The 223,460-nt window shown below is 67.8% G+C and carries 223 protein-coding genes, 3 tRNA genes and 2 pseudogenes (2 of these 228 only partly in view); 120 read left to right on the plus strand and 108 right to left on the minus strand.

Going from position 1 to position 223,460, the window contains the following annotated elements:
• Positions 1–640, minus strand: partial view of an exodeoxyribonuclease VII large subunit gene (xseA, locus tag ACKTTN_RS06020; protein ID WP_407908973.1) — the 5' portion only. The gene continues 710 nt to the left of window position 1, outside the view; only the first 640 of its 1,350 coding nucleotides appear in the window; the start codon lies at positions 638–640; the stop codon falls past the left edge of the window.
• A gap of 137 nt (positions 641–777) precedes the next feature.
• Here xseA and ispG point away from each other — a divergent pair, with 137 nt between their 5' ends.
• The 4 genes from ispG (at position 778) to ACKTTN_RS06040 (ending at position 8,192) form a co-directional block, all read left to right on the plus strand.
• Entirely contained in the window at positions 778–2,052 is a 1,275-nt protein-coding gene (ispG, locus tag ACKTTN_RS06025; protein ID WP_407908974.1) for a flavodoxin-dependent (E)-4-hydroxy-3-methylbut-2-enyl-diphosphate synthase, read from the plus strand.
• Positions 2,030–2,749 (plus strand): phosphatase PAP2 family protein, encoded by a 720-nt coding sequence (locus ACKTTN_RS06030; RefSeq protein WP_407908975.1) that lies wholly within the window; start codon positions 2,030–2,032, stop codon positions 2,747–2,749. The genes ispG and ACKTTN_RS06030 overlap by 23 nt, the downstream gene beginning before the upstream one ends.
• Before the next feature lie 186 nt (positions 2,750–2,935).
• Positions 2,936–6,298 (plus strand): S8 family serine peptidase, encoded by a 3,363-nt coding sequence (locus tag ACKTTN_RS06035; protein ID WP_407908976.1) that lies wholly within the window; start codon positions 2,936–2,938, stop codon positions 6,296–6,298.
• 100 nt (positions 6,299–6,398) lie between these two features.
• On the plus strand, positions 6,399–8,192 hold the full coding sequence (locus ACKTTN_RS06040) for a YadA-like family protein (protein WP_407908977.1): 1,794 nt from the start codon (positions 6,399–6,401) through the stop codon (positions 8,190–8,192).
• A 53-nt stretch (positions 8,193–8,245) separates the two neighbouring features.
• Here ACKTTN_RS06040 and ACKTTN_RS06045 read toward each other — a convergent pair whose 3' ends face one another.
• The 6 genes from ACKTTN_RS06045 to ACKTTN_RS06070 all read right to left on the minus strand — a co-directional run bounded on the left by ACKTTN_RS06045 (position 8,246) and on the right by ACKTTN_RS06070 (position 13,402).
• Positions 8,246–9,160: a DMT family transporter gene (locus ACKTTN_RS06045; RefSeq protein WP_407908978.1), complete on the minus strand. Its 915-nt coding sequence runs from the start codon at positions 9,158–9,160 to the stop codon at positions 8,246–8,248.
• A 129-nt stretch (positions 9,161–9,289) separates the two neighbouring features.
• Entirely contained in the window at positions 9,290–10,342 is a 1,053-nt protein-coding gene (gene murB / locus ACKTTN_RS06050; protein WP_407908979.1) for a UDP-N-acetylmuramate dehydrogenase, read from the minus strand.
• Positions 10,339–11,400: a quinone-dependent dihydroorotate dehydrogenase gene (locus tag ACKTTN_RS06055; protein ID WP_407908980.1), complete on the minus strand. Its 1,062-nt coding sequence runs from the start codon at positions 11,398–11,400 to the stop codon at positions 10,339–10,341. Before ACKTTN_RS06055 ends, murB begins: the two co-directional genes overlap by 4 nt.
• A complete protein-coding gene (locus ACKTTN_RS06060) occupies positions 11,400–11,693 on the minus strand; it encodes a DUF4190 domain-containing protein (protein WP_407908981.1) in 294 nt (97 codons plus the stop codon). Before ACKTTN_RS06060 ends, ACKTTN_RS06055 begins: the two co-directional genes overlap by 1 nt.
• 9 nt (positions 11,694–11,702) lie before the next feature.
• Complete coding sequence (gene amaB / locus ACKTTN_RS06065; RefSeq protein WP_407908982.1) at positions 11,703–13,235, minus strand: L-piperidine-6-carboxylate dehydrogenase; 1,533 nt, start codon at positions 13,233–13,235, stop codon at positions 11,703–11,705.
• 90 nt (positions 13,236–13,325) lie between these two features.
• A tRNA-Arg gene (locus ACKTTN_RS06070) sits at positions 13,326–13,402 on the minus strand.
• A gap of 122 nt (positions 13,403–13,524) precedes the next feature.
• On the opposite strand from ACKTTN_RS06070, the gene ACKTTN_RS06075 reads away from it, so the two are divergent.
• A tRNA-Ala gene (locus ACKTTN_RS06075) sits at positions 13,525–13,600 on the plus strand.
• 55 nt (positions 13,601–13,655) lie between these two features.
• Here the strand turns inward: ACKTTN_RS06075 and rnd are convergent.
• Positions 13,656–14,753, minus strand: a complete 1,098-nt coding sequence (rnd, locus tag ACKTTN_RS06080) for a ribonuclease D (protein ID WP_407908983.1) — start codon at positions 14,751–14,753, stop codon at positions 13,656–13,658.
• 83 nt (positions 14,754–14,836) lie between these two features.
• On the opposite strand from rnd, the gene ACKTTN_RS06085 reads away from it, so the two are divergent.
• Both ACKTTN_RS06085 and ACKTTN_RS06090 read left to right on the plus strand, forming a co-directional pair.
• A complete protein-coding gene (locus ACKTTN_RS06085; RefSeq protein WP_407908984.1) occupies positions 14,837–16,690 on the plus strand; it encodes an SUMF1/EgtB/PvdO family nonheme iron enzyme in 1,854 nt (617 codons plus the stop codon).
• Positions 16,691–16,712: 22 nt separating this feature from the next.
• Positions 16,713–17,642, plus strand: coding sequence for a M48 family metallopeptidase (locus tag ACKTTN_RS06090; RefSeq protein ID WP_407908985.1), 930 nt, complete (start codon positions 16,713–16,715; stop codon positions 17,640–17,642).
• 70 nt (positions 17,643–17,712) lie between these two features.
• On the opposite strand, the gene phaR is transcribed toward ACKTTN_RS06090, so the two are convergent.
• The 3 genes from phaR to gluQRS form a co-directional block, all read right to left on the minus strand.
• Complete coding sequence (gene phaR, locus ACKTTN_RS06095; protein WP_407908986.1) at positions 17,713–18,189, minus strand: polyhydroxyalkanoate synthesis repressor PhaR; 477 nt, start codon at positions 18,187–18,189, stop codon at positions 17,713–17,715.
• Between the two features lie 112 nt (positions 18,190–18,301).
• On the minus strand, positions 18,302–19,042 hold the full coding sequence (phbB, locus tag ACKTTN_RS06100) for an acetoacetyl-CoA reductase (RefSeq protein WP_407908987.1): 741 nt from the start codon (positions 19,040–19,042) through the stop codon (positions 18,302–18,304).
• 56 nt (positions 19,043–19,098) lie between these two features.
• Positions 19,099–19,971 (minus strand): tRNA glutamyl-Q(34) synthetase GluQRS, encoded by an 873-nt coding sequence (gene gluQRS / locus ACKTTN_RS06105; RefSeq protein ID WP_407908988.1) that lies wholly within the window; start codon positions 19,969–19,971, stop codon positions 19,099–19,101.
• Positions 19,972–20,076: 105 nt separating this feature from the next.
• Here gluQRS and htpX point away from each other — a divergent pair, with 105 nt between their 5' ends.
• Positions 20,077–20,970: a protease HtpX gene (htpX, locus tag ACKTTN_RS06110; RefSeq protein ID WP_407908989.1), complete on the plus strand. Its 894-nt coding sequence runs from the start codon at positions 20,077–20,079 to the stop codon at positions 20,968–20,970.
• Between the two features lie 65 nt (positions 20,971–21,035).
• Here the strand turns inward: htpX and ACKTTN_RS06115 are convergent, their stop codons facing one another.
• Together ACKTTN_RS06115 and epmB are read right to left on the minus strand one after the other, a co-directional pair.
• The gene (locus ACKTTN_RS06115) at positions 21,036–23,114 is read right to left on the minus strand and encodes an EAL domain-containing response regulator (RefSeq protein ID WP_407908990.1); all 2,079 of its coding nucleotides are present in this window, start codon (positions 23,112–23,114) and stop codon (positions 21,036–21,038) included.
• 166 nt (positions 23,115–23,280) lie between these two features.
• Entirely contained in the window at positions 23,281–24,294 is a 1,014-nt protein-coding gene (gene epmB, locus ACKTTN_RS06120; protein WP_407910022.1) for an EF-P beta-lysylation protein EpmB, read from the minus strand.
• Positions 24,295–24,395: 101 nt separating this feature from the next.
• Here epmB and efp point away from each other — a divergent pair, with 101 nt between their 5' ends.
• The 6 genes from efp to folE2 all read left to right on the plus strand — a co-directional run bounded on the left by efp (position 24,396) and on the right by folE2 (position 29,529).
• Entirely contained in the window at positions 24,396–24,962 is a 567-nt protein-coding gene (efp, locus tag ACKTTN_RS06125; RefSeq protein WP_407908991.1) for an elongation factor P, read from the plus strand.
• 138 nt (positions 24,963–25,100) lie between these two features.
• Positions 25,101–26,441, plus strand: coding sequence for a TRZ/ATZ family hydrolase (locus ACKTTN_RS06130; RefSeq protein ID WP_407908992.1), 1,341 nt, complete (start codon positions 25,101–25,103; stop codon positions 26,439–26,441).
• On the plus strand, positions 26,441–27,154 hold the full coding sequence (gene ubiG / locus ACKTTN_RS06135; protein WP_407908993.1) for a bifunctional 2-polyprenyl-6-hydroxyphenol methylase/3-demethylubiquinol 3-O-methyltransferase UbiG: 714 nt from the start codon (positions 26,441–26,443) through the stop codon (positions 27,152–27,154). The genes ACKTTN_RS06130 and ubiG overlap by 1 nt, the downstream gene beginning before the upstream one ends.
• Positions 27,151–27,825: a phosphoglycolate phosphatase gene (gph, locus tag ACKTTN_RS06140; RefSeq protein WP_407908994.1), complete on the plus strand. Its 675-nt coding sequence runs from the start codon at positions 27,151–27,153 to the stop codon at positions 27,823–27,825. Before ubiG ends, gph begins: the two co-directional genes overlap by 4 nt.
• Positions 27,822–28,520: a phytoene/squalene synthase family protein gene (locus ACKTTN_RS06145; RefSeq protein ID WP_407908995.1), complete on the plus strand. Its 699-nt coding sequence runs from the start codon at positions 27,822–27,824 to the stop codon at positions 28,518–28,520. The genes gph and ACKTTN_RS06145 overlap by 4 nt, the downstream gene beginning before the upstream one ends.
• An 88-nt stretch (positions 28,521–28,608) precedes the next feature.
• Positions 28,609–29,529 carry a GTP cyclohydrolase FolE2 gene (gene folE2 / locus ACKTTN_RS06150; RefSeq protein ID WP_407908996.1) on the plus strand — a complete coding sequence of 307 codons (921 nt, stop codon included), beginning with the start codon at positions 28,609–28,611 and terminating at the stop codon, positions 29,527–29,529.
• A 266-nt stretch (positions 29,530–29,795) separates the two neighbouring features.
• Here the strand turns inward: folE2 and ACKTTN_RS06155 are convergent, their stop codons facing one another.
• Both ACKTTN_RS06155 and yidD read right to left on the minus strand, forming a co-directional pair.
• Positions 29,796–30,650, minus strand: coding sequence for a M23 family metallopeptidase (locus ACKTTN_RS06155; RefSeq protein WP_407908997.1), 855 nt, complete (start codon positions 30,648–30,650; stop codon positions 29,796–29,798).
• A gap of 61 nt (positions 30,651–30,711) precedes the next feature.
• Positions 30,712–30,930 (minus strand): membrane protein insertion efficiency factor YidD, encoded by a 219-nt coding sequence (gene yidD / locus ACKTTN_RS06160; RefSeq protein WP_407908998.1) that lies wholly within the window; start codon positions 30,928–30,930, stop codon positions 30,712–30,714.
• A gap of 207 nt (positions 30,931–31,137) precedes the next feature.
• On the opposite strand from yidD, the gene dksA reads away from it, so the two are divergent.
• Positions 31,138–32,256 (plus strand): RNA polymerase-binding protein DksA, encoded by a 1,119-nt coding sequence (gene dksA, locus ACKTTN_RS06165; RefSeq protein WP_407908999.1) that lies wholly within the window; start codon positions 31,138–31,140, stop codon positions 32,254–32,256.
• Between the two features lie 65 nt (positions 32,257–32,321).
• Here the strand turns inward: dksA and ACKTTN_RS06170 are convergent, their stop codons facing one another.
• From ACKTTN_RS06170 to cysS, 4 genes are read right to left on the minus strand one after another with little or no spacing between them, the layout of a single operon-like run.
• Positions 32,322–32,738 (minus strand): hypothetical protein, encoded by a 417-nt coding sequence (locus ACKTTN_RS06170; RefSeq protein WP_407909000.1) that lies wholly within the window; start codon positions 32,736–32,738, stop codon positions 32,322–32,324.
• A 40-nt stretch (positions 32,739–32,778) separates the two neighbouring features.
• Positions 32,779–33,984 (minus strand): MFS transporter, encoded by a 1,206-nt coding sequence (locus ACKTTN_RS06175; RefSeq protein ID WP_407910023.1) that lies wholly within the window; start codon positions 33,982–33,984, stop codon positions 32,779–32,781.
• Between the two features lie 26 nt (positions 33,985–34,010).
• Complete coding sequence (locus tag ACKTTN_RS06180) at positions 34,011–34,457, minus strand: SufE family protein (protein WP_407909001.1); 447 nt, start codon at positions 34,455–34,457, stop codon at positions 34,011–34,013.
• Between the two features lie 10 nt (positions 34,458–34,467).
• Positions 34,468–35,850: a cysteine--tRNA ligase gene (gene cysS / locus ACKTTN_RS06185; protein WP_407909002.1), complete on the minus strand. Its 1,383-nt coding sequence runs from the start codon at positions 35,848–35,850 to the stop codon at positions 34,468–34,470.
• A gap of 154 nt (positions 35,851–36,004) precedes the next feature.
• Between cysS and ACKTTN_RS06190 the strand changes: the two genes are divergently transcribed.
• The 8 genes from ACKTTN_RS06190 to argH all read left to right on the plus strand — a co-directional run bounded on the left by ACKTTN_RS06190 (position 36,005) and on the right by argH (position 44,188).
• Entirely contained in the window at positions 36,005–36,406 is a 402-nt protein-coding gene (locus ACKTTN_RS06190; protein WP_407909003.1) for a hypothetical protein, read from the plus strand.
• A 237-nt stretch (positions 36,407–36,643) separates the two neighbouring features.
• Positions 36,644–37,654: an N-acetylornithine carbamoyltransferase gene (locus tag ACKTTN_RS06195; RefSeq protein WP_407909004.1), complete on the plus strand. Its 1,011-nt coding sequence runs from the start codon at positions 36,644–36,646 to the stop codon at positions 37,652–37,654.
• A gap of 27 nt (positions 37,655–37,681) precedes the next feature.
• Positions 37,682–38,911, plus strand: a complete 1,230-nt coding sequence (locus ACKTTN_RS06200) for an argininosuccinate synthase (protein ID WP_407909005.1) — start codon at positions 37,682–37,684, stop codon at positions 38,909–38,911.
• Complete coding sequence (locus ACKTTN_RS06205) at positions 38,904–39,998, plus strand: acetylornithine deacetylase (protein WP_407909006.1); 1,095 nt, start codon at positions 38,904–38,906, stop codon at positions 39,996–39,998. The genes ACKTTN_RS06200 and ACKTTN_RS06205 overlap by 8 nt, the downstream gene beginning before the upstream one ends.
• Positions 39,995–41,323, plus strand: a complete 1,329-nt coding sequence (locus tag ACKTTN_RS06210; protein WP_407909007.1) for an acetylglutamate kinase — start codon at positions 39,995–39,997, stop codon at positions 41,321–41,323. The genes ACKTTN_RS06205 and ACKTTN_RS06210 overlap by 4 nt, the downstream gene beginning before the upstream one ends.
• Positions 41,320–41,919: a GNAT family N-acetyltransferase gene (locus ACKTTN_RS06215; protein WP_407909008.1), complete on the plus strand. Its 600-nt coding sequence runs from the start codon at positions 41,320–41,322 to the stop codon at positions 41,917–41,919. The genes ACKTTN_RS06210 and ACKTTN_RS06215 overlap by 4 nt, the downstream gene beginning before the upstream one ends.
• Positions 41,916–42,881 carry an N-acetyl-gamma-glutamyl-phosphate reductase gene (argC, locus tag ACKTTN_RS06220; RefSeq protein WP_407909009.1) on the plus strand — a complete coding sequence of 322 codons (966 nt, stop codon included), beginning with the start codon at positions 41,916–41,918 and terminating at the stop codon, positions 42,879–42,881. Before ACKTTN_RS06215 ends, argC begins: the two co-directional genes overlap by 4 nt.
• Positions 42,878–44,188, plus strand: a complete 1,311-nt coding sequence (argH, locus tag ACKTTN_RS06225) for an argininosuccinate lyase (protein WP_407909010.1) — start codon at positions 42,878–42,880, stop codon at positions 44,186–44,188. The genes argC and argH overlap by 4 nt, the downstream gene beginning before the upstream one ends.
• Before the next feature lie 82 nt (positions 44,189–44,270).
• Here argH and pgaD read toward each other — a convergent pair whose 3' ends face one another.
• The 5 genes from pgaD to ACKTTN_RS06250 form a co-directional block, all read right to left on the minus strand.
• Positions 44,271–44,741 (minus strand): poly-beta-1,6-N-acetyl-D-glucosamine biosynthesis protein PgaD, encoded by a 471-nt coding sequence (gene pgaD, locus ACKTTN_RS06230; RefSeq protein ID WP_407909011.1) that lies wholly within the window; start codon positions 44,739–44,741, stop codon positions 44,271–44,273.
• Positions 44,738–45,988: a poly-beta-1,6-N-acetyl-D-glucosamine synthase gene (gene pgaC, locus ACKTTN_RS06235; protein ID WP_407909012.1), complete on the minus strand. Its 1,251-nt coding sequence runs from the start codon at positions 45,986–45,988 to the stop codon at positions 44,738–44,740. Before pgaC ends, pgaD begins: the two co-directional genes overlap by 4 nt.
• Before the next feature lies 1 nt (position 45,989).
• Positions 45,990–47,630 (minus strand): poly-beta-1,6-N-acetyl-D-glucosamine N-deacetylase PgaB, encoded by a 1,641-nt coding sequence (locus tag ACKTTN_RS06240; RefSeq protein WP_407909013.1) that lies wholly within the window; start codon positions 47,628–47,630, stop codon positions 45,990–45,992.
• Complete coding sequence (locus tag ACKTTN_RS06245; RefSeq protein ID WP_407909014.1) at positions 47,630–49,726, minus strand: tetratricopeptide repeat protein; 2,097 nt, start codon at positions 49,724–49,726, stop codon at positions 47,630–47,632. The genes ACKTTN_RS06240 and ACKTTN_RS06245 overlap by 1 nt, the downstream gene beginning before the upstream one ends.
• Before the next feature lie 205 nt (positions 49,727–49,931).
• Positions 49,932–50,249 (minus strand): hypothetical protein, encoded by a 318-nt coding sequence (locus tag ACKTTN_RS06250; protein ID WP_407909015.1) that lies wholly within the window; start codon positions 50,247–50,249, stop codon positions 49,932–49,934.
• Positions 50,250–50,478: 229 nt separating this feature from the next.
• On the opposite strand from ACKTTN_RS06250, the gene ACKTTN_RS06255 reads away from it, so the two are divergent.
• The 3 genes from ACKTTN_RS06255 (at position 50,479) to ACKTTN_RS06265 (ending at position 52,404) form a co-directional block, all read left to right on the plus strand.
• Positions 50,479–50,739: a DUF6868 family protein gene (locus ACKTTN_RS06255; RefSeq protein WP_407909016.1), complete on the plus strand. Its 261-nt coding sequence runs from the start codon at positions 50,479–50,481 to the stop codon at positions 50,737–50,739.
• Positions 50,736–51,506, plus strand: a complete 771-nt coding sequence (locus tag ACKTTN_RS06260; protein ID WP_407909017.1) for an SDR family NAD(P)-dependent oxidoreductase — start codon at positions 50,736–50,738, stop codon at positions 51,504–51,506. The genes ACKTTN_RS06255 and ACKTTN_RS06260 overlap by 4 nt, the downstream gene beginning before the upstream one ends.
• Before the next feature lie 214 nt (positions 51,507–51,720).
• Positions 51,721–52,404 carry a universal stress protein gene (locus tag ACKTTN_RS06265; RefSeq protein WP_407909018.1) on the plus strand — a complete coding sequence of 228 codons (684 nt, stop codon included), beginning with the start codon at positions 51,721–51,723 and terminating at the stop codon, positions 52,402–52,404.
• A 64-nt stretch (positions 52,405–52,468) separates the two neighbouring features.
• Here the strand turns inward: ACKTTN_RS06265 and ACKTTN_RS06270 are convergent.
• Positions 52,469–52,545: transfer RNA gene (locus ACKTTN_RS06270), tRNA-Pro, on the minus strand.
• Positions 52,546–52,669: 124 nt separating this feature from the next.
• Between ACKTTN_RS06270 and hisS the strand changes: the two genes are divergently transcribed.
• The 12 genes from hisS to ACKTTN_RS06330 all read left to right on the plus strand — a co-directional run bounded on the left by hisS (position 52,670) and on the right by ACKTTN_RS06330 (position 65,175).
• Positions 52,670–54,052, plus strand: coding sequence for a histidine--tRNA ligase (gene hisS, locus ACKTTN_RS06275; RefSeq protein WP_407909019.1), 1,383 nt, complete (start codon positions 52,670–52,672; stop codon positions 54,050–54,052).
• On the plus strand, positions 54,049–55,962 hold the full coding sequence (locus tag ACKTTN_RS06280) for an HAL/PAL/TAL family ammonia-lyase (protein ID WP_407909020.1): 1,914 nt from the start codon (positions 54,049–54,051) through the stop codon (positions 55,960–55,962). The genes hisS and ACKTTN_RS06280 overlap by 4 nt, the downstream gene beginning before the upstream one ends.
• A gap of 125 nt (positions 55,963–56,087) precedes the next feature.
• A complete protein-coding gene (locus ACKTTN_RS06285; RefSeq protein ID WP_407909021.1) occupies positions 56,088–56,414 on the plus strand; it encodes a YerC/YecD family TrpR-related protein in 327 nt (108 codons plus the stop codon).
• Complete coding sequence (gene hisG / locus ACKTTN_RS06290; RefSeq protein WP_407909022.1) at positions 56,411–57,319, plus strand: ATP phosphoribosyltransferase; 909 nt, start codon at positions 56,411–56,413, stop codon at positions 57,317–57,319. The genes ACKTTN_RS06285 and hisG overlap by 4 nt, the downstream gene beginning before the upstream one ends.
• Complete coding sequence (gene hisD, locus ACKTTN_RS06295; RefSeq protein WP_407909023.1) at positions 57,316–58,614, plus strand: histidinol dehydrogenase; 1,299 nt, start codon at positions 57,316–57,318, stop codon at positions 58,612–58,614. The genes hisG and hisD overlap by 4 nt, the downstream gene beginning before the upstream one ends.
• A complete protein-coding gene (hisC, locus tag ACKTTN_RS06300; protein WP_407909024.1) occupies positions 58,611–59,684 on the plus strand; it encodes a histidinol-phosphate transaminase in 1,074 nt (357 codons plus the stop codon). The genes hisD and hisC overlap by 4 nt, the downstream gene beginning before the upstream one ends.
• The gene (hisB, locus tag ACKTTN_RS06305) at positions 59,681–60,805 is read left to right on the plus strand and encodes a bifunctional histidinol-phosphatase/imidazoleglycerol-phosphate dehydratase HisB (protein ID WP_407909025.1); all 1,125 of its coding nucleotides are present in this window, start codon (positions 59,681–59,683) and stop codon (positions 60,803–60,805) included. The genes hisC and hisB overlap by 4 nt, the downstream gene beginning before the upstream one ends.
• Positions 60,802–61,401, plus strand: a complete 600-nt coding sequence (hisH, locus tag ACKTTN_RS06310; protein ID WP_407910024.1) for an imidazole glycerol phosphate synthase subunit HisH — start codon at positions 60,802–60,804, stop codon at positions 61,399–61,401. The genes hisB and hisH overlap by 4 nt, the downstream gene beginning before the upstream one ends.
• A complete protein-coding gene (gene hisA / locus ACKTTN_RS06315; protein ID WP_407909026.1) occupies positions 61,398–62,153 on the plus strand; it encodes a 1-(5-phosphoribosyl)-5-[(5-phosphoribosylamino)methylideneamino]imidazole-4-carboxamide isomerase in 756 nt (251 codons plus the stop codon). The genes hisH and hisA overlap by 4 nt, the downstream gene beginning before the upstream one ends.
• On the plus strand, positions 62,147–62,917 hold the full coding sequence (hisF, locus tag ACKTTN_RS06320; RefSeq protein WP_407909027.1) for an imidazole glycerol phosphate synthase subunit HisF: 771 nt from the start codon (positions 62,147–62,149) through the stop codon (positions 62,915–62,917). The genes hisA and hisF overlap by 7 nt, the downstream gene beginning before the upstream one ends.
• On the plus strand, positions 62,910–63,530 hold the full coding sequence (gene hisIE / locus ACKTTN_RS06325) for a bifunctional phosphoribosyl-AMP cyclohydrolase/phosphoribosyl-ATP diphosphatase HisIE (RefSeq protein WP_407909028.1): 621 nt from the start codon (positions 62,910–62,912) through the stop codon (positions 63,528–63,530). The genes hisF and hisIE overlap by 8 nt, the downstream gene beginning before the upstream one ends.
• A gap of 43 nt (positions 63,531–63,573) precedes the next feature.
• Positions 63,574–65,175 carry a calcineurin-like phosphoesterase C-terminal domain-containing protein gene (locus tag ACKTTN_RS06330; RefSeq protein WP_407909029.1) on the plus strand — a complete coding sequence of 534 codons (1,602 nt, stop codon included), beginning with the start codon at positions 63,574–63,576 and terminating at the stop codon, positions 65,173–65,175.
• A 56-nt stretch (positions 65,176–65,231) separates the two neighbouring features.
• Here ACKTTN_RS06330 and mtnC read toward each other — a convergent pair whose 3' ends face one another.
• The 4 genes from mtnC to ACKTTN_RS06350 form a co-directional block, all read right to left on the minus strand.
• Positions 65,232–65,927, minus strand: coding sequence for an acireductone synthase (gene mtnC, locus ACKTTN_RS06335; RefSeq protein WP_407909030.1), 696 nt, complete (start codon positions 65,925–65,927; stop codon positions 65,232–65,234).
• A gap of 60 nt (positions 65,928–65,987) precedes the next feature.
• Complete coding sequence (locus ACKTTN_RS06340; RefSeq protein ID WP_407909031.1) at positions 65,988–66,545, minus strand: 1,2-dihydroxy-3-keto-5-methylthiopentene dioxygenase; 558 nt, start codon at positions 66,543–66,545, stop codon at positions 65,988–65,990.
• Positions 66,542–67,210 (minus strand): methylthioribulose 1-phosphate dehydratase, encoded by a 669-nt coding sequence (locus ACKTTN_RS06345; RefSeq protein WP_407909032.1) that lies wholly within the window; start codon positions 67,208–67,210, stop codon positions 66,542–66,544. Before ACKTTN_RS06345 ends, ACKTTN_RS06340 begins: the two co-directional genes overlap by 4 nt.
• 135 nt (positions 67,211–67,345) lie before the next feature.
• The gene (locus ACKTTN_RS06350) at positions 67,346–68,827 is read right to left on the minus strand and encodes an amino acid permease (RefSeq protein WP_407909033.1); all 1,482 of its coding nucleotides are present in this window, start codon (positions 68,825–68,827) and stop codon (positions 67,346–67,348) included.
• Between the two features lie 151 nt (positions 68,828–68,978).
• On the opposite strand from ACKTTN_RS06350, the gene ACKTTN_RS06355 reads away from it, so the two are divergent.
• Positions 68,979–69,560, plus strand: a complete 582-nt coding sequence (locus ACKTTN_RS06355) for an NUDIX hydrolase (protein ID WP_407909034.1) — start codon at positions 68,979–68,981, stop codon at positions 69,558–69,560.
• 80 nt (positions 69,561–69,640) lie between these two features.
• Here ACKTTN_RS06355 and yeiP read toward each other — a convergent pair whose 3' ends face one another.
• Genes yeiP through ACKTTN_RS06400 form a run of 9 tightly spaced genes read right to left on the minus strand, consistent with a single transcriptional unit; the run spans position 69,641 to position 77,197 of the window.
• Positions 69,641–70,207 (minus strand): elongation factor P-like protein YeiP, encoded by a 567-nt coding sequence (gene yeiP / locus ACKTTN_RS06360; protein WP_407909035.1) that lies wholly within the window; start codon positions 70,205–70,207, stop codon positions 69,641–69,643.
• Entirely contained in the window at positions 70,204–70,488 is a 285-nt protein-coding gene (locus tag ACKTTN_RS06365) for a hypothetical protein (RefSeq protein WP_407909036.1), read from the minus strand. The genes yeiP and ACKTTN_RS06365 overlap by 4 nt, the downstream gene beginning before the upstream one ends.
• A gap of 4 nt (positions 70,489–70,492) precedes the next feature.
• Positions 70,493–71,263 (minus strand): SDR family NAD(P)-dependent oxidoreductase, encoded by a 771-nt coding sequence (locus tag ACKTTN_RS06370; RefSeq protein ID WP_407909037.1) that lies wholly within the window; start codon positions 71,261–71,263, stop codon positions 70,493–70,495.
• A 58-nt stretch (positions 71,264–71,321) separates the two neighbouring features.
• Positions 71,322–72,608 carry a metal-dependent hydrolase family protein gene (locus ACKTTN_RS06375; RefSeq protein ID WP_407909038.1) on the minus strand — a complete coding sequence of 429 codons (1,287 nt, stop codon included), beginning with the start codon at positions 72,606–72,608 and terminating at the stop codon, positions 71,322–71,324.
• A 1-nt stretch (position 72,609) separates the two neighbouring features.
• The gene (locus ACKTTN_RS06380) at positions 72,610–73,101 is read right to left on the minus strand and encodes a GNAT family N-acetyltransferase (RefSeq protein WP_407909039.1); all 492 of its coding nucleotides are present in this window, start codon (positions 73,099–73,101) and stop codon (positions 72,610–72,612) included.
• Complete coding sequence (locus ACKTTN_RS06385) at positions 73,098–73,994, minus strand: hydroxymethylglutaryl-CoA lyase (RefSeq protein ID WP_407909040.1); 897 nt, start codon at positions 73,992–73,994, stop codon at positions 73,098–73,100. The genes ACKTTN_RS06380 and ACKTTN_RS06385 overlap by 4 nt, the downstream gene beginning before the upstream one ends.
• Entirely contained in the window at positions 73,991–75,994 is a 2,004-nt protein-coding gene (locus ACKTTN_RS06390; protein ID WP_407909041.1) for an acetyl/propionyl/methylcrotonyl-CoA carboxylase subunit alpha, read from the minus strand. The genes ACKTTN_RS06385 and ACKTTN_RS06390 overlap by 4 nt, the downstream gene beginning before the upstream one ends.
• Complete coding sequence (locus ACKTTN_RS06395; protein WP_407909042.1) at positions 75,994–76,401, minus strand: VOC family protein; 408 nt, start codon at positions 76,399–76,401, stop codon at positions 75,994–75,996. Before ACKTTN_RS06395 ends, ACKTTN_RS06390 begins: the two co-directional genes overlap by 1 nt.
• Before the next feature lie 10 nt (positions 76,402–76,411).
• A complete protein-coding gene (locus tag ACKTTN_RS06400; protein ID WP_407909043.1) occupies positions 76,412–77,197 on the minus strand; it encodes an enoyl-CoA hydratase-related protein in 786 nt (261 codons plus the stop codon).
• Positions 77,198–77,316: 119 nt separating this feature from the next.
• Between ACKTTN_RS06400 and ACKTTN_RS06405 the strand changes: the two genes are divergently transcribed.
• The 3 genes from ACKTTN_RS06405 to ACKTTN_RS06415 are packed head-to-tail and all read left to right on the plus strand — an operon-like array spanning position 77,317 to position 79,720.
• Positions 77,317–77,613 (plus strand): FeoA family protein, encoded by a 297-nt coding sequence (locus ACKTTN_RS06405; RefSeq protein WP_407909044.1) that lies wholly within the window; start codon positions 77,317–77,319, stop codon positions 77,611–77,613.
• Positions 77,610–79,481 (plus strand): ferrous iron transport protein B, encoded by a 1,872-nt coding sequence (gene feoB, locus ACKTTN_RS06410; protein ID WP_407909045.1) that lies wholly within the window; start codon positions 77,610–77,612, stop codon positions 79,479–79,481. The genes ACKTTN_RS06405 and feoB overlap by 4 nt, the downstream gene beginning before the upstream one ends.
• Positions 79,482–79,483: 2 nt before the next feature.
• A complete protein-coding gene (locus tag ACKTTN_RS06415; protein ID WP_407909046.1) occupies positions 79,484–79,720 on the plus strand; it encodes a DUF6587 family protein in 237 nt (78 codons plus the stop codon).
• 1 nt (position 79,721) lies between these two features.
• Here the strand turns inward: ACKTTN_RS06415 and ACKTTN_RS06420 are convergent, their stop codons facing one another.
• The 9 genes from ACKTTN_RS06420 to ACKTTN_RS06460 form a co-directional block, all read right to left on the minus strand.
• Positions 79,722–80,072 carry a hypothetical protein gene (locus ACKTTN_RS06420; protein WP_407909047.1) on the minus strand — a complete coding sequence of 117 codons (351 nt, stop codon included), beginning with the start codon at positions 80,070–80,072 and terminating at the stop codon, positions 79,722–79,724.
• On the minus strand, positions 80,069–80,623 hold the full coding sequence (locus ACKTTN_RS06425) for a bactofilin family protein (RefSeq protein WP_407909048.1): 555 nt from the start codon (positions 80,621–80,623) through the stop codon (positions 80,069–80,071). The genes ACKTTN_RS06420 and ACKTTN_RS06425 overlap by 4 nt, the downstream gene beginning before the upstream one ends.
• 183 nt (positions 80,624–80,806) lie before the next feature.
• The gene (locus ACKTTN_RS06430) at positions 80,807–82,417 is read right to left on the minus strand and encodes a carboxyl transferase domain-containing protein (protein WP_407909049.1); all 1,611 of its coding nucleotides are present in this window, start codon (positions 82,415–82,417) and stop codon (positions 80,807–80,809) included.
• 152 nt (positions 82,418–82,569) lie between these two features.
• Positions 82,570–82,968: a hypothetical protein gene (locus tag ACKTTN_RS06435; RefSeq protein ID WP_407909050.1), complete on the minus strand. Its 399-nt coding sequence runs from the start codon at positions 82,966–82,968 to the stop codon at positions 82,570–82,572.
• A gap of 163 nt (positions 82,969–83,131) precedes the next feature.
• Complete coding sequence (locus ACKTTN_RS06440; RefSeq protein ID WP_407909051.1) at positions 83,132–83,518, minus strand: hypothetical protein; 387 nt, start codon at positions 83,516–83,518, stop codon at positions 83,132–83,134.
• A 120-nt stretch (positions 83,519–83,638) separates the two neighbouring features.
• Positions 83,639–84,814 carry a thiolase family protein gene (locus ACKTTN_RS06445; RefSeq protein ID WP_407909052.1) on the minus strand — a complete coding sequence of 392 codons (1,176 nt, stop codon included), beginning with the start codon at positions 84,812–84,814 and terminating at the stop codon, positions 83,639–83,641.
• 244 nt (positions 84,815–85,058) lie between these two features.
• Positions 85,059–86,216 carry an isovaleryl-CoA dehydrogenase gene (locus ACKTTN_RS06450; protein ID WP_407909053.1) on the minus strand — a complete coding sequence of 386 codons (1,158 nt, stop codon included), beginning with the start codon at positions 86,214–86,216 and terminating at the stop codon, positions 85,059–85,061.
• Between the two features lie 207 nt (positions 86,217–86,423).
• A complete protein-coding gene (locus ACKTTN_RS06455) occupies positions 86,424–87,527 on the minus strand; it encodes a Glu/Leu/Phe/Val dehydrogenase dimerization domain-containing protein (protein WP_407909054.1) in 1,104 nt (367 codons plus the stop codon).
• 348 nt (positions 87,528–87,875) lie between these two features.
• Positions 87,876–89,144 carry a 2OG-Fe(II) oxygenase gene (locus tag ACKTTN_RS06460; RefSeq protein ID WP_407909055.1) on the minus strand — a complete coding sequence of 423 codons (1,269 nt, stop codon included), beginning with the start codon at positions 89,142–89,144 and terminating at the stop codon, positions 87,876–87,878.
• A gap of 94 nt (positions 89,145–89,238) precedes the next feature.
• Here ACKTTN_RS06460 and ACKTTN_RS06465 point away from each other — a divergent pair, with 94 nt between their 5' ends.
• The 14 genes from ACKTTN_RS06465 to ACKTTN_RS06530 all read left to right on the plus strand — a co-directional run bounded on the left by ACKTTN_RS06465 (position 89,239) and on the right by ACKTTN_RS06530 (position 105,936).
• The gene (locus ACKTTN_RS06465; RefSeq protein WP_407909056.1) at positions 89,239–92,772 is read left to right on the plus strand and encodes a methylmalonyl-CoA mutase family protein; all 3,534 of its coding nucleotides are present in this window, start codon (positions 89,239–89,241) and stop codon (positions 92,770–92,772) included.
• A gap of 88 nt (positions 92,773–92,860) precedes the next feature.
• Positions 92,861–95,146: a GGDEF domain-containing protein gene (locus ACKTTN_RS06470; RefSeq protein WP_407909057.1), complete on the plus strand. Its 2,286-nt coding sequence runs from the start codon at positions 92,861–92,863 to the stop codon at positions 95,144–95,146.
• A gap of 179 nt (positions 95,147–95,325) precedes the next feature.
• Positions 95,326–95,895 (plus strand): hypothetical protein, encoded by a 570-nt coding sequence (locus tag ACKTTN_RS06475; protein WP_407909058.1) that lies wholly within the window; start codon positions 95,326–95,328, stop codon positions 95,893–95,895.
• 40 nt (positions 95,896–95,935) lie between these two features.
• Positions 95,936–96,700, plus strand: a complete 765-nt coding sequence (locus ACKTTN_RS06480; protein ID WP_407909059.1) for a restriction endonuclease — start codon at positions 95,936–95,938, stop codon at positions 96,698–96,700.
• A complete protein-coding gene (locus tag ACKTTN_RS06485) occupies positions 96,630–97,307 on the plus strand; it encodes a hypothetical protein (RefSeq protein ID WP_407909060.1) in 678 nt (225 codons plus the stop codon). Before ACKTTN_RS06480 ends, ACKTTN_RS06485 begins: the two co-directional genes overlap by 71 nt.
• 228 nt (positions 97,308–97,535) lie before the next feature.
• The gene (locus tag ACKTTN_RS06490; protein WP_407909061.1) at positions 97,536–98,828 is read left to right on the plus strand and encodes an ankyrin repeat domain-containing protein; all 1,293 of its coding nucleotides are present in this window, start codon (positions 97,536–97,538) and stop codon (positions 98,826–98,828) included.
• Positions 98,829–98,995: 167 nt separating this feature from the next.
• The gene (locus ACKTTN_RS06495) at positions 98,996–99,703 is read left to right on the plus strand and encodes a hypothetical protein (protein ID WP_407909062.1); all 708 of its coding nucleotides are present in this window, start codon (positions 98,996–98,998) and stop codon (positions 99,701–99,703) included.
• 170 nt (positions 99,704–99,873) lie between these two features.
• Complete coding sequence (locus ACKTTN_RS06500; protein ID WP_407909063.1) at positions 99,874–100,092, plus strand: DUF1059 domain-containing protein; 219 nt, start codon at positions 99,874–99,876, stop codon at positions 100,090–100,092.
• 284 nt (positions 100,093–100,376) lie between these two features.
• The gene (locus ACKTTN_RS06505) at positions 100,377–101,060 is read left to right on the plus strand and encodes a type 1 glutamine amidotransferase domain-containing protein (protein WP_407909064.1); all 684 of its coding nucleotides are present in this window, start codon (positions 100,377–100,379) and stop codon (positions 101,058–101,060) included.
• Positions 101,061–101,289: 229 nt separating this feature from the next.
• Positions 101,290–102,174, plus strand: a complete 885-nt coding sequence (locus tag ACKTTN_RS06510) for an ABC transporter ATP-binding protein (RefSeq protein WP_407909065.1) — start codon at positions 101,290–101,292, stop codon at positions 102,172–102,174.
• Positions 102,171–103,703: an ABC transporter permease gene (locus ACKTTN_RS06515; RefSeq protein WP_407909066.1), complete on the plus strand. Its 1,533-nt coding sequence runs from the start codon at positions 102,171–102,173 to the stop codon at positions 103,701–103,703. Before ACKTTN_RS06510 ends, ACKTTN_RS06515 begins: the two co-directional genes overlap by 4 nt.
• 266 nt (positions 103,704–103,969) lie before the next feature.
• Positions 103,970–104,455, plus strand: coding sequence for a hypothetical protein (locus ACKTTN_RS06520; protein WP_407909067.1), 486 nt, complete (start codon positions 103,970–103,972; stop codon positions 104,453–104,455).
• 380 nt (positions 104,456–104,835) lie between these two features.
• The gene (locus ACKTTN_RS06525; RefSeq protein WP_407909068.1) at positions 104,836–105,105 is read left to right on the plus strand and encodes a hypothetical protein; all 270 of its coding nucleotides are present in this window, start codon (positions 104,836–104,838) and stop codon (positions 105,103–105,105) included.
• Between the two features lie 144 nt (positions 105,106–105,249).
• Positions 105,250–105,936: a hypothetical protein gene (locus tag ACKTTN_RS06530; RefSeq protein WP_407910025.1), complete on the plus strand. Its 687-nt coding sequence runs from the start codon at positions 105,250–105,252 to the stop codon at positions 105,934–105,936.
• A 306-nt stretch (positions 105,937–106,242) separates the two neighbouring features.
• Here the strand turns inward: ACKTTN_RS06530 and ACKTTN_RS06535 are convergent, their stop codons facing one another.
• A complete protein-coding gene (locus ACKTTN_RS06535; RefSeq protein ID WP_407909069.1) occupies positions 106,243–106,875 on the minus strand; it encodes a hypothetical protein in 633 nt (210 codons plus the stop codon).
• A gap of 170 nt (positions 106,876–107,045) precedes the next feature.
• Between ACKTTN_RS06535 and ACKTTN_RS06540 the strand changes: the two genes are divergently transcribed.
• Together ACKTTN_RS06540 and ACKTTN_RS06545 are read left to right on the plus strand one after the other, a co-directional pair.
• On the plus strand, positions 107,046–107,378 hold the full coding sequence (locus tag ACKTTN_RS06540; protein WP_407909070.1) for a hypothetical protein: 333 nt from the start codon (positions 107,046–107,048) through the stop codon (positions 107,376–107,378).
• 199 nt (positions 107,379–107,577) lie between these two features.
• Positions 107,578–108,231, plus strand: a complete 654-nt coding sequence (locus tag ACKTTN_RS06545; RefSeq protein WP_407909071.1) for a Rossmann-fold NAD(P)-binding domain-containing protein — start codon at positions 107,578–107,580, stop codon at positions 108,229–108,231.
• An 83-nt stretch (positions 108,232–108,314) separates the two neighbouring features.
• On the opposite strand, the gene ACKTTN_RS06550 is transcribed toward ACKTTN_RS06545, so the two are convergent.
• Positions 108,315–109,469, minus strand: coding sequence for an LGFP repeat-containing protein (locus tag ACKTTN_RS06550; protein ID WP_407909072.1), 1,155 nt, complete (start codon positions 109,467–109,469; stop codon positions 108,315–108,317).
• 304 nt (positions 109,470–109,773) lie between these two features.
• Between ACKTTN_RS06550 and ACKTTN_RS06555 the strand changes: the two genes are divergently transcribed.
• Positions 109,774–110,277, plus strand: a complete 504-nt coding sequence (locus ACKTTN_RS06555) for a Rap1a/Tai family immunity protein (protein WP_407909073.1) — start codon at positions 109,774–109,776, stop codon at positions 110,275–110,277.
• Positions 110,278–110,356: 79 nt separating this feature from the next.
• On the opposite strand, the gene ACKTTN_RS06560 is transcribed toward ACKTTN_RS06555, so the two are convergent.
• The 3 genes from ACKTTN_RS06560 to ACKTTN_RS06570 form a co-directional block, all read right to left on the minus strand.
• A complete protein-coding gene (locus ACKTTN_RS06560) occupies positions 110,357–110,965 on the minus strand; it encodes a TMEM175 family protein (protein WP_407909074.1) in 609 nt (202 codons plus the stop codon).
• 75 nt (positions 110,966–111,040) lie between these two features.
• Positions 111,041–111,574: a hypothetical protein gene (locus ACKTTN_RS06565; RefSeq protein WP_407909075.1), complete on the minus strand. Its 534-nt coding sequence runs from the start codon at positions 111,572–111,574 to the stop codon at positions 111,041–111,043.
• Positions 111,575–111,657: 83 nt separating this feature from the next.
• Positions 111,658–112,677 carry a hypothetical protein gene (locus ACKTTN_RS06570; RefSeq protein WP_407909076.1) on the minus strand — a complete coding sequence of 340 codons (1,020 nt, stop codon included), beginning with the start codon at positions 112,675–112,677 and terminating at the stop codon, positions 111,658–111,660.
• Positions 112,678–112,841: 164 nt separating this feature from the next.
• Here ACKTTN_RS06570 and ACKTTN_RS06575 point away from each other — a divergent pair, with 164 nt between their 5' ends.
• Positions 112,842–115,568 carry a PAS domain-containing protein gene (locus ACKTTN_RS06575; protein ID WP_407909077.1) on the plus strand — a complete coding sequence of 909 codons (2,727 nt, stop codon included), beginning with the start codon at positions 112,842–112,844 and terminating at the stop codon, positions 115,566–115,568.
• Positions 115,569–115,712: 144 nt separating this feature from the next.
• Here ACKTTN_RS06575 and ACKTTN_RS06580 read toward each other — a convergent pair whose 3' ends face one another.
• Both ACKTTN_RS06580 and ACKTTN_RS06585 read right to left on the minus strand, forming a co-directional pair.
• A complete protein-coding gene (locus tag ACKTTN_RS06580) occupies positions 115,713–116,990 on the minus strand; it encodes an amino acid permease (protein ID WP_407909078.1) in 1,278 nt (425 codons plus the stop codon).
• Entirely contained in the window at positions 116,983–118,062 is a 1,080-nt protein-coding gene (locus ACKTTN_RS06585) for an aromatic ring-hydroxylating oxygenase subunit alpha (protein ID WP_407909079.1), read from the minus strand. Before ACKTTN_RS06585 ends, ACKTTN_RS06580 begins: the two co-directional genes overlap by 8 nt.
• Positions 118,063–118,343: 281 nt before the next feature.
• Between ACKTTN_RS06585 and ACKTTN_RS06590 the strand changes: the two genes are divergently transcribed.
• The 4 genes from ACKTTN_RS06590 to ACKTTN_RS06605 are packed head-to-tail and all read left to right on the plus strand — an operon-like array spanning position 118,344 to position 123,412.
• Positions 118,344–119,729 carry an AI-2E family transporter gene (locus ACKTTN_RS06590; RefSeq protein WP_407909080.1) on the plus strand — a complete coding sequence of 462 codons (1,386 nt, stop codon included), beginning with the start codon at positions 118,344–118,346 and terminating at the stop codon, positions 119,727–119,729.
• 7 nt (positions 119,730–119,736) lie between these two features.
• Positions 119,737–121,275: an efflux transporter outer membrane subunit gene (locus tag ACKTTN_RS06595; RefSeq protein WP_407909081.1), complete on the plus strand. Its 1,539-nt coding sequence runs from the start codon at positions 119,737–119,739 to the stop codon at positions 121,273–121,275.
• Entirely contained in the window at positions 121,272–122,381 is a 1,110-nt protein-coding gene (locus ACKTTN_RS06600) for an HlyD family secretion protein (protein ID WP_407909082.1), read from the plus strand. The genes ACKTTN_RS06595 and ACKTTN_RS06600 overlap by 4 nt, the downstream gene beginning before the upstream one ends.
• A gap of 8 nt (positions 122,382–122,389) precedes the next feature.
• The gene (locus ACKTTN_RS06605; protein WP_407909083.1) at positions 122,390–123,412 is read left to right on the plus strand and encodes a DUF2955 domain-containing protein; all 1,023 of its coding nucleotides are present in this window, start codon (positions 122,390–122,392) and stop codon (positions 123,410–123,412) included.
• 6 nt (positions 123,413–123,418) lie between these two features.
• Here the strand turns inward: ACKTTN_RS06605 and ACKTTN_RS06610 are convergent, their stop codons facing one another.
• Positions 123,419–123,760, minus strand: coding sequence for a YciI family protein (locus ACKTTN_RS06610; protein ID WP_407909084.1), 342 nt, complete (start codon positions 123,758–123,760; stop codon positions 123,419–123,421).
• Positions 123,761–124,687: 927 nt separating this feature from the next.
• On the opposite strand from ACKTTN_RS06610, the gene ACKTTN_RS06615 reads away from it, so the two are divergent.
• The 4 genes from ACKTTN_RS06615 to ACKTTN_RS06630 all read left to right on the plus strand — a co-directional run bounded on the left by ACKTTN_RS06615 (position 124,688) and on the right by ACKTTN_RS06630 (position 129,148).
• Positions 124,688–126,322 (plus strand): DUF3300 domain-containing protein, encoded by a 1,635-nt coding sequence (locus tag ACKTTN_RS06615; protein ID WP_407909085.1) that lies wholly within the window; start codon positions 124,688–124,690, stop codon positions 126,320–126,322.
• 14 nt (positions 126,323–126,336) lie between these two features.
• Complete coding sequence (locus ACKTTN_RS06620; protein WP_407909086.1) at positions 126,337–127,236, plus strand: DUF2950 domain-containing protein; 900 nt, start codon at positions 126,337–126,339, stop codon at positions 127,234–127,236.
• Between the two features lie 122 nt (positions 127,237–127,358).
• On the plus strand, positions 127,359–128,120 hold the full coding sequence (locus ACKTTN_RS06625) for a hypothetical protein (protein ID WP_407909087.1): 762 nt from the start codon (positions 127,359–127,361) through the stop codon (positions 128,118–128,120).
• A gap of 149 nt (positions 128,121–128,269) precedes the next feature.
• Entirely contained in the window at positions 128,270–129,148 is an 879-nt protein-coding gene (locus ACKTTN_RS06630; protein ID WP_407909088.1) for an acyltransferase, read from the plus strand.
• 128 nt (positions 129,149–129,276) lie between these two features.
• Here ACKTTN_RS06630 and ygiD read toward each other — a convergent pair whose 3' ends face one another.
• Positions 129,277–130,134 (minus strand): 4,5-DOPA-extradiol-dioxygenase, encoded by an 858-nt coding sequence (ygiD, locus tag ACKTTN_RS06635; RefSeq protein ID WP_407909089.1) that lies wholly within the window; start codon positions 130,132–130,134, stop codon positions 129,277–129,279.
• A 204-nt stretch (positions 130,135–130,338) separates the two neighbouring features.
• Here ygiD and ACKTTN_RS06640 point away from each other — a divergent pair, with 204 nt between their 5' ends.
• From ACKTTN_RS06640 to ACKTTN_RS06665, 6 genes are all read left to right on the plus strand, one after another.
• A complete protein-coding gene (locus ACKTTN_RS06640; protein ID WP_407909090.1) occupies positions 130,339–130,821 on the plus strand; it encodes a hypothetical protein in 483 nt (160 codons plus the stop codon).
• A gap of 441 nt (positions 130,822–131,262) precedes the next feature.
• Positions 131,263–131,763, plus strand: a complete 501-nt coding sequence (locus ACKTTN_RS06645) for a Spy/CpxP family protein refolding chaperone (RefSeq protein ID WP_407909091.1) — start codon at positions 131,263–131,265, stop codon at positions 131,761–131,763.
• Between the two features lie 62 nt (positions 131,764–131,825).
• Complete coding sequence (locus ACKTTN_RS06650) at positions 131,826–132,524, plus strand: response regulator (protein WP_407909092.1); 699 nt, start codon at positions 131,826–131,828, stop codon at positions 132,522–132,524.
• Entirely contained in the window at positions 132,521–133,561 is a 1,041-nt protein-coding gene (locus ACKTTN_RS06655) for a sensor histidine kinase (RefSeq protein WP_407909093.1), read from the plus strand. Before ACKTTN_RS06650 ends, ACKTTN_RS06655 begins: the two co-directional genes overlap by 4 nt.
• 271 nt (positions 133,562–133,832) lie before the next feature.
• Positions 133,833–134,303 (plus strand): SRPBCC family protein, encoded by a 471-nt coding sequence (locus ACKTTN_RS06660; RefSeq protein WP_407909094.1) that lies wholly within the window; start codon positions 133,833–133,835, stop codon positions 134,301–134,303.
• Positions 134,287–134,664 (plus strand): ArsR/SmtB family transcription factor, encoded by a 378-nt coding sequence (locus ACKTTN_RS06665; RefSeq protein ID WP_407909095.1) that lies wholly within the window; start codon positions 134,287–134,289, stop codon positions 134,662–134,664. Before ACKTTN_RS06660 ends, ACKTTN_RS06665 begins: the two co-directional genes overlap by 17 nt.
• Positions 134,665–135,049: 385 nt before the next feature.
• Here ACKTTN_RS06665 and ACKTTN_RS06670 read toward each other — a convergent pair whose 3' ends face one another.
• The 4 genes from ACKTTN_RS06670 to ACKTTN_RS06685 all read right to left on the minus strand — a co-directional run bounded on the left by ACKTTN_RS06670 (position 135,050) and on the right by ACKTTN_RS06685 (position 137,529).
• Positions 135,050–135,325, minus strand: a complete 276-nt coding sequence (locus ACKTTN_RS06670; RefSeq protein ID WP_407909096.1) for a DUF4242 domain-containing protein — start codon at positions 135,323–135,325, stop codon at positions 135,050–135,052.
• Between the two features lie 54 nt (positions 135,326–135,379).
• The gene (locus ACKTTN_RS06675; RefSeq protein WP_407909097.1) at positions 135,380–135,955 is read right to left on the minus strand and encodes a hypothetical protein; all 576 of its coding nucleotides are present in this window, start codon (positions 135,953–135,955) and stop codon (positions 135,380–135,382) included.
• A gap of 399 nt (positions 135,956–136,354) precedes the next feature.
• On the minus strand, positions 136,355–136,933 hold the full coding sequence (locus ACKTTN_RS06680; RefSeq protein ID WP_407909098.1) for a methyltransferase family protein: 579 nt from the start codon (positions 136,931–136,933) through the stop codon (positions 136,355–136,357).
• Between the two features lie 68 nt (positions 136,934–137,001).
• Positions 137,002–137,529, minus strand: coding sequence for a hypothetical protein (locus tag ACKTTN_RS06685; protein WP_407909099.1), 528 nt, complete (start codon positions 137,527–137,529; stop codon positions 137,002–137,004).
• 299 nt (positions 137,530–137,828) lie between these two features.
• Here ACKTTN_RS06685 and ACKTTN_RS06690 point away from each other — a divergent pair, with 299 nt between their 5' ends.
• Both ACKTTN_RS06690 and ACKTTN_RS06695 read left to right on the plus strand, forming a co-directional pair.
• Positions 137,829–139,871: a M13 family metallopeptidase gene (locus tag ACKTTN_RS06690; RefSeq protein ID WP_407909100.1), complete on the plus strand. Its 2,043-nt coding sequence runs from the start codon at positions 137,829–137,831 to the stop codon at positions 139,869–139,871.
• A 210-nt stretch (positions 139,872–140,081) separates the two neighbouring features.
• On the plus strand, positions 140,082–141,494 hold the full coding sequence (locus tag ACKTTN_RS06695; protein ID WP_407909101.1) for a pyridoxal phosphate-dependent decarboxylase family protein: 1,413 nt from the start codon (positions 140,082–140,084) through the stop codon (positions 141,492–141,494).
• A gap of 31 nt (positions 141,495–141,525) precedes the next feature.
• Here ACKTTN_RS06695 and ACKTTN_RS06700 read toward each other — a convergent pair whose 3' ends face one another.
• The 3 genes from ACKTTN_RS06700 to ACKTTN_RS06710 all read right to left on the minus strand — a co-directional run bounded on the left by ACKTTN_RS06700 (position 141,526) and on the right by ACKTTN_RS06710 (position 143,855).
• Positions 141,526–142,263, minus strand: coding sequence for an rRNA pseudouridine synthase (locus tag ACKTTN_RS06700; RefSeq protein WP_407909102.1), 738 nt, complete (start codon positions 142,261–142,263; stop codon positions 141,526–141,528).
• A 56-nt stretch (positions 142,264–142,319) separates the two neighbouring features.
• Positions 142,320–143,066, minus strand: a complete 747-nt coding sequence (locus tag ACKTTN_RS06705) for a carbonic anhydrase (protein WP_407909103.1) — start codon at positions 143,064–143,066, stop codon at positions 142,320–142,322.
• Positions 143,067–143,210: 144 nt separating this feature from the next.
• Positions 143,211–143,855: a tetratricopeptide repeat protein gene (locus tag ACKTTN_RS06710; protein WP_407909104.1), complete on the minus strand. Its 645-nt coding sequence runs from the start codon at positions 143,853–143,855 to the stop codon at positions 143,211–143,213.
• Positions 143,856–143,998: 143 nt separating this feature from the next.
• Here ACKTTN_RS06710 and ACKTTN_RS06715 point away from each other — a divergent pair, with 143 nt between their 5' ends.
• Positions 143,999–144,484 (plus strand): VOC family protein, encoded by a 486-nt coding sequence (locus ACKTTN_RS06715; RefSeq protein WP_407909105.1) that lies wholly within the window; start codon positions 143,999–144,001, stop codon positions 144,482–144,484.
• 41 nt (positions 144,485–144,525) lie between these two features.
• Here the strand turns inward: ACKTTN_RS06715 and ACKTTN_RS06720 are convergent, their stop codons facing one another.
• A complete protein-coding gene (locus ACKTTN_RS06720; protein ID WP_407909106.1) occupies positions 144,526–145,188 on the minus strand; it encodes a GNAT family N-acetyltransferase in 663 nt (220 codons plus the stop codon).
• Positions 145,189–145,380: 192 nt separating this feature from the next.
• Here ACKTTN_RS06720 and ACKTTN_RS06725 point away from each other — a divergent pair, with 192 nt between their 5' ends.
• Together ACKTTN_RS06725 and ACKTTN_RS06730 are read left to right on the plus strand one after the other, a co-directional pair.
• A complete protein-coding gene (locus ACKTTN_RS06725; RefSeq protein ID WP_407909107.1) occupies positions 145,381–146,097 on the plus strand; it encodes a DUF4386 domain-containing protein in 717 nt (238 codons plus the stop codon).
• Between the two features lie 229 nt (positions 146,098–146,326).
• Positions 146,327–147,181 (plus strand): PA4780 family RIO1-like protein kinase, encoded by an 855-nt coding sequence (locus ACKTTN_RS06730; RefSeq protein ID WP_407909108.1) that lies wholly within the window; start codon positions 146,327–146,329, stop codon positions 147,179–147,181.
• Positions 147,182–147,205: 24 nt separating this feature from the next.
• Here ACKTTN_RS06730 and ACKTTN_RS06735 read toward each other — a convergent pair whose 3' ends face one another.
• The gene (locus tag ACKTTN_RS06735; RefSeq protein WP_407909109.1) at positions 147,206–148,570 is read right to left on the minus strand and encodes a hypothetical protein; all 1,365 of its coding nucleotides are present in this window, start codon (positions 148,568–148,570) and stop codon (positions 147,206–147,208) included.
• On the opposite strand from ACKTTN_RS06735, the gene ACKTTN_RS06740 reads away from it, so the two are divergent.
• From ACKTTN_RS06740 to ACKTTN_RS06770, 7 genes are all read left to right on the plus strand, one after another.
• Positions 148,551–150,569 carry a M13 family metallopeptidase gene (locus ACKTTN_RS06740; RefSeq protein WP_407909110.1) on the plus strand — a complete coding sequence of 673 codons (2,019 nt, stop codon included), beginning with the start codon at positions 148,551–148,553 and terminating at the stop codon, positions 150,567–150,569. The genes ACKTTN_RS06735 and ACKTTN_RS06740 overlap by 20 nt on opposite strands.
• A 210-nt stretch (positions 150,570–150,779) precedes the next feature.
• Positions 150,780–151,121, plus strand: coding sequence for an ArsR/SmtB family transcription factor (locus tag ACKTTN_RS06745; RefSeq protein WP_407909111.1), 342 nt, complete (start codon positions 150,780–150,782; stop codon positions 151,119–151,121).
• The gene (locus tag ACKTTN_RS06750) at positions 151,118–151,285 is read left to right on the plus strand and encodes a hypothetical protein (RefSeq protein ID WP_407909112.1); all 168 of its coding nucleotides are present in this window, start codon (positions 151,118–151,120) and stop codon (positions 151,283–151,285) included. The genes ACKTTN_RS06745 and ACKTTN_RS06750 overlap by 4 nt, the downstream gene beginning before the upstream one ends.
• A complete protein-coding gene (locus ACKTTN_RS06755; RefSeq protein WP_407909113.1) occupies positions 151,282–151,668 on the plus strand; it encodes an arsenate reductase ArsC in 387 nt (128 codons plus the stop codon). Before ACKTTN_RS06750 ends, ACKTTN_RS06755 begins: the two co-directional genes overlap by 4 nt.
• Positions 151,668–152,345 (plus strand): aquaporin, encoded by a 678-nt coding sequence (locus ACKTTN_RS06760; RefSeq protein ID WP_407909114.1) that lies wholly within the window; start codon positions 151,668–151,670, stop codon positions 152,343–152,345. The genes ACKTTN_RS06755 and ACKTTN_RS06760 overlap by 1 nt, the downstream gene beginning before the upstream one ends.
• Before the next feature lie 52 nt (positions 152,346–152,397).
• The gene (locus tag ACKTTN_RS06765; RefSeq protein WP_407909115.1) at positions 152,398–152,955 is read left to right on the plus strand and encodes a DUF3228 family protein; all 558 of its coding nucleotides are present in this window, start codon (positions 152,398–152,400) and stop codon (positions 152,953–152,955) included.
• Between the two features lie 81 nt (positions 152,956–153,036).
• A complete protein-coding gene (locus tag ACKTTN_RS06770) occupies positions 153,037–153,693 on the plus strand; it encodes a glutathione S-transferase family protein (RefSeq protein WP_407909116.1) in 657 nt (218 codons plus the stop codon).
• Between the two features lie 66 nt (positions 153,694–153,759).
• Here the strand turns inward: ACKTTN_RS06770 and ACKTTN_RS06775 are convergent, their stop codons facing one another.
• Positions 153,760–155,160, minus strand: coding sequence for an esterase-like activity of phytase family protein (locus ACKTTN_RS06775; RefSeq protein ID WP_407909117.1), 1,401 nt, complete (start codon positions 155,158–155,160; stop codon positions 153,760–153,762).
• A 159-nt stretch (positions 155,161–155,319) separates the two neighbouring features.
• Here ACKTTN_RS06775 and ACKTTN_RS06780 point away from each other — a divergent pair, with 159 nt between their 5' ends.
• The 4 genes from ACKTTN_RS06780 to ACKTTN_RS06795 all read left to right on the plus strand — a co-directional run bounded on the left by ACKTTN_RS06780 (position 155,320) and on the right by ACKTTN_RS06795 (position 157,982).
• Positions 155,320–156,501, plus strand: coding sequence for a serine hydrolase domain-containing protein (locus ACKTTN_RS06780; RefSeq protein WP_407909118.1), 1,182 nt, complete (start codon positions 155,320–155,322; stop codon positions 156,499–156,501).
• A gap of 107 nt (positions 156,502–156,608) precedes the next feature.
• Positions 156,609–157,037: a helix-turn-helix transcriptional regulator gene (locus ACKTTN_RS06785; protein WP_407910026.1), complete on the plus strand. Its 429-nt coding sequence runs from the start codon at positions 156,609–156,611 to the stop codon at positions 157,035–157,037.
• On the plus strand, positions 157,034–157,450 hold the full coding sequence (locus ACKTTN_RS06790) for a VOC family protein (protein WP_407909119.1): 417 nt from the start codon (positions 157,034–157,036) through the stop codon (positions 157,448–157,450). The genes ACKTTN_RS06785 and ACKTTN_RS06790 overlap by 4 nt, the downstream gene beginning before the upstream one ends.
• A 76-nt stretch (positions 157,451–157,526) precedes the next feature.
• Positions 157,527–157,982, plus strand: a complete 456-nt coding sequence (locus ACKTTN_RS06795; protein ID WP_407909120.1) for a DUF1801 domain-containing protein — start codon at positions 157,527–157,529, stop codon at positions 157,980–157,982.
• 27 nt (positions 157,983–158,009) lie between these two features.
• Here ACKTTN_RS06795 and ACKTTN_RS06800 read toward each other — a convergent pair whose 3' ends face one another.
• The 5 genes from ACKTTN_RS06800 to ACKTTN_RS06820 all read right to left on the minus strand — a co-directional run bounded on the left by ACKTTN_RS06800 (position 158,010) and on the right by ACKTTN_RS06820 (position 162,424).
• Positions 158,010–158,357, minus strand: a complete 348-nt coding sequence (locus ACKTTN_RS06800; RefSeq protein WP_407909121.1) for a hypothetical protein — start codon at positions 158,355–158,357, stop codon at positions 158,010–158,012.
• A gap of 70 nt (positions 158,358–158,427) precedes the next feature.
• Positions 158,428–159,738 (minus strand): PQQ-dependent sugar dehydrogenase, encoded by a 1,311-nt coding sequence (locus tag ACKTTN_RS06805; RefSeq protein ID WP_407909122.1) that lies wholly within the window; start codon positions 159,736–159,738, stop codon positions 158,428–158,430.
• Complete coding sequence (locus ACKTTN_RS06810) at positions 159,731–160,171, minus strand: DUF2231 domain-containing protein (protein WP_407909123.1); 441 nt, start codon at positions 160,169–160,171, stop codon at positions 159,731–159,733. Before ACKTTN_RS06810 ends, ACKTTN_RS06805 begins: the two co-directional genes overlap by 8 nt.
• A 139-nt stretch (positions 160,172–160,310) precedes the next feature.
• Positions 160,311–161,201 carry a diguanylate cyclase domain-containing protein gene (locus ACKTTN_RS06815; RefSeq protein ID WP_407909124.1) on the minus strand — a complete coding sequence of 297 codons (891 nt, stop codon included), beginning with the start codon at positions 161,199–161,201 and terminating at the stop codon, positions 160,311–160,313.
• 125 nt (positions 161,202–161,326) lie between these two features.
• Positions 161,327–162,424: an NAD(P)/FAD-dependent oxidoreductase gene (locus ACKTTN_RS06820; protein ID WP_407909125.1), complete on the minus strand. Its 1,098-nt coding sequence runs from the start codon at positions 162,422–162,424 to the stop codon at positions 161,327–161,329.
• A gap of 212 nt (positions 162,425–162,636) precedes the next feature.
• Here ACKTTN_RS06820 and ACKTTN_RS06825 point away from each other — a divergent pair, with 212 nt between their 5' ends.
• The gene (locus ACKTTN_RS06825; RefSeq protein ID WP_407909126.1) at positions 162,637–164,958 is read left to right on the plus strand and encodes an alpha-amylase family glycosyl hydrolase; all 2,322 of its coding nucleotides are present in this window, start codon (positions 162,637–162,639) and stop codon (positions 164,956–164,958) included.
• Between the two features lie 88 nt (positions 164,959–165,046).
• Here the strand turns inward: ACKTTN_RS06825 and ACKTTN_RS06830 are convergent, their stop codons facing one another.
• The 4 genes from ACKTTN_RS06830 to ACKTTN_RS06845 form a co-directional block, all read right to left on the minus strand.
• Positions 165,047–165,889 carry a class I SAM-dependent methyltransferase gene (locus ACKTTN_RS06830; RefSeq protein WP_407909127.1) on the minus strand — a complete coding sequence of 281 codons (843 nt, stop codon included), beginning with the start codon at positions 165,887–165,889 and terminating at the stop codon, positions 165,047–165,049.
• A 109-nt stretch (positions 165,890–165,998) separates the two neighbouring features.
• Positions 165,999–166,346, minus strand: a complete 348-nt coding sequence (locus tag ACKTTN_RS06835) for a DUF2185 domain-containing protein (RefSeq protein ID WP_407909128.1) — start codon at positions 166,344–166,346, stop codon at positions 165,999–166,001.
• 236 nt (positions 166,347–166,582) lie between these two features.
• Entirely contained in the window at positions 166,583–167,383 is an 801-nt protein-coding gene (locus tag ACKTTN_RS06840) for a hypothetical protein (protein WP_407909129.1), read from the minus strand.
• An 89-nt stretch (positions 167,384–167,472) separates the two neighbouring features.
• Positions 167,473–168,372, minus strand: coding sequence for a transporter (locus ACKTTN_RS06845; protein WP_407909130.1), 900 nt, complete (start codon positions 168,370–168,372; stop codon positions 167,473–167,475).
• 96 nt (positions 168,373–168,468) lie between these two features.
• Here ACKTTN_RS06845 and ACKTTN_RS06850 point away from each other — a divergent pair, with 96 nt between their 5' ends.
• On the plus strand, positions 168,469–169,386 hold the full coding sequence (locus ACKTTN_RS06850; protein ID WP_407909131.1) for a M14 family metallopeptidase: 918 nt from the start codon (positions 168,469–168,471) through the stop codon (positions 169,384–169,386).
• Between the two features lie 69 nt (positions 169,387–169,455).
• Here ACKTTN_RS06850 and ACKTTN_RS06855 read toward each other — a convergent pair whose 3' ends face one another.
• Together ACKTTN_RS06855 and ACKTTN_RS06860 are read right to left on the minus strand one after the other, a co-directional pair.
• Complete coding sequence (locus ACKTTN_RS06855) at positions 169,456–170,241, minus strand: OmpA family protein (protein ID WP_407909132.1); 786 nt, start codon at positions 170,239–170,241, stop codon at positions 169,456–169,458.
• Between the two features lie 272 nt (positions 170,242–170,513).
• Positions 170,514–172,835 (minus strand): PAS domain-containing protein, encoded by a 2,322-nt coding sequence (locus tag ACKTTN_RS06860; RefSeq protein WP_407909133.1) that lies wholly within the window; start codon positions 172,833–172,835, stop codon positions 170,514–170,516.
• A 285-nt stretch (positions 172,836–173,120) separates the two neighbouring features.
• Between ACKTTN_RS06860 and ACKTTN_RS06865 the strand changes: the two genes are divergently transcribed.
• Positions 173,121–173,585: a hypothetical protein gene (locus tag ACKTTN_RS06865; protein WP_407909134.1), complete on the plus strand. Its 465-nt coding sequence runs from the start codon at positions 173,121–173,123 to the stop codon at positions 173,583–173,585.
• A 50-nt stretch (positions 173,586–173,635) separates the two neighbouring features.
• Here the strand turns inward: ACKTTN_RS06865 and ACKTTN_RS06870 are convergent, their stop codons facing one another.
• The 3 genes from ACKTTN_RS06870 to ACKTTN_RS06880 form a co-directional block, all read right to left on the minus strand.
• Complete coding sequence (locus tag ACKTTN_RS06870; protein ID WP_407909135.1) at positions 173,636–174,688, minus strand: NAD(P)-dependent alcohol dehydrogenase; 1,053 nt, start codon at positions 174,686–174,688, stop codon at positions 173,636–173,638.
• A 148-nt stretch (positions 174,689–174,836) separates the two neighbouring features.
• A complete protein-coding gene (locus ACKTTN_RS06875) occupies positions 174,837–175,388 on the minus strand; it encodes an RcnB family protein (protein WP_407909136.1) in 552 nt (183 codons plus the stop codon).
• Positions 175,389–175,652: 264 nt separating this feature from the next.
• Entirely contained in the window at positions 175,653–176,006 is a 354-nt protein-coding gene (locus ACKTTN_RS06880) for a hypothetical protein (RefSeq protein WP_407909137.1), read from the minus strand.
• A gap of 209 nt (positions 176,007–176,215) precedes the next feature.
• On the opposite strand from ACKTTN_RS06880, the gene ACKTTN_RS06885 reads away from it, so the two are divergent.
• The gene (locus ACKTTN_RS06885; protein WP_407909138.1) at positions 176,216–176,725 is read left to right on the plus strand and encodes a GFA family protein; all 510 of its coding nucleotides are present in this window, start codon (positions 176,216–176,218) and stop codon (positions 176,723–176,725) included.
• Positions 176,726–176,736: 11 nt separating this feature from the next.
• On the opposite strand, the gene ACKTTN_RS06890 is transcribed toward ACKTTN_RS06885, so the two are convergent.
• Positions 176,737–177,849, minus strand: a complete 1,113-nt coding sequence (locus ACKTTN_RS06890; RefSeq protein ID WP_407909139.1) for an alkene reductase — start codon at positions 177,847–177,849, stop codon at positions 176,737–176,739.
• Between the two features lie 260 nt (positions 177,850–178,109).
• Between ACKTTN_RS06890 and ACKTTN_RS06895 the strand changes: the two genes are divergently transcribed.
• The 3 genes from ACKTTN_RS06895 to ACKTTN_RS06905 all read left to right on the plus strand — a co-directional run bounded on the left by ACKTTN_RS06895 (position 178,110) and on the right by ACKTTN_RS06905 (position 180,230).
• On the plus strand, positions 178,110–178,535 hold the full coding sequence (locus ACKTTN_RS06895; RefSeq protein WP_407909140.1) for an organic hydroperoxide resistance protein: 426 nt from the start codon (positions 178,110–178,112) through the stop codon (positions 178,533–178,535).
• Between the two features lie 449 nt (positions 178,536–178,984).
• Positions 178,985–179,611 (plus strand): response regulator, encoded by a 627-nt coding sequence (locus tag ACKTTN_RS06900; protein ID WP_407909141.1) that lies wholly within the window; start codon positions 178,985–178,987, stop codon positions 179,609–179,611.
• Between the two features lie 34 nt (positions 179,612–179,645).
• A complete protein-coding gene (locus ACKTTN_RS06905; RefSeq protein ID WP_407909142.1) occupies positions 179,646–180,230 on the plus strand; it encodes a glutathione S-transferase family protein in 585 nt (194 codons plus the stop codon).
• Between the two features lie 3 nt (positions 180,231–180,233).
• On the opposite strand, the gene ACKTTN_RS06910 is transcribed toward ACKTTN_RS06905, so the two are convergent.
• Both ACKTTN_RS06910 and ACKTTN_RS06915 read right to left on the minus strand, forming a co-directional pair.
• Complete coding sequence (locus tag ACKTTN_RS06910; protein WP_407909143.1) at positions 180,234–180,800, minus strand: peroxiredoxin; 567 nt, start codon at positions 180,798–180,800, stop codon at positions 180,234–180,236.
• A 276-nt stretch (positions 180,801–181,076) separates the two neighbouring features.
• On the minus strand, positions 181,077–181,829 hold the full coding sequence (locus ACKTTN_RS06915) for an alpha/beta hydrolase (RefSeq protein ID WP_407909144.1): 753 nt from the start codon (positions 181,827–181,829) through the stop codon (positions 181,077–181,079).
• A gap of 38 nt (positions 181,830–181,867) precedes the next feature.
• On the opposite strand from ACKTTN_RS06915, the gene upp reads away from it, so the two are divergent.
• The 7 genes and pseudogenes from upp to ACKTTN_RS06950 all read left to right on the plus strand — a co-directional run bounded on the left by upp (position 181,868) and on the right by ACKTTN_RS06950 (position 189,047).
• Entirely contained in the window at positions 181,868–182,500 is a 633-nt protein-coding gene (gene upp / locus ACKTTN_RS06920) for a uracil phosphoribosyltransferase (RefSeq protein ID WP_407909145.1), read from the plus strand.
• 133 nt (positions 182,501–182,633) lie between these two features.
• Positions 182,634–184,757 carry a M13 family metallopeptidase gene (locus ACKTTN_RS06925; protein ID WP_407909146.1) on the plus strand — a complete coding sequence of 708 codons (2,124 nt, stop codon included), beginning with the start codon at positions 182,634–182,636 and terminating at the stop codon, positions 184,755–184,757.
• 168 nt (positions 184,758–184,925) lie between these two features.
• Entirely contained in the window at positions 184,926–185,297 is a 372-nt protein-coding gene (locus tag ACKTTN_RS06930) for a response regulator (RefSeq protein WP_407909147.1), read from the plus strand.
• A 132-nt stretch (positions 185,298–185,429) separates the two neighbouring features.
• Positions 185,430–186,587, plus strand: a pseudogene (locus ACKTTN_RS06935) (PAS domain S-box protein); the annotation flags it as partial.
• Positions 186,588–186,653: 66 nt separating this feature from the next.
• A pseudogene (locus ACKTTN_RS06940) lies at positions 186,654–187,010 on the plus strand (response regulator); the annotation flags it as partial.
• Positions 187,011–187,018: 8 nt separating this feature from the next.
• Positions 187,019–187,330, plus strand: a complete 312-nt coding sequence (locus tag ACKTTN_RS06945) for a hypothetical protein (protein WP_407909148.1) — start codon at positions 187,019–187,021, stop codon at positions 187,328–187,330.
• A 214-nt stretch (positions 187,331–187,544) separates the two neighbouring features.
• A complete protein-coding gene (locus tag ACKTTN_RS06950; RefSeq protein ID WP_407909149.1) occupies positions 187,545–189,047 on the plus strand; it encodes a M20/M25/M40 family metallo-hydrolase in 1,503 nt (500 codons plus the stop codon).
• 3 nt (positions 189,048–189,050) lie between these two features.
• On the opposite strand, the gene ACKTTN_RS06955 is transcribed toward ACKTTN_RS06950, so the two are convergent.
• Positions 189,051–190,880, minus strand: coding sequence for a diguanylate cyclase (locus ACKTTN_RS06955; RefSeq protein ID WP_407909150.1), 1,830 nt, complete (start codon positions 190,878–190,880; stop codon positions 189,051–189,053).
• Between the two features lie 135 nt (positions 190,881–191,015).
• Between ACKTTN_RS06955 and ACKTTN_RS06960 the strand changes: the two genes are divergently transcribed.
• Both ACKTTN_RS06960 and ACKTTN_RS06965 read left to right on the plus strand, forming a co-directional pair.
• On the plus strand, positions 191,016–191,732 hold the full coding sequence (locus ACKTTN_RS06960) for an SOS response-associated peptidase (RefSeq protein ID WP_407909151.1): 717 nt from the start codon (positions 191,016–191,018) through the stop codon (positions 191,730–191,732).
• 81 nt (positions 191,733–191,813) lie between these two features.
• Positions 191,814–192,257 carry a cupin domain-containing protein gene (locus tag ACKTTN_RS06965; RefSeq protein WP_407909152.1) on the plus strand — a complete coding sequence of 148 codons (444 nt, stop codon included), beginning with the start codon at positions 191,814–191,816 and terminating at the stop codon, positions 192,255–192,257.
• A 16-nt stretch (positions 192,258–192,273) separates the two neighbouring features.
• Here ACKTTN_RS06965 and ACKTTN_RS06970 read toward each other — a convergent pair whose 3' ends face one another.
• The 5 genes from ACKTTN_RS06970 to ACKTTN_RS06990 form a co-directional block, all read right to left on the minus strand.
• Complete coding sequence (locus tag ACKTTN_RS06970) at positions 192,274–193,020, minus strand: transporter (RefSeq protein WP_407909153.1); 747 nt, start codon at positions 193,018–193,020, stop codon at positions 192,274–192,276.
• A 112-nt stretch (positions 193,021–193,132) separates the two neighbouring features.
• Positions 193,133–194,929 (minus strand): DUF7844 domain-containing protein, encoded by a 1,797-nt coding sequence (locus ACKTTN_RS06975; protein ID WP_407909154.1) that lies wholly within the window; start codon positions 194,927–194,929, stop codon positions 193,133–193,135.
• Positions 194,930–194,948: 19 nt separating this feature from the next.
• Positions 194,949–195,251: a DUF2388 domain-containing protein gene (locus ACKTTN_RS06980; protein WP_407910027.1), complete on the minus strand. Its 303-nt coding sequence runs from the start codon at positions 195,249–195,251 to the stop codon at positions 194,949–194,951.
• A 73-nt stretch (positions 195,252–195,324) separates the two neighbouring features.
• The gene (locus ACKTTN_RS06985) at positions 195,325–195,621 is read right to left on the minus strand and encodes a hypothetical protein (protein WP_407909155.1); all 297 of its coding nucleotides are present in this window, start codon (positions 195,619–195,621) and stop codon (positions 195,325–195,327) included.
• Positions 195,622–195,665: 44 nt separating this feature from the next.
• The gene (locus tag ACKTTN_RS06990) at positions 195,666–195,809 is read right to left on the minus strand and encodes a hypothetical protein (RefSeq protein ID WP_407909156.1); all 144 of its coding nucleotides are present in this window, start codon (positions 195,807–195,809) and stop codon (positions 195,666–195,668) included.
• Between ACKTTN_RS06990 and ACKTTN_RS06995 the strand changes: the two genes are divergently transcribed.
• Positions 195,808–196,326, plus strand: a complete 519-nt coding sequence (locus tag ACKTTN_RS06995) for a DUF1993 domain-containing protein (RefSeq protein ID WP_407909157.1) — start codon at positions 195,808–195,810, stop codon at positions 196,324–196,326. The genes ACKTTN_RS06990 and ACKTTN_RS06995 overlap by 2 nt on opposite strands.
• Before the next feature lie 97 nt (positions 196,327–196,423).
• Positions 196,424–197,425 (plus strand): SDR family oxidoreductase, encoded by a 1,002-nt coding sequence (locus ACKTTN_RS07000; RefSeq protein ID WP_407909158.1) that lies wholly within the window; start codon positions 196,424–196,426, stop codon positions 197,423–197,425.
• Between the two features lie 18 nt (positions 197,426–197,443).
• Here ACKTTN_RS07000 and ACKTTN_RS07005 read toward each other — a convergent pair whose 3' ends face one another.
• Positions 197,444–198,511, minus strand: a complete 1,068-nt coding sequence (locus tag ACKTTN_RS07005; RefSeq protein WP_407910028.1) for a DUF1615 domain-containing protein — start codon at positions 198,509–198,511, stop codon at positions 197,444–197,446.
• Between the two features lie 187 nt (positions 198,512–198,698).
• On the opposite strand from ACKTTN_RS07005, the gene ACKTTN_RS07010 reads away from it, so the two are divergent.
• On the plus strand, positions 198,699–199,172 hold the full coding sequence (locus ACKTTN_RS07010) for a DUF1203 domain-containing protein (protein WP_407909159.1): 474 nt from the start codon (positions 198,699–198,701) through the stop codon (positions 199,170–199,172).
• Here the strand turns inward: ACKTTN_RS07010 and ACKTTN_RS07015 are convergent.
• The gene (locus tag ACKTTN_RS07015) at positions 199,169–200,176 is read right to left on the minus strand and encodes a GGDEF domain-containing protein (protein WP_407909160.1); all 1,008 of its coding nucleotides are present in this window, start codon (positions 200,174–200,176) and stop codon (positions 199,169–199,171) included. The genes ACKTTN_RS07010 and ACKTTN_RS07015 overlap by 4 nt on opposite strands.
• A 134-nt stretch (positions 200,177–200,310) precedes the next feature.
• On the opposite strand from ACKTTN_RS07015, the gene ACKTTN_RS07020 reads away from it, so the two are divergent.
• Positions 200,311–200,577, plus strand: a complete 267-nt coding sequence (locus tag ACKTTN_RS07020; RefSeq protein WP_407909161.1) for a DksA/TraR family C4-type zinc finger protein — start codon at positions 200,311–200,313, stop codon at positions 200,575–200,577.
• Here ACKTTN_RS07020 and ACKTTN_RS07025 read toward each other — a convergent pair whose 3' ends face one another.
• The 9 genes from ACKTTN_RS07025 to ACKTTN_RS07065 all read right to left on the minus strand — a co-directional run bounded on the left by ACKTTN_RS07025 (position 200,578) and on the right by ACKTTN_RS07065 (position 206,971).
• On the minus strand, positions 200,578–201,048 hold the full coding sequence (locus tag ACKTTN_RS07025) for an NUDIX domain-containing protein (protein WP_407909162.1): 471 nt from the start codon (positions 201,046–201,048) through the stop codon (positions 200,578–200,580). It lies immediately after the preceding gene.
• Positions 201,049–201,108: 60 nt separating this feature from the next.
• On the minus strand, positions 201,109–201,504 hold the full coding sequence (locus ACKTTN_RS07030; RefSeq protein WP_407909163.1) for a hypothetical protein: 396 nt from the start codon (positions 201,502–201,504) through the stop codon (positions 201,109–201,111).
• Between the two features lie 75 nt (positions 201,505–201,579).
• Positions 201,580–201,897, minus strand: coding sequence for a hypothetical protein (locus ACKTTN_RS07035; protein ID WP_407909164.1), 318 nt, complete (start codon positions 201,895–201,897; stop codon positions 201,580–201,582).
• Between the two features lie 63 nt (positions 201,898–201,960).
• Complete coding sequence (locus ACKTTN_RS07040) at positions 201,961–202,857, minus strand: SDR family NAD(P)-dependent oxidoreductase (RefSeq protein ID WP_407909165.1); 897 nt, start codon at positions 202,855–202,857, stop codon at positions 201,961–201,963.
• Between the two features lie 66 nt (positions 202,858–202,923).
• Positions 202,924–203,892, minus strand: a complete 969-nt coding sequence (locus ACKTTN_RS07045) for an MBL fold metallo-hydrolase (protein WP_407909166.1) — start codon at positions 203,890–203,892, stop codon at positions 202,924–202,926.
• Positions 203,893–203,962: 70 nt separating this feature from the next.
• The gene (locus tag ACKTTN_RS07050) at positions 203,963–204,802 is read right to left on the minus strand and encodes an NAD-dependent protein deacetylase (RefSeq protein ID WP_407909167.1); all 840 of its coding nucleotides are present in this window, start codon (positions 204,800–204,802) and stop codon (positions 203,963–203,965) included.
• Between the two features lie 210 nt (positions 204,803–205,012).
• A complete protein-coding gene (locus ACKTTN_RS07055) occupies positions 205,013–205,813 on the minus strand; it encodes a glucose 1-dehydrogenase (RefSeq protein ID WP_407909168.1) in 801 nt (266 codons plus the stop codon).
• Between the two features lie 18 nt (positions 205,814–205,831).
• The gene (locus ACKTTN_RS07060; protein ID WP_407909169.1) at positions 205,832–206,140 is read right to left on the minus strand and encodes an HPF/RaiA family ribosome-associated protein; all 309 of its coding nucleotides are present in this window, start codon (positions 206,138–206,140) and stop codon (positions 205,832–205,834) included.
• A gap of 60 nt (positions 206,141–206,200) precedes the next feature.
• Complete coding sequence (locus ACKTTN_RS07065; RefSeq protein WP_407909170.1) at positions 206,201–206,971, minus strand: alpha/beta hydrolase; 771 nt, start codon at positions 206,969–206,971, stop codon at positions 206,201–206,203.
• Positions 206,972–207,157: 186 nt separating this feature from the next.
• Here ACKTTN_RS07065 and ACKTTN_RS07070 point away from each other — a divergent pair, with 186 nt between their 5' ends.
• Positions 207,158–208,267 (plus strand): diguanylate cyclase domain-containing protein, encoded by a 1,110-nt coding sequence (locus tag ACKTTN_RS07070; protein WP_407909171.1) that lies wholly within the window; start codon positions 207,158–207,160, stop codon positions 208,265–208,267.
• An 81-nt stretch (positions 208,268–208,348) separates the two neighbouring features.
• On the plus strand, positions 208,349–208,987 hold the full coding sequence (locus ACKTTN_RS07075) for a COG4315 family predicted lipoprotein (RefSeq protein ID WP_407909172.1): 639 nt from the start codon (positions 208,349–208,351) through the stop codon (positions 208,985–208,987).
• A gap of 39 nt (positions 208,988–209,026) precedes the next feature.
• On the opposite strand, the gene ACKTTN_RS07080 is transcribed toward ACKTTN_RS07075, so the two are convergent.
• From ACKTTN_RS07080 to ACKTTN_RS07095, 4 genes are all read right to left on the minus strand, one after another.
• Positions 209,027–209,245 (minus strand): hypothetical protein, encoded by a 219-nt coding sequence (locus ACKTTN_RS07080; RefSeq protein ID WP_407909173.1) that lies wholly within the window; start codon positions 209,243–209,245, stop codon positions 209,027–209,029.
• A 146-nt stretch (positions 209,246–209,391) separates the two neighbouring features.
• Positions 209,392–210,234: a chemotaxis protein CheX gene (locus ACKTTN_RS07085; RefSeq protein ID WP_407909174.1), complete on the minus strand. Its 843-nt coding sequence runs from the start codon at positions 210,232–210,234 to the stop codon at positions 209,392–209,394.
• Between the two features lie 10 nt (positions 210,235–210,244).
• Positions 210,245–210,625, minus strand: coding sequence for a response regulator (locus ACKTTN_RS07090; protein WP_407909175.1), 381 nt, complete (start codon positions 210,623–210,625; stop codon positions 210,245–210,247).
• Positions 210,626–210,722: 97 nt separating this feature from the next.
• On the minus strand, positions 210,723–211,964 hold the full coding sequence (locus tag ACKTTN_RS07095; protein ID WP_407909176.1) for a TIGR03862 family flavoprotein: 1,242 nt from the start codon (positions 211,962–211,964) through the stop codon (positions 210,723–210,725).
• 90 nt (positions 211,965–212,054) lie between these two features.
• On the opposite strand from ACKTTN_RS07095, the gene ACKTTN_RS07100 reads away from it, so the two are divergent.
• From ACKTTN_RS07100 to ACKTTN_RS07120, 5 genes are all read left to right on the plus strand, one after another.
• Entirely contained in the window at positions 212,055–213,689 is a 1,635-nt protein-coding gene (locus ACKTTN_RS07100) for a serine hydrolase (RefSeq protein ID WP_407909177.1), read from the plus strand.
• Positions 213,690–213,737: 48 nt separating this feature from the next.
• Complete coding sequence (locus ACKTTN_RS07105; protein WP_407909178.1) at positions 213,738–213,890, plus strand: hypothetical protein; 153 nt, start codon at positions 213,738–213,740, stop codon at positions 213,888–213,890.
• A 28-nt stretch (positions 213,891–213,918) separates the two neighbouring features.
• A complete protein-coding gene (locus tag ACKTTN_RS07110; protein ID WP_407909179.1) occupies positions 213,919–214,266 on the plus strand; it encodes a hypothetical protein in 348 nt (115 codons plus the stop codon).
• A 54-nt stretch (positions 214,267–214,320) separates the two neighbouring features.
• The gene (locus ACKTTN_RS07115; RefSeq protein WP_407910029.1) at positions 214,321–215,061 is read left to right on the plus strand and encodes a sulfurtransferase; all 741 of its coding nucleotides are present in this window, start codon (positions 214,321–214,323) and stop codon (positions 215,059–215,061) included.
• Positions 215,062–215,148: 87 nt separating this feature from the next.
• Positions 215,149–215,673 (plus strand): pyridoxamine 5'-phosphate oxidase family protein, encoded by a 525-nt coding sequence (locus ACKTTN_RS07120; protein ID WP_407909180.1) that lies wholly within the window; start codon positions 215,149–215,151, stop codon positions 215,671–215,673.
• 146 nt (positions 215,674–215,819) lie between these two features.
• Here ACKTTN_RS07120 and ACKTTN_RS07125 read toward each other — a convergent pair whose 3' ends face one another.
• Positions 215,820–217,898, minus strand: a complete 2,079-nt coding sequence (locus tag ACKTTN_RS07125) for a DEAD/DEAH box helicase (RefSeq protein ID WP_407909181.1) — start codon at positions 217,896–217,898, stop codon at positions 215,820–215,822.
• 194 nt (positions 217,899–218,092) lie between these two features.
• Here ACKTTN_RS07125 and ACKTTN_RS07130 point away from each other — a divergent pair, with 194 nt between their 5' ends.
• Genes ACKTTN_RS07130 through ACKTTN_RS07140 form a run of 3 tightly spaced genes read left to right on the plus strand, consistent with a single transcriptional unit; the run spans position 218,093 to position 222,098 of the window.
• The gene (locus tag ACKTTN_RS07130) at positions 218,093–219,646 is read left to right on the plus strand and encodes a protein adenylyltransferase SelO (protein WP_456237284.1); all 1,554 of its coding nucleotides are present in this window, start codon (positions 218,093–218,095) and stop codon (positions 219,644–219,646) included.
• 37 nt (positions 219,647–219,683) lie between these two features.
• The gene (locus tag ACKTTN_RS07135; RefSeq protein ID WP_407909183.1) at positions 219,684–221,564 is read left to right on the plus strand and encodes an ATP-binding cassette domain-containing protein; all 1,881 of its coding nucleotides are present in this window, start codon (positions 219,684–219,686) and stop codon (positions 221,562–221,564) included.
• Positions 221,565–221,573: 9 nt separating this feature from the next.
• Complete coding sequence (locus ACKTTN_RS07140) at positions 221,574–222,098, plus strand: hypothetical protein (RefSeq protein ID WP_407909184.1); 525 nt, start codon at positions 221,574–221,576, stop codon at positions 222,096–222,098.
• 6 nt (positions 222,099–222,104) lie between these two features.
• Here ACKTTN_RS07140 and ACKTTN_RS07145 read toward each other — a convergent pair whose 3' ends face one another.
• The 3 genes in view from ACKTTN_RS07145 to ACKTTN_RS07155 are tightly spaced (at most 1 nt apart) and all read right to left on the minus strand, a layout consistent with a single transcriptional unit that may run on beyond the window.
• Positions 222,105–222,374, minus strand: a complete 270-nt coding sequence (locus ACKTTN_RS07145; protein ID WP_407909185.1) for an oxidative damage protection protein — start codon at positions 222,372–222,374, stop codon at positions 222,105–222,107.
• Between the two features lies 1 nt (position 222,375).
• On the minus strand, positions 222,376–223,440 hold the full coding sequence (mutY, locus tag ACKTTN_RS07150; RefSeq protein WP_407909186.1) for an A/G-specific adenine glycosylase: 1,065 nt from the start codon (positions 223,438–223,440) through the stop codon (positions 222,376–222,378).
• A protein-coding gene (locus ACKTTN_RS07155; RefSeq protein ID WP_407909187.1) for an AsmA family protein crosses the window boundary here: on the minus strand, positions 223,430–223,460 show its final stretch. It continues 1,241 nt past the right edge of the window; 31 of the gene's 1,272 nt are visible here — the last part of the coding sequence; the start codon falls outside the window, past its right edge; the stop codon is at positions 223,430–223,432. Before ACKTTN_RS07155 ends, mutY begins: the two co-directional genes overlap by 11 nt.

Here is a 223,460-nt window from a genome sequence, read left to right on the forward strand (position 1 = left end):
ACAGGTCTTCGAGCGAGCCGCCGCCACGGGTGAGCATCAGCACGTCGTAGCGACCGCTCGCGCCAGCGCGCTGCAGCATGTCGACGATCTGCGCCGCCGCGCCCGCGCCCTGCACCTGCACGGGCAGCACGTCGACCTCGACCAGCGGAAAGCGCCGCGCGAGCACGCTCAGCACGTCGCGGATGGCGGCGCCGCTCGGCGAGGTCACCACGCCGATCCGGGCCGGGAACGCGGGCAGCGGGCGTTTGCGCTCGGCGTCGAACAGGCCTTCGGCAGCGAGACGTACCTTCAGCTCGTCGAACGCGCGACGCAGCGCGCCTTCGCCGGCTTCCTCCATGTGGTCGAGCACCAGCTGGTACTCGCCGCGCGCTTCGTACAGCGTCAGCCGGCCGCGACCGAGCACGTGCAGGCCTTCGCGCGGCTGGAAGCGCAGCCACGAACTCTTGGGCTTGAACATCGCGCAGCGGATCTGGGCGCGCGCGTCCTTGATCGTGAAATACAGGTGCCCGGACGACGGCCGGGACACGTTGCCGAGCTCGCCCTCGATCCACACCGAGCCGAACGTCGTCTCCAGCATGTCGCGCGCCAGCGCGTTGAGCTGGCTGGGCGTGAAGACGTCGCGGGCGGGTTCGTCGGACATGGGCGGCGGGGCGGGGCGGCCGCGTACGGTAGCGCAGTCGCTGCGAGGGCGGCGATTGCGGCCGGATGCCGACGCAACGGCGGGTCGAGGCCACGCGATTCAGGGCCGCGCGGGACCGCTGGCCCTACAATTCCCGCATGAATGCCGCTCTCCAGCCGCCGTCGCCCGCCGACCAGGACCATTTCGGCCCGCTCACCCGTCGCGTGACCCGCGGGGTCGTGATCGGGGGCGTACATGTCGGCGGCGGCGCGCCAGTCGTCGTGCAGTCGATGACCAATACCGACACCGCGGACGTCGCGTCGACGACCAGGCAGGTCGCCGAGTTGTGGCGCGCGGGCTCGGAGCTGGTGCGCATCACCGTCAACACCGCGGAAGCGGCGGCGGCGGTCCCGCGCATCCGCGAACGGCTGGACATGATGGGCGTCGGCGTGCCGCTGATCGGCGACTTCCACTACAACGGCCACCAACTGCTCGCGGGCGAGCCGGCCTGCGCCGAAGCGCTGGCGAAGTACCGCATCAACCCGGGCAATGTCGGGTTCGGCAAGAAGCGCGACACGCAGTTCGCGCAGCTGATCGAGTTCGCGATCCGTTACGGCAAGCCGGTGCGCATCGGCGCGAACTGGGGATCGCTCGACCAGTCGCTCGCCGCCACGCTGATGGACGAGAACGCGCAGCGTGCGAGTCCATGGGACGCCGGCCGCGTGCTGCGCGAGGCGCTGATCCGGAGCGCGCTGGATTCCGCAGCGCGCGCGGAAGAACTCGGCCTGGCGCGCGAACGCATCGTGCTGAGCGCGAAGGTCAGCGGCGTGCAGGAGCTCATCGCCGTGTATCGCGAACTGGCGACGCGCGGCGATTACGCGCTGCATCTCGGCCTGACCGAGGCCGGCATCGGCAGCAAGGGCATCGTCGCGTCGAGTGCGGCGCTCGCCGTGCTGCTGCAGGAAGGCATCGGCGACACCATCCGCATTTCGCTGACGCCGGAGCCCGGGCAGTCGCGCACCAACGAAGTCGTCGTCGCGCAGGAGCTTCTGCAGACGATGGGGCTGCGTGCGTTCACGCCGATGGTCACCGCGTGCCCCGGCTGCGGGCGCACCACCAGCACGTTCTTCCAGGAACTCGCGCAGAAGGTGCAGGCTCACGTGCGCGACAAGATGCCGGAGTGGAAGATCAGCCACCCGGGCGCGGAGAACCTGACGCTCGCGGTGATGGGCTGCATCGTCAACGGGCCGGGCGAGTCGCGCCACGCCAACATCGGTATTTCCCTGCCCGGCACGGGCGAGGCGCCGGCCGCGCCCGTTTTCGAGGACGGCGAAAAGACCGTCACGCTCCGCGGTGATCGCATCGCCGACGATTTCGTCGAGTTGATCGATCGCTACGTGGAGCGTCGCTATGGAGCCAATACCGCGGGCTGACGCGGGCAAGCCGGCCGACGTCGCCGTCGAACAGGCGAAGGTCGGAAAGAGTGTGTTCCGCCGCTACGGGCTCGGCCTGGCGATCGTGTTCGTCTGCGTCGCGCTGCCGTTGTGGGGCTTCGGCGAGCTGGCCGAGGACGTTGCGGCCGGCCAGCCGTTCTTCTTCGACGCGCCGATTCTCGAAGGCCTGCACGCGATGTCGAGCCGCGCGGCGGATTCGGTTTTCCTCGCGCTGTCGGCGGTCGGCTTCTCGGGCGGCGTCGTGCCCTGCGACATCGCGCTCGTGCTGTTCCTCGCCTGGCGCCGGCACTCGCGCAGCGCCACCTTCGCCGCGATCGCACTGGGCGGGTCGGCACTGCTGAACCTCGCCGCGAAACACGTCTTCGCCCGCGCACGCCCGGCGCTGTGGATCTCGATCGCGCCCGAGGCGACGTACAGCTTCCCCAGCGGACACGCGATGGGCTCGGCGACGCTCGCCTGCGTGCTGTCGTGCCTCGCTTGGAACACGCGCTGGCGCTGGCCCGTGTTGATCGTCTCAACCCTGTTCGCACTCGGCGTCGGGGTGTCGCGCGTCTACCTCGGCGTGCATTACCCCTCCGACGTCCTTGCCGGATGGTCGGCGGCGATCGCCTGGACGCTGGGCGTTCGGTTCATCGCGTTCCGGAGCGGGTTGATGACGGGGTCCGCGCAGGTCTGAGCATCTCCGCGCCGCCCCGGCGGTCGAAAACCCCGCTCCAGAGCGAAATGGTGCGCTGCGGCAAGCAATTGCCGGGCACCCGTCATACTTTCGGCGTCCGGATCGTGCGGCGGACTGCGTTATCGCGCCGCACACCGGACGGGGACGGGCGCTTTCGGGCGCGATCATCATTTCAGGGGAAAACGAATGTCTTTCAAGCAAAGGCGCATTGCCGTCTGGGTGGCGGCTGCGCTCGGCACTGCCGCAGCCGGTGCAACCGCACTGCACATGGCCGGCATCCAGCCGTCGCAGATCGTCACTGGCGCACGGCAAATGGTCGCGGCGTCGCAGCCCGCCACGCCGGCGGCGACGCTGTCCGATGAGGGGTTGACCCGACGCGACCAGTACATCGTCGTGTTCGGCGAATCGCCGCTCGCGACGTATCGCGGGCAGATGCAGGGCTTCGCGGCCCCGACGACGCTGGCAACTGGTCCGGCCCGTGGTCGCATCGACGTTCACAGCGCTGCCGCGGTCAGCTACGTGCGCCACCTCGAGCAGGTGCAGATCGGCCACGAGTCCGACATCGCACGTGCGATCGGCCGCCCGCTTCGCGTTCGTGGCCGCATGCAGCACGCGCTCAACGCGATCATCGTCGAGCTCACGCCGGACGAGGCCGAGAAGGTCAAGGCCCAGCGCGTCGCGCAGATCGTCGAGAAATATCACGAGATGCAGACCGACACCGATGTCGGTCCACGCCTGATCGGCGCCGAAACCCTGTGGCTCGGCCAGGCGCCGGGCTATCCGTCGAAGTATCAGGGCGAAGGCACCGTCATCGCCGACATCGACACCGGCATCAACTTCGGCAGCCCCTCGTTCGCGGCCGTGGGCCCGGTGGATGGCTACCAACACATCAACCCGCTCGGCGCGGGGCACTACCTGGGCACGTGCGCCCCGGGTCAGGTCGACGAAGGTCGTTGCAACGACAAACTCATCGGCGGCTACGACTTCGTCTGCGACCAGCTCGCGGATCCGACGCACACCTATTGCCAGTTGAACGGCGCGGGTACGTATCGCGAAGAGCCGGGTTTCGGCGACACCAACAGTCACGGTAGCCACACCGCATCGACCGCCGTCGGCAACCGTCGCGATGTCAGCTACAAGGGCGCCACGTTGCGCATTTCGGGCGTTGCGCCGCACGCCAACATCATCGCGTACGACGTCTGCTACACGAACGTGAGCACCGGTGGCGGTTCGTGCCCGAACACGTCGTCGGTGCTGGCCGTCAATCAGGCGGTCGCCGACGGCGTCGTCAACGTCATCAACTTCTCGATCGGCGGCGGTGTCGACCCGTGGACGGACGCCGTTTCGCAGGCGTTCCTCAACGCGAGCGACGCGGGCATCTACGTTGCGACCTCCGCCGGTAACAGCGGCCCGGGTCCGAACACCATGGGCCACCACGAGCCGTGGACGTCCTCGACCGCGGCCGCGCAACACGGTCGTGGTGATTTCGCCTACCAGCTCTCGGCCACCGGCCCGACGCCGGTGCCTGCGGCAATGCAGGGCATCAACCTGACGGAAGGCTCCGGTGGCGTCTCGATGACGCAGACGTTCCCGGGCACGACGCCGCTGGTGATCAGTTCCGGCATCAACGCTCCAGACGACGCGTGCAACACGCTTCCGGCGGGTTCGTTCAACGGTGCCATCGCCGTCGTCCGTCGCGGTACGTGCAGCTTCGCCATCAAGGTGAACAACGCGAGCGCCGCGGGCGCCGTCGCCGTGGTGATCGCCAACAACCAGGCCGGCTCGCTCGCGCCGTCGGTGCCGGGCACGACGATCCCCGCGTTCTCGGTAACGCAGGCAGTGGGCGACGCGATCCGCAACTTCGGCATCGCCAACCCGACTGCCACGGCGACGATTCCGTTGTCGCCGGTGGCGCTGTCGAACACACCCGACCAGCTGGCGGACTTCAGCTCGCGTGGGCCGGCCGGCAGCTACAACCTGCTGAAGCCGGACATCACCGCGCCAGGCGTCAACATCCTCGCCACGATCGCCGGCACCGCGATCAGCGGTTCGGAAAATGCGGTCGGTCTGCTGAGCGGAACGTCGATGGCGTCGCCGCACAACGCGGGCTCGGCGTTGCTGATCCACCAGGCGCAGCCGACGTGGAAGCCGGCCGAGATCAAGTCGGCGCTGGCGATGACGGCCAAGCAGACGGTGCTGATGGAAGACGGCGTGACGCAGGCGAATGCATTCGCTCGCGGCGCAGGCCGCATCCAGGTGGACCAGGCGATTCGCGCCGGCCTCGTGCTCAACGAGATCAGAGGGAATTACCTCGCCGCCAATCCGGCCGCCAACGGCGATCCGATGACGCTCAACCAGCCGAGCCTGATCAATGGTTCGTGTTTCGAGCGTTGCGTGTTCACGCGTACGTTCCGCAACACGCTGACGTTCCGTCAGGCGTGGTCGGTGAAGGTGGACGGCCTCAGCGCCACCGTGTCGCCGGCGCTGTTCACCGTGAACCCGGGCGAGAGCAAGGCGGTCACGTTCACCATCAACGCGTACCAGCTTCCGGCGAATTCGCAGTTCAACTTCGGCACCGTGGTACTGACGCCGCAGTCGGTCGGCAACCCGAATCAGCCGGTGCTGCGCATGCCGGTGGCGATCGCGGTCAAGCCGGCCATCGCGTCGGCGCCGATGACGGTGAGTGCGACCATTCCCACCGGAGCGACCGGCACCGCGACGTTCTCGCTGGGTAACGCGGGTGGCTCGCCGCTGAGCTTCAGCGTCGACAACACGGGTACGGGCGTGGCCAACATCGTCAAGGCGTTGTCCACAGGCGTGACCTCCGGCTACCGCAGCACGCTGTTCTCCGACGCCGCGTCGGTCGGCGCCGGCGGCCAGTACTCGGCAGATGACTTCACGCTGGATACGGCAACGACGATCAAGTCGCTGTCGGCCGAGGGCTGGGTGGTCAGCGGGCAGACTCTGGCGAGCACCGCATCGCAGCTGACGTGGACGATCTACTCGAACTCGGCGGGCAACCTGCCGGCGGGTAATCCGAACACGAACCCGACCGGAGCCGTCTGGACGTACACGTCCACGCCGACCGGCGCGGGCGTGACGGCCGATGCCAACGGGATCTCGCTCAACCTGGCCGCGGCCGGGCAGGCGCCGAACCTGCCGCCGGGCAAGTACTGGTTCGTGGTGAACGTGCGCGCGACCCTCGCCAACAGCTGGGCGTGGCTGCGCTCGCTCACCGGCAACGGATCGCACGCGACGATCACGCCTGCAACGAACGGCGCAGGCAGCTGGGCGCTGGCCTCGGGCGGCGCGTCGTGGGCCGGCCTCGCATGGCAGGCGGACGGCGCCGTCGCCTGCGGTGCACCGTGGATCGGTGCGGGCACGCCGACGGTGGGCAAGGTGTCGCAGGGCATGTCGACCAACGTGCAGATGCAGCTGAGCGCCGCAGGGCTCGCGGCTGGCAACTACGTCGGCTACACCTGTGTGAGCACGAGCGATCCCGCGCGACCGAAGGTCGCGGTGCGGGTTGCGCTGACGGTCACGCCGTAAGCGACGAGCGGGGCGGCGACAAATGTCGTCGCCTCGCCGTCCATCCATATGCATCGACGGGCGGGCTGCGGCCCGCCCCGCATCAATTCGGGGAATTTTCGTGAAGACCTTCCATCGCAATACCCTCAGCGCCGCACTTCTGTTCTCCATCGCGGCGTTCTCGCCGGCCTATGCCGGTGACACGTGCCTGTTCGACAACGGTGCCGGCGGTACCACGACCGACGGCGGCACCGCGGCCGGCGGCGGCGCAACTGCATGCGGTCGCAACGCCACGGCCTCAGGCAATTCGAGTACCGCCATTGGCGACAGCGCGGTTGCCAACAACACGGGCAGCACCGCGATCGGTGAAAGCTCGTCAGCGACCGGAGCGCAGAGCACCGCCATGGGCCAGGGCGCGAGCGCGGGCGGTGATGACGCGTCCGCATTCGGCAGCTCGGCATTTGCGGGCGGCACGTTCGCCAGCGCATTCGGCACCGCGTCGCTTGCGAGCGGCGACTTTTCCGTCGCGTTTGGCGCCGCGGCGTCGGCTGGCGGCATCTCCAGCAGTGCCTTCGGTACGTTCAGCCAAGCGGGTGCGAACTTCTCGACCGCGCTGGGCAACAACAGCGTGGCGATGGGCGTGGGTTCGTTCGCCGCCGGCGCCGATAGCTTCGCCAGCGCGAACTCGAGCACGGCCGTCGGCGGCTGGACCGATCTCAACGGCAACGGCATCGCCGACGCGAATGAATTCGCGACCGCATCGGCGGCAGGTGCTTCGGCGTTCGGCAACGCAGCGATCGCGGGTGGCCTGAACAGCGTTGCGCTGGGCTTCCAGAGCAACGTTGCCGCGGACAATGCCATGGCACTCGGCTATCGCAGCAGCGCAACCGCTGTAGGCAGCGTCGCGCTTGGTGGCAATTCGGTTGCGGATCGCGCCAACACGGTGTCGATCGGCTCGTCGGGCAATGAGCGCCAGCTGGTCAACGTCGCCAACGGCACCCAGGCAACGGACGCGGTGAACCTGCAGCAGTTGCAGGTCGTCGACACGAAGGCCGACACGGCACTGACGAACGCGGCGACGGCGCAGGCGACCGCAGACACTGCACTGACGAATGCCGCCACGGCACAGACGACGGCCAATAGCGCGCTGACGAACGCGGCGACGGCCCAGTCCACCGCCAACACGGCGCTGGCGAATGCGGCCAATGCCCAGTCGACGGCCGACACCGCGCTCAGCGCCGCCACCACGGCACAGGCGACGGCCGACAACGCGGTGACGCTCGCGACCAATGCGCAGTCGACGGCTGATACCGCGCTCACCACAGCGAATACGGCGCAGACGTCGGCAGACAATGCTCAGTCGACGGCCAACACGGCGCTCAGCGCAGCCAACACCGCGCAGACCACGGCCAATACGGCGTTGTCGACCGCAAGCAACGCAGTGACCGCCGCGAATACGCACGCGGATGCGGGTGACGCGACGACGCTGCAGTCGGCCAAAACGTACGTCGACACCAAGGCCACGACGACGCTCGGCTCAGCCAATACGTACACGGACCAGAAGAGCACGCAGACGCTCGCATCTGCGAACGCCTACACGGATGCCAAAGTCAACGGCCTCGTACTCGATTTCGGCGGGCTGCGCACCGAGATGAATGATCGCTTCGAGCAACAGGACCGTCGCATCGACCGCAACGGTGCGATGTCGGCGGCGATGATGCAGATGGCAGCCAACGCCGCGTATGCCAAGCCAGATCGCGGCCGCCTGTCGATGGGCGTCGGCACGCAGCATGGCGAAAGCGCGGTGTCTGTCGGCTACGGCCATCGCTTCGGCGAGAACATCTCGATGAGCATCGGCGCCGCATTCTCGAGCGATGACAGCTCGGCCGGCGTGGGCTTCGGCGTCGACCTGTAATCGCAAGAGCTACGTGTGGCACGAAAACGGTCCGGGCAACCGGACCGTTTTTTTTACTCCGCCGGCTGCGCAGCCTCGACCGGCGCCGTCGTCGCTGCGCGCTTGGCGAGCTGCGCTTCGCGATGCGCGATGTAGGCGTTCGCCGCGAAGATGATGAGTGCGCCTGCGATGGTGTAGGCGTCGATCTTCTCGTCGAACAGGAAGTAGGCGCCGATGCTTACGACCGGCAACTGCATGAAGCTGATCGGGGTGAGCGCGGACACGTCGCCGATGCGCAGTGCGCGCGCCCAGAGCAGTTGGCCTCCCGTGCCGAACAGGCCCGTCAGCACAAGCCACAGCCAGGCGTCGTTCGCGGGCCAGACCCAGACGAACAGTGCGGGCAGCAGCGATAGCGGCACCCAGAACACATATGTGTAGAACACGATGGTGTCGGGCGAATCGACACGCGAGAGTTGCTTGATCTGGATCGCGACGATCGCACTCAGAACCGCGGCCGACAGCGCGATGAGCGAGCCGTAGGTGAAGTCACTCGTGCCGGGGTGCACGATGACAAGCACGCCGATGAAGCCGAGCACGACGGCGGTCCATCGGCGTCGGCGCACGACTTCGCCGAGCCAGATCACCGCCGCGATCGTCACGAACAGCGGCGTGGAGTAGGACAGCGAGATCGCCTGCGACAGGGGCAGGTGGCCGATCGCCCAGAACGAGCAGAGCATCGACCCGATGCCGATCGCGCTGCGCACCAGGTATTTCGGCAGCTGTCGCGTTCGCAGGGGCGCGCCGCTGTGGAGCAGCAGGGGCAGTAGCGCCAGCAGGCCGAACGAATTGCGCCAGAACGCGATCTCGAACGCGGGCAACGTGCGCGATGCGTAGCGGATCGTGATCGCCATCAGGCCGAAGAACAGCGTGCTCGCCAGCATGAGCAGCGCGGCGCGCATGACGGTCGCGTGGCCGGGGGGAGAGGTCATGGGCGGCAAGGATCGCCGATCGGCAGTGCTCGATCGTGACGATCCATCACGTTGCGATACATGCGGGCGCGCGACCTGGCGACCGTGGCCGATTGCATGTCCGGTCGCCGACGGCCGAACGAGGCGGCGTCATTGCGCCCAGGTCGCGCCGATCAATCGCGGCTCGGGCTCGAGCGACACGCCGAAGCGCTCTTGAACGGTCGATGCGACATGCTGCGCCACGCGCAGCAGGTCGGCGCCGTTCGCGCCGCCAAGGTTGACCAGCACCAGCGCGTGTCCCGGCGAGACGCCCGCCTCGCCGTCGCGGTAGCCGCGTAGTCCGGCGCTGTCGATCAGCCACGCCGCCGAAAGCTTGCGCAGCCCGTCGCCGGCGGCGAATACCGGCAGGCGCGGGTGCTCGGCAAGCAGTGCATCGGCGACACCGGTCGGCACGATCGGATTCTTGAAGAAGCTGCCCGCATTGCCGATCGATGCCGGGTCCGGCAGCTTGCGGCGGCGGATCGCGATCACCGCATCCGCCACGTCGCGCGCCGTCGGCGACGTGACGCCGCGTTCGGCCAGCTCGTCGGCGATGCCCGCGTAACTCACGTTGGGCGCGCCGCCGCTGCGCAGCCGGAACTCCACCGCAGTCACGATGTAGCGCGACGGCTCGTGCTTGAACAGGCTGTCGCGATACGCGAACGCGCAGTCGTCGTTCGACAGGCGCACATGACGGCCCGTCGCCGGTTCGAACGCATGCACCGCGTCGATCAGTTCGCGAACCTCGACGCCATACGCGCCGATGTTCTGGATGGGCGCGGCGCCGACGGTACCCGGGATCAGGGCGAGATTCTCGAAGCCGCCGAGGCCATCGCCGAGCGTGCGCATGACGAGTTCGTGCCAGCCGAAGCCGGCATCGACCTTGATGCGTACCGTGGCGCCGTCGTCATCGAGAAGGCGCAAACGCCGGCCGGTGAGACGCAACACGGGTTCGCGCGGTGCGCCGACGAACAGCACGTTGCTGCCACCGCCGAGCACCAGCGGCGTGGTGCCGGCGAGTGGCTCGGACGCGAAGGCGTCGGCGAGGCGCGACGCGTCGTCGATCTCGACCAGCCAAGGCGCGCGCGCTTCGACGCCGAAGGTGTTGAGGCTACGCAGATCGGCGTCGCGGCTGACGCGTACGCCGGGGATCGGATCGGTCATGTCGGTGGCATGTGCCCACGGCTCGGCGCTTCCTTGCGACGGCGGATCGCGGCGACGCATTCGCGCACGAGGATCGGCCCGCGGTAGATGAAGCCCGTGTAGCACTGCACCAGGCTGGCACCCGCGGCCATCTTCGCCACCGCATCGGCGCCCGAAAGAATGCCGCCCACGCCGACCAGCGGAATCGATTCCGGCAGGCGAGTGCGCAGCCGGCGCAGCACGTAGGTCGACTGCGGCATCAACGGCGCGCCGGACAGACCGCCCTGCTCATCGGCATATGGCGAATCCTCGACGCTTTCGCGCGAGATCGTGGTGTTCGTGGCGATGACGCCATCGACCTGCAGGTCGGCGAGCACGCGTGCTGCCGCTTCGATGTCGTCGTCCGACAGGTCGGGCGCGACCTTCACCAGCATCGGTACGCGCTTGCCGTGCTTCGCGCCGAGGCGCTCCTGCTCGTCACGCAACGTGCCGATCAGGCGTCGCAGCGCCTGCTCTTCCTGCAGCTCGCGAAGGCCGGCCGTGTTCGGCGACGAGATGTTGATGGTGATGTAGTCGGCCAGCGGATAGACGCGTTCGAGGCAGTGCAGGTAGTCGTCCTGCGCCGACTCGTTGGGTGTGTCCTTGTTCTTGCCGATGTTGATGCCGAGGATGCCGCGACGATGGCGCACCGCCTCGACATTGCGGACGAGCTGGTCGACGCCGAGATTGTTGAACCCCAGGCGATTGACGATGCCGCGATGCTTCGGCAAGCGGAACATGCGCGGCTTCGGATTGCCGACCTGCGGACGCGGCGTCACCGTACCGACTTCGACGAAGCCGAACCCCAGCCCGAACAATGCGTCGATGTGCTCGCCGTTCTTGTCGAGCCCGGCGGCGAGGCCGACCGGATTCGGAAAGTCGAGCCCGAAGACGTTGACCGGATATGGCGATTGCGCAGGGCGTCGCGCAACGAGCCCGAGCAGGCCCGCCTGCTCCAACGTGTCGAGCCCGCGCAGGCCGATGCCATGCGCGGTTTCGGCGTCGAGCTGGAACAGCAGCGGGCGCAGCAGGCCGTACATCAGTGCGCGAAAGCCGCCAGCAGGGCGAAGACGCTGCCGAACAACAGGATCGCGACGATCACACCGACGATCAGCAGCACGAGGTGCAGGTAGCCGAGCACCAGCCCGGCCACCGCCATCCCGTCACCACCCAGCGCCCCGCGCGCGGCGCGGATGTCGCGCCGCGCGAGATGCCCGCAGACCACCGCGCCGATGCCGCCCAGCACCGGCAACATCACCCATGACAGCAGCCCCAGCACCAGGCTCGCGATCGCGAGCTGGCTCGACGGCTGATTCATCGTCTGCGCGTTCATGCGATCACCTCAGAGATCGAACTTGATGCCCTGCGCCAGCGGCATCGAATCGGAGTAGTTGATCGTGTTGGTCTGGCGGCGCATGTAGGCCTTCCACGCGTCCGAACCCGACTCACGCCCACCGCCCGTTTCCTTCTCGCCACCGAACGCGCCGCCGATCTCCGCACCGGACGTGCCGATGTTGACGTTGGCGATGCCGCAGTCCGATCCCCATGCCGACAGGAACTGCTCGGCGGCCTTGAGGTTGGTGGTGAAGATGGACGACGACAGACCCTGCGGCACGGCGTTCTGCAGTTCGATAGCTTCGTCGAGCGTCGAATACTTCATGACGTAGAGGATCGGCGCGAACGTCTCGTGCTGGACGATGGCCGCATCGTTGGTCAGGCCAGTGACGATCGCGGGCAGCACGAAGTTGCCCGGGCGATCGAGCGCGGTGCCGCCCGTGGCGATGGTGCCGCCGGCGGCCTTTGCCGCGGCGATCGCGTCGAGATAGGCCTGCACGCCATCGCGCGAATTCAGCGGACCCATCAGGTTGGACGGATCGGTCGGGTCGCCAATCTTGGTCTCGACCTGCCTGTACGCGGTGACGAGCTTGGCCAGCACGTCGTCATAGATCGACTCGTGCACGAACAGGCGGCGCGTGGTGGTGCAGCGCTGGCCGGCGGTGCCGACGGCGCCGAAGACAATGGCGGGAATCGCGAGCTTCAGGTCAGCCGTCGGGTCGACGATGATCGCGTTGTTGCCGCCGAGTTCCAGCAGCGAACGACCCATGCGGCGCGCGACGCGCTCACCGACCATGCGGCCGACCTTGGTCGAACCGGTGAAGCTGATCAGCGCGACGCGGTTGTCGTCGACGAACTGCTGCGCGAGGTCGGAGCCGGCGTCGTTGAACAGGAAGAAGATGTCCGGGAAACCGCCGGCCTTCAGCGCGTCGTTGCAGATCTTCATCGACGCGATCGCCGAAAGCGGAGTCTTCGGCGACGGCTTCCAGATCGAGATGTCGCCGCACACGGCCGCGACGAACGAGTTCCACGCCCACACCGCGACCGGGAAATTGAACGCCGAGATGATTCCGACCAGGCCGATCGGGTGCCACTGCTCGTACATGCGGTGGCCGGGGCGCTCGGAATGCATGGTGAGGCCGTAGAGCTGGCGCGACAGGCCGACGGAGAAGTCGCCGATGTCGATCATCTCCTGCACTTCGCCGTCGCCCTCGGCCTTCGACTTGCCCATCTCCAGCGCGACCAGCGTGCCGAGCGCGTCCTTGTTCGCGCGCAGCGCATCCGCGCAGAGGCGGATCGCTTCGCCGCGACGCGGCGCCGGCACCGTGCGCCACACCTTGAACGCCGCCTGTGCGCGTTCCACGATCGTGTCGTAGTCGTCCTGCGACGACGCGTGCACGCGCGCGAGCACATTGCCGTCGGTGGGGCTGACGGACTCGAGCACGCCGGCGTCGCGCGTGGTCGACCACTCGCCGCTGCCGATGTACGTGCCGGATTCCAGCTCGGTGAGGCCGAGGGCGGTGAGGACGGGGTGGGTCATCGTGCTACTCCATGATCAGCCATCGCATGCGGCCCGGGCGACGTGATGTCGGCATAGGCTGCAGGCGCGGCAAGGCGGCGAGGGTTCCTGTGGCGGCCCCGACACGATTCGAACGTGCGACCTTCCCCTTAGGAGGGGGACGCTCTATCCAGCTGAGCTACGGGGCCCCAAGCGGCGGATTTTCGCACGGACGCGGACTGTGCCGGTAATCACACCACGTGCCGGCCGCGTGGACGATGGCCCGCTTGGCAGGACCGCCGCCGTGCCGCTACACTGCGCGTCCTTTCGTGGGGCGGTAGCTCAGCTGGGAGAGCGTCGCGTTCGCATCGCGAAGGTCAGGGGTTCGATCCCCCTCCGCTCCACCACGAAAACTGAAAACGGCGCCCTCGGGCGCCGTTTTTTTTTGCGCGAAGCGGCGGCTCAGCGCGGGCCGAGCAGCGGTGCAAGCGTCGCTTCCAGCTGCTCGCGACGCCAGCCGTCGAGCGACTCCGGCCATTCACCCGTGTCGAGCAGCGGTTCCAGCATGCGGCGCGAGGCCAGCACCGCATCGGCGACCCCGAGCTCGGCCGCGCGCTTCGACACCGCGTCCTGCAGCGCCTTGATGCGACTTTTGTCGCGACGCTCGGCCTGCGTCGCATCCGGCGCGTCGGCTTCGTCAGGGAGTGGCGTCACCAGCGCGGTCCAGATTGCGTCCACGAGCTTGCGCGGTCCCTTGGGATGCGCGCGGATGGCTTCCGCGACAGCCTCGCGATCGGTGGGTTCGGGGCGGGCGAGGGCGGCGGCGAGTTCGTTGTCGAGCACCCAGCTGCGCGGCAGGTCGGCGACGCGTGCATGCGCGTCGCGCCAGCGCAGCAGGCGGAGCAGTCGCGCCTGGCCGTCGCGGTCGAGGAACTGCGCGCTGCGCATGGAGACGTGCGGCCAGCGATCGACCGGATCTTCGATTGCCAGCGCGACGGTGCGCGCCATGTCGGCATCCAGCCAATCACGGCGACCCAGCGCCTCGAGTTTCGCGACCAGCGTGTCGTACAACTCGAACAGATGCGCGACGTCCTCCGCGGCGTACTGCAGCTGCGACGCCGACAGCGGGCGACGCATCCAGTCCGAGCGCGTCTCGCCTTTTTCCAACGCGACGCCGGTGATTTCGGCGACCAGCTTCTGATAACCCAATCCCGATCCGACGCCCGCGAGCGCCGCGGCGGCCTGCGTGTCGAACAGCGGTCGCGGCACTTCGCCGCAGGTTTCGCGCAGCGCGATCAGGTCCTCGCTCGGGCTGTGCATGATCTTCAGCACCGACTCGTTAGCGAGCAGCGGCGCGAGCGCTTCGTTCATGCCCGGCACCAACGGGTCGACGAGCAGGATCTCGATGTTGCCGTCGTCCCGCGGCAGCGCGATCTGCACCAGCGCGAGCTTCGGCCAGTAGGTGCGTTCGCGGACGAATTCGGTGTCCAGGCCCACGCGCGAGGGCGGCGAAGCGAGGCGCGCGCGGAGTGCGTCGGGCGTATCGATCCAGTGGGCCAAGACGGGTGCCGGGTTTGCGGGAGCGGGCGACAATAGCCTACTTTCCGTGGACCCGGCGGCAGCGGCCGCAGGCAGGAGGCGTCTTGCGCACGAAGGCCCGGACGAGGCTCGCGAAGGCCGTCGCGATGTATGCCGCGATGGGCGTCGTGGTGCTCGTCGGCGGGTGTCGTGACGACCGCGATTCGGCGCACGCGAAACCGCGCACCGCGCCGACCGTGACCGTCGGCGACGCCGATGCGCGCCTGCCGGCGTGGAAGGCGCCGCACATGGACGTCGACCGCCGCAATGCGCAGGCGCTCGCGAAGCAGGCCGACGACGCGCTCGCCGCGGGTCGATTCGCCGACGACGACGCCTCGTCGCTGCCGATCTTCATGGCGCTGCGCGACTACGAGCCCATGCGCGCGCGCGCCGAAGCGGGCGTCGACCACTCGATCGCCGGACTGGTGCTGCAGGCGCGCGAAACGCTGGCGGCGATCGACGACGATCCCGACGCGCTCCAGCGCGTGCGTCATGCGGCGTCGGTGCTGCGCGTGGTGGCGCTGGATCGCCCGGACGTCGAGCGTTTCCTGCAGCAGGTCGATCGCGTCGAGGATGGGCAGCGCTACAGCGAGCGCGGCGAAGCCGAGCTCGCGCAGGGTCGCATCGGCGAGAACGGTGGCGACGGGGCGATCGCATGGTTCCGCCGCGCGCTTGCGCTGCGCGCGACCGACGCGCGCGCGCGCCAGGGCCTCGCCGCCGCGGAAAGCGCGTTGATCCGGAGGGCCGAGGACGCGTCGGCGCGCGAGGACTACGCGGGCGCCGAGCACTGGCTGGTGCTCGCTGGTCGCGTGCGGCCGCAGGCCGACGTCGTCGCCGAGGCGCGCGCACGCATCGCGTTCGAACGCGCGGCGCGCATCGGCGAGTTGCGGGATGCCGGCATCACCGCGCTCGCCGAGCCGCGCCGCGGCATTGAAACCGCGCGTGGCTATCTCGCGCACATCCTGCGCATCGCGCCGGCCGCGGACCCCACCGCGGCGGAGCTGCGCCGGCGCATCGACTTCGCCGTCCACTACGGGCTGTTCCAACCCGGCCAGCGGTTCACCGATGGCCTGCAGGGCGGTGGACGGTCGCCGACGATGGTCGTCATTCCGTATGGCGATTTCACGATGGGTGCGGCGCCCGGCGAACAAGGCGCGACGGACGCCGAACGCCCGACGCGCGCGATCCATTTCGAACGCGGCCTCGCTGTGTCGATGACCGAAGTGACGGTCGGCCAGTTCCGGCGTTTCGTCGAGGCGACGCGCTATCGGTCGCGTTCCGTGCGCCGTGGCTATTCGATCGCCTACGACCTGCGCAGCGGCAACTTCGTGCGACGCGGCAACGTCGACTGGCAGCACGACTATCTCGGTCGCCTGGCCGCGGACGATCTGCCGGTCGTGCACGTCAGCGCGAAGGATGCGAGCGCGTACGCCGAGTGGCTCGCGCAGGAAACCGGGCATCGCTATCGCCTGCCGAGCGAGGCCGAGTTCGAATACGCCGCGCGCGCGGGATCGAAGGCGGCGTATCCCTGGGGTGCGGGCACGCCGCCCGCCGGCGCGGGGAACTTCACCGGGCAGGGCGACCGCTCTCCGACCGGACGCGCATGGCAGAACGCGTTCACCGGTTATGCGGACGGCTCGTGGGGGCCGACGCCGGTCGCGCACTACGCCGCTGATCGATTCGGTCTTCACGACGTCACCGGCAATGTCAGCGAGTGGGTGGCGGACTGCTGGCATTCCAGCTACCGGCGCGCGCCACGCGACCAGCGGGCCTGGTTCAACCCGGGCTGCAGGCAACGCGTGTTGCGTGGCGGTTCCTGGGCGAGCGCGCCGGCGCAGGCGCGGTCGGCCTGGCGCAGTGGGCTGGACGCCGACACCACGAACGCGCGCATCGGCTTCCGGGTGGTGCGCGACCTCTGACGTCGCAATCGGGAGTTCATTGATGCGCATCGATCCGTTGGGACAGGGCGCCGGCATGCAGCGTCGCGGCTTCGGCTTCGGCGCGATCCGCTGGGTGATCCTGCTCGGCTTCGCGATCTACGCGGTCGTGTCGTGGATGGGCAGCGCGCAGAAGGATCCGTACACGGGCGAAACCGCGCACTACGGCGCGTCGACCGACGAGGAGGTCGACCTCGGCACGCAGGCCTTCCAGCAGGTCGTCGGCGATGCGCAGTCGCAGAACGCGCTGATGCCGGCCGACGCGCAGGTGAGCCAGCAGGTGCGTGGCATCGCCGAGCGCCTGATCAAGCGCGTGCCGGACGTGACGCAGGACCTCGCCGCGGCGAACGGCACGCCGGCGCCCGAGAACTACAAGAACTTCCAGTGGGATGTCGCGGTCATCCAGTCCGACGAGGCCAATGCGTTCTGCCTGCCCGGCGGCAAGATGGCGGTCTACACCGGACTGATTCCCATCGCGCAGAACCAGGATGCGATGGCGGTTGTGATGGGCCACGAAATCGCGCATGCGCTGCTGCGCCACGGCTCGCAGCGCATGGCGCAGCAGAAGCTCGTCGAAATGGGGCAGATGGCGGCGGGCGTGGCGCTCGGCGGCATGGATCCGAACCAGCAACGCGCGGTGATGGGCGCGCTCGGCGCCGGCGCGCAGTACGGCTTCATCCTGCCGTACAGCCGAAACCACGAGGCGCAGGCCGACCAGGTCGGATTGATGCTTGCCGCGGCCGCGTGCTTCAACCCGCACGAGGCGATTCCGCTGTGGCAGCGCATGGAGCAGCTCGACGGCGGTGGGCGTCCACCGGAGTTCGCGTCGACGCACCCGGACCCGGAAAACCGCATCGCCCACCTGCAGCAGCTGATGCCGCAGGCGGAGGCGTTCTACCAGAAGTTCTGCGGCACGGCGGCGCCCGCGAAATAAGCGAAAGGCCGCTCGCGCGGCCCCGGGGAATCGCCAGTCAGCGAAGGCCGCTTTCGCGGCCTCGTCGGGATTACTTCTGCGTCTCGCTCTTGCGCGCGGTGGGCGCGCCCATGCTGCCTGCGAGGTTGTGCTGGAAGTCCTTCCACATCTGCAGGTTGCGCTCGGTGAGCTGGTTCATCAGCGTCCACGGCGTCTGGCCCAGCAGGCCGCCCATCTGCGTGCGGAACTGCTGCTGCTGGTCGAGGAAGACCTGCATCGACTTCTCGAGGTAAGTGGCCATGAAGCCCTGCATCGAGTCGCCGTAGAAACGGATGATCTGGCTCAAGAGCTGCGTGGACAGCAGCGGTTCGCCGTCCTGCTCGTGCTCGGAAATGATCTGCAGGAGCACCTGGCGGGTGAGGTCGTCGCCCGAGCGCGCGTCCCGCACTTCGAACTCCTCGCCATCGATGATGAGCTGGCGAACGTCCTCAATCGTGATGTAGCTCGAGATTTCCGTGTCGTAGAGCCGTCGATTGGGATACTTCTTGATGACACGCGGAGAAGCCATCTGCAGAACACCGGAAAGCAGGATGTCCCGAGAATGACGCAGTGCGGCAGGCCACGCAACTACGCGCCCCGGAGCGGCCAGCCCGGCCGGCTGACCGCTTCAGTGGCCGGCGTCACCAGCCCATGTACTGGCCGCCATTCACCGAGAGATTGGCGCCAGTGATCCAGCCCGCCTCGTCCGGAATGAAGAACGACACCGCGTACGCGATCTCTTCGGGCGAGCCCAGGCGGCCCGTCGGGATCTGCTGGATGATCTTGTTGCGCACCTCTTCCGGAACGGCCATCACCATGTCGGTGCCGATATAGCCGGGCGAGACGGTGTTGACGGTGATGCCGAAGCGCGCGTTCTCCTGCGCGAGCGAAATCGTGAAGCCGTGCATGCCGGCCTTCGACGCCGCGTAGTTCGCCTGGCCGTACTGGCCCTTCTGGCCGTTGATCGAGCTGATCTGGATGATGCGGCCCCACTTGCGTTCGCGCATGCCGTCGATCACCGGGCGCGTCACGTTGAACACCGAGCCCAGGTTCGTCGCGATGACTTCGTTCCACTGCGCGGGCGTCATCTTGTGAAACGTCGTGTCGCGGGTGATGCCGGCATTGTTGACGACGATTTCGACCGGACCGAGCGCGCCTTCGATTTCGCGCACCATCGCCTCGCACTGCGCCGGGTCGGAGACGTCGGCCTTCGAAAGGTGCACCTCGATGCCCTTGTCGCGCAGCTTCTGCTGCCAGGCGCGAGCCTTGGCCTCGTCGCGGTAGTTCGTTGCGACCCGATGGCCCTTGTTGGCGAGGCTTTCGATGATCGACGTTCCGATGCCACCGGTGCCACCGGTGACCAGTGCTACGCGACTTTGCATGAGTTGCTCCGTGCCGGCGCGACGTGCGCCCTCTGTCCGATTCTAGGCACGAAGCTTCAAGCGCGTGTTGCGATGCGCGGGATTTTCGCGGGATCGAACGCGGCGACTGCGCGGTCCAGCCAATCGCGCGGCGTCTCGTCGCTTGAATGTTGCAGTGCAACCTGACCCAGCGCCTGCCATGCGCGCTGCAGCGCGGCCATCGGATCACGTGGGTCGACGGGATTCGACGCCAGTGATTTCGAGAGCTTGCGGCCTTCATCGTCGATCACTACGGGCAGGTGCGCATAACCGGGCGTCGACAGGCCCAGCGCGCGCTGCAGCAGGATCTGGCGCGGCGTTGAATCGAGAAGGTCGGCGCCGCGCACGACGTGCGTGATGTTCTGCGCCGCATCATCGACGACCACGGCGAGCTGGTACGCCCACAGCCCGTCCGCGCGACAGAGCACGAAGTCGCCGACCTCGACATCGACATCCTGCACCTGCGGGCCGAGCAGGTCGTCGTCGAAGCGCACGCGCGTGCCGTCGGCGACGCGCAGGCGGACCGCCGGGCTGCGATGCGCGTCGGGCGCGCGAACGCAGGCGCGATGCACGCCGTCCGTCCCGGCGAGATCGCTGCGACTGCACCAGCACGGGAACGCGAGGCCGCGGTCGGCCAGGTCTTCGAGCGCCGTCCGGTAGAACGCGTCGCGATCGCTCTGGAATTGGATGGCTTGGTCGGCGTGCAGCCCGAATGCCTTGAGCGCATCCAGCTGGCGCTGCGCGGCGCCCGGCACTTCGCGCGGCGTATCGACGTCTTCCACGCGCACGAGCCACCGCCCGCCAGCGCGTCTCGCGAACAGCCAGCTGCCGAGCGCAGCGAGCAGCGAACCCGCGTGCAGGTCGCCGGTGGGCGAGGGCGCGAACCGGCCGCGATATCCGCTGCCCGTCATGCGTGTGAAGCGCTGCTGGCCGCCGCGAAGCCGGGGGATTGAAAAGCGGCCGTGAACGCGCCACGTTGAAGGCGACGTAACACCCTTCCGCGGATTCTCGACGCCATGTTCAAGCGACTTACCCTGTTCCTCGCGACCAACCTCGCCGTCCTGTTGCTGCTCAGCGTCGTCATGCGCGTGCTGGGCGTTAACCCGCAGACCAGTGGCGGCCTGCTCGTCATGGCGACGCTGTTCGGCTTCGGCGGCTCGTTCATCTCGCTCATGATGTCCAAATGGATGGCCAAGCGCACCACCGGTGCGCAGGTCATCGAGCAGCCGCGCAACGAGTCCGAGCGCTGGCTCGTGGACACCGTGCGGCGGCAGGCCGAATCCGTCGGCATCGCGATGCCGGAAGTCGCGATCTACGACGGCCCGGAAATCAACGCGTTCGCGACCGGGCCGAGCCGCAACCATTCGCTGGTCGCGGTGTCGACCGGGCTTCTGCGCAACCTCGATCGTGACGAAGCCGAAGCGGTGCTGGGCCACGAGATCAGCCACGTCGCGAACGGCGACATGGTCACCATGATGCTGGTGCAGGGCGTGCTCAACACGTTCGTGATCGTGCTGGCGCGCGTGGTCGGACGCATCGTCGACGGCTACCTCGGCGGCAACAATCGCAACGGCGGATTCGGTTATTTCATTACCGTGATGGTGCTCGACATGGTGTTCGGCCTGCTCGCCAGCGTGATCGCGATGTGGTTCTCGCGGCATCGCGAGTTCCGCGCCGATGCGGGCGGCGCGCGCCTGGCCGGGCGCGAGAAGATGATCGCCGCGCTCGAGAAGCTGGCGCGCAACCATGGCGAGACCACGCTGCCCAAGCAGGTGCAGGCGTTCGGCATCAGCGGCGGCGTCGCACACGGTCTGCGCAGCCTGTTCATGACGCATCCGCCACTGACCGAGCGCATCGAGGCGCTGCGTCGCATGCCATCGGAAACGCCATCCGTGCGCGTCGTGCACTGATCGGCTGCCGGAACGAAAAAGCCCGCCATCCGGCGGGCTTTTTTTTGTTCGAGCGCTGCCGTGGATCAACCGAACTCGTAATCCATCGTGGTGCTGACGCCCGCGAGGAAGAAGCCCTGCGCGTAGTCGACGCCGGCGCCGAACAGCACGCTCATGCTCTGTGCGTCGCGCACGTGCTCGGCGATGGTGTGCTTGCCGAGCGCGCGCGCCTTGTCGGTGATCTCGCGCAGCCGCTTCTGGTGCTCGGCGCTGGTGCCGAGGTTTTCCATGAAGGTACGGTCGATCTTCAGGAAGTCGGCATTGAAGTGCGCGAGCAGCTGGAACGAATTGAGGCCGGCGCCAAAGTGCTCGAGCCCGACGCGCACGCCCGAGCGCGCGGCGCGCGCCTGGAACTCCTGCGCCGCACGCAGATTGGTGAACACCTTCGATTCCGGCAACTGCACCACCAGCAGGCTACCGTCGGCGCCGTGCTTGGTGATCTGCTCCTCGATGTGCTTGAGCAGGCTGTCGTCCTGCAGCGAACTTTCGGTGATCTTGACCAGCAGCGTGGTGCGCTTGCCGGCGCGGATGCGCTCGCCGATGACTTCGAGCGCACGGCCGACGACCCAGCGGTCGATCTCCCACAGCAGGCCGTTCTCTTCCGCGATCTGCAGGAAGGCGAGCGGCGCGACGAGCTCGCCCTGGTCGCCCTTCATGCGCAGGTAGGCCTCGTAGATCTCGCCGGGCTCGCCGTGCAGGCTGACGAGCGGCTGGTAGGCCATCGCGAAGCGGTCGGAATCGAGTGCGTCGCGGATGCGGTCCACCCACGCCTGCACGCGTTCTTCCTCGGCACGGTCGGCGGCGCCAGGGTCGAAGATCTCGGCGCGGTTCCCACCCATGCCAACGGACGACTGGATGCCCTGAGTCGCCCGTGCGAGCACCGCGGTGACGCTCGCGATCTTCTCGCCGATCTGCACGCCGCCGATGCTGATGGTGGCGTTGAGCGATCGGCTGCCCGCTTCGACCACGTGCTCGGCGAACGCATTGCGCACCTGCTCCGCGAGCATCTGCGTCACTTCGTGGTTCGCGCCGCGCGACAGCGCCGCGAACTGGTGTTCGCCGAAGCGGGCCAGCACGACGTCCTCGGGCACGCTGTCGCGCAGGCGGCGCGCGCACGCGGCGACGAGGTCGTCCGCGGCGTCGAGGCCGATGTCCTGCAACAGCTTCGCGTAGTAGTCGGGCTCGATCAGCAGGAAGCCGTGGTGCGTCGAGTTCTGCGCCGCATCGGCGACGGCATTCTCGAGCGCGCGCAGGAACGTCGCGCGATTGAGCAGGCCGGTGACCTGGTCGCGCTGCCGCAGCTCTTCGACTTCTCGCTGCAGGTCCGGATCGATCTCCTGCCGGCGCAGCACCAGCTGCAGGCAGTGCTCGCCCTCGTACATCGCGGGCGTGAATTCCATGACGGCGGGAAACTGGTTGCCATCGAGCGTGCGCGCTTCGACTTCGACGCGCGGCGGCGGCGCTTCGCCCTTGGACAGCTTCTTCAGGAGCGCCTTGAACGCCTCGACGTGCGACGGCGCGATCATGTCCAGCAGCGACATGCCCTCGACCTCGTCGAACGACTCGTAGCCGAACATCTCGAGGTAGGCCGAATTGGCCCGGATGTGCATTCCCTCGTGGATGTAGGCGATGGGGTCGCGCGAGGACTCGATCAGCGAGTCGCAGCGGCGCTCGGTCTCGCGGACCTGGAACTCGAGCTTGCGCAGCGCGCGGCGCGCTTCGAGGTCGGCCCACTCGGTGCGGACCACGCTGACGATGTGGTCATTGCGATGACGGAGCAGCACGCCGCGTGCGCCGAGCGACATCGCCTCGAGCACGACGGCTTCGTCGATCTGGTCGACGAGCATGAGTACGGGGAGATCCTTGCCGCTGGTCGCGACCTGCTGCAGCACCGCCTCGGCCGAGACGATCCTGGCCTTGCGGTCGAGAAGAACGACGTCGGGCGACTGCTGGACGACCTGGTGGACCAGCTCGTCCGCGTTCTCCGGCCGCGACGGGCGCACCGCGATGCCGGCATTGCGCAGCGTGCTGACGACGGCCTCGGCCGCCTCAACGCTGTCGTCGACAATCAGAAGTCGCAGGGCCGCGTCTTTCCCGAACTGCATTCCCATCTCCTGGCGGTCGGGCTCTTTTATGACATGCCGGCCGTGGTGCCGTCATCCCCGAGCGGTCGATCCGGGGCGACGAATGGCGCCCTGGCCGCAAGACTGTGACGGAGAGGCGTACTTCGGCGTACGGATATCTCCCCATCGGCCGCCCGCGCCAAAACTTTCAGAGTGGGCGCTTGCCGGGGTCTCCGGCCACTTCGCGGACCAGCCGCGGGACGAGGTAGCCGGACAGCCGGGCGGCCAACGCGCGATGCAGCTCGCGGGCGCGGTCGTCGTCGACCTCGAAGTGCGCGGCACCCTGCACGCGGTCGAGCTGGTGCAGGTAATAGGGCAGCACGCCGGCGCGGAAACCGCGCTCGGAGAGGTCGGCGAGCGCATCGACCGAGTCGTTGACGCCGCGCAGCAGCACGGCCTGGTTGAGCAGCGTGACCCCGGCCGCGCTCAGGCGGGCCAAGGCGCCGCCGACCGAGGCATCGAACTCGTTGGCATGGTTGGCGTGCAGCACCACCGTCACCGGCCAGGGCAGGGCGCCGAGCCAGGCCAGCAACTCGTCGTCGACGCGCTCCGGCAGCACCACCGGCAGGCGGGTGTGCACGCGCAGCCGGCGCAGGTGCGGGACCGCGGCTAGCGCGTGGGTGAGTTCGGCCAGCTTCGGCGTCGACAGCGACCATGGATCGCCGCCCGAGAGGATGACCTCGTCGATGGACGTATCCGCCGCGATCAGCGCGACTGCCTCGCGCCAGTTCGCCGCCGCCGCGGTCTCGTCGCCGTACGGGAAATGCCGGCGGAAGCAGTAGCGGCAATTGATCGCGCAGCTGCCCGTAGCGACCAGCAGGGCGCGGCCACGGTACTTGCGGATGACGCCCTGGCCGGCGCGGGCCAGCGAATCGCCGACCGCGTCCAGCGCGAAACCGGGTGATGGCCGCATCTCCGCGTCGAGCGGGAGCACCTGGCGGAGCAGGGGGTCGTTGGCGTCGCCGGGGCGCATCCGCGCCACGAAGCCGCGCGGCACGCGCAGGGCGAACTGCGAGGCCGCGTCCTCCGACATGCCGGTCCCCGCCTCTTCCAGCCCCACCATCGCGAGCAGCTCGCGCGGGTCCCGCACGGCGTCGCGCCAGAGCTGTTGCCAGCGCACGGCCGGGGGCGCGTGCGACGTGGAGAGGGCAGCGGGTATCATTGCGGGCTGATCTGCTCGATTCGCCGGTCGCATCCGCGTCCCGGCACCGCCCCATTCTAGCTGGCGCCCACAGGCCCGGCCCGCATTCGCAGGAGTTTTGCATGGCCACCCTCGGCATGAACGACGTCAAGACCGGACAGAAGATCCTGGTCAACAACGACCCGGCCGTCATCACGGAGACCGAGTACGTCAAGCCGGGCAAGGGCCAGGCGTTCACGCGCATCAAGTACCGCAGCATCAAGTCCGGCCGCGTCGTCGAAATGACGATGAAGGCGACCGACAACGTCGAGCACGCGGACGTCGTCGATACCGACATGCAGTACCTCTACTCGGACGGCGAGTACTGGCACTTCATGAACCCGGAGTCCTTCGAGCAGGTCCAGTCCGACAAGAACGGCATGGGCGGCGCCGAGAAGTGGCTGAAGGGCGAGGAAGAGTGTGTGGTCACGCTGTGGAACGGCACGCCGATCATGGTGCAGCCGCCGAACTTCGTTGAGCTGAAGATCGTCGAGACCGACCCCGGCGTGCGCGGCGACACCTCGGGCGGCGGCGGCAAGCCGGCGACGCTGGAAACGGGCGCGGTCGTGCGCGTTCCGCTGTTCGTCAACCAGGACGAGATGATCAAGGTCGACACGCGTTCGGGCGAGTACGTCAGCCGCGTGAAGTGAGTCATCGCGCGGCCGGGCCACCGGTCGCCGCAATGCCGAAGCCCGCGGCCCGCCGCGGGCTTTGCTGTATCGGGCCAGCGCTTTCGCCGTGGTAACGCGAACGCGGCTAGCCTCCGGCAACCGACACGAGGTGATGGGATGGGCGAGGGTGCCAAGCAACACTGCGATGTCCTGATCGAAGCCGGCTGGGTCGTCCCGGTCGAGCCGCACGCGGAAGTCTGGGACGACCACGCGGTCGTCATCGATGGCGGCGTCATCGTCGCGATCGGCCCGCGCGCCGACATGCGCGAACGCTTCCAGCCTTCGGAAACGGTGTCGCGCCCGAATTCGGTGCTCATCCCCGGCTTCGTCAATTCGCACACGCACAACCCGATGACGCTGTTGCGCGGCATCGCCGACGACCTGCCGCTGATGGAATGGTTGCAGGGCCACATCTGGCCGGTCGAAGGCGCGGTGATCGGGCCCGACTTCGTGCGCGATGGGGTGTCGCTGGCGATCGCCGAGATGCTGCGCGGCGGAACCACCTGCGCCAACGAGAACTACTTCTTCCCCGACGTGCAGGCCGAAACGTACAAGCGTTACGGCTTCCGCGCGCTGGTCGGCCTGCCGGTCATCGACTTCCCGACCGCGTGGGCGAAGACGTCGGACGAATACTTCGGCAAGGCCGCCGACGTGCATGCGGCATGGCGTGGCGACGCGCTGGTCGGCACCGCGATCGCGCCGCATGCGCCGTATACCGTGAACGACGCGAACTTCGAGCGCGTCCGCGACTTCTCGCACGAGCGCGACGTTCGCGTGCATCTGCATACGCACGAGACCGCGCAGGAGATCCGTGATTCGATCGCGCAGTTCGGCATGCGCCCGCTCGCGCGCCTCGATCGCCTCGGGCTGGTGAACGATCGCCTGATCGCCGTGCACATGACGCAGCTCACCGACGACGAAATCGCGCTGTGCGCCGCGCGCGGCGTCTGCGTGGCGCACTGTCCCGAGTCGAACCTCAAGCTGGCCTCGGGCTTCTGTCCGGTGTGCAAATTGCAGCGCGCTGGCGTGACATTCGGGCTCGGCACCGATGGCTGCGCCAGCAATAACGATCTCGACATGGTGGGCGAGACTCGCACCGCCGCGCTGTTGGCGAAAGCGGTTGCGGACGATGCCTCCGCACTCGACGCCGCCAGCGCGTTGCGCGCAGCGACGCTCGGCGGCGCGATCACGCTCGGCCTGGGCGCGACGATCGGCTCGATCCGCGAGGGCAAGCAGGCGGACCTCGTCTGCGTCGACCTCGACGACATCGAAAGCCAGCCGCTGTTCCACGTCATCTCGCAGCTCGTCTACGCGACCGGTCGCCATCAGGTCACCGATGTGTGGATTGCCGGCCGCCGCAAGCTGCGCGATCGCGAACTCGTCGACATGGACCGCGATGCCCTGCGCGCGAACGCGCGACAGTGGCGCGATCGCATTCGCCAGATCCGGACCGCCTGATGACCACTTCGACCGCCGGCAATTTCCGCCAATCCGAACTCGACCGCTTCGGTGCGCTCGCCGCCCGCTGGTGGGATCCGCATGGCCCGCAGAAGCCGCTGCACGCGCTGAATCCGGTGCGGCTGCGGTACGTGGCCGATCGCGTGCCGCTTGCGGGCGCGAACGTACTCGACGTCGGCTGTGGCGCCGGCCTGCTCAGCGAGGCGATGGCGCTCGCCGGTGCGAACGTGACGGCGATCGACCTCGCGCCGGAACTGGTCAAGGTCGCGCGACTGCATGCGCTGGAAAGCGGGGCGACGCTCGACTATCGCGTGCAACCGGTGGAGGACGTCGCGGCGGCATCACCGGCGTCGTTCGATGCGGTGACGTGCATGGAAATGATCGAGCACGTGCCGGACCCGTCGGCCGTGATCCGTGCATGCGCCGATGCGCTGAAGCCGGGCGGCCGACTGTTCGTTTCGACCATCAACCGCACGCCCGCCGCGTTCGCCTTCGCGATCGTCGGCGCGGAATACGTCGCGCGATTGCTGCCGAAGGGCACGCACCAGTACCGCGACTTCGTGCGTCCATCGGAACTCGGCGCGTGGCTGCGCGCCGCCGGCCTAGAGCTCGAGGACGTCAGCGGCCTGATGTACCTGCCGATGCTGCATTCCGCGCGGCTCACGCGTCGCACCGACATCAACTACATTGTCAGCGCCCGCAAGCCCGAATGAGCGACGCAGGCTTCCCAAAGGCGGTGCTGTTCGATCTCGACGGCACGCTGCTCGACAGCGCGCCGGACATGGTCGCGGCGGTGAATGCCATGCGCGTGGCGCGCGGCGAGCCGCCGATGGCGCTGGATGCGCTGCGCCCGCACGTGTCGAAGGGCGCGCGCGCGATGGTCGGCGCGGCATTCCCGCGGGTCGACGCCGCGACCCGCGACGCCTGGATCCCCGAGTTCCTCGATCACTATCGACGCGAGCTCGGCCTACACGGCCGTCCGTTCGACGGGATCGAAGAGCTGCTGGCTGCGATCGAAGCCGCCGGCTCGCGTTGGGGCATCGTCACCAACAAGCCGGAATCGCTCGCGGTTGCGTTGATGCCGATCCTGCGCTGGGACACGCGCTGTGCCGTACTGATCGGCGGCGATTCGTTGCCCGCGCGCAAGCCTGACCCGTTGCCGCTGCTCGTTGCCGCGGAACGCATGGGAGTGGACGTCGCGGATTGCGTCTACGTCGGCGACGACGAGCGCGACATCGTGGCCGCGCGCGCCGCCGGCATGCGATCGGTGGTCGCGCTCTGGGGTTATCGACTGGATGACGACGATCCGGTGTCGTGGCAGGGCGATGTGATGCTCGACACCCCGCGCGACATGCTCGATGTATCGAAATGGATGTCGCCGTGAACGAAGCGGACGCGCATCCGGCTGGCGACGCGACCGCGTTCGTCGCGAAGTGGCGCGGCGCGTGGCCGGAATGGTCGCTGGTGGAGCGGTTCGTGCCGGCGTCGCAGCGCGAACTCGTCGACGCTTGGCATGCGCTGCAGTTCGAATGGCAGGAAGCGACGTGGCGCGGCGACGACGCACGCCCTGGCGAAGCCAAGCTGCGCTGGTGGATGGACGAACTCGTCGGTTGGGAAAAGGGCATCCGCCGCCATCCGCTCGGGGCCGTGTTGCAGAAGCAGCCGGTCGCGTGGGCCAAGCTCGCACAGGCGTTGTCGGGCCTGCTCGCCGCGCGCCACCGCCCGCGTGACGCGGACGAAGCGCGAGAGCAGCTGCAGGCCACCTCAAGCGCCATCGCGTCGAGCGAGCGGGTGCTGTTCGGGCGCTCCGATGCCGACGCGGTCGTCGCGAGCTGGCTGCATGCACGCCTCGCGCGACATCCCGATAGCGCGGTGCCAACGGCGCATGCGTCGCACGACGACGCGGTCGCGCGTTGGAGCCGTGCCCTGCTCGCGGACTGGCCGCCCACGCGGTTGCTGACCCCGTCGCGCGGCATCGCGCTGTCGCTTGCACGTGCGCGGCTCGCGAGCGGCCGGCCCGACGCACCGCTGTCGCCGTGGTCGGCCCTGTGGGCGGGTTGGCGCGGCGCACGCGGCTGACGCGCCACGGACCGTTCCGCCCGTATTCCCGGGCGTGAAACAGCGCGCCGGTAGAATGTGCAACTTCACCGGATTGCACGACCCGTCGATGACCCAGCCCCGCGTCATGCCCGATGTTGCGCTCGACCGCGCCACCACTGCGCGTGCGCTCGATCGCGTCGGCATGGCCGGCATCGCGCTGCCGGTGCGCACGCGTTCAGCGACCGGCGAATCGATGCAGGTTCCCGCGAAGGTCGATGTATTCGTCGACCTGCGCGATCCCGACGCGCGCGGCATCCATATGTCGCGTCTCTACCTGCGCCTGCAGCACGCATTCGCCGCCGAAGAGATGACGCCCGATGGCCTGGCGCGCGTGCTCGAGGCGCTGGTCGAAACGCAGGGCGAGCTGTCGCGTTCGGCGCACCTCGCGATCCGCTTCGACCACCTTCTGCTGCGTGCCGCACTCGCCAGCGCGAACGCAGGCTGGAAGGCGTATCCGGTCGAGGTGGTTGCCGCACTCGTCGATGGCCGCGTGTCCATCGAGCTCGCCGTCGCCATCGACTATTCGTCGACGTGCCCCGCCTCCGCGGCGTTGTCGCGGCAGATGACGGCCGAAGCTTTCGCACGCACGTTTGGTGCGGATGGCACGGTCGATGCGGCGTCGGTGCATGACTGGTTGCGTTCGGAGCAGGGCCTGGTCGCGACGCCGCATGCGCAGCGAAGCCGTGCGGAAGTGCGCGTGCGTCTAGCGGCGAGATTGCCGTCGCTGCCCATCGTCGATCTGATCGACCGCGTGGAAGCCGCATTGGGCACGCCCGTGCAGACAGCCGTGAAGCGCGAGGACGAACAGGCCTTCGCCGCGCTCAATGCGCGCAACCTGATGTTCTGCGAGGACGCCGCCCGTCGCGTCGCGCATGCGCTTGCGCACGATCCGCACGTCCTGCGATTCGACGCGCGTGTCTCGCACCTCGAAAGCCTGCACGCGCACGACGCCGTGGCGTCGGTGAGTGGCGAGGGCGCCGGCGGGTAGATTGGCGCCCTGTGGTGACGCCGCTCGGGCGTGCGTCGATGGAACGGACGCGCACTGCCCCTACGGTTGCGGTGGCTCGCCCATAAGCAGCGGATCAATCTGCGCTTCGAACCACGCTGTTTCAGCATGTACTCGCGACGCGCCGCGCGCGCGGGCTCGGCGAGTCGCAGGCTCCAGCACGAGTAATGGCTCCATCCGTACGTCGAACCGCGCCGCCTCGGTATGCACTCGCGATGCGGCGACAACGCGCCGCCGCGCGCCCCGGCTCAGCGAGTCGCGGACTCCAGCACGAGCAATGGGTCGATCCGTACGTCGAACCAGTTCATGCCCCAGTGCAGATGCGGGCCGGTCGCACGACCGGTCGCGCCAACCGCGCCGATGACCTGTCCCTGCTCGATGTGGTCGCCGACGCGCACGTCGATGCGCGAAAGATGCAGGAAGTTCGAACTCACGCCGTGGCCGTGGTCGAGCACGACGGTGCCGCCGGTGAGGTAGAGATCGGGATCCGCGAACGTGATCGTGCCTGCCGCGGGCGCGTGCACCGGTGTTCCCTGGGCGGCGGCGATGTCCATGCCGGAGTGCGGCGCGCCGGCGCTGCCGTTGTACACGCGCTGGTTTCCGAAGCGACCGCTGATCCGGCCCGGTACGGGCCATTCGAAGTGCTGCAGGAAGTCACTGCGCTCGTCATCGCGCGTGCGAACGGCGGCAACGCGCGCCTGCTCGGCCTGGATGCGCGCGGCGATCTCGGGCGGCGGATTGACCGTCGCGGGCGGTACGCCGTCGACATGCTCGATCGGCCAGTCGCGCGGAAGGATCTGGATTTCGATCGTCGTGGGCGATGTGCCCGGCGTGTCGATCGACACCGGCATGCGCCCGGCTGCGTCGCGCGCGATGCCGAGCGCGAAATGGCCGTCGGGTGCGACGCGCACATCGCGTCCGGCGAACCGCACATGCGCATCCGCAGACGTGCGGCCGATCACGAGGGCGCCTTGCGACGCCGTCGGCGGCAGGTAGGTAGCGATACGCGCGGGCGCACTCGCAGGCGCCGACGCGCTGCGCGGCGATACCGCACAGGCAGCTAACAGCACCAGCATCGGAGCGATGAGGACGCGTCGCGCCATCGATGATCTCCGCAAGCCGTGGAGACCGATCATCCGCGCGCGTTCCGGAATCGCCGCTGAGTCATCGCGGCGGCACCGGGTCATGCCCACCTGGATGGAAGGGATGGCAACGCAGCACGCGCCGCGCGGCGAGCCAGGAGCCACGAACCGCGCCGAAGCGCGCGATCGCGTCCATGGCGTACACCGAACAGGTCGGGTGGAAACGGCAGCGCGGACCGAGAAGCGGGCTGATCCATCGCTTGTAACCGCGGAGAAGTGCGATAAGAGCGCGGTCGATCACGGAATCTTGATGCTCCGGCTCACCATGATGGCGGCCTCATCGCCGCGGTTGTGCGCTGTACGGCGTAATCGCGGACCTCATGCAATCAGCGTCGAAGCACGCTAGAAGTCCCTGTCGGAACACACATTGCGTGTGTGTTGCCGCAGCTGTCACGGGCAGGGTATAACAGCGCGCTTTCCCGCCTCAAGGGAAGAAGGACAGGCGCTCGTGGCGACAAAGAAAACCGCGAAGAAGGCCGCCTCGCCGGCCAAGAAGTCCGCAGCGAAGCCGGCGGTGAAGAAAGCCGCCAAACCCGTTGCGAAGCCGGCTGCGAAAAAAGCCGTAGCGAAGAAGGTCGTCGCGAAAAAGGCGCCGCCGAAGCCCGCTCCGAAGGCGAAGCCCGCGCCTGCGAAGAAGGCGATGCCTGCAGCCGCGAAAAAGGCGGTGCCGGCAAAGAAGGCGGCTCAGGTCGCTAAGGCGCCGGTGAAAAAGGCGGTGGCGAAGGCGCCGGCACCGTCACGCGCGGTTGAAACGCCGGCGCGCAAGCCCGCAGTTGCGAAGAAGGCGCCCGTCGCTGCCAAGCAGCCCGTGCCGGCGGCGAAGCCCGTCGCGCAGGCCGCGGTGGCGCGGGAAAACACGAATGAACGTCCGACGCGGTCCGGTTCCTCCGGTCCCGCGGCGGGCGCGTTGAAGAACGGGACACCGTCGACCGCGAACAGCGCGGCGCGTCCGTCCCCGCAGGTGGAGTCGATGAGCAGGAACGCAAACAAAAAGAGCGCAGCGGCTCCAGCCGCAGCCACGGGCGGCCCCGCCGTCGTGGTCCAGCGCCCGTCCAGTGGCAAGGTCGCCGTCGCCGTGACGGCCAGCCGTGGCAGCGCCGCGGCGAAAACGGGCGCGCGCCGCATTCCCGAGTACAAGACCGACGACGCCTCGGGCCGGCCGATCGTGCCGGATGGCTACAAGCCGAAGGCGGACGAGGAGTACATGAATCCGTTGCAGCTCGAGTATTTCCGTCAGCGCCTGCTGTCGTGGCGCGGAGATCTCGTCGAGGAGTCGAAGCAGACGATCGAGAACCTCCGTGAGGAAGTGCGCGACGTCGGCGACGAGGCGGAGCGTGCGACACGCGAAACCGAGAACTCGCTCGAACTGCGTACGCGCGATCGCTACCGCAAGCTGATCAGCAAGATCGACAGCACGCTCAAGCGCATCGACTCGGGCGATTACGGTTACTGCGCCGATACGGGCGAGGAAATCGGCCTGGATCGCCTCGAAGCGCGACTCACCGCCGAGCGCACGATCGACGCGCAGGAGCGCTGGGAGCACCTGCAGAAGCAGATGGGCGACTGACCCGTCCGTCTAAGCGTCGAATCGAAGCCCCGCCTCGCGCGGGGCTTCGTGTTTCCGGCGCCGCGTCAGGCCTTCGGGAGACCTCTGGCGTACCGGTGCGCGAGCAGGGCGAGCACGATCGCGATGACGAGCACCAGTCCCTGCATCGCGAGTGCGGGCGTCGCAGGCATCCCGCCCGAGGCAATGACGAGCCCGGCGTCCTGCACCAGGACGCCGATCAGCGATGCGAGCAGCAGCGGCCAGGCGATGCGGTGCGGTTGAGTGAGCGCCACCGAACCGAGCACGCCGGCGATCACCGCCACCGCGGTACCGACGACCGACCACCCGGGCCGCGCGGCGTACAGGTGCTGTTGTTCGATCGGCATGCGCGCGATGTCGCTCGCGCTGATCCGGGCGTCCGCCGCGAACGCGAGGCAGCCCAGCACGTTCCACAGCACGGCGACGATCGCCACCGGTCGGAGCCACTTCGGTCGAGCGTTCATTGCGCGTCTCCCGGATTGCGCCGCGTGGAGCGGCGTCGGGCTAGCGTAGCTCGCGCAGGTCCAGCCGGCGCAACCTGGGGGCGCGCCAAGCGGTCGAGGCGACCACCGCGATCGTCATGCAGCCGCCGAACACCACCGATGGCACCAGTCCCATGATCCGGGCCATCGCGCCGGACCAGAACGCGCCCAGTTCGTTCGACGACCCGATGAAGATGCCGTTGATCGACGACACGCGGCCGCGCATCTCGTCCGGTGTCGCCAACTGCAGGATGGTGGAGCGCAGCACCACCGACACGCCGTCGCACATACCCGACAGCAGCAGGATGGCGGCCGACAGCCAGAACGACGTCGACAGGCCGAAACCGATCATGCACAGGCCGAAACCGGCGACCGCGCCGAGGAGGATTCGGCCCGAATGCTTCTCGAGCGGCCGACGCGCGAGATAGAGGCCGACGAGCACTGCGCCCAGCGCCGGCGCGCCGCGCAGGATGCCCAGCGCTTCCGGGCCACGATGCAGGACGTCGCGAATGAACGCCGGCGCGAGCGAAATCGCACCGCCCAGCAGCACCGCGAACATGTCGAGCGCGAGCGCGCCGAGCAGCACTTGGTGGCTGAAGACGAAGCGGATGCCTTCCCCGATGCTGCGGAAGATCGGACCGCGTTGCAGCTGTTGGGCCGGTTCGGTGACGCGCAACGACACCACCGACAACGCCGCGGCGATCGCCAGCGCCATCGCGACCGCGTAGGCGACCACCACGCTGCCCGCGCCGACCAGGGCGCCGCCGATCGCGGGGCCAATCACCAGGCCGGACTGGAACACAATGCTGCCGATGCTCGCGCCGCGCGTGTACTGCTCACGCACCAGCACGCGGCCGAACAGCGCGTTGTAGACCGGACCAAGGAACGAGCGCACGGTGCCGGTCAGCCCGACGGCGCAGTACATCAGCAGCAGGCGCGACGTCGGCACCGCCTGCGTCGTCACCAGCATCAGCACCAGCGGCGTTGCTGCCAGGCCAAAACACGCCGCCATGCCGAGCTTGCGACGCGGCAGGTGGTCGACGAGGTAACCGGCGAACGGCGCAACGCAGAAATACGGGATCACTTCCGCCAGGCCGATCAGGCCGAGCTTCAGCGGATCGTGGGTGAGCTGGTAGATCTGCCAGCCGACTGCAACCGAGACGATCTGGTACGAAAGGATCGTCAGGATGCGATAGCCCATCAGCGCGACGAACGCCGGCACGCGCATCGGGGCCGGCGCGGGGACGGCCTCGCTCACGCGGCGTCCCGCGCCGCCTGCGCGGTCTCGCGGATGCGGGCGAGCAGCGCGCTGAGGCCGTTGCTGCGCGTCGGCGAGAGATGCTTCGACAGGCCGATGTCGGCGACGAACGTCGGCTCCGTCGCGAGGATCTCGTCGGCGCTGCGGCCCGCATAGACGCGCAGCGCGAGGAAGACGAGGCCCGAGACGATCGCGGAGTCGCTGGTCGCCACGAAGTCCAGCCGCGATGCATCGCCCGAGCCCACGATCCACACCTTCGACTGGCAACCGAGCAGGCGGTTGTCCTCGACCTGCAACGCCGGGTCCATCGGCGGCAACTTGCGGCCGAGGTCGATCAGGTACTGGTAGCGCTCGGACCAGTCGCCGAAGAACGCGAACTCGTCGCGGATCGCCTCCTGGGCCTCTGCGGCGGTGGGTTCGAGCGGGAACCGCGTTTCACTCACGATGCAGGCCTCAGGCGCGACGCCAGCGGACGCCGGCCGCGGTGTCCTCGAGCAGCACGCCTTCGGCGGCGAGCTGGTCGCGGATCGCGTCGGCGCGGGCGAAGTCGCGCGATTTCTTGGCGGTGGTGCGTTCTTCGACGAGCGCCGTGATGCGTGCGTCGTCGCTGTCGTCGGCGCCGCGCGCGAACCACTTCGCGGGCGACTGCTGCAGCAGGCCGAGCGCAAGGCCTGCACCGAGCAGGTCGCCCTTGAGTTGCGACAGGCGCGCGCGATCGGCATCACCTACGGCGAGCAGGCCACGCGCGTCGCGTGCGAACTCGTTGAGCAGCGCGAGCACCTGCGGCGTGTTGAGGTCGTCGTCCAGCGCGGTCTCGACCGAATCCGGGATCGTCGCGTTGGCGTCGACATCGCCGAGGTCCCGCAACGTGCCGTACAGCCGATCCAGCGTGCGGATGCATTGGTCGATCACCGTGTCCGACCACTCCAGCGGCTGCCGGTAATGCGCGGACAGCAGCGCGTAACGCAGCGCCTCGGGCGGGTGCTTGGCGACGAGGTCGTGGATCTTCTCGATGTTGCCGATCGATTTGCTCATCTTCGCGCCGCCGAAGTTGAGCATGCCGTTGTGCAGCCAGTAGCGCGCGAATACGCGGCCGCCGTGCGCGCATTCGCTCTGCGCGATTTCGTTCTCGTGGTGCGGGAACTGCAGGTCGACGCCGCCGGCGTGGATGTCGATGGTCTCGCCGAGGTGCGCTTCGGCCATCGCCGAGCATTCGATGTGCCAGCCAGGGCGGCCGCGGCCCCACGGCGATTCCCAGCCGGGCAGGTCGTCGGTCGACGGCTTCCACAGCACGAAGTCGCCAGGGTCGCGCTTGTACGGGGCGACGTCGATTCGCGCGCCGGCGATCATCTCGTCGACATCGCGACGCGACAGCTTGCCGTAGTCGGCGAACGAGCCGACCGAAAAGAGCACGTGGTTCTCCGCGACGTAGGCATGGCCGGATTCGATCAACCGCTCGATCATCGCGATGATCTGCGGCATGTGCGCGACCACGGACGGCTCGACGTCCGGCGTCACCGCGCCGAGCGCGGCCATGTCGTCGCGGAACGCGGCGGCGAAGCGGTCGGTGATGGTGGAAATCGGCACGCCGAGTTCGCGCGCGGCGTTGTTGATCTTGTCGTCGACGTCGGTGATGTTGCGCACGTAGCGCACCGCGCCATGGCGACGCCGCAGCAGGTCCGCAAGCACGCCGAACACCACGTACGGCCTGGCGTTGCCGATGTGCACGTAGTTGTAGACCGTCGGGCCGCAGACATACATCGTCGGGCAGGCGGGATCGAGCGGCTCGAAGGCTTGCAGCCGGCGGGGCAGGCTGTTGTAGAGATGCAGGCTCATGGGCGCTCGTTCGGGCCGCGTACGGTCGAGCCAGCCATTGTAGCGGCGCGTGTGCGTCCAGCCGCCGCGCGGGGCAGAGGACAGGGGGCATTCATCGCCACGGCCGCTGCGCCGCATACACTTCCCGGTCCGGTCCCCCGCCAAGAGCCCGCCCTTGCGACGTCGAACGCTGCTGCTGGTCGCGCTGCTGCTGTGCTCCGTCGCCGGCGGCGTCGTGGCCGAGACCGTCGTCCAGCGCGAGAACGTCAGCTACGAATACGCGCGGGTGCTGCGGGTGACGCCGGTCTACCAGAACCTGACCGCGACCAGCATGGAAACGCGCTGCGACGACGGCTCGCGGCTGCAGCGGATCGTCGGCAGCGTCCGCAACGTGCTCAAACACGACTCCGCGACGGGCGGCACCAACTGCCGCAGCGTGCCGGTGCAGCGCGAGTTCAAGCGCCCCTTCGCCTACGACGTCGACTACACCTATCGCGGCGCGAAATACCGCTCCCGGCTGTCCGACGATCCCGGCCATCTGCTGCGCATTCGCATTTCCGTGACGCCGGCCCCGTAGCGCCCTTGCATCGCCCATCGCGAGACCGCAGAATCGCCGCCCTCATGCGTACCAACTACACCGACGCCGACATCCTGACCTCTGCCTACATGGCGGCGGGCATGACCTCGCGCGCCCGCCGACGCACCCGCCACACGGCTGGGTAACGCGGCACTACGCCATTTCGGCGCAGACTCGGACCCAGCCCCGCGCTGGGTCTTTTCGTTTCTGGACCCGGCGATTCATCCCGGAGACTCCATGAAGCACTTCCTCAACACCCAGGACTGGTCCCGCGCCGAGCTCGACGCGGTGCTCGCCGACGCCGCGCGCTTCAAGCGGTCGAAGATCGGCGACCAGCTCAAGGGTCGTTCCATCGCACTCGTGTTCTTCAACCCGTCGATGCGCACCCGGACCAGCTTCGAACTGGGTGCGTTCCAGCTGGGCGGCCATGCGGTGGTGCTGCAACCGGGCAAGGATGCGTGGCCGATCGAGTTCGACCTCGGCACCGTGATGGACGGCGACACCGAGGAGCACATCGCGGAAGTCGCGCGTGTGCTGGCGCGGTACGTCGACCTGATCGGCGTGCGTGCGTTCCCGAAGTTCGTCGACTGGTCGGTCGACCGCGAGGATCGCGTGCTGAAGGCGTTCGCGCAGTACTCGACCGTGCCCGTCATCAACATGGAGACGATCACCCACCCGTGCCAGGAGCTCGCGCACGCACTCGCGCTGCAGGAGCACTTCGGCACGACCGACCTGCGCGGGAAGAAGTACGTGCTGACGTGGACGTACCACCCGAAGCCGCTCAACACGGCGGTTGCCAATTCGGCGCTGACCATCGCGACGCGCATGGGAATGGACGTGACGCTGCTGTGCCCGACGCCGGATTACGTGCTCGACGAGCGCTACATGGGCTGGGCCGCGCAGAACGTCGCCGAGAGTGGCGGCTCGCTGCATGTCAGCCACGACATCGACAGCGCGTATGCCGGCGCGGACGTCGTCTACGCGAAGAGCTGGGGCGCGATCCCGTTCTTCGGCCATTGGCAGGACGAGAAGCCGATCCGTGACCAGTACAAGCACTTCATCGTCGACGAACGAAAGATGGCGCTCACCAACAACGGCGTCTTCAGCCACTGCCTGCCGCTGCGCCGCAACGTCAAGGCCACCGACGCGGTGATGGATTCGCCCGCCTGCATCGCCATCGACGAAGCCGAGAACCGCCTGCACGTGCAGAAGGCCGTGATGGCCACGCTCATCGGCCAGCGCGGCTGACCCCCGAATTTCCTTCCGAGTACATCCATGACCACCGAAAACGCCGCGTCGGCCTCCCGCGACATCGTCCTCGCCTTCTCCGGCGGCCTCGACACCAGCTTCTGCGTGCCGTACCTGAAAGAACGCGGCTGGAACGTGCACACCGTGTTCGCCGACACCGGCGGCGTCGACGCGGAAGAACGTGCTTTCATCGAAGCGCGTGCGGCGGAGCTCGGCGTCGCCAGCCACGTCACCGTCGACGGTGGCCCGGCGATCTGGAATGGCTTCGTGAAGCCATTCGTGCAGGCAGGTGAGGGCTATCAGGGTCAGTATCCGCTGCTGGTCTCCGATCGTTACTTGATCGTCGACGCCGCATTGCGGCGTTGCAAGGAGCTCGGCACCGATGCGATCGCGCACGGCTGCACCGGCATGGGCAACGACCAGGTGCGTTTCGACCTCGCGGTGAAGTCGCAGGGCTCGTATCGCATCGTGGCGCCGATCCGCGAGATCCAGAAGGAACACACGCAGACGCGCGCCTACGAACAGAAATATCTCGAAGAGCGCGGCTTCGGCGTGCGCGCGAAGCAGCAGAGCTACACGATCAACGAGAACCTGCTGGGCGTCACGCTGTCGGGCGGCGAGATCGATCGTTGGGATGCGCCGGGTGAGGGTTCGCGCGGCTGGTGCGCGCCGCGCGAGGAATGGCCGACTGCGCCGCTGCGCGCGACGATCGCGTTCAAGCACGGCGAAGCGGTGTCGCTCGACGGCGTCGCGATGCCCGGCCACAAGCTGCTCGCCAAGCTCAACGCGATCTTCGCGCCCTACGGCGTCGGCCGCGGCATGTATACCGGTGACACCACGATCGGCCTCAAGGGCCGCATCGTGTACGAAGCGCCGGGCCTGATCGCGCTGCTCGCCGCGCATCGTGCACTCGAAGAAGCCGTGCTGACCAAGCAGCAGAACCGTTTCAAGCCCGACGTCGCGCGCAAGTGGGTCGAGATCGTCTACGAAGGCTTTTTCCACGATCCGCTGAAGACCGACCTCGAGGCCTTCCTCGCCAGCTCGCAGCGCATGGTGAGTGGCGAGGTGGTGCTGGAGACGCGCGGTGGCCGCGTCGATGCCGTCGCGGTGAAGTCGCCGCACGTACTCAACGCGAAGGGCGCGACGTACGCGCAGTCGGCCGACTGGGGCGTCGAGGAGGCCGAGGGGTTCATCAAGCTGTTCGGCATGAGCAGCACGCTCTGGGCCGAAGTGAACGGAGCCGCGAACGATGCGTGATGCGGTGCTCCGCCATCTCGAAGCGCTGGTCGCGTTCGACACGCGCAACCCGCCGCGTGCGATCGGCACGGGCGGGATCTTCGACTACCTGCGCGCGCAGCTTCCGGGTTTCGACGTTCAGGTGATCGACCACGGCGCGGGGGCAGTGTCGATGCTCGCCGTGCGCGGTCGGCCGACACGGCTGTTCAACGTGCATCTGGACACCGTTCCGTCGTCGGCGGGCTGGACGCACGACCCGCACGTATTGCGCATCGCTGGCGACCGCGCGATCGGTCTCGGTGCGTGCGACATCAAGGGTGCGGCCGCGGGTCTTCTCGCTGCCGCGGCGCAGACGACCGGTGACGCCGCGTTCCTGTTCTCGACCGACGAGGAAGCGAACGATCCCCGGTGCATTGCGGCGTTCCTGGCGAGCGACCACGGGTTCACCGAAGCTTTGATCGCCGAACCGACCAACTGCGAGGCGGTGCTCGCGCATCGTGGCCTCAGCTCCGCGCGTGTCGCCTTCCGTGGCGAGGCGGGGCATGCATCGTCACCGAACGCCATGCAGCTGAGCGCGGTGCATCGCGCGATGCGCTGGGGCGTGCGTGCGCTCGACCATGCGCAATCGCTCGCGCACGAACGCTTCGGCGGCCTGACCGGCCTGCGCTTCAACATCGGCACGATGGCGGGCGGCATCAAGGGCAATGTCATCGCGCCGAGCGGCGAGTTGCGCTTCAACTTCCGCCCGCTGCCATCGATGGACATCGACGCGATGCACGCGACGTTGCGCGGCTTCGCGGGCGAGGGCGAACTCGACGCCTACGAGGAAACTTTCCGCGGCCCGCCGCTTCCCGCGGGCGTGCTGCACGAAGCGGAGAAGCAGCGTCTCGCCGCCCGTGACCTCGCCGATTCGCTCGACATCCCGATCGGCAACGCCGTCGACTTCTGGACCGAAGCCTCGTTGTTCTCGCAGGCTGGCCTCACCGCACTCGTGTTCGGTCCCGGCGACATCGCGCAGGCGCACACCGCCGACGAATGGGTCGCCATCGACCAGCTCGAAACCTACGCCGCGCACGCGGCCCGCATCATCGGAAACACGCCGGCATGACGCCGATCGAAGACATCCAGACCCGCCAGACCATCGTGCGCCTGCTTTCGAGCATGGGCAGCGCGAAGGAGATCGACCAGTACCTGCGCCGTTTCGCGCAGCTCGATGCCGAGCGATTCGCCGTCGTCAAGGTTGGCGGCGCGGTGCTGCGCGACGATCTCGACGCGCTGGCGTCGTCGCTCGCGTTCCTGCAGGACGTCGGCCTCACGCCCATCGTCGTGCATGGCGCAGGCCCGCAGCTCGACGAGGAAATGGCCGCTGCGGGTATCGCGAAGCAGACGGTCGACGGTCTGCGCGTGACGCCGCCGGACGTGCTCGCGATCGTGCGCCGCGTGATGCAGGCGCAGAACCTGGCGCTTGCGGAGGCGCTGCAGGAAGCAGGCGCGCGTTCGACGTCGATCGTGTCCGGTGTCTTCGAGTCCGAATACATCGATCGCGACAGGCTCGGCCTGGTGGGTCGCGTGAAGCGTGTCGAGCTGGCATCGATCCATGCCGCCCTGCGCGTCGGCTCGATTCCGGTGATCGCCAGCTTGGGCGAAACCGTCGACGGGCAGATCGTCAACGTCAACGCCGACTACGCTGCGAACGAGCTCGTTCGCGAATTGCAGCCGTACAAGATCGTCTTCCTGACCGGCACCGGTGGCCTGCTCGACGGCGACGGCAACGTCATCGACTCGATCAACCTGTCGACCGAATACGACCACCTGGTCGCGCAGCCCTGGCTCACTGGTGGCATGCGGCTGAAGATCGAGCAGATCCGCGAGTTGCTCGACGCGCTGCCGCTGGCCTCGTCGGTGTCGATCACGCGTCCTGCGGAACTGGCGAAGGAGCTGTTCACCCATCGCGGTTCCGGCACGCTGGTGCGGCGCGGCGAGCGCGTGCTGCGCGCGGAATCGTGGGACGACCTTGATCTGGAACGCCTGCGCGACTTGATCGAATCGGCGTTCGGCCGTCGACTGATGCCGGACTACTTCGCGCACAAGACCCTGCACCGCGCCTACGTCAGCGAGAACTATCGCGCCGCGGTGATCCTGACGTTCGAGAACGGCATGCCCTACCTCGACAAGTTCGCCGTGCTCGACGACGCGCAGGGCGAGGGCCTTGGGCGCGCCGTATGGCAGGTGATGCGCGAGGAAACCTCGACGCTGTTCTGGCGGTCGCGTCGCGGGAATCCGGTCAATGCGTTCTACATGGCCGAATCCGACGGCAGCGTGCGTCGCGGCCCGTGGCAGGTGTTCTGGTACGGCATCGAGGACTTCGGGACGATCGCGCACTGCATCGAATACTGCGGCTCGCACCCGCCGTCGCTGGAGGATCCGCGATGACCGATGTCGATCTCTGGCGCATTCCGATGCTGCAGGGCAGGCATGTGACGCTGGCGCCGCTGCAGCAACACCATGCCGCCGCGCTCGCGACGGCGGCCGCCGACGGCGCGCTGTGGACGCTGGAATTCACGAGCGTGCCCGCACCGGGCGAGGAGGCCGACTACGTTCGCTCCGCGCTCGCGTCGCGCGACCGCGGGGACTCGATGCCGTTCGTGGTGCTGGACGCTGCGGGCGAGGTGGTCGGCACCACGCGCTACTACGACATCGATCGCACGGTACCGAACCTGCACATCGGCTATACGTGGTACGCGAAGCGGGTGCAACGTACCGCGTTGAACACCGAGGCGAAGCGCCTCCTGCTCGCGCACGCGTTCGACACATTGGGCTGCGAGTCGGTGTCGCTCGAGACCAGTCATCTCAATGCGCGTTCGCAGGCTGCGATCGAGCGCCTCGGTGCGAAGCGCGACGGCGTCCTGCGCGCGCACATGCGCCACCGCGACGGCTCTTTGCGCGACACCTTCCGCTATTCCATCGTTCGCAGTGAATGGCCGTCGGTACGCGATCGCCTCGACGAGCGACTCGAGGTGTCTGCATGACCACGATTCCTGTAAGCCTCATCGGCGCACGCGGCCATGTCGGTGCGGAGCTGATGCGTCTGCTCGTCACGCATCCACGTTTCGAACTGGTGCACGCCGCTTCGCGCGAGCGCGCCGGGCAAGCGGTGGCCGAACAGGTACGCGGTGCCGCGCCCGGTCTGCGCTACAGCCTGCCGTCGCCAGACCAGCTGCCTGCGCTCAGCGATGGCGCCTACGTCCTCGCGCTTCCGAACGGCATGGCGAAGCCTTACGTGGAAACCATCGATCGCATCGCGCCGGACGCGGTCGTGATCGACCTGTCCGCCGACTATCGCTTCGACGCGGGTTGGCACTACGGCCTTCCGGAGCTCACCGACGCCGCGCCCCATCGCCGCCTTTCGAATCCCGGCTGCTACGCGACGGCGATGCAGCTGGCGATCGCGCCGATGAAAGCGATGCTCGAAGGACCCGTGCAGTGTTTCGGCGTGTCGGGTTATTCCGGCGCCGGTACCACGCCGTCGCCACGCAACGATCCCGATGCGCTTCGCGACAACCTGATGCCGTACACATTGACCGGCCACGTGCACGAGCGCGAGGTCACGCGTCATCTGGGTCATCCGGTCGAATTCATGCCGCACGTCGCGCCGCATTTCCGGGGCCTCACTGTGACCTGCAACCTGCATCTCGCGTCGGCGGTTTCGCTGGACGACGTGCGCGCGCGTTATCGCGCGTTCTACGCAGCGGCGCCGCTGGTCGAGGTGACAGACGAGCCGCCGCACGTGCGTGACATCGCAGGCAGCGCTGGCGCGACGGTGGGCGGGTTCGCACTGTCGGAAGATGGTCGCCGCCTAGTCGTGGTCGCGGTCCTCGACAACCTGCTGAAGGGCGCCGCCACGCAGGCGCTGCAGAACCTCAACCTGGCGTTCGGTCTGGACGCGCTGAGCGGCCTCGAGGGCGGCGCACGAACGGAGATCACCGCATGAGCCTGCTGTGGCAGAAGGGCGGCGTCGAAGTCGACGAGCGCATCCAGGCGTTCCTGGCCGGCGACGACGTGCTGCTCGATCGCCAATTCTTCCTGCACGACATCGATGCGTCGCGTGCGCACGCGCGTGGGTTGGTCGATATCGGAATCCTGTCGCAGGGCGAGTTCGATTCGATCGGTCGCGAACTCGGCGTGCTGGCGGATGCCTATCGCGACGGCTCGTTCGTACTCGACGCACGCTATGAGGACGGTCATTCGGCGATCGAGGACGTGCTGACCGAGAAACTCGGCGACGCCGGCCGCCGCATCCATACCGGCCGCAGCCGCAACGACCAGGTGCTGGTCGCCACGCGCCTGTGGTTGCGCGCGCAGATGGACGAGCTTGGGTCGCGCTGCCTCGAGACTGCCGGCATCGCGCTCAAGCGCGCGGATGCCGAGCGCGATGTCGCCATGCCCGGCTACACGCACCTGCAACGCGCGGTGGTGTCATCCGCGGCGCACTGGTGGGCTGGGTGGGCCGAAGCCTTCATCGACAACGCGATCCGCGCCGTGCAGACGCGCGCCTGGCTCGATGCCAACCCGCTCGGGACCGCAGCTGGTTATGGCGTCAACCTGCAGCTCGCGCGTGAGGCGACGACGCGGGAACTGGGTTTCGCGCGCATGCAGGTCAATCCCGGCTATGCGCAACTCTCGCGCGGCAAGTTCGAGATGGCGGCGCTGGAGGCGTTGGCGTCCGCGACGATGGACCTGCGCCGTTTCGCGTGGGATGTGAGCCTGTTCACGACGGCCGAGTTCGGCTTCGTCGCGCTGCCCGCGCGCTACACCACGGGCAGTTCGATCATGCCCAACAAGCGCAATCCGGACGTCGTGGAACTGCTGCGCGCGAGCCATGCGGTCGTCAGCGCGGCGCGTGCGGAGATCGAGCAGGTCGTCGCACTGCCGTCGGGCTATCACCGCGACCTCCAGTTCACGAAGGCGCCGCTGGTGCGCGGAGTGGGTCACGGCCTGCGTGCACTGGCGTTGCTGCCTGACCTGATGTCGAGCATCGGCTGGAAGCGCGAAGCGCTCGACGCCGCGCTCGATGCGTCGATGTATGCGACCGATCTGGCGATCGAACTGGCGCGCGATGGCGTGCCTTTCCGGCAGGCGTATCGCGATGCCGCGGACCCGGCGCGTTGGGCGTCGCGGGATCCGTCGACGAGCCTCGCGGCGCGTGTTTCGCCGGGCGGGGCGGGGGACCTGCGTCTGGATGTCCTGCAGTCGCGTCTCGACGCGCTACGCGGCGAAGCCGGGTCGAAGACCGGATAGTCCGGCGCGCACTAGATGCGATGCGACGTGCTCGCGAAAAAGCCTCCGGCCGAAAGGTCGGAGGCTTTTTTCCTTGCGTCACCTACATCGCGAACGGCGTTTCGCGATGGATGCCGGAGAGCCGCGCGTCCTCGCCCATCGCGAGGGTCATCGATTTCGCATGCGATACGCGGGTCGACAGGTCCATGGGCGCGCCCAGCGACTCGGCGACCGCCGGGAGCTCGACGTTGCCGGGGTTGGAACGGCGGTCAGGCCCGCTGAAGCGGCGGCGGTTGTACTCGGCCCAGCCCACCAGCAATGCCGTGGCGATGACGGCCAGCACCAGGATGACGAGGAAGATCGTCTCGTCGACCTGGTTGTTGCGCAGGTAGATTTCGACGTAGCTGGTTCGCACGCCAAGCACCCATGCGACCACCGTGATGAGCGGTAGCCAGAGATAGGCGTAAAGCACCCATGCGGCGAGGGTCAGCACGCTGTGCACGCCTCGCATCGCCTGCGGGGCGGGCTCCTTCGGCGTGTAGATGAAAGGATCGTTCGGTTGCACGGTGTTCATCGATAACCTCGGTCTGGACTGGTCCAGGTAGCAACGCCGCGTGGTTTGGCGAAGAGAATCTTTGGCACCGCGACGATGGTGGTGAGCATGCTCAGCAACCAGTACGCGATCGGGTACCAGATAATCCAGAAATAGCTGCGGCCGATGCCCTTCTCGTAGCGGCGGTCGATGAACAGGCTGATCGCGAACTGCAGCAGGCAGGTCAGGCCGAGGACGACGCCGTGCCAGTGCGGAATCAGGCCGCCGGTCTGCAGGCGCGGCGGGATGTCGAAGAAGTAGCTCATCACCCACAGCACGATCGACAGCAGCATCGCGAACGACCAGATCACGCTCAGCATGTACTCGAGCACCACGCCCCACATGCGCCGCCTGCGCCAGGCATTGAGCGACCGGGCATGGCGCGCGATGACCTCGACGCCACCGCATGCCCAGCGCAGGCGCTGGCGCCACAGGCCGCGGAACGTCTCGGGCATGAGGATGTACGCCAGTGCGTTTGGCTCGTAGCGGATGTCCCAATGGTCGATCTGCAGGCGCCAGCTGACGTCGATGTCTTCGGTGACCATGTCGTCGGCCCAGTAACCGATGCGATGCAGCGCGGTCTTGCGGAACGCCGACACCACGCCCGACACAGTGAAGATGCGGCCGTAGGCGCGCTGCGCGCGCTTGATCATGCCGATGATCGAACTGAACTCGCCCACCTGCATCTTGCCGAGCAGGGTCGAACGGTTGCGGATGCGCGGATTGCCGGTGACGGCGCCGACGCGCGGGCCGCTGGTGAGATGGAACACCATCCACTGCGTGGCATTCGGGTGCAGCAGCGCGTCGCCGTCGATGCAGACCAGGTATTCGCTGCGCGACGCGAGCGTGCCCATGCGCAACGCGTTGGCCTTGCCGAGGTTACGGTCGAGATGGATCACGCGCATGTTGGCGTGCTGCTCGGCCAGCGCGTCCAGGCGTGCACCCGTATCGTCGGTGCTGCCGTCGTTGATCGCGATGATTTCGTACTCGGGATAGTTCTGCCGCGACAGCCACGCGATCGTGTCTTCGACCAGCGCGCCTTCGTTGTGGCAGGGCACGAGGATCGACGTCATCGGATGCGCTTTCAGCGGCGGCAGGTCGTCCGGGCCGAGCTGCTTTCGTTCGCGACGGATGTAGTAGTACGCGCCGCCCGCCATCCAGAACAGAGACATCACGATCGGGTAGAAGAACGCGAATCCGAACAGTACGCCGAGCAGGTCGATGGACATCTCAGCGCTCCTGGTAGGGGAACGCGCGGGCGCTGATCGCCGCGCGCGCCGGTTCGAGGGGCGGCAGGTCCTTCAGGGCGATGTCGCGGCTGTAGCCGACGTGCCGACCACCGCTGGCGACGACGCGGCGCGCCTGCGCTTCGAGTTCGTCGGCGGGAATCGGATGGGCGGTGTCTCCCGTATCGATCACGAACACCGTGCGATCGAGCGCCGCGGGTGACGCGGCGACGGTCGCGACCGCGCGGTCTACCTCGCGGCGCGAACCGCGTTGGTCGTGCGGCAGCATTGCGACGATGAAGTCGTAGCTCGACGCCAGCGACGGCATCTGCGCGGCGATCGGTGCCGCATCGCCCGCGGGGACGGTGATGGCGCGGACGCGCACGAGGTCGGGACGCACGGCTTTTGCGCGCGCCAGCGCGGCGGTCGGATCCGCACCGTCGCCGACCACGATGCCGTCGACAGGTTCGTTTGCGAGATCGGCGTAGGCATCGGGCGACGCAGCGGCCGGCATCCACGCGAGCACTTTCGCGCCGGAGCGCGCGCGGATGCGTGCGGCGACGTGCGCGAGCAGGTCCGAGCGCACCGACATCGCGCCGGTCGGGAACCACGCGGCGTCGGCGCTCGTGGCGTCGAGGATGACGTGGCTGGGATGGATGCTGCGGATGCGCTCGGCGAGCGCGTCGACGTTGCTGCTGGTGGTGGTCGCGTCGGCAGCGGCGATGTCATCGAGCGACACGCGCACGACACGGATGCCGTCCAGGCGAGGATCGCGGCGCAGTTCGTACGCGAGGTCGCTGGCGCCCGCGTTCTCGACCATCACCAGCCGCGCGCCGGGGAACGCATCGTCGCCCGGGCGGGCGACGCCCGCGTAATGCAGTTCGCTGGTGCCGCTGCGGCCGTCGGGGCCGATGATCGTCGCGAGGCCGACCGAATCGGCCGCCGCGCGTGCGGCGCCGGACACGCCGCCCACCGGCCAGACCACGATCTGCGGGCGCCGGCCGGTTGCACGCTCGAGGCGATCCGCACTGGTCGCCAGGTCGGCGCGGATCCGCTCGCGTTGCGCGGCTTCGGTTTCGTAGCCGCTGCCGGTCCAGCGACGCGTGATCGCGGCCGGGAGCAGGTCGCCCTGCGGATCACCCGCGACGGGCATGGCGAGGTCATGGCCCTGCGACGCGACTTCGACGAGCCCGCTGGCCTGCAACGCCTTGACGTCGCTCCAGCCGAGGAACGCACTGCGCGGCACATCGCGCATGCCGACGCGAACGGTCGCGCCCGATGCGTCGACGCGCGACGTAGGCACCGCAACAAGCGCCGGGTAGTCGAACGCGCGCAGCAGCGGAAGCGCCTGCGTGTAAGCGGACCGGTAGCCGCCGTCGAGCGTCAGCAACACGGCTTTGGGCGGCAGCGTGCCGCGGCCGGCGCGCGCGTCGCGGACGGCCTGCGCGCTGACCGGCACGTAGCCGTGTGCGCGCAACCAGTCGAGCTGCATGGCGAAGTTGCGCGTGGTGACGGCGTCGGCATCGGGATCGCCGTCGGCAATGCGGTCGCGGATGTCATGCCAGCCGAGCACGACGAGCGCTTCCGCCGGGCGTGGAATCGCCGCGGTCAGGAGGAGTGCGAGGAATAGCGCGACCGATCGCATCAGAACCCCCAGCGGTAGGCCGCTTCGAAACCGACACGGCGTTCGCGGCCGCCGTCGTACACCGGGCGTGCCCAGAACACGCCGTATTCGAACGTATGCCCCATCGCCGGGCGCCATTCCTGGCGGTAGGAAATCGCCGGCACCCAGTACGTGCCGAAGCCTTCCTGCCAGTACGGCCCGGCTTCAAGCGTGAGCCGCTGGCGCAGGTAGGCGTCGTAGTGCCGCCAGATCAGGTGGTTGAAACGGATCCCGACCGTCGTCGACGCATCCTGCGATGGATTGAAGTAGGGCGAGTCGTCGCGCGTGCCGCGGCTGGTCCATAGCGAGCCCAGGCCTTCGATCATCAGGCGCGGATTGGTGTAGAGCCGCATGCGGCCATACGCCCACAGCTGGTCTCGGTTGTTGCCGTCGCTGTAGTCGAGGTGCTTGTAGCCCATGTCGATGGCGCCGTAATCATTCGGGCGCCAGCTGGCGGCGATGCGCCACGAGTCGGCGTCGAAGCCCGCACGGCGCGCCTGCAATGACGTGTCGACGTCGTTGGTGGCGACCTGCGCGCGCAGCGTCCATTCGTCGTTGACGTACCACGCGCCATCGACCGTCCATGCGTCGTCGTGCTTGGGTTCTTCCGCGGTGTAACCGGACACGCGGAAACCGAAATCGCGATAGCGGTAGTCGATCGCGCCACCGATGCGGCGATAGGTCACGGTGTCGGGGTCGAAGTGCGCATCCATCGTGTCGCCGACGATGCCGAAGCGCCAGCGATAGCCCAGCAGCGGCGACCACGTTTCGTAGTTGAGGCGATGATCGCGTACGCCGAACACCGGCCCGTTGGGCGACTCGGAACTGTTGCGCCCGTTGACGAACCCGATGCGCCCCATGGGTCCGTTGCGCCACCAGATTTCGTCCTGCAGGCGCTCGGCGTGCAGGTTCTTCGGGTAGCGCTTCTGCACCTGGTCGTTCGCGGCCATGGCCTCGTCGACGCGGCCGAGTTCGTAAAGCGCCGACACGCGCGCGATCTCCGCGTCGCGGTTGTGCGGATCCATCGTCAGCGCCATGTCGTAGTGCTCGAGCGCGGCGGTGGGATGGCCGCGTCGATACATCAGCGCACCGTAGGCGGCCTGCGTGTTGGAGCGATTCGGCCCCATGCGCACGAGCGGCTCCATGATCTCCTGTGCGCGCGCGTTGTCGTCGCCGAACGAGATCATCTGCGCGTACGCCATCTCGGCGCGGTATCGCTTCCAGTTGGCCTGGTCGGACTCCGCGCCCGGACGTTCGATCCACGCCGGTTGCGACGCGACGAGCTTCTCCATCATCGGCAGCGCAAGATCGAAGCGTTCCTGCTCGAGGTATGCGTAGCCGAGCAGGATCTGCGTATCGACGTCGTTCGGGCTTTCGGCCAGCGCCTTCTCCAAGGCAGCCTGCGCCTCCTTCGGACGATGCAGCGCGAGGTAGGAATCGGCAGCCGGTCCGTGTGCGTAGGCCGGCAGGTCGACGCCCTCGCGTTGCAACGCTTCGTACTCGTCGATGGTCTTCTGGTACATGCCGAGCGCGTTGGTCGCGGTCAGCGAATCCATGCGCAGGCGGGTCTGCTCCCAGCGCGTGCGATCCGGATGCGACTGCAACTCGAGCAGCGCGTCGTAGGCGCGGCGCAGCTCGGCGTTTGGATCATCGAGATTCTCGGGATAGGCAACACCCCAGCCGATCTCATGGGCGACGCGGTCGCCCTGGATCCTGTCGCGCTCGTAGTCGGGGAAGTCGCTCGCCCAGCGGGCGCGGAGCTCGTCGGCCCTGAATGGCGCACCGACGTCGGCCAGCGTGAGCGCCTGCATCCGATACGCGACGTCGTCGCGCGGGTTGGCGGCGAGCAGGTGCTCGTAGATCGCCAGCGCGTCGGTCCACCGTTCGTCCTTGCGGGCGGCCTCGGCCTGCGCGAGCAGGTCGTCGCGCACCGCCCGGCTGGTCACGGCCGGAAGCGTGCTGACCGCACCGGATGCTGCCAGTGGGGTGCTGCCGGGCATCGGGCGGACCTGCGCCACGCCGGTCGTCCAGACGAGGGGCAGCAGGAGCGCCAGTGCATGTTTACGGAGTGGGCGCACGGGTCGATCCGAGGGGTGGAGTCGAAATCGGGGCTGAACGGCAACGAGTCTTCCGCCGGAGACGTGAAGGCAACGTAGGCTAAATCGAGAAACCGATCACAATTTAAGCGGACTGGGCCGACTCGCAACGCCATTGGGCGGCCGGACGGGGCACGGCCGACGAGCGGTGCGCAGGAAAAGCGGCCAAGCGGCCCGGACCGGCCGATCAGGACCCTTCGGGGTCGGCGAGTTCGTTGAGGTGGTCGACCCGCTGCTTGGCGGTGTCGGCGATCTCCGAGTCCCACGGAGACGGGCCGCGAACGACCACGTTCGGGATCACCGCGGCGGACGACTGTCGCCAGACCGAGTTGAGCGACTCGCGGTCCGGGTGCGACAGGATCAGCGCCGAGAGCATGCAGTCGTTGACCTGCGCGCGGCCGATCATGATCGCCAGGTACTGCGCCAGCAGGGACATCTGTTCCTTGAGGAACGCGACGTCCGCCTCGAGTGCTTCGATGCGGTCCTGATCGGGCTGGTCGTCCATGTCAGGAGACTGACAGCCCGCGATTCTCCGCGCAGTGAAGTCGCGCCTTGGCTCGCCCTCGTTGCGTCCCGTGGCGATCGGCCGCGTCCGCTGCCGCGAGTCGTGCAGACGGGCGCGCGGTCGACGGTGACAAGCGGCACCGACGAACGGTGCCGCATTTTGATCCGGCGCAAGCCTCGTGCGCGCGACCGGTCCATCGTCGATGCATCGACCCGGTGTGGGAATGACGATGACGCCGCACCAACTCGCAGACGTGCTCGCATGGTGTGCCGGCATGGGCTACGCGATCCTGCTGGTCTGGGCGTTCGCGTGGTTGGCGATCCCCGGTGCGATCTATCGCCTGCACAGCCACTGGTTCCGACTGGAACGCTCGACGTACGACGCCCTGATGTTCGTGATGATCGGCCTGTTCAAGCTCGCGTTGCTGGTCCTGTTCGTTTTCCCGCTGATCGCGTTGTACGCGACCGGCCTGGCCGGCGGTGGCGCATGAACCGCGTTCGTGGTCGCGTGTGCATCGTCACCGGCGGCGCCGTCGGCATCGGCCGCGCGTGCGTGCAACGGCTGACCGAGCAGGGCGCCGCGGTCGCCATCTTCGATATGGATGAAGCAGCGGGGCACGCGTTGGCGACGGCGCTGGAACCGCGCGGCGAAGTCGCATTCTGGCGCGTCGACATCAGCCGCGAGACCGAGGTCGCAGCCGCGATCGACGCGGTGGTCGAACGCTTCGGCGCGTTGCACGTGCTGGTCAACAATGCGGGAATCGCTGGGCCCAACAAGCCGACGCACGAACTGACGGAAGACGAGTGGGACCGCGTGCAGGCGGTCAACGTAAAGGGTGTATTTCTCTGCACCAAGCACGCGATCCCGCACATGAAGCGTGCCGGCATCGGCAGCATCGTGAATCTGTCCTCGATCTATGGCCTGGTCGGTGCGCCGGACGTGCCGCCGTATCACGCGTCGAAAGGAGCCGTCCGCTTGATGTCCAAGACGGATGCGTTGCTCTACGCAGCCGACGGCATCCGCGTGAATTCGGTGCATCCGGGTTTCATCTGGACGTCGATGGTCGAACAGCATCTGCGCGACACCGGCGCGACCGATCTCGACGCCGCGCGTCGCGACGTCGGCGCACTGCATCCACTGGGTCACATGGGCGAGCCCGACGACGTCGCATGGGCGGTGGTCTACCTCGCGTCGGACGAATCGAAATTCGTGACCGGCAGTGAGTTGGTGGTCGATGGCGGTTACACCGCGCGCTGACCCGCGCGCATCTGCATCGGCGCGGACCCGGCAGGCGAGGGCCGCGACCAAGGAGGCTGGAATGCACGACGTACTGGTTCGCTCGCGTCGGATCGATGACTGGGACGACGGCGTCCGCGCGGCAACGCGCATCGCCGGGATGCTGCACGGCTCGGTGACCGCAGTGCATGTCGTACCGATCGGCGTGCCGCCGCTGTCGCCCTACGACCTCGGCATGCTCGCGGCGACGGCGGCAATGGAAATCGCCCGGCAGCGGCGCGATTGCGACGGGCGCGCCGCCGAATTCGACGCATGGGCAGCGTCGCTCGGGGTTCGCGGCACCGCATGGCTGTCGGCCGCAGGCGACGCGGCACGCGCGCTGCGGTACCTCGCCGGTTCGCACGATCTTCTGGTGGCAGGCCTCGACCGCAAATCCGATGATCCGTGGGACAGCCCGTCCGGCGTCGGGCGGCTCGCGTCGGCGACGGGCCTGCCGACGTTCGCGCTGCCGGCCGGGCATTCGGGCGAAACCGCGTTCGGCACGGTGGTGGTCGCGTGGAACGGATCGCCCTGCGCCGCCGCGGCGCTGCATTCGGCGCGACCCTTGCTGGAGCGCGCGTCGCGGGTCGTGGTCCTCGACGGCGCGGGCAGGGCGAGCGAGCCGACAATGCCCATGCTCGATCTGCACCACGTACTCGCGCGGCACAGGCCGGACGCCGAGATCCAGGCGATCGAAGCCGGGGACGGCGGCGAAGGAACCGGTGCGATGCTGCTCCGAGCGGCACGTGCGCTTGCCGCGGACATGCTCGTCATGGGCGCCTATGGCCACGCGCGGCTTACGGAATGGGCGCTGGGTGGCGTGACCCGCCACGTGCTGTGCCATGCGGACATGCCGCTTCTGTTGCGGCACGAGCGCTGATACGGCGCAGGCGCTACCGGAAAACGAAAAAGCCGGCGCAAGGCCGGCTTTTCGATGAATTTTTTGGTCGGGGAGACAGGATTCGAACCTGCGACCTCTACGTCCCGAACGTAGCGCTCTACCAGACTGAGCTACACCCCGACAGCTGAGCCGCAAAGTCTATCGGGCGGTGAGGTTCACGACAAGGGGCGGTGAAGCTTTCCGTGGGGCCGCCGCCGCTCGCCGTTAAACTGTGACGTCCGATCCGCCCGTTCCGGGGAACCCCTTGATCAAGCCACGCACGCCGGCCGGAGTCCTCGAGCTCCTGCCGCCCGACCAGATCGCCTTCCAGCGGATGCTCGACGTCATCCGCCGCAATTTCGAGCGCTTCGGCTTCCTGCCGGTCGAGACGCCGGTGATGGAACTGTCGGAGGTGCTGCTGACCAAGTCCGGCGGCGAAACCGAGCGCCAGGTGTATTTCGTGCAGTCGACCGGCGCGCTCGAGAAGGCGGCCGAAGGTCTGCCCGAAATGGCGCTGCGCTTCGACCTCACCGTGCCGCTCGCGCGCTACGTCGCCGAGCACGAGCACGAGCTGGCATTTCCGTTCCGTCGCTACCAGATGCAGCGCGTCTATCGCGGCGAGCGCCAGCAGCGCGGCCGGTTTCGCGAGTTCTACCAGTGCGACATCGACGTCATCGGCAAGGACGCGCTGAGCGTCCGCTTCGACGCCGAGCTGCCCGCCACGATCCATGCGGTGTTCTCCGAACTCGACATCGGTGCATTCACCATCCATCTCAACAACCGCAAGCTGATGCGCGGCTTCTTCGAGCAGCAGGGCGTGACCGATGCGGACCAGCAGGCCCTGGTGCTGCGTGAAGTCGACAAGCTCGACAAACGCGGCGCCGACTACGTGCGCGACACGTTGACGGGCGACGGTTTCGGCCTCGCTGCCGACGCGGTCGACCGCATCCTGCGGTTTGTCGAGATCCGCTCGACGTCGCATGCGGACGCGATCGCGACGCTCGATCGCCTCGCGACGGAAGGTGACGTCAATGAATCGCTGGCCGCCGGCGTCGCCGAGCTGCGCGAAGTATTCGAGCTGGTGCGCGCGATGGGCGTGCCGGAAGCGGCGTACGCACTGAACCTCTCCATCGCCCGCGGCCTCGACTACTACACGGGCACCGTCTACGAGACGACGTTGAACGACTTCCCGCAGATCGGCTCGATCTGTTCGGGCGGCCGCTACGAAAACCTCGCGAGCCATTACACCAAGTCGAAGCTTCCGGGCGTCGGCATCTCGATCGGCCTGACGCGCCTGTTCTGGCAACTGCGCGAAGCCGGTCTGCTCGCCTCGGCCGAAAGCACGGTGCAGGTGCTGGTGACGCAGATGGACGCTGCGCACCTGCCACATTGCCTCGCAGTCGCCAATGATCTGCGCCAGGCCGGGTTCAACACGGAAGTGGTGATGGAAGCTTCGAAGATCGCCAAGCAATTCCGCTACGCCGATCGCGCCGGCATCCGTTTCGTCGTCGTGCTGGGGGATGACGAAATCGCGACGAACAAGGTGACCGTCAAGGACCTTCGTCGGGAGGACCAGTTCCAGGTGGGCCGCGGGGAACTCGCATCGACCTTGCGCGTGGAACTCGCGCAGCCGGTGGTGCGCGCATGAAGCCGGTGCATCTCGATGGTCGTTCGCTGACCCGCGCACAGGTGCTGGCCGTTGCGTACGGCGCGGCCGTGGAGCTTGATGAGGGCCAGCTGCCGGCCGTGGCGCGAGCCGCCGATTTCCTCGCCGAACAAGTCAGTCGCGAAGAGCCGATCTACGGCGTATCGACGGGCTTCGGCAGCAATGCCGATCGCCTGCTCGGTTCGTATCGACTGCGCAGCGGCGCGGGCAGCGATGCGAGCAACGCGCACGAGTCACTGCACGCCGAACTGCAGCGCAACCTGATCGTCACCCATGCGGTGTGCGTCGGCGAGCCGTTCGCGCCGGAAGTCGTGCGCGCGATGCTGTGCATCCGCATCAACACGTTGATGCGCGGGCATTCGGGTATCCGCGTCGAGACGTTGCGCGCGCTCGCCGCGATGCTCAACGCCGGCATCGTGCCGGTGGTGCCGCAGCTGGGTTCGGTCGGCGCAAGCGGCGACCTCGCACCGTTGTCGCATCTCGCCATCGTCCTGCTGGGCGGGGGCGAAGCCTTCCTCGGTGGCGAGCGTCTCGCGGGCCGCGAAGCGTTGCGACGCGCGGGGCTGCAGCCGGTCACGCTGTCGTACAAGGAAGGCCTGGCGCTCAACAACGGCACGGCGCAGATGCTGGCGACCGGCGTGCTCGCGCTCGCGAAGCTCGAGGAACTCGTCGACACCGCCGACCTCGCGGCCGCGATGACGATCGACGCCTTCGCCGGTCGGCTCGGCGCGTTCAAGCCCGAGGTGCACGCATTGCGTCCGCACCCCGGGCAGGTGGCTGTCGCCGCGCACCTGCGCCAGCTGCTCGAGGGCTCGACCCTCGCCGACATCCCGTACCACCTCGTGCCGCGCTTCCGACCGTGGCTGCCCGAAAGCTGGGCGACGGATGAAGCGCGCGAACTGCGTTTCGACATCGGCTGGGACTGGGTGCCGCTGTCGCAGCGACACGGGCGAGAGAAGTTCTACGACCGTTTCCGGCCGTTCCGCGGCGGCAAGAAGCACCAGCCGCAGGACAGCTACTCGCTGCGGTGCGTTCCGCAGGTGCACGGGGCGGTTCGCGACGCGCTCGCGCAGGCCGCGCGCGTGCTCGACATCGAACTCAACTCGCTCACCGACAACCCGATCGTGTTCCCGGACGCCGACGCCGCGCACGTCGAGGATCAGGTGGTGTCGGCGGGCCATTTCCACGGCATGCCGCTCGCGCTCGCGATGAGCTACGTGAAGGCGGCGATCCCGGTGCTCGCGAGCATCTCCGAGCGCCGGCTCAACAAGCTCGTCGACCCGGCGACCAACGACGGGCTGCCGGGTTTCCTGATCGGCAACGAGGACGCGACCGAATCGGGCTTCATGATCGTGCAGTACACCGCGGCGGCGATCGTCAACGACCTCGCCAGCCGTGCGATGCCGGCCTCCGTGTACTCCATCCCGACCAGCGCGAACGCCGAAGACCATGTGTCGATGGGCGCGAACGAAGCGCGCCACGTCCTCGCGATGGCCGATGATCTCGGCAAGGTGCTCGGCTTGGAGCTGTACACCGCCGCGCAGGCGCTGGACCTCCGTCGCGACATGATCAACGCCGCGCGCGCACTGGCCCGCGCCGGTTCGCTCGATGACCTGGCATCGAAGGTGGCGTGCTCGCCGATCGCGACGTCGACTGATCGCGACGCGTTCCTCGCGGAGGTCGACGGCCTGCGCAGTGAGCTCGCGGGCGCCGGCGAATTCGGGCCTGGCACCGCAGTGCAGGCCGCCCACGCGTTGATCCGCGAATCGATCCCCTTCATGGGCTTCGACCGCGCGATGGATGGTGACGTGCAGGCCGCGGTGCGCCTGGTCAGGGACGGTCGCGTGCTGGCCGCGGCGCGGCAGGCGGTGTTGGGCGACACCGTCGTCTGACGCTGTTCGCAACGCGGTAGTCCCTGAACGGGCCGGATGAACTCCGGCCCGTTCGCGTTTGCGGCCGTTGACTCGCGGCCACGGCCGCATTAACGTACTAACGCGCTAATACATTGGAACGAACGATGAAGCGACGTCCACCGCTCGAAGACGCCGAAAAGCAGCTCTCCCTCGAGGTCCTCGCCGAGGCCTTCGCCGCCCTGCGCTCGGGCGACGAGGTGCTCGCGTTCCTCGAAGACCTCTGCACGCCGGCGGAACTCGAAGCGATGAGCGATCGCTGGCGCGTCGTCCCGTACCTGCGCGATCGCGTGCCGTACCGCGAGATCCACGACGAGACGAAGGTCAGCGTCACCACCATCGGCCGTGTCGCCCGAACGCTCGAACACGGCGCGGGCGGCTACGGCATCGCCACCAGACGCCTCGCCCGCAAGCCACGCAAAGAGACCGTATGAGTGCCGTCATCGAACCCCGCGATCGCCTGCGCATCGCCATCCAGAAGTCCGGCCGCCTCGCCGATCCCGCACGCGCATTGCTCGGCTCCTGCGGTCTCAGTTGGCGCGAAAGTCGCGATCGCCTGTTCTGCTACGGCGAAGCGCTGCCGATCGACCTGCTGCTCGTGCGCGATGACGACATCCCCGGCCTCATCGCCGATGGCGTGTGCGATCTCGGCATCGTCGGCCGCAACGTGCTTGGCGAGCAGGATCTCGATCGCCAGCGCGGCGGCGCGCCGTCGGCGTTTCGCGAACTCGTACCGCTGGGTTTCGGCGGTTGCCGTCTGGCGCTGGCGGTGCCGGACGAATGGGAATGGCGCGGCGCGGCGCAACTCGCCGGTACCCGCATCGCCACGAGTTATCCGTCGCTGCTGCGTGCGTGGCTGGACGGGCAGGGCATCGACGCCGACATCGTCACGCTCTCCGGCTCGGTCGAGATCGCGCCGCGGCTCGGTCAGGCCGACCTGATCTGCGACCTCGTATCCAGCGGCGCGACGCTCGCTGCGAACCAGCTCAAGCCCGTTGCGACGCTGCTCGAAAGCGAAGCAGTTCTGGCGGGCCCGGCCGCCGAATTCGAAGGCGAGCGCGCATTGCTCGCCGAACTATTGCTGCGACGTCTGGAAGGTGCGTTGCGCACGCGCCACAGTCGCCTGTTGATGTTCCAGGCCGACCGTGCCGCGATCGCACAGTTGCTGCCGTTGTTGCCCGACGCCGATTCGCCCACGGTGCTGCAGGTCGACGGCGCCGACCGGCTCGCGCTGCAGGCGCTCTGCCACGGCCGACTGACATGGCAACGCCTCGAAGACCTCAAGCGCGCAGGCGCGCACGGCCTGATGGTGCTGCCCGTCGAGAGCATGCTGGCATGAAGCGCGTTCGCTGGTCCGACCTCGACGCCGTGGCGCGCGAGGCGTTTCTCCGTCGCCCGTCGCAACGCGTCGCGGAAGACGTCACGTCGTCCGTCGCTGCGTTGATCGCGCAGGTCCGTCGCGATGGCGATCTGGCGCTGCGCGCGCTCACCGCACGGTTCGACGGTGTCGAGATCGATCGATTCGAAGTCGACGCACAAGCATTTTCCGACGCCGCCGCAGCGCTTCCGGAAGCGCTGAAACGTGCCATCGACGACGCGGCTGATCGCATCCGCACCTTCCACGCCGCGTGCACGACCCAGCCTGTCGCGATCGATACCGCGCCGGGCGTGCGTTGCGAGCGCGTGCTGCGACCGATCCGTCGCGTCGGCCTGTACGTGCCGGCGGGCTCCGCACCGTTGCCATCGACGGCGTTGATGCTCGGTGTTCCGGCGCAGCTCGCCGGATGCGTGGATATCGTGCTGTGCTCGCCACCGCGACCTGATGGCACCGTCGATCCCGCGGTGCTGTACGCGGCACAGCGCTGCGGAATCCGTCGCGTGTTCGCCGTCGGCGGCGTGCAGGCGATCGCTGCGATGGCGTTCGGCACCGCGTCGGTTCCAAAATGCGACAAGTTGTTCGGCCCGGGCAATGGGTTCGTCACCGAGGCCAAGCGCCAGGTGTCGATGGCCGAAGGTGGCGCGGCGATCGACATGCCGGCCGGCCCGTCGGAAGTGCTGGTCATCGCGGACCGCGGTTGCACGCCCGCATTCGTTGCCGCCGACCTGCTGTCGCAGGCCGAGCACGGCCGCGACTCGCAGGTCATCCTCGTCAGCGACGACGCGACCGTGATCGACGAGGTTGCGGTTGCGATCGACCAGCAACTCGACAGCCTGTCGCGCGCTGACATCGCTCGTGCTGCGCTCGCGGCATCACTCGCCATCCGGGTCGAAACGCTCGACGCCGCGTTCGACGTCAGCAATGCGTACGCGCCGGAGCACCTGATCCTCGCCGTTCGCGAGCCACGACGTTGGCTCAATCGCGTCGAGGCGGCTGGTTCGATCTTCCTCGGCGACTGGGCCCCGGAAGCGCTCGGCGATTACTGCAGCGGCACGAACCACGTGCTGCCCACCGGCGGTGCGGCACGAAGCACCGGCGGGTTGAGCGTCGCGAGCTTCCAGGTGGCGATCACCGTGCAGGAGGTCGCGCGCGCAGGCCTCGCCGCGATCGGGCCGTGCGCGGTCGAACTCGCGATGGCGGAAGGCCTCGACGCGCACCGCCGTGCGGTATCCGTGCGGCTCGAGGCATTGGCATGAACACGCCGCTCGACCTCGTTCGCGCCGACCTGCGCGACTTCGCGGGCTACCGCTCCGCACGCAGCGATCGGCTGGCCGGCGACGTCTGGCTCAATGCGAATGAATCCGCATGGCCCAACGCCGCCGACGACGGCGCCGCGCGTCGCTATCCGGAGCCGCAGCCGCAACCCTTGCGCGATCGGCTCGCCGCGCTCTACGGCTGTCGTCCCGACCAGTTGCTCGCGGGGCGCGGCAGCGACGAAGCCATCGATCTGCTGGTGCGCGCCCTGTGTGCCCCGGGCAGCGGCGCGATCGCGACGACGCCGCCGACGTTCGGAATGTATGCGGTGAGTGCGCGCCTGCACGGCGCGCGCGTCGTCGAAGTGCCGCTCGTCGACGATGGCGTCGCCTTCCACTGCGATGTCGACGCGGTGGCGGACGCCGCGATCGCTTCCACGGCGAGCCTGGTATTTCTTTGCTCGCCCGGCAATCCAACGGGCGACGTCGTGGCGTTGGCCGACGTGCGACGACTCGCCGCGCGCGTGGACGGTCGCGCGATCGTGGTCGTGGACGAGGCGTACCAGGAATTCGCATCGAGTCCGTCGGCGATTTCGCTGCTCGCCGAATGCCGCAACGTCGTCGTACTGCGCACGCTGTCGAAAGCACATGCGCTTGCCGGCGCGCGCCTCGGCGTCGCCGTCGGCGATGCCGACCTGATCGCGCTATTGCGTCGCTGCCAGGCGCCGTACCCGCTGCCGTCGCCGTGCGTCGCATTGGTGGTCGATGCGCTGGATGCCGGGGTGCTCTCGTCCACGCGCGAACACACGGCCGCGACGATCAACGAGCGCGAACGTCTGGCCCGTGCGTTGAACGACGCGCCGGGCGTCACCCGCGTGTATCCATCGTCGTCGAATTTCCTGCTGGTGCGCTTCGAGGACGCACAGACTGCGTTCGACGCACTGCTCGCCGCCGGCATCGTGGTGCGCGACGTCCGCGCGCAGCCGGGTCTTGCGGACGCACTGCGCATCACGGTGGGTCGCCCCGAAGAGAATGATCGCGTGCTGGCCGTGCTCGCAGGTGTCGTCGCATGACGACACCCATCCTGTTCGTCGACCGTGACGGCACGCTGATCGAGGAGCCGTCCGACTTCCAGATCGACCGCTTCGACAAGCTGCGCTTCATCGCGGACGTGATTCCGGCGATGCTGAAGCTGCGCGATGCCGGGTACGAGTTCGTCATCGTTTCGAACCAGGATGGCCTCGGAACCCCGGCCTATCCGCGCGAGTCGTTCCAGGCGCCGCACGACCTGATGATGCAGGTGTTCGAAAGCCAGGGCATCCGCTTCCGCGACGTCCTCATCGATACAAGTTTCCCGACCGACAACGCGCCCACGCGCAAGCCGCAGATCGGCCTGGTGACGTCGTACCTGAAGGACCGCTCGATCGACTGGTCGCGTTCGGCGATGGTGGGTGATCGCCCGACCGACGTGCAGTTCGCCGACAACCTCGGCATACGCGGCTTCCAGCTGCGCACGCCGCAGTTCGGTGGCGAGTGGGATTGGGCCGGAATCGCGCACGCACTCGTCGATGCGCCGCGCACGGCGCGTATCGACCGCTCGACCAGGGAGACGCGGATCGTCGTCGATGTCGACCTCGACCGGGCGGCGGAACCGAACGTCCGCACCGGCCTCGGCTTCTACGACCACATGCTGGAACAGATCGGCAAGCACGGCGGTTTCGCGCTGTCGCTTCAATGCGAAGGCGACCTGCGCATCGACGAGCACCACACGGTCGAGGACTGCGCGCTCGCGCTTGGCCAGGCGCTTCGCGATGCGCTTGGCGACAAGCGCGGCATCGGGCGCTACGGGTCGGCCGATGTGGCCGCGGCCGACGGCAACACGACGGCGTCGCACGGGTTCACCCTGCCGATGGACGAGGCGCTGGCGAGCGCCGCGCTCGATTTCTCGGGCCGTCCTTACTTCGTTTTCGAAGGCGCGTTCACGCGCGAGCGCGTCGGCGACCTGCCGACCGAACTCGTCCCGCATTTCTTCCGCTCGCTGTGCGAAACCGCGGGGTTGAATCTGCACCTGCGCGTCCATGGTGACAACGATCACCACAAGGTCGAGGCGTGCTTCAAGGTCGTCGCACGTGCACTGCGTCAGGCGATCGCGCGAGACGGTCGCGAGCTTCCATCGACGAAGGGTGCACTCTGATGGACGTCGTGCTCATCGACGCAGGCGGCGCGAATATCGGCTCGGTGCGTTACGCGTTCGAGCGGCTCGGGGTGACGGTTCGTTTCAGCGCCGACCCAGTCGAAATCGCGAGTGCGGAGCGCGTGGTGCTGCCGGGTGTTGGCGCTGCCGCTGCCGGCATGGCGCGACTGCGCGAGCTCGGCCTCGTCGAGTGCGTGCGCTCGCTCAGGCAGCCGCTTCTCGGCGTGTGCCTGGGCATGCAGCTGCTGTTCGAAGCCTCGGACGAAGGCGACGTCGACTGTCTTGGGCTGCTGCCGGGCCGTGTGCGCAAGATCGCCCAGGCAGCCGGCGTTCGCGTGCCGCACATGGGCTGGAACACGCTCCACCGCGTGCGTGGCGACGCGCTCGTCGACGGTATCGAGGACGAGGACAGTGCGTATTTCGTGCATAGCTACGCTGCGCCCGTAAGCGCGGACACGGTCGCAACGTGCACGCATGGCGAGCGCTTCGCGGCGGTCGTTCGTCGTGGCAATCGCATGGGGGCGCAGTTCCACCCCGAGCGTTCCGCTGCCGTCGGCGCGCGGATACTCGAAAACTTCCTGAAGGTGGCAGCGTGAGCGGATTCACCGTCTATCCGGCGATCGACGTGCGCGACGGCCGCGTGGTTCGACTGAAGCAGGGCGACTATGCGCAGGAGACACGCTACGCGGACGATCCACTCGCGATCGCCGAGCGCTACGCGAGCGCCGGCGCGACGTGGCTGCACCTTGTCGATCTGGACGCCGCGCGCGACGGCGGCTATTCGATCGGCACGCTGCTGACCCGCATCGGAATGTCGACGAACCTCCGCGTTCAAACCGGTGGCGGCGTGCGATCCGCGGACGACGTCCAGCGCCTGCTGGATGCCGGTGCGGACCGCGTGGTCGTGGGATCGCTCGCGGTGCGGCAGCCGCAGGTTGTCGCCCCTTGGCTGGCGCGGTTCGGCCATGAACGCATCACGGTTGCGCTCGACAGTCGCGAGGTCGACGGGCGCTGGACGCTTCCGACCGAAGGCTGGACGCGCGAAGGCGCCGCCGACCTGTTCGATCTCGTCGACCTGTATGCGACGGCGGGCCTGCGGCATCTGCTGTGCACCGACATCGGCCGTGACGGCATGCTCGCCGGGCCGAATCTCGCGCTTTACGCCGCGCTCGTCGCCCGTGCGCCGTCGCTGCGCGTGCAGGCGTCGGGTGGCGCGCGATCGGTCGACGACGTGCGTGCGGCGCTCGATGCCGGCTGCTCGGGGATCGTGCTCGGCAAGGCGTTGCTGGAAGGCCGGCTTGGCGTCGAGGACGCCTTGGACGCGGCGAAGGAAACCGCGCCGTGCTGAGTCGCCGCATCATTCCGTGCCTGGACGTGCGCGAAGGCCGTGTCGTGAAGGGCGTCCGATTCCGCGACCACGTCGACATGGGGGATATCGTCGACCTCGCGCTGCGCTATCGCGACGAGGGTGCGGATGAACTCGTCTTCTACGACATCACTGCGAGTCCCGAAGGCCGCAGTGTCGATCGCGACTGGGTCGAGCGCGTCGCACGGCTGATCGATATTCCGTTCTGTGTCGCGGGCGGCATCCGAAGTGTCGACGATGCGCGCGGGGTCCTGCATGCGGGCGCGGACAAGATCTCGGTCAACACACCCGCGCTGGAGCGGCCGGATCTCATCGACGAACTCGCCGCGGCATTCGGCGTGCAGTGCGTGGTGGTCGGCGTCGACAGCCTGCGCGATGACGACGGTGAATGGCGTGTTCGCCAGTACACCGGCGACCCGTCGCGCACACGTGCGCTGCCGCGGCGCACGCTCGAGTGGATCGACGAGGCGCAGGATCGTGGTGCCGGCGAAATCGTGCTGAACTGCATGGGCAGCGACGGCGTGCGACGCGGTTACGACATCGAACAGCTGCGTGCCGCGCGCGCGGTATGCCGCGTTCCGCTGGTGGCGTCGGGCGGTGCGGGCGACGCAACGCATTTCGCTGAAGCATTCCGTGCCGATGTGGACGGCGCACTCGCGGCGAGCGTGTTCCATTCGGGCGCCGTGCGAATTCCGGAGTTGAAGGGCGAGCTTGCCGCTGCGGGCATCGAGGTGCGTCGTGGTTGAGCCGATCGCATTCGACGTCGAGTCTGTCGACTGGACGAAGCAGGACGGCCTGCTCGCCGCCGTCGTGCAGGACGCGACGACGCTGCGCGTGCTGATGGTCGGCTGGATGGATCGCGACGCACTGGCGCACACGATGGCGACGCGGCAGGCGACGTTCTTCAGCCGAACGCGGCAGCGACAGTGGACCAAGGGCGAGACGTCCGGCCACATCCTCGACGTCGTCGATGTGCGGCTCGACTGCGATGCGGACACGGTTCTCGTGCTGGCCAACCCGCGCGGGCCGACCTGTCACCTGGACCGCGCCAGTTGCTTTCCCGATGCGCCCGACAATTTCCTGGGCACGCTGGACGCACTGGTCGAGCGCCGCGCACGCGAGCGACCCGCCGGCAGCTACACCACGACGTTGTTGGAGTCCGGCATGCGACGCATCGCGCAGAAGGTCGGCGAGGAGGGTGTCGAGACTGCGCTCGCTGCGGTCGCGCAGGACGACGATGCGTTGCTGGGTGAATCGGCAGACCTGCTGTACCACCTCGTCGTTCTGCTGCGTGCGCGCGGCCTCTCGCTGGACGACGCGGTCGATGTGCTGCGGCAACGCCACGGCAAAACCCAATGACGCAGCGTCGCTGCTAGGCTTTCCGCTAGTCTCGGAGGCCGCCATGACCCGTTCGCTCGTCGCATTCGCGCTGCTCACGTTCGCCTCGTGGTCGCATGCGCAGGCTGCGCCACGATGCGACAGCGCGGTATACGAGGATCGAAACGGCAATGGCCGTCGCGACGCGGGCGAAGCCGGCATTCCGGGCATTCGCGTGTCGGACGGCGTGCGTGTCGTGGCGACGTCGGACGATGGTCGCTTCGACCTGCCCCCGATGCCCGGCCGCACGGTGTTCGTCATCAAGCCTGCAGGCTTCGACGTGCCGCGTCGCGAGGACCGCCTGCCGCTGTTCTGGGCGCACACGCCGCAGCTTTTTGCCAGCGGGCTGCGCTATGGCGGCATACGGGACGCGGGCAGCATGTGTCCGTCGTTCGGCCTGCATCGCGCTGCGCCGCGCAAAGGCGACCTGAATGTACTGGTGTTCGCCGACACGCAACCGAAGTCGCTGGTGGATGTCGGCTACTACGCGCGCGATATCGTCGAGCCGCTGCGACGTGGCGACGGGACGCCTGCGGCCGACCTTGGCATCACGCTCGGCGACGTGGTCAGCGATGACCTGTCGTTGTATCCCGAGATCACCTCGGTGACGACGCGTCTCGGCGCGCCGTGGTTGCACGTGGCGGGCAATCACGACGTGGATGCCGATGCACGACGCGACGGGGATGCGTTGCTCAGCTTCCGCCAGCAGTTCGGTCCCGACACGTTCGCCTGGGAAGAGCCGCAGGCCGATTTCGTCGTGCTCGACGACGTGATCTCGAGGCCCGGTCAGAAGCCCGCGTACATCGGCGGGCTCCGCGACGAGCAGTTTCAATTCCTCGAGCATTACCTGCCGACGCATGACGGCAAGCGCCTGCTCGTAATCGCGGTGCACATCCCGCTGTTCCCGGACGGTGGGGAAACCTTCCGCAGTGCCGACCGCGAGCGCCTGTTCGCGTTGCTGAAGGACGTGCCGCACGCACTCGTGCTCAGCGCGCACGGTCACGTGCAACGCCAGTTCTTCCACGACGCAGGCACCGGCTGGCATGGCGCCGCACCGCTGCACGAGTACAACGCGGGTGCGGCATGCGGCGCCTACTGGTCGGGTGTGAAGAACGCCGCGGGCGTGCCGGATTCGACAATGCCCGACGGGACGCCAAACGGTACGGCGCGGCTCGTCGTCGCGTCTGATGCCACGTACAAGCTGTCGTGGCAACCCGCGGGCATCACCGAGGAGTCGGGCGCGCTGACCCGCGCGATGCGCGCGCACGCACCACGCGTGCTCCGTCGAGGTGCATACCCCGCATGGGGCGTCTACGCGAACGTGTGGATGGGCGTGCCCGACCAGCGCGTCGAGTTCCGCGTCGACAACGGTGACTGGGTGCCGATGAAGCGCGTCGAGCAACCGGATCCGTGGCTGCTCGCCGAGAACGTGCGCGACGACGAAGCTGCCAAACTGCGGGGCTACGATCGTTCGCCCGAGGCGCAGCCATCGACCCATCTATGGCGCGGCGCGCTGCCGACGAACCTGGCCGTCGGCGAACATCGGATCGACGTACGCACGATCGATCGTTGGCAGGGCGAGCAGCGGGCGAACACGACGTACACGTTGCAGGATGCGCAGCCCTGAACGCCGTGGCGACGACGCAAACCTGAAGGCGACCGCGGCCCTCGTCGCCGCGAGATCTAGATGCCGACGTCCGCGAACGTCTCGACACGCCGATGGCCGCGCGTCGCATCGCCGGTGCGCGGCTGCGGATAGTCGTTGCGACGGTCGATCAGCACGGTCTGCATGCCGGCATCGCGCGCTGCATCAAGTTCTTCGACCACGTCCGACAGGAAGACGATATCGCCCGGCGCGATGCCGATGTTTTCGGCGATGCGCCGATAGCTGTCGGCGTCACGCTTGCCGCCCACCTCGGTGTCGTACCAGCCGGAGAACAGCGACGTGAGATCGCCGGCGTCGCTGTGCCCGAAGAACAGGCGCTGGGCCGGTACGCTGCCGGACGAATACACGTAGAGCGGGAACCCGGCGTCGTGCCATTCCGGAAGCGCAAGCGCGGCGTCGGGATACAGGTGCGCGGTGAAATCGGCGCTGCGATAGCCGGCATCCCAGATCATGCCCTGCAGCGCCTTGAGCGCCGTGTGCTTGCGGTCCTCGTCGATCCAGCCCTGCAGCACTTCGACGATCGTGTCGTCGCTGCAGATGCCGCCGTGCTCGACGGCCACTGCATCGAGCCAGCGTCGCACCTCGGGCTCGTTGCCGTGCTCGCGCACGAAGCCGGGCAGGGCGCGGCGCGCGTAGGGGAACAGCACGTCCTTCACGAACGAGATGCTGCTGGTGGTGCCTTCGATGTCGGTGAGGATCGCGCGGACGGGCATGGGTTTCGTTGATCCGGAGATGCGAGCCGCGTGTTCGGCGGACTGCGGTTCTGCGTGTGGTCAGCCGGCCTGGCCGGGCTCGTAGCGCGGGAATTTCTGCGCGATGTCGGTGCCGGTGAAGTGGCCGATCCAGCCATCCGGTTCCTGGAAGAAGCGGATCGCCACGAAGCTTGGCTCCGGGCCCATGTCGAACCAGTGCAGCATCGAATCCGGCACCGAGATCAGGTCCCCGGCTTCGCACTTCATCTCGTAGACGCGCTCGCCCGCGTGCAGCGTGAACAGCCCGGAGCCCGCGACGAAGAAGCGCACCTCGTCTTCCTTGTGGAAGTGCTCGTCCAGGAACTTCCTGCGCGCGTCGGCGTGGTTCGGGTTGTCCGGGGCGATGCTGACGACATCGACCGTCTTGAAGTTGCGCTCGGCGACGATGCGGTCGATGTCGCTGCGGTACGCATCGAGGATGACGTCAGGCGCGTCACCGGCCTTGATCGGCTTGCTCGCTTCCCAGCGCTCGAAACCGACGCCGATCGGTGCGAGTTTCTCGGCGATCGAATCCGCTTCGGTCGCGACGAACTCGGGCTGGTCGGGTCGTGATTCGTGAAAGATGCGCAAGCGGCTCATGACGCGCTCCGGGAGAGTGCAGTGGACGAAGTGCCGAGTCGGCGGAGTTCCAGTTCGCAGGTAATGAGGAACTCGAACGCTTCGAGGTGGCGGCGCGCTTCCGGCATGTCGCGGCCCCAGGCGTACAGTCCGTGCCCGTCGATCAGGTAGCCCCACATCGGGCCGGCGTCTAGCAGGCGTTCCACACGCTCTGCGAGCTCCGGCATGTCCTGCGTGTTGGGCAGCACGGGAAGATCGAGCAGGGCGTCGTGCGTCGTGTTGCCGCTGAACGCCTTGAGCAACTCGTAGCCTTCCAGCCGGAGCACGCCATCGGCCGCATAGAGACGCGATGCGACCGTCTGGTTCATGGAGTGCGTATGCAGCACGCAGCCGACGTCAGCGAAGCGCTTGTAGAGCTGCGTATGCAGCAGCGTTTCGGCCGATGACTTCTGCGTCGTGGCGACCGGCCGCCCATCGAGGTCGACGACCATGATGTCGGCCTCGACAAGACGGCCCTTGTCGCGGCCGGACACGGTGATCGCGACGTTTTCCGCATCCATCCGGCGCGAGAAGTTGCTGCTGGTCGCGGGCGTCCAGCCGCGCTCGGCAAGCTCGCGGACGTTGACGATGATTTCGTCCGCGCAGACCGCGAGGCGTTGCGGGTCGTAGGGCAGGGGTGTGCTCATCAGTGAAGTTTAGGGCAGTCCGCGTTTCCGACGCGCAACGAAGGCGCGACGCCCGGATGCCTGGTGCGGAACATTCGTCGTCGCAAAAGAAAACGGCGCGGTTGCCCGCGCCGTTTCAGTGACCGATATGCCCGCTTACTTGATGTTCGGCTCCGGCACTTCGTGCAGCTCGATCGGCTCGCCGTGGGCCAGGTGGCTGCGACGACGCGCGAACAGGAAGTAGACGATGAGGCCCAGAACGGCCCAGGCGCAGAAGAACTTGATGGTCGGATCCCAGCCCAGGCTGAAGAACAGCAGCACGCAGCCGGCAAGTGCCAGCGGGCCGACGATCCAGACCAGCGGCGTGCGGAACGGACGAGCGCGGTTCGGCTCCGTGCGGCGCAGGATCATGACGCCCGCGCAGACCATGAAGAATGCGAACAGCGTGCCGGCGTTCGAGATGTCGGCAAGCGCGCTCACCGGGAACAGCGCGGCGAAGAACGCCACGAAGATGCCGGTCGTCCAGGTCACGACGTGCGGGGTGTGGAAGCGCGGGTGCACCTTGGCGAACACGGCCGGCATCAGGCCGTCGCGCGCCATCGTGAACAGGATGCGCGTCTGGCCGAACATCATCATCAGCACCACCGACGGCAGCGCGATGATCGCCGCGGCCGCGACGAGATCACCCACGCGCGGCCAGCCGATGTTGCGGAGCACGAATGCCAGCGGCTCCTTGCTCATCGACAGCGGGCCACCCGGCTGCGCGCCCATCGAACCGACCGCCGCGTACGCGACCAGCAGGTAGAACACCGTGCACACGCCGAGCGAACCGATCAGGCCGATCGGGATGTTGCGGTTCGGGTTCTTGGTTTCTTCCGCGGCCGTCGAGACCGCGTCGAAGCCCACATACGCGAAGAAGATCGACGCGGCGGCGCCGAGCACGCCCACGCCCGAGAGGGGCGTGCCCCAGCCGTTCGGCAGCATCGGAGCGAAGTTCGTGGACTTCACGGCCGGGAACGCCAGCAACACGAACGCGGTGAGCGCGGCGATCTTGATCAGGACCAGCACCGACGTGACCTTGGCGGATTTGCTGGTGCCGATGACCAGCAGCCAGGTCACGAGCAGCGAGAGCAGGAAGGCGATCAGGTTGAAACTGCCGCGCGCGACGGTGCCGTCAGGCAGCGTCACCGGGTCGAACGGACCCGAGAGCAGTGCAGTCGGCAATCCCATTCCGTGCGCGTGCAGGAAGCCGTTCGCATAGCCGGACCACCCGACCGCGACGGCGCCGGCTGCGACCGCGTATTCGAGGATCAGCGCCCAGCCCACCATCCACGCGATGAGCTCGCCGAGCACCGCGTACGAATATGTGTAGGCCGAGCCCGACACAGGCACCATCGCCGCGATCTCGGAGTACATCAACGCCGTCAGTGCGCACACCACGCCGGCGATGATGAACGAGTACATCATGCCCGGGCCGGCCTTGTTCGCCGCGACCGCGGTGAGCACGAAGATGCCGGTGCCGATCACGGCGCCGATGCCGAGCATGGTCAGGTCGAATGCGCCGAGCTGGCGCTTGAGCGAGCGCTTTTCGGCGGTCGCGAGAATCAGGTCGAGCGGCTTTCTGCGCTGGAACAGCATTTGCGGTGTCTCCCCGGGACTAAGGCCCCGGCGCGTACCCCGGGGAACCCGTGGACCTTAGCCGCAGCCGCCCGCGCTGCACAAGTCGCGACGCGCCCTTCGGTGTATGAATCGGGATAATGCTGCACTGCACCCATGAAGACGCCTTCGTATGGACGCCTCGACCGACCCCCACGCTGCGACCGTCCGGCTGCACGCCGACCTCGCCGACTACGCGCGTCGTTGGCCCGATGAGTCGGACGTCGTCGCGCACTTCGTCGAGCTGCTGCATGACCTGGACAGTGCGCCGTTCGCGCGCGAGCGGCTCGCGGGGCACTTCACCGGGTCCGCGTGGCTGGTCGACCGCACGGGCACGCGTGTCCTGCTCACGCACCATCGCAAGCTGGGTCGATGGCTGCAGCTCGGCGGCCACGCGGACGGCGACGTCGAACTCGGCCGCGTTGCGTTGAAGGAAGCCGAAGAGGAGTCCGGCCTCGGTGGCCTGACGCTGGAGCCCGGCCTGTTCGATCTCGACCGCCACTGGATCCCCGAGCGCGGCGATGTTCCCGCGCACTGGCATTACGACGTTCGATTCGTCGTTCGTGCAGGCGATGAGGAAACATTCGTCGTCAGCGAAGAGTCGCTCGACCTCGCATGGCGCGACGTGCAGTCGCTTCTGGACGACCCGGCGACCGACGAATCCGTGCATCGCATGTCGATGAAGTGGCGTATCCGGAACGCGCAGGCCAGCTAGGCGCGCGCACGGGATGTCGCGACGCAAACAAGAAGGGCCGGCAGAAATGCCGGCCCTTCGCATACTGGATCGGCGTCGAATCAGTCCGCGCGGCCGGCGAACTCACCCGTCGTGGTGTTCACCAGCACGCGCTCGCCGGTGCCGATGTATTCCGGCACCATGATCTCGATGCCGGTCGACAGCTTGGCCGGCTTCGGACGCTTGGTCGCGGTGCCGCCCTTGAGTTCTGGCGGGGTTTCCATGACTTCCAGCGTCACCGTCTGCGGCAGCTGCAGGCCCACCGGTGCGTCGTCGATCACCTGCACGTAGCAGCCCGACAGGTCCGGCACGATGTAGCCGGCCATATCACCGACCGCGCCCGGGTCGAGCGTGTACGGCGTGTAGTCCTCGTCGTCCAGGAACACGAACGCGTCGCCGTCCATGTACGAGAACGTCGCCTGGCGACGCGCGAGGTCGACTTCGCGCAGGTCGTCGTCGCCGTCGAAGCTCGCGTCCAGCTTGTTGGCGCCTGGCACGCTGTACATGGTGAAGCGGAAACGCACGTTGCCGCCACGGCCCTGCGGCGAGCTGCGTTCGATGTCGCGGATCTGGTACACGCCGCCGTTGTGTTCGACGACGTTGCCCTTCTTGATGTCGTAGGCCTTCATTGCTTGGTTCGCTCGTTGTCCTGAATTTGTGGGGCCACGCGGCCGACATGCCACATGAAGAGTCCGAATGCTGCGCCTGCTACGGCCCAGGTCAGGGCACCGATCGCGAGGTGGCGCGCCGAAATCTCCTGGGCGTGGCCGCCGATCCACGGGCGCAGCAGCATCATGTAGACGAACATCGGCAGCCCCCAGCCTGCAACGCCGACGAGGAGCACGTAGCGCGTGCGTCCCAGTGCGCGTGCGCGAAGCGGCTGCTGCGGCTCCCGAGGGACGCGTGGCATCGGTTTACTTCGGGGCGAGGCGCGTCGCGCCGTCGAGGCGGATCGTCTCGCCGTTGATATACGTGTTGCCGAGGATGTATGCGGCGAGGTCGGCGAATTCCTCGGGCTTGCCCAGGCGCGACGGGAACGGGATCGACGCCGCGAGCGATTGCTGCACGCTGTCCGGCATGCCGTCGACCATCGGCGTCCAGAACACGCCGGGCGCGATCGTGACGACGCGGACGCCGAAACGCGCGAACTCGCGCGCCATCGGCAGCGTCATGCCGACCACGCCGCCTTTCGACGCCGAATACGCGGCCTGGCCGATCTGGCCTTCGTACGCCGCGACCGACGCGGTGTTCATGACGACGCCCCGTTCGCCGTCGACGCCGGCTTCGTTGTTCTGCATCACCGATGCGCAGGCCTTGGCGACGTTGAAGCTGCCGACCAGGTTCACCATCACCGTGGTCTGGAACTGCGACAGCGGCATCGGGCCGTCCTTGCCGAGCACGCGACCCGAACCCAGGATGCCCGCGCAGTTCACCGCGACGTTCAAGCCGCCGAGGAACTCCACGGCCGCGGCTACGTTCGCGGTGACGCCCGCTTCGTCGGTGACGTCGGTGCGGAAGAACTTCGCCTTGTCGGCGCCGAGTTCGGCGACCGCCGCCTGGCCCTTCTCGTCGTTGACGTCGAACAGCGCGGCGCGGCCGCCGTCGCGGACGATGCGCTGCGCTACGGCGAAGCCGAGGCCGGAGACGCCGCCGGTGATGACGGCGCGCGCGTTGGAGATCTGCATTGGCGGTCCCTCGAAAAGCCGGAAAGGCGGCGATTCTACCGGCTGCGCCGGCCGCGGCTCAGTGCGACGCCGGCTCGCGGTAGAGCACGCCGTCCTTGGCCACCAGCACCGGCTGGCGCAGTGCGTCGATCGCGACCGTGGGGTCCCCTTCGAACGCGGCGAGGTCGGCCCGCAGCCCGATCGCGATCCGGCCGATGCGGTCCTGCTGCTTCAGGATCGCCGCGGCGGTCGACGTGCAGGCGCGCATCGCGTCGACCGGCGACATGCCGGCGTTCACCATCAGCGCCGGTTCGCGCCAGTTGTCGCCATGGCGGAACACGCCGACGTCGCTGCCGCAGCCGATCGTCACGCCCTGCGCCATCGCGGTGCGGAACGCCTTCAGCGATTCCTCGATCTTCGGCGTCGGCGCGGACTGCCCGGGCACGTAGTGGTTGAAGTAGGTCTCGGTCGCTTCGACCGCGGTGAGTGTCGGCAGGTAGGCGACGCCGTGGTCGCGCATGGACTTGAACGTCTGTGCGCTGCCGCCGTAGCCGTGCTCGATGGTGTCGACGCCGGCGTCGATCGCCATGCGCATGCCGGCGTCGGTCGCCGCGTGCGCCGCGACCGGACGACCGCCGGTGTGCGCGGCCTCGACGATCGCCTTCATCTCGTTCGCGGTGAACGCCGGTTGCGCGGTGCCGCCCGGGCCGACGCGGTAGTCGGCGTAGAACTTGATCCAGTCGGCGCCGCGACCGGCCTGCTCGCGCACCGCACGCATGGCCTCGTCGGTGCCGCTGACTTCCTGCGCGCCGCCGGGTAGATCGGCGTCGGGGCGGAACCCGCGCGGGCCGGGGCCGTAGCTCGACGTCGCGACGATCGCGCGCGTCGAAACGAACAGACGCGGGCCGGCGACCAGGCCCTCGTCGATCGCGCGCTTCAGCGACACGTCCGCGAAGCCCGCGCCCTCGGTGCCGAGATCGCGCAACGTGGTGAAGCCCGCGCGCAGCGTGTCGCCGGCGAACTTCGCGGCCTGCAGCGTGCGATACGCCTCGGGCTCCTTCAGCACCTGGTCGTTCCAGCTCTCCTCGTTGTACGGATGCAGGAACAGGTGGGAATGCAGCTCGATCAGGCCGGGCGTCAGCGTCGCGTTGGGCAGGTCGATGCGGCGCGCATCGGCCGGCGCGTCGACCGATGCCGCGGGGCCGACCGCCGCGATCGCGCCGTCGCGCACCAGCACGACCCAGCCGGGATGCGACGCGCCCTCGCCGGTCCATACGCGCGCCGGCGCGAGCAGCAATGTTTCGGCGGACACGGGCATCGCTGCGAGCGACGCCATCGCCAGCACCGCGGCAAGCGGACGCGTCATGTCAGAGGTCCTTGAGGTACCAGACGTCGCAGCCGCCGTGGCCGGTGGCGCCGAGCGGCGCTTCGATGCGGCGGAAGCCTTTGCGCTCATACAGGCGCATCGCCGCGTCCATGCCGGTGAGTGTTTCCAGATAGCAGCGCTTGAAGGCGAATTCGCGTGCGGCGTCGAGCGACTTTTCCATCACCGCGGCACCGGCACCGAGGCCGCGCGCCGTCGGCAGGAAATACATCTTGCGCAGCTCGCAGGTGTCCGCGTCGCCGCCTTCCAGTGGCGCCACGCCACCACCACCGACCACTTCGCCGTTCACTTCGAGCACGAAGTACGCACTGCGCGGCGCGGAATACGCGCGATGCATCCAGTCGACTTCCGGGTCGTTGATCGCGAAACCCGAACCGCACGCGCCGAACTCCGGCATGACCGCCCGGATGATGCGGGCGATGGCCGCGTCGTCGCGCGCATCGATGGGGCGGATCGTGTAGTCGGCAGGTTTCATTCGCTGCTTCCGCGGGCGCGGGTGACTTTGCTGGACGTTTCGCGGCCGAGCAGGGCCGCCAGCCAGCGTCCGGTATCGACCAGCGCGTCTAGATCGACGCCGGTCGTCATGCCCATGCCGTGCAGCATGTAGACGACGTCCTCGCTCGCGACGTTGCCGCTTGCGCCCTTTGCATACGGGCATCCGCCGGTGCCGGACACCGCCGAATCGACGACGCGAACGCCTTCCTCGAGGCACGCGAGAATGTTGGCGAGCGCCTGTCCGTAGGTGTCGTGGAAGTGCACTGCGAGCGCCCGCATCGGCACTTCGGTCGCAACATCACGCAGCATGGCCCGCGCCTTCGACGGCGTACCCACGCCGATCGTGTCGCCGAGCGACACTTCCTCGCAACCCATCGCATGCAGCGCCTTCGCGACGCGCACCACGTCCGCCACCGGCACGTCGCCCTGGTACGGGCAGCCGAGCACCGTCGACACGTAACCACGCACGCGGACGCCGTCGACCTTCGCGCGCTCCATCACCGGCGCGAAGCGCTCGAGCGATTCGTCGATCGACGCGTTGATGTTCTTGCGGTTGAACGCTTCCGACGCCGCGGTGAACACCGCGATGTGCGTGACGCCGACCTCGCGCGCGCGCTCGTAGCCCTGCAGGTTCGGCACCAGCACCGGATAGTCGACACCGGCGCGTCGCGCGATCCCGCGATAGACGTCGGCGGCATCGGCAAGCTGCGGTACCCATTTCGGGCTGACGAAACTGGTGGCCTCGACGACGGGCAGGCCGGTCGCCGACAGTCGATCGATCAACGCGATCTTGTCGGCGGTCGCGATGATCGTCTTCTCGTTCTGCAGCCCGTCGCGTGGGCCGACCTCGACGATGCGGACGAGGTCACTCACGACACGTGCTCCAGAACGACCAGCGCGGCGTCGGCTTCGACGAAATCACCCGCCGCGCCGCGCACTTCGGCGATGACGCCGTCGCGCGGTGACTTCAGGCTCAATTCCATCTTCATCGCTTCGATGACCATCACTTCCTGGCCCGCGGTCACGGCGTCGCCCGCCTGCACGCGAGCGACCACGACGCGTCCCGGCATCGGCGCAGCGATCCGATCGGTGCCGCCTTCGCCAATGCCGTGATGCGTGTCGTGCAGTGGCGCAGCGGTGATCGCGATCCGGTGCGTGCCGTCGTGCGCGGTCCAATGCCCGCGACCACCACCGACCTGCACGCGCATCGCGGTGCCGTCGATGCGCAGGCTCATTGCATCGCCGTCGAGCCGCGCGCCATCGATCGCATGCAGGCGACCGCCATGCTCGACGCGGTAACGCCCGTTGTGACCGCCTGCACGCAGTACGACGCGCTCGCCGCGGTGTTCCACCGCGATGCGCGACATTGCGTGTTCGCCGATGCGCCACCCGTCGGGCGTCGCCCACGGCGAGGTCGGGTCGTTCGACGCCGCGTTGCAGCCGCGCGCGCCACGTTCGTGCGAAACCAATCGTGCGACAACTGCGGCGACAAACAGCCGCGAGTCATCACTGCTGGACGTCGAAAGGAATTCGTCGAGGTGGCGATCGAGGTAGCCCGTATCGATCGTGCCGTCGACCACGGCCGGGTGACGCACGAGTCGCTCGAGGAATTCGACGTTCGACTTCGGCCCCGCGATCTCGCACTGCGCGAGCGCGCTGCGCATGCGTGCGAGTGCCTGCGCGCGGTCCGCGCCGTGCACGATCAGCTTGGCGATCATGGGGTCGTAGAAGATGGTGACCGTGTCGCCTTCCACTACACCGGAATCGACGCGAACGCCTTCGGCCGCCGTCGGCAGGCGCAGACGCTCGAGGCGCCCCGAACCCGGCAGGAAGCCGGCGTCCGGATCTTCGGCGTACAGGCGCACTTCGATCGCGTGGCCGCGTTGCGCGAGCGCGTCCTGCGTGACCGGCAGCGACTCCCCTGATGCCACGCGCAGCTGCCACTCGACGAGATCAAGCCCCGTCACCATCTCGGTGACCGGATGCTCGACCTGCAGGCGCGTGTTGATCTCCATGAAATAGAAGCCGCCGTCCTGCCCGACAATGAACTCGACGGTGCCGGCGTTGACGTAGTCGATCGCGCGCGCGGCCTGCACGGCGGCATCGCCCATGGCGCGACGCAGTTCCGGCGTCAGGAACGGCGACGGCGATTCCTCCAGCACCTTCTGGTAGCGACGCTGCGCCGAGCATTCACGCTCGAACAGGTGCTGCGTGTTGCCGTGCGTGTCGGCGAACACCTGGATCTCGATGTGCCGCGGCTTCTCGATGTAGCGCTCCAGCAGCACGCGGTCGCGCCCGAACGCATTGCGCGCTTCGCGCTGGCAGCTCTCCAGGTTGGGCAGGAATTCCTGCGACGACCGCACGATGCGCATGCCCTTGCCACCGCCGCCGTGCGCCGCCTTGATCATCAACGGATAGCCGATCCGATCGGCCTCGCGCTGCAGCGTTTCGTTCGACTGGTCCTCGCCCGTGTAGCCGGGCACGACCGGAACGCCCGCCGCGTGCATCAGGTCCTTGGCGCCGGCCTTGCTGCCCATCTTTCGCATCGACGCCGCGGGCGGGCCGATGAACACGAGACCCGCTGCTTCTACCGTGTCGGCGAAGTCCGCGTTCTCGCTGAGGAAACCGTAGCCGGGATGGATCGCCTGCGCGCCGGAACTGAGCGCGACCTCGAGGATCGCGTCGCCGCGCAGATACGACTCCTGCGGACGCGGTCCACCGATTCGATAGGCCTCGTCGGCCTGGCGCACGTGCTGCGCGTCGGCATCGGCGTCCGAATACACGGCGACGGTGCGGATGCCGAGCGCGCGGCAGGTGCGGATCACGCGGCAGGCGATCTCGCCGCGATTGGCGATCAGGATCTTGTCGAACATCAGGGCGAGGCTTCCATGCGGTGGCAAACCGCTTCGACGTTGTGGCCGTCCGGATCGATCACGAACGCGCCGTAGTAATTCGGGTGGTAGTGCGCGCGAATGCCCGGCGCGCCGTTGTCGGTCGCACCCGCGGCGAGCGCGGCGGCGTGGAAGGCGTCGACGGCCGCGCGCGAGTCCGTGACGAAAGCGATATGCAGACCGTCATGCGTGACATTGCCGTCGGCGCGTTCGCCGATCCAGAACGTGGGCTTGCCGTCGTGGCCGAAGCCCGCATGCCGCGAGCCATCGCCCGTCACCGACGCCGGCACGTCCATCACCAGCCCAGAGCCCAACGGCGCGAGTACCGCCGTGTAGAACGCGCGGCTGCGGTCGTAGTCGCGAACGGAAATGCCGAGGTGGTCGATCATGTCGATGTCCTCACGTGCACCAGTTCGCCTTGCGCTTCTCGAGGAACGCGCCCAGGCCTTCCTGGCCTTCGGGCGACACGCGCAGGCGGGCGATGAGGTCGGCGTTTTCGGCGTCGTGTCGGCTGCGATCGCTGTGCGACGCGACGCGACGTACCAGCGACTTGGCTTCGCCCGCGGCGATCGGGCCCGCCTTGAGCAGCAGGTCGATCTGGCGCTGCACGGCGGCGTCGAGCGCGGCGTCGTCATCGACGAGTTCGTGCAGCAGGCCGATGCGATAGGCGGTCGCGGCGTCGAACAGTTCGGCAGTGGCGAACCAGCGGCGCGCCTGGCGCGCGCCGATCGCTTCGATCACGTACGGCGAGATCACCGCCGGCAGCAGGCCGAGCTTGCTTTCGGTCAGGCCGAACCTGGCGTTCGACGTCGCGATCGCGATGTCGCAGCAGGCCACCAGCCCGACCCCGCCGCCGAACGCCGCACCGTGGACGCGGGCGATCGTCGGCTTCGGCAGCTCGTCGAGCGTGCGCATCAGGCGGGCGAGGGCGAGGGCGTCCCGGCGGTTTTCGTCCTCGCCGGCGGCCGCCATGTCGCGCATCCAGTTCAGGTCGGCACCGGCGGAGAACGACGCGCCTTCGCCTTCGATCACCACCACGCGGACATCGCGATCGTGGCCCACCGATTCCAGCGCGCCGGTGAGCGCGGCGATCACCGTGGCGTCGAACGCGTTGTGCAGCTGCGGCCGGTTGAGCCGAAGGCGGGCGACGGCGCCCTCGCGCAGATGGAGCAGGGGATGGCTCATGGACGGGCGTCGGCGGGAAGCACCGGATGATAGCCGGTCGGTCGGGCGCGCCTTCAGCATCCGGGCGGCCGTGGCGGTGTTAGAATGAGAACAATTCCCATTTGGGTCGGCGCGCCGTCGTGAGACTTTCCGAGCTGCCTTTCCGCACCGCGGCGACGGTGCTCGCCGTAGACGACGCGATGCCGAACGACATGATCGCGCGGCGCCTGCGCGAGCTCGGTTTCGTGGGCGGCGAGGCGGTCGAGGTGGTGGCGTCCGGCCCGGTCGGCGCCGAGCCGCTGCTGGTGCAGGTCGGCTTCACCCGCTTCGCACTCCGCCGCCGCGAGGCCGACCGGATCCGCATCCGCCTGCCGGAAGAAGTGTCGGCGGGCGTCCGCCCGGCGCACGAAGCGGAACCCGAGGCCGTGCAGGCATGACCGCCGAAGTCGGCACGCTTCGCCTCGCGCTGGTCGGCAATCCCAATTGCGGCAAGACGGCGCTGTTCAACCGCCTCACCGGCAGCCGGCAGAAGGTCGCGAACTACGCGGGCGTGACGGTCGAGCGCAAGGAAGGCCGTTTCTCCGCGCCGTCTGGTCGCGAATACGTCGTGCTCGACCTGCCCGGCGCCTACAGCCTCCAGGCCGCGAGCCTCGACGAAGCGGTGACGCGCGATCTCTGTCGCGGCTTCTATCCGGGCGAACCGGCGCCCGACGTCATCGTCTGCGTGGTCGACGCCACCAACCTGCGCCTGCACCTGCGGTTCGCGCTGGAAGTGCGCGAACTCGGCCGGCCGATGATCGTCGCGGTCAACATGATGGACGCCGCCCGGCGTCGCGGCATCGAAGTCGACATGGCCGCGCTCGAGCGCGAGCTCGGCGTGCCGGTGGTGCCGACCATTGCGGTACGCAGCGGTGGCGCGAAGGAACTCGTCGACGCGATCGACCGCGGTGGCGCGGGCATGCCACCAATCGACATCCACAACGCCGGGTCGAGCGCGACCGACGTCGATGCATTGCACGCCAGGACGCGCGCGATCCTCGCGGCCGCCGTGCGCATGCCGCGCCGCACAGCCGAGATCGACGACACGCTCGATCGTTGGCTGCTGCATCCGGTGTTCGGGCTGGTCGCGCTGGCCGCGGTGATGTTCCTGATCTTCCAGGCCGTGTATGCGTGGGCGACGCCGCTGATGGACCTGATAGACGCCGGCACCGCGTGGCTCGGCACGGCCGTCACCACGACGCTTCCGCCGGGCCCACTGACAAGCCTGCTAGCCAATGGCGTGATCGCCGGCGTGGGCGGCGTCATCGTGTTCCTGCCGCAGATCCTGATCCTGTTCCTCTTCATCCTCGCGCTCGAGGAATCAGGCTACCTGCCGCGCGCCGCGTTCCTGCTCGATCGCACGATGGCCGCCGCGGGTTTGTCGGGCCGCTCCTTCATCCCGCTGCTGTCGAGCTTCGCCTGCGCGATTCCGGGAATCATGGCGACGCGCTCGATCCAGGATCCGCGCGATCGCCTGGCCACCATCCTCGTCGCGCCGCTGATGACGTGTTCCGCGCGGCTTCCGGTCTACACGCTTCTGATCAGCGCGTTCATCCCGCGCCGCGAAGTGCTCGGCATCTTCAACCTGCAAGGGCTGGTGCTGTTCGCGCTGTACGCGGCCGGCATCCTGAGCGCGCTCGCGGTTGCGTGGATCATGAAGAAGTGGCGTCGCGATAAGGGCGAGCATCCGCTTATGCTCGAGCTGCCGTCGTATCGCGTCCCACATCCGCGCGACCTCGCGATCGGCCTGTGGGAACGTGCGGCCATCTTCCTCAAGCGCGTGGGCGGCATCATCCTCGCGCTCACGATCCTGCTGTGGTTCCTGCTGAATTTCCCGTCGCCGCCGGCCGGCTTCACCGGCGCCGCGATCGACTACAGCTTCGCCGGCCGCATCGGCCACGCGATGACCGCGATCTTCGCGCCCATCGGTTTCAACTGGCAGATCTGCATCGCGCTGGTGCCGGGGCTGGCCGCGCGCGAGGTCGCGGTGTCGTCGCTGGCGACCATCTACGCGCTGTCGGCCGCGAACGACGAGATCGCCGCGCAGACGCTTGCGCCCATCCTCGCCAGTGGTTGGTCGCTGGCAACCGCGCTGTCGTTGCTCGTCTGGTACATCTACGCGCCGCAATGCGTGTCGACGCTCGCGACCATCCGCCGCGAAACCAATTCATGGAAGCAGGTCGGCATCAGCGCGGGCTACCTGTTCGCGCTCGCGTACCTCGCGTCGCTGCTGACGTATCAGGTCGCGCACTACCTCGGCGGCTGACGATGAACGCCGGCGTCGTACTTCAGGATGTGATCGTCGCGCTCGCGGTGATCGCGAGCGCGGTCTACGTCTTCCGTACGCGGTTTCCAGGCACCGCGCGACGCCTGCGTGGCTGGGCGGCGATCCGCATGATCGACAGCGGCTCGCCGTCGATGTCGAAGCTGGGCCGACGGCTCGCACCCGCGGCGCGGGTGCAGGATGGTTGCGGCAGCTGCGACGGCTGCGAAACGAAGCGCTGAGTCAGCGGCGCCGGCCCTTGCCGGCCGGCACCACGTTCGTTTCCACGGACACGCTGAAGGTGCGGCTCTGCGTGCCTTCGAGCGCACCGACGCCGACGACCTTGCGATCGACTTCCTCGCCGCGCTCGTTACGGATCACCAGCACCATCGTGTATTCGACGGCTTCGCCCGGCCGGTCGGACCGCAGCGAACCTTCGACGGCCAGCGACGTCGTCCGCTGCGTTTCCTTGGGTGCGTCGAAGCGCAAATGATGCTTGCACCCCGGGCAAACGCTCGCGGTCTCGAGGATGGTCGTCCTGCAGTGCGGACAGGTCCGTGTCGCACCCGGCGTACCGGGCCGAACAGCGCTCATGCGGCGCTGTCGGTGTCCGTCTTGTCGTTCTTCGGCTTGCGACCGTTGGCCGCGTCATCCCAACCGAATTCGACCATGCCGCGCATGCGCGCACCGGGCGCCACGGTGACCGTGCCGGCCTTGACGTCACCGATCATCGAACCGCTCTCGACGATCTCGACGCGCTGTGCAGACTCGACATTGCCCTCGAGGTCGCCCGCGACGATCACGCGACGCGCCTTGACGCCGCCGTTGACGCGCGCGCCGACTTCGATCGTCAGGTCGCCTTCGACGGCGATGTCACCGGTGAAGCGACCCGCGACGCGCACGCTGCCGGCGCCGAGGATCTTGCCTTCGATGGAGAGGTCGGACGCGATCACGGACTCCTGCGTCGCACGCGCCGGGGCGCGTGCCGCGGCAGGAGCGGGCGTCGGCGCGATCGATGCATTGGCCGAAACCGGCGTCGTCGCGAACGCGAATTCATTCGGCGACGGATCCTTGCCGAGCGCCGTTTCCGGCTGCGGCTGGGGCATGTCGCGCTTGTTGGTGGTGGTGTTCGGGAAAATCGCCATTGGGGTGTCCCTCGGGGGCGGGAAGGAAGGCCGAGCCTATCACGCGATCTTGACTACAAAACCGTGATCCACGGCCCCTTACTGACGCTGCGCGTCACCACACGTGCTTTGCGGTGGCTTGCGTTTCCCGGGGTTCAGGCGAGGGCGAACCGCGTCCGCGATTTGCTGCGTGGCGCGGCGTAGTTACATCCGGAATACGCCGAAGCGCGTGCGATCGTCGATCGGTGCGTTGAGCGATGCCGAGATGCCGAGGCCGAGCACGCGGCGGGTATCGGCCGGGTCGATGATGCCGTCGTCCCACAGGCGCGCCGTTGCGTAGTACGGGTTGCCCTGCGATTCGTACTGGTCGCGGATCGGTGCCTTGAATGCCTCTTCGTCGTCCGCGCTCCACGTCTTGCCAGCGCCTTCGAGCGCATCACGACGCACCGTCGCCAACACGCTCGCGGCCTGTTCGCCGCCCATGACGCTGATGCGCGCGTTGGGCCACATCCACAGGAAGCGCGCGCCGTACGCGCGGCCGCACATCGCATAGTTGCCGGCGCCGAAGCTGCCGCCGATGACGACGGTGAACTTCGGCACATGCGAGCACGCCACCGCGGTCACCATCTTCGCGCCGTCCTTCGCGATGCCCGCGTTCTCGTACTTGCGGCCGACCATGAAGCCGGTGATGTTCTGCAGGAATACGAGCGGGATGCCGCGCTGGTTGCACAGTTCGATGAAGTGCGCGCCCTTGAGCGCGCTCTCCGAGAAGAGGATGCCGTTGTTGGCGACGATGCCGACCGGATAGCCATGCAGGTGCGCAAACCCCGTGACCAGCGTCTTGCCGTAGCGCGCCTTGAATTCCTGGAACTCGCTCGCGTCGACGATGCGTGCGATCACTTCGCGGATGTCGAACGGACGGCGCGCATCCTTGGGCACGATGCCGTAGAGCTCGTCGGCCGGATGCAGCGGCTCGCGCGGTGGAATCGATGCGACCGGCAGCACCTTGCGGCGATTGAAGTTCTTGACGATGTCGCGCGCAATCTGCAGCGCGTGATCGTCGTCCTGCGCGAAGTGGTCGGCGACGCCCGACACGCTGGTGTGCACGTCGGCGCCACCGAGCGCTTCCGCGTCGACCACTTCACCAGTCGCAGCCTTCACCAGCGGCGGACCGCCGAGGAAGATCGTGCCCTGTTCCTTGACGATGATGCTTTCGTCGCACATCGCCGGCACGTAGGCGCCGCCCGCGGTGCAACTGCCCATCACCACCGCGACCTGCGGGATGTTGAGCGCCGACATGCGCGCCTGGTTGTAGAAGATGCGACCGAAGTGTTCCTTGTCCGGAAACACCTCGTCCTGCAGTGGCAGGAACGCGCCACCGGAATCGACCAGGTAGATGCAGGGCAGGTTGTTCTCAAGCGCGACTTCCTGCGCGCGCAGATGCTTTTTCACCGTCATCGGGAAATAGGTACCGCCCTTGACGGTCGCATCGTTGGCCACGATGACGACTTCCTGCCCCATCACGCGGCCGATGCCGCACGCCATGCCTGCCGCCGGCGCGGCGTCGTCGTACATGCCTTCGGCGGCGAGCGGCGCGATCTCGAGGAAGGGCGAACCTTCGTCCAGCAGCGTGGTGATGCGATCGCGTGCGAGCAGCTTGTCGCGTGCGGTGTGCTTCGCGCGCGCCTTCTCGCCACCACCCTCGGCCGCGCGCGCGAGGCGTCGACGCAGCTGGTCGACCAACGCACGGTGATGCTCGGCGTTCTCCTGGAACGCGGCGGAGCGCGGGTCGATCTGGCTTTCGATGACAGGCATGGCAGGACGCGGCAAACAGGACGCGCGATCAAACCACATGGCGGCACTCCGGGCCAGTCGCGACGTCGCTCGTCATGCAGCAGGAACGACGCAGCCGCAGAAACGAAGAAGGCCCGCTTTCGCGGGCCTCCGGTACTTCGAGCTCGATGCGATTACTTCTTCGCGTCGGCCTTGGCCTTGGCTTCTTCGGCAGCGGCGTCGGCCTTGTTGGCGACGTTCTGCGCAGCGTCGGCGGTGTTCTGCGCGGCGTTGGCGGTAGCGTTGGCAGCCGAGGCAGCAGCGTCGTTCGCGGCAGCAGCGGCGGTGTTGGCGGCGTTGTCGACGGCCTGGCCAGCCTGGGCGGCGGCTTCACCGGTGGCGGCAGCGGCGGCGTCGGCGCCTTCGGCAGCGGCGTTGCCGGCAGCGGCGGCGGCGTCAGCAGCCTTGTCGCCAGCGTTGGCGGCGGCAGCGGCAGCCTGGTCGGCTTCGTTCTGCGCGGTCGGGGTGTCGTTCTTGCAGGCCGACAGCGAGAGGGCGGCAGCGACGAGGAGGACGTAGAGCTTGGTGTTCATTGCAGTCTCCTAGGAGTTGTCTGAAAAAAAGAGATATCACTACTCAGGCAACGCCAGTGCGCGCATCACTCCGGCAGGGCCGGCTTATCGTTCACTGACCATGGAAAAAGCCGTCGGATGCCCGACGGCTTTTCCAAATACTACTACAGCAACCGAAGAAGAATTACTTCTTCTCGGGAGCAGCCGGAGCGGCGGCCGGAGCGTCAGCCGGCTTGGCAGCCTGCGCAGCGTCCTTGGCAGCGTCGGCAGCGTCGGCAGCCTTGTCGGCGGCGTCGGCAGCGTTGTCAGCCTGGGCGGCGGTCGGCGCAGCGGCAGCGGCGTCAGCCGAGGTCGCAGCGGCGTCAGCAGCCGAAGCAGCCGTGTCGGCAGCGGCCTGAGCGGCGCCGGCGGCAGCCTGGTCACCGGTGGCGGCGGTCGAGTCGGCGGCCTGCTGGGCCGTCGCGGCGTCCTGCTGCGCCTGAGCGGCGGAGTCGGCAGCCTGGTCCTTGTTCGAGCAAGCGGTCAGAGCCAGGCCCAGGGCCAGGGCGATCAGCGCCTTGTTGGTGTTCATCGGGTCAATTCCTCGTCGTGTGGTTTGGCAACGCGCATTTGCGCGCCCTAAACATGATGACAAGCGGCTGCGGCATGTCAAGCCATAGCTTGACGAGCGGCTTCTCACGATTCTTTAACTTCAGATGATTTCGATTGCAACTGCTGTAGCTTCGCCGCCACCGATGCAAAGCGATGTGATGCCGCGTTTACCGCCGCGCGCGATCAGCGCGTGGATGAGCGTCACCACCAGGCGCGCTCCGCTTGCGCCGATCGGGTGGCCCAGTGCGACAGCGCCACCGTTGACGTTGAGCTTGTCGTGCGGGATGCCGAGGTCCTTCATCGGCGCCATCGCGACGCACGCGAATGCTTCGTTGATCTCGAACAGGTCGACGTCGTCGATCGTCCAACCCGCCTTTTCCAGCACGCGGCGCGTGGACTCGACCGGCGCAGTGGTGAACCATTCCGGCGCCTGCGCGTGGCTCGAGTGCGCGACGATGCGCGCGATCGGCTTGGCGCCCAGGCGCTGCGCGGCATCGGACGACATCAGCACCGCGGCGGCGGCGCCGTCGGAAATCTTCGAGGACGTCGCGGCGGTCAGGCGACCTTCCTTGCCGAACGCGGCGCGCAACGTCGGGATCTTCGACGCATCGATCTTGCCCGGCTCTTCGTCGGTGTCGACGACGACGTCGCCCTTGCGGCCCTTCACCGTGACCGGGGCGATCTCCGCCTTGAACGCGCCGGACTGCACGGCGTCCTGCGCGCGCTTGACGCTTTCCGCCGCGTACGCGTCGAGCGCTTCGCGGGTGTAGTCGTAGGCAACGCAGGTGGCGTCGCCGAACACGCCCATCGCCTTGCCGTCGTACGGATTGGTCAGGCCGTCGTGCGCCATGTGGTCGAGCAGCTCGCCCGAGCCGTAGCGGATGCCCGTGCGCGAACCGTTGAGCAGATGCGGCGCGTTGGTCATCGACTCCATGCCACCGGCGACGATCACGTTGGCCGAGCCCGCGCGGATCATGTCGGTGGCGAGCATCATCGCCTTCATGCCCGAGCCGCAGACCTTGTTGATGGTGATGCACGCGGCGGACGTCGGTACGCCGGCGGCGATCGCGGCCTGGCGGGCCGGCGCCTGGCCGAGGCCTGCCGGCAGCACGCAGCCCATGATCACTTCCTGCACGGTGTCGCTCGCGACGCCGGCCTGTTCCAGCGCGCCACGGATGGCCGCAGCGCCGAGTTCGGGCGTGGGGACGCCGGTGAATTGGCCGAGGAAGGAACCGATGGCGGTGCGCTTGGCACCGACGATGACGACGTCGCTCATGGCGAACTCCGGATAAGGCTGCCGGCGCCGGGGCCGGAACCGTCCGATTATGCGGCGGCGTGTTGCGGTGCGGCAAACGTCCCAACACCGGACTGTTGCGCCGGTGTGACGTTGGGGTCGGGTCGACCAGCGTCGCGTGGCGGGTGCCCGGCGATCACCCGGATGCGCGCCTGGGTCGCGCCCATAAACGCAGACGGGCGACCGAAGTCGCCCGCACTGTCGCAGCCCGCGGTGGCAGCAGCGGTCAGCCGTTGCCGGCGAACAGCTCGCGGCCGATCAGCATGCGGCGGATCTCGTTGGTGCCCGCGCCGATCGCGTAGAGCTTGGCGTCGCGCAGCAGGCGGCCCGCCGGGTATTCGTTGATGTAGCCGTTGCCGCCGAGCGACTGGATGGCTTCGAGCGTTACCTGCACCGCAGCCTCGGACGCGTGCAGCAGGCACGACGCCGCGTCGACGCGCGACTTGTGCCCGGCGTCGTAATCGCGCGCCACCTGGTAGGCGAACGCGCGGCTGGACTGCAGCGACGTGTACATGTCCGCGACCTTGCCCTGCATCAGGCCGAACGTGCCGATCGCCTGGTCGAACTGCTTTCGCTCGCGCACGTAGGGCAGGGTTATGTCGAGCGCCGCCTGCATCAGGCCCAGCGGGCCGCCGGTCAGCACCAGGCGTTCGGTGTTGAGGCCCGACATCAGCACCTTGACGCCGTTGTTCACTTCGCCCAGCACGTTGTCCTGCGGGATCTCGCAGTTCTCGAACACGAGCTCGCAGGTGTTCGAACCACGCATGCCGAGCTTGTCGAGCTTCTGCGCAGTGCTGAACCCCTTCATGCCCTTTTCGACGATGAAGGCCGTCATGCACTTGCTGCCCGCGTCCTTGCCCGCGGTGCGCATGTAGACGACAAGGACGTCGGCTTCGGGACCGTTGGTGATCCACATCTTGTTGCCGTTCGCGACCCACACGCCATCGCGCAGTTCAGCGCGGCAGCTCATGGAGCCGACAACGTCGGAGCCCGCGCCCGGCTCGCTCATCGCCAATGCGCCCTTCCATTCGCCGGTGCACAGCTTCGGCAGGTACTTCGCGCGCTGCGCTTCGTTGCCGTTGGCGTAGAGGTTGCTGACGCACAGGTTCGAATGCGCGCCGTACGACAGGCCGACCGAACCGGACGCACGCGAGATTTCCTCCATCGCGACCAGATGCGCGAGGTAACCCATCTCGCTGCCGCCGTATTCGCCGGGCACGGTCATGCCGAGCAGGCCCATCTCGCCGAGCTTCAGCCACAGGTCCTGCGGGAACACGTTGTCGTGATCGATCTGCGCCGCGCGCGGCGCAATTTCGGCTTCGGCAAAGCGACGCACGGCGTCGCGCAGGGCATCGATCTCTTCGCCGAGGGGGAACGGTCGCATGCGGAACTGCCTCACCTTGAGTGCGTGTTGCGCCGATCGATGCGGGCTTCGGAACCCGCACGACGCGATGTCATGCGGAGTTCCGCAGCCCCCCTTGAGTCAAGGGGGGCGCCGCGACAGCGGCGGGGGTTGTGGAGCTGACGACCGGGGCCCGAGTTTTTCGCCAAGCGAAAAACGCAGGGGATTTATCGGTCAAAGGCCGATAAATCAGTGACCGCCGCGAATGCGACCTTCGAAGCGCGGCTTCGAACGGCCCAGCGGCAGCTTGAGCTTGCCGAGCATCGCGATGCGCTCTTCTGCCATGCGGTCGGCGGCCTTGTAGGTCGGGATGCCGTCACGGTCGGCGATCTCGTAGATGCGCGCGAGGTTGTGATAGATCGTGCGCATCATGCGCATCGCACGCTCGCGGTTGTAGCCCGTGATCTCGAGCGCCACGTTCATCACGCCGCCCGCGTTCACCGCGTAGTCCGGCGCGTAGACGATGCCGCGCTTCTCGACTTCATCGCCAATCGCGTTGTTCGCGAGCTGGTTGTTCGCGGCGCCGCAGATGATCTTGGCCTTCAGGCGCGGCAGCGTGTTCTCGTTGACCGTGCCACCCAGCGCGCACGGCGAGTAGACGTCGGCCGGCACGTCGTAGATCTCGTCCAGGCCCACGGCTTCCGCGCCGTACTCGTCCACCGCGTGCGCGACGAGGCTCTTGTTGATGTCGGTGACGAACACCTTGGCGCCGCGCTCGCGCAGCAGCTTCACGTATTCCATGCCGACGTGGCCGAGGCCCTGCACGGCGTACGAATAGTTGCCGACTTCCTCGTTGCCGAACTTGCGGTTCAGCGTCGCCATCAGGCCCTGCAGCGCGCCGTACGCGGTGAACGGCGACGGATCGCCCGAGCCGCCATGCACCTGGTGCACGCCGGTGACGTATTCGGTTTCGCGGTAGACGTATTCCATGTCATTGACGTCGATGCCGACGTCTTCCGCCGTGATGTAGCGGCCGCCCAGCGAGTCGACGAACTTGCCGAACGCGCGGAACAGCGCTTCGGACTTGTCCTTGGCCGGGTCGCCGATGATCACCGCCTTGCCACCGCCGATGTCGAGGCCCGCCACCGCATTCTTGTAGGTCATGCCGCGCGACAGGCGGAGCACGTCGTTCAACGCTTCCTGCTCGCTCGCGTACGGCCACATGCGCGTGCCGCCGAGGGCCGGGCCGAGCACGGTGTTGTGGATCGCGATGATGGCCTTGAGGCCCGCGTCCTTGTTGTGGCAGAAAACGACCTGCTCGTGGCCGGTGGTGTCGAGGGTTTCGAAGATCATCTCGGGCTCCGCGTCGGCACTGACGAAACGCGCTCCGCGCTTTCCGGCCGACTGGGTTGGTTAAGTCGTTGATACGAAGGGGTGGCACGACGTGCCCGGCGCGAAACCGCCCGACACAGAAGCGGGATTTTAGTCCATTCGCGATGTGCGGGCCTGCCCGCCAAACGCGCGGGCCGGGCCAGGCGTACCTTCGGTGGCGTATGGAAACGGCTTGTCCGGCCGCTTGGGCGTCGCGCACGGCCTGCCGGGTGCGGCCGGGTCCCGTCCAACGCGATGTGCGGCGAGGTCGGGCGATGTGAAGAGCCGCGGATGCGCCGGGCCTGGCCGGTGCGACGAATCACCAGCCTCTCAGTAAGCCCGGTACGCGCGTTCCCGCAGCCACAGCGTCGCCAGCCACTTCTCGCCGCGTTCGACCGGCAGGCCCGCGTGCAGCGAATCCGTCTGCGGTCGGCCATCGGCGTCGAGGTTGTCGAACACCACCGCACGGCCCGCGACCGGCTCGACGCGTACATCGCGCGCCGGGAACTCCGTCGCGCCACCTTCCGCCGGGGTGTTGAGGTACGCGCAGATCGTGCGTCGACGATTGCCCGCCTGCGGGCCGTCGCGTTCGATGGCCTCCGGCGGCAAATAGTCGCGATGCGGGCGGTATTCCTGGCCCGGCTCGTAGCGCAGCACGATGAGTTGTTCCGCGTTGACGAGTTCCGTGCCCGCCGCGGCGGCGAGGCGCAGTTGCACCAGCCGCAGCGCGAAGTCCTCGATGAGCGGATCGAACGACGCATCGCTGCTCGTGCGCAGCGATTCACGCGCGACATTCGCGCCGTCCGGCGAGTGCACGCGCGAGGGCTGCAGCATCGGCTGGGCGCTGGCGACCAACAGGCGGCATTCGTCCACCGACAACAGCCCGTCGAACTGCGCGATGCCCGGCGCCTCGGCGAGCACGGTGGGCGCCGGCGGATCCAGCACTTCCTCGAGCGTCAGCGACGACGGCGGTACCAGATGCTTCGGTGCGGCGGGCACGGCGACGATCTCGATGAGATCCGGAAAGCCGCTCTCGCGCAGGCGTGCCTTGAGCTTGGCCGCGCCTTCCGGATTCGCGGTGATGCCTTCGCCACGACGCAGGCGCTCGGCGAGCAATTGCGCGGCGACCGCATCGCCGCGGCCCGCTGCGTGATCCAGCAGCTGGATCGCGAGCGCCTGGTCCTGCAGGTTGGGCTTGCGGCCGAAATGGATCGCGGCGGCGCGCAGCGCCGGTGGGTGCCCGGCCTGGACCGCGGCGAGCAGGCGTGCGGCGACTTTCTCGTCGCGCGGCACGGCGGTGTTGCCCAGGCCCATCAGCGCAAGGAAATAACCCGCGATCGGCTGGCCCGCGGCTTCCGCGCGTTCGAAGGCCTGCACCGCGCCGGGCACGTCGGTGTCGGTGCCGACGCCGTACATCCGCATGCGCCCGAGCTCCACCATCGAGCCCACGTGCCCGGCCGTCGCGGCCTTGGCGTGGACGTCGAAGGCCTCCTCCATGTGCAGCTCGGCCACCAGTGCGGCGCCCAGGCGGTGGAGGTCGTCGGGCGCGCCGCTGGTGGCCTTCGCGCGCAGCGCGGCGAGATCGGTGGAATCAGTCATGGCGCGCAGGGTAACCGACCCTACGCGCCTCTCAGGAGCCGTACGGTCGCCTTGTTACAATCGAGCCATCCTTAGAAATAGATGTGCGACCGCCATGAGCTCGCCTGCCGACCGCCTGCCCGAAACCACCGCCACCGCCACGGAAGCCGCGACGCCCCTGCGTTTCGTCACCGCCGCGAGCCTGTTCGACGGGCACGACGCCGCGATCAACATCATGCGTCGCCTGATCCAGGGCGAGGGCGCCGAGGTCATCCACCTCGGCCACAACCGGTCGGTCGAGGACGTGGTGCGCGCCGCGCTGCAGGAAGACGCCGACGCCATCGCGCTGTCGAGCTACCAGGGCGGCCACGTCGAGTACTTCAAGTACATGGTCGACATGCTCAAGGAGCGCGGCGCCAGCCACATCCGCGTGTTCGGCGGCGGCGGCGGAACGATCACGCCGGAGGAGATCCGCGAGCTGCAGGCCTACGGCGTGGAGCGCATCTACCACCCGAACGACGGCATGCACATGGGCCTGGTCGCGATGATCGAGGACGTGGTGCGCCGCGCCGGTGCCGCGCGCCTCGACAACACGCCGTCCACCACCAGCCCCGCGATCGACGACGAGATCGCGCTCGGCCGCATGCTCAGCGCGATCGAAGAAGGCGCGCTCGACGAATCGCAGCTCTCGCACCTGCGCAAGCAGTGGCAGCTGGCCGGCAGCAAGACGCCCGTCATTGGCATCACGGGCACCGGCGGTGCGGGCAAGTCGTCGGTCACCGACGAGCTGCTCAACCGCTTCCTCGCCAATTTCCCCGATATGCACATCGCGGTGATCTCGGTCGACCCCACCCGTCGCCGCACCGGCGGCGCGCTGCTGGGCGATCGCATCCGCATGAACTCGCTGCGCAGCAATCGCGTCTACATGCGTTCGATGGCCACGCGCCGCCAGCACGCCGCGACCAACCTCGTGCTGCGCGACTGCATCGGCTTCCTCAAGGCGACCGGCTACGACCTCGTCATCGTCGAAACCGCCGGCATCGGCCAGAGCGATTCGGAGATCGTCGATCTTGTCGACTTCCCGATGTACGTGATGACCAGCGACTTCGGCGCGCCCAGCCAGCTCGAGAAGATCGATATGCTCGACTTCGCCGATCTCGTGGTGCTCAACAAGTTCGACAAGCGCGGCGCCGAAGACGCCCTGCGCGACGTGCGCAAGCAGTGGAAGCGCAACCGCGTGGCGTTCGCGACCAAGGACGAGGATGTCCCGGTCTATCCGACGATCGCCTCGCAGTTCAACGACCCCGGCATCAGCTGGATGTTCGCCAACCTCTGCCGACTGCTGCGCGAGAAGCTCTCACTGCCGGCGGACAAGTGGACGCCGGACATCGACACCTCGCTGAAGGAACCGCGCGCCACCGTGCTGATTCCCGGCAGCCGCGTGCGCTACCTCGCCGAGATCGCCGAGCAGGGCCGCGGCATCAACCGCCAGATCGAGACGCAGGCCGAGATCGCCGACCGCGCGCAGTCGCTGTGGGAAGCGTTGCGCGAACTCGGCGACGCCAAGCTGCCGAAGGCGCTCGACCTGTTCGACAGCGGCGACCTTACGATGACGACGAGCGTGCAGCCCGCCGCATCGAACGTGCCCGACAGCCCGTCGCCGTCGGTGCCCGTGCCGGTAGCCGAAACCACCGTCGACCGCTCGCTGCTCACGCTGCGCCAGCGCTACAACGACGCCGTGCAGTCGCTCACGTCCGAAGCGCTCAAGCTGCTGCGCGAATGGCCGGCGCGCCTGAAGTCGATCACGGACGACGTCACCGAATACAAGGTTCGCGACAAGGTCATCCGCGTCGAGAACTACCGCGAGTCGCTGAGCCACCAGAAGATCCCGAAGATCGCGGCGCCCACCTACAAGGGCTGGGGCGAGCTGCTCACGTTCCTGCAGAAGGAAAACCTGCCGGGCGACTACCCGTACACCGGCGGCGTGTATCCGTACCGCCGCACCGGCGAAGACCCGATCCGCATGTTCGCGGGCGAGGGCACGCCGGAGCGCACCAATCGCCGCTTCCATTACCTCAGCGTCGGGCAACCGGCGGCGCGCCTGTCGACCGCGTTCGACAGCGTCACGCTGTACGGCGAAGACCCGGCGCCGCGCCCGGACATCTACGGCAAGATCGGCAACTCGGGCGTCAACATCCCCACGCTCGACGACATGAAGAAGCTGTACTCCGGCTTCGACCTGTGCGCGCCTAGCACCTCGGTGTCGATGACCATCAACGGCCCGGCGCCGATGATCCTCGCGATGTTCATGAACACCGCGATCGACCAGCAGGTGGAGAAGTACCTGCGCGAGGACCAGTCGCGCTGGGATGCCGCGCACGACAAGATCGAAAAGATGTTCGAAGGCCGCACGCGCCCGAGCTATTCCGGCCCGCTGCCCGAAACGAACGACGGCCTCGGCCTCGGCCTGCTGGGCGTCACCGGCGATGAAGTGGTCGACGCGGAAACCTACGAGCGCATCAAGACCTACACGCTGCAGACTGTACGCGGCACCGTGCAGGCCGACATCCTCAAGGAAGACCAGGCGCAGAACACCTGCATCTTCAGCACCGAGTTCGCCCTGCGCATGATGGGCGACATCCAGCAGTACTTCGTCGACCGCAAGGTCCGCAACTTTTACTCGGTGAGCATCAGCGGTTATCACATCGCCGAAGCCGGCGCGAACCCGATCAGCCAGCTCGCTTTCACCCTCAGCAACGGCTTCACCATCGTCGAATACTACTTGGCGCGTGGCATGAACATCGACGACTTCGCGCCCAACCTGTCGTTCTTCTTCAGCAACGGCATGGACCCGGAGTACACCGTCATCGGCCGCGTCGCCCGCCGCATCTGGGCGCGCGCCATGCGCGAGCGCTACGGCGCCTCCGCGCGCAGCCAGATGATGAAGTACCACATCCAGACCAGCGGCCGGAGCCTGCACGCGCAGGAGATCCAGTTCAACGACATCCGCACCACGCTGCAGGCGCTGTACGCGCTGTTCGACAACTGCAACAGCCTGCACACCAACGCCTACGACGAAGCCATCACCACGCCGACGGAAGAGAGCGTGCGCCGTGCCGTCGCGATCCAGATGATCATCAACAAGGAGCTGGGGCTGAACTTCAACGAGAACCCCTGGCAGGGCAGCTTTATCGTCGACAAGCTCACCGACATCGTCGAAGAAGCCGTCTACAAGGAGTTCGAAGCCATCAGCGAGCGCGGCGGCGTGCTCGGCGCCATGGACACCATGTACCAGCGCGGCAAGATCCAGGAAGAGTCGCTCTACTACGAGCACAAGAAGCACGACGGCTCGCTGCCGCTGGTGGGCGTCAACACCTTCCTCGGCAAGGACGGCCACTCCGACGTCGCCACCGAGATCGAATTGATCCGCTCGACCGAAGAAGAGAAGGGCCAGCAGATCAGCAACGTCGCCGGCTACCAGGGCAACCGCAACGCGCGGGCAGGGGACGGCCTACGCTTCCTGCAGAAGACCGCCCGCGAACGCCGCAACGTGTTCGAAGCGCTGATGGAAGCGGTGAAGACGCATTCGCTGGGGCAGATCAGCCATGCGCTGTACGAAGTCGGTGGGGAGTACAGGCGGAATATGTGATTCGACGAAAGGGCCGGCACAACTCGTGGGCAGGCTCATGGGGGGCTTGCAGCACGGCCGAGGTTAGTCGCGAGGGGGAGCGGGGACCTTGAACATCAAGTGTTTACGAATGCTGCAGGCAAACGTGCAAGCACGTTTGCTACTGATCCATCCGCAGGCGCTCTCTGCTGGCGTCTATTATGCGAGCGGAAAGAAGTGGTTTGACCTCGCCGGCGTTGAACAGGGCGCGCGAGGGGTCAAATCGAGTCTCGACGCCGCACGCCGCTCCGCTCGAAAGATTTTTCGCCCAGTGAATGGGCGTGATGTCTTTTTCTGGGTCCCGGAGTTCGACGCTGTGGTCCAGGTCGCTTACTCCCGAGCTATCAAGGCGCCTGCTCAGGCGGCATCCCACGAGAATTTGTTGCGCCTCGTCGAAGACTCGATAAATCAGTATCGAGCGACGCATGACGTGCATACAGGCCTGCGCAACCGTGTGGCGTTCGACGACCACCTTTTGAAGTGCCTTCAGACAATTGCCAGCTCCAATCTCCTGGGCGTTACTGAGCTTGAACGAGCATCTCTCGGGCTCGGGCGGCCAAGCGTAATTCTGGCGTCTCTCGATATTGATCACTTCAAGGCCATTAACGACCGTTTTGGCCACGGTTATGGCGATCTGGTGCTCGCTGCATTAGCGAATCGGATAGAGCAGACTGCGACGACCCTTGCTTCTGAATCGGACGGAAAATTCTCGGCTGACGTCTTCCGTCTTGGCGGCGAAGAGTTTCAAATCGTCTTCTCTGGAGTGCTTTCTGAGCAAGAAGGCGTTGAACTATCGGAGCGGGTCGCTGAGTCCATTCGAGGCGATCTGCTTCCCTCCGCGGGCGAATACAACGCGCTGATTAAATTGGATTTCGCTGATGGAACGGCGCTGCCGCATGACGCAGACCGGAGAGTCACCGTAAGTATCGGTGTGGCTGCTGCGCTGCTTTCCCAGTCTGCACCTCCGGAAGCGGCCAAGAGGCTGAAGAGACAGGGGGACCTAGCCCTCTATTCGGCGAAGATCGGTGGGCGCGACAGGGTCAGATATTTCGACGACATTTTGAATCGAGGTGGTCGCATATCTAGCGTCGATGCCATTAATGGTGTTATTGCGATCGATATCGGTCGCGAGGTCGGCGTCAAGAAGGGCCAAGAGTTTGCCGTGTACCCGCCTGGCTACGACGGTGAGTCGCCATTTTTCGTTGGTGAAGGGCGATCAAGAAAGCGCGTAGGAAACCTTCCGAAATATCGCACCGCGATCATTTCGGCCTTCGATGTTCAGGGCGGTGTGTCTTTCTGCCGAGTGACCAATTTGGCAACTGGCGTGAGCCAACTGCAAGAAGGATCAACACTTGAAGCGATTCCATTGGGTTCGATTGCTCATTGGATGGCCGAAGTTCAAGGAAGTGCACGCTTCATAAGCGAGGGCGACTTGCGAGCTGCTCTTATCGAAAAAGATGAGACCGATAGTTATGTCGTCCTAGCGGTCGGGATTGGAAATTTGGAGCAAATCTCGGACGTCGACGGTATGGACCAAGCGCACGAGGCACTTGGTCGCGTGGGCCAGCACATGATTAGGACACTAGGGGGACGGGGAACGCTTGGCCAAGTCACCCAAAGTGTCTTCTGCGCGATAGTGCCCTGCCAAGATGAAGAAGCGGCTGGCGAACTCGCCGAGAGCTTGCGTCTGCACGACGGCCTTAGGGCCGGCAATGTCGAGCTTGGTGTGGGTTGGGTCTATAAGCCGAGCGATGCGGCCCCGGCTGAGCTGAGTGACGCAAATGACGCCAGCTGCTATCTCGACGCGGCGCTTTTCGCGGCGATCGAGGCTGCTCGGAACAACGAGGTGCAGCAGTTCACGTTGTTGGGGTGGAGTGCATCGCTGGCGCGGTCACGCGCAGCCGGGCAGTACAACCGCATGATCGCCGACTACAAGCTCTTTACGGACTTGGGTTTGTCAATATCGTTCGCCGACAACCAGATGGCCTTCCTTTACATACGGGGGCCCGAAAAGAACCTGGTCGCTGCGGAGGCCCACCTGCGTCGTGCGTGTTCGCTTGAAGACGTCCCAAGCGTCGTGAAGCAAAATTTGGGTTGTTTACTCATCTGGCAGGAGCGCGCTGTTGAGGGCCTTCCGATAGTACTTGCAGAAGAACCTCACATATTGGACAGCTACTGCCCTGCTCTGTTTTACGGAGCGCTTAGGACAATGTCCGCTGACGAGTTCCGGCAGTTCGTGGCGGACCGCATGGACCTCGCGAAAAAGGTCTCGCGAGATACGGCCGGTTGGCTAAATCGTTCGCAACTCGACGTAGCGAGAAATGCCGTCACGTCTGTCCTTGCTGAGCTGCAGTAAATGGGGTCTGCAGTAGATGAGGTCAGGTTCCGTTTTCCGATTGGTGACATCGGATGATGCGTCTGCGTTAATTGAGTGGCGGGTAGCGAATAGCCCGCCAGCAAACCGATGCCACTAGCGGGGTCAGGTTCCATTTTTCTCACGCCGGGCGCGTGCCTAGAGATTGTGGATATGGGGGCGTGGTGACCAGCAACGATGAAGCGGAGAATTTGTCTTTCGAGTGGCTATACGAGCGCGTGAGTTCTTACGTCGCTCAAACGACTACGCAAGGTCCCTCGACGCTGGAGAAATGGGCGTCTGGCATCGCGTTCGTGGCCGCTGGGGTGGGTCTGCTTGTCGCCGCGCTATCGCCATCAGTGATTGCGCCTTCTGCAGCGCTGCGGACCATGAAGTACGCGTTGGCTGCCGAGCTTCTAGGATTTGTCGTTGCGGTTGCGCGCATGCTTTGGCGAGAAGTTCCGCGTTGGTGCCAACTTCGCGCGAATCACGCGTTGGATATGGATCGAGAATTCGGACTTTGGTGCGTGTTGGTCGCCGAAGTGCGGCGCTTCCCCCGGGCGCAGCGCGAACAGATGCTGGCTTTTGCCAGGCGGTTGCGCGAGGGAATGACATACCGAATGGGACTCGCACTGGGTGGCGTGGAGCGCCTAGGCGTTTTCCCGGTGCTAGTCGCGCTGTACCTCCAATTTCGGAAAAAATGGGGTCAGGTTCCATTTCCGCCGGGCCGCTCAATCCCTTGGGTGATGTAGGCTGCGCGGAAGCCGGTACCGTGGGGGCGGTATGTGGGGATTGAAGAGGGTCAGCGCGCGCCGCTCGGATGTGTTGGCGCACGTTAGCTGGCAACAGCTCGAATCACTTCTGGCCGAGCACTATCGCTCGCAGGGCTATCAGGTCGAACACTGCGGAACGGGCCGGAGCGGTTCGCGATTCGATGGCGGCATCGACCTCAAGTTGCGGCGCAGCGGCGAGTACGTGCTCGTGCAGGCCAAGCACTGGAACGCGCGTCAGGTGCCGCACAACGCGGTGCACGAACTGTTGGGCCTGATGGTCAACGAGGGCGCGACCGGCTCCGTGCTCGTGACGAGTGGCGAGTTCACCCGCGCCGCCGTTGAAGCCGCAACACGCCATGGCCATGTACAGCTGATCGATGGCGAAGATCTTCGAACCCAGCTTGGCGGCTGGACGCGCATGGAGGTCGCGCCGCCGCCGTCCTACGACCCGGACGCGCGTTGGAAGCGTGGCGCCATCGATGCGTCGCGCCATGTGGGCGAACGGCTACTGAGTGCTGCGGAGGATGGCCTTCGAACTCGTGCACCCGCCCGTCACGTTCGCAACGCCGCATCGGAATATGGGGTCAGGTTCCATTTCTTCTCACACGGCGAAAGCGGGTCAGTTTCATTTCCCGCGCAGTTGGACCGGCACGCCGCAACGGGTTTGGTGATCCTCGCTAGACTGTCGGCCAACGTTTTGGGGAAACGTCGCCGTGACCGTGATCCGTGCCGCAGGGTTTGCTTTGGCCTTTCTGCTTGCGGGATGCAACCCGTCCAGCCCTGACGCGGCGTCGCGCGAAGATGCGCCGCCGCCCCGCGCAGGTCAGCGGCTCGACCCGATCGAGATGGCTGCACGCATCGCGACGCTCCGCGCGGACGCGGTGATGGGCAATCAGGACGGCGTGCGGCGCGAAGCCGATGCCATGCAGGATGACCTCCGGCGCTCAATGAAGCTTCCGGACGCGGGACGGCCCATCGATCGCGAAGCAGCGCGCGTTGCAGTCAAGCGCGTGCAGGGCGTGCACTCGGTGGTGTGGGTCGACCGTTCGAACCTGCTCGTGCTAGTGGATGGTAACGAGCAGCGCACGATGGGGACGATCGACGCGATCTGTCGCGAATTGGATCCGTTGGGCGACACACTCGCGGTCGTCGTCCATCTGCAAAGTCGAGTGGCACGCACGGGCGATGAGCTCGAAACGGTGTCTCGCAACTGCCAGCTGGCCGAAGGCGATCGCGCGTTGTTGCAGGAGCGCCGTCAGCTGGACGTGCTCTCCCCTGAAATTCGTGCCGAGCACGCCGCGCAGCAGCATGCGAGAGGCAGCAGCGCGGTATCGAAGCGCAAAGCGGACGAAGCCGCACGTCTGATCGAATCGAGCACGCCGGAGATGTAGGCGTAGAGAGGCGGGTTCGACTTCCATCGCTATAAGCGGAGCCAGATATCGGTCAGGTTATTGTTGCGAATGAAAACTGGGTCAGGTCCCATTTCTCCCGTCATGTCTGAATTGTGCTCTCGTGACCTTGAGGACGTCGGCGACCGTCGATAGGCTTCCGCGCGCGGCGCCCGATGAATCCACTGGCGAGAGGACGTTCTGATGACCATGCGAACCCGGACTGCGTGCATGGCTGCCATTCTGGTGGCGGCGTGCTTAGTCCCTCATGTCGCAGCCCGCGCGCCAGCGTCCACCAAGAGTCCAGATGTTGACATCGCTGCGGCGCGAGCGCTGCTGGACTCGTGGCATGGCGAAGATGAGGTGCTCGAAGAGGCACGGAGTCGAATCGACCGGGCGCTCGCTATCGATCCCGACAATGTCTTCGCCCTCAGACAGCGCGTGCGGTACCAGTTCAAATTGGGGTACCTGTCCGCTCGCCCCACGATCTATAACGGTCGCGTCTACAGCGCGCCGCAGTTCGCGCCCGGCACGCTCGACCAGGCCGAAGCAACGATCCTGCGCATGATGGAGCTGAAGCCTGGCTTCGCCGACGCCTACCAGCAGCTCGGCCAGCTTTATTTCAACCGCGGCGACATGGCGCGGGCGCGGGTGTTTTACAAGCGCGCGGAAGCGCTGGGAAGCACTGACGCGTGGCTGCAATTGGACTTCGCCCAGCTCGACGACGTTGAAGGCAACAGCGCAGCGGCGGAGGCGCGCTGGCGGCGCGTGTTGAGCGACGACAGCGCTGACGCACGCACCAAGCAGGCCGCTACGGGATATCTACTCGCCGCTTACAAGGCGGCGGGCGATGACGGGCACGCGGTCGACCTCTATCGCGACATGATCGCCCGCGATCCCAGCAACGCGTGGCTCCGTGGCGAATTCGCCGATTATCTCAGCGAGGGCCTTGGCCGCCACGACGAAGCGATCGGGCAGGCGCGCGCGTCGCTTGGTCTGATGGACTACGGCGTCGGGCATCGGATCCTGAGCATGGCGCTCTTGCGAAAGTGGGCTGCGTTGCGCGCGTCCGGTAAGACGGGCGCCGACACGGACGCTCTTTTTGTTGAAGCGCGAGAGGTGTATCCGGATCTTGAGGCCGCGATGGCCTACGGTGCGTCAGTGCCGGGTGGAGAGACGCTTGCACGGGCGCTGATCAGCCAAGGCGTGTCGGTCGATGCGAAGGGTGAGAGCGGATCGAGTGCGCTGCTGATCGCGACCAATCGCCAGCGTGCGGAGGTAGTGCGTACGCTTCTGGATCTGCACGCCGATCCGAATGTGGCCGACAGCCAGGGTTGGACCCCCCTTCTCAGTGCGGCCGACAACAACAACCGAAAGATCGTCCAGATGCTCCTTGATGCAGGCGCGGACACCGAGGCCAGTTTCATGGGGTTTAATGCAGCTCAACGGGCGGAAGGCAAGGGGTATGACGCGCTAGCGGCCTACATCACCGCGGCCGCTCGGAATCGCGCGGCACGGAAGTAGGGCAGCAACGGCGAAGGTGACGGCTTCAGGTTCATTTACGCCTGTGTGGCGGTAGCGCGAGCCAGCCGATGCGCAGGCCGCACACCGGCGACAGAGAAATGGGGTCAGGTTCCATTTCCGTGCGAATCGCGCTTTGATCTGTTGCTCCGGTCGTCGCAGGCAAGCGCATGAACTCTGACGCTGTCGAGCTAAGGCAGACCCTGGCGGCAGGCGAGCCGGTTGGTCGACTATCGTTCGAGTGGCTCTACGGCCGCGTTAGCGCGTACGTCGACAAGACATCTTCCGAAAGCACATCCCTCACCGAAAGGTGGGCGACTTGGTTGGCCTTCGCGAGCGCCGGCGTTGGCTTGCTAGCCACCATGTTGTCCCCGGTTGTCCTCGCGCCCGCGGTAGCACTGGACATCATGAAGGTCGCATTGGCATGTGAGTGCTTGGGCGCCGCCGTGGCGGCCGTTCGCATGCTGTGGCGACTGGTGCCGCACTGGCGTCGGCTGCGCGCTAATCACGCTGCCGAGATGGATCGGGAGTTCGGCCTCTGGCGCGATCTCGTCTCCGAAATTCGTGGCTTCCCGCGACCGCAGCGCGAGCAGATGCTCAGCTTTGCCAAGCAATTGCGAGAAGGCATGACCTATCGGTTGGGCCTTGCGCTTGGTGGCGTCGAACGCCTCGGCGTGTTCCCGATATTAGTTGCGTTGTACCTTCAGTTCCGAGGCTGGAAGTTCGGCGATTGGGCCGCTGCGTTCGACGTACACCTCGTAGGCGGTTTGCTGATCTGGGCAATTGCCTTGCTGTATGTCATGGGTTGGGCACTCGTCGGACTACGCGTTCGCCTCAGCACGTACATCGACCTGCTTGAAGAGTCGATTGCGGACTGAAGCCGCCTAGCGGAAACCAAGGGGCAGGTTCATTTCCGCGCGTTCCAACCTGACCCCGTTGCTCCGATAAATGAGCCCGTCCAAGGGAATACAACGGTCGTGCTTGCTGTGCGGAAGAACGCAGGCCTAGATTGGGCCCGGCGGGTTGGCCGCCGTGACGGGAGGACGCCATGACACGCAAATACGTCGACTGCCGCGAGATGCCGAGCGACTCCGGATGCACCGTGGCGATTGCCGCCGACTCGGACCGGGAACTGGAAGACGCCGCCGTGCACCACGCGGTGGCTGCACATGGCGAACATGACACGCCCGAGCTGCGCAGCATGATCCGCCGCAGCTTCCACGCAGGTTCGCCGCCCGTCGAGAACCCGAGTAGCGCCCGCGCCTGAGGGGAGTTGGAGAAGGCAAAACGGCCGGCGTCGACCGGCCCCAAAAGTAGACGGCGCGGTTGCGCGTGCTCCGGTCGCGCCCGCACTGCGACGTTCCGGGAGAAGCGGGGGCAGGTCCAACTTCTTCAGGATGAATCTGACCTCGAGTGTTCGCGCGCGGAAGTGTGAGTAGAACGTTCGCGCGCTTGCCAATGCGCACGCCGTGACCCCGGCGCCGACGCCTCACGACCCCTTATCGCCCACCGCCGTAACGTGCGCGGCCCTCCCTCACGTAATCGCCGCACATGAAGATCCTGATGGTGTTGACGTCGCACGACCGCCTGGGCGACACGGGCGAGAAGACGGGGTTCTGGCTGGAGGAATTCGCGGCGCCGTACTACGTGTTCAAGGACGCCGGCTTCGACATCGCGCTGGCGTCGCCCAAGGGCGGCCAGCCGCCGTTGGACCCGCGCAGTGATGCGCCGGACGCGCAGACCGACGCCACCCGTCGTTTCGCCACGGACGACGCGGCGAAGCAGGCATTGGCCCACACCGCCAAGCTGGGCGACCTGCAGGCCAGCGAGTACGACGCGGTGTTCTATCCCGGCGGCCACGGCCCGCTGTGGGATCTCGCCTCCGATCCGCATTCGATCTCGCTCATCCAGTCCACCTACGCGGCGGTGAAACCGCTCGGCCTGGTGTGCCACGCCCCCGGTGTCTTGCGCGACGCAAAGGGCGTGGATGACGCGCCGCTGGTGCAGGGGCGCAAGGTCACCGGCTTCACCAACAGCGAAGAAGAAGCCGTCGGCCTGACCAAGGTGGTGCCGTTCCTGGTCGAGGACATGCTGAAGGCGAACGGCGGCCGCTACGAGAAGGGCGCGGACTTCGCGAGCCACGTCGTGATCGACGGCAATCTGGTTACGGGGCAGAACCCGGCGTCGTCGGCCGACGCCGCCAAAGCGTTGATCGGGCTGCTCGGCAAGGGTTGACGCTCGCGCACCATCCGCAAGCAGGAGAGGGAATAGCAGGAGGGAAATGGACGGGTTCCATTTCCGTGCGCGTCGCGCCCGGGTTGAGCTAGTCCTCGCGTAGGGCTGGCACGTTATCGGTCACCGCCGGGGCGCCAAGACCAAGCGACAGCCCCTGACCATCGGCACGGTACCTTAGGTGTACTACCTCACTACACTACCAACACAATTTGGTTGGGGAGTGCGGGGGATGGGCGTCGAACTGGTGATGGAGTCGGTGGGTTTCGCCTATCCGGGCGGGCACCGCGCGGTGGACGGGGTGGCCATGCGGCTGGGCGCGGGCGTGGTGGGCCTGCTGGGGCCGAACGGGGCCGGCAAGTCGAGCCTGATGCGCGTGCTGGCCACGCTCGCCCGCGCCAGCAGCGGCCGGGTGACGTGGCGCGGCGAGGACATCGCGACGGCGCCCGACGCGCTACGTGCAGAGCTGGGCTACCTGCCGCAGGATTTCGGCGTCTACGACGCGCTGTCGGCGCGGGAATTCCTCGCGTTCCTTGCGGCGGTGAAGGGGCTGCCCACGCGCCGGGTAGGCGAGCGCGTGGCGCAGTGTCTGGACCGGGTCGGGCTGACGGACGTCGCCGATCGCCGCCTGGGCGGGTTCTCGGGTGGCATGCGCCAGCGCGTGGGCATCGCGCAGGCGCTGCTCAACGATCCGCGGCTGCTGATCGTCGACGAGCCCACGGTCGGTCTCGACCCCGACGAGCGCATGCGCTTCCGCCACCTGCTGGCCGAGCTGGCCGCGGACCGGCTGGTCATCCTGTCAACGCACATCGTCTCGGACATCGAGGCCAGCGCCGGCGAGCTGGCCGTGCTGGTCGGCGGGCAGCTGCGCTTCCATGGCACGCCCGAGGCGTTGATGGCCGATGCCCAGGGGCACGTCTGGTCGTGGACGGTGCCGTCCGATCGCCTGGCGGAGATGCGCGCCGCGCACCGCATCAGCCGCGCGCAGCGACGCGCCGACGGCGTGGAGATCCGCGTGGTGGGCGAGCGCATGCCCTCCAACGATGCGATGGCGTGCGCGCCCGATCTCGAAGACGCCTACCTGTGGCGCCTGCACCGCGCGGAGCTGGCGGCATGAGCGCGCTGCGGATCGTCGCCGCGATCTGCATGGCCGACCTGCGGCGGCGCCTGCGCACGCCACGCATGTGGGTGCTGCTGGGCGCGCTCGCGGTGGCAACGTGGTGGAGCTTTCCGCCCGCCGACGCCGGCTACCTCACGGTGTGGTTCGGTGCGGGCGCACGCGCGCATTACTCGAGCGCGTGGATCGGCCTGGTGATCTCGCTGGTCTACGGCGGGCTGCTTTCGCTGGTCGGCTTCTACATGGTGCGCGGCACGCTGGTGCGCGACTTCGACACCGGAACGTGGCAGTTGCTGGTGTCCACGCCGATGAATCGCGCGGGCTACCTCTTCGCCAAGTGGCTGAGCCACATCGCCGTGTTCGCGCTGATGCTGGCGTTCGGCGTGGTGGTCGGCGTGGTGGCGCAGTTCGTACGCGGCGAAGTTCCGCATCTGGATGTCGTCGAACTGTTGAAGCCCGTCGTGGTCATCGCACTGCCGGCGTTCGCCTTCAGCGCGACGTGCGCGGTGTGGTTCGACCTGCTGCCGTGGCTGCGCCGCAGCGCCGGCAACGTCGTGTACTTCTTCGTGTGGATCTTTGTGATGACCGGTAATGTGGCGCGCGGGTCGGGTAGCTGGCCGGGCGATCCGCAGGGCATGGTCGCGGTGGAACAGTCGCTCGCGCGTGGCGCGGGCCTGCCCGCCGGCTTCGCGAAGAGCGGCGTGAGCATCGGCGGCGAGTCGCTGCAAGGCAAACCGCTGGTGCTGTTCGACTGGACGCACTGGAACGTGGGCCTGGACGTGCTGGCCGCGCGTGGCTTCTGGCTCGCACTCGCGGTGATCGTGCTGCTGGCCGCGACGCCACTGCTCGACCGCTGCGCGGCACGCCGCGGCAGTGCGCGTTCGCGCTCGACGGACGGCCGCAGCCTGCGCTGGCTCGACCGTCTGATGATCCCGCTTGGCTGGAGCCGCTTCGGCGCGCTGGTGAGCGCGGAAGTGCGGCTCGCGTTGCGGCCGCGTCGACGCCTGTGGTTCGTCGCGATGCTCGGCATCTTCATCGCGCAGATGTTCGCGAAGGACGTCGGGCTGGTGGTGGCGATCCTCGCCGGCTGGCTGCTGTCGATGGACCTGTTCTCCCGCGCCGTGCTGCGCGAGCACGACACCCGCACCGGCGCGCTGGTGTTCACCGCATCCAAGATGCGCGACCGTTTGCTCGCCGCGCGCGTGGTGGTGGGCATCGGCATGGCGTGGCTGGTGACGTCGCCTGCGCTGGTGCGCCTGGCCGTGCAACAGCCGATGGCGGCGCTGGCCGTGGCGGTGGCCGGCGTCTCGATCGCGCTGTGGGGCCTCGCGCTGGGTGCGCTGTTTCGCAACTCGCGCCCGTTCGAACTGGTGCTGGTGGCCTGCGCCTACGTGAGCGTGCAGGGCGCATTGGTGTTCAACGCACTGACGAATCCTGGCGCGATGCTGCTCGGGCACGCGGTCGCGTTGCCGCTGGCAGCTGTCTTGCTGGCGGGCGCGTGGCGGCCGCTCGTGGCGCGGGTGAGGTGATGGACGGTGTCGCGGCAGGCGATGGGAAGGAGACGTCGCGAAGAAATGGGCCGGGTTCCATTCCTCTTCCGCATCGAAACGGGCGCGGAGTCGAGTTTCGTCCGCCGCGGAAATCGGGTCAGGTTCCATCTCCCACAGCCACACCGGTTACATGATTCGCTGTCTCGGCCGATAGCGTCCGGGATCGAGTCTGCGATGCTTCATGCCTACGCTGTGCCCTGATGGTTCGGCAACGCGTCGTCTCCATCACTCACTGGACTGTCCAAATGCTCCGCATTCCTGCGCTGTGTCTGCTGTGTCTCACCGCGTGGCTTCCGATTACTGCGTTCGCGCAATCCGACTCCGAGTCGACGGCGCCGAAGTGGGTGTCGGGCCAGGCCACTGACCCGACAGGCGTGCGCACCTGTTCGGTTTACCCGATCCGCCAGGGCGCGTATCCAATGATCTTCTTCTACGGCCGCGAGAGCGACGGGCAGCTGTCGATCGAGGGCTCGAACAACACGTCGATCGACCTCACGTTGCAGGTGGATGCAAATGCCGAGCTTGATGGCGGCTTTCCGATGATGTCGACGAAGAACACGGCCGCGTTGATCAGGCAGATCCGCGCCGACGGCCATAATCTCCGGCTGTCGCAGTCCGCCATGTTCGAAGGCAAGCTCGAGAGGTTCGACCTGGACCTTCCGCTTGCGGGTGCGGTCGAGCAGTTGGACAAATGTCACGACTGGCTCGCGGGTGGAAAAGCGAAGCGCTAGTCGGATGCAGCCGCGGCGGCGGTAGACGTCAAGCTGTCGGCATAAATCGCATCCCACCTTCGATGCGTCCGCCGAGCGTTGGGTCGGACGCTGTCGCGGATGATCCCGTTCGAGGCATTCGCTGTGTTCTTCCGCGACGACGCGGTTGGTTGGCACGACTCGAATGCGAAGACCAGCGTCGGCCGTGCCACAAGCACTTCGGCGCACCCCATGGATGAGCTCGCTTTATCGACGTCGATCCGTTTCGAGGGCGTATGCCGACGGCCGGTAGCCACATTTCACGAGTCATCTACGTACGCCAACGCCAGCTGTATGCGCGCCCATGACCGCGGCGCGAAGGCCGCTATATTCCGGCTACCCCCAAAGGAAGGAGGATTGGCATGAACCTGTCCAAGCAACATCTGGCGATCGTGCGTGCGTTCGGCGTGGCGATCGTCGCAACCGTCGGCCTTAGTGCCTGCGCCACCTACGACGACGATTTCGCACGGATCAATTCGCGTCTCGATCAGCTCGATTCGAAGGTGCAGGGCGCAGCACAGAGCGCCGAATCCGCCAGTCAGTCGGCGCAGCAGGCCAACCAACGGCTGGATCAGCTGGAAGGCCGCGTCCAGCGGCTCGAGGCTGCGCCGCCACGCAAGCCGCGCGGTTAGTCGCTCTGCACGATTCGCGACGAACGCTCTGAAGCGCGCCTGGTGGCCTTCGCTGGCCACCGGTCGCCTTGGCTACACCCCGTCCTGGTTGGAAGGAGGCGTCCCATCCGTACGTGCACACACCCTGCGATCCGGGGCATCGCGCTGGCACTGTCGTTGGCCTTCGCGAGCGTAGGCGTGGCCGGCGCCGAGGAGGCGGCCGCACAACCGGTCTCCGCCGTCGACCAGCTTCCGCCAGGTCAGGATGTATCCAGCACCGTGACCGAACTCGCGGGCTGGGTGGTCGCAACCAAGGACAGCGAGGGCTACCCGTTCGCGGTCATCGACAAGGCGGCCGCACAGATCCTCGTGTTCGGCGGCGACGGCCATCTTCGCGGCGCGGCACCCGGGCTCTTCGGCTCGGCGATCGGCGACCATTCGGCCCCCGGTGTTGCCGGCCTCGCGCTTCGCGAAATTCCCGGTCGTGATCGCACGACGCCTGCCGGTCGTTTTGTCGGCGGTTTCGGACCATCGATCGACGCCGGCCGCGTGCTCTGGGTGGACTACGATTCCGCGGTCTCCATCCACCCCACGGCGACCAACGTTCCGGCCGAGAAGCGCGCCGAACGCCTTGCATCGCCGACGCCGGACGACAACCGAATCACCCACGGCTGCATCAACGTATCGCCCGAGTTCTACGAGGCGGTCGTCCGCCCAACGTTCGAGCGCGGCGGAGTGTTCTACATCCTGCCGGATGAGGCGACGCTTGCAGACACGTTCCCGGAGTTCGCGCAAAGCCGCGCGAGCACGCAAGCAAACGACGGAAGACGCGCGCGCCACGCGGCCCGCTGAAGGCGTGTTGGCGTGTTGCCTTTCGTATGCGCGAGGTGTCGTAGCGGATGACGTCGCTCATGGACCGGCGTCTTTTGCGCGTGCGCATCCCGATGCCTTGCCTTCCGCGCAGCACCACGGCGTACGACCCGGTTCGAATGCAATAAGGCCGGGCTATCTGGTTGCACCTTGCACCGGCTCGCTTGCCGCGAATGTGGGCAAGAGACAGGTTCCCCTCCTGCTGCGCGGCGCGCCAGAAAAAGGACGGGTTCGGTCGAACCCGTCCTCCCATGAATCGGTGTACGCGTTGCGACGCGCGGCTGGCGCTTATCGACCGGCCTTGACCTTCTTGCACTTCTTCGGCTTGCCGTGCGGGTTGGTGCACGGCTCATGGCCACCCGTGATGGAGTCGACGCGGAAGTGGGCGATGAGCCCGGTCTGCGAGCCGTCCTTCTGCACCCAGCCGTAGGCGACCTGCTGCGCGTTGACGTTGCTGTTGAAGTCGGCGAGGTCGTAGATCGTCGGCAGGCCGGTGCCGTGCAGCACGCCCGTGTTGCCCGCCGCGCTCGCAAAGCTGAGGCCGAACGACCCGTCCACGTACAGCGCGTCGTCGACCATGATCGGCCCGCCCGATACAACCGCCACGTCTTCGACGTTGCCGCCGTAGTTGTCGTACACCTCGACATTGAGGCGGTCGGACACGACCGAGTGGCCGCTCACCGTACCCGCGACGAAAGAGTCGGGCTGATAGGCCGCGTAGCCAGGCAGGCTGATGCCCGGGGCGGTGTCGTCGTCATAGCTGAAGCTGCCCTCGACGTGCGACCCCACGGGCGTGACCGCCGGGTCCAGCGTTTCCGTCACGGTGCCGGTGAAGTGGAACGTGAGCACCTCGGCCTGGGCAGCGCCGGCAAGAATCATGAGCGTCGCCGCGGCGACTGTGCGAATCCGTTTGCTGAGCATGTTGAAGTCCTGAATTGGAATGTGTGCGCACGACGGCGCCGCCAGCGACCGGGGCGCAAGCAATGTCGTGTACAGGCAACGCGCACAGCCCGCTGCGCGCAGCCCATTATAGATTTTCCGGAAAAATGGGATCAGGTTCCGAGTGGGCAGGGCGCGTCGACATTTCCGCGGTGAACATGCGCCCGCGTCGCGCTAACCTTTCCCCCCATGCCGAAAGCAGGGATGAATGCATGACAGTCACCATCGTCGGTCTCGTGACGCCGCATGTTCTGCGCGTTATCGACCTCGCCAATCAGGCCGAGAAGGGCGTCAACGTCGACTGGCATCTGCGTGATGCCGTGAACACGACGCTGCGCGATCTGGACCAGCACTACAACGGGCCCGCGCTCGTGGCGGCGTATGTCGAGGGGCTGGAGAACGCGGCGAGCAACGCGACGAAGAACCGCACGGAATACGCGCGCGCGCTGACGGCCGCGGCCGCCGCTGCGCGCAATCCGAGGTGAGATCGCGGGACGTGCTGGGCGAGTGGGTTGTCGTGATTCGCGTGGATAGGGCGCGCGTCCGGTTTCGATGATGTCCCGGGCGTAGGCCCGCATTGCTCGACGTCTGGCTCGGCCGGCCGGGCCAATGGCGCCGTCGCCCGCTCACTCCAGGCTATCGCTGGCTCCGTATGCTCGTGCGTATCGTCGCGGAGAGATCGCCATGCGCCTGATGATCGTGGGTTCGACCGGACTGGTGGGGCAGGGCGTGCTCGCTGCGTGTCGCGCGGCGTCGGACGTCGAGCGCATCGTGCTGCCGCTGCGGCGGCATGCCGACGCAGCGCACGATCCGCGCGTGGTGCACTGGCATCTCAAGGACTTGCGGTCGGTTGACGGGACGGAGCCCGGCTTCAGCGCGCTCGATGCCTGCGTCTACTGCGTCGGCGTCGTGCCGGGCCTGTCGGAAACGGCGTATCGCGATGTCACGGTGGACCTGACGCTGCGCGTCGCGCGCGCGTTCGCCCGCGCGAATCCCAACGGCACCTTCGTGTATGTCTCGGGCGCCGGCTCAGACGCGCATTCGATGCTGATGCCGCTACGCGTGAAAGGCCAGGCGGAGGACGCGCTGCGCGCGTTGGGTATTCGCACGTTGATGCTGCGACCGGGCGTTGTGCAGCCTGTCGACGGCGTCCACTCGCCGCACCCCGTGCGCGACGCCGCCTATGCATTGGCGGGGCCGCTGCTCTCGGCAGCGGCGCGTGGCGCGCCGTCGGTGGTGACGACGTCGTCGCGCATCGGCCACGCGGTACTGGCCGCGCTCCGCCAACCCGATCCGCCGGCAGTGCTCGAGAACGCCGACATCAACGCGCTGGGCTAGTCGTATCGAACGACCAAGCCAACGCGCTGTAACGCGCCTACCGCAGTCGTGAACGGGTCGGGGTGCGTCGTTTCCACCCCGGGTCAGACCGCGTACTTGCGCTTCAAGCCGAGCTTCACCCGGTTGTAGTCGTCGTCCGACAACGCGGCATCGAAGATCATCACTTCGAAAATGCGGCCCTCGAAATGGTAGTCCGGGCCGCCACCTTCGTTGACCGCGCGACAGCCCAGATAGCTGCGCGGACCGGTGTGCAGCAGCTCGGTGCGCGTGTTGGTGCGGAAATCGGAAAACCCGTGCTCGTCCACGGTGACCAGCTTGCCTGCCGTCGACGAACGCGCGCCGACCACCGTGATCGTGTCCGGCCGGAAGTCCGGAACGTGCATGTCGAGATCGTTGCCGTACTGGCCGAAACGCATGTTGCAGCTGCCCTGCCAGCCCAGGTGCAGGGACGAGTTGCCGGCGCAACCGAAGATCCCGCAGTCGCGGCCTTCCGAGAACAGGAAATGGTTGTCGCCGCGGCCGTTGTCCCGCTGCACCACGGCGAACACGGTGTAGGGCTTGCCGGAAAAGTCGTAGGCGAACGGTAGGCCGGTACGCGCGCCGTTGCCGAAGCGGACGGCGTTGTGCCCATGCGCAGGTGCGAACGTCGGCCAGAAGTTCGACTGCGTGGTCGATGCGTCGCGCCGCACCTCGTAGCCGTTTGGCTGGATGTGACCATGCGGCGCGACGACGTCGCGCCAGATCGAAACGCGGTTGTCCGGGAACACGTGCAGGCCCTGCGCGGCGTCGAACCAGCACTGCAGATCGGGCACGCCGATGCCGGCGACGCAGCCGCGCGCGCGGAATGTGGGCGCGAGCGACGGGTCATCGCCTTGCTCGCCCAGGAACGTGCGCGTGGTATTGGTCGCCGCCTGCCAGAGAATCGCGCCGCCGGTAAAGCGTGCCCAGCGATCATTCGGGTCGGGAAACACCAACGGAATCTCGCCGCCGATGGGGTAGTGCAGCGGCCCCGCTTCCTGGCCGGCTGCGGACCACGTCGCTCCGATGGTTCCCCACACCGCGCCGTGCGCGTTGACGAAGGCGCGGTGCGCCGCGGCGATGCCCCGCTGGTAGGGCTGCACCATGCCGCCTTCGTCCACGCCGACGCGGGGCTCGGCGAGCGGCGCGCCCAGGCCGAAGTGCGCTGCGTCGGCTGCCAGTGCGGCACGAAGCCGCGCGATCGTCTCGGGTGTGAGCATGACGGTTTCCGCATCGGCCGCGAATGGCCGGGTGCGGCGAGCGTAGGCGCGACCTCAACGCATCGCTGTAGGAAAAGTACGAACGCGACGGACGGTCGGGCGCGCCGGGATTGCGACGGGGACGGGCCACGGCGACGGGTCAGCGTTGCCGGCTACGGGCGGAGTTGCCGTATGCCGACTGGGGCAGGTGGCACTGTCCTTCGGTGCTCGCAAGCGGGCGGTACGAAGGGCCGGATCGCATGGCGTCAAGTTCCCTGCGCGGCTGACGTTAACCAACGGGTGCGCGTCGTTGTCGACGTAACGGGTGGACGAGGCGTCGCACCGGGCCGCACCCGGAATGTCCGTCGTGCGCCTTGGCTACCTCCGCGCCGTGTCGAGCCCGGCTCACCGGCTGATCGTTGCACCCGTCCGAAGGAACTTCATGCGCCTGTCTGCCGTCCTCGTCTCCGCCGTCCTCGTCGTCACCGCACTGCCGCCGCTACCGGCGCACGCGGATGGCGCTGCCCTGATGTGGCAATGCCGTTATGCCCTCGACGCCGACTCGGCGAAGGGCAGCGCGGAGGCAATGCAGGCGGGCAATTGCATGGGGTATGTCTCGGCGGTACTCGACACCAGCGCGTTCTACGAATCGAACGGCGCGACGCCGGCACCGCTGAAATGCCTGCCGGACGACGTGATCGTGGGCGATGCCGTCAAGGCGGTGCGCGATTACCTCGAGTCGCACGAAGCCGAACAAAAGAACGCCAGCGAACTGGCGGTGACGATCCGTGCGCTGCAGGCGCGCTATCCCTGCAAGGGCGCGAAGTAATACGGGATCCGCGCGGCCGAGAAGCTCGGCCGTGCCTGTAGGAACCGGCGACGTTGTTCCCGTGTTCCGCCCGCATCGCTCAGGACGCCGGCACCCGTTGGCGCCATGCCATCCATCGCAGCGGAAGCGCCGTCAGGACGCAGAGCACGGCTGCCACGAGAAAGCCGAGCTGGTACATCGTGGCGCCAGTGAACACGGCGACGGCGAAGCACAGTTTGCAGAGCATTCCGACCGCGACCGGCCTCGATACGTCCAGCGTCAGACGCGCCACGAATGCTGCATAGCCCCACAGCACGGCCATCATCGCGTACAGCGCGGCGAACGCCAGCGCGTACACGAGCAACGCGCCTTGCTGCGTCGGATGCGTGAGTGCAAAGCGGACCACGACCGGTACCAGCGCGACGAGACTCAACAGCACCATGTTGATGACCGTGCCGACGCCATCGATGTCGCGCAGGAACGAGACGATGCGCCGATGCACGAGCCACACCAGGCCGATCAGGAAGAAACTGAGGAAATACACCAGCAGGGCCGGCCCCCACGCCTGCCACAGGCTTTCGCCGGCGCGCGGCTCCGCGTGGATTTCGATCGCCGACAAGGTGATCGCGATGGCGAACACGCCATCCGACAACATCACCAGGCGTTCCAGATGCTTCAGTGCGGTCTGCCGTGCGACGTCCAGCGTCATGTCGTCTCCTTGCGTTATGGATAAGCCGGCCGCTTGATCGGCCGCCGCATCATTGTCGAACACTCGCCGGTTCTGCTACGCGTCCGGCGGTCGCCGCGCGTGGCTCACGGTGCCTTCGTGGTAGATCTCGATGCCCCAGACATCGGTGGGGTCGTGGATCCACAGATCACTGTTCCAGCGCATCAGCTGCTCGGCAAGGCGCACTGCGTCGGCGCAGGCGAGAGTGACGTCCGGCAGGTGGGCGACGCCCCATTGCAGGCGAAGCAGGCGGTCGGGCGCGACGCCGAGATCGGCAAGCGCGCCCGCCAGGAGTTCGGCCTGGATGGCTTCGGTGCCACCGTAGCGGGTATTCGATTCGGGCACGCGTGCCCAGTCGATACCCGAGAACGCCCACGGGTAAGCAGGGAAGCGCACCGCATCGTCGGCATCCCACGACCAGTGCAACACATGCGGCACACCGGCGAGATCGCCACCGTGCCAACGTTCGAACTCGGCGACGGTGCGCGCGCGTTCGCGCGCTTCGTCGCGCGAACGTTGTGCGGCGAAGAGCGTTTCGCGTCGCGCCTGCAGCTCGCGGCGGCGTGCGTCACGGTCGTCGGAGTCGGTCATTGCGTCGGAGGAGTTGGCCAGACTTCATTTTCGCGTCGGGATCAGTCCCGCGAACGGACTCATTCCCGTGCCAAGCGGGTGCGTCATTCCTTCTTCCGAAGCATCTCGACGACGGCGCGCCATTGCTCATCCTGCTGTTGCGAAATCTTGCGCATCAACGCCTGGTTTGCGCCGGTCACCCAGCCTTCCATCAGCATGGTGCCGAGGCACCGCTCCTGGAGTTCGGAATCGTTGTAGGGGTCGTTGCCACTCGGGTCGACGCAGGCAACGGCTTTGCCTTCACCGACGTACTTCGCCAGTGCATCGGCGTCGTGCGCTTCATGCGCAAGTCGCGCAAGGCGCAGGGATGCATCCGCGTACATGACAGCAGGCGACTTTTCCGCGAAACCGTTCCATTTGTTGTCGGCGCGCGCGATCGCCCACTGGCGCGTGCGTTCGAGGGCTTCGACGGCTTTGGCGCGCGTCGCGTCCTTGTCCGTCGCGCCGTATTTTTCGAGCATCGCGATGTAGTGTTCGCCCAGCTCCATTTCGAAGTTGGCAGCGTCGACGGCGTTCAGGCGTTCCTGGTTCATGGCCTTGGTGTTGTCGCGGAGCTGCTCCAGCGCGCCGAGGAAACCCTGCGAATGCTTGCGGTACTCCGCGATGGCGGCATCCGCGCGGTCGGAGCTGCCGCCATCGAGTTCGAGCAGCGCGGTCTGGCGTAGCAGGTCGAGCGTCTGCACGCGTGCGAAGGCATTCGTGTTGCCCGGCGCCAATTGGTCCAGGTCCTTGAACGCAGCGTCGAGCTCCCTGCGCGCGCCGGCGACATCGCCTTCGCGCTCGCGCAACGCCCAGGCCAGGATCGCCTGCTGTTGCAGACGCTTGACGACGAGGAACTCCAGGTCGTCCGGCGTGGCATCGCTCGCGGCTTCTGCCGCGCGGTAAGCGGCGATGATCTGCCGGCATTCGGCGACCACCTTGTCCGTTGCCCAGCGGTCGCTGCAGCCCGGCATGTCGCGGGCCTTCTTGTACAAGGTCTCGACCTGCCGTTCGGCCCCGGCGGCCGGCGCAGCCGTCACGGCGATCAGAAGCGCTGCCACCAGCGCGGCGTTGCGTGGAGCCATGTCTGTTCCCCCCTGTCGAAAGTGTGGTGCGTCCCCGGACGGAAGTCTCTGTTCCGGTCCGGGAGGCGTCAACAGACCCACAACGCGCAGGATGAACGGGCGGGGTTGTCCGGGCCGCCCGTATCATTCCCGAGCGCGCACAGTGGCGCCGAGGGGCATTTGCGATGGCGGATCGGGAACTGCGCTTCCTGGCGGGCGGCGGCGAGATGGGCGAGCGCCTGCGCGGCATGGACTGGCGCGGCACTGCGCTCGGCGCCGCGGAAGGGTGGCCCGAGGCGTTGCGCACGCTGGTCGCGCTGATGCTGGCGTCCAACCAGCCCATGTACATCGTCTGGGGCCGGTCGCGCGCGTTTCTCTACAACGACCACTACGCGCCCTTCCTGGGCGCCAAGCATCCATCGGCGTTGGGACGGGACATCCTCGACGAGGTATGGCCCGAGATCCGCAGCGAGCTCGAGCCCTTGGTCGCGTCGGCCACGGCGGGCGATCCGGTGCACGTGTCGAGCATGCGCCTGATGCTCGAGCGCAACGGCTTTCCCGAGGAAACGTATTTCTCGTTCTTCTTCGCACCGGTGCGCGATGCATCAGGTGCAGTGGCCGGCATGTTCGGCGCTTGCAGCGACATCACGGTGCAGATGCAGCTGGAACGCGACCTGGCGGCGCGCGACGCGCGCCACCGCCAGGTGCTCGCGAACATGGACGAAGCGTTCGTGCTGTTCGATCACGACTTCCGGATTCTGGAAGTCAACGCCGAAACCGAGCGGCTCACACGGCTCGGTCGCGATGAGCTGCTGGGGCGACTGCACTGGGACCTGTTTCCGGGAACGCTCGAGTCCCCGCTGGGGGAGATGTACATGCGCGTGCTCCGGTCGGGCCGCGCCGAGAGCATCGACTACCGCTACGTGTTCGACGAAAACCGCGCCGTCTGGTTCGAGGTGCGCGCATTTCCGGTGGAGGAGGGCCTCGCGGTGTTCTTCCACGACATCACGCTGCGTCGCGAGGAGCTGCAGGCTGCGTCGCTCGCCGCCGAGCGCGTGCAGCTCGCGCTCGATGCGGGCGCGATCGTCGGCACGTGGGTGTGGCTGATTGGCGAGGACCGCATCAGCGGCGACGAGCGCTTCGCCCATCTGTTCGGGCTGGACGAGCAGGCCTGTCGCGACGGTATCCCGTTGGAGGTAGCCACCGCCGCCATCCACCCGGACGACCGTGAGCGCGTTGCCGCGGCGATCAGCGAAGCGCTCGTGCGCGGCGGCGCCTACCGCTGCGAATACCGCGTGCGCACTCGCGACGGCACGTGGGCATGGGTGGAAGCGAATGGTCGCGTCGAGAACGACGCCGACGGCAAACCCGTTCGCTTCCCCGGCGTGCTGCTCGGCCATGACGATCGTCATCGCGTCGAGGCCGAGCGCGACCGCGCACTCGTGCTGCTGCGCACGTTTACCGAAACCGTGCCGGGCGTCGTCTACGCCAAGGACCGCCAAGGCCGGCTGGTGGTCGGCAACCGTGGCGTTGCGGAGCTGCTGGGCGTGCCGCAGTCGGCGTATCTGGGCCGCACCGACCGCGAGCTGCTCGCCGATCCGGCGCAGGCCGAGATGGTGATGGCCAACGATCGCCGCATCATGGAAAGCGGTGTCGCCGAGCAGGTGGAAGAGGAGATCCGGCTTGCCGACGGCTCGCCCGCGATCTGGCTGTCGACCAAGGCGCCGTGGTTCGATGGTGACGGCAACATCGTCGGCCTGATCGGCGCGTCGGTCGACATCACCGAACGGCGTCGACTGATCGAGACGCTCGAACAGTCCGATCGTCGCAAGGACGAGTTCCTCGCAATGCTTGCGCACGAGCTGCGTAATCCGCTCGCGCCGATCCGCACCGCTGCCGAACTGCTTCGGTTGGCGCCGCGCGACGAGGCGCGCGTCAGCAAGGCCGCGCAGATCATTTCACGGCAGGTCGCGCACATGACCGACCTCGTCGACGACCTGCTCGACGTTTCGCGCGTCACGCGGGGGCTGGTCGAGTTCGAGCATGCGCCAGTGGACATGCGTGTCGTCGTGGCCGCCGCTGTCGAGCAGACCGAACCGGCGGTGCAGGCGCGACGCCACACGTTGCTGGTGGAGACAGCAGGCGGGCCTGCGTTCGTACTCGGCGATCGCCATCGGCTGGTGCAGGTGGTGTCGAACCTGCTGCACAACGCGGCCAAGTACACGCCGCAGGCCGGCGCGATCCGCGTGGCGCTGGCCGTTGCCGATGGCGAGGTGGCGATCGAGGTGACCGACAACGGCGTCGGCATGGACGCGTCGCTGGTGCCGCACGTGTTCGACCTGTTCACGCAGGCGGCGCGCACGCCGGACCGTGCGCAGGGCGGCCTGGGCATCGGCCTGGCGCTCGTGCGCAGCATCGTGCACGCGCATGGCGGCAGCATCAGTGCGTCCAGCGACGGCCCCGGCTGCGGAAGCACGTTCAAGCTGGTGTTGCCGCGTGCGGACGTGGAGGTCGCACCGGTGATCGAGGCGCCGGCATCGAGGCTGCCCGTGCCGTCTCGGACCGTCATGGTCGTCGACGACAACCGCGACGCCGCCGAAACACTAGCCAGCGTCTTGCGACTGCTCGGCCACGATGTGACCGTAGCCGCAGGTGGTCGCGAGGCCTTGGGCCTGCTGGAGCGCCATCCCACCTGGGACACCTTCATCCTCGATGTCGGCATGCCCGACATGACCGGTCACGAGCTGGTCGGGCGACTGCGCGAGCGTATGGGCGAAGCCGCGGCGCGCTTCATCGCGCTCACCGGCTACGGGCAGGGACAGGACGAGGCCGCGTCGCTCGCCGCGGGTTTCGACCACCACGTGATCAAGCCGGTGGATGTCGAAAGGATCGTTGCCCTGCTCGCCGACTGACACCGGCGCGTGCGGGTTCGCCGTGAGCACCGCGTTTGGACGCTCCGGCGTATGACGGCGCGAGCGTTCGCGTCGTTGCTCTGACCGTGTTGCGTGCGTGCAGTCGTCGACCTTGTGTTCGGCGCGACGTCATCCTGCGTCCGTTCAGCCGGGTTGCCCGCTCGCCGCGAAGCGCCGCCACGCGTACAGCGGCATGCCGGCGAGGAGGAGCATCGCGCCCCATGCGAGTGCTTCGTTTCCTGTGCCGATCAGCGCGTACAGGGAATAGAGCAACGCCAGCGCAGCGACGACGCGGCCGCGATGCCCGCGCTGTCGCAGCCATGCGGCGCTGCCGACCACGTACGGCACCAGCGTCGCCGCGGTGGAAAGCAGGATCGAGAACGTGAACAGCTGCACCAGCGAACGGCTGAAGTTCGCCATCACCAGCACGCTGGCCAGTGCCGACCCGATCAGCAACCCGGTGACCGGCGTGCCGCGCGCGTCGCACCGCGCGAACAGTGCGGGAAACACGCGATCGCGTGCGGATGCCAGCGACACCTGCCCGCATACCAGCACCCAGCCGTTGAGTGCACCGAAGCACGAAACGGCCATGACCGCCGCGAGGGCGAGCCCCGCTTTTGGACCCCACAGCAGGCGAGCAGTGTCCGCCATGGGTGCGGACGAGTTCGCGAGTTGCGCGGTCGGTAGCAGCGCGACCACCGTCGTGCATGCGAGCACGGTCGCGATGCCCGCCAGCAGCGTACCGATCAGCGTCGCTCGCGGCACCGTGCGCTCCGCGTCGTCGACAGCGCCCGCTGGCACCGTCGCGGCTTCGAGGCCGAGCAGTGCCCACAACGTCAGCGCGACAGTCGATTGCATGACGGCAGGCAGCGACTGGCCGCTTGGATTGAACGTCAGCGAGTTCGCGTCGACCGCCCACACGGCGACCGCGCCGAACACCAGCAGTGGAAGAAGTTTGAGCACGGTGGTGACCACCTGCATGCGGCCCGCCTCGCGCACACCGGCGAGGTTGACCAGCGTGCACGCCCACAGCGCGAACAACGCACACGCCGCGCCGCGTGCCGGCGTGGCCGTCGCCGCGGGCACCAGCGCGCCCAGGCTGCCGGCGAACGCGACCGCGATCGCCGCATTCGCGCACCACACTGAAACCCAGTAGCTCCACGCGACGGTGAACCCGACGAACTCGCCGAATGCATTGCGCGCGTACAGGTAGGGACCGCCGCTTTGCGGCCAGCGCGCGGAGAGCCGGGCGAATGTCGACGCCAGCAGCAATGCGCCGCACAAGGTGATGGCCCAGCCCGCGAGACTGGCAACGCCGAACGGCGCCAACGCCGACGGAAGAAGGAACGCGCCGGAGCCGATCATGCTGCCGACCACCAGCGCGATGGCCGACCAGAGGCCGAGCGGTCGCGCGTTACCCACGCGACGACCGATACGCGGCGCGCACCAGTTCGTGGAAGTGATGCACGGCGTTCTCGCGCAGCGGATTCAGTCGCCCCGGCGCGTACGAACCCGATGCTAGGCCGCGTTGCACGTCTTCGCAGATGGTCAGATCCTCGAGCTGCACTTCGTCGCTGAAGGAAAGATCCGCTTCGCGCCGGGAATTGCCCTGCTCGCTGTCGTCGACCGCATAGTAGAAATCGAATTCCACGCGACAACGGTCGACCCCGCGCGGAACGACGCGATTGGTCTGCAGCCGGCCGGGCAGGATGTTGAGCATGGTGTTGGGCCACATCCAGTAGTACAGCGCGTCGCCGTCGCCATACAGCGCATCGCCGCTCTCCAGCGGGCTCCACTGGTACGAGTACCACTCGGCGGTTTCGGTGACGTAGCTGCGATAGTCGAGCAACCGGTTCAGGCCCGGATGGATGTGCGGGACGTGGTAGCCCTCGAGGTAGTTGTCGACGTAGACCTTCCAGTTGCACGCAACGTCGTAGCCGACACGCCGGTGGTGCCCGTAGTGTTCCAGCCCGCGCGACGGGCCGAGGCGTTCGTCGATGCCTGCGGTGAACGCGTCGAAGTCCGGTGCGGTGCTCGCGTCGACGGCGGCGAACACCAGGCCGTTCCAGATGCGCACGGCAAGTTGCGGCAGTCGCACGTCCGAGGGTTCGAAATCCTCCGCGCCGCCCATCTCCGGCGCCGAACGCAGCACGCCGTCCAGGCCGTAGGTCCAGCCGTGATAGCGGCAGCGCAGCGACCTGGCGGCGAGACCGTCGCAGGTGGCGATCGGGCCGGCGCGATGCCGGCAGACGTTGTGGAAAACGCGCACCTCGCCATCGGCGCCGCGAACGGCGATCACCGGCAGTCCCGCGAAGTCGGCCACCACGTGATCGCCCGCGTCTCGCAACTGGCAGACATGGGCGATCAGCTGCCAGGTGCGGTCGAACACCAGCGCGCGATCGCGCGCCGGCATGTCGGCGTCGACATAGAACGCGGCGGGCAGGGCCGTGGCGTGGCTCAACGGCTGGGGGTCCAGCAGGGCGAGGGTCGTCATGCGTCGAGTATGGCGTCGGTCGGCGGGCTTGGCATGGGTGTGTGCGGCAGGCGCATGCCGGTGCGACGAGGCCTCGCGGGCGGCTTGTCGACGCGCGGGTACACGGTGGGTATCACCAGCCCAATTGCACATCGCGACGCACATGACGACGCAGGACGCGCCTGCGGACTGTCCGATGCATCGCTACGAAGCCGGCGGTCGGTGGCACTGCCGCCACGCGTGATCGACGGGATGCCCGACCAGCGCGTCCTAGGTGACGATGCGACGCCGCGGTGCGCCGCATGGCCGTCGCGGTCAAGACCATGCGCGAAGCGAGCACGAGCGCGTGCGTCATGCGGCTAGGGGACGGCGTGCCGACCCGATCCGTCCGGCGTTTCGTCCCTGCGCTCGAGCTGCGCGTCGGCGATCCATCCATCTCGCGACGCCCGCAGATGCCCGTGAGAGGCATCGACCCTGCCCCAAGGGTCAATTGTTTCGCCGGTCGCGCGTGTCGTCAGATGCCCCGTCGGGTTTCGGCCTCGCGGAGCAGTCTCATGGAAGTCGGGCAGTCAACGCTTCGACGGCTCGTGACCGGCGACTTGACGGACACGTTGCTGCGCGTCGCGCTGATCATCCTGTTGGTCTTCCTGTGCGTACGGGTGTTTTCACCGTTCGCACGCTTGTTGACGCTGGCCATGATCCTGGCGGTGGCGCTGTATCCCCTCTACCTCCGCGTGGTGCGATGGTTCCGCGGACGGCGTGGTTGGGCGGCGACGGCGCTCGTACTGTCGAGCCTGCTACTGCTCGGCACGCCGATCGTGATGCTCGGGGCGACGGTCACCACCGAACTGAGCCAGATCTACCAGAGCGTGGAAGACGACACGCTGGCGGTGAAATCGCCTGACCCGAAAGTTGCCGAGTGGCCGGTCGTGGGCCCGCGCGTATTCACGACGTGGAATGCCGCGGCGAGCAACCTGCCGAAATTCCTGAAGCAGAACCGGGAAGTGCTCAAGGGCTATGCGAAAAAGGTGCTGGCCATGGCGGCCGGCGGCGCATCGACGGTGGGCCTGTTCCTCTTTGGCATGATCGTCGCGGGCATCCTGATGGTGTACGCCGAGGCGTCGCGCAACGTGTTCCGACGCATCCTCATACGACTGACCAGCCCCGAGCAGGGGCCGCAACTGCAGACGCTCTGCATCGCCACCATCCGTTCCGTCGCGACGGGCGTCGTGGGTGTGGCCTTCATCCAGGCCGTCCTGCTGGGGCTGGGCTTCATGCTCGCAGGCGTACCCGGTGCGGGCGTGCTGGCGCTGATCGCGATGTTCCTCGGCATCCTGCAGGTGCCGGCGCTGCTGGTGTCGCTGCCGGCGCTCGCGTGGCTGTGGATGGCGGACGACGGCAGCTCCACCGCCTTCAAGATCATCTTCAGCACCTGGTTCATCGTCGCCGGGTTGGCCGACAACGTGCTCAAGCCCCTGTTGCTTGGACGCGGCGTGGACGCGCCGATGCTGGTGATCCTGATCGGCGCGATCGGCGGCATGGTGACCGGCGGCATGGCGGGCCTGTTCCTCGGCGCCGTGCTGTTGGCCGTCGGCTACCAGGTCTTCATGCAATGGGTCGATCGCGGGGTGGCCGAAGCGACCGCGGCGGCGCCACTGACCGCCGCGCCGACGAGCATTCCCGAGTAGTCGCATCGTGCGACGCATCGGCGCCATGTTGATGCTCGCGTCGGTCGTGCTGCTCCAAGGCTGCGTCACGCTCGGCCCCGACTACCAGGAGCCGGAAGTCGGCTGGTTGCAGAGTTGGCACTCCGATCTGTACGGCCAGCTCGGCAATGCCGACCAGCAGACGCAGGTCGACCTGCATTTCTGGTGGCGGGCGTTCAACGACCCGGTGCTGAACACGCTGATCGAAACCGCGCGTCGCGAGAATCCATCGCTGCGCATCGCCGGGCTCAGGATCCTGGAGAGCCGCGCGGTGCTGCGCATCGCCGGAAGCAACCAGTATCCGCAGCTGCAGCAACTCAGCGCCGCGGCCACGCGCATCGACAACCGCGAAAGCGGTGGGGCGGGGGCGGACGCGCACCAGCATCTCACCGCATACAACGCAGGTTTCGACCTGGCGTGGGAACTGGATTTCTGGGGCCGGTTCAAGCGTGGCATCGAATCGGCCGAAGCCGGCTACTTCGCATCGATCACCAACCAGCAGGACGTGCAGACGCTGCTGAGCGCGCAGGTGGCCACGCTGTACTACGCATATCGCACGACCCTGTTGCGCATCGACATCGCGCGCAAGAACGCGATCATCCAGAAGCGCAGCCTGGACATCACCGAACGCCTGTTCCGGCATGGGCAGGAATCGGAGTTCGACCTGCAGCAGGCCAAGGCCCAGTACTTCGGCACGTTGGCGACGATTCCGGAACAGGAGGCCGACCTGGTCCAGCTGCGCAACGCGCTGTGCGCCGTGCTGGGGCGGCCGCCGGGCGACGTGCCGGAACTGGCGTCGGCAGGCGGCCCGCTGCCCATCGTCGGGTCCGCGGTGATCACCGAAGTCCCCGCGCAGCTGTTGCTGCGTCGTCGCGATGTGCGCACCGCCGCATGGCAGGTCGCGGCGCAGTCGGCGCAGATCGGTATCGCGAAGGCCGACTATTTCCCTGCGATCACATTGCTGGGAACGATCGGCTGGTCGTCCGATTCGCTTGGCGGAACGCCGGACGTGACGCGCATTGCCGGCGGCCCTGCGCTGACGTGGAACATCTTCGACTACGGTCGCATCCGCAACAACGTGCGCCTGCAGGACGCGCGCCTGCAGCAGTCGATCGAACTGTTCCAGAACACTGCGCTGGTGGGCGCGCGGGAAATCGACGATGCCGCCATCGGCGTGGTCAAGACCGGCGAGCAGCAGACGCCGCTTCATGACGCGGCACGCGCCGCGGAACGGTCGCTCGACCTCGCCAACCGGCTCTACCAGGAAGGCTACCTGGGGTTCGATCGCGTGCTGGACGCGCAACGGGTGATGTTCACGCAGGCCGAGCGCGAACTGCTCAACGACAGCGCGCACATCAGCGCGGTGATCACGATGTACAAGGCGGCCGGCGGCGGATGGGTGGACATGCCGATCGACGAGATCGTGCCCGAACAGACGCGCACGACCATGGAAGCGAGGACGCGCTGGGGCGGTCTGTTGCGCGCACCGCTGCCGGCGGATGCCGACCACGGGAAGCATTCCAAATGAGCGAGGACCAGACGCCGCCCGCCGATGCGAAGTCGACCGTCAAGAAGGGCGGGCGCGTCGTCGCGATCGTCATCGTCGCCAGTCTCGTGCTTTACCTGTTCGCGGACCGCTACACGCCGTACACGTCGCAGGCACGCATCGAAGGCTACGTCGTCGGCGTGGCGCCCAAGGTCGCAGGTGCGGTGACGAAGATTTCGGTCACCAACAACCAGGCGGTGAAAGCCGGGCAAGTGCTGCTGGAGATCGATCCGTCGCAATACCGCATCGCGCTCGCGAAGGCGCAGTCGGATCTCGCGAACGCGCACAAGCAGGTGGGCGCGGGTAGTGCGACGGTGGATGCGGCGCGCGCGAACCTGCGCGCTGCGCGTGCCAACGAACTGGCTGCGCGACAGGATGCGACGCGCCTGCGGCGATTGCGCGAAGAGGACGAGGGAACGATCTCCGTGCGCCGGCAGGAGATCGCCGATGCGGGCCTGCAGCAGGCCTCGGCGCAGGTCGCCGCCGCGGAGGCCGACATCCGCCGCGCCATCGAACAGATGGGCGGCGACAACGTCGACGACAACACCGTGCTGCAGACCGCGCTCACTGCGGTGGACAAGGCCGAGCTCGACGTCGCGAACACGGTCGTCAGGGCGCCGGCGGCGGGTGTCATCACCGACCTGCGCACCGACGTCGGCTTGTACGCCGGTACCGGCAGCCCCGTACTGACGCTCGTCGCCATACGCGATGTGTGGATCGACGCCGAGTTCACCGAAAACAACCTGGGCCACATGAAGGTCGGGACGCCGGTCGAGATCGTGTTCGACGCGCTTCCCGGACGCGTGTTCAAAGGCCGCGTGCGCAGCATCGGGCTGGGTGTCGGCGCGGGTAGCGCACCGCCACCGGGCACGCTGCCCTCGATCGAGAACAGTCGCGACTGGCTGCGGCAGTCGCAGCGATTCCCGGTGATCGTCGGCTTCGACGCGCGACAGGATCCCGCGTTGCGCGACGCACTGCGCGTGGGCGGGCAGGCCTCGGTGATCGCCTACGGCGAGGGAAGCGCCATCCTGCGCCTGCTCGGCAAGCTGTACATCCGCGTGGCGAGCCTGCTCACCTACGCGTACTGACGATCGTGATGCCACTGGCCGCCAGAAGGACGTTCCGGCTCGCTGCGGTCATCGCGCTGTCGTTGGTGGCCGCGTATGGCATCGCGACGCCGATGCCGTTCCTCGCGCCGCTCTTCGCGATATTCCTCACCGCGAAGCCGGCGCCGCCGATGGGCGCGAAAACGCTGGCGACGTTGCTGGTCGTGGTGTCGGTCACGCTGGGCACCGGGCTGGTGCTGGCGCCCGTGCTGCGCTACTACCCGGTGACCGGCGTCGCGCTGGTCGCCGTCGGCATCTTTGCAAGCACCTATCTAGGCGTCGGCGTGGGCAAAGCGCTGGTGTCGACATTGTTCACGGTCGGCCTGACGATGATTCCCGCGGCCGCCTTGATCGAACACGCGGTGGCGCTTTCGGTGGTGCAGGCGCTGCTGATCGGTATCGCGGTCGCCATCGCGTGTCAGTGGGTGGTCTATCCGCTGTTTCCGGAAGACGCGGTCGCCACGCGTCCACAGGAGACGCCACCGACCGACGTCGCGCAGGCCGCGTGGATCGCACTGCGCACGATGATCATCGTGTTGCCGCCGGTCCTGATGGCGTTTACGAACCCCTCGGCGTACATGGCGATCATCATGAAGGCCGTCCTGCTGGGGCAGCAGGGGTCGGCCGTCGACGCACGCGCGGCGGGGGTGGAGTTGCTGGGGTCCACCTTCCTGGCCGGAGTGTTTGCGATCGCGCTCTGGATCGCGTTGCAGGCGTGGCCCGGGCTGTGGATGTTCTTCCTGTGGACGCTGCTGTTCGGCCTGTACGTGGGTGCGAAGTTGTATCGCGTCGCCACGACCCGCTTTCCCGCGTCGTTCTGGATCAACGTTGGCGTGACGATGCTGATCCTCGTCGGCCCCGCGGTGGAGGACAGCGCCGGCGGTGGCGTGCGCTGGGCCTTCGCACAGCGCCTCACGCTGTTCTTTGCGGTCACGGCTTACGCGTGGTTCGCGATCCTGGTGCTCGAGGGGTTGCGTACTCGCAGGTCCGCACGACGCTTGCGCACGACCTAAGGCGTTTCAGGACTGCTCATCGAGCCCGAAGACGCGCAGCTCCTGCGCGCAACGGCACGCTTTCGCAATGCGCGCCGCCCATGCGATGGCGTCGTCGCGCGACGGCAAGTCGAGCACGGTGAAACCGCCGTCGAGCGCGGGTGCCCACGGGTAGCCGCCCGGCGTCACTTCGCCGCTGGCGGAGACGAGCACGGGGAGTACGGCTTGGTCGATGCCGCCTGCGAAGACGTAGACCCCGGCGGCCTTGGCCTCGTCGATCACCGCGTGCGCAGCGCGGCCGACCGCCTCCATTTCACCTTCGGCGATCGCCATCGCTGCACTCGGAAACGAGATCAGGTACTTCGCCATTCGTGCGTCTTCCGAGTTCTTGAAGATGACGTTGTCGCGCGGTCGTCTTGGATTACATGCCGATTCGCGCGCGTGCGCCCGATTGCAACGTGAACAATCCGGGCGCGGCAATCATCGGATGGACGGTCAGCCGTGCAAGCGAACGCAAGCATGCAGGCTTCAGCCCACGCTGCGCGACACCGAAACGCGGGCATGCGAGCTCTATCGCGGAGTTTCCAATTTCGGTTCCGGTACGTCCAATGCGTGATGACAGCACGCTCGCGTCCGCTTGCATCGATTCGTGAGTTCGGCGTCAACGACACCTCACCACGCGCTGATCCGGTGATTACAAATCCGCGCCTAGCCTGCCAGGTCTGCGGTGCAGTCGCCTGGTCTCGCGGCTGCCCCAAGCGCAGCACAGCGCTCGCCGGGCATCGATCCTGGAACGGCACAGGAATGCTGGAGAGGAAAGTCAACGAAGACGAACCTGCATGCCCTGATGTCTTCCTTCGCAGTCGCGACTGTCGTGTCCCTCGGCAGCGCGAGCAGCGCCGGAGCGGACGACGGGTTCGTGCTGGGCCAACAGGCTGTAAGCGCGACCAGTCCGAGTGCAGAGACCATAAGCGAAGCACGGCGCTGGAAGAAGGACGGCAAGTTCGCCGACCTCCACGCCCCAAGTGTGAGGTTCCGATTGATCGGATCCTGGGCATGGGAGCGCCGGCACGGAGGCGTCAGAGCGCGTCGCGCGGAGCGGAGTCGCCAGGAACCGAAGCTGCGTGCCGTCGCGAAGGGCGTTAACGATGTTGGCTTCATCTGTGGGCGCCAGACCCGACAGTGTCTGTCGTTGCGAATCGAATGACCCGGGATGGGCGCCGCGACGCCCATCGCCACCACTGGCAGTGCGGCGGTCCGTCCAATTGTTTTGTTGCGTGTCCAGCGGGAGGTGTCATGCGCATTCCCCTTGTTTGTGTCGTCTCCGCCGCGTTGCTGCTGACCAGCAGTTGCTCGCGCGACAAGGCGCCCGCTGCAGCTCCCGCGACGACGGCGGCTGCCACGACGCCAGCAATCGCGCCGGCCGCGCCAGCGCCGGCCGCGCGGCCGAAGGAAGTGGTCTTCACCGCGCCGGAGTTGATGCAGATGGTCGCGCCGATCGCGTTGTATCCCGACGCGCTAGTCGCGCAGGTGCTGATGGCGGCGACGTATCCAGGCGATGTCGCCGACGCGGCGGCGTGGTCGAAGGCGCATCCGGACGCCAAGGGCGATGACGCGGTGAAGCAGGTCGCGAGCCAGCCCTGGGATCCCAGCGTGCAATCGCTGGTCGCGTTCCCGCAGGTGCTCGCGGCGATGGGCGGACAGGGCGCATGGGTGCAGCGCATGGGCGACGCGTTCCTCGCGCAGCCCGACGACGTGATGGATGCGATCCAGCAGCTTCGCCACAAGGCGAAGGCAAAGGGAAATCTCGAGTCGAACCAGTACCAGAAGATCAGTTCGCAACCCGCGGCTGCAGCGTCCGCGCAGTCCGCGCCCGTCGCGCCGGCGCAGCCGTCGGATCAGGGTGCGGTCGGTGGCTACGAGTCGGCGCCCGCTGGCGACACCATCATCATCGAGTCGTCCGACCCGCAGACGGTGTACGTGCCGAGTTACGACCCGAACACCGCATACGGTAACTGGGACTATCCCGACTACCCACCCACGTACTATCCGCCGCCGCCGAACTACTACCCGATGGGCGGCGCACTGGCGACGGGCCTGATGTTCGGTGTCGGTCTCGCGATCACCGACTCGTTGTGGGGCGACGTCGACTGGAACGACAACGACATCAACATCGATGTCGACCGTTACAACAGCATCAACTCCAATCGCCAGATCAACGCCAACCAGGCCAACTGGAACCACAACGCGGCCAATCGCGACGGCGTGCCGTATCGCGACCAATACAACCGCCAGAACAACAGCCAGCGCCTTGAAGGCGCGGACAGGCGCAGCGAATACCGCGGCGAAGATGCCCAGCGCACGCAGTCGCGCGAGCAGGCCCGTGCGTCGATGGAAAAGCGCGGGGTGGATGCGCCGGCGCGCAGCAACCAGGAAGCACGCGACCGCGCGCAGGCAGCGACCAGGGACCGCGCGCAGGCGGGGAGCCGCGACCAGGCCCGCGAACGCGCACAGGCGCAGACGCGGGACCGTGCCCAGGTCGACCGCGCACAGAGCGCGAGCCGCGACCAGGCGCGTGACCGCGCGCAGTCCTCGCAGCGGCAACAGCAGGCGTCGCGCGCGAATGCGCAGAACAGGTCGCAAGCGTCGGCGCGGCACAAGCAGTCGCAGAGCAACACGCAGGCGCGATCCGCTGCGCGCAGTCAGCAGCAGACGCGGCAGTCGCCGAGGAACAACGCGTTCGCTGGCGCGAGCAGACCGCAGGAATCGCGGGCGTCCGCCCAGCGTGGCCAGGCCAGCAATGCGTCCGCGCAGCGATCGCGTTCGTCGGGACAGCAGGCGCAGCGTCAGTCCTCGCAGCGTCAATCGTCGCAACGCCAGGCACCGCAGCGTCAATCCAGCCCGCAGCGCCAGTCGGGGAATCGCCGTTGACTAGGAGGCTCCGCGTGAAAACCCTTATGTGTTCGCTCGCGCTTGCACTGGTGGCGGCATCGGCACTTCCGCTGCCCGCCGACGCGCAGTCGACGTTCCAGACGCCGGACGCCGCCGCGGAAGCGCTGGTGAAGGCGCTGGGCACGCAACGCGCGGACGCTTCTGCGCTCGCCGCATTGCTGGGCTCGAACTGGCGTGACTACATTCCACTGGAAGGTGTCGACCGCGCCGACGTCGACGCCTTCCTCGCCAAGTACCGCGAACGCCACGCGATCGAAGCGGGTGCGGACGGCAAGTCGATGCTCAGCGTGGGCACCGACGCCTGGACATTCCCGATCCCGTTGGCCAAGGGCGCCAACGGGTGGGCCTTCGACCCCAAGGCTGGCGCCGACGTCATCCGCGTCCGCCGTATCGGTCGCAACGAGCTGGCTGCGGAAGAATCGCTGCGCGCCTACGACGATGCGCAGATGGACTACGCCGAGGTCGACCGTGATGGCGACGGCGTGCTCGAGTACGCGCAGAAATTCATCAGCACCGACGGCCTGCACGACGGCCTGTTCTGGTCGCAGGACGACACCGGCGAAATCAGTCCGCTCGGCCCGCTCTTCGGCGACGCGACGCTCGGCAACGACTGGCACGGGTATCACTTCCGCATCCTCGACGCGCAGGGCCCTTCGGCGCCGCGAGGCGCCCACAGTTACAAGATCGGCGACAACATGACGCGCGGGTTCGCCGCGATCGCGTGGCCGGCGAAGTACGACGACACGGGCGTGATGAGCTTCATGATCAGCAAGGACGGCAAGGTGTTCGAAAAGGATCTGGGGCCCGATTCCGACAAACTCGCGCGCGCGATGACGCAGTTCGATCCCGACAGCAGCTGGTCGGAAGCCAAGGACGAGGTACCGGCCAAGTAATCGGTCGGCGGTTCCCGCGGACGCCGCCGAACGCGAGCGGAAACGCCGTCAGATGCCCCGCATACGTGGCGACTTGGACGCCGGCTCCCCGCGGCTTCACCGTAGCGATCTATGCTCGACACATGCACAAACTAGCCGACACCTTCTGGAACCTCCGCGGCACGTACCGGGTCGCCGGCGTGCTCAACATCGGCACGCACATGTCGCTGGTGCGGCGCGACGACGGCCGCTTCGTAGCGATCGATGGCTGTGGTCTCGACGACGCGCAACGCACGGCGGTGATGGCGCTTACCGACAACGGTGCCCGTGTCGACGCCGTTGTACACGTGCATCCCTTCCACACGATGCACGTGGAGGCGACGCAGCGGCTGTTCCCCTCGGCGGCATTGCACGGCACGGCTCGGCACCGCGCGCGGTTTCCGTCGCTTCCGTGGTCGGACGTGCCGGTCGAGGCGTGGACGGGCGACCATCCGTTCGCCGACGTCTTCGATCTTTCGGTGCCGGACGGTGTCGACTTCGTCTGCGCGAACGAGCGCGTCCACGTCGCTTCGGTGCTGGTGCGCCATCGGCCGAGCGGCATCGTGCACGTGGACGACACGCTCAACGTCCTCGCGGCGCAAGGCGTGTTGAAAAAGCTCCTGCCACAATCGTCACTGCGCATGCATCCGATGCTCGGGGAGGCGCTCAAGAAAACAGCGGGCGCGACGCGCGCGTACTCGGCCTGGGCGACCGCGCTGGCTTCGCGCTGGGCGGACACGCGCATCGTCTGCGCCGCGCATTCGGCCGTGCGCCACCTGCCCGCTGGCGGATTCGAGCGCGAAGTACGCGCGGCGCTCGACAACGTGGCACCGACACTCGAGCGGCATCGCGCGCGATACGGGTAGCGCGGTCGGCCGGATCGACGGTCGACATGTGACGCCGATCCGCTACGAGGATGCGCGACGGCTGGTGCCGATCGCGCTGCGACGACGAAATGCGCGATCTGCGCACCGACCCCGGCACAATGGCGGCCCCACGACGCGCCCGCGACTCGATGACTTCGCTCCGCCTTGCCTTGGTCTTCCTGGCGATCGCCTTCAACACCGTGCTTCACGTGGTGCCGCTGCTGGTCGTCGCGCTGGTGAAGGCGATGCTGCCGTCCGAGCGCCTGCGCCGGGCCACGAACGCCATGTTGACCGGCATCGCCGAAAGCTGGATCGGGTTCAACAGCTGGGGCGTCGAGCACTTCACGCCCACGCGCGTCGACGTGCAGATGGACGCGACGCTGCGCCGGGACGGGCACTACCTGATGCTGGCCAATCACCAGAGCTGGGTCGACATCGTGGTCATGCAGAAGGTGTTCAACCGACGCATTCCCCTGATGCGTTTCTTCCTGAAGCGGCAGTTGTTCTGGGTGCCGTTGCTGGGGCTGGCGTGGTGGGCGCTCGATTTCCCGTTCATGGGTCGCTACACGCCGAGGCAGATCAAGCAACGCCCGGAGCTCGCCGGCCGCGACATCGAAGCCACGCGCCGGGCCTGCGAGAAGTTCCGCTCCATCCCGGTGACGATCGTCAACTTCGTCGAAGGCACGCGATTCACGCCGGCCAAGCACGCGGGGCAGGGCGCGGACTACACGCACCTGCTACGCCCGAAATCGGGTGGCGTGGCGTTCGTGCTCGACGCGATGGGCGAGGGCCTGCACGCGATCCTCGACGTCACGATCGCGTATCCGGGTGGACGTCCCACGCTCGCGGACCTGCTCGGCGGACGCCTGCGTGATGTGCGCATGCATGTACGCCAGCGCGCGATTCCCGATGAGTTGCTCGGCGGCGATTACCAGAACGACCGCGCGTTCCGCATCCGTTTCCAGCACTGGATGAACGGCGTGTGGCACGAAAAGGACGCCGAAGTCGCGCGGTTGCTCGCCGGCTGATGATCATGACGGCCGACGTGCGCGGCTGATCCCGCGTAGCCGTGCGCCATCGTGCGCGGGCAACGCAGGTGGATGGAAGCAACACCCCGCAGGCCTCGAACGGCGGCGATGCAACCGGCCTGCGATCGTCAGATGTTGCTGCTTTCCGGCGGCGCAGAGCTTCCGAGCGGCGGCGCGCCCTGGTGCGAGAGACCGTGCGGATGTGGCGCATGCCCCACGGTGAAGCACGTCATCGATAGCGAGCCATAGGCATAGCCGTCGACGAGTACGTCCAGGGGCGTTTCGGCCTGCGCGGCGACGCCGGCGATGTACAGGAACGGCAGGAAGTGTTCGGGCGTCGGTGCGGCTTTGCCGAAATCGGCGTCTGCCGTAAGCGACGCGGCGTCGCCGGGTGAAGACGTCGCCAGCGCGATCGCCCTGTCGTTGAAACGGTGGGCCCAGTCGAATCCCGTGTCGCGTGCGTTGCGGTCCATCGCACGCAGGTTGTGCACGACGTTGCCGCTGCCCATGACCAGCACGCCGCTGTCGCGGAGCGTCGCGAGTTTCGCGCCGAGTTGCAGGTGGTAATCCGCCGGCCTGCTCGCATTGATCGACAGCTGCACCACCGGAATATCGGCCTCCGGGAATGCATGCACCAGCACCGACCATGTTCCGTGGTCGAGCCCCCAGCTTTCGGAATCGGCGCCGACGAAGTCCGGCTGCACGGCATCCGCGACTTCGACGGCGAGTTCCGGCAGGCCGGGCGCGGGATACTGCACGTCGAACAGCGGCTGCGGAAAGCCGAAGAAGTCGTGGATGGTGCGCGGGCGCGGCATCGCGGTGACCGCCGTGGTGTTGACGTACCAGTGCGCCGACACCATGAGGATGGCGCGCGGTCGCGGGACCGATGCACCGAACGCCCGCCACGCATCGGTGTACCGGTTACGCTCGAGGGTGTTCATCGGGCTGCCATGACCGATGAATGCCGCCGGCATGCGTTGGGCCATCGGAATCGCTCCGTCGGATCGGCACAGGACGTTACGCCATGTCGCCGGTCGCCGAGTGAAATCCAACAATGCGCCGCACTCCGCAGCGGTCGGTTTTCGGGCGCGCCGCGCAGCTTCTTCAAGCAGCCGTCCACGTTCGCACGTCGTGCACGGACTGCGCTGAATCCTGCCCCCGACCCGCGTTGGCGCGGACGAGGACATGCAATGAATACGACAGTAGATGCGCTGCTGCAGCAGCTTTCCAACCAGGGCAACGACCACGTACCGCATGAGGCACGCGAGCAGTTCCAGCAGATCGCGCAGTCGGCGCCGCCGGAAGTGCTCAGCCAGGGCATGCAGGACGCGTTCAATTCGGACAAGACGCCGCCGTTCGCACAGATGGTCGGCCATCTTTTCGGTCATGCGAACGATCAGCAGAAGACCGGAATCCTGGGCGCGTTGCTCGGCGGCCTCGGCGGTGCATCGCATCCGGCGCTGGCGCAGGCCGGCATCAACGCGACGCCCGAACAGGCGCCGCAGCTTTCGACCGGGCAGGTCGAGCAGATCGCGCAACAGGCGCAGCAGGCGAACCCGGGCATCGTCGGCGAGATGAGCAGGTTCTACGCGCAGCACCCGGTGCTGGTGAAGTCGCTCGGTGCGATGGCGATGGCGGCGGTGCTCGGCCGCATGCGGTCTCCGGGACGCTGAGGGGCAACGCGTTAGTCGACGCGGCGCTTCGCCTGCGCCGCCTCGGCGTTCCACGGGCTGCGATAAGGCTGCGACGCGCAGGAACCGCCCTCGAACCGATACCGACACCGCGCGGCCGACGATCCATGCGGGCGCGGACCGACGAAGCGGGTGCTCGCCAAGGTGCATGCGCGCGCATCGCGGAGAGTCGAGTGTGACCTTCAGTCTGCCGTCACCTGATGTGGCCGGTCTCCGAACAGTTCGCTCGCGCGACGCCGAACTTCGCGCGCCTCGGCTAGTTCCGCTTTACAAAACTTCACAAAGCGCTCGTCGCCGCTGAATGACCGGGTGAAAGGCTGCAGCTGTCCCAAGGGACACATCACTCAACGACGAGGTGCAGCAATGACACAGCAGGACTCCAGTAGTTCGTCCCACTCCACCCCCCGTCGCCGGCGCGGCCCGATGCTGGTGCGCGGCCTCACGCTCGGTGCAGCACTCTGCGTCGGTGGCGTGGCGACGTACGCCGCCACCGCGCCATCCGCTCTGGCCGCTACGGTGACCGCCGGTATCGACGGCGGTTCGTGGATTCAGCATCTGCACGGGCACGCCGACGTACATGCGCACGTCGACCAGGTGCTGGCCAAGGCCGGCGCGACCGAAGCGCAGAGGCAGCAGATCGAGTCGATCACCCACGAGGCGATGGCGGCCGAGCACGCGGACATGGCGCGCTACCACGCCAGTCTTGGCGAGATGAAGCGCCTCCTGGCGGCGCCTCGCATCGACGTGGCGGCGGTGGAGCGCGTGCGTTCGCAGCAGGACCAGTTCCTGCTGGATACGAATCGCCGACTCACCGAAACGCTGTTGCGCACCGCGAATGTGCTGACGCCCGCGCAACGCCAGGCGCTGTCGGCCGAGATCGACGGGATGATGGCGAACCGGATCGGGCATCATCACGCCGGCTGATCCATCGAGCATCGCGGCCGCCGTCACGTCGACGGCGGTCGCACCCACATCCCGGGCACCGCATGTCGCAACGCATCCTGATCATCGATGACGACCAGCGCCTGTGCGCGATGCTCGAGCAGTACCTGTCGCAGTCGGGCTACCGCATGAGCGCCGCGCACACCGCGGCGGATGGACTGGACGCGCATCGTCGGGCGCCGGCGGACGCGATCATCCTCGACCTCATGCTGCCGGATGCCAGCGGTCTCGATGTATGCACGCGTCTTCGCGAGCGCAGCAGCGTGCCGATCGTGATGTTGACGGCGCGAGGCGATGCGATGGACCGGGTGGTCGGCCTGGAACTTGGAGCCGACGACTACCTGCCCAAGCCGTTCGAGCCGCGCGAGTTGCTCGCGCGCCTGCGCACGGTTCTGCGGCGTGGTGAACACGCGGTCAATCCGACGCTGCGTTTCGGACGCCTGGAAATCGACCGGGAAGCGCGACAGGTGCGCATCGACGGCGTTCCGCGGCCGCTTACGGCACACCAGTTCGACATCCTCGTCGCGCTCGCGGAACGCGCGGGCCGCGTCGTCGGCCGCGCGCAGTTGCTCGATGGCATCGGCGGGCGCGCGATCGACGCGTTCGATCGCACGATCGACGTGCATGTCTCGGGAATCCGCGCCGTGATCGAGGACAACCCCAAGCAGCCGCGCCGTATCCTCACGCTGCGCGGCGCGGGGTATCTCTTTACCCGCGTGCAGGACGAGGATGCACCGGCGTGATCCGGCGTCTCTACCTGCGTATCTACCTGACCACGCTGGGCGCGCTCGCCTCCGTGGTGGCGCTGTTCGCGATCGCGTGGATGCTGGTGCTGCGTCAGCCAGACGGCACACGCCTGTTGCGACAACTGCATGCGAATGCGCTTCAGCTGCACGTCGATGCCCTTGTCATCGTCGGTGCGATCGCGGTTGCGGTGGCGCTGGCGATCTATCCGCTCGTTCGTGGCCTGACGCGGCAGATCGAGGCGCTGTCGACGAGCATGGACGCCTTCGGCGCCGGCGACCTGGCGAGCCGCGCGCCGGTCGCGGGCTCGGACGAAGTCGCTAGGCTCGCGTCCAGCTTCAACGCCATGGCCGATCGCGTCGCCCTGCTGTTGTCGGCGCACGCGCGAATGCTGGCCAACGCGTCGCACGAGTTGCGCTCGCCACTCGCGCGCATCCGCCTGGCGCTCGAGCTGCACGCCGGCACGTCGCGCGCGGAGCTGCTGGACGGGATCCGCCACGACTGCGCGGAGATCGACGAGCACCTCGAGGAGATCCTGCTGGCCAGCAAGCTGGAAACCGTCGGTGTCGAGCGTCGCGAGGACGTCGACTTCGCAGTGCTGCTGGCGGAGGAGTGCGCACGTCTCGATCTCCCGTTCGATGTCACCCCGGCACGCGTGTCGGGCGACACCAGGCTGCTGCGCCGGCTGGTGCGGAACCTGCTGGAAAACGCGCTGAAGCACGGACAGACAGGCATCGAGGCGCGCGTGTTCGTCGACGATGCAGGGCGCTGTGTGCTGCAGGTCGGCGACAGGGGCCCGGGCATCGCGGAGGACGAACGCGAGCGCGTCTTCGAACCCTTCCATCGACCCGCGAACACGAGTGAATCCGGCAATGGCTGGGGCCTCGGCCTGGCGCTCGTCCGGCAGATCAGCCAGCAGCACGGTGGGGTCGTTCGATGCCTGCCGCGTCCGGGAGGCGGATGCCTGTTCGAGCTGAGCATGCCGGCGTTGCCGATGGGCGACGCAGGGCAGGGGCGGGGAAACGAGTTCGGCTAACGACGGCATCGGACGCGATGATTCGCCACCGGGTGGCGCGGGCCAATGCCGGTGCGTCGGCGTCTGCGCATGCTTGCGCGACGGAGCCGGTGCTTAGCCGCCGACAGATCAACGCGCGGCCTCGTTGATTCGGACGAACGGCAACCAAAAGGTTGCACTAGGGTCTGCGCCGGCGTAGTCTCGGTAGCGCAACCTTTTGGTTGCCTGACATCGCCGCTGTCTCCCCATCGTGTCGCCTGCCGCGGGCAGGCTGCCTCCGCCGAGGACCTCCATGGACATCCAAGCCACCACCGACACCATCGAACGCAGCATCGTCATCAACGCGCCGCGCGAACGCGTGTGGCGTGCACTCACCGACACCACAGAGTTCAGCACGTGGTTCGGAACAACGCTGCACGGCCAGCGCTTCGCGCCCGGGCAGCGCGTGCGCGGGCCGATGACGCATTGCGGCTACGAGCACGTGCATTTCGACGCAGTCGTCGAGCGCGTCGAGCCGCAGGACGTGTTCGCGTACCGCTGGCATCCGTACGCCGTCGACCCATCGATCGATTACGACGCGGAAACGCCGACGCTGGTGACGTTCACGCTGAAGGACGGTCCGGGCAACTCCACGTTGCTGACGGTGGTCGAGTCCGGCTTCGACCAGGTCCCGCCGGAGCGCCGCCTCGAAGCGTTCCGCATGAACGGCCGCGGCTGGACGGCGCAGCTGGAGAACCTCGAGCGCCATGTCACCCAGGCGTGATCCGGACGGGCAGGGCGCAGCGGCCCTGCCCGACATCGCGACGTCGAGCGATGCGCTCGCTCGCGTGTTCGCCGCGCTCGGCGACCCCACGCGTCTGCGCCTGGTCACACTGCTCTGCGCCGGCGGTGCCCTGTCGATCGCGCAGTTGACCGCCAGTACCGAGATCAGCCGCCAGGGCGTCACCAAGCACCTCGAGGTGCTCGCGCAAGCCGGCGTGGTGCAGGACGTCCGCTCCGGTCGGGAACGTCTGTGGCAGCTCGATCCGGTGCAGATCGAGCAGGCGCGCCGCACGCTCGAAGTCATCGGGCAGCAATGGGACGTCGCGCTTGGAAGCCTCAAGGCGTTCGTCGAGTCGAACTGAGTAAGGCGTGCTGCGGGCTGTGTCCGGGGCGCTGGCGTCGTCGTCTCGCTGGCGGTGCCAGCCAAATGAAGGTTGAACGGCGTCCGCGCGAATCACGCGTGGCTGACAGCATTCCCGTGATCGTGACCGCAGCGCCGCTTGGTAGCGGTGGGGACGGGACGAATGAACACGCGATATCTCGAACGACTGGGCGCCGTCATGTTGGCCGGCTTGCTGCTGGCCGACGTGCTGCTCTTGATGCTTTGAGCCGCTCGTTGCGGGGGACTCCGCGAGTAGCCGCTACGGTCGCGCAGCTGCCAGCGGTGCGCGTCTGCGCATCGCAACGTCGACTGCGAACGGCCATTGTCGGCGCGACGCGTCGTCGACGCTTCGAGTTGTCGCTCCGCTAGCCGTTGGCCGTCGACGGATCGATCACCGCGCTCACCGGCGTAATCCTGTTTGCCGGGAATCCGGACTTTTCCGCGTGTTCGCGAATGAGCTGATCGCTGGGCGCGTTGTAAACGCAATAGATCTTGTCGCCTGCGACGTAGCTATGCACCCATTCGATGTCCGGGCTCATGCCGGCCAGCACCGCGTTGGAATGTCGGGCTGCATCTCGCAGTGCCTGCTCCGACATGTCGCCGGCGCCGGCGATCTCGCGTTCGATCAGATACTGGGTCATCTGCTTTTTCCTGCGGTGGTCGATCGATCGGACGACGTGGCGATGTACTGCCCGTCACTTCACCGGGATCATCAGGTGCTGGTAGGGCGTGCCGGGCCACATCACGTAGGGCACGGCCGTGTCGGGCGACGCGTCCTTCGGATACATCGCGTAGAACGTTGGGTCTGCGCCGACCAGCATCACGTGCGGGCCCGTCTTGACCCAGTGGTTCGCCGTGGTTGGCGCCGTCGCATAAGGATCGGTGTTGCTTGCGTCGGTGCCACCTTCGAGCATGTACATGAGGCCGACGCGACCTGAAGGCGGCGCTGCGTGGGTCATCCATGCATGCGCCCAGCCCATCGCCGCCTGGTCCATGCACATCGGATCCGGACCCGGCGTGGTCGGGTTGTCGGGCATGCAGGTGAAACCACCGGTGCCCTTGCGCAGCGTGCGCATCTTGCCGTCCTTGCCTGCGACGACGATGGTCGCCGTCTCGGCAACCTTGTGCGGCGCCGCCGACATCGCGCTGTTGATCATCGCCATGTCCGACGCCGAGGGCTTTGGTGCGGGCTTGGGCGAGGCTGCCGATGCGGAACTTGCCGCGACCGCCGTCGCGGCTCCCAGGATGCAAAGACACTGCAGTGGATTCATGGCTGGTCTCCTTGTGGGTGCACGCGAGCGGCCGTTAACGCGCACGCCGCGGGCGCTCACTATCCGCCCGTTCAGCGGGCCCCCGCGCGCCGCAGGCGACCTCTCGTCGGCAGGCGCGACGCGGTGTCGACGAACGGCAAGCGCACGGTCGCGAACATCAGCGGCGGGCGGTGCAAGCGGCTTTGTTCTCGCTTGCAACACCGCTTGATATCGGCGCGTCGGGTATTCGCAACGAAGCGGTGGTGGCGAAGGACGCGTCGCGACAACGCGGTCCGCCGCTGAACGACATGATTAGGGCCGGACGCGCCAAACGCCCATTGTCGGTGCGGTGGTCGTGTGCGCATCAACGCGAACGCCGCGCTCGACGCGCGATGGCTGGAACGCGTTTCGAACGTCGCCCTATAGAACCGCAGGAACCAAGGCCTTCGTCCGCCTGCGATATGCCAGATACGCGCCGCCGAAGTGCATGCCCAGCCATTTTTCCTCGAGCTGCAGCTTTCGCCAGAACGAAACGAAGACGATCGCCACCGCGAGCAGGCCGCGCCAGTCGCCCACCATCACCGCGTTACCGAGGAACAGCAGCAGGAAGCCCGTGTAGATCGGATGGCGGACGAAGCGATATGGCCCGCGTTCGATCAGCTCGTGATCGTGCTTGAGCTGCACCGTGGCGCTCCAGTTTCGACCGAGCAACACACGCGAATAGATCGCCAGCGCGGCACCGGCTACGGCCAGCGCCAGCCCCACCGCGTAGACGGGCGCGGTATGTGGCACGAATTGTTCGCGAAGCCACGAGTGGCCGAACCACGGCCCCGGCCCCAACAGCAGCGCGGCGACGAGGAGCGGGATCCAGTAGGCGACCAGCCGTGTCGCGAGCGATTCCTGCAGCGACGCGCCTTTCGCCGAACGCGCGGACCAGAGCCAATAGCCCAGCACGACGATCCACGTGATACGCAACGCATGTTCGAACAGTGCGGGCAAGGGAGTTTCTCCGCTGGTGCGTGATATCCGTTATCGATCGACCACGAAAGCTTGCCGGCGCGCCATCGTCAAAGCGCTTCGAGGCGCTTTGCGGCTTCGCGCTTGCCCAGGCCGCGCAGCGAGGCCAGCGTGGCGCGCTGTGCAGCTGCGGGCACGGTCTTGCCGGCTTCCCAGTTGTAGACGGACTGGCCGCTGGCACCGGCGAGTCGACCGAAATCCGCGGCCGACAATTCCAGCCGTGCACGCAGCGACTTCAAACCCTTGACGGAAAAACGCGTGTTCGCCGTTTCGGGCGACGGCGCAACCGCAGCGCGCTTCGATGCTTTCGCCGTGTCCCGCGTGGCCTTCTGAAGCGTCACCAGGTCCCGCTTGAGTTCGGCGATCTGCCGCCGTTGGGCCGCATTGGCCTTGCGAAGCGGTTCCACCGTCGCCTTGATCTCTTTACGGGCAAGGCGTGCGATTTCGGATTTCAGAAGTGCGGAGAAGTTGGCCATCGGGTTTTCCAGCGGGGGAGGGTCGAGTGTATCGACTGAACGAGTCATCCGTCGCCCGCCAAGGCCCAATCGATCCCATGAGTGACGAATGGCGAGGTCCAAGGGTCGGGCGGTCGCAGCATGGGGCGATTGATAAGAGTTCATCCGACTCGTGCGCATTGGATCGTCTGCGCGAACGTCTTCCGGATGCGCTGCACGATGTGGATCGGACGAGACACGTGAACGATCCTGCATGCGCGCCCGCAACGCGGGGATCGCCCGACCAGAAACGCCGTCGTCGCCCCGGCGGCGCGGAGCCGCACGACGGCAAACGGCGATGAACAGCCGCCATGACCTTCGGCGCTTGGCGACCGGACGGTCAGCCGACACAGTCCGCGGTTATCCCCCTGCCGGAGTGCCCGATGGGCCACCTCGCGTCTTCCCTGCGTATCGCGCTTCTCGCCGCCGGCCTCGTTTCTTCGATGGGCGCCTTGGCTGCGACACCGTCGACCGACTTCCTCGCCTCGCATCTCGACACCTCGGTCGATCCTGGCGTCGACTTCTTCCAGTACGCGAACGGGACGTGGCTCAAGGCGCATCCGATCCCCAAGTCGGAGTCGTCGTGGGGCATCGGCAACGAGGTTGACGATGAGCTGTACACGCGGCTGCGCACGATCAGCGAATCGGCAGCGAAAACGCCGACGCCTGCGGGCAGCGACAACCAGAAGATCGGCGATTTCTGGGCGACGGCGATGGACGTCGCCAAGGCGGACCGCCTCGGCGTGCATCCGCTGGATGCCGAACTCGCGCGGATCGATGCGATACGCACCACCGGCGACGTGCTCGACACCGCGTTCGCGCTCCGTCCGATTGGCGTCCATTCGCTGTTCCGCTTCGGCGTCACGCAGGACAGCAAGGACAGCGCGACCATGGCGGTGGAGATCGACCAGGGCGGGCTCGGCCTGCCCGAACGCGATTTCTACTTCAACCCCGAAGCCGGCGTGGCGAAGATCCGCACGGCTTATGTCGCGCACATCGCGCGTACGTTCGAATTGCTCGGGCGCGACGCGGCGGCCGCGAAAGCATCGGCCGACAAGGTGATGGGGTTCGAAACGGCGCTCGCGCAGAACTCGCGCAAGCTCGCCGACCTGCGCGATCCCGAAAAGAACTACAACAAGATGGCGCCGACGGCGTTCACGGCCAACTACACGCCGTCCATCGATTGGACCGCGAGGCTGGCGGCATGGAACCTGAAGCCGTCGTACGTCATCGTCGGCCAGCCGGAGTTCTTCGCCGCCGAAGACAAGCTGCTGCGCGAAACGCCGGTGCCCGTGCTGCAGGACTACCTGCGCTATCACCTGGTCGACGACTACGCGTCCTACCTCTCCAGCGCGTTCGGCCAGGAGTATTTCGACTTCCACGACCGCGTGATGTCGGGCCAGCAGGAACAACGTCCGCGGTGGAAGCGCACGCTCGACGTCGAGAACGACGCGATGGGCATGGTGCTCGGCCGGATCTTCGTCGGCCAGTATTTCCCCGCTGCATCGAAGCAGCGCTATGAAGCCATGGTGGAGGCGATCCGCGACACGTTCCGTGCGCGCATGGAACGCCTGGACTGGATGGGCGCCGAGACGAAAACCAAGGCGCTTGCCAAGCTGGCCGCGGTGACGCCGAAGGTTGGCTATCCCGATCACTGGAAGGACTACTCGGCGTTGGTGGTCGGCCGCGAGTCGTACGCCGACAACGTCGAGAACGCCGAACGCTGGAAGTTCCAGGACAACCTGTCGAAGTTCGGCAAGCCGGTCGACCGCACCCAGTGGGACATGACGCCGCAGACGTACAACGCGTACTACAACCCATCGAACAACGAGATCGTGCTGCCTGCGGCGATCTTCATGGTGCCGGGGGTGCCCGACGCGCAGGTCGACGATGCGGTGGCCTACGGCTATGTAGCGGCCAGCACGATCGGCCATGAAATCACCCATGGCTTCGACGACGAAGGCCGCCAGTTCGACGCCAAGGGCAATCTGTCCGGTTGGTGGACCGCGCAGGACACCGAACGCTTCAATGCGGCGGCAAAAAAGATGGCGGACCAGTTCAGCGCGTACGAGCCGCTGCCCGGCCTGCACATCAACGGGCAGGCGAGCCTCGGCGAGAACATCGCCGACTACGGCGGCCTGCTGCTCGGCCTCGAGGCGTTCGAAAAGACCGAGCAGTTCAAGCAGGGCAAGCCGATCGGCGGCCTGACCCCGACGCAGCGCTATTTCCTTGGCTACGCGTTGGGCTGGATGACGCAGCAGCGCGAGGAGCGACTGCGTCGCGGCCTGCTGGCCGACGTGCACGCACCTGCGAAATGGCGCGTGCTCGGGCCGATGTCGAACATTCCGGAGTTCTACGAAGCGTTCAACGTGAAGCCCGGGCAGCCCATGTGGCGCGCGCCGGAAGATCGCGTGCGGATCTGGTGATCGACCGGTAGATGGCGCGGCTGGATCGACCGTCCAGCCGCTGACGCCCGAATCTGGCGCTGCGTACATGCGCAGCGCGGTCGTGGTTCTCCCCGCGGCGACCGGCTATCCGAACGCATCGCACGGCGCGCGTTCCTGAGGCCGTGCGCAGTCGACGCAGTCGCATAATCCCGACGGGCCGTTTCCGCTCGCGGCCGTCCGGGGTTCGCCATGACATTCGACGATTTCGGCCCGTTGCTCGCCCGCGCGCAGGCGCATGCGATGCAGTTCATCGACGCGCTTCCGGAGCGTTTCGTCGGTGCACGGGCAGGCCGTGACGAAATGATCGCGGCGTTCGACGGCGCGCTGCCCGCCGTCGGTCAATCGCCGGACGCGGTACTCGACCTGCTCGCCGCGCACGCACCGCGCGGCACGCAGGCCTGCGCCGCACCGCGCTACTTCGGCTTCGTCATCGGGGGCACCGTGCCGGTCGCGCTCGCCGCGGACTGGCTGGTGTCGACGTGGGACCAGAACGCCGGCATCCACATCATTTCGCCGCTGACCGCAGCGGTCGAGGAAATCGCCGCGCGCTGGCTGCTCGATCTGTTCGACCTGCCGCGCGAAAGCGGCGTCGGCTTCGTCACCGGCTGCCAGATGGCGCATTTCACCTGTCTCGCGGCGGCGCGGCACGGTGTGCTGCGCCGCGTCGGTTGGGATGTGGAGGCGGATGGACTGGCCGGCGCACCGCGTATCCACGTTGTCGCATCGGCGGAAGCACACGTCACCGTCGACGTCGCGCTGCGCTACCTCGGGCTCGGCACGCGTTCGCTGGTGCATGTCGACGCGGACGGGCAGGGCCGCATGCGGCTGGATCACCTGCGCGAGGTCATCGGAAACCTCGATGGCCCGCTCATCGTCTGCGCGCAGGCGGGCAACGTGAATACCGGGGCGTTCGATCCGTTGCGTGGCATCGCCGAAATCGCACGTGCGCGCGACGCGTGGTTGCACGTCGACGGCGCGTTCGGCCTGTGGGCCCGTGCTGGAACCGGCGTGCGCGACGCAGCAGACGGCATTGACCTCGCCGACTCGTGGGCGACCGACGCGCACAAATGGCTCAACGTGCCCTACGACAGCGGCGTCGCGATCGTGCGCAACGCGGCCGACCACCGCGCGGCGATGACCGTGTCGGCGGCCTATCTCGTGCAGACTCGCGGCGCGGAGCGCGATGCCGTCGACTGGGTGCCCGAGTTCTCGCGACGCGCGCGTGGCATCCCGGTGTACGCCGCGTTGCAGGCGCTGGGTCGCGACGGCGTGTCGGACATGGTCGAACGTTGTTGCGCACACGCGCGCCGATTCGCGCGAAAGCTCGGTGAAGCGCCCGGCGTGCGGATCCTCAACGACGTCGTGTTGAACCAGGTGCTGGTGCGTTTCGGCGACGACGACGCCACGACGCGCGCGGTGGTGACGGGCGTGCAGGATGAAGGCACGTGCTGGGCGAGCGGAACGACATGGCACGGGATGGCGGCGATGCGCATCTCGGTGTCGAACTGGGCGACCAGCGGGGATGACGTCGACCGCAGCGTCGACGCGATGCTGCGCGTGCATCGTGCCGTTGCCGATGGCGCGATCGATTCCGCGTCATGACGAGTCGCATGCGCGGCCCAGCCGCGCGGAATCAGAACTTTTCGCCGACCGGCAGGTAACGCCAGGCGCCCGGCGGCATCGCGCCGTTCGGACCCTTGCCGGTCGCGATGCGCCCGATGCGCAGCCGCCGGATCGACACCACGCGCAGGCCCACCTGCGCGCACATGTAGCGAAGCTGCCCGTCGCGCACGCCCTTGATCGCGAAGCGCAGGCGATCTTCGTTCTGCCAGCTGACCTTGCACGGCGCCAGCGCGCGACCGTGATATTCCATGCCGTGCGCGAGCCGGTTCATGCCGTACGGCACGAGGTCGCCATGGATCTCGACGAGGTATTCGTGTTCGATCTCGTCGGCATCTTCGGTCAGGCGCCGCCACACGCGTCCGTCCTGCGTCAGCACCATCAGGCCGCTGGCCTCGCGATCGAGCGCCACCAGCGGCGTCAGGCGCTGGAAGTGGCGTTGCAGCACGCGGATATCGGACGGATCGTCGGCCCAACGCGTTTCGGGCGTTACCAGTGCCGTTGCCGGGTTGGTACCGAGGATCGCGTCGACGCCGGCAGGCTTGTTGAACAGGATGGTGGCGGGCTCGACCGCATCGAGCTGCGCCTCGTCATCGATCGTCACCGTTTCGCTGGTGATGGGACGTTGCGGCGACTCCACGACGGTCCCGTCGACCGACACCCAGCCGTTGCGGATGTACTGCTCGGCGTCGGCGCGCGAGCACCCCAAAAGTTCGACGACGCGACGGGTGAGGCGGACCGGTTCGGTCATCGGACGGGCCAGGCGAGAGGGCACGCAGTGTAACGGCGCGGTCGCGCGCCCGGGCCCTATTTCCGGGTCTCGCGAGTTGCGGCCAGCTGTACGGGCCGGTTGTTGTCGTGGCCGATCGCGCGGTGCACCAGTGCGATCTCCTGGCCGCTCGCCACGACCGGCTGCTTCATCACGATCCAGCGCACGTGTTCGGTGCACGGCGGCGTCGTCAGGGAGCCGTCGTAGAGGTAGTAGGCGCGGCTCGCGGGCAGCAGGTCGGCAGCCGAAACGGGCGTCGCAATGGCGGTCGTCCCGTTGACCTTGGTCGGAACGTACGGCCCGACGCGCTCCAGCCAGGGGTTGTTGATGCCGTTTCCGAACAGCACGGCCACGACCGCAAGGTGGCCCTGCGCATCGGCATGCACCAGGTGCGCTTCCATCGGGAATCGCTTGCCATCGACGGTGTGCTCGCTCGGCACGTGGAAGTGCAACTGCTTGAGCGCGAAGTCGGTGCCATCGACGCGCATGTGGCTGCCGGGGTTGAAATCGATCTGGACCGCATGCCCGTTGTTGACCACGCGATAGCCGCCGTCGCGATAGTCGAAGGCGATCGGCGCATGCGGCGTGTCCATCGCGTGCGTCAGGTCGATGGGCGATTGGTTGTGGCCGCGCGCGCACATGGCGAAGCCAGGCTCGAGTTGCCCCCAGTGCGACGGGCCCGCAGCGCCCGTGTAGCTCCAGTGCAGCGCATGCCCGTCGGGCGCCGCGATGGCGAGGGTGCCAAAAAGGAGCGCGGACAACGCCACGTGCGGTTTCGCATTCACGACGCCGACTCCGATGTCGCGCGGAAGAAAGGATGGCCCTGACCGAGCGACTAGATGCCCGTCGCCATTAAGTCGCCGTGAACCGGAACTCGCACGGATGCCCACGGTCGAGGCTGGAGTTGCACGGTATGGCGCGCGAAAAGCCTACGGGGTGGCGGCGCCGGTCTGGCGTCGCTTCCACTCCGCAAAGGCGCCGCGCATCGCCTGCTTTTCCGACGGTCGCCAGAAACCGATGCGCTTTTCCATGCCGTCCTCGGTCCCCAGCTCCGGATATGACCGCACCGATGCGGCGTACCAAGCTACGGCCGTCTCGATGTCACCCGCGCTCCAGTAGAGCGTGGCGAGGGTGGACGGGACCCAGAACGGACGGCCGCCGTGCGACGCGATCTCGCCCTTGAACGCGGCCAACGAGGCCGGATAGTTGCCCGCCTGGTACTCGATCCAGCCGCGTGACCAGAACACGTGTCCCTCTTCGATGCTGCCCGGCGATGCGATCGATGCGGCCGCGGCCAAGTCGGCGCGTGCGCGCTCGAGATCGCCCAATTTTCCCGAGATGTAGGCTCTCTCGGCGAGTGCGATGACGTTCCTGGGATCGCGTCGGACAACAAGATCCAGCTGATGCCGATAGGCGGCATTGCCTCCGGGCGGCGGTGCCTGCATCGCGAATGCGGCGACGTCGTGGTCCGTGTACGCATCGGCTTGCGGCAGGTAGACCTCGAGCGGCTCGGCCGCCGAGGCGTGGAATGCAACAAGCAAAGCCACCGCGCACAGCATCGGTCTGATACCCATGAATCCCCCTGTTCGAACGCGAATTGTGCCTGTCCGGCCCGGAGCTGCCGGCGCGGCCGCCAGTCGGACGTGGGCGGAAATCTCATCTGCCGATAACCTGCACGCAGTACCGTCACGCCTCCGACCGACTGCAGGAGGCCCACATGATCCCGAAGATCCAGCCGTGCCTTTGGTTCGACGGTAACGCCGAAGAAGCGGCGCGCTTCTACGCCGACACATTTCCCGACAGCCGCTTGGACGCGGTGCATCGCGCGCCCGGCGACTATCCGTCGGGCAAGCAGGGCGATGTGCTGATGGTCGAGGCGACGGTCCTCGGCATGCGTTTCCTGTTGTTGAACGGCGGGCCGCAATTCAAGTTCGACGAAGCGGTGAGCTTCCAGGTCGCCACCGACGACCAGGCCGAGACGGACCGCTACTGGAACGCGATCGTCGACAACGGCGGGCAGGCGAGTGCGTGCGGCTGGTGCAAGGATCGTTTCGGCCTGTCGTGGCAGATCACGCCGAAACGCCTGACCCAACTGATTGCGGCGGGCGGCGAGAAAGCGGCCCGTGCATTCGCCGCGATGATGGATATGGGCAAGATCGACATCGCCACGCTGGATCGCGCTGTCGCGGGTGTCGGTCATTGAGTGAAGCTCGCTGACGCGCCGACCGCATCACGTGCGCGCGATCACCGATGCATGCACGGCCGTGCGCAGCGCGAAGCCCAGCGTTTCGTAGAGCGCGATCGCCGCGCGGTTGCCGCCCATGCATGCAGGAACGGGCGATCGCCGCGCGCCTGGATGCGGGCGCCGACGATCGCTGATAGACGCCGCGCCAGACCGCGCCCACGGAAGTCCGGGTGCGTGCAGACGCCGCTGATCTCCGTGTGGCCGGGAAAGCGCATGCGTTCGCCCGCCATTGCCGCAAGCCGGCCGTCGATGCGAACGCCGATAAAGGCGCCCATGGTGTGCGTGCGCGCCAGGAACGGGCCCGGTTTCGTCAGCCGCGCGAGCGCGAGCATCTCGGCCGCGTCGACGTCGCCCAAGGCATGCACGTCATCGCCGGCGTCGTCGTCGAGAGCGCGGGTCGCGACCATCTGCACGCCGCGTCCCGGGCGCACCTCGACGCAGTCCGGCGGCACGCGGATCTCTGGCACCTGCAGTACGTAGGCGGTCTGTCCCGGTGCGAGCAGGTCGCGAAGCGCTGCCTGCGCCGCGGCGTCGTCATCGTCGCGCGTGGACGCGAACAGGTTGACGTCGTCCGGATAGCGGCGCGCGAGCGCACCGCCGACGGCGATCGGCGCGTGGAAAGTGGTCAGGCTGGCCCACACCGGGCGATCGAGGTCGTGCATGCGGCGCTCCGTGCGAGGTCTGTCACGCGGGCGCATTGTCGCCGTGTCTCGTCGCGCAGGGGAGGCGCCGATCGGTCATTCGGCGGCGCGGACGTGACCGGCGATGGCCGCCACCCGGCACGATGACCACCGGCACGCTCGTACGCCGCGTCGTCGTGGAATCGTGCGATCTGCCTCCGCGAGTGTTCGACGATGAACCCGACGTCGCCCCAGCCCTATGCCCGCTTCGCGGGACTGCTCTACCTGGTGATCATCGCTGCGGGAATGTTCGGCGAACTCGCCGTGCGTGGGTCGATGGTGGTGAGCGGCGACGCGGCGGCGACGGCCGCGCACATCGTGGCATCGCCCGAACGATGGCGGCTCGGCATCGCGCTGGACCTGCTGATGCACGTCTGCGACGTGTTCGTGATGTGGGGCATCTACGTGCTGTTGCGACCCGTGAGCCGGCGCCTTGCATTGCTCGTGCTTCTGCTGAATCTCATCCAGACGGCAGTACTGGTCGCCAACAAGTTATTGCTGCTGGTGCCGTTGATGCTGCTCGGCGACGCGCCCTACCTGCATGCGCTGCCGGTCGCGCAATTGCAGGCGTTGTCGTACGTGGCGATCCGCGTGCACGAGTACGGGTTCGGCGTCGGCCTGATCTTTTTCGGTTTCGTGTGTCTGGTGGAGGGCCACCTGATCCGCCGTTCGCGCTTCCTGCCGCGTGTCATCGGCGTACTGATGCAGGTGGCGGGCGTCTGTTATCTCGTCAACAGCACCGCATTGCTCCTGGCGCCGGACGTTGCCGCAACACTGTTCCCGACGATCATGTTGCCGGTCTTCGTCGCGGAACTCTCGCTCGCGCTCTGGCTCACGGTGAAGGGCGTGGATGAACGCGAGTGGCTGCGGCGCGCGAACGCGCCGTCGTGACGCGAATGGTCAACGACGCCCGGCGGAGCGCCAGGCCGACGTACTGCCACAGGTGCCTACGCGGCTGGGCCCGGCGGAAATGGAACGCTCGCCCTGCATTTCTGCGGACGGGGACGGAAAACGCCCCCGCGCGAGCGGTGTCGACGCCCGAAAGTGACCGGACGAGCCCGTTACCTGCAACACTGCGCGCCCGTCGCCCGGCCGAGCCGGCGACCCGACCCCGGATAACGTGAAGACACCCGCGAGCCTGCAGACGCTGATCCATGACGGCGTGATCGATGAAGTGCTGCGCCCGCTCAAGAGCGGCAAGGAAGCAGCGGTGTACGTGGTTCGCGCGGGCGACGACATCCGCTGCGCGAAGGTTTACAAGGACATGGCGCAACGTAGCTTCCAGAAGCGCGTGCAGTACCAGGAAGGCCGCAAGGTGCGTGGCAGCCGCGAGTCGCGCGCGATCGGCAAGTCGACGAACTACGGGCGCAAGCAACAGGAAGCGGCGTGGAAGAACACCGAGGTCGACGCGCTGTACCAGCTGCGCGAGGCCGGAGTTCGCGTTCCCGAGCCGTACGGGTATTTCCACGGCGTGCTGGTGATGGAGCTCGTCACCGACGCCGAAGGCTATTCGGCGCCGCGCCTTGGCGAAGTCGAACTCACCGACGTGCAGGCGCGCGAGTTCCACAGCGTGCTGGTGCGACAGGTCGTGCGCATGCTCTGTTGCGGGCTGATCCACGGCGACCTGTCCGAATACAACGTTCTGGTCGGACCGGATGGCCCGGTGGTGATCGACTTCCCGCAGGTCGTGAGCGCAGGCGGCAACAACGCCGCGCGCACCATGCTGCTGCGCGACGTCAACAACCTCACCGCGAGCCTCGGGCGCTGGGCGCCCGAGCTGCTCGACACCTGGTACGGCGAAGAGATGTGGGCGCTCTTCGAATCCGGTGCGTTGCAGCCCGACACGGAACTCACCGGCGAATTCACCCCCGATGCGCATGCCGTCGACCTCGACAGCGTGCGCGAAGCCATCAACGACGCACGCGAACTCGCGCTGATCCGGCAGCAGGGGCGCGAGACGGCGGACGAGGACTGATCGCGCCGCGCCAGCCTTTTCCCATCAGCCTGGTGCGTTGGTCCAGCCCGGGGGCGCGGTCAGTGGAATGTGTGCGCGGAGCAGGGCGCGCCGCACTGTTTCGACTTCACCGAAGTGCACGAAATCCTGCCAGTACTGCGCGTCGAGCGGGAGCTGCGCGACATTGCGACTGCGCCACCGCGCGTCCAGCTGCTCGCGCGCCCAGTACGCGCCTTCTGGCGTGCCGCGCGTCAAGTTCGCCAGCATTCCGACCGCGATCGTGTGTTCGATCACCGTCGTCGCGGTCGCCATGCGGCGAAGAATCGCGTAGCAGTTTGCGAAGCGCGCGGATGACAGCGGTGGCTTGCATGCGGATGCAAGTCCCCGCAGGGGCGGTAGCGGCAACGCGAAGACGAAACTCGAGGCGAGCACGCGACGACGGTCGTCATCCGTCGCGCCTAGACGCATACCGCGAAGTGCCGCGCGTTCGGCCGGACCAGCCGGCGGAAGCGCCAGGTCGTCGAATGCCGCGATCGTTTCCAGCGACATGCTGCGGAACTGGGCGTCGTAGCGTCCCCCGGAGGCCGCACGCGCGAGCAGGTCGTCAACGGCGGTCGCGTCCGTCGATGACGCCGGCAGTTCGCCTAGATATGCGGCTGCGTTGTCGGGCGCGGCAAGCCTCCACGCGCTGGTGGCCTGCGGCGAACACGGCGTTTCCCGCCCGCAGAACCAGGTCTGCGCGATGGCGATCATTTCGTCGTGCGGGGAGTCGGCGAGCAGGTCGGCGGCGAGCTCACGGGCATGCTGAAGCGCGGCCGGATCGCCGTGATCGGCCAGTAGCAGACGCAGTGCGAGCAGACGCTGGTGCGGGTCGCCGGATGCGGCGATCGCAAGAAGGTGCTGCTGGACCGCATCGGCTGTAGCTCGCGACTCACCGTCTGCGTGCGGCGCGACGTACGCGTTGCGACGAGGCGCGCCGACTTGTGTCGGGTTGGCTGCGGCGATTACGCCGGATGCGGCTCCATGCACCGTGGCGGCCCGGGGTTCAGGGCGCCTTGCGATCGACCAGCAGAGTGCGAGCACCGCGCAGGTGAGCGCGACGGCCAGCACCCCTCGGCGTCGCCACGGCGTTGTCGTCGTATCCCGCATGCCTGCCCCCCACGTCGCGCGGATATTACGCAGTGATTCGCGTGCGTGTGAGCGGGAGATAGGGGCCGCATCGGCCGGGACGGGACGCGACGTGCGCCCCGCAGGCGCGCTCCGCGTCCGCCGATGCGCGTCTTCAACCGCTCGTCGAACACGTTCGTCGGCAGTCCCTTTCGGCAGGGGAGGCGTCGCACGCGGCCGGTCTATAGTCGGGCCCACCCTGGCACAGAAGGACGTCGTCGCCGTGAACCGATCCCGCCTCATGCTCGCGCTCTTCGTCGCCGCCGGCACCGCTTCGGCGGGTGGTCTGCACGGCATCGCCACCAGCGACATCGACCGCAACGCGAATGCATGCACCGACTTCTTCGCCTATGCGAACGGTGCATGGCGCCAGCAGAACAAGATTCCGGACTACATGGATCGCTGGAGCCGACGCTGGCAATCCGGCGAGGTCAACAAGGAACACGTCCGCGACATCCTCACCGAGGTATCGGCGAAGAACGACTGGCCGGCGGGCAGTGCGGAGCAGTTGTCGGGCGACTACTACGCCGCGTGCATGGACGAAGGGCAGGTTGACAAGAGCGGTCTGGCACCTGCGAAGCCCTTGCTCGACGAAGTCGGCGCGATCAAGGACAAGGCCGGGTTGCAGCGCGCCATCGGCAACCTGCACGAGGTCGGCATCTTCGCGCCGTTCGCGTTCAACTCGGCGCAGGACCTGCACAATCCGTCGCAGGTGGTGGCCAGCGTGGGCGCAAGCGGCATCGGGCTTCCCGACCGCGACTACTATCTGAAAACCGAACCCCGCTTCGTCGAGGCGCGTGCGAAGTACCTCGAACACGTGGCGAAGATGTTCGAACTGGCGGGTGCGACGCCTGACGCCGCCAAAACCGATGCGGCCACCGTGTTCGCGTTCGAGAAGCGCTTGGCGGAGGCGTCGCTGGACAATGTCGCGCTGCGTGATCCGAAGCAGCAGGACCACACGATGAGCGTCGCCCAGTTGCAGGCGCTGTCGCCCGCGTTCGACTGGGGCGCGTATCTCGACAACGCCCACGTGCCGCGCGCGGATCTCAACGTCACCCAGCCGAAGTTCGTGCAGCAGTTCAACCACGAGGTGGCGTCGACGCCGATCGCGCAGTGGCGCACCTACCTGCGCTGGCAGGTGTTGAACGCGTCGGCCGATACGTTGCCGACGCCCTTCGTCGCGCAGAACTTCGCCTTCTACGGCAAGTACCTGAGCGGCGCGACCGAGATGAAGCCGCGCTGGAAGCGGTGCGCCGAGGACACCGACAACCTGCTGGGCGACGCGCTGGGCCATGCCTACGTCACCAAGTATTTCCCGCCGGAAGCGAAGGCGCGCATGCAGGACATGGTGAAGAACATCCTGCTTGCGATGCACGACACGATCGACGGGCTGGAGTGGATGGGCCCGGACACGAAGGCCAAGGCGCTGGAGAAGCTCTCCACCTTCAATCCCAAGATCGGCTACCCCGACAAGTGGAAGACCTACGACGGCGTGCGCGTTTCGCGTGCGTCGTACTGGAACGATCGCGAGGCCGCGGCGCGCTGGTACGTCGCCGATGATCGTGCGCAGATCGGCAAGCCGGTCGACCGCGCGCGCTGGGGCATGACGCCGCCGACGTCGAATGCGTACTACAACCCGTTGCTCAACGAGATCGTGTTCCCGGCCGGCATCCTGCAGCCACCCGCGTTCGATGTCACGGCGACCGATGCGGTCAATTACGGTGCGATCGGCGTAGTCATCGGCCACGAGATCAGCCACGGTTTCGACGACCAGGGTGCGCAGTTCGACGCGCAGGGGCGCTTGTCCAACTGGTGGACGCCGAAGGACAACGCGCAGTTCGCCACCCGGGGCCAGTGCGTGGTCAAGCAGTTCGACGGTTACTTCATCGAGCCTGGCATGCACCACAACGGCAAGCTGGTGCTGGGTGAATCGATCGGCGACCTCGCCGGCGCGAAGATCGCGTACCGCGCTTACCAGAAGTCGCGCGAGGGCAAGGGGCCGGAACCGACCATCGACGGTTACACGCCCGAGCAGCAGTTCTTCATCGCGTGGGGCCAGTGGCGTGGCGACGAGACGCGTCCGGAGACACAGCGCACGATGATCCAAGGCGACCCGCACCCGGTCGCGAAGTACCGCGTCAACGGGCCGCTTTCGAACCTGCCGGAGTTCAAGGACGCGTTCCAGTGCAAGGCCGGCGACCCGATGGTGCGGCCGCAGGCGGATCGCTGCGAAGTGTGGTGATCGCGGTCCGCGTGCTCTGACGAACAGGCCGCCGCATGCGGCCTGTTTCGTTTCCGCTGCGATCTGATCGGGACACGTCGTCGCGGTTGTCGGTGCAGCACAGGTCGACGCGCACAGGCGGGCCGTCACCGCATCGGCGCGCGACGCCATTCGTCAGCGGCAACGTCCGGGTCGATTGCATCAATTCCATAATTCCGGAAATATGGAATCATGGATACCGACCAGAGCCTCGCCGCGCTTCGTGCGCTCGCCCACGAAAGCCGGCTCGCCGCGTTTCGCGCCCTCGTGCAAGCGGGGCCGGACGGGCTCGCCGTCGGCGAACTGCGCGACTTGCTCGGCCTGCCGCCCGCCACGCTCACTGCGCATCTCAACGTGCTCCGCACCGCTGGGCTGGCGGCCGACACCCGCGAAGGGCGCGTCATCCGCGTCCGCGCCGACTACGCCCGCATGGACGCGCTGATCGCCTATCTCACCGAGAACTGCTGCCAGGGTGCCCCGTGCGCGCCGACTGCGGGCCGCTGCATGCCTGCAACCGAAGACGCCGCCGCATGAGCACCGCACCTCCGGCCGTTCGCAATGCGCACCTGTCGCTCAACGTCCGCGACGTCGACGCTGCAGCTGCACGCGCGGGACATATGGAACGCCCTGCGACGCCGATCGCGTTCCCGCTGCGCGCCGGCGAACGGCGAGCACGCCTGCCGTGGGGCCTGACATGAAGCATCGCGTTCTGTTCGTCTGCGTCGAGAATTCCAACCGCAGCCAGATGGCGGAAGCCTTCGCACGCATGCACGGTGGTGGCGACGTCGAAGCGTCGAGTGCAGGCTCGAAGCCATCCGGACGCATCAACCCGAAGGCCGTGCGATTCATGGCCGAACGTGGCTACGACCTCGCGTCGCATTCGTCGACGTCGCTGGCGGATATATCCGGCGAGTTCGACGCGGTCATCACCATGGGCTGTGGCGACGACTGCCCGTGGGTACCGGCGAAACGTCGCGAGGACTGGGCGCTGCCGGACCCGCGCGACATGGAGGACGACGGCTACCGCGCCGTGCGCGACGACATCGAGGCGCGGGTTAAGGCCCTGCTGGGGTCGCTGTGATGCCGTTGTCGCGTCGTCTGCTCGCCGAATTCCTCGGCACCGCGCTGCTGCTCGCCACCGTCGTCGGTTCGGGCGTTATGGGCATGGACCTGTCGGGTGGCAACAAGGGTGTCGCGCTGCTCGCGAACGCGGGGGCCACCGCCGCCATGCTCTACGTGCTGATCGTGCTGTTCGGGCCGATGTCCGGCGCACACATGAACCCGGCGGTGTCGCTGGTCATGCGCCTGCGCGGCGACCTGCGCTCGCGCGATTTCGCGGGCTACGTGCTCGCGCAGGTCGCGGGTGCGGTCGCCGGCGTCGTGATGGCCCACCTCATGTTCGGCCTCGACATCGTGCAGCCCGGCGACCACGTCCGGTCCGGCGTAGCACAGTGGTTGAGCGAGGGCGTCGCGACGTTCGGGCTGGTGCTCACCATCCTCATCGGCGCGCGGCAGCGACCGGCGGCTATGCCCGCGCTCGTCGCCGCCTACATCTTCGCGGCGTACTGGTTCACTGCGAGCACGTCGTTCGCCAACCCGGCGGTGACGCTGGCGCGCTCGATGACGCGCACGTTCGCGGGCATCCGTCCCGACGACGTCGCCGGGTTCGTCGTCGCGCAGCTGGTCGGCGCGGTGATGGGGTTGCTGTCGGCACGCGTGCTGATGCAGTCGCAGGCAGCGGACCAGCCGGCGGCGTAACGCGCGGGTTTCGCGCAGCCATAATGCGGCGTCTTCAGCCGGTGCCTCGCGCATGTCCATCGTCCTCACCGACTTCGCCCGCGCCCGCCTGTTTCCGCGCGAGCCACGCCGCAACACCATCCAGGACTGCACGCCCGGGGAGTTCGAACGGCGGCTCAACGACATCGTTCCCATCGCGGTGCTCGACGGCTATGCGCCGTTCTGCAAGCTGCACGTGCATCGCAACTGGACGTCGACGCGCTGCCTCGCGGTGCCGATCACCGACGACAACCGCCACCTGCTGCGCTCCGACTACGAAGCGCGCACGCGCGACGAACTCCCGGTGCTGGTGCGCTGGTTCGACGGGCTGGAGCCGCCGGTGGCGAATTTCCTCATCCCCATCCTCTACAGCCGCGAACAGCTGGAGAAGGAGGGCACGATGATCGATGCGGACTGGGGCATCGTCGGTTGCATGTACACGGCCGAACCGGTGGAGACGCCGATGGCGCCTATCACCATGATGCGCAACGCGCTCGGCGTCGACGAAGGTGGCTCGGGCGTTACGCTCGATCGCGAGGCCTACGCGCGCAGCGTCGAGTTCTGGCGCACGCATGCGAACTGGCGCGGCTGACGGCGCGTCGGGCGGCGGGTGTACGCTCGTCGACCGCGCCGCGAACGCACCACGAACGCACCACTACCGGAAGGAGACGCCATGTCGCTGGTTTTCTATGGACACCCGTTCTCGTCGTATTGCCAGAAGGTCCTGGTGGCGCTCTACGAGAATGACCTTTCGTTCGATTACCGCGTGATCTCGCAGGATCGCCCGGACGTCGCGGCGGAATGGATCGCGCTATGGCCGCTGCAGAAGATGCCGGTGCTGGTCGATGCGGGTCGCACGGTCGTTGAATCCAGCACCGTCATCGAGCACCTGCACCTGCATCACCGGGGGCCGGTTTCGCTGATTCCCGACGACCCGGTCGACGCGCTCGAAGTCCGCTTCATGGACCGCTTCTTCGACAATCACGTAATGACGCCGATGCAGTTGCCGGTGGCGGAAGCGCTGCGTGCCGATGGTCGCAAGGAGGATGCGCTGCGTCGCGCGGCCACCGCGCTCGACACGAGCTATGCGTGGCTCGAGCACCGCCTGCACGGCCGCACCTGGGCCGCCGGCGAGGCTTTCAGCATGGCCGACTGCGCGGCCGCGCCGTCGTTGTTCTACGCCGACTGGGTGCGCCCGATCGGCGAGGCGTTCCCGACCGTGCACGCGTATCGCCAGCGGCTTCTGGCACGGCCGTCGTTTGCGCGCGCGGTTGAAGAAGCGCGTCCCTACCGGCCGCTGTTTCCGCTTGGTGCGCCGGATCGCGATTGATCGATGCCACGCGGATGCAGCGGGTCGCGATAGAGCCCGCTGCATCGTTCGTCACCTGCGTGGAACTCAGCGCGAGCCGAGCTGCCTCTGCGGCACGTAGCCCGGCAGGTCGGCGGCGTCGAACGAGAACACGAAGAACATGTTCGGATTTTCCGCGCCGTTCGGATGCAGCGCGTCGGTGACTGTCGGCAGGAAGTCGTTGTCGTTCGCGATGAACAGCGTGTGGCGCATACGGCCGTCCACGCGCACGTCGGGACCGAACGCCATGCCCTCGATCTTCGCGGGAATGTCCGTCGCCGCGATGCCGTGCGCAGTCAGCGCAGCGACCATGTCGAGGAACGGCGTTTTATGCACCGCGCGCGGGGCCAGCGCGGCAGCACCGGTCAGTCCATCGACGGTGGTGGCGCCCGTGAGGTCGATGCGATACACGCGCTTGTACGCGGCAACGCTGCCGTCGCCGAAACCCTTGCCATCGCGTTCATCGACAAGCAATTCGTGGTCGTTGATGGCGAGCACTTCGCTCACGGTCGGGTATTTCGGCTTGGCGGCGGTGCCGATGTTGCTCAGCGGATAGGCGTACTGGCGCGTCGCGCCGCTAGCGGTGTCGATGGCGACGATGCGTACGTAAGGCGCGTCGGTGCCGCCGTCCTGCAGCAACGGGCTCTGCATCGCCCCGAACAGCGTGCGGCCGTCGGGCGAGATCGCCAGGCCTTCCATGCCCTTGTTGGCGACGCGACCCACGGTGTTGCCGCTGATCTCGGCGTCGCCGATCGCGCTCTTGTTGGGCACGGCGAACGACGCGGGCAGCGCGTAGGCGCGGTCGCGGCGGCCCGTGATGCGATTGAAGCGATAGACGAACGGGCCGTATTCGTCACTGACGTAGACATGCAGCCCGTTCGGGGCGACGCGGATGCCTTCGGGATCGAGGCGGCCATTCAACGCGCTGGTCGACGGCGCCGCCGGGTCGAATGCGTCCGAACGACCGGTGAAGTAGTGCGTGTGGCGCACGGCATTGAGCGCGGGCGTACCGTTGCGCAGGCCCAGCGCGCTGCCGTCGCCGTAGACCAGGCGGTCCGGTGCGTGCAGCAGCGTGGTCTCCAGCAGGCGCGGCATGAGTCGCAGCGGCAAGGTATCCCCGGCCGGCGCGGGCCGCAGCTGCAACTGCAGCGTCTGGAAGCGCGGGATGTAGCTGGTGGTGTCGCTCACCGCCGGCTTGTACGGGACCGCGTTGGGGCCGCGATCGGGCAGTGCGAGGAACACGTCGCCGCCCGCATACGCGAGCCCCGACCCGATGCCGCCGAACATGTTCCCGCCGACGCCGTTCTCGAGTGGCGCCGCGGTTTCACTGCTGCGGTCGCCGTCGTGCGCACTCAACCCGTCGATGGCGACGAGCCGGACTTCGGCGGACGCTGCGCTCGCGGCGAGCAGCAGGGCAATGGCGGGCGGGAGACGATGGATCGTGCGCATGGGCGATCTCGCGGTGGGGGATCGCGGGAGCGTCGCGGTCGAATGTTTCAGTGGTGCGGTGCCGCGATGACAGTGTGGCGACGGCGCGCCATGACGACCGGCCGTGGCGTCGACGCCCACGCGCGCTAGGCTTCCCGGCAGAACGTCGGGAGTCGCGCCGTGATCCGAACGCTGCTGATCGCCCTGCTGCAGGTGTCGACGCCAGCCCTTGCTGCGCCGCCGAAGCTGCCGTCGACCAAGGCGATCGACGCCGAGGTTGCGCGCGTGATGGCCCGAACGGGCGCGCAGGGCGTGGCGATCGCGGTGATCGACGGCGGCAAGGTCGTGCATGTCAACGCTCTCGGCAAGCGCAACGCCAAGGGGGGGCCGCTTCGCACCGACACCGTGATGTACGGCGCGTCGCTGACCAAGACGGTGTTCGCGTACACGGTGATGCGTCTCGTCGACCAGAGGCGCATCGACCTGGACACGCCGATCGCTAACGATCTCGACAAGCCGCTGCCCGACTACGACACCGAAGCGATCCACCACGACAAATACGGCCCGTACAAGGATCTGGCGGGCGACGAACGCTGGCGCGCGATCACGCCGCGCATGGTGCTCACCCATTCCACGGGCTTCCTCAACTTCTACTGGCTCGAACCCGACCAGAAGCTGCGCATCCACTTCGATCCAGGGTCGCGCTACTCGTATTCGGGCGAAGGGATGATCCTGTTGCAGTTCGCGATCGACAACGGAGTCAAGTCGAAGGGGCTGGGCGTCGATGTGGGCGAGCTTGCGCGCGATAACGTGTTCGCGCCGCTCGGCATGACGCGTACGTCGCTGATGTGGCGGCCGGACTTCGCCGGAAATCTCGCGGATGGCTGGACGGATACGGGCGAGGCGAAGCCGCATGACGAGCGCTCCAAGGTGCGCGCGGCAGGATCGATGGACACCACCATCGATGACCTGTCGAAATTCGCCGCTGCGCTGGTGAGCGGAACCGGGCTGTCGGCGAAATCCCGCGCCGAAATGGTGAAGCCGCAACTGCACATCGCGACCGCGACGCAGTTCCCGCCGTTGCAGGACGAGTTGCCTGCGAACCGGCAGCGCAAGGACCTGGCCGCCGGTCTCGGCGTCATCGTGTTCGATGGCCCGCAAGGGCACGGCTTCTTCAAGGGCGGGCATGACGAGCAGACGGCGAACACGCTGGTGTGTGTCGAGGCGCGTCGCCGCTGCGTCCTGATCCTCGCCAACGATGTGCGTGCGGAAGCGGGCTTCGCGGACTTGGTGCGCTTCGTCCTCGGCGACACCGGCGTGCCGTTCGATTGGGAATACGGCACGCGGGCGGGGAAATCGTGACGCGGATGCGCGGGCAGGGCATCGACGCGCCGGATGCCGCGTCGACGACCGACGTTGCCAGCGCCGACCCACGACTGCTGCGCCGCCTGCTCCGCGCGAAGGACCGCATGGACGCGGCATCCCACGAGGCGTGGCCGATCGCGCGGCTTGCGCGGGTAAGCGACGTCTCCGAAGCGCACTTCGCACGTTCATTCAAGGACGCGTTCGGCGTACCGCCGCATCGCTACCTGCTGACGCGACGCATCGAGCGCGCGACCGCGTTGCTTCGCGACACCGAGCTGCCCATCCTCGACATCGCGCTGCAGACCGGATGGAACAGCCTCGGCACCTTCGGGCGCACCTTCCGCGACGTCACGGGCGAGAGCCCGAGTGAACTGCGGGCGCGCCAGCGCGCTGCCTCGCATGCGCTGGAATCGGTCCCCGGCTGCTACCTGAGCGCGGCCCACCGCCCCGACCTCACCATCGCAGTTTCGGAGAAGCGCCGCCGCGAGGGCGTGGCTATAAAGGTCTCCCCACAGACGGAGGAAATGCCATGAGCCAGGGTGTCGCAGTGGTCGGGCTGTACGTTCGTGACCAGGAGGAAGCCCGCGAGTTCTATGTCGACAAGCTGGGCTTCCGCGTCCACACCGACGCGCGCAACGGCGACTACCGCTGGCTCACCGTGCAGCATCCGGAGCAGCCGTCGTTCCAGCTCGGCCTGTTCGCGCCGCAGCCGCCAACGCTCGACGCCGCCACCGCACAGACCATGCGCGAGTTGCTCGCGAAGGGCGCGATGCCGCCGCTGGTGCTGGTGGTCGACGACTGCCGCGCGGCGTACGAACGCATGCGCGCGCATGGCGTGGAATTCACGCAGGAACCCACGGAGCGCTACGGCACGGTCGATGCCGGCTTCCGCGATCCCTCCGGCAATCGCTGGAAGATGATCGAGGCGCAGCGTGTGCCTGCCTGACGGCGTACAGGGCAGCTGGTGGGCCAATCGCCCGCCAGCCGTCGCGTCGCAAACTCCACATCGACGAGCGCATCCCATGACCAGGAACGCGAAGACGCAAGCCGACGGCGAATCCGCATCGGACCTCATCGACCAGCGCATCGACGAACTCGGCGACTGGCGCGGCGACACGCTCGCGCGAGTACGCGGGCTGATCCGCGAGGTCGACCCGGACATCGTCGAGGAATGGAAATGGCGCGGCGTGCCGGTGTGGTCGCACGCCGGCATCGTGTGCACGGGCGAGACCTACAAACAGGTGGTCAAGCTGACGTTCGCGAACGGGGCATCGCTCGCCGATCCGTCCAGGCTCTTCAATTCGAGCCTCGACGGCAATACGCGACGCGCCATCGACATCCGCGAAGGCGAGACGCTGGACGAGAAGGCGTTGAAGGCGCTGGTGCGCGCTGCGATCGAGCTCAACACCGCGAAGAAGATGCCAGCGAAGAAAGCCGCGAAGACGGCAGTCGGCAAGGCGTCCGCCCGCGCGCGCTGAGGGCGTCGAAGGCGCGCGCCGCGGTCGTCAGCCGTAGGCGGCCGCCAGCGTGCACAGGATGCCGCATACCGCCAGCAGGGCGTGTGCGACGACCAGCCATGCGGGAAGCAGGCGATCGCGCCACTTGTAGGCGAGGCTCATCACCGCGCCGCCGGCGGCGGCGAGCAGGAGCAGCGCGAGGGCGAGCGACGCCATCGGCGGCGCTGTCCCGGTGAAAACCGAATAGGCGAGAAGCGTGAGGCCCGACGCAGCGAGCAGGCCATGCAGCATCGCCAGCCACGCCGGCGGATTGTGCTTGCCGGCGAAGCGGATGCCGGCCATCGTCAGGCCGCCCAGCGCGGTGACGACGAGCAGGATCGCGGCGGTCTGCAGCATGGGCACCTCGAGCGTGCGGTGGACGTCGATGGTCGCCGCGGTGCGTGCAGCGGCGGTGAATCGGCGCGTGTCAGTGCGCCGCCGACACCCGCCACACCGCGTTGCCCACGTCGTCGGCGACTAGGAGCGCGCCGTCGCGGTCCTTCGCCAGGCCGACCGGTGCGCCGTAAAGCTGCTTCTGGTCCTTCGAATAGAAACCGCTGACGACGGTCTGCGGCAGGCCGGTCGGCTTGCCGTCCTTGAAGGGCACGAAGGCGACGATGTAGCCGCTGAGCGGTGAGCGGTCCCAACTGCCGTGCTCGCTCACGAACGCGCCCCTCTGGTAGTGCGCAGGCAGGGCATTGGCGTCGGAGAACAGCAGGCCAAGCGCGGCGACGTGCGAGCCGAGCGCATAGTCGGGACGGATCGCCTTCTTCACCATGTCGGGCCGCTGCGGCACCACGCGTCGATCCTCGTGCTGCCCGTAATAGCTGTAAGGCCAGCCGTAGAAGCCGCCGGGTTGCACCGACGTCATGTAGTCGGGCACGAGGTCCGCGCCGATTTCGTCGCGCTCGTTCGCGATCGCCCAGAGCTGGTGCGTCCACGGATTCCAGCCGAGGCCGGTCGGGTTGCGGATGCCGGATGCGTAGATGCGGCTGCCACCCGTCGCGACATCGACTTCGAGCACGGCGGCGCGGCGATATTCGACGGCCAGACCGTTCTCGCCGATGTTGCTGTTGGAACCGACGCCGACATACAGCTTCGTCCCGTCGGGACTCGCGAGCAGCGCCTTCGTCCAGTGATGGTTGATGGTGTCGGGCAGGTCGGTGAACGTTTCGGCCGGCGCGGTAATGCGCGTGTCGCCGACGCGGAACGGAAACCGCACGATCGCATCCGTGTTGGCGACGTACAGCGAATCACCGATCAGCTGCACGCCGAATGGCGAGTGCAGGTTGTCGACCAGGACGTGCTGTTCCCACGGCCCGGACGCCGTCGGCCGCAGCAGCGTGATGCGGTTGCCGCCTTTGGCCCCCTTGCCCGATTTGGCCTTGATCTTGCCCGCGAACCACTGCTTCGGCGTCGTCGTGGGCTCCGTGCCCGGGCCGTTGCTCTCGACAACGAGCACGTCGCCGTTCGGCAGCGTCAGCAACTGGCGCGGATGCTTCAGCTCGCCGGCGACGCGGTCGATGCGCAGCCCGGGCGCGACGGTGGGCATGTTGCCCTGCGCCCAGCCCACGCCGTCCGGCACCTGCATCGGCGGCAGCAGGAAGTTGCGTGCGTCGGGCAGCGGCGGATTGCTGCCTGACTGCTGCGATGGCTCGAGCGCGGCACGCTGGTCGCAACCCGCGAGAAGCGCGGCGATGGCCAGCGCGAGCACGCGGCGATAACGGAGGTTACTCATGGACGAGCCCTCCGGTCGCGGTGCGGTCCAACGCGGTGAGCACATAACCGACCGCGATCAGCCCGACCGTCAGCGCCGACAGCCATTGCCCCGCGGGCACTACGGCGTAGGCGTCGCGGCTGTGCACGAACGCATTGAAGATGGCCGCGACGATCGCGAACAGGTTCAGCCAGAAATCGATGCGGTGCGCGCGCGCAACGTCGCGGCGCGACGTGATCCACACCTGCACCAGGTTCACGATGCGCGGGATGATCGCCGCGAACAGGCCGATCACGATCAGCCACGCCGCCGCCTTGGTCCACATGATCTCGGCGCTGCGCGCGTAGGTGATGTCGAAGATCAGCGCGGCGACGAAACAGCCGAACGGAATCGGGTTGAGCAACCCGTAGATGACGTTGCCCGCGACGAAGCGCGGCGGTGCGGTGGTGCGCATGGACGGCGGCCTCGCGACGGGACTCTCCGGTTCGGGCGAACCGGCCGGGAGCACGCTATCCACGGCGATGTCCAGAGCGTGTCAGTGAACGGTGTCGCCGTGCGGGGCCGGCCTGAGCGCCTGCGCTTCTGCCCGTTCGCTAGTCCGCCAGCGGGGCACTCGCCGGCCGCTCGGCGGCCCGATGCGGACGCAGCGCCTTGACCGCATACATCGCGCGGTCGGCGTGCACCAGCAATGCCTCGGACGTGGCGCCGTCGTCCGGGAAGCAGGCGATGCCGATGCTGGCGTCCAGGTGGATGACGCCTTCGGGCAGCGCGAACGGTGCCTGCATGTGGCCGCGCAGCGATTCGGCGATCAGGCGCGCGGCGGTCGCGTCGCGACATCCCGGCAGCATCGCGACGAACTCGTCACCACCCACGCGCGCGAGGAGGTCGCCCTGTCGCAAAGCATGCTGGAGACGACGCGCGACATCGCAGAGAACGAGGTCGCCCGCGGCGTGGCCGGCCTGGTCGTTCGCGTTCTTGAAGCCGTCGAGGTCGATGTAGAGCACGGCGAGCCCGGTGCCGGTTTCCGCGGCGCGTTCGAGCGCAAGCCGCAGTTCGCGTTGCAGGTGGTAACGGTTCGGCAGGCCGGTGAGCGGATCGTGGCGGGCGAGGTGCTCGAGCTCCGCCTCGGCGCGGCGCAGGTCGGTGATTTCGCGGCCGACGGCAATGCGCACGCCGTACTGCGGCAGCCACCGCGCCGACCACTGCACGTCGACCGCACGTCCGTCCTTGCGCACGTACCGGTTGCGGAAATGCCGCTGTGGCGTGCCGTCCATCACGCGCCTGGCGGCCTCCAGCGTCGACTCGCGATCGTCCGGATGGACGAGCTCGATCATGCGGCGTCCCAGCACTTCCTCGCGCGTGTACCCGAAGATGCGTTCGTACGCGGCGCTCACGTGCAGGTAGCGGCCGTCGGCGTCGACGACGCACACGGCGTCCGGCAACAGGTCCAGCACTTCGACGAGCGGGGGCAGGGTGACGGGCATGGCCTCCTCAGCGGATACGCGAGCGTTCCGCGCGGACTGGATCGAGTATGCGGCAGCGACGCGGCGTCGGCTCGTGCCTCGTTATCGGCCGCGCGGCCGCTGCGTGCAGCGCGCGATGCGCGGCGTCAGATGCGGCGCTTGTGGAAGTAGACCTGCTCGGCCGCCCAGCGCAGCGGCGGCGAGTACAGCAGCAGGTCGAACGGCCAGTCGAACTGCAGGCGGTCGTACGCCCAGCGCAGCGCGCGCTTGGTGCGGAATCGCGGTGCGACGTCGACGGCGACCTGCTCCGGCGGCGGCCCGCCATCGCGCCGAAATGCCGCGATCGCACGTCCCACCGCCCAGCCGTGTTCCCACGCCGAATGGATGCCACCCGCCGTGACCGGCGAGACGATGCCCGCGGCATCGCCGATCAGGATCGCGCCGTCGCGCGCCATGTCGATCACCGGGCCGCTGCACGGAATCAGTCCCGCGCGGGTCGCGCCGGGCTTGAGGTGGCGTGGCAGTCCGCCCGCCTGGCCGACGCGCAGCAGGAAGCCCTCGATATCCGGAACGCGCGCGTTCGACGGATCGTGCCGGAGCGCAAGCCCGGCCTGGATGCCGGTCGGGCTCTGCGCGATCCAGCCGATATAGCCGGGCGCGTAGCGCTTGCTGATGAAGCAGTGCAGCGCGTCGGCCTGCGCGAGCTTCGCGCCAGGGAAGTCGTACTCGACGCCGTACAGGAACTGGTGCACTTCGCCCAGGCCGCAGCGCCGCGCCACGCGCGAGCGCGCGCCGTCCGCGCCGACGAGATAGCGCGTGCGCCCGACGCCTTGCACATGCCAGCCGCCTTCGATGCGCTCCGCATCGGTGAACGCGCAATCCAGGCGCAGGTCGACGCCGTGTGCGCGCAGCTGCTGCGCCAGCCAGCGCATCACCTGCGGCGTGTCGGTGGTGAGGAAGTAGTAGCCGGGCGCGGCGAGCGCGACCTGCTGCAGGTTCGGCGCGTACAGGCGCACCTGTTCGACGCGACGCGTCATCGACGCCGGCACGCGGTTGAGAAGCGTCTGCTCGGCCGCCTCCTTCACGATGATGCCGGTGGTATGCAGCTTCTCGCCCGGATCGCGCTTGCGTTCGAGCACGACGACGCGCAGGCCGCGCTGCACAGCCGCGAGGGCGCACGCGGCGCCGGCAAAACTCGCGCCGACGATGACGACGTCGGCATCGAAATCGGTGTTGGCGGACATGGCGCTCCGGTCGATGGCCCGCGTGCAGGATCGACGCGCGCGGCGAGGCGACGATGGCCGCCGCGTGAAGTGAACTTGAAGTCGCGCTCGGAACGCCCTTTACGCACACCGGCCGCTATCCGGCCAGCGGTCGGCATGAATACGTATGCAGGCGACGTTGTGCAGGTGCACCTGCGCGGATAGTCGTCCCGCCTCCATGCCGGACGTGTCCCATGACGAAGTCGCGCTTCCACGTCGTCGCCTCGCTGGTGGTCGCCCTGCTGCTGGTGGCCGCGCCCGTCATGCGCGCGCACGCGTCGATCGATGCCCGCACCCTCGGCGGCCGCTACGACGCCACCAGGGCCAACATCAATTTCCGCGTGTATTCCTCGCGCGCCACGCGCGTCGAGGTGTGGATCTACAAGACCGCGTCCGGCGCGCAGGAAGTCGTGAAGTACGTGATGACCAAGGACGCCGCGACGCAGGTTTGGTCGAAGACGGTCTCCGTATCCACGCTGCAGACCACGTACGGCATCACCGGTCCTGTCTATTACGGTTACCGCGCCTGGGGGCCGAACTGGACCTACAGCAGCACCTGGACGAAAGGCACGTCGACCGGTTTCGTCAGCGATGTCGACAGTGCGGGCAATCGCTTCAATCCGAACAAGCTCCTGCTCGATCCGTATGCGCGCGAGGTCAGCCAGGATCCGCAGACAGCGACCTGCCGCGACGGCACGATCTACGCGAGCGGCGCGACCAACCGCGCGAAGGACAGCGGTGCGTGCGCATCGAAGGGCGTCGTCATCGCTGCTGATACGACCAGCATCGGCACCAAGCCGACACGCGCGTTCAAGGACGACGTGATCTACGAAGTGCACCTGCGCGGATTGACGATGAACGACACGTCGCTGGCGTCGTCGATCCGCGGCACCTACGCGGGCGCAGCGAAGAAGGCGTCGTATCTGGCTGGCCTCGGCGTCAACGCGGTCGAATTCCTGCCCGTGCAGGAAACCCAGAACGACAGCAACGACGTCGACCCGAACTCCGACACCGGCGACAACTACTGGGGCTACATGACGCTCGGCTACTTCGCGCCGGATCGCCGCTACTCGTCGGACAGGACCGCGGGCGGCCCGACGCGCGAATTCAAGGCGATGGTGAAGGCATTCCACGACGCCGGCATCAAGGTCTACATCGACGTCGTCTACAACCACACGGGCGAAGGTGGTGCATGGGGCGGCACCGACGGCCGCACGGTCTACAACGTGCAGAGCTGGCGCGGCCTCGACAACCCGACCTACTACTCGCTCACCAGTGATTTCCAGCAGTCGTGGGACAACACGGGCGTCGGCGGAAACTACAACACGCACAACCCGGTCGCGCAGGACCTGATCGTCGACTCCCTCGCGTACTGGCGAGACGCACTCGGCGTCGACGGTTTCCGTTTCGACCTGGCGTCGGTGCTCGGCAACACCTGCGAACACGGCTGCTACAACTTCGACAAGATGGACTCGAGCAATGCGCTCAACCGCATCGTGCGTGAGCTGCCGCCGCGCGCCGCAGGCGGCGGTTCCGGCATCGACCTGATCGCCGAGCCGTGGGCGATCGGCGGCAATTCGTACCAGGTCGGCGGTTTCCCGACCGGATGGTCGGAATGGAACGGCGTCTTCCGCGATGACATCCGGAAAGCGCAGAACAAGATGGGCGTGGCCAACGTCACTACCGGCACGCTGGCGACGCGTTTTGGCGGATCGTGGGATCTCTACGGCGACGACGGACGCAAGGCGTGGAATTCGGTGAATTTCCTCGTCGCGCACGACGGGTTCACGCTCAACGATCTCTATGCCTACAACACCAAGCAGAACAGCCAGCCGTGGCCGTATGGGCCATCGGACGGCGGCGAGGACAACAACAACAGCTGGGACCAGGGCGGGGACGTGCTCGCACAGCGCCGCGCGGTGCGCACCGGCTTCGCGTTGATGATGCTGAGTGCCGGCGTACCCATGATGACCGGCGGCGACGAAGTGCTGCGTACGCAGTTCGGCAACAACAACGCCTACAACCTCGATTCGCCCGCGAACTGGCTGTACTGGACGCGCAGCACGATCGAAGCCAACCACCAGACGTTTTCGTCACGCCTCGTCGCATTCCGCAAGGCACATCCGGCATTGCGGCCGGCGAACCAGTACTCGGGCGTCGACAACAACGGCAACGTGATGGAACAGCTGCGCTGGTTCATGCCCAACGGCCAGCAGGCGACCAGTGCGTACTTCACCGACCCGAACAACCACGCGCTGGCATGGCGCATTGACGGTACCGAATTCGGCGACACGGCCAGCGCGATCTACGTCGCCTACAACGGCTGGTCCGCCGACGTGAACTTCACCCTGCCGTGGCCCGGCACCGGCAAGAACTGGTATCGCGTCACCGACACCGCGACGTGGAACGAAGGCGCGAATACGGTGGTCGCACCTGGCAGCGAAACGCTGATCGGTGGCGAGAACACGGTGTACGGGCTGCAGGCGCGATCAGTGATGTTGTTGATCGCGAAGTGACTCGTCTGGTCGGTTGCACTCGAGCGCTGCCCGGCATCGGCCGGGCAGCTCAGCAATCTTACGAGTGGAGACGGTACGCGATCGCGTACTAGCGCCTCACCGCCAGCACGCCGTCGAGCGCCAACTCCGCACGAAAGCCCGCCGCCTTCAGGCGTTTGGCGACTTCACGCGGCACGTCACGGCCGCTGGTCAATGCGTTCGGTGCGCCGGTGTAGTGGAAGAGGCGGGCGCCGCGTCGTGCGACACGCGCGAGCTGGTCGTAGAACACTTTCGAGTACAGCTCGCCGGCGATGCCGAAGCGCGGTGGGTCGTGCAGCAGCGCGTCGATGGATGCGTCGGGAATGTCACGAATCGCTTGCGACACGTCTGCGTGCGTGAGTTCGAGTCGACCACCCGAGGCCGGTGCGTCGGGATCGGGTGACCACGGGTTCAGCGTGCGCAGCCACAGCACGTTGTCGTTCTTTTCGAACGAGCGGATGCGGGCGACGCCTGCATCAAGGCAGCATGCGGCGAAATAGCCGAGACCGCCGCAGGTATCGAGCACCACCTTGCCGCGTGGCTCGACCAGCGCCACCTTGCGACGCGCGTCGTCGAGCGGCGAGGCTTTCGACGTCGGCAGCATCTTGATGCCGTCGATCTCGAACGTCGGCACGCCCCATTCGGTCGGCACCAGTTTGATCAGCGAGCCGGCGTAGCGCGACACCGGTCCAAACGCGTCGCCGTCCCAGTGATAGATGGTTCGATCTTTCAGCGCATCGGGATACGGATAGCCGATGCCGTTCCATTGCCAGTCGTTGGCGGCGAGCGTCGCGATGCCGGTCGAGCGACCGAGATCGAGCGAGCCCGTCCATTGCGCCGCGCCGTCGTTGCGCGCGCGCAGCAACGCCTCGGCGTCGGGACGGGTCAACAGCGGGCCGGTGTAGTGGGGCACGTCGAATCCGGATCGGCGCGACGGCAGGCCCGCCGCGGGAGCGACACGATAGCGGTAACCCGGGGATGCGACGAAAACCGGCTCGCGAGTACGCGTGTCGAACCGGACGCTATCCGCCGCGCGAGCGCACCGAGCGCCAGGCGACCGCTTCGGCAAACCCGTTCGTGGCCTCGCTGCGTTCGAGGGTCGCGCCGATCGGCTGGAACAGCCACGGCACGATCGACGGGTCGAGCTGGGCGATCGCGTCGACCGCGTAGATGCCGAAGCAGTCCGGGTCGACCATCTCCGAATCGTCCTCGTCACCGGCGAAGAAGCGCCAGCCGGAGTCGCCGGGCCAGACCGGATGCGAGCGGTACATCCATCGGATCGGGGCGTGGTCGACCATCACCCGGTGGCTCGCGATGCAGCCCCCCAGGTCGGTGACGTGCGGAAGAAGTCGTCCTTCCGGCAGTAGCACAGCCGATTCCCCAGTCCATCGGTCGATATCGCTGCGTCGACGGTGTTGGCCCGACCGCTGCCAACCGCCGCGTCGCCCCGCTGGCAGTCTGGACCAGCCGCCGCGATACGCGCGCCGGCTTGCACCAAAGGGCAGGGTTTGGCGACGAGCGGGCGTTTGGCGTCCGCGAACGTCACGTAGGCCGCGCGAATTCCGGAGTGAGCGCCTCGAAACCCGCGAATCCAGCCCTGCTGGCGTCAGGCGCGCAAGCCGCCGGCGTTGTCGACCGACGGCTCGGCGTCCTCGTCGTCTTCCGGGTCGCAGTCGGCGTCCTCGTTCTCACCGAAGCCGATCTTTTCCACCACCGCCGTGCCCAGCGCCTTGCGCGCCAGCGGGTCGTAGGCGCGCGTGCAGCGCAGCTCGGTGAGCACCTGGAAGTCGCCGCGGTCGGCGGTGAGCGCCAGCACCCAGTCCTTCACCTGCCGCTTCGCGCCCGGGCTCAACGGATCCGATGCGCCGGCAACCGCGATGAAATTGCTGGTCTGCGTGCCCGGGAATACGGCTTCGAAGTCGGGCTGGCCGTCCGGGCCGCAGGTCGATGCCAGGCACAGCACCTGGTACTGCGCGCTGCCGCCGGCGAGGCGCTCGAGTTCGGCATACGTCAGCGGATCACCCGGCCGCACGACGCGCTTGTGGTGCAGCACGGGCGTGAGGTCGACCGTACACGTCGGCGAGGTGAGCTCGACGTTGATCCACACGATCGCGCGGTCGGCGGTCTCGACGTCGATCGTGCAACCGGCGATGCGGTAGGTCGACGTGGTCGCGGTGGCGTCGTCGGGCTCGCCCGCGATGCGCTCGAAGATGTCGAGGCGGCGGCCGATGTTGTCGGCGTCGAGCACGCGCGCCAGGCGCTGCGCGTCGCTGAGTTTCGCGACGTTCGCGCGCGACGGCGCGATCGCCGTCGTCGCCGTGGCTGCGGGCGGCGGCGTGGCGGCGTCGCGGCTGCAGCCGCTGGCAAGCAGCAGGGCGGCCAGAAGCAGTAGAAGGCGATGGGGCATCGAATACACAGGCGGGGCGAACGCAGGCGCAATGGTAGGCGCGCGACGGAACAATCGCCGAGTCCGCGTGGCGCGACTGCCGACGCCGGTCACAGCCCCGCGCCCCAGCGGTACTGCCATGCCACGCCGAGCGCGTCGAAGTTGTTGTGCGTACGCGCCGACACGCCGCTGCTGGCGGTGACCTTCACCGAATTGCGCCGGTTCAGCGGCTTGGCCAGCACGAAACCCAGGCGCGCGTTCTGCTGCAGGTCGTCGTTGACGACGCCGTCGATCGCGCTGCGGCCACCGGCGAACAACGTACCGTCGAGCGACAGCCACGTGCCCGACGCGAAGCCGTAGATCACGTGCGCCTGCACCGCATATACCGGCCGTTGCGAGCGCGTGCGGTCGCCGAGGAAGTCGTCGTTGTGGGTGAAGAACGTGCCTGATGCCTGCAGCTCCAGCGTCCACGGCCCCGTCGCCTTCGACACGCCGATTTCCGGCTTGATCGACCAGCGATGGCTGCTGATGTTGACGATACGCGTCGGGTCGTACTGCCCCCATGGCGGCGCGACCTGCACGCTGGCGCCGACGATCAGGTCCTGCTTCCACGTGCGGAACGCGGTCGTGTCCAGCGCGGGCGCGCCGAGCAGGTTGATCGACACGCGGAACGCAGGCCGGGCGAAACCGCGCACGTGGCGGTCGACCGGCTGCCGCTGGTAGTTCGCGGTGCCGTCGAGCTGCGTATACGGCGCGATCGCATCGAACTTGCCGGAGCGGCCGCCGAAGTCGAGCACGCGTGCGTACGCGACCACCAGGCTGTTGGTTTCGAGATGCGCGTCGGTAATCGGCAGCGAGGGATCGAACGACGGGCCACCACGCGTCAGCACGTTGCCGACGATCACGAAGTTAACGCCGACGGGTGCGTTCGAATACGCACGCGGCTCGATGTCCTGCGCGCGAATCGTGAAAGCAGCAAGTGCAAGTAGCGTCGCGACCGCGAGCCGCATCGCGAAACGCTGCGTGGCCGCGCGCAGTCGAAGCGTCGGGCGGGCCGATGCTAGAGTCGGTCGCCTCGCGCACAGCAACGCCGGAGCTTGGTCGACATGAGCACTGCACCGTATCCGATCGGTACGCCGGGCCGCCCGTGGGGCGACACGGAAATCGCCACGTGGCGCGCCGCGCAGACGCGGAAGCGCAGCTATGCGGACGAGGTCGTGACGTCGATCGACGCCCTGCGCGCGCGCTTCGACGTCGAGCAGTACGGGCAGCTCGACTACGACGGGGAACACTTCCCGCTGCTCGCGATCCGCAGCCGGGACTGGCGCGACGATCTGCCGGTGGCGCTCGTCACCGGGGGCGTGCATGGCTATGAAACGAGTGGCGTGCATGGCGCGCTGCAGTTCGTCGACCGGCATGCGCAGGATTACGCCGGTCGCATCAACCTGCTGGTGGCGCCTTGCGTCAGCCCATGGGCGTACGAGCGCATCCATCGCTGGAACGTGCATGCGACGGACCCGAACCGGTCGTTCCGTGAAGGCAGCAAGGCGGAGGAGTCCGTGGCGCTCATGCGTCTGGTTGCGCCGATCCGCGATCGCACGCTGGTGCACATCGACCTGCACGAGACCACCGACACCGACGAGACCGAGTTCCGTCCCGCGCTGGCCGCGCGCGACGGCAAGCCGTTCGAACCCGACGGCGTGCCCGATGGCTTCTACGTGGTCGGCGATACCGAGAACCTGCAGCCCGCGTTCCAGCAGGCGATCATCGATGCCGTGGCGCGCGTGACCCACATCGCGCCCGCGGACGCGAACGGCCTGATCATCGGCTCCCCGGTGGCGGGTCATGGCGTCATCAACTATCCATTGAAGCAACTGGGCCTCTGCGCCGGCATCACCGACGCGCGCTACGTCACCACGACCGAGGTGTATCCGGACAGCCCGCGCGCGACGCCGCAACAGTGCAACGATGCGCAGGCCGTGGCCGTCTGTGCCGCGCTCGACTACGCGCTCGCGCATCGCTGAAGCCACTGCATCGAACGCGAAAAGCCCCACCGGAGCGGGGCTTTTCGAGCCTGTCCAAAGACGGACGCGCTACTTCGCGCCGGCCTGCACGCCCTTGTCGACGACCAGCTTGACGACGACCTTGCGTGCGTTCGCGTTGCTGCCGGAGCCCGCTTCGGCGTGGACGCCCATGCCGTCCGGTGCGCGCACGCGACCGGGCATCAGGCCGCCCTTCTGCTGCAGGAAGTTCGCAACCGCATGGCCGCGCGCGGTGCTGAGCTTCTGGTTCGCCGCGGGGTTGCCGGTGGAATCGGTGAAGCCCTGCATCACCACCTGGTAGCCCTTGGTTTCCTTCGCCTTCGCCGCGAACGCCAGCAGGTCGGACTGCGCCTTCGACGACAGCTTCGCGCTGCCCGAATTGAACAGCACGTCGACAGTCGCAAGCGCTTCGTACGTGCCGAAGTCGTTCATGCGGTTGTTCATGTCTTCCATGCTCTTGCCGGTGCCGGCACGCACCTGCCGCGCGGTCTTGAGGTCATCGGAGGTGAACGAGATGCCGGTGGCATGCTGCATCGAACCCATCGACACGAGGTCGGCCGTAATCGGCAGGCCCGGGAGCAGCGTTCCCTTGTCGACCTTGTCATGGATCACGCCGGTCAGGCCCTTCTTCTGCTTGTAGGTCGTCTCGGGCGTCACCGTGATGGTGTGGTCGACGCGGTTGGTGTCGCGCACCGTGATGGTGTCGCCCTGGATCGCGGTGATGTAGCCCTTGATCGTGCTCTTGTCGCCGTCGGCTGCGAACACCGGCAACGCGGCCAGCATGGCCACGAGTGCGGCGATCAGCATCACGTACTTGGAACGCTTACTGGTAGTCATGGCAGTGCCCTTCTGGCTGGTTCGGGATGCGGCGTGTCCGCACGGCATGCCGGCATTGGCCGGCCGACGTCGTCGGCGCAACGCCGATGCGGATACAGCGGCGTCGCGACCGAGCCCGGAGCACGGGCCATGGACGCAGCGGGAGCCTCGCGCAAGCCCGATGGGCGCGCCATTGACTCTTGGTGAACCGGTCGATTCCCCTTCGGGCACGGTCCGTTGCGGACCGTTTTGAACGGCGATTCCACGCCGCGGGTCGACGCTGAACGCGCGCGTCAGCCCACGCCGACGATGCCTTCAGGCGTCGCGCCGCTGCCCACGGCGGGTGGCTGGACAGACACCGGCATGACGATCTCGCAACGCACGCCATCGGCTTCAATTGCGTACAGCGTGCTCGCGCCGAGCTGGTAGGGCAGGGCGCGTTCGATCAGTTCGCGTCCGTAGCCGCCACCCTGCACCGGTGCGTCGGGATCGATGCGCATACCGCTTTCTTTCCAGACCACCTTGAGCCGCGGCGCACCGTCATCGCCCGCGAGCAGCGTCCAGCGCACCTCGAGTCGCCCGTTCGCCGCCGACAACGCACCGTACTTGAGCGCGTTGGTCGCGAGTTCGTGCAGCGCGAGTGCGAGCGTCTGCACGGTGCCCGAGCGCAGGCGGACGTTGGGCAGGCCATCGAGCACGACGCGGCCGTCGTCCTGCGCGGCGCGCACGCCGGAGATCGCGAACATCTCGGCCTGCAGGATTTCCTCGAATGTGACGCGATCACTGTCGTCCAGCCGCGAGAGCAGCGACTGCGCGCGCGCGAGCGCGTCGAGCCGGTCGCGGAAGGTCGCACGGAAATCGACCAGGCCGCCGCTGTCTCGCGCCGTGCGGTCCGCTAGCGCACGAACCACCGCGAGCAGGTTGCGCGTGCGGTGCTGCAGTTCCGCGACCAGCACCGACTGGCGATGCTGCAGCGTCTTCATCTCGTGGATGTCGGTGCTCGAGCCGAGCCACGAATCGATGCGGCCTTCGACGTCGTGATGCGGCTCGGAACGGCTGCGGTGCCAGCGGTACGACCCGTCGGCCGCGCGCAGGCGGTGTTCAATGTCGAGCCGGCCCGTGGCGTGCGCGGCGATCCATCGAGCGTGCGTGTGTTCGCGGTCCTCGTCGTGCACGACATCCATCCAGCCGGTGCCGAGCATCTCGTCGCCGGACTGGCCCGTATACGTACTCCACTGCGGGCTTGCCCACGTGCGCTGGCCATGCGCGTCGGTACGCCACAGCAGCTGTGGAACGCCCTGCACCAGGATGCGTTGCCTCGCTTCGCTGGCGGCCAGGGCGGCCTCGGCACGACGCGCATCGGTGACGTCGTTGAACAGCACGCCGGCGAGGTCGTGATGGTGCTCGGCACGGAACACGCGGTACGCGAGCACGCGCCCGGTACGCGGCGCGAGCCACTCGAACTCTTCCGGTTCGCCGGTGTCGAGCACGCGCGCGACGACGTCGAGCCAGCGCGCATCGAACTCGGGATCGATTTCGCGCGCGGTGCGACCCAGCATCGCCTCGCCCACCATGTCGTCGGCGGCCGGGTTGCGTTCCACGTAGCGAAGGTCGACCACGCGATCGTCGTCGCGGCATGCCCGCACCACGTAGAACGCTTCGGACATGCTGCGGAAGAGGTCGCCGTAGCGACGCTCGTGCATGCGCAGGTCGTCGCGCGCCTGCACGAACCGCCGCTGCAGCTCGAACATCTGCAGCAGCAACAGCGCGAGCACCGATACGGTCGTGACCAGCCCGTACATGCGGCCGACGTAGACGCCGAGCTGGTAGCGCCCGGTGACCAGCAGGCCGCTGAGCGCAAGGTCGATCGCGTCCGCCGTGAGCGCGACGGCGATCCACAGGTCGATGAGGCGACGCTCGCGGGCGCGGCGCGCCATCAGCGCGATCGCGATGACGTGCAGTACCCACGCAAGGGCCAGGAGATGCAGCCGGGTCGCCGAGAAGCGCGAGCCGACGATCAGCGGCGGCAGCCAGCGATCCGAGACGACAGTGATGACCGCCAGCGAGGCGACGGCCGCGAAGGTGGCCGCGTATGCGTGGCTCGCGCGCACCGCCTGCGCGTTCGCCTTGCGCGACGCACTGAAGATGAAGCCGAGCACGAACAGCGGAAACACGCCGTGCCACGCCATCCACAGCCACGCGGGCGTCTGCCGGTTGCCGAACAGCGTTCCCGGCACGAAGGCGTCGGTCACGCTCAGGCCGTGCACCAGTGCGGCGGTGCCAGCGAACGCATAGCCGCAGCCGAGCCAGATGTAGGCCGACGACTGCAGCACGCGGTACTGCCCGTGCAGCAGCACCACCGTGAACAGCGACAGCGCGGCGATCGCGACGTCGTACGCCGTCATGAACGCCGGGATTGCCGGCCACTGGCGCGTCGCGAACGGCGCAGTCAGCAGGAACGCGACCGCGAGGATGCCCACCAGGATCCGCGCGACGCGGATGTCGCGTGGACGCGCCTTGAGGTTGCCCAGCAGCGGGAAGGCGCCCGGGTCGTGCATGTAGGCGGGAAGGTCGCGGGCCGGCATGGTGTCCTGGATCGGGGGCGACGGCTGCATCGAGCGCATCGCGGCGACGCGACCTTAGCGCAGCGGCGGTGGCCGCCGCGCGGACCTGCGTCGCGCGTCGATGGATCGGTGCAGCGGCGGGCGTCGCGACGACAAGGTCGGCCGTCGACGTGAAGGCCGTCGATCGGCCGTCGGACGGCGTATGAAAGCGGTCGCGCTCTGCCACACTCGCACGCGCTCCGGCCGCTCGCGGCGGGAATGCCGCCACGGACGGGCGGGGCACGGAGGCGCGGGCCGGATCCGCGCAGACACACATGGACGCATAAGGAGATGGACGTGTCGCAGAAACCGATCGCAATGGAACTGAGCGACGATCACCTGCATGCCGTGCGGTCCGCACTGGACCGCATCGAGACCGCGCTGCCCGCGCTGGTGGCACTCGACCCCGCCGAACGCCGGTTGCTGGTCACCATGGGTGCGAAGTCGGAAGCATTCGCGCGGCAGGCGTTGCGCGTGCTCGAGCACAACCCGAAGATCGTGCCGCCCGGATTCGATGTCGCCGGTGCGCAGGCCGACCTGCGCGCGGTGGAGCAGCTGCGGCCGTTGCTCGAGCGCGTGCAACATCTCGCCGCGCGCCTTGACGACACCGTCGCCGCACTCGGCAGCGACGTCATGGATGCCGCGTTTGAAGGCTATGCGCTGATCAAGCTGTCGGGCGGCGCGCTTGGCCTCGACGAACTGCGTCGCGAGCTGTCGAGCCGCGGGCGCTGCGATCGCAGGCGGTCGGCGGAAACGGCCTGATACCGTCGCGAAAAGGGTCGACGGACATCGCGTCCGCCGACCCGCATCGCTCATGCGGTGAGCGATTCGATGTCGATGACGAAACGGTACTTCACGTCGCTGCGCAGCATACGCTCGTAGGCCTCGTTGATCTCCTGCGCGCGGATCATTTCGATGTCGGCCACGATGCCGTGCTCGGCGCAGAAGTCGAGCATCTCCTGCGTCTCCGGAATGCCGCCGATCAGCGAGCCCGCGATCGAACGACGACCGAAGATCAGCACGCCGATGTTCGGGCTGGGATGTGGATGCTCGGGTACGCCGACCAGGCACAACGTGCCGTCGCGCTTGAGCAGCGTGGTGAACGCGTCGAGCTGGTGGCTCGCCGCCACGGTGTCGAGGATGAAGTCGAAGCTGCGCGCGTGCGCGGCCATCGCGCCGGCGTCGCGCGACACCACGACCTCGTCCGCGCCCAGCGCATGCGCGTCCTGGCGCTTGCTCTCCGACGTGGTGAACGCGACGACATGCGCGCCCATCGCGTGCGCGAGCTTGATGCCCATGTGGCCGAGCCCGCCGATGCCGACGATGCCGACCTTCTGCCCCGGCCCGACCTTCCAGTGCCGCAACGGCGAATACGTGGTGATGCCGGCGCACAACAGCGGCGCCACCGCCGCGAGCTGCTCCTTGGGATGGCGGATGCGCAGGACGAAATGCTGGTCGACGGTAATCCGCTGCGAATAGCCGCCCAGCGTGTGGCCGGGTGGATCTTGGGTCGGACCGTTGTAGGTGCCGACGAATCCGTTCTCGCAGTACTGCTCCAGCCCTTCGGCGCAGGACGCGCAGCGCTGGCAACTGCCGACCAGGCAGCCGACCCCGACCGTCTCGCCGACCGCGAAGCCGTTCACGTCGCTGCCGACCGCGCTCACCGTGCCGACGATCTCGTGGCCCGGCACGCAGGGATAGCGCGTACCCGCCCACTCCGACTTCACGGTATGCAGGTCCGAGTGGCAGACGCCGCAGTACAGGATTTCGATCTGCACGTCGCGCGGGCCGACGGCGCGGCGCTGGATGTCGAGGGCGACCAGGGGTTTGTCGGCGGCGTGGGCGCCGTAGGCTTTGACGGACATGGCGGGATCCTGCGGGCGGCGGACGAAGCCCCGAAGGCTACGACGCTCCGCGTTACACCGCAGCGACGCCGGCGCGCCGATGCATTCCAGCCGTGCCGCGCAAAAAAAAAAGGGCCGGCGAACCGGCCCTTCCAGACGCATGACCGACTCAGCGGAAGATGCCGTACAGCACGTCGGCAATGACCCCCGACGCCACCGACACCATGTACGCATCGCCGTCCACGCGCACCCAGCGGTAGCCGCGCGGCGGCAGGCGCAGCTGGTAGGCATGCGGGTCGATGTAGTACTGGCTCACATAGAACGGCGGCGGCATGCGCGTGCCGACGTGCCAGCGCTGCACCGCATAGCCGCGTGGCGCGACGTAGGCGTAGGCCGGGCGATAGACACGACGCGGCGTGTAACGCGGGGCATAGCGATTGTCGTAGCGGTTGTCGTAACGATTGTCGTAGCGGTTGTCGTAGCGGGACGACGAGCTGTAGCGATGGTCGTTGTCGTAACGCTCGTCGTGGTGGCGACGCTCGTCGTGATCGCGATCGTGGTCGTCGTCATTGCGGCGATCGTCGCGGCGGTCGTCATGCGACGCGTGGCGGTCGTTGCCGCGGTCGTCGTGGCGGTCCGCGGCGGCGGCAGGCAGTGCGATCGCGGACGCGGTCGCGAGGAGCAGCGCTGCGCCCAGTGCGGTGATCTTGGTCATCTTCATCGGGTCTCTCGGTGCGGGGATCGCAGGCGCAGCTTCCGCAAGAGCGGCCGTATCGAAACTGAATAGGTCGGGGTGCGCGTACTGCCGGTTCAGCCGCCGGTTGCCGCGCTGAAGCGACGGCGTGACGCCGGCGACCTCGATGTCAACCGAAGGTGACCCGATGCGTGGGGAGCGCCGACGCAACGACGCGCGCGCATCCGTCGCAGCCCTTCTCTGGCGGACGTCGGGGGCCTGGCGTCGCGAACCGGCCGCGACCCCGCAACTTCACGGACGCGGTGGCGTCGTCGCGCTGCCCGAGCTCGAGCTGCCCGAGTCATCGTCGTCGCCGGACGAGGTATCCGACGACTGCGACGAGCTCGACGTGCCGGAATCCGAGCCGGCGAGGTTGGCGCGGCCCGTCAGCACGGACGAACCGCCCGCGCCGGATCGCCCGCGCACGTCGTCCGAGGTGCCGATGGCGCTGTACGCACCGACCGCGAGCGGGCTCGGGTTCGGGCGCGCGTTCGCGCCGGTCATGGGATTGGACGCGGGCGGTGTGTTGGCCGACGTGGTTTCGGTCGTCGCGCAGGCGGTCAGCGCCGCAAGCATGGCGGGAAGGAGCAGGCGGTGCGGACGCATGGGGAGCCTCCGGGGTGCGGCGTCCGGGCCGATCCCGGCGCCGCGTCTACGCTAGTCCCCGGGGCATCAGGGGCAGGCGAAGATCCGGTGGCGCGGGCGAGGCACCGATCGTTGCGCCTGGCACGGCAGTGCGCGCTTCGCACCGCGGTTGTTGATGCGACGTTGAGCCCGTGTCGACCAGCATGCGGCTTTCGTCGCGGGCTGCCGACATGCGCATCGAAGGGTCATGCCACTGCGGACAGGTGCGCTTCTCGTGCGACGCGCCATCACCGGCGCCGTACCAGATCTGCTACTGCTCGATCTGCCGCAAGACCGCGGGCGGAAGCGGCGGTGCGATCAACCTCGGCGCACGTTCGGACACGCTGCAGGTTGAAGGTCGCGAGCACCTGGGCATCTACCACGCGCGCATTCGCCAGGAAGACGGCAGCGTGCATACGAGCAGCGGGCAACGGCACTTCTGCACCGGCTGCGGCAGCGCGCTGTGGCTGTTCGATCCGCAGTGGCCGGAACTGGTGCACCCGCACGCGTCTGCAATCGACACGCCGCTGCCCACGCCACCCGAGCGCGTCCACATGATGCTCGGTTCGAAGGCGAACTGGGTGCACGTGCCGAGCGGCAAGTACGACGCGCACGCCGACGAGTACCCGGATGAATCGCTCGAGGACTGGCATCGTCGCCACGGCATGTACGACGGCGACGATGCTCCGAAAAGCGACTGAGGTCGCCGGGATCAGCCCGGCAGCGACGGATAGTCGACGTAGCCCTTGGCGCCGCCGCTATAGAACGTGTCGGGGTCCGGCTCCGCCAGCGCCGCGCCTTCGCGGAAGCGGCGCACGAGGTCGGGATTGGAGATGAACAAGCGCCCGAACGCCACCGCGTCGGCACGGCCTTGCCGCACCGCGGCCTGCGCCATGTCGAGGTCGTAGCCGTTGTTGACGATCCACGCGCCGCGAAAGCGCGAACGCAGCGACTCGTAGTCGAACGTCTGCACGTCGCGCGGTCCGCCAGTCGCGCCTTCGACGACATGCACGTAGGCAACGTTCAAGGCATCCAGCCGTTCGACCGCTCGCTCGAACAGCGGTTGCGGGTTGGAGTCGGCGATGTCGTTCGAGCCGGTGACCGGTGCAAGCCGCACGCCCACGCGATCGGCGCCAATCGCCTTGACCACCGCCGCGGTCACCTCATGCAGGAAGCGCGTGCGGTTCTCGATGCTCCCGCCGTAAGCGTCGTCGCGCAGGTTGGTGCGGTCGCGCATGAACTGGTCGATCAGGTAACCATTGGCGGCATGGATCTCGACGCCGTCGAAACCCGCGTCGATCACGTTGCGCGCGGCGGCGGCGAAGTCGGCGACGATGCCGGGAATTTCCTCGATGGCGAGCGCGCGCGGTTCGGACACGTCGACGAAGCCTTCGGGCGTGAACGTCTTCGTGTTCGCGCGTACGGCGCTGGGTGCGACAGGCACTTCGCCCGGCGGCAGCAGGCTGGTGTGCGAGATGCGCCCGACGTGCCACAGCTGCACGACGATGCGTCCGCCGCGGCGATGCACCTCGTCGGTCACTTTGCGCCACCCTTCGATCTGCGCAGCGGTGAACAGTCCGGGCGTACTGATGTAGCCCTGCGCGAGCGGGTTGATCTGCGTGGCCTCGGTGATGATCAGCCCCGCGCTCGCGCGCTGGCCGTAGTAGTCGACCGCCAGCGGCGACGGCACCAGGCCTTCGACGGCGCGGCTGCGGGTGAGCGGCGCCATCACCACGCGGTTGGCGAGGTCGAGCGCGCCGATGCGGATCGGGTCGAACAGCGACGGCGCGTGTGCGTCGACGACGGGTTGTGCGGACGGTGACATGCGGCGGCCTGGAATGATGTTGGGGGGGGTCAACACTGGGGCCGCGGACGTGGCGTGACAGTCGTCGCCACGTGCACGCTGCGTTGCGCCGGCGCCACCTATCGACGACCACTGCTCGAAAACCGCTGCATTCGTTGCGTCCGGCTCGCGGCATAGCGCGCGCCTATCGGAGCGATGGATACAAATGACGTGACTGTCGGCGTCGAAATCCGCAGGCTTGCGCACCGAAGCGGCGCACGCCGCGCCTGAAGGAAACAGCCATGTCGCTTGAAAAGGTTCTCTACACCGCAAACGCCAGCGCCACCGGTGGCCGCGATGGCCGCGCCGTCTCGTCTGACAACGTGCTGGACGTGCGCCTCGCCACGCCGCGCGAACTCGGCGGTGCGGGCGGCGAGGGCACCAATCCCGAGCAGCTGTTTGCGGCCGGCTATTCCGCCTGCTTCCTCGGCGCGATGAAGTTCGTCGCCGGCCAGCAGAAGATCGCGTTGCCGGCGGACACGCGCATCGACGGCAGCGTCGGCATCGGCCCGATCCCGGCCGGTTTCGGCATCAACGCGACGCTGCGCGTGCACGTGCCGGGCCTGCCGCGCGAGCAGGTCGAGGACCTCGTGCACAAGGCTCACCAGGTCTGCCCGTACTCCAACGCCACGCGCAACAACATCGATGTCGAGTTGATCGTGGTTTGACGCGATCGCCGGGTAGGGAATGCGGCATCGATATCGCCGTTGCACGGCCGCCGTGCTTGCTCGGACGGCGCGACGGCCGATGTTCGTCATGTTGCTGCGGTCGCGCCTGATCCAGCGGCCGGGTTATCGCTTCGTTCGTGCGGAACTCGTGCGTGTGCCCGCCGTGCGTGCTCGGAGGGTCGCCCGGCGAGCGCCGGCGGCCGGTCTGTCCAGCGGTGGCCGCCGCTCTCGGCGTGGGCTGTCGAACCTAACAAAGGTCTTTCCCGCTGGGGCCAGCGGCGGCCGTCAGCCGCGCGCCGTATCGGTCGCGAGTGTTCCGCACCGCATACCCCCCGCCCGGAACCCGCCGTGCGGACTGGTTGAACGGCTCATGCCCGTCGTCGCCCCGTGAGGCGCGTCGGTCGACACCGGGGCCCGGCGTTCGATAGATTGCAGCGATGAACGCCGCCATGCTCGATCGGACCCGCGCCCCGGGCCGGCTGCTCGTCGTCGAAGACGAGTACCTCATCGCCGACGAGATGCGTCGCGATCTCGAAGCGCTGGGCGCGAACGTGATCGGTCCCGCGCCGAACGTCGCCACCGCGATTTCGCTCATGCGTGGCGGGGCAATCGACGGCGCGATCCTCGACATCAACCTCGCCGGCGAAACCGTATTCCCGGTCGCTGCCGCGCTCGAGGAACGCCGCATACCGTTCGTGTTCTGGACAGCCTACGAATCGTGGACGCTGCCCAGCGAGTTTCGCGACCGTCCGCGTCTCGCCAAGCCCTCGAGCGCCGAAGAAGCGCTGCGCTGGCTGCGGCCGATGCCGGTCATCGAAACGGTGCAACCGCCGGTGCGTCGCCGCCCCGCGCAGGCACTGGCCGATGTCTTCGTGACTGCGCACGGCGACTATCTGTTCCGGCTGCACGCCGGCGGCATGCCGCAGGAAACCGACCTCGCGTGGGTCGGCCTGGCGAGCATCGACCCCGCGCAGTGGAGCGTGAAGCTGCGCATGGGCGTCGAGCCGGGTGTTTTCTATCGCGTGCCGCCGCGTTACCTGCAGGGGCTGTGGTCGGAACTTGCGGTCATCGGTTGAACGGTGCGCAAGGCGCCACGCGCGTGAGCCACGAATGACGCCTCGTCTGCTGATGACGCCGCGCTCGCATTTCTCGCGCAAGGTGCGGTTGCTGGCCGATGGCCTTGGCATCGCGCTTGATCTGGCGGATGCGGGGAACGTCGCGGACGCCGATCCCAAGCCGTTCGGCCCGAACCCGCTGATGAAGGTGCCGACGCTGATCGACGGCGACCGCATCGTGTTCGACTCCGACCACATCGCCGCGTGGCTGGTACGCAGTCGTGATCCGCAGGATCGCTTCGACGTCCTCACGACCGATCCCGACGTGCTCAACGCACGCGCCGTGATGAACGGAATGATGGCGATGGGGGTCGAACTGGTGCTCGCCGCGCGCACGGGACTCGACGTGGCGCATCCACGCTTCGAGAAAATGCGGCATGCGATCGATGCGGGACTGGACTGGCTGGAGGCGCGCGCATCGCTGTTTGCCGATGCGCCGACGTACCTCGGCCTGCACCTGGTCGCGATGTGCGACCACCTCGCGCTGTACGGGCTTGCGCGGCGGGATCGTCCGTCGCTCGCGACGCATGTCGAAGCGCTCACCCGCTTGCCGTGGGTGAGCGCCTCACGTCCGACGTAACGCTTACTTCTTCGCGCTGCCGCTCTTGCCGGCCTTCGCGGTCTTGACGCCGTCCAGCATCGCCTGCACGTGCTGGTTCGGGTTGAGGTCGGAGTAGACGGCGGCGATCGTGCCATCGGGCGCAACCACGTACGACGTGCGGTTCGACCACTCCGGCTTCTTGTCGAGCACCGCGTCGTACGTCTTCGCGATCTGCGCGCCCGGATCGGCGCCCACCGCGAACTTGCCGCCGCAGTGTTCTGTTTCCTTGGAGAAGTCCGAAAGCTGGTCGATGTTGCCGGCGCTCATGCCGATCACCGTCGCGCCCTCGGCCTTGAACTTGTCGCTGGCTTCGGAGAACAGGTGCGCTTCGAGGTTGCAGCCCGAGGTATGCGCGGCCGGGAAGAAGTAGACGACCACCGGCCCCTTCCTCAGCGCCTTCGACAGCTCGAACGTGAAAGGCTTGCCGGCGAGATAGGCCTGCGCCTTGAAGTCCGGCGCCTTGTCGCCGGCCTTGAGGGCGGCCATGGCGGGCGAGGCGAGCGCGAGGGTGGCGATGGCGGCGAGCGTGGCGCGATGCAGGGCGTTCATGGCGGGGTCCCGTTGGCAGAGGCGACCGTTATACGCCAGCCGCAGCACGCCGGCATCGGGTGCACGCGCGGCCGACGAGCGTAACGAAGCGGCGCCCGTTCATCGGCCGAAGACGCGGCCGACGGATCTCATACATCCGCATCACGACGGCGAAACGGCGCACTTGGTGTATTCATCGTGCGTCCCTGGACGGGCCGCAGCGCGCACCAACTGGGTCGAGGTCGCGTCTCTCCAATGAGGGCTTGAACCCCGGACTTCTCTCGGGTCCGGGGTTTTTTATGCGCGTTGCAAGTGGACGTCGAGCCACTGCACCGCGCTGTCGACCATCGCGTCGGTGAGTTCATGCCCGCCGTCCTGCACGACGAACGATGTCGCGATGCCGAGCGCCTCGAGTTGCGATGCCGCGTCGCGCGCGTCGTCCAGTGCAAGCGTGTCGTCGTCGCGGCCGTGCACGATCAGTGCGTCCAGCGATCGCACCGCGTCGACATCGACAGGCTCGAGGTCCGGCAGCAATCGCCCCGCGATCATCACGAAACCCGCGACGCATCCCGGCGACGTCAACGCGGCGCTGGCGGCGAGGATGCCGCCCTGGCTGAAGCCGCCGACCCATGTCAGCGCGGGTGGCACGTCGAAATGCGATTGCAGTTGCGCGACGAAGTCGACCAGGCGCGAACGCGCTTCGGCTTCCTCGTCCTCGACCACCTGCAGGCCGTCGTCGCTGATGCCGACGCGATACCAGCCGGTGCGTCCGCCGCTGATCGAGCGATAACCGCGCGGAAGCGCGACCAGCGTGCCAGCCGGTGCACGTGCACCGAGCGCCGCGAGTTGCGTCTCGTCGGCACCGACGCCGTGCAGCAGGACGAGCAGCGCCTGCGGTGCATCCGGTCGCGGCTCCAGCGTCGCGTACGAGAACGCGTAGTCGGCCGATTCAACGGGGTCGCCAATGGCGGCGGGCGAGGGCGCGGGAGTCATCGTCGCGGATGCTGCCGAACGCGCGGTGATGCCGGGGTCGCGCGCGGTTCCGTGCATCGGTCACACTGTGATGGTCGCCACGCGCCGGGATCGCCATGAAGGTCATCGAAGTCCGCCATCCGCTCGTGCAGCACAAGCTCGGCCTGATGCGGCGCGCCGACCTGAGCACCAAGGAATTCCGCGACCTCGCGTCCGAAGTCGCGACGTTGCTGACCTACGAGGCCACCGCCGACCTGCCGACCGAAACCGTGCAGGTCGACGGCTGGGCCGGCCCGGTCGACGTGCAGCGCATCAAGGGCCGCAAGGTCACGCTGGTGCCGATCCTGCGCGCGGGCCTGGGCATGCTGCCGGGCGTGCTTGAACTGGTGCCTGCGGCGAAGGTCAGCGTGGTCGGCCTGCAGCGCGACGAGGAAACGCACGCCCCCGTCGGCTATTACGAGAAGCTCGTCGGCGGCATGGGCGATCGCGTCGCGCTGGTGCTCGATCCGATGCTCGCGACCGGCGGCTCGCTGATCGCCGCGATCGACCTGCTCAAGGCCGCCGGCGCGACGCGCATCAAGGCGCTCTGCCTGGTCGCGGCGCCGGAGGGTCTGCGCGCTGTCGAGGCGAAGCATCCCGACGTCGAGATCGTCACCGCGTCCATCGACGAACGTCTCAACGAACGCGCCTACATCCTGCCGGGGCTGGGCGATGCGGGGGATCGCATCTTCGGTACCCGCGCGTACTGAGCCGTCGCGTGAGCGCGGTCACCTTCCGGCGCCGCGAACCGGGACTTTCGGCCTAGAAGGCGGCCCGCCGCGCGGCCGTATGCTCCGGGATCGACCCGCACCGGCATTTTCCGGTGCCACCCGGAGACCCCGCTTGAAGACCACGCTGCTCCCGCTCGCCGCGGCCCTCGCGCTCGCCATCGCCCCCACGCTCCACGCGCAGGACGCGCATTGCCTCGACGAGACCTGCAGCCTGCAGGCGCTGTTGCCGGCCGACACCGCGACGTCCGCGCCTGCGGGTGCGGTCGATGCGACCGTCGCGCCCAAGCTCGGCACATGGGGCGTCGACACCGCCGGCATGGACCGCTCGATCAAGCCGGGCGCCGACTTCTTCGGCTACGTCAACGGCAACTGGGCCAAGACCACGCAGATTCCGGCGGACCGCTCGAGCTACGGCGGATTCGCCGTGCTGCGCGACCTCTCCGAAGCGCGCGTGCGCAAACTCGTCGAGAGCTATCCCGCCGATACCGCCAAGGGCGACGACGCGTCGAAGATCGGCGCGCTCTACCAGGGCTTCATGGACGAGGCGACGATCGAGAAGCTCGGCGCGAAGCCGCTGAAGTCGTCGCTGGATTCGATCCGCGCGGTCAAGACCAAGACGCAGATGGCCGAAGTCATGGGCCGTTCGATGGGTGGCTTCGGTCGCAGCTTCGTCGGGCTGTCGATCGGCGACGACGCGCGTGATCCCGAGCACTACGCGCTGTACATGAGCCAGTCGGGCCTCGGCCTCGGCGATCGCGACCTCTACCTCGACCCCAAGTTCGGGCCGCAGCGCGAGCATTACCAGGCCTATGTCGCGCAGATGCTGAAGCTGGCCGGCTGGGACAAGCCCGCCGAGCACGCCGCGGCGATCATGGCGCTGGAAACCAAGATCGCGAACGTGCACTGGACGCGTGCGCAGAGCCGCGACCGCGACAAGACCTACAACCCGGTGCAGGTCGCCGACCTCGACGCCAAGGCGCCGGGCTTCCCGTGGGCGCAGTTCCTCAAGGCCGCGGGCGTGGACAAGGCCGATCGCGTGGTCGTTCGCCAGGACACCGCGCTGCCCAAGCTCGCCGCGATCTTCAACGAGACCGATCTCGACACGCTGAAGGCGTGGGAAGCGTTTCAGGTCACCGACCAGGCGTCGCCGATGCTGTCCAAGGCGTTCGCCGACGCCAACTTCGAGTTCCGCTCGAAGTTCATGTCGGGTCAGCCGCAGCAGCGCGAACGTTGGAAGCGCGCGGTGGCGTTCGCTGACGGCGCGATGGGCGAAGCGATCGGCCGCGACTACGTCAAGCAGTACTTCCCCGCCGAATCCAAGGCGAAGATGGACGCGCTGGTCGCGAACATCAAGGAAGCGATGCGCGCGCGACTCAACGCGCTGACGTGGATGAGCGATGCGACGCGCGCCGAAGCGCTGACCAAGCTCGACAGCTTCGGCCTGAAGATCGGCTACCCGGACAAGTGGCGTGACTACAGCGGCCTCAAGGTGGTCGGTGGCGACGTGTTCGGCAACGCCGAGCGTTCGTCGCAGTTCGAGTGGGCGTACGACGTGTCGCGCCTCGGCCAGGTCACCGACAAGCTCGAGTGGGGCATGACCCCGCAGACGGTCAATGCGTACTACTCGTCGGTGAAGAACGAGATCGTGTTCCCGGCCGCGATCCTGCAGCCGCCGTTCTTCGATCCCGATGCCGACCCGGCCGTGAACTACGGCGCGATCGGCGGCGTCATCGGCCACGAGATCACCCACGGCTTCGACGACCAGGGCCGCAAGTCGGACGGCAAGGGCTTCCTGCGCGACTGGTGGACCAAGGACGACGCCGCCAAGTTCGAGGCGCAGGCCGCCAAGCTCGGCGCGCAGTACGAGGGCTACGACTTCGCAGCGCTGCCCGGCGTGCACATCAACGGCAAGGCGTCGATGGGCGAGAACATCGGCGACCTGGGCGGCATCACGCTAGGCCTCGAGGCGTACCACCGTTCGCTGGGCGGCAAGCCGGCGCCCGTCATCGACGGCTTCACTGGCGACCAGCGCGTGTTCCTCGGCTGGGGCCAGGTGTGGCGCACGCTGATGCGCGACGACGCGCTGCGCCAGCAGCTCGTCGGCGACCCGCATTCGCCCGGCCAGATCCGCGCGTTCGCGCCGCTGCGCAACGTCGACGCCTGGTACGACGCGTTCGGCATCACCAAGGGCGACGCGCTGTACATCGCCCCCGAGGATCGCGTCCGCATCTGGTGATCCCAGCTCGCGTGTGGCATCGACCGGCGCCTTCGGGCGCCGGTCGTCTTTTCGGGTCGCGAAAACGCGTCGCCGGGGTTCGGGGATCAGCGCGCAGCCGGCCACGGCCTCACGCGGGTTGAATCTCCCGTCGGTTAGACAGGGCCGTCACCACCACACCGGACCCCGATGGAAACGCGGATCCTCGTCGTCGACGACAACGCGCGCGTGCGCGAAATGCTGGCGGACCTGCTCGAACTGGATGGACACGTGGTGTTCCAGGCCGAGACGGGGCAGGTCGCGCTGCAACTGCTGCAGGGCGGCCTGCAGCCGCGCCTGATCGTGTGCGACCTGATGATGCCGGACGTGGACGGCTGGCAGGTGCTGGCCGCGGTCGAGCAGATGCCGGAACGGCCCGAGGTCATCATCTTCAGTTCGCTGGGCGACCTCGCCTCGGTCGAGCGCCTGACCGAACGTTACGGCTGCACTGTCCTGAAGAAGCCCGAGCAGCTGCGCGAAGTCGTCGGCGCTGCACGCGCTCGCATCGATCGACCGCACTGAGTGGATCCAGCCGGACGCGACTTGAAGCCTTGGTCACGCGCGATGGGCGATACTTTCGATCGTCGCAGCGCGTTCACGGATTCGTCACCAGAATCCGCGCACGCAAGCAGCAGCAAGAACCAGGGGCACACGATGCACGAGGGCGCGGTCGAACGGAGCGTGCAGGAAACGCCGCACCTTCAGGCCGGATTGGGTGAGAGCGAGCGCCAGTTCCGTCTCCTCGTCCAAGGCGTTACCGATTACGCGATCTACATGCTCGACATAGACGGGCGGATCGCGAGCTGGAACGCGGGCGGCGAACGGATCAAGGGATACCGCGCCGACGAGATCATCGGGCAGCACTTCTCGCGCTTCTATACCGATGAGGACCGCGACGCGGGCGAGCCCGCGCGCGCGCTGCAGACCGCGCGTGCCGAAGGCCGTTACGAGAAGGAAGGCTGGCGGCAGCGCAAGGACGGGACGCGCTTCTGGGCCAACGTCATTATCGACCCGGTGTACGACGAGGACGGCCACCACATCGGCTTCGCCAAGATCACCCGCGACATCACCGAGCGCCGCGAGCAGCAACGCGCGCTGGAAGTCGCGCAGCAGGCGATGCTGCAGGCGCACCGGATGGAGGCGATCGGCCAGCTGACCTACGGCGTCGCACACGACTTCAACAACCTGCTCACCGTCATCACCAACAGCCTCGACCTGATCGCGGTGGACAGCAGCGACCCGCAACGCGTGCGCCGTTTGGTCGCGGGTGCACAGCGGGCTGCCGAGCGCGGCTCGCTGCTGACGCGCCAGCTGCTCGCGTACTCGCGCAAGCAGACGCTGCGCCCGGAAGTGCACGATCTCAACACGCTTATCTACGCCGGTGAATCGGTGCTGCGCCGCGCGGTGGGCGAGAACATCGAGATGGAGTTCTCGCTCGGCCGCAACCTCGGCGACGTCAGCGTCGATGCCCCCGAGTTCGAAGCCGCGCTGCTCAACCTTGTGGTCAACGCGCGCGACGCGATGCCAGACGGCGGGCGTATCCGCATCGGCACGCGCGAGCACACGCAACGCGAAGGCGAGGGCCGCCGCGCGGTCGGCCGTTACGTTCTGGTCACCGTCGAGGACAACGGCACGGGCATGGCGCCGGACGTCATCGAACACGCGATGGAGCCGTTCTTCACCACGAAGGAAGTGGGCAAGGGCAGTGGCCTCGGCTTGAGCCAGGTCTACGGCTTTGCGGTGCAGTCCGGCGGCGACATCGTCATCGACAGCGAAGTCGGGCGCGGCACCACGATCTGCTTCTACCTGCCCGTGAGCAGCGGCGATGGCGCGCTCCGCGACGGCGACAGCGGTGCCCCGATCAAGGTGCTGCTGGTCGAGGACGACCCCGACGTGCAGGCCATGGCCGTCGAATCGCTGCGCTTCCTCGGTTATTCGGTGCTCACCGCCGACGAGGGCGGCGCGGCGCTCGAGATCCTTACGCGCGACCCAGAGATCGAAGTGCTGTTCACCGACGTGGTCATGCCGAAGGGCATGAGCGGCGTCGACCTCTTCCGCGAGGCGCGACGCATCCGTCCCGGGCTGCGCGTACTGCTCGCATCGGGTTACGCACGCGGGCAGCTGCCGACCATCCCCGAGGGCTGCGATTTCATTCCGAAGCCGTATCGCGTCGAGGACCTCGGCAAGCGCCTCGGCGCGCTGCTGGGTCACAGCCCGGTGCCGATGCCGGGCTGATCGCGTCGATGACGCAACAGCACGAGGACCCCGCGCTTTCGTACGGCGATGCCGTGCGTAGCGACGCCGCGCGGCTGCGGGAACGCGAACGTCGACGCTATTCGAGCCGACGCGGCCGCGGTACGTGGATCTGGTGGGCCGTGACGATGTTCGGGCTCGTCCTGTTCGCCGCGCTGATGTGGGCGGTGATGGAAAAGACGAAGTGGACGGCAGGCGATGTCGCGCGACGGGACGGCGCAGCGACGCCAGCACGGGTAAACCCGGCGAGTACGTCGGCGCGTCCGTTGATCGCTGGTCGCAAGCGCCGGCTTCCGGGGTAGGTCGCGCCAACAGGCACGTTGCACTCCGACATCGGGATCAGCGCGAGGTCGCCACCGAACCGTTGCGCGCGATCTGCTGCAACGCGGCACAAACGGGCTGCGTTGCGCGTGGAATGCACGACGCGACCACGCCGATCACCGCACGTCGGCTCACCCGTTAAGACGGCGCCCATCGCGTCGTAGGATCGGCCGGCCACCTGTCGCGGAGCCCGCCATGTCCCAACGTCGTGTCCCCCAAGTCCTCGCGCTCGCCATCGGCCTCGCGCTCGGTTCGATCGCAGCCAGCGCCGTCGCGGACGATCTCGGCGATATACGCGCGGAAGTCACGCGCCGCCACGACGAGTCGGTGAAACGCCTGCAGGACTGGATCGCGCTGCCGTCGATCGCGGCGGAAGGTCGCAATTCCAGGGAAGGCGCCGAGTACATGGCGAAGCTCGCGCGCGACGCCGGCTTCCAGAAAGTCGAAGTCGTGCAGACCGACGGCAAGCCCGGTGTGTTCGCCACGCTGGACGCCGGCGCCGCGAAGACGGTCGGCCTGTACTTCATGTACGACGTGAAGCAGTTCGACCCGGCCGAATGGTCGTCGCCGCCGCTGGAAGCGCGCATCGTCGACAAGCCCGACTACGGCAAGGCCATCGTCGGACGCGGCGCGGTGAACCAGAAGGGGCCCGAGTCTGCCTTCCTCGCCGCGCTGCATGCGATCCGCGGCGCGAACAAGAAGATGCCGGTGAACCTCGTCCTGGTTGCCGAAGGCGAGGAAGAAATCGGCTCGCCGCACATCGCGCAGATCGTGCGTCGGCCCGATGTCGCGGCCGCATTGAAGAAGAGCGTGGGTGTGTTCATGCCGTCGGCGGAGCAGGAGTCCGACGGCAACGTCACGGTGACGCTCGGTGCGAAGGGCGTGGTCGAACTCGAACTCGTCAGCAGCGGCGAGAAGTGGGGCCGCGGTCCGTCGAAGGACGTGCATTCGTCGCTGAAGGCGATGGTCGATAGCCCCGCGTGGCACCTGGTCAAGGCGCTGGACACGCTGGTGTCCGACGACGGCAACACCATCACCGTCGACGGGTATCCGAAGGCGCCGGCGATCAGTGCGGAGCACCGCGCGATGATCGCCGCGGCGATCAAGGCGTCGCCCGACGGCGAGGCCACGTCGAAGAAGCAGCTCGGCGTGCAGCACTGGATCGGCGACGCGGGCTGGCAGGCGGCGCAGGAACGACTGGTCTCGCAGCCGACCATCAACATCGAAGGCCTGGTCGGCGGTTACACCGGCGTGGGCGGCAAGACGGTGCTGCCGCATCGCGCCGTCGCGAAGATCGACATGCGACTGGTGCCCGGCATGACGAAGGACGCCGCCGTCGCTGCATTGAAATCGCATCTGGCCAAACGCGGGTTTGGCGACATCGAGGTCAACGTGAGCGGCGGCTACAACCCGACCAGCACCGATGCGAACGCGCCGCTGATCCGTGCGCAGGTCGCGACGTTGAAGTCGCTGGGCGTCGAGCCCCTGCTGTGGCCGCGTGGCGCAGGTTCGTACCCGGGCTTCGTGTTCACCGATCCGCCGTTGAGCCTCGCATCCGGCCATTTCGGCCTCGGCACCGGCGGCGGCGCGCATGCGCCGGACGAGTTCTATGTCATCGAGTCGAGCAACCCGAAGGTGCAGGGTTACGACGGCGCGGTGATGTCGTTCGTCGACTATCTGTACGAACTCGCGCGCTGACGATCAGGGCGCGATCGCGGCCAGTGCTGTCGACAGGCTGACACGGTCGCGCCCACCGCGCTTCGATGCGTACATCGCCTCGTCGCTGGCACGCATCAGCGTGGTCGCGTCGCAGCCGTGCAGGCCGAACAGCGCGACGCCGATCGACACGGTCACGCGTAGCGATTCACCCGGCACGATGTCGTCGAACGCCTGCGCGGCGATCGCCTCGCGCAGGCGCTCGGCGAAGGCGAGGGCGCCGTCGATGTCGTGTTCGGCGGTGACGACGAGGAATTCCTCGCCACCCAGGCGCACGGGCAGGTCGGCGCTGCGGCTGACCTGGCGAAGTTGCGCGGCGATGCCGGCCAGCACGCGATCACCGGCGTCATGCCCGTACGTGTCGTTGATGCGCTTGAAATGGTCGACGTCAAGTGCGACGAACGTGAGGCCACCGCCGCGGCGCTCGGCCAGCGGCAACTGCACGCGCAGGTATTCGTCGAGGAAGCGCCGGTTGTAGAGGCGCGTGAGTTCGTCGGTGATGACGAGCTTCTGCAGCTCCTGCGCCTCGCGATGCGCGCGTTCGCGGATGCGCTGGTTCTCGACTGCCATGGCCAGCAGCTTCGCGGCCGACAACAGCGTGCGTTCCTGCCGCTGCGACGGCCGCCTGCGACGCGGCGACAGGCCGGCCAGCACGCCGACCGCGTTGGTCGCGCCGGGCATCGGCGATAGCGCGAGCACATGCACGCCGCTGGCCGCCAGGCGCGCGCGCAGGCCGTCGGTCCCGTCGTCGCCAGCCTCGGGTGAGGACATGGCGTCGTGCAGGCGCGGATCGGTCGCGGCGTCGGCGATGTGGTGCAGGCGTCGTGCGTCATCGAACACGTGCACGCTCGCGGCCTCGACGATGCCGTAGGCGGTGAGGATTTCGCAGGCGTTGCGCGCGAGCTGGGCCTCGCCGACCGCGGTGTCGGCCAACGCGCCCGACAGCGCCGACAACGTCGACAGTTCGCGATCACGTGCGCGCTGGCGGCGCTGCATCACGTGCAGCATCAGCCCCGCGAGAGCGACAACGCCCAGCGCCGCGCCGAGCGCCCACGGGAACCAGCGATGCCATTCCGGCGGCGGCGGTTCGAGCACGGCGATGTCGGTGGAATCGGCCAGCACCACCTGGAAACCGCCGTCGAACGGCCACGTCGGCTTGTAGATGGACAGCACGCCGGTGGCGGCGATGCGCGTGCCGCGCGGATAGCGCTTCCAGTCGAACCGGTCGACGACCGGCGCCGGCACGTACAGCTGCATCGGCACGCCGTCCTCGCCGGTGATGCGCAGCATCGCCCACTGGTCGAGCGTCAGCGGGCCGGCAATGCCTTCTATGCGGACGCGACGACCGACGTGCTCCCAGCCGTCGGCCTGCTCGACCGTGAGCGGCAACGGCGCGGGCAACGCGCCATGGCCGATGCGGCGCACCTGCACGTCCTGCAGCTGGATGCCGCCCTTGAACTGGCTGACCTCGCCCCAGGCCTCGACGATGTCGCCGGCCGCGAACGTCATGTGCGGATCGCGCGGGTTGAACAGGCCCAGCCCACCCGTGGCGTCCTGGATGTAGATCTGGATGCCGCGCAGGCGCAGCACGCCGGAGCCGACGAGCACGGTGCCGTGCACGCGGACGCGCTCGCCCTTGCGATCCGGCACCGTGTCGCCGTCGTGGTCGACGACGATGCGGTCGATCGTTTCCAGTGGCAGCGTGGCCGGGTCGATGTCGATCACGCGCGGCTTCGGCGCATGCGTCGCCGCGGTGGCGAGCATCGGCAACAACAGGAGCAGCAGCGCGAGGACGGGACGTCGGGTCGGGCTCACGCGGGCTTCCTTCCGGGGTCGGAGACCCGGCGTCGACCCGACTATCGGCCGCTTGCGCGAATCCTGAAGGCCGACCGCGCACGTCGTCGCGACACGCGACGTGGCATCAGCGTTGTTTTCCGCCACCGTCCCGCCATGCGCCGATTCGCCCAGGCCTTCCTGCCGGAAGCGCTGCCGCCCCAGCTTCCCGGTCGCGTTGCCGGGGCACTCGCGGATTCGCCGGAGCGCTACAACATCGCCGTGCGCAAGCCGGCCGCCGTGATCCTCGACGTCGGTGACGGCCCCGATGTCGCCGACGCGCTCTGGGGGCTGGTGCCGAGCTGGTCGAAGACGCCGGACACCAAGTACACGACGGTGACCGCGCGACTGGATCGCGCGCCCTCCAGCCGCATCTACCGCAGCGCGTGGGAGAAACGCCGCTGCGTGGTGCCGATGACGGGCTACTACAAATGGGACCGCACGGTGAAGCCGGCGCGGCCGTACTTCATCCAGTCGCGCGATGGCGCCGTGCTGTTCGCGGCCGGCCTGTGGGACCGATGGCCGGCCAACGCACCGGAGATGCTCACGTTCACGGCATTGACGATGGCCAACGACGCGATCCCGCCGCCGCTGGTGCCGGACGGCCCGGCGTTCCTGCCTGCATCGAAGGTCGCCGACTGGATCGCCGGGCCGTGGTTCGCGCAACGTTTCCTGTCGACCATGCGCCAGCCGCTGCTGGATGCGTATCCGGTGTCGCGCGCGATCCGCAGCCGCGACGCCGACGACTACACGCTGCTCGAGCCGGCCGCGGCTGACGACACGGCGCCGGCGTCCGACGACGAAGCCTGGCTCGACGACGAGGACATCGACTGAGTGGAACGCTTGCTTCCGATGGCAGGCGCCCATGTCGGCACGCATCGCGCTTCAATGCGTCGAGACCACCGGAGCACGACGATGCCGCGCATCGACCTCGACGCAATTCCCGCAGCCAACACCACCGGCTATCCCGAACCGTATGCGCGCGACGTCGCCGGCCGCTGGTATCGCCGCCTCGCGCCGGCCGCGGGCCTCACCGACTTCGCCGCGAGCCACGTCGTGCTCAAGCCCGGCGCGTGGTCCGCGCAGCGCCATTGGCACGAAGACGAGGACGAACTGGTCGTGATGATTTCAGGCGAAGCGGTGCTGGTGGACGACGCCGGCGAAACGCGGCTACGCGCCGGCGACGTCGCCGCATTCCCGAAGGGCGACGGCAACGGCCACTGCATCCGCAACGACGGTGATGTCGACTGCGTGTTCGTCGCGATCGGCCAGTCGACGACGCGCGTCTGCCATTACCCCGACATCGACATGCGCTGGTCCGGCGAGCGCTACACCCACCTGGACGGCACGCCGTACTGACGACGCGCGGCGTCGATCACCAGCGTTGCGACAGGCCGATCGTCCACGCGCGGTCCGCGGCGGCGTCGCTCAGGCCGTGGCTGTAGGCCGCGTCGACCTGCGTGTTCTCGCCGAACCGCCAGCTCGCGCCGGCGTCGAAAGTGGTTTCCGGGCCGTCGTCGCCGTGCAGCGGAATGCGCTGCGCCGCGACCTCGCCGAACACGCGTGCATGGCCGTCGGCGAACGACTTGCCGACCACGACCGCGAACAGTCCTGCCAGTCCGTTCTCGCCGTCGCCGCGCTCGTAGGCAAGGCCGGGCATCACGCCGACGCCGATGTCGTGCGCAAGCTCCCATTCGGCGACGAACTCGAGCGACGGCCGCACGCCGCGGCCGTCCGCGCCGACACCGGTCGGCAGTTCCGCACCTGCGATCCACGCCATCGACGGCATGCCGTCGCGATCCTGCAGGTGGTGCTTCACGCCAATGCCGACGTCGCTCCAGTCCGACTCACCCGCGGCGCTGACGCGGCCTTCGGTCTCGATGCGCAGTTCCCACGCGTCGCCCATGCCGACACGCAGCAGCGTCGGCATCGAACGCTCGAGCGGAACGCCGTCGTCGGCGCTCGCCGCGACGCTGGTTTCCAGCTGCACGTGGCGGCCGACCGTTACGCTGGACTCGACGAAGTCCGGGCGGTCGGTCGAGATCGGGTCTTCGGCGAAGGCGGGCAGGGCGGCGACGAGGCCGGCGAGCAGGATCAGGCGGCGGGCGTGCGAGCGGTTCATGGAGGCGGTCCGGACAGGTCCCTCTCGTCAACGACCGCGAATGGCCGGGCTTTAGCGGCCAAGGCCTCCGCAGCGGTCGTTCAGCCGCCCGCGACTGGATCGTTCGCGCACGTCACGACGAGCCCCCCGATGCCGACAGCGTGCGCAGCCGGTGTCCGAGCCGTTGGACGTTGTCGCGTGCGTCGTGCAGGTCCGCGCGCTCGCGCGAAGGCAACATCGCTTCCGCCTCCGCGCGCAACGAGATCTCCTGCTGCGCGGCGCGGGCCGCATCGACCGAAACGCGCGACGCGATCGCCGGCCGCTCGCCCGTCGTCGGCACGCCGTAGCCGGCCGGCGCGAACGATGCCGGACGCGCGAGGCGCGCGGTGATCCCGATCGCGGCTTCAGTGTCGGCGCGCAGCGCTTTCGCGGCGTCGTCGCTGTCGCGCAGCAGTCGGCGCTTCAACCCGTCCGCCGAACGCAACTCCGCGCGTCGAAGCGCCGCAGTCTCCAGCACGAGCAGCGCGGCGGTGGCCTTCAGGTCGGCGCGATCGATCCATTGCGCGCGTGCCGCGGGAGCCGCGTCGAGCCATGCGACGACGTCACGTTGCGGAATCGGCAGCGTCGACCTGGCCGCATCGAACAGCTGCGCGTAGTGCTGCGCCTGCGAGTCGAAGCGATAGCCCAGGCGGCGTGCCGCGTCGGCGTCGTTGAGGACGGATGTGTCGGCGACGTCGTGACGCACCAGCCGCGCGAGCAGTCCTGTCGGCGTGATGCTCGAGAGGTCCATCGACGCCAGCCGCGGTACGCCATCGTGCAGCAGCGTCGCGGTTTCGACTGCACAGTTGCGGGTGACGAAGCGATACCGCCCGTCATACGACCAGTGCACCTGCGCGGCGCGTTCGAGCAGCGATGCGATCTCGTCGCGCGACAGGCGCAGCGGCGTCGAGGTGAGGTCGCGCAGCTCGACCTTGGTGTATTCGTCGATCACCTGCGGCATCGGCAACGCGAACAGGCGCGACGGGTAGCCGCCTGTAAGCCCGCGCCAGCTCGAGATCTGCACGTCGTCGACAAAGGCCCGGAACGACAGCACCACGTGCCACGCGATATCCAGACGACAGTCCGGGCCAGGCGCACGCCCCGGCGCGCACACGACCAGTCGCAACATGGAATGACCCCAGCGGCTCATCGGCCGCCGGTCGGCGCCCGCGAGCAGGTAGTCGACCGCGTAGACGCGCGACGGATCGAGCGTGAGCAGCGGCGATGCGTCTGCCGCGCCCTGCGTGCCGGCTTGCACGAACGCAGGCGGCGCGCAGTCGCGCTTGGCAAGCGTTGCGCCCGTGCGCGATGCGAACCAGCGTGCCAGAGTGGGGCGGCGGCAGGCGTAATCGGCGTCGAGCAGGAAATGCTCGAGATTGACGGCGACGAACTCGCGAGGATTCGCGCGTTCGTAGTCGTCCGGCGAACGATCGCGGAAATCGTTCGTGGCGACGCGGCCGCCCGCGTGCAACGGTGCGGCGGGCCAGCCCGCGAGATCGAGCAGGCGCGGGTCGCGCGACAGCCCGCCGCGCGGCGAACGATCCCATGCGTGCGCGAGTTCATGCAGGACGGCGGCGACCGCGGGTCGCGATGGTGAGACAGGCGTCGACGGGTCCAGCAGCGAACGTCGCAGCTTCACGGTGCCGGCAACGTAACGGCCTTCGACGTGCGCGGGCAGGTCGTCGCGCCATTCCACGCGCAGTGGCGCGTCCAACGCAGCGGACCACGCGGGCGGAAGCAATTCGATCGCATGCGCGAGCACGGTGTCGCTCGTCGCACGCTGCGTATCGGTCAAGCCGGTGTCGACGGTCGACAGCTGTACGGCACACGCGGGCACTGCGAACGCGACCAGCGCCACAGCGGCGAGCGCGACCGGTCGCGCGCGGTGCATGCGACGACGCCGTAGCGAATCAGCGGGCGAGAATCGCCATCGCGAGTTGCAGGTCGCTCGCGGACTTCGCGTCGTGGCGGTGTTCGCGCATCAGCCGCAGCGCTGCCTCCAATTGCGCGCCGCGCACTTCGCCGTCGGTGGCGACGAACATCGCCGCGTCGTCGCGCGCCTGCATCACGACCTTGTCGTCGCCGGACGAACTGCCGCTCGAATTCGACGACGCGCCCGCCGATGAACCGGCGGACGAACCGGCAAAGCTGCTGGCCGAGGCGGACAGCGGAAAGGCGAGGGCGACGGCGGTCGCGAGCAGCGTGCGGGACAGGGCCATGCGGTCGGAATCCGGTGACGGGATGCCGAGGATAGTGCGGCGCGGTCGCGTCCGGCTGAACCGGCCGTCAGTGCGGGCGCGACGCGTCCGGCGTGCCGTCGTGTGGATCGACGACCGCGTACTCCGGCGATTCGGCGTCGTGCACATGGCGCAGCGCCTCGAGGACGTTGTCGTCCAGCCGCTGCAGGTCGAGCAGCACCTTGCCCGAGTGCACGTCGCGCACCGCGCTCACCGGCAGCACGAAATCGCCAGCGTTCTGGATGTTGATGACGAATTCGTCGCGCCGCGTTTCGCGCACGGCGCCCACGCCTACGCCACCATCCACGACGAACACCATCTGCCCGACCTCGATCCGTTCCTGCATGGCGCGCACCTCGAGTCGCGGCGATCCACGGCCGCATGACCCGATCATGCCGGCCGCTGCCGTTGCCATGCGGTGAACGCGGCGTTCCGACGCGTCGCGATCGACGCCCGCTGCGGACCGTGCCGGGCCGAGGCGCGGCGCAACGGCGGCGTATTACCCTTGGGCATTCCCATCCGCGAGACGGTCATGACGATCTCCCTGTCCCAGGCTTCGATTCCGGTGTTCGTGCGCGCGCTGCGCAACCTCCGCCACATCCTCGACAAGGGCGCGGCGCATGCGCGCGATCGCGGCGTCGCGCCGGACTCGCTGCTCGAGCTGCGCGTGGTCGACGACATGCTGCCGCTGTCGCGACAGGTGCAGATCGCCTGCGACATGGCGAAGAACGGCGCCGCGCGACTGGCCGGGCAGGATCCCGTGCCGCTGCCCGACGACGAAACGACGATGGAGCAGCTGTACGCGCGTATCGACCGCAGCATCGAGCTGGTGGAAGCGGTCGATGCGGGCAGGATCGACGGGAGCGAAGGGCGCGAGATCGTGCTGACCACGCGGGTCGGCGAGCTGCGCTTCAACGGCCAGGACTATCTCCTGCAGTTCGTCCTGCCGAACCTGTTCTTCCACATCACCACGACGTACGCCCTGCTGCGCCGAGAAGGTGCGCCGCTAGGCAAGACGGACTTCATCGCCGGCCCCAACGCACCGACCTGAACATCGGCGCGCGGCTCACGTTTTCGTGAGCCGCCGCTCACCGGCGCTTTGCGGAGCGCCCGGCAGGGTTGGGCTTTCCCTGCACAGGACGAGCCCCATGGCGAGCCAGCACCCCAAAGGCGACGGCGCCCGCACCGCGGATGCGCAGCGCAGCATCCAGTCGAGGATCGACAAGAAGGAAGCCGCGGGCGGAAGTGGCGGCGGCAAGTCGGGCGAGAGCAAGAAGGCGGTGCAGGCCGGCCTCGACAGGAAGCCGGAGAACCCGCTGCCGAAGCAACACCTGAAGAAGCCCGGCAACGAGCACGAACTGGAGCTCGAACCGCGCTTCCTCGCGCCCGGCTATCTCGGTAGCGGCAAGCTCGACGACATGGTCGCGATCGTGACCGGCGGCGATTCGGGCATCGGCCGCGCCGTGGCGGTGCTGTTCGCGCGCGAAGGCGCCGACGTCGCCGTGCTGTACCTCGACGAACACGAAGACGCACGCACGACGAAGGAGTTCGTCGAGGCCGAAGGGCGTCGCTGTATCACCATCGCCGGCGACGTGCGCGACGCGGCGTTCTGCGACGACGCGGTGCGCAAGGTGGTCGACGAATTCGGCAAGCTCGACATCCTCGTCAACAACGCCGCGTTCCAGCAGCATGCGAAGGGCCTCGAGGACATCACCGACGAGCAGTTGATGATGACGCTGGAAACCAACGTAGGCGGTTACTTCCACATGGCGCGTGCCGCGCTGCCGCACATGAAGAAGGGCGCGTGCATCGTCAACACCACGTCGGAGACAGCGATCTTCGGCAGCAAGGAACTGCTCGACTATTCCGCCACGAAGGGCGCGATCAACGCCTTCACCATGTCGCTCGCGAGCAACCTGCTGGAACGCGGCATACGCGTGAACGCCGTGGCGCCCGGCCCGGTGTGGACGCCGCTGAACCCGGCCGATCGCGATGCCGAATCGGTCTCCGAGTTCGGCCACAAGAGCGACATGAAGCGGCCCGCGCAACCGGAGGAACTGTCGCCCGCGTACGTGTTCCTCGCGTCTCCGGTGACCGGTTCCTACATCAACGGCGCGATCCTGCCGGTAATGGGCGGACCGCGCGGCTGATCCAGACGCGGGCGGGGTTCAGTGCCTCGCCCGCGCCATGCAGCGTCGATATCGCTGCTCCACGCGTTGCGCGAACCATGCGGTGGTCAGTCGTCGCGTGATCTTCGGGCTGTTCAGGCGGATTTCCGGCAGGCGCGCGCGCGGTAGGGCATGCCCGGCCGAGCGTTCGGCGAGTTGCGCGATGTCGCGATAGAGGTCGGTCTTCTCGAAGTCGAGCGTTCCCGACTTCAGCAACGCGCGATGGATCTGCGACGCATCCATGCCGAGTTCCTGCGACAGCGAGCCGATCGCCGTTTCGGTGCGGCTGGCGCCGCCGTCGTAGCTGACGAGGTCGCCGTCCAGATCGAGCGGGACGCCGGTCGCGATCGACACCATGTTCTGGAACGCGGCATTGCGGCTCGCATACCAGCCGGCGTTGTAATCGGCGAAGCGGAAGATCGGCTGCTTGTACGACGCGCGATAGCCAAGCAGGTGCGCCGTACCGAAGTACACGCCGCCGCGTCGGGTGAACACCTCGTGGCGGATGGAGCCGTCGACGGGATACGGATAGTCCTTGTCGCGCGCCAGCGCTTCGGCGAATGCGACGCTGACCTGCATCGGCCCGCCGGTGTGCACGGGGTTGGCATTCGCGAGCAGGCGCGTGCCCATCGGCACGCGGCCGATCATCGCCTCGTAGACATCGCTGAGTTCGCGTTCCGTGCTCGCGGCGGCGATGTGCTGCTGCCACGTACGGCCGTCGGGGGCGCTGATCTGCAATGCCGCGCGCGCGACCAGCGGCGGAATGTGGTGCGCGGCGACGCGACGGTCGATCTCCTCCAGCGCGATGTTGCCCAGCCCCGGCACGCTCGGATCGGCACTGAAGCCCGATTCCTGCTCGGCGACCGCCACGACCGAGCAGAGGTTCGCGGTCGAGGGCTCGATCTTCAGCGTCGCGAACGCGGCCTGGATATCGGCGGCCCAACCGCTGCGGTCGCGAATGTTCGGCGGCATCACCCGCGACAGTTCGGCGCGCACTTCGGCGGGGGTCTTGGGGCGCACCTGCGGCGTTTCGTGGCAGGCCGGCAGCAGCAACACGAGCGCCAGCACAGCCGGGAGCGCATGACGCGGGGACTTGGACGTCGGAGCAGCGAATGGTTTGCGTCGGGTCACGGGGTCGGCGACTGGCAGCGATGGCGAAGGGTAGCCCAGTGGCTGTTCGCGGAGCGCAGGATCCGGATAGCACGCTGTGCCCTTGGTGCGGATCCTGCACGCATCCTTCCCGTGGAGCGGCACCATGACCTTCCGTGTAGTCGGCCTCGACCCGTCACCCTTCGTTCCGCTGTATGCCTTGTCTGACGACGAGCTGGTCGCGCGCGGCGCGCGTCGTGTCCGCGTGGGCGCGGACGGCGGGGTGCCGGACCGCGTCGAATTGCGTGACCTCGTCGACGGCGAGGTCGCGCTGCTGGTCAATTACGTGCACCAGCCGGCGCATTCGCCGTATCGGGCGAGCCATGCCGTGTACGTGCGCGAAGGGGCGACCGAGGCGCGCATCGTCGATGGCGGCGTGCCGGAGGTGATGCGTCGCCGCCTGCTGTCGCTACGCGCATTCGATGCGGCGCACATGATGGCGGAGGCCGACGTGGTGGACGGCGTCGACGCCGACGCGCGCATCGTCGCGATGTTCGCCAATGCCGACGTCGACTACATCCATGTGCACTACGCGCGTCCCGGCTGCTTCGCCGCGCGCGTGGAACGGCTGGTCGCCTAGGCGCGTCCGCGGCGCGTGCGCTTTGCCTCGTACATGGCGCGGTCGGCGCGCGCGAGCACCGCTTCCGCATCGACCTCGCCCGTGCGCGCAAGCACCACGCCGACGCTGGCGCCGCGGTAATCGACATGGCGGCCGTTGCCGACGTCGAAGCGTCCGACCGTGGCCGCTTCGAGGCGCTTGCACAGCACATGGGCCGCGGCTTCCGCGTTTTCGCGCGGTACCGTGCCCGCCACCACGAACTCGTCGCCGCCGATGCGCGCAACCACGTCGCCGCCACGCAGCGCCGCTTCCAGCGCGCGCGCCATCGCGACCAGGAAGCGGTCGCCGACTTCGTGGCCGTACGCGTCGTTGATCGCCTTGAATTCGTCGAGGTCGATGTACGCGACCACCAGCGCGCGGTCGTCGCGTTGCACGCGGGCCAGCATGCGCGACAGCTCCTGCGCCAGCGAGCGCCGATTCGGCAGGCCGGTGAGCGGATCGGCCAACGCGGAGGTCGCCAGCTCGCTGTTCATGCGCTGCAGCTGTTCGATCATCCGCTCGCGTTCGATGTGATAGCCGATGAGTCGCGAGAACAGGCGCAGGACGTTTTCGGCGTCGGCGTCGAGCACGTGGCGTTGCGCACTGGCCGCGCACAGCGTGCCGAACAGCGCGCCGTCGCCCATGCGGACGGGAACGCTCACGTAGGTCTGCAGGCCGAGCGCCGCGGCAGCCTCGGAATCGCCCCAGCGGCCCGGCACGTCGTCGCACTGCGTGCGGCCTTCCTCGAGTGCGCGGCGACACAGCGTGTCGTCCCACGGCACCGTCAGGCCTTCCGGAATGTCCAGGCCGCCGGCGTTGCGCGAGAACAGGATGTGCTGCTCGCCCGCGGTCTCGTCGACCTCGGTGAGATATGTCGACTCGAGGCCGGTCACCGTCTGCAGCATTTCCAGCAGCGGGCGAACGAGTTCGTCCAGCGTGCGGGCGTTGTCGAGCGATTGCGAAAGCTGTGCGAGCAGGCGTTCCATCGGTCATCCCGGCGGTGATGAACCGATTTTGCATGATGGGCCGATCCTGTGTCGCACGCTCGCGCGACACGCAGCGGCTCGTCGTCGCGTGTTCATCGACCCCGGCCTATCCTCGAAGCCGAGGAGGCACGGCCATGGCGACAGGTTGGGCAGGCGACGGCGCGGTGCAGGACCAGATCGACGCGACGGTGGGCGACGCGATCCGCCGCGCGCGAAGCCGGCTGCCGCAGGGGCCGGGCCGCAGTCACTGCGAGGAATGCGAAGCGCCGATTCCCGAGGCGCGGCGACAGGCCTTGCCCGGCGTGCGGCTGTGCGTCGCCTGCCAGGAGTTGCACGACGCCGACGAGAGTGCGGTCAGCGGCTACAACCGGCGCGGCAGCAAGGACAGCCAGCTGCGCTGATCAGTCGGGGCGTGGGTTGAGCAACGCATCCAGGCGGTCGAGCAGCGGACGCTGGCTGTCGAGCATCTTCGCGTGTGCTTCGTCGAGCGCGAACCATTGCGCGCGATCGACTTCCGGGAACTCGCTCAGCTTTCCGCTGCGTGGCGGCCACTCCATCTGGAACGCGATGCTGCGCAGGTCGGCGGGATCGAACTCGCCTTCCATCGCGAACGCCTCCACCCATTTGCCGCCCTTCTGACGAAGCCGGCCGAGCGGCACCAGATCGCCCGTCGCCGCCATGCCGAGTTCCTCCTCGAATTCGCGACGCGCCGTCTGTTCCGGTGTCTCACCCGGCATGGGGCCGCCTTTCGGAATGCTCCACGCACCGGCATCGCGCGATTGCCAGAACGGGCCGCCGGGGTGCGCCAGCAGAACGTGCAGCCCATCGGGGCCGTTGCGATAGAGCAGGATTCCGGCGCTTTCCTGGGGCATGCGTCGTCGTTCCCGAGCCGGCGCGGAGTCTTGCCGCAGCGCTGCGTCGGCCGCGTGAAACTACTGCGGGCGCAATGCCGCTTCGCGATCGTCGGCGCGTTCGACGCGCTCGGCTTCCAGCGCATCCAGGTAGGCCTCGAGCGTGAGCCCCGCGGCGTCGGCCTCGAGCGTTGCCGGCGTCTCCAGCGCAGGCGCCACGCGGATCGAAAGCGGTGCGTCGTCGTTCGACAGCATCACGCGTGCGTGGCGCAGCATCGCGATCGCCATGCCGGCGCTGTCGGTCGATGCGACCACGCGGCCGCCGAGCACGAGCGCGTATTCGTCGTCGCGCCGGGCGATGCCGCCGACGATGCTCTCGTCGGCCGTCAGAAGATGCGCGACGGCCGGCATGTTGCGGCCGCTGCCGTTGCCGTCAGGCCGACGTCGTGGATGGCGGGGGCGCGAGGAAACGGGCATGGCGTCGGTCGGCGAAACGGGCGCGCAGTCTGCACCCTCGCGCGCGGCGGCGCGAGTGGCGCATCGCGTCGTCCCTCAGTCTTCCAGCCCGTTGCGGCCGCTGCGGCCGCCCGACAGTTCGCCCGTTGATTCCGCCGTCGCATCGTCTATGGAGGTGCCCATGGCGGCGCTCGAATCCGCGCCGTCGACGCGGCGCCCGCCGGCACTGCGGTCGACCACGCGGCCCGGGCCGCCCACGTTCGACGCGGCATCGCGTCGCGGTGCCGCGCGATGCGTCGCATCGTCCATCAGCTCGCGGCTCTCGATCGCCGAGCGCAGGCCGCTCTCGTCACTGCCGACCAGGTTGCTGTTGCCGTAGCCGCCGTCTTCATGCGGGCGCTTGCTGCTGGTCATGATCGTGCTCCGTGGGGCGACGCATCCAAGCCTCGCGCGCGGGCCGTGACCCGCGCGTCGCGGTCAGTGCCGCGGTTGCTGACGTTCGACATCGAGCCGCTGCAGGATGCTGCCGTGCACGCCGGTGCCGATCGCGAGCGGACGGTGCAGGTTGCCCGTTTCGATGGGCGCTTCCGGCGCCTGCTCCTGCATCAGCTGCTGCATCGCGCCGGTCATGCCGTGCGTGATCGTCTGGGAGAGTCTCTCGGCGATCACGGCGGCGGTGGCCGACAGCCCGACCGTGACCTCGTCGCGCGGCGCGTTCACCACGCCGACGATGGCGTCGATGATTTCGTCGGCATCGGTGATCGGGAATGGGTGCAGCGTGTGGCCGGTGTAGTTCGCGGCGTGGTCGAAGAACGGCGTGTCCGCGGCCATCGGCAGCACCGCGCAGACGTGGATGTCGGTGGCATCGACCGCGGCGAGTTCCTGCCGCAGCGCATCGCACAGGCCGACGATGCCGTACTTGGTCGCGCAATACGATGCGTAGTAGGGAGCGGGCGTCCGGCCGAGCATCGATGCGACGTTGATCAGCGTGCCGTGGCCGAGCTGGCGGAAATGACGCAGCGCGACGTAGCTGCCGGCGATCGCGCCGCCCATGTTGGTCTGCATCACGCGCATGTGGTCGTCGAGCGGAACGCGTTCGAACGGCCCGAGCGCCGCGACGCCCGCGTTATTGATCCACACGTCGAAGCGATTGAACTTGGCGATCGCCGCGGCGGCGAGTTTCTCGACGGCGTTCGGATTGCCGACGTCGCAGGTCACCGCGATCGCGTTGGCGCATTCTTCGGCGAGCTGGTCGAGCAGGTTGCTTCGGCGCGCGGCGAGCACGAGGTTGAAGCCTTGCTCGGCGAGACGGAGCGCGACGCCGCGGCCGAAGCCACTCGAAGCGCCGGTGATGACTGCGGTGCGTGCCGGCATGGTCGATTCCCGATCGGAGTGGTCGACAGGCTGCACGACCGGCCGTGGTGGCCGGGTGTTGGTCGTTCAGTGCGGGCGAGCGCGATCGATCGAGCCGCGGCTACCGCGCGACGATGCATCGTCGACAGGCCAGTGCACGTGGTCGGCCTGCACGCGGGGGCGCGGCAGGTCGGCCTGCAGGCGGTGGGCGGGAATGCGCGCGGAGCGTCCGGCAAGGCGTTCGAATTCGAGGATGTCATGTGAGCAGAAGATATCGACGTCGCCGACATGCTGGCGGCGCAGTTCGCGCAGGCGCTCCTGGTTGTGCAGGCGCGCGCGTCGATCCTTCTCGAGCATCCACTGGTACAGGCGCAGGCCCGGCGTGCAGTGCGGTCGCACCGGGTCGAGTTCCGCGTGATAGAAGTAGGCGTCGCCTGCGTTGAGCTTCCATTGGCCCTTGCTGCGCACGGCCACGCCGACATGGCCGAACGTGTGGCCGTGCAATGGCACGAGCAGCACGTCGGGCGGCAGGCCTTCGAGATCGCGCACGCAATCGAATCCCATCCACTGCTCGCCCGATGAGCCGGCGTATGTATGCCAGTGGCCGCGCGTCGACCACTGCTGCGGCCGGAAGCGCTGGCGATCCAGCCACGTCGTCTGCTGCTCTGCGTACTCGCGCTCGCGCGTCATCAGGTGCACGCGTGCATGCGGGAAATCGTCGAGCCCGCCGGCGTGGTCGAAATCGAGATGGGTGAGCACGATGTCGCGAACGTCGCGCGGGTCGAATCCCATGCGCTCGACCTGGCGGATCGCCGTCATCTCTTCGCGCAGGTCGGGCGCGACAAGGCCGAGGAAGAACCGCGAGAGCCGGCTGTGCGGATCATGCACGTCGCGCAGGCCCATGCCGGTGTCGACGAGGATCAATCGATCGTCCGCTTCCAGCAGCAGGCAGTGCGAGGTGAGATGACCGCGTGCGACGAACGATCGCGTGCAGCCATCCATCAACCGCCCACCCAGCGGGCAGGTCGAAATGCAGTTGAGGTGGTGGATCTTCATGGCCGGATGCGCTCGGTCGACGGCGCGAGGCTCGCAGGGCCCCGGTCGGCAGGCCGTGACAGCGGCCCGTTCAGCCCAGCGCGTGCGGCAGCACCTTGGTGCAATCGGCGCGAACGGCGAGCGCGGCCAGGTCATCGGCGCGTGTCGCACCGCGCGTGACCAGCGCGATCGGCAGGCCGGCCTCGTGCGCCATGCGGGCGAAGCGGAAACCCGAATACACCATCAGCGACGAACCCACGACGAGCAATGCATCGCTGGCCGACAGCGCATCGCGCGCATCGTCGAAGCGTGCGCGGGGCACGTTCTCGCCGAAGAACACGACGTCCGGCTTGAGCATGCCGCCGCAGCGCGTACAGGGTGGAATCACGAAGTCGTCGAAGTCGACGCGTGAGAGGTCGGCATCGCCGTCAGGTGCGAACGCGGTGATAGCGTCGGCCCAGCCGGGGTTGGCATGGGCGAGCCGCGCCTGCATGGCATCGCGTGGCGTGCGGACGTCGCAATCGAGGCAACGGACGGTATCGAGCCGGCCGTGCAGGTCGACGACGTTTTCGCTGCCCGCACGCTGATGCAGGCCGTCGACGTTCTGCGTGAGCAGTAACGACATGCGGCCGTGCGCTTCCCAACGCGCGAGCGCGGCATGCGCAGGATTCGGCTGCGCGCGCGAGAACACCGGCCAGCCGGCAAACGACCGCGCCCAATAGCGACGCCGCGTCGAATCGTCCTGCGTGAACGCCTGGAACGTGACCGGCGGCGTACGCTTCCAGCCGCCCGCTTCGTCGCGATAGTCGGGTATGCCCGATGCCGTGCTGCAGCCGGCGCCCGTCAGCACGAACACCCGCTCGAGCGGCGCGAGCCAGTCGCGCAGGATGCGCGCATGGGCGGTGGCGTCGACATCGGCGATCACGTGCATGCGGGCATCCTAGCGAACGCCTTCGTCGAGGAGATGACGTGATGACCACCGACCGACGCCCGCCGTGGAAAAAGCCTGCGCCCAAGGGCGGAGGCGCGCATCTCACGCCATCCAGAAACACGCCGCGAAGGAACGCGCGGAGGCGGCGGGACGCCGCTATCCCAACCTTGTCGACAACATGTGGGCGATGAAGCAACCCAAGGGCGACGGTCAGACGTAGATCATCTTGCGGCTCATGCCGCCATCGACGACGAAGTTCTGGCCGGTGACGAAGCCGGCCGCGTCGGACAACAGGTAGACCGCGAGTGCGCCGATGTCCTCGGGCGTACCGACGCGACCCACCGGATGCTGCGTGTGGTCCTTGCGCCCCAACTTCGGCCGACGTCGCGATGCCGGCTTCCGCCACGCCTCGGTGGGCACCCAGCCGGGGCTGATGCAATTGACGCGCACGTCGGGCCCGGCGCTGATGGCGAGCGAATGGGTGAGCGCGACGAGCCCGCCTTTCGTCGCCGCGTAGGCCTCGGTATCGGGTTCGGATTGCATCGCGCGCGTCGACGCGATGTTGACGATGGCGCCGCGTGATTCGCGAAGCGCCGACAGTGCGTCGCGGCTGCACAGGAAGGCACTGGTCAGGTTGACCGCGAGGTAACGGTTCCAGTCCGCAAGCGACAGCGACGCCAGCGGGCCGCTGTGCGGATCAGCGTTAGCCGCGTTGTTGACGAGGCCGTCGATGCGGCCGAACGTGCCGTGTGCGGCATCGATGAAGCTTCGTACGGAACGTTCCCTCGCGACGTCGAGATGCACGAACATCGCGGCGGCGCCGGTATCCCATTCATCGATGCATGCCTGTCCGGCATCGTCGTCCGTATCCCCGATCACTACTGCCGCACCCGCGGCGAGTGCGCATTGCGCGATGCCGCGGCCGATACCCTGCGCGCCGCCGGTGACGAGCACCACGCGGCCACGCAGGGGGTGCGGATCGACAGATGGAACGGGTGGCGTCAGGCCCATGCGTCGATCGCGTGGCGCTTAGTGCAGTCGGCTGAGATCGCTGTTCAGGCGACGCTGAAGCTTCTTCGCCGCGCCGCTGATGGCGGCGCCGATGGTGTCGGCGTCGTCGGATGCCGCGACCGGCGGGCGTCCCTCTACCTTGGCTTCCAGCAGGCAATGTCGATCATTGGCACCACGACGCTCCGCGTTCTTGTCGTGCAGGTGCACTTCGATGCGCGTGACCTGGTCGGCGTAGCGCGAGAGCGCGGTATCCAGCGTCTGGCGCACATGGCGCTCGACCGATTCGTCGTACTGGATGTGGTTGTCGTGGTTGATCTCGATATGCATGGCGACATCCGTCTGTTGGGGCCGATGTCCAACCTAGACGGTCGGCCGTGGACAAGAAGTTCATCGCGTGCGCGCAGTGCGCGAACGCTCGGCGTCGATGGCGCGGAAGATGTCCTCCGTCATGGGCGTCCAGGTGCTCCACGCGTGCTTGCCTGGACGAACGAGCACGTGATCGTGCGGGAGCGCTTCGGCCACCAGCGGCATGCCTTCGCGCAGGTAATCGTTGTCGCCGTACCCGAGCCACACGTTGCGGACGCGCTCGGGCTCGTTGCGCCACGTCTTCATCTGCTTCCACAGATCACGCTGCCAGAAGTCGCGTTCATCGATGGACGACGACGCGGGCTGCCAGTCGTCCAATCCGCCCGCGGCGCGGATCTCGTCGTGGATCGCGCGTTCGCCGGTATACGGCGCGAGCAGCACCATGCCGTCGACCTGGCCCGGATACATCTCGTCGTAAAGGATGCCGCCCATGCCACCGAGCGATGCGCCGACCAGCCATATCTCCGTGTACGCACGGCGCCGCGCGGGCATCAGCACCTCGTCGTGCAGGCGCCGCGGGGCGCTGCGATCGGTGTAGTAGGGCATCGACAGCTCGGCGAACAGCACGTCGGCGTCGGGCCAGACACGCTGAATAACCTCGCCGATACCGCTGCGGCGCAATGACTCCAGCCGGTCGCGGCGCCCTGGCAGGACCACCACCAATCGGTGCGAGCCGGCGTTCGACGGCAACAGCGCGGTGGGCACGGGGCGGGCGGTGTTCACGCGCGTCGGCATGCACGCGAGCAACGCACTCGCCGCCAGCAGGACTACCGACCACCGCAGCAGGCGCATGCGACTCCCTCCATTCAGCAAACCCGAGTCTCGCAGGCGCGCGTTACGGCGTGGTCGAGAGCGGGGGATTCATGCGCATTCATCGTCATGCGCGCGAGGACTGTGACGTCCGCACGTCGCGGCTCACGCGCACTTGATGATTGGTCGACCACGATGGGGCCCTCTGAAATCCGGATTGCCGCGAACGTGCTGACCCCTGGTCGACCCCGCGCAGAACGGGGCCTGCCCTGGATCGCGTCCTCATCGAAGGACAGCGAGATCCTGCGCCTGCGTGGCCTCGTGGCGACGCTGGCGTCCGTCGCCGAGCATCCAGGCAGCACCGAATCCTTCATCGAGTACGCGCTGGACAAGGTCGTCGAGATCACGCGCGCTACCGGTGGCGTGGTGCTGCTCGACAATGGCGATGCCGGCCTGACGGTGGCGTGCGCGCGCGGGCAGATGGAGCGCGTGCAGATCGATGCCTTCAACGGCGGCCAGACGCTCGCCTGCGCGTGCCTCGACGCCGGAACGTCGCTACGCAGTGATGCGACCAGCACGGACGAGCGCATCCGCGGTGACGTGCGTCGCCGCCATCACCTGCATTCGCTGATCGCCGCACCGTTGCGCTACGGCGACGCCACGCAGGGCGTGCTCGAGATCTGTTCGTCCGTGACGCACGCGTTCGACGACATCGACGCGCAGGCGATCGCGCTGATCGGCAATGCGATGGGCGGCGCGCTCGGGCGCCAGCTCGCGCTGGAGGAAAACGCGCGGCTTCTGCGGCGCCTGCACGATGCGCTGCTCGACACGCAGGCCACCGCGCAGATGTACCAGGATGCCGCGTCGCTCGACGCGCTAACGGGACTTCCGAACCGCGCGACGTTCGAAGCACAGCTCGAGCAGGTGTGCGCAGCGCACGACGGCCAGCCGCATCGCTTCGGCGTGCTGTTCATCGATCTCGACGACTTCAAGGAAATCAACGACACGCACGGCCATGCCACCGGCGACGCCGTGTTGCGCGCCGCGGCGGGCGTGTTGCGCGAAACACTGCGCGATACGGACGTCGTCGCGCGGTTGGGCGGCGATGAATTCGTGGTGCTGCTGTCGTCGCTGCGCGATGCCGATCGCGACGTGCGCTCGGTGGCCGCGGCGGTCGAGGACGAACTGGCGCGTCCGCGCGTGATCAACAGCGCGCGGCTGCGCATCAAGTGCAGCGTCGGCTGGGTGATCCACGACGGCACCGCGCATGCGTCGGAGGTCCTGCATGCCGCCGACGAACGCATGTACGAGCAGAAGCGGGCGCGTCGCCAGCGCTGACGGACCACTTGACGCTCACACCGGGGGCGCTATTCATCCGCGGCTGCGGCAACGACGCCGCGACCGACCATGGAGGCCCCGATGTCCCGTATCCCCGCAGCCCGCGCCCTGGGCCTGGCCGTTATCGCCGCACTCGCGCTCGCCGCGTGCAAGGGCAAAGGCAGCAACGACACGCTGGCCGACGGTGCGACCGACGCCAACTCCGCCGCCACCGGCGCGACTGCGACCGGCCCCGGTGCCCCACCGGTGAGTCCTGCGGACCCGGTGGCCAGCACTGGCGCCACCGGCGTGCCGGGCAACGCCGGCGCCGCTGCGCCCGGCCCGATGCTGGTCCTGGTCCCCGACGGCCCGCACGGCCCTTACCTGACCAACGCGGCAGGAAACGCGCTGTATTACGTCGAGGGCGACGAGGACGGCCGCAAGTGCGTCGGCCCGTGCATCCAGTCGTGGCCGCCGGTGCTCGCCGACACGCAGCAGCCGACCGGCGCTGCGGGCCTGCAGGGCGCGGCGATCTCGGTCATCACGCGGCCGGACGGCACGCGGCAGGTGACCTTCGAAGGCCACCCGCTCTACCGCTATGCGGCGGACGCCGGCGTGGGCCAGGCCAACGGCGATGGCGTCAAGGACAAGTTCGGCAGCTGGCACGTCGCCATGCCGGGCGCGGGTGGTGATTCGTCGGATGCGGCCGCGGCGGGCGCGACGAGCCCGTCGGGCAACTGACCTAAGCAATGCGGGCGGCCGGCGAGCGCCGGTCGCCCGTCAACCGTGGGCGCGGCGCGGCCCGAAGGCGGCGCTGGGGTCGATCGCGTCGCGACCGGCCGGGGACAGGCAGCGATCCCAGGAAATCTGCAACAGGCCCTTGGCGTAGAGGTCGTCTTCGAGCTGCTTGTCGATCTTGGCGCGGCCGTCGACTGCTAGCAGACGCAGGGCCGCCAGCTCGCGCGGGCTGATGATCGTTGAATGCGTGAGGGTGTTCATGAGCGCGGCTCCCCGGGTCGTGCAGGAACCAGTCTGCGGGGCGGCGAGCTCAAGGACACGTGAAGCCGGCCGGCCTCGACCGCCGGGCGCGGACCGGCGGCCCGAACCGGGCGTTCCACGGCGCACGAAGCGCCGCGTGGAACCCGTCAGTCGCCCAGCACCAGCAGGAACGGGCCGAGCTGCGAGGTCATCGACACCAGCACGTGCATGCCGTCGTCGAGCGCCGACACCGGCGTTTCGAAGTCCGGAGGCGACGCGCGATAGGTCGCGTCCTCCGGCAGGCTGTCCTTGACGACGTAGCCCATCAGCACGTTGACGAGCTCGCCGAGCGCGTCGAGCGCCAGCTCCTCGTCGCAGGCTTCCGGCGGGATCGACAGGAAGGCCTGCGCGATCGCATGCATGGTGGCGTGGTCGCAGGCCACGCCGATCGCCAGCGGGCGCTCGGCCGACACGCGCACCAGCGCCATCGCGTCGGTGGCCGGCGGGTTTTTCGGGTCGGCGACGCTGGAGAACTGGCACTGCGTGCGCAGCAGGCGCGGAAAGAGCTTGTTGCAGGTCGCGATCGAGTTGCCGATGCGACGGCCGAGCTGGTGCGACGCCAGCATCGTGTCGAGCGAACGCACCGCTTCGTCACGTTCGCCGGCGTGTGCGCGCAGCTCCTCGTCCAGGCTCTCGCGGCTCACGAAACCTTCCTCGACCAGGATCTCGCCGAACAGCTTGCGGCGCGACTTCTGTTCGTCCAGCAGCACGCCGACTTCATCGGCGGTGAGCAGGCCCATCGCCTGTGCGAGGTCGCCAAAGCGCTTGTCCTCGCGACGCTGGCGTTCGTTGATCGCGATCGCCTGGTCGGCGGTGATCATTCCGCGCTCGCAGGCGAGCTCGCCCAGTGCGGGATTGGAGACGCGCTGGATCTCGAGCGCGCGCAGCAGTTGGGCGGCGTCGATGACGCCCTTTTCCAGCAGGAACTGGCCGAAGAACTTGGCTGCCATGTCGAAGGCCTCAGGCGGTGGCGACGGTGGTGACGTCGGCCAGCACGCGCGCGAGCGTGTCGCGATCGATCGGCTTCTGCAGGTAGCTCTTCGCGCCCATCTTCAGGCACTGCTCGATGTCGTTCTGCGCACCCAGCGAGCTGAGCACGACGACCTTCGCCGCCGGGTCGAGCTCGAGGATGCGCTTGAGCGCGGCCTTGCCGTCGACCTTCGGCATCACCAGGTCCAGCAGCACGATGTCCGGCTTCAGCGCCAGGTACTGCTCGACGGCCTTGATGCCGTTGTCCGCCTCGCCCGCCAGCTGGTAGCCGCAGGCGTCGATCTGCTGCGCGGTGAGCATGCGCAGCGCGCGGGAGTCGTCGCAGAGGAGAACCGTCGGGCGGGCAGTCATGGTGGTGTCCTGCGCGCATCCGGTGCGCGTTCCGTGGGCCATCGGCGTCGACCCTCGGAACTTCGTAACGGCAGGGTCGGGCAAAGCTTGAGGGCGATCACGCGATGACGAAAGCAGCCGCGGCGCGACCGGCCCGCAGTCCGCTGGCGAAGCAGGCGGTGAGCAGGTAGCCGCCGGTGGGCGCCTCCCAGTCGAGCATCTCGCCGGCGACGAAGACGCCGGGCCGGCCGCGAACCATCAGGTCGTCGTCGAGCGCCTCCAGCCGCACGCCTCCGGCCGAGCTGATCGCCTCCGCGATCGGTCGCGGCGACTGCAGGCGAAGCGGCAGGCGCTTGAGCGCGGCCGCGAGGCGCGCCGGGTCGTCCGGAAGCGGGTGGCCGAGCACCTCGTGCAACAGGCCCGCGCGCACGCCGTGCACGCCGGCCTGCCGGCGCAGGTGGTCGCTCAGGCTGCGGCCGTTGCGCGGGCGGGCGAGGGCGGTGCGCAGCGTCACCTCGTCGCGGCCGGGCACCAGGTCGAGTTCCAGCAGCGCCGAGCCATCGCGCGCGATCGCGTCACGCAGGTCGGCCGACAACGCATACACCAGGCTGCCCTCGACACCCGCCGCGCTGACCACGCATTCGCCCTGCAGCGAACGACGCGCGCCATGGACGTCGGTCCAGTGCGCGATCACCGGCTTCAGCGGCGCACCCGCGAACCGGTCGATGAAATGCGGCGTCCACGCGACGTCGAACCCGCAATTCGCCGGAACGAGCGGTGCGATGTCGACGCCTGCGCCGGCGAATGGCGACACCCATGCGCCGTCGGAGCCGAGCTCCGGCCAGCTGGCGCCGCCGAGCGCGAAAACCGCTGCGCGTGGCATTGCGTCGACCGCGCCATCCACGGTTTCGAATTGCAACGCGCCGTCGTCCGTCCAGCCGGTCCAGCGATGCTGCACGTGGAAACGCACGCCGGAATCGCGCAGCCGGCGTACCCAGCCGCGCAGCAGCGGCGCGGCCTTGAGGTCGGTCGGGAACACACGGCCCGAACTGCCTACGAATGTCTCGATGCCGAAGCCGCGCGCCCAGTCGCGCAATGCGTCCGCGTCGAAGTCGTCGAGCCAGCGCCCGACCTCGGCCGCGCGCTCGCGATAGCGCGCATCGAACGCGGGCCGGGGCTCGCTGTGCGTCAGGTTCAGGCCGCCCTTGCCGGCGATCAGGAACTTGCGCCCGACCGAACCCTTCGCCTCGAACAGGTCCACGTCGACGCCCGCCGCGCGCGCGACTTCCGCGGCCATCAGGCCGGCCGGCCCGCCGCCGATGATCGCGATGCCGGGAATGTCGAGTCGTGCGGGTTCCATCGCGTGGTGGTGTCGGATCGGGGGCGCACAGCATGCCTGCAGCGGCGTGTCGCACGGTATCGTCCGCGCTCGCCCTGCCGAACCCGACCGATGACGCCACGCCTGTCCGCCTGCCTGTTCGTCCTTCCACTGCTGCTCGCGGTACCCGCGCATGCGCAAACGGCGCAACCCGATGCGGTCGTCACGACGCCGGCGTCCACCTTGCTCCCCGCGCAGCTGGCCGACTTCGACGCCTACGTCGAATCCGACCGCAAGCGCTTCAACGTGCCGGGCATCGCCGTCGCCATCGTCAAGGACGGCCACGTCGTGCTCGAAAAGGGCTGGGGCGTCCGCAGGATGGGCGCGAACGATCCGGTCACCGCGCACACGATGTTCGCGATCGCGTCGAACACCAAGGCGTTCACGTCGATGGCGATCTCGATGCTGGCTGACGAAGGCAAGTTGTCGCTGGACGATCGCGTGATCGACCACCTGCCGTGGTTCCGCATGTCGGACCCGACCATCACGCGCGAAATGCGCATCCGCGACCTGCTCGCGCATCGCTCCGGCCTGAGCCTCGGCGCGGGTGACCTTCTGTACTGGCCGGGCACCACGTACAGCGGTCGCGAAGTCGCCGAACGCCTGAAGGACGTTCCCATCAACGGCAGTTTCCGCGGCCAGTACGCATACGACAACATCCTGTTCGGCGTCGCGCAGCAGGTGGTCGAGCAGGTAAGTGGACAGAGTTTCCAGGCGTTCCTGGACTCCCGCATCCTCGCGCCGCTGGGCATGAACGAGACGCGCTACAACAGCGATTTCCTGAAGCCGGGCGATGAGGTGGCGACGGGCCACGCCGCGTTCGATTTCAAGGACGTCAAACCGCTCGCCGCGCCGATGACGTGGTCGAACGTCGCCGGCGCGGGCGGCATCTATTCGAGCGTGCACGACATGGCGCGCTGGATGGAGCTTCACCTCGCCGACGGCGTGATCAGTGGCAGCGGCGACAGCGAGAAGCGCCTGGTCAGCCACGATCGCCACAAGGCGATGTGGCAGGTGGTGACGCCCATTCCCGTCGCCGAACCGTCGGTGCCGCAGCTCGCGCCGCTCAAGCCGAATTTCGCTGGCTATGGCGAGGGCTGGTCGCTGTCGGACTACCGGGGCCACAAACTCGTCTGGCACACCGGCGGGTGGCCCGGCATGGTGTCGAAGGTGACGATGGTTCCGGACCTCGGCGTCGGCGTGGTGGTGCTGACGAATGCGGAGATGGGCGGCGCGTTCAACGCGATCGTCTACCGCGTGCTCGATGCCTACACCGACGCGCCGAAGACCGACTGGGTTGCGGCCTACGGTGCCGCGCTCGACAAGCAGCGCGGCGATGCCGACGACAGCTGGAAGAAGCACGTCGCCGCGCGCGGCGCGTCGTCGAAGCCGTCGCTGCCGCTCGCGAAATACGCCGGCACCTACCGCGACCCGTGGTACGGCGATGTCGTGGTCGAACGCGCCGGCAACGGGCTACGACTGCGCTTCACGAAAACGCCGGAACTCACCGGTCGCCTCGAACCCTGGCAACACGACAGCTTCATCGTCCGCTGGGACCAGCGCTGGCTGAATGCCGATGCGTTCGTGGATTTCGACCTCGACCACGACGGCGTGATCCGTGGCGCGCGCATGGAGCCCGTGTCGCCGCTCACGGATTTCAGCTTCGACTTCCAGGACCTGCGCCTTGCACCCGTGTCGACGCCGTAACGTGCACGGGTTCCGGTCTATGCTGCCCGGACCACACGGGAAGCGCGCATGAGCATCGTCGCCATCATCATCGTCATCCTCGGCCTGTGGCTCGCCTTCAAGGCGGTCGGGCTGGTCGTGCGCCTGCTGATCTGGGCGGTGGTCATCGGCGCCGTGTACTGGCTGCTCGCGCCGCACCTCGGCCTGCCGATGCCGGGTTGATGGCGAACACCGCGGAGGGGGACCGCACATGAACTGGCACGTCTATTCAATCGGCCCGATCGACTACGGCTGGCATTACCTGCGCACCGTGCGCGAAACGCTCGAAGTCGCTGCCGTTCCGTGCGAAGGCAGCGACCCGCGCGAGGGCGTCGACACCTCGGCGACGCTCGCGTTCCTGAAGAGCTGGGAGTCGGCGAAGGAAGCCGCACTCGCCGCCGGCTGGGAGGGCGGTTTCCGCCTGGAGCCGCGTGTGTTCTGGCTGCCGGACGACCTGCAGATGGCGCACGGATTCGTCTTCAAGCAGGACCACAACGGCGCGACCTTCATCGCAAGCCCCAAGCCGCTTCCGCACCTGGCGGCGCTCGTCGACGCCTGAACGGGGCCGTCGCGCCACGCCGGCGCGGCGAAGCGGCTCCGTACAATGGCGACCATGCTGCTGAACGTCGCCGCCTACCATTTCGCCGAACTCCTCGACGCCGACACGCTCGCCGACACGCTGCGCGCGGCTGCGGAAGCGCGCGATGTGCGCGGCACGATCCTGGTCGCGCCCGAAGGCGTGAACCTGTTCCTTGCCGGCGAAGAAGCCGGCGTGGAATCCGTGCTCGAGCTGCTGCGCGCCGATGCGCGCTTCGCCGGCCTCGAAGTCAAACGCAGCTGGAGCCGCGCGCAGCCGTTCGGCCGCCTCAAGGTCAAGCGCAAGCCGGAGATCATCACCTTCCGTCGCGACGGCACCGCGCCGCTGGATGCGCGCGCGCCGGCGGTCGATCCGCCCACGCTCGCGCGCTGGATCGAGCAGGGGCATGACGACACCGGGCGTCGCCTGGTCATGCTGGACACCCGCAATCGCGAAGAGTTCGACTACGGCACGTTCGATGGCGCCATCACGCTGCCGATCGACAACTTCACCGATCTGCCCGCCGCGCTCGAACCGCATCGCGAATCGCTTGCCGACGCCACCGTCGTCAGTTTCTGCACCGGCGGCATCCGCTGCGAAAAGGCCGCGCTTTGGCTGCAGGCCGACGGCATGCACAACGTCCTGCAGCTCGACGGCGGCATCCTCGGCTACTTCGAACAGGTCGGCGGTTTCGGCTACGCCGGCCGCTGCTTCGTGTTCGACGGCCGCGTCGCGCTCGATCCGCGACTGCAGCCGCTGGTCGACGACGCGGCCTGAGGCGTCATCGGCGTTTCACCGGCCCTCGGCGGCCCATGCGGTTTGCTTGCGCGCAGCGGCAACGACGCCGCCTGCCGAGGACACACCATGGATCTGCGCGACGACCGCCGCGCCGCGGCCCCCGACCGCGACGAGAACATCCAGAAGCTTCGTGATCTGGCCAAGGGCCTGCATGTCGCGATGCTCACCACGCAGGGCGACGACGGACGACTGTTCAGTCGCCCGCTCGGCGTTGCCGAAGTCGAGTTCGATGGCGATCTGTGGTTCGCGACGGGCTACGACAGCGAGAAGGTGCGCGAGATCGAAAGCAATCCGCAGGTCAACGTCGCATTCGCGTCGAGCGACAACGGCACCTACATCTCGATCTGCGGCCGTGCCGTCGCGACGCGCGACCGCGCCGACATCGAGCGCCACTGGAAGGCGTACATGGCGCCGTATTTCGACGGCGGCAAGGACGACCCGAATCTCTGCCTGATCCGTGTCGAAGCCGAGAGCGCCGAGTACTGGGACGGCCCCGGCACGATCGCGGGCAAGGCGCTGCATTTCCTGCTCACCGCGGTGACGAACGATCCGGGCTCGCTTACCGATAACCAGCGGATGAACCTGCAGTAGTCACCATCGGGCAGCGCGTCCCCATGGGCGCGCTGCGTTCGGGGATCAGGAACTCGGCGTGGACTGCGCGTCCCGATACATGATCAACGTCGGCGGCCTACGCCGCGCCGGTCGTCAACGCGCAGCAGGCGCAACGCCGCCTTGCTTCAGCGATCGCGTCGCGGAAAGCCACCGCGGCCACCACGCGGCGGCCCGCCATCGCCACGACCGCCACGCGGTGGACCACCCGCATCGCGTCCGCCGCGCGGGCCCTCGTCGCGTCGGATCTTCAGCTGCTGGCCGGCGACGCGCACGCGCTTGAGGTGTTCCATCGTCTCGTTCGGCATGCCGCCGGGAAGATCGATCAGCGTGAAGTTGTCGCGGATGTCGATGCGGCCGATGAAGCGACTCTCGAGATCCGCTTCGTTCGCGATCGCGCCGACGATGTTGCCCGGCTTGACGCCGTGCACGTGGCCGACCTCGATGCGGAACGTTTCCATGCCCGGATCGGGGCCGCGCTGGGGGCGCTCGTGGCGCGGCGCGCTGTCGAACTGGCGTTCGGCGTCGTTGTGCACGCGCGGTTCGCGCTCGAAACGCGGGCCACGCGATTCGAAATCGCTCGTCGGACGCGCGGGACGATCGGTGTCGTGGTCGCGACGCGGCGGGCGGGCGTCATCGCCCATCGGACCACGCTCGATGCGCGGCGGCGCGTCATCGCGCTCGAAACGTGCGGGGCGCTCGGCTGGCGAAGGCGTGCGATCGCCGTAAGGCTTGCCGTCACGATCCTGCCGCGGTGCACGGTCGTTCCGCTCGAAGCGCGCCGGGCGCTCGGGACGCGCGTCGCGATCGAAACGCGGCGCTCGGTCGCGATCGTTGGCGCGTTCGCGCTGCTGCGCGGCGAGCAGCGGGTCGTGTCCGGTCGGCATCAGCAGCGGCGACTCGCCCTGCAGCAGGTGCGCGAGCGCGGCGGCGATTTCCACCGCCGGCACGTTGCGTTCGTTCTCGAAGCGCTCGACCAGATCGCGATACATCGGCAGGTCCGACGATTCCAGCGCATCCGAAATGCGACCCAGGAACTTGTCGACGCGACGCGCGTTCACCGACTCGATGCTCGGCGGCTCCATCGGTTCGATCGGCTGGCGCGTCGCACGCTCGATGGCACGCAGCATGCCGCGCTCGCGCGGCGTCACGAACAGGATCGCTTCGCCGGTGCGGCCCGCGCGACCCGTGCGACCGATCCGGTGCACGTAGCTTTCGGTGTCGTACGGGATGTCGTAGTTCAACACGTGGCTGATGCGGTCGACGTCGAGGCCGCGCGCAGCGACGTCCGTCGCGACCAGCACGTCGATGCGACCGTCCTTGAGCTGCTGCACGATCTTCTCGCGCTGCGCCTGCTGCACGTCGCCATTGAGCGCCGCGGCGGCGATGCCACGCGCCGACAACTTGCCCGCAAGCTCCTCGGTCGCGAGCTTGGTGCGCGCGAACACGATCATCGCGTCGTAGGTTTCGGCTTCGAGCACGCGGGTGATGGCGTCGAGCTTGTGGTGGCCGCTGACCGACACGAAACGCTGGCGGATGTTCGCCGCGGTGGTCGTCGTCGACTTGATGGCGATCTCGACCGGATCCTTCAGGTGCGTCTGCGCGATGCGGCGGATCGGCGGCGGCATGGTCGCCGAGAACAGCGCGACCTGGCGCGTCGGCGGCGTGGCGTCGAGCACGGCCTGCACGTCGTCGATGAAGCCCATGCGCAGCATTTCGTCCGCTTCGTCGAGCACGAGCATGCGCAGTTCGGACAGGTCGAGCGTGCCGCGCTTCATGTGGTCGATCACGCGGCCCGGCGTGCCGACGACGACGTGCACGCCGCGCTTGAGAGCGCTGAGCTGCGGCGCATAGCCCTGGCCGCCGTAGATCGGCAGCACCTGGAATTTCGGCAGGTAGGTCGCGTACTTCTGGAACGCCTCCGCGACCTGGATCGCGAGCTCGCGCGTCGGCGCCAGCACCAGCGCCTGCGGCTTGGCGCGCGCGGGGTCGATGCGCGCGAGAACCGGCAGCGCGAACGCAGCGGTCTTGCCGGTGCCGGTCTGCGCCTGGCCGATGACGTCGCGGCCCGCAAGCAGCGGCGGGATGGTCGCGGCCTGGATGGGCGAGGGGGTTTCGTAGCCGACATCGGCCAGCGCGCGAAGCAGCGGCGCGCCGAGTTCGAGGTCGCTGAAATTGGGGGTTACGGGTTCGTTTTCGGCGCTCATGGCAGCGGGAACGTCAGCGCCGGGCGGGCCGGTCGGGGGCGGCAGTCTACCCGTACGCGCGCGTGCGGGCCGTCGCGGCGGGCCGTAAACGCCTTATGCGACGTGCCGCGGCGTCGCATCGCGTACGGCGCCGGACCGCTACGATGCCGCTCCCACGCGCCCAGGCGCGCCTGCCTTTACGGCCGCCGATGAGCCTGACCGACCTCCATTTCGACAACCGCTTCGTCCGCGAGCTGCCCGGTGATCCGTCGGATGCCAATGTCGTCCGCCAGGTACACGGCGCCGCGTGGTCGCGCGTCGAGCCCACGCCGGTTGCCGCGCCGCGCGTGCTCGCGGTGTCGCGCGAGATGCTCGCGACGCTCGGGTTCGACGATTCGGACGCCGCGTCGCCGGACTTCGCCAGGATCTTCGGCGGCAATGCAGTGCTGAGCGGCATGCAGCCGTACGCGTCGAATTACGGCGGCCACCAGTTCGGCCATTGGGCGGGCCAGCTGGGCGACGGCCGCGCCATCGCGCTGGGCGAGGTCATCAATGCGCGCGGCGAGCGTTGGGAGCTGCAACTGAAGGGCGCCGGGCCGACGCCGTACTCGCGCACCGCAGACGGCCGCGCCGTGCTGCGCTCGTCGGTGCGTGAATTCCTGTGCAGCGAGGCCATGCACCACCTCGGCGTGCCGACCACGCGCGCGCTCAGCCTGGTCGCGACCGGCGATGACGTGGTGCGCGACATGTTCTACGACGGCCACGCAGCGCCGGAGCCCGGCGCCATCGTCTGCCGCGTCGCCCCGTCGTTCATCCGCTTCGGGCATTTCGAACTGCCGGCGTCGCGTGGCGACGTGCCGCTGCTGCGCATGCTCGTGGACTTCTGCATCCGTCGCGACTATCCCCACCTGGACGCTGCGTCCCCGAACGTCGTCGGCGAATGGTTCGGCGAAATCTGCGAGCGCACGGCGGTGATGGTCGGCCACTGGATGCGCGTCGGCTTCGTCCATGGCGTGATGAACACCGACAACATGTCGATCCTCGGCCTCACCATCGACTACGGCCCGTACGGCTGGATCGACGACTACGACCCCGACTGGACGCCCAACACGACCGACGCGCAACGCCGTCGCTACCGCTTCGGCCAGCAGGCAGCCGTGGCGTACTGGAACCTCGGCCGGCTGGCTGGCGCGCTCGCGCAACTCGGAGGCGACGTCGAGCCGTTGCAGGCGGGGCTCGCGCGGTTCGTCGAGGCGTACGAAAAGACCGAGCGCGACAACGCGCTGGCGAAGCTCGGCCTCGGCGAATACCGCGACGGCGACGTCGAACTCCTCGCATCGCTGCAGCACTGGATGCACGGGCACGAAGTCGACATGACGCTGTTCTTCCGCGCGCTCATCGACATCGACCCGGCGTCGCCGGATACCACGCCACTGGCGACGGCGTACTACAACGACGAAAAGCGCGACGCCGGCCAGCCCGCGCTGCTGGAGTGGTTTTCGCGCTACGCGGCGCGCGTTGCGGACGTCGACCCCACCACACGGCGCGCGCAGATGCGCCGCGCGAATCCGCGCTACGTGCTGCGCAACTACCTGGCCCAACAGGCGATCGATCGCGCGGCGGCGGGCGATGAATCCGGCATCCACGAGCTGCTGGACGTGCTGCGCCGGCCGTACGACGACCAGCCCGGCCGCGACGAATACGCGCAACGCCGGCCCGACTGGGCGCGTCACAAGGCCGGTTGCTCGATGCTGTCGTGCAGCTCATAACGGCAGGCGAGCGGCCTGCGCCGCGTAGAATGCCGCGATGCCCCTGATCACTCTCCAGTCCGTCGACTTCAGCGTCGGCGGCCCGCTGCTGCTCGACCACGTCGACCTGTCCATCGAACCCGGCGAGCGCATCGCCGTCATCGGTCGTAATGGCGCCGGCAAGTCCACGCTGCTGAAACTCATCTCGCGCGACCTGCACGCCGACGACGGCGAGGTGCGCTACGAGGATGGCGTGCGCGTCGCGCGGCTCGAGCAGGAAGTACCCATCGACACGGCGGGCGACGTGTTCGACGTCGTCGCGGGCGGCCTGGGCGAGCAGGGTGCGTTGCTTGCGCGCTTCCATCATCTGAGCCATGCCGAGCACATCGACGCCAACGCGCTGGCCGAAGTGCAGTCGCGCATCGAGGAGCTCGGCGCGTGGTCGCTCGACCAGCGCGTCACCGAAACGCTGACGCGTCTTTCGCTGGATGGCGACCTGCCGTTCGCGGGCCTGTCGGGCGGCATGCGCCGCCGCGTGATGCTCGCGCGGTCGCTCGTGTCGTCGCCCGACGTGTTGCTGCTCGACGAGCCGACCAACCATCTCGACATCGAATCCATCGACTGGCTGGAAGGATTCCTGAAGTCGTGGCGCGGCACGCTGATCTTCATTACCCACGACCGGCGCTTCATGCGTTCGCTGGCGACGCGCATCGTCGAAATCGATCGCGGCTCGCTGACGAGCTGGCCCGGCGACTGGGACAACTACCTGCGCCGCCGTGAGGAACGCCTGCATGCCGAAGCGCAGGAGAACGCGCGCTTCGACAAGTTGCTGGCGCAGGAGGAAGTGTGGATCCGGCAGGGCATCAAAGCGCGCCGTACGCGTGACGAAGGCCGCGTGCGACGTTTGAAGGCGATGCGTGACGAACGCGCGCAGCGTCGCGACCTGACCGGCAAGGTGCGCATGGAAGCCGCGCAGGGCGATGCGTCGGGCAAGAAGGTGATCGAGGCGAAGGACGTTTCGGTGTCGCTCGGCGGCCGCATGATCCTGCGCGACGTGTCGACGACCATCATGCGCGGCGACCGCATCGGCCTGATCGGCCCGAACGGCAGCGGCAAGACCACGCTGCTCAAGACGCTGCTGGGCGAGCTCAAGCCCGACACCGGCGAAGTGCGCGAAGGCAGCAACCTGCAGATCGCGTACTTCGACCAGTACCGCGCCACGCTGCGCGAGGACTGGAACGCGATCGAAAACGTTGCGGAAGGCCGCGAGTTCGTCGAGTTCAACGGCAAGCGCAAACACATCATCGGCTACCTGCAGGATTTCCTGTTCACCCCGGAGCGCGCGCGCGCGCCGATTACCCGGCTGTCGGGCGGCGAGCGCAACCGCCTGCTGCTCGCGCGCCTTTTCGCGCAGCCGTCCAACCTGCTGGTGATGGACGAACCGACCAACGACCTCGACGTCGAAACCCTGGAGCTGCTCGAGGAACTGCTCGGCGACTACGCGGGCACGCTGCTACTCGTGAGCCACGACCGTGACTTCCTGGACAACGTCGTCACCTCGACGCTGGTGATGGAAGGCGACGGACAGGTCGGCGACTACGTCGGCGGCTACACCGACTGGCTGCGCCAGCGACCAGTCGCGAACGCCAGGTCGACGAAGGCGGAGCCGCCACGAACCGCCGCCGCATCCGCGCCGACCACGCCCGCGCCCGCGCCGGCCAGGCGCAAGCTGAGTTTCAAGGAGACCCGCGAGCTCGAAGCGCTGCCCGCACGCATCGAGGCATTGGAAGGCGAAGTGGCGCGCCTGACCGACGCGCTGTCCGAGCCGTCGTTCTACACGCGCGACGCGGCGGCGATCACGGCGCACAATGCGGACATCGCACGCGTGCAGGCGGAACTCGATACCGCCTACGCACGCTGGTCCGAACTCGACGGCTGAGGAGTCGCCATGCGCAAGTGGTGGGTGTCGATCGTTGTCGTACTCGCCCTGGCGCTGGGCACGTATTGGGCGCTGCAGGCCAAGCATCGCCACGACCAGGCAGCGTTCGTCGCGTCGCAGCGCGCGCAGGCCGGGAAGGTCGCGGTCAACGTCGACGCCGGGGAACGCGTGCTCGCGGCGCGGATCGCAGGCGAGCGCATGCAGCGCGTCGCATTGGCGGATGCCGACGTCGTGCTTGTCCACACGCTGTCCGCGTCACGCTCGCCCGACCATCGCGCGCACGCGCTGCTGACGGTGCAGGGGAAGGACGGCATGGTCAGCCTGCCGTACTACGGCATCGACGCATGGCGCGTCGTGCAGCAACTGGTGCCGTTGTTGCCGGGGATGGATGCAGGCGTCGCGGCGACGCAGCTCTCGCGCTTCGAGCGCGACGGCGACGTTGCCTGCGTCCTGTGGGCATCGCCCGCGCAGGCCGGCACGCTGGAAAAGGCGGGGAAAGCCGCGGGGCAGTGCAGCGACGAAGCTTCGCGCTGACGAGACTCAGGCTTCGGGCGTGTAGCCCGTCGCGGCGTCCGCGCCACCACCGAACAGGAATTTCTCCATCTGCTCCGCGAGATACGCGCGGTGCTTGGGATTCATCGGCGATAACCGGTTCTCGTTGATCAGCATCGTCTGGTGCGCCAGCCACGCCGCCCAGGCCTGCTTGCCGACCTGCGCGTAGACGCGACGCCCCAGCTCGCCGGGCCACGGTACGAAGTCGAGGCCTTCGTCCTCGCGCTTGAGCCACACACAGTCGACGGTACGTGGCATGTCAGTCCTCGAACAAGCGGTTGAGCAGGGTGCGGATCGGTGCGGGAATGCCCAGTGATGCGAGGTCTTCGGGCATCACCCACGCGCGTGAACCGTCCTCGGCGACGCGCGACGGCAGTGCTTCGATGCGATGCAGGCGCGGCCGCAGGGTGAGATGGTAGTGCGAGAACGCATGCGCCACGTCGTCGAGCCACATCACGCTGTGGGCGGACGTCGCATTGGCTGCGAGCCAGGCGTCCGCGGCGGTCTCGTCCTCGAACTGCGGAAGCGACCAGAGCGTCGCCCAGACGCCGGTCGGATCGCGTCGCTGCAGCAGCACGCGGCCGTCGCCGTCTCGCAACACGAGCACCACGGCCCGCCGCCGCGGCAGCGTCTTGGCTGGGCGCGGCGTCGGCAACTCGTCCTGCCGGCCTTCGACGCGCGCAACGCAGTCGCCTTGCAACGGACAGATCACGCACGCCGGGCGGCGCGAGGTGCACAGCGTCGCGCCGAAATCCATCTGCGCCTGCGTGTAGTCGGCGAGGCGATCGTCCGGTAGGCCGCGTTCTTCGACGTGCGCCTGCGCGAAACCCCACAGCACGCGTTCGATCCTGGGCGTTCCCGGCCAACCTTCCACGCCGTGATAGCGCGCGAGAACGCGCTTGACGTTGCCGTCGAGAATCGCGTGCCGATCGTTCCATGCCTGCGAGGCGATCGCGGCCGCGGTACTGCGGCCGATGCCGGGCAACGCGGCGAGCGCACCGACATCGCGCGGCAATTCGCCGCCGTGCAAGGCCATGCACATTTTCGCGGCGGCATGCAGGTTGCGCGCCCGCGTGTAGTAGCCGAGGCCGGACCACAGCGCGAGAACGCGATCGGCCGGCGCATCGGCCAGATCGCGCAGCGTCGGCAATGCGTCGACGAAGCGATGGAAGTACGGGATGACCGTCGCGACCTGCGTCTGCTGCAGCATCACCTCCGACAGCCAGACCCGATATGGCGTGCGCGGATGCTGCCAGGGCAGGTCATGGCGGCCGTTGACGTCGAACCACGCGAGCAGCCGCGCGGCGAAGCCGTCATTCGCCATCAGAGAACTCGACCTCGACA

This window comes from Lysobacter claricitrinus (assembly GCF_045866565.1).
GTDB lineage: Bacteria > Pseudomonadota > Gammaproteobacteria > Xanthomonadales > Xanthomonadaceae > Cognatilysobacter > Cognatilysobacter claricitrinus.

Excerpts from the sequence above, each read along its gene's own strand:
- ACKTTN_RS06435 (WP_407909050.1), bottom strand. The coding sequence starts at position 82,968 with ATGAACACCAAGCTCTACGTCCTCCTCGTCGCTGCCGCCCTCTCGCTG.
- ACKTTN_RS06330 (WP_407909029.1), top strand. The coding sequence starts at position 63,574 with ATGACCCGTTCGCTCGTCGCATTCGCGCTGCTCACGTTCGCCTCGTGG.
- ACKTTN_RS06365 (WP_407909036.1), bottom strand. The coding sequence starts at position 70,488 with ATGCCACGCGTCCCTCGGGAGCCGCAGCAGCCGCTTCGCGCACGCGCA.
- ACKTTN_RS06610 (WP_407909084.1), bottom strand. The coding sequence starts at position 123,760 with ATGGCGAAGTACCTGATCTCGTTTCCGAGTGCAGCGATGGCGATCGCC.
- ACKTTN_RS06545 (WP_407909071.1), top strand. The coding sequence starts at position 107,578 with ATGCGCCTGATGATCGTGGGTTCGACCGGACTGGTGGGGCAGGGCGTG.
- hisC (WP_407909024.1), top strand. The coding sequence starts at position 58,611 with ATGAACACGCCGCTCGACCTCGTTCGCGCCGACCTGCGCGACTTCGCG.
- ACKTTN_RS06845 (WP_407909130.1), bottom strand. The coding sequence starts at position 168,372 with ATGCGGCTCGCGGTCGCGACGCTACTTGCACTTGCTGCTTTCACGATT.
- ACKTTN_RS06710 (WP_407909104.1), bottom strand. The coding sequence starts at position 143,855 with ATGGGTATCAGACCGATGCTGTGCGCGGTGGCTTTGCTTGTTGCATTC.
- ACKTTN_RS06630 (WP_407909088.1), top strand. The coding sequence starts at position 128,270 with ATGACTTCGCTCCGCCTTGCCTTGGTCTTCCTGGCGATCGCCTTCAAC.
- ACKTTN_RS06400 (WP_407909043.1), bottom strand. The coding sequence starts at position 77,197 with ATGAGCCATCCCCTGCTCCATCTGCGCGAGGGCGCCGTCGCCCGCCTT.
- ACKTTN_RS06825 (WP_407909126.1), top strand. The coding sequence starts at position 162,637 with ATGACGAAGTCGCGCTTCCACGTCGTCGCCTCGCTGGTGGTCGCCCTG.
- ACKTTN_RS07100 (WP_407909177.1), top strand. The coding sequence starts at position 212,055 with ATGACGCCACGCCTGTCCGCCTGCCTGTTCGTCCTTCCACTGCTGCTC.
- ACKTTN_RS06395 (WP_407909042.1), bottom strand. The coding sequence starts at position 76,401 with ATGATCGACCACCTCGGCATTTCCGTTCGCGACTACGACCGCAGCCGC.
- ACKTTN_RS06910 (WP_407909143.1), bottom strand. The coding sequence starts at position 180,800 with ATGAACGCCCTGCATCGCGCCACGCTCGCCGCCATCGCCACCCTCGCG.
- hisD (WP_407909023.1), top strand. The coding sequence starts at position 57,316 with ATGAAGCGCGTTCGCTGGTCCGACCTCGACGCCGTGGCGCGCGAGGCG.
- ACKTTN_RS07010 (WP_407909159.1), top strand. The coding sequence starts at position 198,699 with ATGACCTTCCGTGTAGTCGGCCTCGACCCGTCACCCTTCGTTCCGCTG.
- ACKTTN_RS06450 (WP_407909053.1), bottom strand. The coding sequence starts at position 86,216 with ATGCGACCGTTCCCCCTCGGCGAAGAGATCGATGCCCTGCGCGACGCC.
- hisB (WP_407909025.1), top strand. The coding sequence starts at position 59,681 with ATGACGACACCCATCCTGTTCGTCGACCGTGACGGCACGCTGATCGAG.
- ACKTTN_RS07065 (WP_407909170.1), bottom strand. The coding sequence starts at position 206,971 with ATGCGCCTGCTGCGGTGGTCGGTAGTCCTGCTGGCGGCGAGTGCGTTG.
- argC (WP_407909009.1), top strand. The coding sequence starts at position 41,916 with ATGACCACGATTCCTGTAAGCCTCATCGGCGCACGCGGCCATGTCGGT.
- ACKTTN_RS06585 (WP_407909079.1), bottom strand. The coding sequence starts at position 118,062 with ATGACGACCCTCGCCCTGCTGGACCCCCAGCCGTTGAGCCACGCCACG.
- ACKTTN_RS06170 (WP_407909000.1), bottom strand. The coding sequence starts at position 32,738 with ATGAACGCTCGACCGAAGTGGCTCCGACCGGTGGCGATCGTCGCCGTG.
- ACKTTN_RS06565 (WP_407909075.1), bottom strand. The coding sequence starts at position 111,574 with ATGACCGACTCCGACGACCGTGACGCACGCCGCCGCGAGCTGCAGGCG.
- ACKTTN_RS07025 (WP_407909162.1), bottom strand. The coding sequence starts at position 201,048 with ATGCCCCAGGAAAGCGCCGGAATCCTGCTCTATCGCAACGGCCCCGAT.
- ACKTTN_RS06205 (WP_407909006.1), top strand. The coding sequence starts at position 38,904 with ATGCGTGATGCGGTGCTCCGCCATCTCGAAGCGCTGGTCGCGTTCGAC.
- ACKTTN_RS06600 (WP_407909082.1), top strand. The coding sequence starts at position 121,272 with ATGAGCGAGGACCAGACGCCGCCCGCCGATGCGAAGTCGACCGTCAAG.
- ACKTTN_RS06895 (WP_407909140.1), top strand. The coding sequence starts at position 178,110 with ATGTCGCTTGAAAAGGTTCTCTACACCGCAAACGCCAGCGCCACCGGT.
- ACKTTN_RS06760 (WP_407909114.1), top strand. The coding sequence starts at position 151,668 with ATGCCGTTGTCGCGTCGTCTGCTCGCCGAATTCCTCGGCACCGCGCTG.
- ACKTTN_RS06055 (WP_407908980.1), bottom strand. The coding sequence starts at position 11,400 with ATGTACGGCCTGCTGCGCCCGCTGCTGTTCCAGCTCGACGCCGAAACC.
- ACKTTN_RS06880 (WP_407909137.1), bottom strand. The coding sequence starts at position 176,006 with ATGCGTCCGCACCGCCTGCTCCTTCCCGCCATGCTTGCGGCGCTGACC.
- ACKTTN_RS07075 (WP_407909172.1), top strand. The coding sequence starts at position 208,349 with ATGTCCCGTATCCCCGCAGCCCGCGCCCTGGGCCTGGCCGTTATCGCC.
- ACKTTN_RS07035 (WP_407909164.1), bottom strand. The coding sequence starts at position 201,897 with ATGACCAGCAGCAAGCGCCCGCATGAAGACGGCGGCTACGGCAACAGC.
- ACKTTN_RS07120 (WP_407909180.1), top strand. The coding sequence starts at position 215,149 with ATGGATCTGCGCGACGACCGCCGCGCCGCGGCCCCCGACCGCGACGAG.
- ACKTTN_RS06525 (WP_407909068.1), top strand. The coding sequence starts at position 104,836 with ATGAACCTGTCCAAGCAACATCTGGCGATCGTGCGTGCGTTCGGCGTG.
- ACKTTN_RS06355 (WP_407909034.1), top strand. The coding sequence starts at position 68,979 with ATGGACGCCTCGACCGACCCCCACGCTGCGACCGTCCGGCTGCACGCC.
- ACKTTN_RS06255 (WP_407909016.1), top strand. The coding sequence starts at position 50,479 with ATGACGCCGCACCAACTCGCAGACGTGCTCGCATGGTGTGCCGGCATG.
- ACKTTN_RS06455 (WP_407909054.1), bottom strand. The coding sequence starts at position 87,527 with ATGATCTTCGAAACCCTCGACACCACCGGCCACGAGCAGGTCGTTTTC.
- argH (WP_407909010.1), top strand. The coding sequence starts at position 42,878 with ATGAGCCTGCTGTGGCAGAAGGGCGGCGTCGAAGTCGACGAGCGCATC.
- ACKTTN_RS06665 (WP_407909095.1), top strand. The coding sequence starts at position 134,287 with ATGTCACCCAGGCGTGATCCGGACGGGCAGGGCGCAGCGGCCCTGCCC.
- ygiD (WP_407909089.1), bottom strand. The coding sequence starts at position 130,134 with ATGGCCCAACGCATGCCGGCGGCATTCATCGGTCATGGCAGCCCGATG.
- mtnC (WP_407909030.1), bottom strand. The coding sequence starts at position 65,927 with ATGCCCGTCCGCGCGATCCTCACCGACATCGAAGGCACCACCAGCAGC.
- ACKTTN_RS06265 (WP_407909018.1), top strand. The coding sequence starts at position 51,721 with ATGCTCGCGGCGACGGCGGCAATGGAAATCGCCCGGCAGCGGCGCGAT.
- ACKTTN_RS06030 (WP_407908975.1), top strand. The coding sequence starts at position 2,030 with ATGGAGCCAATACCGCGGGCTGACGCGGGCAAGCCGGCCGACGTCGCC.
- ACKTTN_RS06640 (WP_407909090.1), top strand. The coding sequence starts at position 130,339 with ATGAATACGACAGTAGATGCGCTGCTGCAGCAGCTTTCCAACCAGGGC.
- ACKTTN_RS06765 (WP_407909115.1), top strand. The coding sequence starts at position 152,398 with ATGTCCATCGTCCTCACCGACTTCGCCCGCGCCCGCCTGTTTCCGCGC.
- yeiP (WP_407909035.1), bottom strand. The coding sequence starts at position 70,207 with ATGAAGGCCTACGACATCAAGAAGGGCAACGTCGTCGAACACAACGGC.
- ACKTTN_RS06970 (WP_407909153.1), bottom strand. The coding sequence starts at position 193,020 with ATGAACCGCTCGCACGCCCGCCGCCTGATCCTGCTCGCCGGCCTCGTC.
- ACKTTN_RS06210 (WP_407909007.1), top strand. The coding sequence starts at position 39,995 with ATGACGCCGATCGAAGACATCCAGACCCGCCAGACCATCGTGCGCCTG.
- ACKTTN_RS06650 (WP_407909092.1), top strand. The coding sequence starts at position 131,826 with ATGTCGCAACGCATCCTGATCATCGATGACGACCAGCGCCTGTGCGCG.
- ACKTTN_RS06900 (WP_407909141.1), top strand. The coding sequence starts at position 178,985 with ATGCTCGATCGGACCCGCGCCCCGGGCCGGCTGCTCGTCGTCGAAGAC.
- ACKTTN_RS06720 (WP_407909106.1), bottom strand. The coding sequence starts at position 145,188 with ATGCACGACCTCGATCGCCCGGTGTGGGCCAGCCTGACCACTTTCCAC.
- pgaD (WP_407909011.1), bottom strand. The coding sequence starts at position 44,741 with ATGAACACCGTGCAACCGAACGATCCTTTCATCTACACGCCGAAGGAG.
- feoB (WP_407909045.1), top strand. The coding sequence starts at position 77,610 with ATGACCGCCGAAGTCGGCACGCTTCGCCTCGCGCTGGTCGGCAATCCC.
- ACKTTN_RS07000 (WP_407909158.1), top strand. The coding sequence starts at position 196,424 with ATGGCGAGCCAGCACCCCAAAGGCGACGGCGCCCGCACCGCGGATGCG.
- ubiG (WP_407908993.1), top strand. The coding sequence starts at position 26,441 with ATGACCACTTCGACCGCCGGCAATTTCCGCCAATCCGAACTCGACCGC.
- gluQRS (WP_407908988.1), bottom strand. The coding sequence starts at position 19,971 with ATGACGGGCAGCGGATATCGCGGCCGGTTCGCGCCCTCGCCCACCGGC.
- ACKTTN_RS07115 (WP_407910029.1), top strand. The coding sequence starts at position 214,321 with ATGCTGCTGAACGTCGCCGCCTACCATTTCGCCGAACTCCTCGACGCC.
- ACKTTN_RS07125 (WP_407909181.1), bottom strand. The coding sequence starts at position 217,898 with ATGAGCGCCGAAAACGAACCCGTAACCCCCAATTTCAGCGACCTCGAA.
- ACKTTN_RS06560 (WP_407909074.1), bottom strand. The coding sequence starts at position 110,965 with ATGACGCTGGACGTCGCACGGCAGACCGCACTGAAGCATCTGGAACGC.
- ACKTTN_RS06155 (WP_407908997.1), bottom strand. The coding sequence starts at position 30,650 with ATGGCGCGACGCGTCCTCATCGCTCCGATGCTGGTGCTGTTAGCTGCC.
- ACKTTN_RS06250 (WP_407909015.1), bottom strand. The coding sequence starts at position 50,249 with ATGGACGACCAGCCCGATCAGGACCGCATCGAAGCACTCGAGGCGGAC.
- ACKTTN_RS06195 (WP_407909004.1), top strand. The coding sequence starts at position 36,644 with ATGAAGCACTTCCTCAACACCCAGGACTGGTCCCGCGCCGAGCTCGAC.
- ACKTTN_RS06625 (WP_407909087.1), top strand. The coding sequence starts at position 127,359 with ATGCACAAACTAGCCGACACCTTCTGGAACCTCCGCGGCACGTACCGG.
- ACKTTN_RS06820 (WP_407909125.1), bottom strand. The coding sequence starts at position 162,424 with ATGTCCGCCAACACCGATTTCGATGCCGACGTCGTCATCGTCGGCGCG.
- ACKTTN_RS06660 (WP_407909094.1), top strand. The coding sequence starts at position 133,833 with ATGGACATCCAAGCCACCACCGACACCATCGAACGCAGCATCGTCATC.
- ACKTTN_RS06965 (WP_407909152.1), top strand. The coding sequence starts at position 191,814 with ATGCCGCGCATCGACCTCGACGCAATTCCCGCAGCCAACACCACCGGC.
- ACKTTN_RS06285 (WP_407909021.1), top strand. The coding sequence starts at position 56,088 with ATGAAGCGACGTCCACCGCTCGAAGACGCCGAAAAGCAGCTCTCCCTC.
- ACKTTN_RS06840 (WP_407909129.1), bottom strand. The coding sequence starts at position 167,383 with ATGCCCCATCGCCTTCTACTGCTTCTGGCCGCCCTGCTGCTTGCCAGC.
- ACKTTN_RS06860 (WP_407909133.1), bottom strand. The coding sequence starts at position 172,835 with ATGCAGCCGTCGCCCCCGATCCAGGACACCATGCCGGCCCGCGACCTT.
- ACKTTN_RS07020 (WP_407909161.1), top strand. The coding sequence starts at position 200,311 with ATGGCGACAGGTTGGGCAGGCGACGGCGCGGTGCAGGACCAGATCGAC.
- ACKTTN_RS06645 (WP_407909091.1), top strand. The coding sequence starts at position 131,263 with ATGCTGGTGCGCGGCCTCACGCTCGGTGCAGCACTCTGCGTCGGTGGC.
- ACKTTN_RS06885 (WP_407909138.1), top strand. The coding sequence starts at position 176,216 with ATGCGCATCGAAGGGTCATGCCACTGCGGACAGGTGCGCTTCTCGTGC.
- ACKTTN_RS06420 (WP_407909047.1), bottom strand. The coding sequence starts at position 80,072 with ATGAGCGCTGTTCGGCCCGGTACGCCGGGTGCGACACGGACCTGTCCG.
- ACKTTN_RS06575 (WP_407909077.1), top strand. The coding sequence starts at position 112,842 with ATGGCGGATCGGGAACTGCGCTTCCTGGCGGGCGGCGGCGAGATGGGC.
- ACKTTN_RS06930 (WP_407909147.1), top strand. The coding sequence starts at position 184,926 with ATGGAAACGCGGATCCTCGTCGTCGACGACAACGCGCGCGTGCGCGAA.
- ACKTTN_RS06675 (WP_407909097.1), bottom strand. The coding sequence starts at position 135,955 with ATGAATCCACTGCAGTGTCTTTGCATCCTGGGAGCCGCGACGGCGGTC.
- ACKTTN_RS06605 (WP_407909083.1), top strand. The coding sequence starts at position 122,390 with ATGCCACTGGCCGCCAGAAGGACGTTCCGGCTCGCTGCGGTCATCGCG.
- ACKTTN_RS06345 (WP_407909032.1), bottom strand. The coding sequence starts at position 67,210 with ATGAGCACACCCCTGCCCTACGACCCGCAACGCCTCGCGGTCTGCGCG.
- ACKTTN_RS06775 (WP_407909117.1), bottom strand. The coding sequence starts at position 155,160 with ATGCGCACGATCCATCGTCTCCCGCCCGCCATTGCCCTGCTGCTCGCC.
- phbB (WP_407908987.1), bottom strand. The coding sequence starts at position 19,042 with ATGCAAAGTCGCGTAGCACTGGTCACCGGTGGCACCGGTGGCATCGGA.
- ACKTTN_RS07140 (WP_407909184.1), top strand. The coding sequence starts at position 221,574 with ATGCGCAAGTGGTGGGTGTCGATCGTTGTCGTACTCGCCCTGGCGCTG.
- epmB (WP_407910022.1), bottom strand. The coding sequence starts at position 24,294 with ATGATACCCGCTGCCCTCTCCACGTCGCACGCGCCCCCGGCCGTGCGC.
- ACKTTN_RS06590 (WP_407909080.1), top strand. The coding sequence starts at position 118,344 with ATGGCCGTCGCGGTCAAGACCATGCGCGAAGCGAGCACGAGCGCGTGC.
- ACKTTN_RS06260 (WP_407909017.1), top strand. The coding sequence starts at position 50,736 with ATGAACCGCGTTCGTGGTCGCGTGTGCATCGTCACCGGCGGCGCCGTC.
- ACKTTN_RS06795 (WP_407909120.1), top strand. The coding sequence starts at position 157,527 with ATGACCAGGAACGCGAAGACGCAAGCCGACGGCGAATCCGCATCGGAC.
- ACKTTN_RS07015 (WP_407909160.1), bottom strand. The coding sequence starts at position 200,176 with ATGGAACGCCTGCTCGCACAGCTTTCGCAATCGCTCGACAACGCCCGC.
- ACKTTN_RS06130 (WP_407908992.1), top strand. The coding sequence starts at position 25,101 with ATGGGCGAGGGTGCCAAGCAACACTGCGATGTCCTGATCGAAGCCGGC.
- ACKTTN_RS07055 (WP_407909168.1), bottom strand. The coding sequence starts at position 205,813 with ATGGGCCTGACGCCACCCGTTCCATCTGTCGATCCGCACCCCCTGCGT.
- amaB (WP_407908982.1), bottom strand. The coding sequence starts at position 13,235 with ATGACCCACCCCGTCCTCACCGCCCTCGGCCTCACCGAGCTGGAATCC.
- ACKTTN_RS06615 (WP_407909085.1), top strand. The coding sequence starts at position 124,688 with ATGCGCATTCCCCTTGTTTGTGTCGTCTCCGCCGCGTTGCTGCTGACC.
- ACKTTN_RS07110 (WP_407909179.1), top strand. The coding sequence starts at position 213,919 with ATGAACTGGCACGTCTATTCAATCGGCCCGATCGACTACGGCTGGCAT.
- ACKTTN_RS06670 (WP_407909096.1), bottom strand. The coding sequence starts at position 135,325 with ATGACCCAGTATCTGATCGAACGCGAGATCGCCGGCGCCGGCGACATG.
- murB (WP_407908979.1), bottom strand. The coding sequence starts at position 10,342 with ATGACCGATCCGATCCCCGGCGTACGCGTCAGCCGCGACGCCGATCTG.
- ACKTTN_RS07135 (WP_407909183.1), top strand. The coding sequence starts at position 219,684 with ATGCCCCTGATCACTCTCCAGTCCGTCGACTTCAGCGTCGGCGGCCCG.
- ACKTTN_RS06855 (WP_407909132.1), bottom strand. The coding sequence starts at position 170,241 with ATGACTACCAGTAAGCGTTCCAAGTACGTGATGCTGATCGCCGCACTC.
- ACKTTN_RS06905 (WP_407909142.1), top strand. The coding sequence starts at position 179,646 with ATGACGCCTCGTCTGCTGATGACGCCGCGCTCGCATTTCTCGCGCAAG.
- ACKTTN_RS06495 (WP_407909062.1), top strand. The coding sequence starts at position 98,996 with ATGAACTCTGACGCTGTCGAGCTAAGGCAGACCCTGGCGGCAGGCGAG.
- ACKTTN_RS07050 (WP_407909167.1), bottom strand. The coding sequence starts at position 204,802 with ATGCACGTGATCGCCGATGTCGACGCCACCGCCCATGCGCGCATCCTG.
- ACKTTN_RS07085 (WP_407909174.1), bottom strand. The coding sequence starts at position 210,234 with ATGGCAGCCAAGTTCTTCGGCCAGTTCCTGCTGGAAAAGGGCGTCATC.
- ACKTTN_RS06570 (WP_407909076.1), bottom strand. The coding sequence starts at position 112,677 with ATGGCTCCACGCAACGCCGCGCTGGTGGCAGCGCTTCTGATCGCCGTG.
- ACKTTN_RS07030 (WP_407909163.1), bottom strand. The coding sequence starts at position 201,504 with ATGCCCGTTTCCTCGCGCCCCCGCCATCCACGACGTCGGCCTGACGGC.
- ACKTTN_RS06995 (WP_407909157.1), top strand. The coding sequence starts at position 195,808 with ATGACGATCTCCCTGTCCCAGGCTTCGATTCCGGTGTTCGTGCGCGCG.
- ACKTTN_RS07090 (WP_407909175.1), bottom strand. The coding sequence starts at position 210,625 with ATGACTGCCCGCCCGACGGTTCTCCTCTGCGACGACTCCCGCGCGCTG.
- ACKTTN_RS06445 (WP_407909052.1), bottom strand. The coding sequence starts at position 84,814 with ATGAGCGACGTCGTCATCGTCGGTGCCAAGCGCACCGCCATCGGTTCC.
- ACKTTN_RS06985 (WP_407909155.1), bottom strand. The coding sequence starts at position 195,621 with ATGCAGGAACGGATCGAGGTCGGGCAGATGGTGTTCGTCGTGGATGGT.
- ACKTTN_RS06790 (WP_407909119.1), top strand. The coding sequence starts at position 157,034 with ATGAGCCAGGGTGTCGCAGTGGTCGGGCTGTACGTTCGTGACCAGGAG.
- efp (WP_407908991.1), top strand. The coding sequence starts at position 24,396 with ATGGCCACCCTCGGCATGAACGACGTCAAGACCGGACAGAAGATCCTG.
- ACKTTN_RS06390 (WP_407909041.1), bottom strand. The coding sequence starts at position 75,994 with ATGTTCGACAAGATCCTGATCGCCAATCGCGGCGAGATCGCCTGCCGC.
- ACKTTN_RS06800 (WP_407909121.1), bottom strand. The coding sequence starts at position 158,357 with ATGCTGCAGACCGCCGCGATCCTGCTCGTCGTCACCGCGCTGGGCGGC.
- ACKTTN_RS06975 (WP_407909154.1), bottom strand. The coding sequence starts at position 194,929 with ATGCACCGCGCGCGACCGGTCGCGCTCGCCGCTGTGGCGCTGGTCGCG.
- ACKTTN_RS06430 (WP_407909049.1), bottom strand. The coding sequence starts at position 82,417 with ATGCCTGTCATCGAAAGCCAGATCGACCCGCGCTCCGCCGCGTTCCAG.
- upp (WP_407909145.1), top strand. The coding sequence starts at position 181,868 with ATGAAGGTCATCGAAGTCCGCCATCCGCTCGTGCAGCACAAGCTCGGC.
- ACKTTN_RS07045 (WP_407909166.1), bottom strand. The coding sequence starts at position 203,892 with ATGAAGATCCACCACCTCAACTGCATTTCGACCTGCCCGCTGGGTGGG.
- ACKTTN_RS07040 (WP_407909165.1), bottom strand. The coding sequence starts at position 202,857 with ATGCCGGCACGCACCGCAGTCATCACCGGCGCTTCGAGTGGCTTCGGC.
- ACKTTN_RS07095 (WP_407909176.1), bottom strand. The coding sequence starts at position 211,964 with ATGGAACCCGCACGACTCGACATTCCCGGCATCGCGATCATCGGCGGC.
- ACKTTN_RS06870 (WP_407909135.1), bottom strand. The coding sequence starts at position 174,688 with ATGTCCGTCAAAGCCTACGGCGCCCACGCCGCCGACAAACCCCTGGTC.
- ACKTTN_RS06045 (WP_407908978.1), bottom strand. The coding sequence starts at position 9,160 with ATGACCTCTCCCCCCGGCCACGCGACCGTCATGCGCGCCGCGCTGCTC.
- ACKTTN_RS06460 (WP_407909055.1), bottom strand. The coding sequence starts at position 89,144 with ATGACTGATTCCACCGATCTCGCCGCGCTGCGCGCGAAGGCCACCAGC.
- ACKTTN_RS06745 (WP_407909111.1), top strand. The coding sequence starts at position 150,780 with ATGGATACCGACCAGAGCCTCGCCGCGCTTCGTGCGCTCGCCCACGAA.
- folE2 (WP_407908996.1), top strand. The coding sequence starts at position 28,609 with ATGACCCAGCCCCGCGTCATGCCCGATGTTGCGCTCGACCGCGCCACC.
- ACKTTN_RS06875 (WP_407909136.1), bottom strand. The coding sequence starts at position 175,388 with ATGAAGATGACCAAGATCACCGCACTGGGCGCAGCGCTGCTCCTCGCG.
- ACKTTN_RS06440 (WP_407909051.1), bottom strand. The coding sequence starts at position 83,518 with ATGAACACCAACAAGGCGCTGATCGCCCTGGCCCTGGGCCTGGCTCTG.
- ACKTTN_RS06240 (WP_407909013.1), bottom strand. The coding sequence starts at position 47,630 with ATGCGATCGGTCGCGCTATTCCTCGCACTCCTCCTGACCGCGGCGATT.
- ACKTTN_RS06280 (WP_407909020.1), top strand. The coding sequence starts at position 54,049 with ATGAAGCCGGTGCATCTCGATGGTCGTTCGCTGACCCGCGCACAGGTG.
- ACKTTN_RS06350 (WP_407909033.1), bottom strand. The coding sequence starts at position 68,827 with ATGCTGTTCCAGCGCAGAAAGCCGCTCGACCTGATTCTCGCGACCGCC.
- ACKTTN_RS06805 (WP_407909122.1), bottom strand. The coding sequence starts at position 159,738 with ATGAGTAACCTCCGTTATCGCCGCGTGCTCGCGCTGGCCATCGCCGCG.
- ACKTTN_RS06115 (WP_407908990.1), bottom strand. The coding sequence starts at position 23,114 with ATGCAGTTCGGGAAAGACGCGGCCCTGCGACTTCTGATTGTCGACGAC.
- ACKTTN_RS06945 (WP_407909148.1), top strand. The coding sequence starts at position 187,019 with ATGACGCAACAGCACGAGGACCCCGCGCTTTCGTACGGCGATGCCGTG.
- ACKTTN_RS07145 (WP_407909185.1), bottom strand. The coding sequence starts at position 222,374 with ATGCCACGTACCGTCGACTGTGTGTGGCTCAAGCGCGAGGACGAAGGC.
- ACKTTN_RS06725 (WP_407909107.1), top strand. The coding sequence starts at position 145,381 with ATGAACCCGACGTCGCCCCAGCCCTATGCCCGCTTCGCGGGACTGCTC.
- ACKTTN_RS06510 (WP_407909065.1), top strand. The coding sequence starts at position 101,290 with ATGGGCGTCGAACTGGTGATGGAGTCGGTGGGTTTCGCCTATCCGGGC.
- ACKTTN_RS06370 (WP_407909037.1), bottom strand. The coding sequence starts at position 71,263 with ATGCAGATCTCCAACGCGCGCGCCGTCATCACCGGCGGCGTCTCCGGC.
- ACKTTN_RS06425 (WP_407909048.1), bottom strand. The coding sequence starts at position 80,623 with ATGGCGATTTTCCCGAACACCACCACCAACAAGCGCGACATGCCCCAG.
- pgaC (WP_407909012.1), bottom strand. The coding sequence starts at position 45,988 with ATGTCCATCGACCTGCTCGGCGTACTGTTCGGATTCGCGTTCTTCTAC.
- phaR (WP_407908986.1), bottom strand. The coding sequence starts at position 18,189 with ATGGCTTCTCCGCGTGTCATCAAGAAGTATCCCAATCGACGGCTCTAC.
- ACKTTN_RS06890 (WP_407909139.1), bottom strand. The coding sequence starts at position 177,849 with ATGTCACCGTCCGCACAACCCGTCGTCGACGCACACGCGCCGTCGCTG.
- ACKTTN_RS06175 (WP_407910023.1), bottom strand. The coding sequence starts at position 33,984 with ATGCGCGTGCCGGCGTTCGTCGCGCTGATGGGCTATCGCATCCTGACG.
- ACKTTN_RS06215 (WP_407909008.1), top strand. The coding sequence starts at position 41,320 with ATGACCGATGTCGATCTCTGGCGCATTCCGATGCTGCAGGGCAGGCAT.
- ACKTTN_RS06915 (WP_407909144.1), bottom strand. The coding sequence starts at position 181,829 with ATGCACGGAACCGCGCGCGACCCCGGCATCACCGCGCGTTCGGCAGCA.
- htpX (WP_407908989.1), top strand. The coding sequence starts at position 20,077 with ATGTTCAAGCGACTTACCCTGTTCCTCGCGACCAACCTCGCCGTCCTG.
- ACKTTN_RS06500 (WP_407909063.1), top strand. The coding sequence starts at position 99,874 with ATGACACGCAAATACGTCGACTGCCGCGAGATGCCGAGCGACTCCGGA.
- ACKTTN_RS06750 (WP_407909112.1), top strand. The coding sequence starts at position 151,118 with ATGAGCACCGCACCTCCGGCCGTTCGCAATGCGCACCTGTCGCTCAAC.
- ACKTTN_RS06755 (WP_407909113.1), top strand. The coding sequence starts at position 151,282 with ATGAAGCATCGCGTTCTGTTCGTCTGCGTCGAGAATTCCAACCGCAGC.
- ACKTTN_RS06060 (WP_407908981.1), bottom strand. The coding sequence starts at position 11,693 with ATGAACGCGCAGACGATGAATCAGCCGTCGAGCCAGCTCGCGATCGCG.
- ACKTTN_RS06490 (WP_407909061.1), top strand. The coding sequence starts at position 97,536 with ATGGCTGCCATTCTGGTGGCGGCGTGCTTAGTCCCTCATGTCGCAGCC.
- ACKTTN_RS06990 (WP_407909156.1), bottom strand. The coding sequence starts at position 195,809 with ATGACCGTCTCGCGGATGGGAATGCCCAAGGGTAATACGCCGCCGTTG.
- ACKTTN_RS06200 (WP_407909005.1), top strand. The coding sequence starts at position 37,682 with ATGACCACCGAAAACGCCGCGTCGGCCTCCCGCGACATCGTCCTCGCC.
- ACKTTN_RS06815 (WP_407909124.1), bottom strand. The coding sequence starts at position 161,201 with ATGCCCGTCACCCTGCCCCCGCTCGTCGAAGTGCTGGACCTGTTGCCG.
- mutY (WP_407909186.1), bottom strand. The coding sequence starts at position 223,440 with ATGGCGAATGACGGCTTCGCCGCGCGGCTGCTCGCGTGGTTCGACGTC.
- ispG (WP_407908974.1), top strand. The coding sequence starts at position 778 with ATGAATGCCGCTCTCCAGCCGCCGTCGCCCGCCGACCAGGACCATTTC.
- ACKTTN_RS06785 (WP_407910026.1), top strand. The coding sequence starts at position 156,609 with ATGGACGCGGCATCCCACGAGGCGTGGCCGATCGCGCGGCTTGCGCGG.
- ACKTTN_RS06690 (WP_407909100.1), top strand. The coding sequence starts at position 137,829 with ATGGGCCACCTCGCGTCTTCCCTGCGTATCGCGCTTCTCGCCGCCGGC.
- ACKTTN_RS06535 (WP_407909069.1), bottom strand. The coding sequence starts at position 106,875 with ATGCTCAGCAAACGGATTCGCACAGTCGCCGCGGCGACGCTCATGATT.
- cysS (WP_407909002.1), bottom strand. The coding sequence starts at position 35,850 with ATGAGCCTGCATCTCTACAACAGCCTGCCCCGCCGGCTGCAAGCCTTC.
- ACKTTN_RS06700 (WP_407909102.1), bottom strand. The coding sequence starts at position 142,263 with ATGACCGAACCGGTCCGCCTCACCCGTCGCGTCGTCGAACTTTTGGGG.
- ACKTTN_RS06465 (WP_407909056.1), top strand. The coding sequence starts at position 89,239 with ATGAGCTCGCCTGCCGACCGCCTGCCCGAAACCACCGCCACCGCCACG.
- hisG (WP_407909022.1), top strand. The coding sequence starts at position 56,411 with ATGAGTGCCGTCATCGAACCCCGCGATCGCCTGCGCATCGCCATCCAG.
- ACKTTN_RS06520 (WP_407909067.1), top strand. The coding sequence starts at position 103,970 with ATGCTCCGCATTCCTGCGCTGTGTCTGCTGTGTCTCACCGCGTGGCTT.
- ACKTTN_RS06810 (WP_407909123.1), bottom strand. The coding sequence starts at position 160,171 with ATGCGCACCACCGCACCGCCGCGCTTCGTCGCGGGCAACGTCATCTAC.
- ACKTTN_RS07080 (WP_407909173.1), bottom strand. The coding sequence starts at position 209,245 with ATGAACACCCTCACGCATTCAACGATCATCAGCCCGCGCGAGCTGGCG.
- ACKTTN_RS06505 (WP_407909064.1), top strand. The coding sequence starts at position 100,377 with ATGAAGATCCTGATGGTGTTGACGTCGCACGACCGCCTGGGCGACACG.
- gph (WP_407908994.1), top strand. The coding sequence starts at position 27,151 with ATGAGCGACGCAGGCTTCCCAAAGGCGGTGCTGTTCGATCTCGACGGC.
- ACKTTN_RS06515 (WP_407909066.1), top strand. The coding sequence starts at position 102,171 with ATGAGCGCGCTGCGGATCGTCGCCGCGATCTGCATGGCCGACCTGCGG.
- ACKTTN_RS06715 (WP_407909105.1), top strand. The coding sequence starts at position 143,999 with ATGATCCCGAAGATCCAGCCGTGCCTTTGGTTCGACGGTAACGCCGAA.
- ACKTTN_RS07105 (WP_407909178.1), top strand. The coding sequence starts at position 213,738 with ATGAGCATCGTCGCCATCATCATCGTCATCCTCGGCCTGTGGCTCGCC.
- ACKTTN_RS06340 (WP_407909031.1), bottom strand. The coding sequence starts at position 66,545 with ATGAGCCGCTTGCGCATCTTTCACGAATCACGACCCGACCAGCCCGAG.
- ACKTTN_RS06090 (WP_407908985.1), top strand. The coding sequence starts at position 16,713 with ATGCGCATCGATCCGTTGGGACAGGGCGCCGGCATGCAGCGTCGCGGC.
- ACKTTN_RS06035 (WP_407908976.1), top strand. The coding sequence starts at position 2,936 with ATGTCTTTCAAGCAAAGGCGCATTGCCGTCTGGGTGGCGGCTGCGCTC.
- ACKTTN_RS06550 (WP_407909072.1), bottom strand. The coding sequence starts at position 109,469 with ATGCTCACACCCGAGACGATCGCGCGGCTTCGTGCCGCACTGGCAGCC.
- ACKTTN_RS06950 (WP_407909149.1), top strand. The coding sequence starts at position 187,545 with ATGTCCCAACGTCGTGTCCCCCAAGTCCTCGCGCTCGCCATCGGCCTC.
- ACKTTN_RS07060 (WP_407909169.1), bottom strand. The coding sequence starts at position 206,140 with ATGCATATCGAGATCAACCACGACAACCACATCCAGTACGACGAATCG.
- ACKTTN_RS06960 (WP_407909151.1), top strand. The coding sequence starts at position 191,016 with ATGCGCCGATTCGCCCAGGCCTTCCTGCCGGAAGCGCTGCCGCCCCAG.
- ACKTTN_RS06375 (WP_407909038.1), bottom strand. The coding sequence starts at position 72,608 with ATGACGCGTCCGCTTGCCGCGGTGCTGGCGATGGCGTCGCTCGCAGCG.
- ACKTTN_RS06735 (WP_407909109.1), bottom strand. The coding sequence starts at position 148,570 with ATGAGGCGGGATCGGTTCACGGCGACGACGTCCTTCTGTGCCAGGGTG.
- ACKTTN_RS06770 (WP_407909116.1), top strand. The coding sequence starts at position 153,037 with ATGTCGCTGGTTTTCTATGGACACCCGTTCTCGTCGTATTGCCAGAAG.
- ACKTTN_RS06695 (WP_407909101.1), top strand. The coding sequence starts at position 140,082 with ATGACATTCGACGATTTCGGCCCGTTGCTCGCCCGCGCGCAGGCGCAT.
- ACKTTN_RS06415 (WP_407909046.1), top strand. The coding sequence starts at position 79,484 with ATGAACGCCGGCGTCGTACTTCAGGATGTGATCGTCGCGCTCGCGGTG.
- ACKTTN_RS06850 (WP_407909131.1), top strand. The coding sequence starts at position 168,469 with ATGAGCACTGCACCGTATCCGATCGGTACGCCGGGCCGCCCGTGGGGC.
- ACKTTN_RS06380 (WP_407909039.1), bottom strand. The coding sequence starts at position 73,101 with ATGAAACCTGCCGACTACACGATCCGCCCCATCGATGCGCGCGACGAC.